The following is a 230,686-nucleotide window of genomic DNA, read 5'->3' as shown; positions in this document are numbered from 1 at the left end:
GCCCCTAATATGACAATAATGATCCATGGTGACAAATTGGGTTCTCTCCTTCTGATTCAACCATCGGTGCGCAAGACTCCATGTCCATAACAACCATTTATTATAAAGACAGATCTATGTGTTTTCCTTTGTACGGGTGCTCTGCAGGTTTAACAGTTTCTTGAGCCTGAGCAGTCTCCTGTCCATCGGAACCACTCTGCTGATCCCCATCATGTTTATGACCATCACGCACCGAAGTCTGTGAAGTTTCGTCCATTGCTTCACTTCGTTGCCTTGCTTCATTTGCTTCTTTCGACGTTTGCTCTGCCAAAAGATTCTGATCCGTAATCGGTCGCTGCTGGGCTTCACTTTGATAACGTCCCGCTTCACTTGTTCGTGGTACCGCAATCTGCAACTCCACTGCTTTGAAACTCATACGCTCACCTCACGGTTTCGAATGGATTTCTTCCTGTGCCTGAATGCTGTACTTAAACGTATGGAACCATCGTAATATCACCATCGTGATAATAAAATGAAATTCGACTCACTGGATCTTTAATAAATTTCGTGTATCTGCCGATAACTATTTTAGAGCCGCCATAAATCATCTTCAGAATATCAACACGAGCTTTACTTGTATCTTCAAGTGCCTTCTCAATTTCAAAGATACGCATTTTCGTTTCTTCACTTATACGAAGAGCGGATTTCTGCGTAGCATTCAGCTTGATTCGCATCGACATCTTATCTGGAGTTAGTTGTCCAGCGGCAGCTAATTGATCCAGCAATGTCAAAGCTTTCTTCGTTTTGTCCAAGGAATCCATCTGCTCTCTGACTTCCTTGCGCAAATCATTAAGTTCGTTACGCAGCTTTGGCAGCACACCAACTTCAATGGAAGTGACCGTGGACATGCTGTTGCCCACAACACGCGCTGAGACGTTCTGACCAGCCTGGATCGAGCCACCAACGATAAGACCTTTGGTGCCCGCACAGATGACACCATAGCCAGCACGAATATTGGAATGCATAATACTTTGGGAAACCAGAACATCTTCACCGGCATCCACGTTGCCTTCTTGAATGAAAGTACACTTGACATTATGGCCTGCTTGTACCAGTCCTTTGTTATAACCAATAATACCACCGGTAATTTCGATTGAGCCGCCTGCTTCCAGTTCAGCTCCTTCGACACCTCCGACGACACGAATGTCACCTGCTGCTTTTACTTTAAATCCGGTAAGTACATTGCCTCGTATGACAACGGTGCCTACAAAGTCGATATTACCGTTATTGTAATCAACGTCACCATTGACTTCATAAACCGGAAACACATTCAGTTTGTTACCGTCCGTTTTGGTAACCAGCCCATCCAGTGCAGCATACATCGCAGAACCATCCGGGTTAATCACAACGTTTTTTCCAACTTTAAACCGAGCTTCTTTTCCCGGACGATAAGGAATTTCCTCACCCGTTACTGCCCTGCCTGGTATGCCATCGCTAGGAGCGATCCGCTCTGCAATGATCTGACCACTACGAACATTGTTTAACCGGGTCACTTCTTTGTAATCGACGGTTCCATCTTCCGATTCCAATGGTCGTCGTTCATTCGTATCGTCCATCCCAACCAGGACCTTGATGAAGCCATCTGTTCCTTGAATGGGAGCGACACCTTCTGCAATCTTGTATTTATCTTTCAAATAGGTTTCAGGATTGCTCACAAAAAGTAATAATGCCTCTCGCGATACACCTTGTTTGATGCCCTTGTCCGCCACAAATTGTTCAAGTTCATCGATCGTGCAGGCAAAGCCTTCTTCCTCTTTGGAAAATTCAAGGTAGGCTGTGCATTTGTCGTCCGATAAAACAATGTTTAAACATTGTTCCAAAGCAGTCCGCTGTGTCACTGCAATTCTTCCCCCTTTTAGACTTTCCACTCCCCAAACTCCAATGATATTACTTCTCTTTATTAATCTTTACGCATCAACAAATCTTTCTGTTTGTCCAACGTGCCGCGTAATCGTAATATTGCCTTGGAATGTAATTGGGATATACGAGACGGAGAAAGAGACATAACCTCAGCAATTTCACTAAGAGAAAGATCTTCGTAATACAAGAGTGAAACAACCGTTCTCTCTTTTACCGTCAACTTGTCAAGCCCTTGCACCAAAGCTTCCTTCAAATAAAACTCATTCACTTTATAATCTGGATTTTTGGCTTTCTCATCCACCATCAAAGACAGACGAGTCTCAGACTCTTCCTCACGAATTGGGTCCTCCAGCGAGCAAAGTGACATGACTGCCACTTCCTGAAGCATATGTTGAAAATCTTTAGTGGATACGTCCAAGTACTCGCTCATTTCCTCATCACTAACAGACCTGAGATAACTTTGTTCCAACTGTTGGTAGGCGTCTTCAATTCGCTTGGCCTTCTCCCTGACAGAACGCGGAACCCAATCACCTTGACGCAGACCGTCAAGAATGGCTCCGCGGACCCTCCATGATGCATAAGTTTCAAATTGCAGACCACGTTCATAGTCGAACTTCTCCAATGCATCAATTAACCCCATAACGCCATTGCTCTCCAAGTCATCCTTGGGAACATTTTTGGGCAAACCAACAGCCAGTCGACCGGATACATAATTTACAATATGAAGATACTTTTCAATCAAAGTTTTCTTGGCTTCAAGATCTCCATGTTCTTTCCACTTTTCCCACAGATCAGAATGGTTCAAATGTGAAGCTTTACGCTCGTTCAATTGCTTTCACCCTCCTTATTTGTCTGTCAGGTGACGAACGGCCTGCGCCAATTCCTCCGGATCCTTGGTCCGGACAAGTTTAGGCGGATCCAAAGGGGCGAATCCCGTTGGAGCTTTCGTCTCAGATGGCGGAAGATCGTCCCCAGATGAAGCGTTCTGTCCACTCTTGAGCAAATCATTCAGCTCTTGTCCATCGTCTTCGATTTTAATGTCCACCTGTGAACCTCTTTGATCTTGAGCATTTGGTGAATCATAACCATACCCATTTCCCTCGATCTGAGGGTTCAGCAGCAATCCCAATCCCCAGCGTAAACCATATGCAAGGACAAACCAGGCTACGAATCCGATCAATCCGCGAATTAAACTGGTCATCAGCACATTGCTGCTGTATGCTACAAAAAAAGTAAGAATAAACCCAACGATGCCTGCTCCAAGATTAATGCGGTAGTTTCCTATCATAGTCTTATAGTTCCTTTACACCCATTTGTACACTTCGAATAGTCAAAAGTCCAGTTTCACAGTCCATCTCAATCGTTCGTCCATAATTCCCACCCGTATCTTCTGCTAGAAGAGGGATATTGAGTTTTTGAAGCCACTCTCGACAAGAATCTGCATTCCTTGGTCCAATGCGCATTGTATCTCCAGCACCAGCAAAAGCAAACATCTGAGAGCCTCCGGCCATTTTAGACACAATACGTGAGCGAGAAGCGCCTAGTTTAATCATCTTTTCCAAAAGTTCAGGCAACGCCGTATCCGCATATTTCGCAGTGTTCAGTTTCCCTTCACGGGCGATCTCTGAAGTAGGAAGCATGACATGCGCCATTCCAGCCAGTTTCAAATGTGGGTCATACATTGTTAATCCCACACACGAACCCAAGCCAGTCGTACGGATTACACCAGGAAGATGAGCGATGTTTAAATCCGCCATACCGACTTTAACGACGCTTTTGTCCTCAATCATGGCTCAGTGGCACCCCTAGCGATTCAAATATCTTTGCAAAAGATGGTGGATCCGGAATGAGGAAAAACTGACCCTCAACTTGATCTTCACCTTCAAAGAAAGATGTGTCAATTAACAATGCAGCGTCACCCATCTCGCCAAATTGCAGCAAGCCATAACTTAGAATGGCACCCGCCATGTCGATGGCAAGTCCAGGAACAGTTGGATACATAGACAACTTCGTGAAATCTGCCAAAGAAGAAAGATAGGATCCAGCCAAAATATTTCCAATTTCGGAAAGTGCTGATTGTTCCATATCTGTAAAATCGAGTCCTTCTTTCAGATCAAACCCGGCAAGTCTATTCAACAACATTTTAGCAGCCTCTGGTGTCATCATAAAGAAAAGATTTCCCGGTGCTTCGCCTTCTACACGAAGAAACACGGTAACCACGATGCGTTCATCTCCGCCCACTTTTTCGGCAACTTCTTCAAAAGGGAGCATTTGTACTGTAGGTACACCCATGTCAATCGGTCTGTTGAGGAGTTGAGACAACGCCGTTGCGGCGTTGCCTGCTCCAATGTTACCGACCTCTTTGAGCACATCCATCTGGAATACCTCAAATCGGTTGAACATCTCCACGGTACTAGCCCTCAACACTTTCCAGCTGTACAATCTCGCTTTTATTTAATACTTCGTTTAGGTTGAGCATAATCAACAAGCGTGAATCCTCCAATTTAGCAACACCTCGCAGGTATCTCGCTTTGACGCCACCAACCACTTCTGGTGGGCTATCGATTGCACTGCTCTTGATATCAATAACATCATTGGCTGAATCAACGATAAAACCAACTTGCATGTCGTCTACACCTACGATAACAATACGAGTCTGATCCGTGTATTCCGTTTCCGGAAGGGAGAAACGACCGCGTAGATCAATGACCGGAATTACAACACCACGTAGATTAATAACTCCTTTTACAAAGGAAAGTGTCTTGGGAACACGTGTAATTGGCATCATACGCTCAATCGTCTGAACCTTATCTACCTCAATACCATACTCTTCGGTACCCAATTTAAAGACGATGACTTTCAACTCTTCTTCCATGTAAAAAACCTCCCTATTAAATGTAAGACTTAGCTCAATGCTTATTTAATAAATGCATTAGGATCAAGAATCAGGGCTACTTGTCCATCTCCGAGAATGGTTGCTCCAGAGATTCCTTCAATAGCAGGAAGATAGGTTCCCATTGATTTGAGAACAATCTCACTTTGTCCAATAAATTCTTCAACAGCTACGGCTGCAAGACGGTCGCCTTTGCGAATCACGACTATTTCTGTTTCTTGCTCATCAGCGTCATTGAAATCCGGTACCGAAAATACTTCGCTCAAGGACAAATACGGAATCAGTGACTCACGGAACGTGATCATTTTATTGCCGTGAATATTACGAACTTGCTCACGTTGTACAATGGCCGTCTCTACAATGGAGGACAACGGAACAGCGTATTTCTCTGAACCAAGTCGTACAAGCATTGCAGCAATAATGGATAGAGTCAACGGAAGCTGAACAGAGAAGTTTGTGCCTTTGCCTGGAGTTGAATGAATCGTTACATTACCGCCAAGCGAAGTGATCTTCGATTTTACTACATCCAAGCCAACGCCCCGGCCAGAGATATCCGAGATAATATCGGCAGTACTAAAACCAGGTGCGAACAACAGTTGATTCACTTCATCGTCACTCATCTTGGCACCTTGTTCTTCGGTTACAACACCACGTTTGATCGCGGTTTTCAAAAGCTTGTCGCGATAGATACCTTTACCATCATCTTCAATCTCGATAAATACGTGATTTCCACTGTGGAAGGCACGCAGGTTTACTATACCCATCTCTGGTTTACCTGCAGCTACACGCTCTGCAATGGATTCCACACCATGGTCAACCGCGTTACGCAGTAAATGCACAAGCGGATCACCAATCTCATCAATTACCGTACGATCCAGTTCCGTCTCAGCACCTGTAATCACCAGATCTATTTTTTTATCAAGTGTCTTAGCCAGATCACGGATCATGCGCGGGAATCGATTGAATACGGTATCTACCGGAACCATCCGCAATTTCAGTACAATATTTTGCAAATCTGTGCTAACTCGACTTAAATGAGCTACTGTATCGGATAAATCATTGTTGCCTGTTTCACTGGCCAGTTGCTCCAGACGTGAACGGTCAATCAACAATTCACTGAACAGGTTCATCAATACGTCGAGACGTTCAATATCCACACGAATGGTACGTGAAGGTGCAGCAGCTTGCTTCGGTGCAGCAGTTTTAGCTTGTGCCGTTGTGGTTTCTTCTTTGGGTACAGAATTCTTATCCGGCGAAGCAACCTCAGCTACAGCTGTTGGTACGGGTGGCGCTTCAACTGTAGCTGCTACCTGATTGGCCATCTGCTGAAGAGTCTCCTGATCCAGTTGAATGAGCTTCGCACTTTCAATTTCAGAGATACTCATGATGCCTTCTTCCAGTTCGTGCGCCTCTTTAGTTGTTATGTAATACAACGAGAAACTGCGCTCAAACTTCTCCTGCTCAATATCCTGGACAGATGGGTAAGCCTTAACGACTTCACCTGAACGTTCCAGCATATCAAAGACCATATAAGCCCGTACACCTTTTAACTGGCTATGCTCGCTAACAAGCACATCCACGTAGAACACACGATGACCTTCGGCGATCGACTGATCCAGCACTGAATATTGGAATTCATCCAGCTCCACAGCCGAAGAGATTGAAGCGTTAGCCGGCTTGTTTGTTTCTGTAGCAAGTCCATTTCCGTTTGTCATTTCACCATTTTCAATGGCTTGAAGTGAAGCTACGATTGACGACACATCTGCTTTACCTTGTCCACCTTCGGTAATATCCTGAACCATGGTTTCCAAAGCGTCCAGACTCTTGAACATGGTATCAAAAATGTAATCCTGCATTTTCAACTTCTCATTACGAACCAGATCCAACACATTTTCCATTTTATGTGTCAGTGATGCCAAATCTTCAAAGCCCATAGTTGCTGCCATACCCTTCAAGGTATGAGCCGAGCGGAATATAACCTGAACTATGCCCAGGTCTTCCGGATTGCCTTCAAGTTGAAGCATGTTTTCGTTAAGCGATTGCAGATGATCATTAGACTCATCAATAAACATGGATAAATATTGGTTCATGTCCATTGTGAGGCACCTCCTCCGTGAGTTACACTCCGTTATTTCACTGCTTGAACAAGTTTAGAAGCAATCTCCTGCAATGGCAGAAGATGACGAACGCATTGCAGCTCTACAGCAGAACGCGGCATACCATATACAACACATGTTTCTTCATTCTCGGCAAAGGTTGATGTAACTCCAGCTTCGTATAATCTCTTCATCATACGTGCTCCATCACTTCCCATTCCCGTTAGCAAAACAAGATGTCTTTGTAAAGATGTAAACGGCAGAAGTGACTCAAACATCGTATCCACTGAAGGTCTATGTCCATTCACTGGTTGATCTTCAGTCAGCTTCACAATAAACTTCCCGTCTGCTGTTTTGTTAACTTTCACATGGAATCCGCCGGGTGCTATATAGGCGGTTCCTTTTTTCAGAACCATGCCCTCTTCAGCTTCAACCACATGCAGTGGACTGAATGTATTCAATCGTTGAGCCAGAGAACGGGTAAAATTGGGCGGCATATGCTGCACAATAATGACCGGTGCAGGCAAATCAGCAGGCAACTGCTCAAGCAATGTCTTGAGAGCCCTCGGTCCACCCGTAGAACAACCTATTGCCACAAGTTTGTTGAATGGTCCTTCCAGCCCCCCTCCACCTTTGGGAACAGGATTAGGCTTGATTACATCCTTGGCTTTTGCAGAGGCAGAGGTTGCCGCTATTTGATCAGCTGCCACTCTAGCTGCATTAGGTAGTCGAACTTCCTTTGGAGTCTGTACTGGATTAGCTGACCTCACTGCTTTTTCTGCCTTCGTCCCCAAATTACGCTCAGCCTTTGGCAAAGGCTCTGGTTTGTTCTCTACGCGACCTGGTTTTGAAGTTGACAATGGTTCAATTGCTTTCTTTGATTTGGCCTGAAAGGCTTCAGTCCGCTCCCGAAGAGAGCGTTGACTCGTTTGGACAGGTTCGATTGTTTTTTTCACAGGCTCCGCTGGATCCCTGACCGGCATTTCTTTCTGCACTGGCTGAGTTGGGGGAGCAACTACTCCTCGCAGCATGTCTCTATTTTTCATGGATAACTCACGATCAGCTTTTCTTTTGATCTCATTCATCGCAGCACGCATGCGCTCAACCAAGGCTTTACCGACTTGAGCAATATCCTGGTCATGTGAAATAGATGGTTTGCGAATGAAGTCAAATGCCCCAGCTTCAAGCGCCATAATGGTTTCTTTCATGCCTTGTTCATTGATACCAGAGAGCATAATCACAGGAACGAAGGATTCCTTCATAATTGATTTTAATGCATCCAACCCATTCATTTCGGGCATCTCAACGTCCATTGTAATAATATCGGGTTTCAATTCTAGTGATTTTTGAATCGCTTCTCTACCGTTTGATGCCGTTGCCGTAACCTTGAATTCCGGATCCGCTTGGATCAAATCCGTAACAATCTTACGCATAAAAGCGGAATCATCGACAACCAATACTTGATACGCCGCCATGTTGTGTCACCCCTGTTTCCTTTATTCAGAAATCATGTTGTCCGTTTAAGCCACTTATTCATAAATCCCCTGATTCCTGTCAAGGTTCCGGATCTCGGAGTTGCAGGTACAGCCAGATAACGAAGAGCAAGTTTCTCTATATCTTTGGAGGCTTTGGCATTGGGATACGCCAGACTATAGGGCATTTGCCTTTTAACCGCTTTGACTACCTGGGCGTCTTCTGAAATATACCCAAGCAGCGGAATATCCGTCTGCAAAAACCGCCTCGCCACTCCAGCTATTTTTTCTGCCACCCGTTCCGCTTCTCGTTCGTCTTCCACCCGGTTAACGATCATCCGAAAGGGTGTAGCATTTTCCTGGCCGTGCATAACTTTGACTAAAGCATAAGCATCGGTTATTGAAGTCGGTTCAGGTGTGGTTATAATCAGGCATTCATCGGCAGCACCGATGAACTTCATATTCTCTCTGGAGAGTCCTGCCCCAGTGTCAAAGATGACATAATCCATTTCCTGGGCAATATCCTCGACTTGACTGGCGAAAAACTCCAGATCACGATCAGACAATGAGAACAACTCTTTCATGCCCGATCCTCCAGCAATGTAAGGCAAGCCACTGGCACCCAGTTGTATGATTTCCCTTATGGATTTTTGTCGGTACAACAGGTGGTAAAGATTATAGGAAGAAGACGTACCCATAAGAACATCAATATTAGCCATTCCAATATCAGCATCAAATACAAGTACCTTTTGCCCCAAAGCCTGCAATGCCAAGGCAAAGTTCAGTGTAAAATTGGATTTACCAACACCTCCCTTACCACTGGCCACAGTAATGATTTTTGAGGATCGAATATCTCGCTCAATGCCTTCCAATTCCAATGGCGCGGAGACCATACTTCGAAGTGCAGCTGCCTGATCCTTCATTGTGACCATTCTCCCAGCAACTGTTTAGATAACGAATCTGCATCTGGTTTCAACAAATCGTCCGGAACATTTTGTCCATTTGCCACATATGCGAGCTTGAGTGGAAAACGGTGTAACAAGTTAAATAGCGGACCGCAGCTCCCAGTCTCATCCATTTTGGTGAAAATCACCTTATCCAGACCATATTTACTGAAATGTTCCGTGATCTGAACCATATCAGCACTTTTGGAAGTCATACTCATGACCAGAAAAGTTTCGCTATTCTCTACAGGAGCAAGCAAACTTTGCAGTTCCGAAACAAGTAATTCATTTCTGTAGTTTCTACCCGCTGTATCCATAAAGATCAAGTCACAATTCTCTAATCGAGAAATGGCACGTTGTGTATCACCGGGCGATTGTACCACCTCAAGTGGAACATTCAGTATAGAAGCATATGTTCTAAGCTGTTCTACCGCCGAGATCCGATACGTGTCTGATGTAATGAATCCAACTTTACGCTGTTTTTTGAACATTTGTTCAGCAGCCAATTTTGCAATTGTCGTGGTTTTCCCTACACCGGTTGGTCCAGCTACATAGACGATTCGCGTGGTAGGAAGAATGCCTTCTTCAATACGTTGCTCCAAAAAGTGCATGACCTCAAGCTTCACTACTTGTTCTACATCCTGTTCTTTCAATCCACCCTCAGACCATTTTGCTTGAATTGAATCAAACCAGGATTCCCATACTTCCGGCCAGACATCTTGTTCTGTCAAACGTTCTCGGATCATATGCAGTTCCTCTGGCACAGGGTCCGCAGAAGTACCTTGCTTCGAAAGTCTGGTCACCATCTGTTTAAGATCCTGTAATTCAGTCATCAACTTATCCTGCTGCAGGTCTGAACCTGTTGGCATTGGACCAGTTGTTGAACCCGAAAAATCCGCCCCTTGCGGTCGCGGTTTATGATCCGTGCTTGAAGAACCTGAGCCGCTGTCTATGTTTGAACCGATATTACGCGATTCAAACACAGACGACGCAGCCGCAGATTGGTCCTGTACACTTTGATCAGCTATATTCGTTGTCGCCGACTCATCAGAAGCCGCAACAAACGAACGAGCTGTTTGCCGATAAGCCTCAGGTACAAATGCACGAGGTACAGGTGTGAATTGATTTTGTACTGGCTTTGTTGTTTGCTTATTTTCTTCCTTATCCACTGCAGCTACAACTTCGATCCGTTTTTTGCGGAACATTCCCATCACACCGCCCACCTTAATCTCTTTGGTGGACAGAATAACGGCATCACTTCCCAGGTCTTTGCGAATTTGAAGCATAGCTTCGGGCATGGTCTCAACAACGTATTGTTTTACTCTCATAAGTTCACCACCCCGATACTTTGAATTTCAACATTCGGCTCCAACTCGCTGTAGGAAAGCACAGGGATGTCCTGCATAGTACGTTCAATAACCTGACGCAGATACATCCGAATGGTTGGAGAAGTTAATACAACAGGTTGCTGACCTGATTGAATCAAACGGTTCACTTGTTCACTCAGCTTCTGATATACACTTTGTGTAGATACAGGGTCTAGCGCAAGATAACTGCCCTGATCCGATTGTTGCACACTTTCAGCAATTTTCTTCTCAAGACCAGGTCCAACCGTGATCACGCGAAGTGTCTCACCTTTCTGTGAGAACTGCTGAGTAATCTGACGTGAGAGGGATTGTCTGACGTATTCAGTCAGCACATCAGGATCCTTCGTATACGTACCATAGTCAGCCAGTGTCTCGAAGATGGTCACCATATCGCGAATAGATATTTTCTCACGCAATAACTTGGCAAGCACTTTCTGTACATCACCAATGGAAAGTAGAGAAGGGATCAGTTCATCCACAAGGGCAGAATAGTTCTCTCTGAGATTATCCACAAGTGCTTTTGTCTCTTGTCTTCCAAGTAACTCATGCGCATGTTTCTTAATCAGTTCCGTCAGATGTGTAGCCACAACGGAAGGTGGATCAACGACCGTATATCCTGCAAGTTCCGCTCTGTCTTTGGTTACTTCATCAATCCATAGTGCCGGAAGTCCAAAAGCAGGCTCCGTCGTTTCAATACCTGTGACAGACTCCTCATCATAGCCAGGACTCATGGCAAGGTAATGATTCAACAACAGTTCTCCGCCGCCTACCACATTACCCTTGATTTTGATAACATACTCATTGGGTCTGAGCTGGATATTATCTCGAATCCGTATGACCGGAACGACCAACCCCAGTTCAAGAGCACACTGCCTCCGAATCATAATGATCCGATCCAATAAGTCCCCACCCTGCTGATTATCAGCAAGCGGGATTAAACCATAACCAAATTCAAACTCAATAGGGTCCACCTGAAGCAGGTTAATTACACTTTCAGGACTTCTAACCTCTTCAATCTGCTGTTCTTCTTCCAACTGTTCTTCCGCTACTTGTTTCAAATTCAGATTATTCTGCATACGCCACGCGGCATATGCCAACACACCTGCCAACGGAAGCGTAGTAATAACATGAATTGGTGTGAAGAAACCGAGCATGGCAATAACGAAAGCTACGATATAAATTAGTATTGGATATGTAAACAGTTGCCCCGTAATATCATCTGCCAGGTTTCCTTCTGATGACGCTCTGGTGACGATAAGTCCTGCTGCTGTGGAAATAAGCAGAGCAGGGATTTGGCTTACCAATCCATCTCCGATAGTCAGTACAGAGTACGTTGACATTGCATCTGCAAAAGCCATCCCATGCACAGTCATACCGATTATAAATCCACCAATGAGATTGATCAGGAGAATGATAATACTTGCAATTGCGTCACCTTTTACGAATTTACTTGCTCCATCCATCGCTCCATAGAAATCGGCTTCACGTTCAATTTTGGAACGACGCTCACGAGCTTGTTGCTCGTTGATCAGACCCGCATTCAGATCCGCATCAATACTCATTTGTTTACCAGGCATCGCATCGAGGGTGAATCGGGCAGCAACTTCAGCTACGCGCTCAGACCCCTTTGTAATAACGATAAACTGAACAACAACGAGGATCAAAAACACGATAAATCCAATTGCAATTTGCCCTCCAGCAATCCAGCTACCAAAGGTAGCAACTACAGCTCCAGCATCCCCTTCACCAAGAATTAGCTTGGTAGTCGATATGTTCAGAGCCAGTCGGAATAGTGTAGTGATCAACAGCAAAGCTGGAAAAATAGAAAACTGCAACGCTTCTTTGCTGTTCATTGCAACAAGGAGTATCATCAGTGCAATTGAAATATTGACGACCAGCAACAAGTCCAACAGCCAGGTTGGGATCGGAAGAATCATCATCAACACAATGCCAATGATACCCGCAAGGACAGCTATATCTTTAATCTTCAATGAATGTACGGCCTCCGATCCCCTTTTATTTCGTTCTGCCCTTTAGTTTATATACATAAGCCAGCACTTCGGCTACCGCTTGAAACAAATCGGCCGGTATGGCGTCACCAATCTCGGCTCTCTGGAACAATGCCCGTGCTAACGGCTTGTTTTCCATCGTAATAACACCGTTTTCTTTGGCAATTTCCTTAATACGCAAGGCGACATAATCCTGACCTTTGGCAATAATCTGTGGTGCCTCCATCTCGGAACCTTCATACTTTAGCGCAACCGCAAAGTGGGTCGGGTTCGTGATGATCACATCCGCATTCGGCACTTCCTGCATCATGCGCTGCATAGCCATACGACGCTGGCGTTCCCGGATTTTACCTTTGATCAGCGGATCACCTTCCATTTTCTTGTACTCATCTTTAATGTCTTGCTTGGACATACGTATCTTCTTCTCATGGTCATACTTTTGATACATGTAATCAAATATCGCAAGTATCATTAATGCCACTGCAATCTTGATGCCAAGACTTAAAGTGATCGACGCAGCGAAATGTAAAATAGCATCCAATGAAAAATGAGAAAGTGAAGCAATATCTGACTGGTAGCCTTTAATTGTACTGTAAACGAGATAACCGATAATCGACATTTTCAAAATGGATTTAGCAAATTCCACTAATGAGCGGAGAGAGAATATATTTTTGAAACCTTTAATTGGGTCCAGTTTCTCAAGTTTTGGCTTCAAACCTTCCCCTACAAGAAGAAAACCAACTTGCATGTAGTTAACGATCAAAGCAACCAGTAACGCACCCAGCAAAACGGGAGCGATCAATAACAAAACTTCAATGCCATAGCGCATCATAAGCGCCATCACATTCTCTCCGGTGATTTCCATACTCAATCGATTGATGAAGATATCTGTAAACAGACGAACTATACGTTCTTTATAGAAATTGCTGAATACCATCATGATCAAAAACGCGATTAGGAGAATGGATGCGCCAGATAGTTCAGCGCTTTTTACAACCTGTCCTTTTTTTCGTGTATCCTGTCTCTTTTTCGGGGTAGCTTTCTCCGTCTTCTCCCCTGAAAACAACTGGAGGTCGAGTTGAAGTTTCATCCGTGTCTTTTCCTCCGTTTCACTCAGCCGGGCCTTTGTCCAATGGTTCCAAGCAATTTTTCCATCGATCTGAATATCGCTTCGAACAATTGACTAAATACAAAGGAGAAACTGGGAACCAGCAAAAGCAAAATAGCAAGACCAACGAGTAACTTAAGCGGCAACCCAACTGCAAAAACATTAAATTGAGGAGCCGTTTTTGCCAAAAAACCCAATCCAACATCCGTCAAAAACAACGCAACTACAATCGGAGCCGACATCTGAAAAGCAAGCATAAATGATTGACCTAAGGTCTGAATCAAAAATTCAGCAATACTTCCATCTGCCAACCGTAGGAAAAATACATTAGATAATGGTACCCACCGGTAACTGTAAACTATCGCATCCAGCAAATAATGGTGACCATTCATCGTCAGAAACAGAAGCATAGCAAATGCATACTTCAAGTTACCCGTAAGTGGAGCTGAAGCACCTGTCATTGGATCGTATACATTGGCCATACCAAAACCGATCTGTAGATCGATAAAGGTCCCCGCAGTCTGAACAGCCGTCATCAACAGATAAGCCACAAAACCTAAAAGCAAGCCAATTAAAATCTCTCTGATGATCAATAAGACATAACTCAGGTCTGTGGGTACGGTCTGGTCTATTCCGTAGATCAGATAGACAGACAATGTGACAAATGCAGAGATACCAATTTTAACTGAAGTCGGCACATTTCGAGCAGAAAAGACCGGCGCAGTTACAAAAAATGATGTGATTCGACAAAACATAAGCAGAGCGACAGGGAAACTTTGCAACAATGTCTCCATCTGCTAAAGCCTACCCTATGTATCTGTATAGATTATCGAGAATGTTAAACGTAAAATCGACCAAGATATTTAAGATCCAAGGTCCAAACAAAAGCACCGCCAGAAGTACGGCAACAATCTTGGGCACAAAAGCTAATGTTTGTTCCTGAATTTGAGTTGTCGCTTGAAAAATACTGATTGCAAGTCCTACAACCAGAGCTAGTATAAGCATGGGTGCACTGGCCAGCAATGACGTGTATACCGCTTTCCCGGCCAGACCGATAATAAATTCCGAAGTCATGACCGTCCTCCTTTAACTTTCCGGATCAAGTGTTAAAACTCAGCAACAGTGACTTGACTACCAGGTACCACCCGTCCACAAGGACAAAGAGAAGTATTTTGAAAGGTAATGAGATCATGACCGGCGGAAGCATCATCATCCCCATTGCCATGAGTGTACTCGCGACAACAATGTCTATAACCAGAAACGGAATAAAAATCATAAACCCCATCTGGAATGCTGTCTTCAACTCACTGATTACATATGCCGGCACCATAACAGTAATTGGGATATCCTGATAGGTCTTTGGTTGTTCAGTCTGATTGTACTTCATAAACAGCAACAGATCTTTTTCTCTGGTGTGACTAAACATAAATTTCTTCATGGGATCCGCTGCTTTTTCAAGTGCCTCGGTTTGCGTAAGGTCTCCCTGAAGATAGGGCTGAAGCGCTACCTGATTTATGGAAGACAACGTCGGCGACATAATGAAAAGTGTCAGAAATAGCGCCAAACCGACCAGCACCTGATTGGGTGGCATTTGTTGTGTACCCAGAGATGTACGTATAAAACCGAGCACAATCACAATCCGAGTAAAACTGGTCATCAGTACAAGCATTGCTGGAGCAATACTAAGCACCGTAATTAACAGAATGATGGACAGTGAACTCGTGCTTGGTGTCCCTCCATCACCGTTTCCAATCTGAATATCAATATTCGGAATGGGTTCGGCAAAGGCAACCGTTACAGATGCCAGACTGATAAGTCCTAATAAACAACACGCTAACCAAATCTTTTTCTTCATGAATCCCTCGACCGATCTGTAGTATTGTCTTTATCCAGGAGCTTTTCCATCTTCTCTTTACGGTTAGGCATCTGCCGAAGTTTGGATTCAAACATTTCGTGAAAAGAAGTTGTGTCCTCCAGTTCCATTTCCCGCGGCGGTTCTTCTCTACGGAAACGTTTTGTGAGCTTGGCAATGAGAGGTGAGAGATTTCCTTGTTGTGCAGCAGCATCTCGTTCGAAGGAATCAATGATTCTTTGCGCCTCTTCCAGATCTGAAACCTTATCTACCAACTGAATGTCTTCACCTACACCAAGCAGATATACACTTCCACCAATTTCAATAATTTGCAGCGACTTGTTTTGCCCCAGTCCGACCCCGCCCAGGGTACGAATTGTGCCGTGCCGGAACATTTGCTGATTCCGTTTGTTTAAAAAACGGATCAGATAAACAATAAGGGCCAGGATGACGGCCAGGACAACAATCACCCATACAAGCTGTAAATAATAATTACTTCCCACGCCAGCTCCTCCTGGAATATCACCCTGAGCCATCATCATGTCTCTTAAACGCCCAGTGTCTTGCTGATCGCTTCAATAACCCGGTCAGATTGGAAAGGTTTAACGATAAAGTCTTTAGCACCTGCTTGAATAGCGTCGATTACCATCGCTTGTTGACCCATCGCGGAGCACATAATTACTTTAGCGTTAGCATCAATCTTCTTGATTTCTTTCAAAGCTGCAATGCCATCCATCTCAGGCATCGTAATATCCATTGTGATCAGATCCGGACGAAGCTCTTTAAATTTCTCAATTGCTTGTGAGCCATCCTGTGCCTCACCAACAACCTCATATCCATTTTTGGACAAAATGTCCCGGATCATCATTCTCATAAATGCAGCGTCGTCTACGACTAAAATTCGGTTTGCCATCTTGATTCAAGTCCTCCCTAAATTGTGCTTATTGTAATTTCTGAATTCGGTCCCATTGGCTAACGATATCTATAACACGAACACCAAAGTTTTCGTCAATAACGACAACTTCTCCCTTGGCGATCAGTTTGTTATTCACCAAAATATCGACAGGTTCCCCGGCTAACTTATCCAGTTCGACAATCGAACCCTGTGACAGTTCCAAAATATCTTTAATTTGCTTCTGGGTCCTTCCTAATTCTACGGTGACTTTAAGGGGAATGTCCATCAATAAATTCAAATTGTTTTCGTCTACCTGACCATACGCCCCATTTTGCAAATTGGCGAATTGAACTGGCTGTACGTTAACATTCCTATTTGGCATTCCACCGTAATGTTGAGGTGCACCATAAGGTTGCTGCGGTGGCATGCCATACGGCTGCTGTGGCGGCATTCCTTGAGGCATACCCATCGGGACCTGTCCATATCCGTTATAGTCCTGAGCAGGCTGTTGTGGAGCCTGTGGAGCCTGTTGGTGCTGAACGGGCGGCTGCTCCGCAACCGGTGGTGGCGTTGCTGGTACAGCTGCTGGCGCAGGTTCAGGTGTTGATGCCACTGGTGCGCTGGCAGTAGACTCCTGAGCGCCTCCAATCAGCATATCTACCATGTTTTTGGCAAAATGTACTGGAAGCAACTGCATCAGATTGGAATCGATCAGATCCCCGATTAACAAACGAAATGAAACTTGGATAAGGGTCTCATCTGCAGGAAGATTACTTACACCCTCTCCACTCTCCAGATTGAGAATATCGATTCCCGGAGGGGAAATATTCACAAAACGATTAAAAATCGTGGACATTGAGGTTGCAGAGGAACCCATCATCTGGTTCATCGCTTCCTGTACTGCACTAATATGGATTTCATTCAGTTCTTCATCGACCGGATTTCCTTCGCCACCCAGCATCAAATCAGCGATGACTTGAGCATCTCTCTTCTTGATAACAAGTGAGTTAATGCCTTCGAATCCATCCACGTAATTCACATGAACGGCAACATGTGGCTTAGGAAAAGCTTCTTCAAACTGCGTTCGACTAATGATAGAAACTTTAGGTGTTGTAATATCTACTTTGAGGCCTAATAGCGTGGACAAGGCTGTTGCCGCGCTACCAAATGTAATGTTACCAATCTCCCCCAAGGCATCCTGCTCCAGCTCGGTCAAAAAATCATCAACCGTCTTTTCAGCGGGTTCCGAGCTGTTTATCGATTCCGATTGCCTGAGCAAAGCATCGATTTCTTCTTGGGATAAATAATCCTTACTCGTCAAATTCTTCAACTCCTTCGGTGACAATCTTGTCTATTTGCACAGCCACACGGTCTTTGATTGTCCCCGGACTGCCCATGTATTTCAGTTTGTCACCCACTTTAATGGAAAGTCCCTCATCAACTGGTTTGTTCAACGTAATGACATCACCAACGGACAGACCCAGAAATTCTGCAATTGAAATTCTCGATTCTCCCAATTCCGCAACGATTGGTAACTTGGCTTTGTTCACACGCTCTTTTAGAGCATCATACTCCTCCGGAGCTCTCGTTTTCTTCTCCGAAACAAACCACTGATGAGTTGACAACCGTGACATAATAGGTTCAAGAACGACATGCGGTATACATAGATTGATCATGCCTGTCGTGTCACCAATTTTGGTACTGAGCGAGATCAGAGCAATGGTCTCATTGGGAGATACAATCTGCATAAATTGCGGATTGGTCTCGAGCGCTTCCATCCTTGGGGTAATATCCAACACGGTCTTCCATGCTTCTTGCAAACTTTCAAATGCACGGCTGAATATTCGTTCCATGATGGTCGTTTCAATCTCCGTCATGGATGCAATCTTTGTTGGAGCACTCCCGGTTCCACCAAGAAGGCGATCCAGCATCGCATATCCTACGTTTGGATGGACTTCCATCACCATTCGTCCCTGTAGTGGCTCCGCTTCAAAAATGTTCAATATCGTCATCTTAGGAATAGAACGGATAAACTCATCATAAGGCAACTGTTCGACCTGAACGACATTGATTTGAACGAACGTCCGCAGTTGGGCTGAAAAATAAGTGGTGAGAAAGCGTGCAAAGTTTTCGTGAATACGAGTCAAGCTTCTGATATGGTCTTTGGAAAAACGCACTGCCCGCTTAAAATCGTACGATCTGATTTTCTTCTGAGTTTCTTCCTTCTTCAATTCTTCTGCGTCCATTTCACCAGAAGAAAGGGCTGCTAATAGGGCGTCAATCTCATTTTGTGATAATACATCCACCATGTTCTCACCCCCTTACAGGTCTACAGCGTGTTCTGTTCATTACATTGGTGCTATAACAATGTCTGAAAAACTAGTGCTTTTCAATTTCGGCTCAGGCAATGCCTCATTAATTAGACCTGTCAGTTTCTCATTGAATTGTTTCATGCCCTTTGCCGAACTCAGTTCCTCAGCCTTGGTGTCTGCAAGTGCCTGAATAATAATGGGCTTCACCGTAATGCTTTTAATTTTTTCAAAATCTTCTTTGGCTGTTTTGTCAGATAACTTGAAAGAAAAACTAACCATAATAATACGATCCGGATCAGCCAGATTCGTTTTAATCTGTGCAAGCTCTGACGATACCTCTACAATTTCATCCGCAGTCATTTTTTTTTCTTCAGCAGCTGCCGCCGTATGTGTGTCGTCCTTATTCCCGTTCTGTCCTTGCATAAATACAAACACAACCACCACAATGAGTGTTATTGCCAGCAACATTGTTGCAAGCCAAGGCATCATTTTTTTCATCAGGATTCCTCCGTTTGCTGCACTTTAATAGTGGCTGCCTGAACCCCGATTTCACGGTTGTAATCTTTAATCTTGGAAATAACGTCAGCGGCTTTTTCAAGCACAATCAGTCTCTTTCCAGTTACCAGAGTAATATACGTATCCGGCGTCTCTTCCACAATTTCAACCATCAGCGCATTTAACCACATGGGAGAACCATTTAACCGCGTAACCGAAATCATGCTAAGCCCCCTTGATCAGAGTGGGAGGAGCAAGCTCCCCCACGTTTTAAAAATTCATTAATCAGTTATTAACGTTTCAGGTTAACAACTTCCTGAAGTATTTCATCCGACGTTGTAATGATCCGGGAGTTTGCCTGGAATCCACGTTGAGCTACGATCATCTCAGTAAACTCTCCAGTCAGATCCACGTTAGACATCTCGAGCTGCCCAGCAATGATTGCTCCTGTTCCGTCCTCAGCACTGTTCGCTGTTAAAGGATCAAGAGTACCGTCAGGATTTGCGTTAGCTGTCATCCGGTATAGGTTACCCCCTATTTTTTCCAATCCTTCAGGGTTAACTACCTTCCCTATTCCAATTTGAGTATCGCCTTCGATTGTTCCATCAGCCATTGTCTGATTAATCATACCGTTCTGTCCGATTGTGAATGAAACAACATCATCACCAATAGTGATTGCTTCCCCTTCACTGTCTAATACGAAGAGGCCATCAGATGTAACCAGATTACGAGCTGCATCTACATGAAAATCCCCAGCGCGAGTCAAAAATGGAACTTCCTGATCTCCCCCCATGGAAACTAAGAAGAACCCGTCACCATTGATACGCAAGTCCGTTGGATTGTTTGTTGTCATAGGACTTCCTGCAAGATGCAATGTATCTATAGATCCCACAGATACACCCAAACCGATTTGCTTTGCATTCACACCACCAGATGGAGCATCAGTTGGGGCAGTTACCCCTGCCGTAGTTTGGCTCATAATATCTTTGAACATAACCCGACTGCCTTTGAAGCCAACCGTGTTTACGTTCGCAATATTGTTACCAATTACGTCGAGTTTGGTTTGGAAACCCCGCATCCCGGAAACGCCTGAGTACATTGATTTCAACATTTTTAAAAATCCTCCCAGTCTTCATTTGGTTACCGCATCAGTCGGTCAGCGGCATTCCGGCTCCCGAGAAGGGCCAGCCGGTCAAGAAATGATTACGGCACTATCAATCTGAGTGAACACATTATCCTTCATGCTCTCACTATCCATAGCTGTAACCACAGTACGATTTTTGACATTGACGATAAAAGCCATATCCTGCATTAAAATCAATGACTCTTTGGCTCCTTTGGCAGCAGCTTTGTCCAAAGCAGAACCAATCTGTTCCATTTGCTCGGTTTTGAGTTCAATACCACGCTGTTCCAGTCGTTTGGCAGCATGATTGCTCAATTTCAGAAGGTTATCTTCCAGCACCTTTGCAAAAGGTTTTTCGGGTATAGCCGAAGCTTCTCCCGTTTTGGGTCTTTGAAGCATATTCGGTGTAATCGGGCCTGCGTATAATTGTCCAACCGTTATGCGATCATTCATATCGTTTTCCCGCTATCTTCCGTATCACCCGTTTCAGCGGATGATTCAACTTCCTGGCTCTCGTTCGTTTCAGGGGTTACATCCTGAACGTTCTGTACCGGAGTTTGACTCTCTTCTGCCTGTTTTGGATAATTCACCTGAATGATTTCATCCAGCTTAATCTCGTCGTTGCCCACTTTTGCGTATTGAACGCCATCTCTTACAATGATGGAATCTACAATACCCTGACGAAGAGTTCCGTTATCATCTTTATTAGAAGAAAGCCAACTTACCTCCATGCCAATCATACCGGATACAGCACCAAGGGACTGGTTCAATGTTTTAAGCTGCGTAGAAATATTGACCAGTTGTTCCACTGAGCTGAACTGTGCCATTTGAGCGATAAATTCCTTATCCTCCATCGGCTGCATCGGGTCTTGATTTTGCAGCTGGGTAATCAGGATTTTTAGAAACTGATCTTTACCCAATTCTTTTGTTGCAGCACTTGTGGTTGCTTTATTAGCTGCCGAATAGTTCGGCCAGGTATTATTCATTGAAACATTTTCATTAGCCATTTACTCACCTCATTTCTGCTTAAGCCTTAGCACTAAATGTATCTCTCTGTAATTCGTTTCCTTCGACTTGCTCGCTACGCCAGTTACGCAATTCTTCTTGTATCCCTGCTGTAGCTATAGCATCATCCGATTGTTCCTCACGCTCACGCGAACGGCGTTGTTGTTGAGAGTTACTTCCCGGCTGACGGCCTCCGTCCTGATACATCTGTGATCCGATTGAACTGTTCTGAGTAACCTCAAGTCGTTCCACCTGAATCCCCTGGGCTTGAAGTGAAGAACGCAGCTGCGTCATTTGTTGTTCAAGCATGTCTTTAGCCATCGTATGCTCAGTCATAAACCGTGCAACCAACTGCCCGTTCTGCAAGGTAATTTGAACATCCAACTTACCTAGATGCTCAGGCCGAAGTGAGATGGTCGCCTCGGAAAATCCTTTTTGCTGGACAATATCCAGCTTGTTAACAACAAACTGTGTCATTTCCTTGGCAAACTGTGATGTTTGCATTACAGGTTCAGCCGGTTTTCCTGCTGTTGTACCTGATGAACGCAAGGACAACTCTCCTGCAGTAATGATGGTTGAGTGTTCCACTTCTCCACCTGCATTTGAAGCAGATGTGGTCTCAGCCTCAGCTTTCACCTGGGTTCCAGAATTCGCGACTGCCGCAACAAGAACTTGTGGCACAACAGAATCCTGTTTGGATGTTTGAAGCGAAGCACTTGGAGCTACCTGTGCAGTCTGATCCTTAACTGCAGTCAATGTATCCAGTATGGATTTCAGTTCAGTCCATCCTTTGTCACTAGTGGTATCCACTCCAGCCTCTTGAAGCTGACTCTGCAGAGATTGTAACAAATGTTTGAATTCAGGAGCGTTCTTCGCAACGTTACTCTCAGGATCATTCATTCCAGCTACTAATTGTGTAAGCATATCTTGCAGAACAAAACGTACTGCTGCCGGATGCTGCGACAGTTCAATTGCGGGTACTGTTTTTACGCTTTCCGCTCCAGTCGAAGATTCGTCGGAACCTTCTGTATTAGTACCTGAAGGATTACTTAATTGTGTATACATCTGTTGAATCAGAGTTTGCAAACCTGCAAGTAGAGCTGGGTCATTTTCCAAAGCTTCGTCAAGTGAATCCAAGTCCGTGAACAACGAATTCAGTATAGCCGTGATTGATGTCGCTTCTCCTTCTTCACTTGTAGCAAAGGAAAACACCAGCGGATTGGCTGTTAAACTTCCAGTAGCGCTTGAACTATCACCTTCTGTGTTTCCTCCAGATAGCGATTGTGCAAGAGTTTGGAGAAATTCACCGCTAGCACCTGCAGCTGAACCTTTCGATTGTGCTCCGGTTGTCTGACCTGTTCCCGTTGCTTTTGCAGATGCTGTGGATGCCATTTGATATACAATCGACATTTATTTTCACCTCCTCTCGGTTATACAGTGAATCAGATCTACTTGTTACCCATTAATTTGTTCAAAATTTTTGCAGTTTCAACCGAGTCCTCTGAAGACATGTTCTCAAGCAATTGAGAGCGTGTTGCATCATCTACTGAATTCAGGATGGTCAATGTTTTGTCAGGACTTAACTTGTATGTTTCCAATAATAGCTTGGCACCACTTGAAGCAGACATCGAAGCAAATGTTTGACTAAGCTGGTTTTTATCCAGGTTTTTGCTTGTGGTTGTGGATGCAGTTGAAGTTGCCGCGGTTTCTTTATTCAATCTGGATTGCAGCGCATCCAGTGCCAGATCCCCGGACGGTTTGGCATCCTTCATCATCATAGTCACATCGGCTGCTGTTTTCGGGTCCATCTTTTCAAGCACCTTGGTCCGAGCAGATGACTGCATGGCATTCAACAACAATACCATTTCCTCATTCGTCATATTTTGCAAAATAGGTGCAGCTTTGCTTGGGCTCATGTCAGCATACATTTTAGCCAAATCTTTGATTTGTTTTTGATAATCAGATTCCGTCTCTGACGTTGCTGCTGTAGCCGTTTCAGCCGCTTTTTCCGCATCATCCAACTTCTTCTGAAGGTCCGTTGCCTTCTTTGCTTCGGTTGTTGTTGCTTCCTGTGCTGCCTTGAGCTCTGTTTCTTTGGCAGTTACCTGGGATTTCAGCTTTTCGATTGTGGCTTCAGCACTTTCAACCTGCTGCTCACTCTTCTCCAGCTTCTCCTTCTCCGGATCCAGTACAGGATCAGGTACCCATTCCTTGACTACCGGTATCTTGTTGGCGAATTCAAACAAATTATTACGAATATCTACATTAAATAGCGTAAGTAGTACACCTAGCAGTACTACGGTGAATACAATCGGGATTGAAATCATGAGAAATTTTTCCCAACCGCCTCCCGACTCTTTTTCCATGTCGCTATCATCTTTAACAGCCATCGTTCATTCCTCCTTCACGAGACAACTTCGCGTCCGGCTCACATCAATTCGCGCGTCCGGCTTTGGCAGCGAAGCGTACAGTAGCCATCTCGTCCAGATCGTTCTGTTCCCGGAGGAGCATCTCCTGCTGAAATTTGATTTTGGCCTTGTCTCTCGCTCCAAGCCATACTTTTTCGTCAATCATCTTACCGTTTAGAAACGTCTGATTCCGCTGCACATTGACCTGAGCATGTTTAACATCACTGTTTTTGCGTGAAATGCACTCGTCAAGGTGATGTACATAACGCTGCATCTCCTGCAGACTGTTTACAGACGCTGTATTTTCCGTAGCAGATTGGATAATGCCGATCAGATTACTTCTGTCGTTCAGAAGTTGTATCAGATGTTCTTCCTCCGTCTGAAGTTTGCCGATCGCTGTGGATAACATCCACTCTGCCTGTGTTTTTTCATTACTCTTCAGGTCAACAACTTTCTGGAAATGATATCGAAATTTCATCGTTTACCCATTCATCTCCTTGCAAATTCAAGAATCAAACGTTCCTGTACTTCACTTAAAGTGACTTTCTCGTCGACTTTCTGCTTGGTAAAGTTCCATATACTATCAATCTGGTCTATCGATTCATCTATGGCTGCATTTGATCCCCGCTGGTAAGCTCCAATATTGATCAAATCTTCCGATTCTTTGTACACAGCCATCAAACGTTTCATATTATTAACGGCTTCCAACTGCTCTTCCGGAGCAATATCCTTCATAACACGACTGATGCTGGCTAGCACATCAATCGCTGGAAAATGACCTTTATTTGCAATGGATCGATTTAACACAATGTGTCCATCCAGAATACCCCTTACCGCATCCGCAATTGGTTCATTCATGTCATCCCCATCGACTAGAACGGTGTAAAAGGCTGTAATCGAACCGGTAGGTCCTGTACCCGCCCGTTCAAGCAGTTTGGGCAAACTTGCAAAAACCGATGGCGTATACCCTCTCATTGCCGGAGGTTCACCTACGGCCAGACCAACTTCCCTTTGTGCCATCGCATATCGGGTTACCGAATCCATCATGAGCATCACGTTCATTCCACGATCTCGGAAATACTCTGCAATAGTGGTCGCAATAACTGCTCCCTTAATCCGAATCAGGGCAGGCTGATCTGAAGTTGCAACAATGACTACGGAGCGTTCCAGTCCTTCCGGACCCAAATCCCGTTCAATAAAGTCGCGTACCTCACGTCCACGCTCACCCACAAGCGCGATGACATTGACATCTGCTGCTGTATTACGAGCAATCATGCCCATCAATGTACTCTTACCAACACCAGAGCCGGCAAAAATACCTACACGCTGTCCCTTACCTACGGTCAGTAATCCATCGATAGCTCTTACACCAACACCCATCGTTTCAAGTACACGTGGACGATCCATTGGATTGACCGGAGTATTGGAGGTAGAGTACATCGGCATTCTTGATGGAAGAAGGGAACCGTCCAGCGGTTGTCCAAGTCCATCCAACACTTTACCGAGCAATTCGGAGCCTACCTGAACGCCGAGCGGTTTACCCGTACCTACTACATCGCAACCAGGACCGATGGATTGTAGTTCACCCAGTGGCATAAGCAGCACTTTGTTATCTCGAAACCCAACAACTTCGGCCTGAAGAGGCTTGGCTGATTTACCAGGATAGATATAACATACGTCACCGATACTTGCATCTGGCCCTTCTGACTCCACCATAAGACCAATGACCTGAGTAACTTTGCCGTTAATACGAACAGGATCAAATTGGCGCAAATGTTCCATATATCGCTGTGAACTAAGAACCTTCATGTTGATTTTTTCGCTCCTCATCCTCAAGTGCTATGCGGACCAGTTCTTTTTTAATCTCAGCAAGCTGTGTATCAATTCTCGCATCTACACTTCCGAACGAAGAACGAATGACACATCCCTTATCTTTGACCGTTGAATCAGGCAAAATCTGCAATTCTGCCTGAGAATCAATGGACAGAGACAATTCTTCACGAGCTGCCTGTACAAATGTAAACTGATCAGGTGCCACACAAAGTGTGATTAACCCCTGCTCCCGTTTACGTGACAAACTCTGACGAATCAGTTCCAATGTATGATCGGGTTCAATGGTAAGTTGCTTATCAATGACTTTCTCAGCGATCCCGCAAGCGAGATCTACAAGGAACGGTTCGGCTTCCTGAATGATCTGATCTTTAGCTACATAAGCTTCCTTGAGCACTTCCTGGGCTTCAATCATCATCTTTTCGATCTGCACCTGGAGATCCAGTTCAGCTTGTACTTTGCCTTCTTCAAAACCCTGTTGGAAACCTTGTGAACGAAGCGCTTCAGTCAGATGTTCATCCTGTTGTCGTTGTTCCTGCCACCAGCTGTCGATCTGTTCACGGGCCTCTTGAAGCATGCGCTCTGCCTCTTCTGAAGCTTCACGTACTTGCTTTTCTGCAAACTCCTTGGCATCTTCCAGCATCTCTGCGGTAAGACGTTGTGTTTCTTCGTCCACGCGTGCTTGAAGCGTTTCTGCTTCAGAACCTTCAGCACTATCACCGTATAATTCCGTTTCAGACTCCTCAGCACCACCATAATGATGATGATTTTCAAGTTTTTTACGGTCATCAACGGGTACATACTGGAAAGACTTAATCAAATTAGACAATGATATCATCTCCTCCACCGCGTGCGATAATGATCTCACCGGCTTCTTCCAATCTGCGTATCGTTCCTACGATACGTGTCTGAGCTTCCTCAACATCACGCAATCGCACAGGCCCCATGAACTCCATCTCTTCTTTGAAGGTTTCGGACATACGCTTCGACATGTTCCGGAACACAGCATCCCGAACCTCTTCGCTTGCCACCTTGAGTGCAAGTTGCAGATCTGCGTTGTCGATATCCCGGATAATACGCTGGATCGAACGATCATCCACATTGACGATATCTTCGAATACAAACATGCGTTTTTTGATTTCCTCCGCAAGCTCAGGATCCTGAATTTCAAGCGAGTCCAAAATGGTACGCTCTGTACCACGATCGACTCCGTTCAGAATCTGAACGATCGATTCAATACCACCCGCATTCGTGTAATCCTGCGTTACGGTAGAAGATAGTTTCTGTTCCAGAACCCGCTCCACTTGAGAGATGACTTCCGGCGAAGTACTATCCATAACAGCCACCCGGCGAGCGACATCTGCCTGTTTCTCTTGTGGCAAGGATGATAGAATCGCTGCTGCCTGTTCGAATTGCAGGTAAGACAGAACCAGGGCAATCGTTTGCGGGCTTTCATTCTGAATAAAGTTCAAAATTTGGTTCGGATCTGCTTTGCGTGCAAAGTCAAATGGTCTGACTTGCAGCGTAGCTGTCAAACGGTTAATGACTTCAAGTGCTTTTGAAGAACCCAGAGCTTTCTCCAGGATTTCTCTCGCATAATTGATACCGCCCTGAGAAATATATTCCTGCGCTAGACAGATCTGGTGAAACTCGGCCATGATCATGTCCTTTTCGGAAGAATCAACCTTGCGAACGTTGGCAATCTCCAACGTAAGTTGCTCAATCTCTTCATCACGCAGATGTTTGAAGATCTGAGCCGATACTTCCGGACCTAATGTAATCAACAAAATTGCTGCTTTTTGTCTTCCAGTCAAACCTTGACTGCTTGCCTTCGCCAATGCGTTCACCTCTATTCGTCAGCCAGCCATGTACGCAGCAGATTGACGAATTCGTCTGGCTTTTTCTTGGCCAAACTCTCCAATTGTTTGCGCACCTGACTTTCGTTCGTTACACTGTCCAGCGTAATGGACGGGAACTCTGTTGCTATTGGAAGAGGAATCTCTTCTTCTTCGACTTCGTTTTGTTTGCGGCGACGGCGTACTAACAAAATAACTACCGCTGCGATCAATGCCGCTATGAGTGCGCCTCCACCCCACATCATCGTTGAGGAAAGCTGGAAACCTGTATTGTCTGCAGAGGCAGTCTGGAATCCTTGTGACATGACTGAAACTTTCTTTGTCAGATCGGCGTCACTTATTACAGTGCCTGAGTCTGCCAGTGAAGCACGAACAATGTTAACCAAAATGTTCTCAATTGCGTCCTGAACCGGTCCCTGTAATTCTGTTTCTCCATTCGGTGGTTCAACTGCAACGTTAATGGTTAAATCTTTTACAGTATACGGACTGGAAATAATATCCTTGGCGATTCGATTAACATCGTAGTTTATAGTGCTTGATGATTCTTCGGAGGTAGAGTTACCGGCTGCATCAGATGATGGATAACCCGGAACTTCCTCTTGTCCTGTGCCAGCAACTCCACCTGTTGGGTTGCTTGCGCCAGTGTAACTCTTTTGAATCTCCTGCACACTGATCTCGATGCCTTTCATATTATCTACATCAACAGGTGTGACCAGATTTTCCTTACGTGTTTCTTTGTCAAAATTAAGCTTGGAGGCTACCAAAACATTAACTTTGTCTTCGCCTACAATCTGGGAAAGGAATTGCTTTACGTTATTACGGACATCGTTTTCAAACTTTTTCTGTAATGCCATGTTCTCTTGGACTTCGGAAGACAACCCTCCACTGCCACCTCGGGCAGTTGGAATCAATTCTGCTTCATCTGTGTTCGTAATCGTGATGTTCTCAACAGGCAGATTAGGAATTGCAGTTTTAACCAAGTTAAAGTAGCCATCTACCGCTGCCTGATTGGGGTGATAACCCGGTTTGAATTGAAGAGCTACCGATGCTGATGCTTTGTCTTGTTCTTCTAAACCAGCAAAGATGTTATCTTTCGGCATATTAACGAGTACTTTAGCATCCTGTATCCCTTGCATCCGCTGAAGTAACTGTTCAACTTCTCCGTTTATAGCGTTGTTGTACTTTACATCAAACTCTTTATCCGTCATCCCGATCGGCGATGATGACTCCTCGAATGACTTATACCCTAATGAACCATTCTGAATAATCCCTTGAGATCCAACATTCACCTTTGCAATTGCAACACTTGTACTCGGTACGGATATGGTCTTGCCATCTGAACTTAATTTGTATGGAATGCTAGATGAATCGAGATAACTGATCACGCCCGCTGAATCACTTGCATTCAAATCTGTAAAAGCTACTTCATATTCCGTCTTGGACAATTGCATCGTGAGTACAACAGCAGCCAAAATCAGGAACAGGAAGGTGGATATAAATAATACTTTTTGCTTTTTGCTAAAACTATTCCAATACTGGGATGCCTTATCCCTGTACTGGGCGATTCTCTCATTCACTCTGTCACCCCATCCGAAACTTTGCTTAGTCTGTCCTTACTCAACCCTCGCCGTTTCATAGGTTGACGATCAGGAGCAGCATCGCAGCTGCTTTGTTGTAATGATCAGCGCTATTATCGAAGCGCAAGTAGGTTATTTTATAACTGCGTTCGCATAACTTCCTGGTATGCTTCGACCACTTTGTTTCGGACTTGAGTTGTGAGTTGTAGGCTTAACAAGGCCTGTTCTGAAGCAATCATCACCTGATCCACATTCGCTTTGCCGACCAAAAATTGATTCGACATTTCATGCGATTGAGCCTCCTGTGCTGCGACGGATCCTAATGCATTCTGTAAGTATGTACCGAAGCTCTGAATGGTTTCGGCTGGTGTAGAAGGCTTACTTTCGGTTGCACTCTTCATCTGTAGCGGTTGTATCCCCTGTGTGCTAAACATGTTGTTCTGAATCATTAATGTCCCTCCCCTTCATCCCTGGTTTGTATTTTTCTTATTTTCATTTCAAAGCAGATTATCTTCCAATCTCCAAAGCTTTGGAGATCATCGCTTTGGTTGAATTCAGTGCTGTTACGTTTGCTTCATAGGAACGCGAAGCAGAGATCATGTCGACCATTTCTTTCGCAATATCCACATTAGGCATAAATACATATCCTTCTGCATTGGCATCTGGATGAGAAGGGTCATACACAGGCTTCAAAGGTGACTGATCCTCCCGAATCTCCGTTACTCTTACGCCATCTCCTGAACCGCTACCTCTCATCTGATTTTGCAACATCGTACCAAATGACGTTTTATTCGGCTCAAGCACAACCATTTTACGTTTGTAAGGGACCGCTTCACCATTGGATACGCTCGCGCGCGTCGTCTCTGCGTTGGCAATGTTGGAAGATATGACGTCCATCCGCAACCGTTGGGCTGTCAGAGCTGAGCTACTGATACTAAAACTATTACTAATGTTCAATTTAGGTTATCTCCCTTCCACGCCAACACGCATAATTTTAATTTGTTCGTTCACTTGCTGAATATAAGCGTTATAACGCAACTGATTCTCCGCCAGAAGACTCATTTCTCTGTCTATATCGACATTGTTTTCGTTGTTATTCATGGAGGTTGACTGGTCCATATTAACTACTGGCGTTGGTACGGAAGAGGAAGGACCTATGACAAAATGCCTTGCATCAGTTACTTTACCCTTAAGAACAGGCATATCTCCATTCATTTGCCCTTGCAACATTTCTTCAAAAGAAACGTTCGAGCGCTTGAAATACGGGGTATCGGCGTTCGCGATGTTGTCAGCAATCGTTCGTTGTCTGATATTGGACGCATCGAGTGCACCTTGCAATCTTTTAAAGCTGATATCGTTTAAAAGATTCACAATCCCCCTCCTCTCTTTAGAAGTAATGGAAAAAGATTGAATCTTTTCCCTTGAAAATTCTTATGTTTTTTTCGACAAAAACATTCGTCTTTACACGGTTTTCTAGGACTTAAGTAGAGTTAACTCTGATGTTGTCGTATAACATAAGTTTCTTCGAGTTTGGGATTTATTACAATAAGAAAAAAGCCCTATCTTTTCTGAAAGACAGGGCTTTTTGTGTATTTTCTGCAAATTATGAATTTTTTCGTAAATGTTCGGGCCCAAAACAAAAGTATGTTAATACTCTCCCTGATTGTTCTTAAACATTCTTAAAATAAAAAAAAACTTTCAAGTCTCAACATGAGCTTACAACGCCCGTAATTATGTATATTTCCGAATATTTCATAGTTGATAATGTTAGAATTTTTTGCCGTTGTAGTAAGGGTTTATGGACAATATGATAGATATACATACAAAGCTATATATTAATCAATTGACAAGTTATCTTTCAATGATGAAGAAAACTCGACCTTCCTACACAACACTTTCTTAACAATTAAGCGGCGTCTATATATTTTAATTTTAAGAAAACAATTAGTGGGTTCACACTTTTCAACAATTCATCATTTTGCGCATTTACGCAACATTTACCAATCTATCGACTAAACCGATGACCAGACTTGGAATAAGAAAAATTCTTTTAATGGGAATCATTGGGTATGTAAACGAAGAATAACTACCACTCCGATAGGTTTTAACTTCGTATACATGCGGCACAAGTCCTAGGTTTTGTCGATCCGTATAACAACCCCACATCTTTTATCGGTTGTAACATTGAAATCCTTTAGATAAAACAAAAATAAACGATATGCGTCGTCAAGTAAGAGAGCCTTTGTGGATCACACAAATGTTCTCTACTTTCTTGCATACCGTTCATTTATAACATCATTTTAACAACTACATTGCTAGTTCCATGTTACAGGATATACTGACTCAAATCACGATCAAGCGCAATATCATTTAATTTCTCCCGGACATACTCCGGAGTGATCACCATACGTTCCAGTGTAAGCTCAGGTGCCTCAAAGGATAAATCCTCCAAAAGCTTCTCAAGAATCGTATGCAGTCGACGTGCACCTATATTTTCTGTATTTTGATTGACGGATTCGGCCAATTTGGCAATCTCGCGAATGGCCTCATCCGAGAACTCAATCTCAATATTCTCGGTGCGCAGTAGATCAACATACTGCTTGGTCAATGCATTTTGCGGTTCAGTCAGAATGGATACAAACTCCTCCAGTGTAAGACTACTTAGTTCCACACGAATTGGGAAGCGCCCCTGAAGCTCAGGAATCAGATCAGAAGGTTTGGCGACGTGGAATGCTCCAGCTGCCATAAACAGAATATAATCGGTTTTGACAGGGCCATACTTCGTCATTACCGTTGAACCTTCGACGATAGGCAGTATGTCACGTTGCACACCCTCGCGGGACACATCAGGACCACTACCGCGCCCTTGACTGGCCACCTTGTCGATTTCATCTATGAAAATGATACCTGTCTGCTCCGCCCGGCGAATGGACTCCTGGGTAACATCATCCATGTCGATCAATTTCCCTGCTTCTTCCTGGATCAACACTTTACGCGCTTCTTTAATAGCGAGTTTACGTTTTTTCGTACGACGAGGCAACAAGCTACCAAACATCTCCTGCATGTTCATGCCCATCTGATCATTACCTTGACCAGCAAACATGTCCATCATGTTAGGAGCAGTGTCTTCTACATCAATTTCAATGATGTCATCCTCCAACTTGCCGGACAACAGATCAAACTTGATCTTGCGTCGACGCTCCGCAACTCCTGTATCCGGTTCTGGCTCATCCTGCTCCTGAACGTTGTTACCATTATTGCCAAAGATCATCTCAAAGGGATTGCGCTGATTCTTGGACTTAGACTGTGAAGGAGCCAAAATATGTACAATTCGTTCGTTGGCAGCTTCTTCAGCTTTGTCTTTCACTTTTTCAGTCCGCTCCAGCTTCACCATCCGCAGTGATGTCTCAATCAGATCACGCACCATCGATTCAACGTCACGGCCAACGTAACCTACTTCAGTGAACTTGGTAGCTTCCACTTTCACAAATGGCGCACCTACCAGTTTAGCGAGGCGACGGGCGATCTCCGTTTTACCCACACCGGTAGGTCCAATCATCAAAATATTTTTAGGCACAATGTCGTCCTGAGTGTGTTCAGGCAAAAGGCTACGCCGATAACGATTACGAAGGGCCACTGCTACCGATTTTTTAGCTTTCTTTTGACCTACAATATACTTGTCAAGCTCTGCAACAATCTGTCTCGGTGTTAACGCTTGAGTATTCATATTGCTTCCCTCCTACCAGTATGTTGAATTTATTTTACCTAACAAGGACAAAGAATCCCCTGGACGTCCTGGAGCAGATTACAGAATCATGCTCCACTACGGGAGATTTCTTTGGCTTATAATTCTTCTACAATAATATTACTGTTGGTATATACACATAGCTCCGAGGCAATCTGAAGTGATTCACGCGCAATATCTTTCGCTTCCAGGTTTACTGCATGACGTTTCAACGCACGTGCAGCAGATAAGGCAAAGTTTCCACCTGATCCGATAGCAATAACGTCATCATCCGGTTCAATAATTTCCCCGCCGCCTGAAATGAGCAGCATACCTGATTTGTCCATCACAATCAACAGTGCCTCAAGCTTACGCAAGATCCGATCCTGACGCCAATCCTTGGCAAGCTCTACAGCAGCACGCTGCAAGTTACCATGGTGCTCCTCCAGCTTACCTTCGAATTTCTCAAACAGGGTGATCGCATCCGCCACAGAACCAGCAAAGCCAGCAACAACCTGTCCGCGGTACAAACGTCTTACCTTCTTGGCTGTATTCTTCATCACAACACTTTGGCCCATGGTCACCTGACCATCTCCTGCGATTGCAGCCTTACCATTATGACGAACAGCACAGATCGTTGTAGCATGAAATGACATATCCATGATATCAGCATCCTCCCACGAATAATTTATACGCGTTCTGGAACAGTTAGACCTTCTGCCGCAGCAAAACTAGTAATGCCATCCAGTGCACGCTGTGCAAGAGCTTCATTTTTTTCCTTTTTGTTACGAATCTTCGTTTCAAGCTTCGGCAACAAACCAAAGTTTGCGTTCATTGGTTGGAAGTGCTTGAAGTCAGCCGTTGTAATATACTGAGCCATACTGCCAAGTGTTGTTTCTACCGGCAATACCACCAGTTCCTGCCCAAGTGCTGCTTTGGCTGCGTTCATGCCGGCAATCAGCCCTGATGCAGCAGATTCCACATATCCTTCTACACCCGTCATCTGACCTGCAAAGAACAGGTTTGGACGCTCTTTAAACTGATACGTCGGAAGAAGCAGTTTAGGAGAGTTAATAAATGTATTTCGGTGCATTACGCCATAACGAACGAACTCTGCATTTTCAAGTCCAGGAATAAGGGAAAAGACACGTTTCTGTTCTCCCCATTTCAGATGCGTCTGGAAGCCCACCAAGTTATAAAGGGTTCCAGCTGCATTGTCCTGTCTAAGCTGAACAACCGCATGTGGCAACTCTCCTGTATGAGGGTTAACCAGACCTACCGGTTTCATAGGTCCAAACAGAGCCGTCTGTTTTCCGCGTTTCATCATCACTTCGATTGGCATACAGCCTTCAAAGTAGATTTCTTTCTCGAACTCTTTCAATTGAGCGACTTCAGCAGTAATGAGAGCTTCATAGAAGACATCAAACTCTTCTTCTGTCATCGGACAGTTCAGATATGCCGCTTCACCCTTATCATAACGTGAAGCCAGATACACTTTGTTCATATCAATTGAATCTTTTTCGATGATCGGTGCAGCTGCATCATAGAAGTAGAAATACTCTTCCCCCATTAGTGCCTTAATTTGCTCAGACAATGCGGGTGAAGTCAGCGGCCCCGTTGCAACAACAACGATGCCATCTTCTGGCAGAGAAGTTAATTCCTCATTCACCACTTCGATGAGCGGATGTTGGTGCAACGTGGATGTAATCTCACCTGAAAATCCATCTCGGTCCACAGCAAGTGCCCCACCTGCAGGAACTGCATGTTTGTCTGCTGCTGACAATACAAGAGAATTGAGCATTCTCATTTCTTCTTTTAACACACCCACTGCATTGGTCAATCCATTCGCACGCAGCGAGTTGCTACATACCAGCTCTGCAAATTTATCCGTATGATGAGCTGGCGTTTTCACAACAGGTCTCATCTCGTATAATTTTACGCGTACGCCGCGACTTGCAATCTGCCAGGCCGCTTCTGTTCCTGCCAGCCCGGCACCAATAACGGTTACTTGTTGTTCATTTGTCAAAATCATTTACCCCCATAAAGCAATTTCATATTTCACTATAATTGAATTGATTCACATATATACTAATCTGCTGATTCGTCATCCGGTTCATCCACCGGCTCCTGATGATCACATGAAGTGCACTGCAATCGTGCTCCCTTTTTGTTCCGCTTTTCAATCATTAGCGATCCGCAACTTGGACATGGTTTGGCTGAAGGTCTGTCCCATGAGACAAAATCACATTCAGGATATTTGTCACAACCGTAGAAAATACGTCCCTTTTTGCTACGACGCTCAACAACATGACCTTCCTTACACTTCGGACAAGTCACGCCGATATCCTTGATAATCGGTTTGGTATTCCGGCAATCAGGGAAGCCAGAGCACGCAAGAAACTTGCCAAAACGTCCAAGTTTATAAACCAGCGGTTTGCCACACTTCTCACAGATCTCATCCGATACTTCGTCTTCAATCTCGATTTCTTTCATTTCTTCTTCCGCAAATTCAAGCCGTTTCTCAAAAGATTCATAGAATTCTGCGAGTACTTTGACCCAATCCTCGGAACCTTCCTCCACATGGTCAAGATCACCTTCCATGTTTGCGGTGAACTCTACATTCAGGATTTCCGGGAAAAACTCTTCCATCTGTTCGATGACCAGTTCACCCAGCTCGGTCGGCATGAATTTCTTTTCCTCAATTGCAACATATCCGCGCTTCTGAATGGTCTCCAGTGTTGGCGCATATGTACTCGGACGCCCTATTCCCAATTCCTCAAGCGTCTTAACCAACCTTGCCTCCGTATACCGGGGTGGCGGTTGTGTAAAATGCTGTTTTGGCTCAATCTCCTGCTTCTCAAGCACATCTCCACTTTTCAACGGAGGCAGCAGACGATCTTCATCGGTTGTACCATCGTCGTTTCCTTCAACATATACCTTCATGAAACCTTGGAATCGTACCTTAGAACCTGCTGCACGGAAAATGGTGTCCCCCGCAGCAATATCTACAGAGAGTGTATCCAGAATAGCCGAAGACATTTGGCTCGCTACAAAACGTTCCCATACCAGTTTATACAACCGGAACTGATCGCGACTCATGAATGACTTGATTGAGTCAGGGTCACGCAGAATTGAAGTTGGACGAATCGCTTCATGCGCATCCTGAGCATTAGCTGCTTTTTTGGAATAGTTTCGTGGAGTCTCAGGTGCAAATGGCTCACCATACTTACCAACGATATATTCTTTGGCTTCTTCTTGTGCAGATGCCGCAATTCGTGTGGAGTCCGTACGCATATACGTGATGAGACCTACTGTGCCTTCTTTTCCAAGGTCTACACCTTCATATAGTTGTTGGGCGACCGACATCGTCTTGGAGGCTCTGAAATTCAATTTACGCGCCGCTTCCTGTTGCAGAGAACTCGTCGTAAACGGGGCGGAGGGGTTACGGCTCCGTTCTTTCTCTTTAACTTCCTTGATCGTAAAGTCTGCACCTTCGATCTGTTTCAGGATCGCTTGCACTTCCGCTTCACTGCCCAGCTCTGTTTTGGCCCCGTTCAGTTTATGAAACTTGGCTTCAAACGGATTGCCGTCTGCTGTCAGTTTGGCGGTAATGCTCCAGTATTCTTCCGGCTCAAAATCATCAATTTCATTTTCACGATCTAAAATGATTTTAACAGCCACGGACTGAACCCGGCCTGCAGACAAACCTTTTTTCACTTTCTTCCATAATAACGGACTAATTTTATATCCAACGAGCCGATCCAGAATACGTCTTGCCTGCTGCGCGTTAACCAAATCCATATTGATTTTCCGCGGCGTTTTGAACGCATCTTTGACCGCCTGTTTTGTAATTTCATTAAATACAACCCGGCAATCTGCCGTATCGTCCAGTTCAAGGGCATGGGCCAAATGCCATGCAATAGCCTCACCTTCGCGATCCGGGTCAGCTGCGAGATATACTTTTTTCACTTTCTTCCGTGCATCCTTCAGTTCTTTCAAAATTGAACCTTTGCCGCGGATCGTAATATATTTCGGATTAAAATCATTCTCTACCTCAACGCCGATCTGACTCTTTGGCAAATCGCGAACATGCCCCATCGAAGCTTTTACGATGAACTTGCTGCCTAAATATTTGCCTATCGTCTTCGCCTTTGAGGGCGACTCCACGATTACGAGTGCATCCGCCATAGGTTCATCCTCCTCTCAGTCATGAAACTGTCATGAAACTGTTTCTGTAAGCTTATGCATAGTTAATAACTTCTGCTAATTATATATTTCCACGCACTACGTAGGTTGTAGCTTCGTCATACCCTCGCGTATTTAGTGCCTGGTAATTGGCTAATCTGCTTTTTTATGATTAAAGATAACAGAACTGAATGCAAATGTCCAAAATCCCAACCAAGCAGCTCAACCAGTTGATCCAATGATTGTTCTCCCTGTTCCAACAGATAAATCACGCGTTGTTCATCTGGAGAGAGCTTAACCTCAGCGAATATCCCTCGCCCGGAAGGCTCGGTTGTTTCGGTCGAACGTCCTCTATTGTAAGGAAGTTGTTCTGCATTTGGCAAGCCCAATCGATACTCTTCCAATACATCTGCTGCACAAGTGACCAATTTGGCCCCTTGTCGGATAAGATTGTGTGCTCCCCGACTTTTCGGCGATGTAATAGGTCCAGGGACTGCAAATACATCCCTGCCTGCTTCAAGCGCAGCATCTGCTGTAATGAGTGAACCACTGCGAATGTCAGCCTCAACAACCAATGTTCCCAGTGTCAGACCGGCAATGATTCGATTCCGTTCCGGAAATAATCCCTGGCGCGCTCTCGTACCTGGTGGATATTCCGACAAAAGCAGCCCCGTGTCCGCGATTCGCTCGGCGAGGCTTGTATTTTCGGGTGGGTATATATTATCAATCCCTGTTCCGAATACGGCAATCGTTTTTCCCTTGGCACGTAATACTGCCTCATGACACACGCTATCAATACCGCGGGCAAGCCCGCTTACAATCGTCAGTCCTGCATTACATAATTGCTCTGCCAGCTTCTCACCAACTTTGCGCCCATACACGGTTGGCATACGAGTTCCCACCATCGCAATGGACGGGTTGTGTAGCAAACTAACATCCCCTTGAGCATACATTACCCAGGGAGGCTGAACAGTTTCCTTCATTAATATGGGATAATTCTGATCCAGATAAGTAATAACCTCTATCCCCTGATTGTAAACGTGTTCTCTTTTACTCTCAATCCAGTCGATAGTAAATTGGCTAGTCAAACGTGCAGCTTGATCTTTGCGCAAACCTGCTGCGACCCAGTCGCTTTCCCCATAATTCAATAGTTCGGGTAATTCATGTTGTCCCAGAATCAGTTTCGAGATTGTTTTTTTACCAATACCCTCCATCTCATGTAACCCAAACAAGATCCATCGTTCTTCCATACCATAAACCTCCCAGAGCGGGAAGAGTATCTTCCCTCATATTGTGTGTTAAGTGACCACGGAATGCAAGCGTTTACGCAGATGAGAGACAATTCCTCACCCTTTTCCCGTAAAAAAACGCAAAAAAGCAACCCTTCGCCCTGTTCAAGGACAAAAGGTTGCTTACCTTTTCCGTAACCATAATAGTCGGTCTACCAGAAATAGATCATTTCCGAGCCGTTTCTTCTATTATAACGAAAAAGAATTAATGTGTCGTGCACAAATTCAAAATACCGCGTTCCTCAAGTACACTCACCAAAGTCGAACCCATCTCAGCAGGAGTTGGTGCTACTTTGATTCCACATGATTCCAGCTTCGCAATTTTCTCTTTGGCTGTACCTTTGCCGCCAGAGATAATAGCGCCAGCATGGCCCATCCGTTTGCCTGGAGGCGCTGTTACGCCACCGATAAAGCCAACAACCGGTTTGGTCATGTTTTCACGTACCCAATCTGCAGCATCCTCTTCAGCTGTACCACCAATCTCACCAATCATGATGACCGCATGAGTCTGTGGATCTTCATTGAACCGTTTGAGGATATCAATGAACTCGGAGCCTTTTACAGGGTCTCCCCCGATTCCTACAGCAGAAGATTGTCCAATGCCACGTGTCGTCAGTTGATGAACGGCTTCATAGGTAAGTGTTCCACTACGGGAAACAACGCCTACGTGCCCTGCCATATGGATATAACCAGGCATGATACCGATTTTACATTCGCCTGGTGTAATGACACCTGGACAGTTTGGTCCGATCAGGACGGTATTTTTACCTTCCATGAAGCGGTCAACCTTGATCATGTCAAGAACCGGAATACCTTCTGTAATACAGATTACGAGGTCCAGCTCAGCATCAACAGCTTCCATAATGGAATCTGCTGCAAATGCAGGAGGAACATAAATGACACTCGCTGTTGCGCCTGTAGCTTCCTTCGCTTCCTGTACAGTGTTAAACACCGGCAGACTAGCTACTGTACCGTCTTCCAACGTGATATCCACATTAGTTCCGCCTTTACCCGGTGTAACTCCGCCTACCATCTGGGTTCCGTAGTCCAATGCGCCCTTCGTGTGGAACATTCCCGTTGAACCCGTAATGCCTTGCGTAATGACTTTTGTATTTTTATCGATCAAAATACTCACGTTGCTTCACATCCTTACGGTTATTTTTCAATTCCCGGACAGCTCCGGTACTAAGGAATGAACTTATTTTACGAGGGCAACAATTTTCTGTGCACCATCGGCCATGGAATCAGCAGGAACGATATTCAGGCCAGATTCACCCAGAATACGTTTGCCAAGCTCCACGTTAGTTCCTTCAAGACGAACAACCAGCGGTTTGGTCAGGCCAAGCTGCTTCGCGGCTTCAACAACACCATTGGCGATAACATCACAGCGCATGATGCCACCGAAAATGTTAACAAAGATCCCAGCTACTTTGGCATCGGACAAGATGATCTTAAATGCTTCAGTCACCTTCTCTGTTGTCGCACCGCCCCCAACGTCAAGGAAGTTGGCCGGGTCTCCACCGTAGTATTTGATAATGTCCATCGTTGCCATCGCAAGTCCCGCACCATTGACCATACAGCCGATGTTGCCATCAAGTGCTATGTAGCTGAGGTCGTATTTGGAAGCTTCGATTTCTTTTTCATCCTCTTCATCCAGGTCACGCAGTTCCAAGATGTCTTTGTGACGGAACAGGGCGTTGGAGTCAAAGTTTAATTTCGCATCTAGCGCGATAACGTTTCCATCTCCGGTAACAACGAGAGGATTGATCTCGGCAATAGAGCAATCTTTTTCGACAAATGCAGTGTACAGCGCGAGCATGAACTTAACAGCTTTGTTCACCAGTTCATTCGGAATCTTAATGCTGTAAGCCAGTTTACGGGCCTGGAACACTTGCAATCCAATGGCAGGGTCAATAATTTCTTTGAAAATTTTCTCAGGTGTAGCTTCAGCTACTTCTTCAATCTCAGTACCGCCTTCTTCGGAAGCCATCATAACTACACGGCCTGTGGCACGGTCCACAACAACACCCACATAATACTCTTTGCGGATATCGCATCCTTCTTCAATCAGAAGACGTTTCACTTCTTTGCCTTCTGGTCCAGTCTGGTGTGTTACCAATACTTTGCCCAGAATTTCGGAAGCATAGGCACGAACTTCATCCGTACTCTTCGCCACTTTTACGCCGCCGGCTTTACCCCGGCCACCTGCGTGAATTTGCGCTTTAACAACAGTCACCGGACTGCCCAGTGCCTCTGCGGCCGCAACCGCTTCATCGACTGTATAAGCAACCTTTCCATTGGGAACGGTAACTCCATACTGTTTCAGTACTTCTTTTCCTTGATATTCATGGATATTCATTCTCGAATCCTCCTATCAACATGACTGCAACAAGGCGGGTTGGTAGACTAACAAAAGACAAATGTTGACTATTTTCACTTAAACCCAATTCATTGTAACACGTTTTTAAAACGCTTTCCTTAAAAAATTAATGGTTAATAGACAGTATTTTGATATGAGTATGATCCCATATTGTGAATGCTTGGGTATATATGGAAAAAACCTCAGCTAAAAGCTAAGGTTTCCTTGATGTAAAACTACATTTTATTTTTTGGCTGCGTTAGTGTTGGTTTGGTGAACTTTTTCCAGCAACCCTTTGAACTGACCCAGCAAAGCTTCAAACTCTGTACTGTTCAAACACGCATCTCCCTGAATGGATTCAGGGATGGACAATGCCTTGTTCCGCAGCTCACGGCCGGAGTCGGTTAATGTAATTAATACTTTTCGTTCATCCTGAGCAGAGCGTTCGCGATTAATAAGTCCTGCTGACTGCAACCGTTTGAGAAGTGGTGTCAATGTTCCCGAATCGAGATAGAGTGCCTCCCCGATCTCCTTAACCGTACATTCTTCACGTTCCCACAATACCATCAGAACCAGATACTGTGAATACGTTACGCCGAGCACCTCCAGATAAGGCTGGTACATCTTCGTAATCTCACGTGAACAAGCATATATGGCAAAGCATAATTGGTTATCCAGCTTCAAACTGTCAGTCTGCATATATCTTTCTCACCTGCCTATTGTGCATTCTATTCCTTATAAAAAAGGAACTATAAATCTATCTTATCACAAATTAGAAAAAAAACAGAATAATTGAGCACAAATGATTTTACTATTCAATTTAATTATGATAAATTAGATTGTGTAAAATATAAATATAGATAGAAAATCATCAGTACATCCCCATGATTTAACAACAATAATAGCTAAGTCCAGCGAACAGATTCACGCTTTCTCGGGTCAAATTTAATAATCATAATGAAAGTTTATACTTAACTATTTTCGCCAAAGCTATTTAATGATTTCCTTCCAGAAATAAAATTCAGGGATCCGGAGAGATGACTACAGCAATGATAATGACTGGTTGACTCCATGATTCCTTTTATATAAAATGCTTAATAGAAGCTGAGGAAGCACCTTAATTCGTAGACTGGCCCGTATTATGCGGAGTCAAGAATCGAGTGAGGTGTTTCTTTGTCATGTACGGAAAATTACACAGTGCGTGTTTGTACGGAATCGATGGCGTTCTGATCGAGGTGGAAACCGATTTATCCAATGGTCTGCCACAGACATCCATCATCGGTTTACCGGATTCAGCCATTCGAGAGGCCGTTGAACGTGTTCGTGCAGCGATTAAAAACTGCGGATATCAGTATCCTTTACAGCGGATCACAATTAATCTGGCTCCCGCTGATCTGCGCAAGGAAGGATCTTCCTTTGATCTAGCCATTGCTATTGGTTTACTTATGACAAGCGGCCAGCTTGTACTTCCTCCCCAGGAACGGACACTAGTGGTTGGCGAACTGGCGTTGGACGGTTCGATCAGGTCCGTGCCCGGCATTTTGTCCATGGTGGATCTGGCCAAACGACAAGGCTTTACTTCCGTGCTTCTGCCTTTCGATAACGTAGAGGAAGCGTCACTGATTCGAGGTATCCAGGTGTTTGGCATTCGTCATTTACAGGATATTGCTCCGGAAAACCCAGATGAACGCGCTGGTTCAGTGGGAATACCAAATAATTCGAATGCAGGACCAGTCGTATTGAAAAATTATGCACACCTCGCTTCTCCTATAACAGATAGGCCACAGAAGAAAATGGATAAAAAGACGAGACAGACTCCATTACTGGTAGATGACTATAGCGATGTTCTGGGGCAGCACCATGTAAAACGTGCGCTTATGATCGCTGCAGCTGGCATGCATAATATACTGCTCGTTGGACCGCCAGGCACGGGCAAAACGATGTTAATCAAACGGTTGCCTACCATCCTTCCACCTTTGTCAGAAGATGAAGCGTTAGAAGTAACCAAAGTATTAAGTGCCGCAGGCAAATTGAAAGAAGCGCCTCAAGGCCTGATTGCAGATAGACCTTTTCGCTCCCCTCACCATACAATATCCACCTCTGGTCTGATTGGAGGCGGTGGTATCCCAAAACCGGGTGAAGTGAGCCTTGCCCACCGGGGCATATTGTTTCTGGATGAATTACCTGAATTCCAGCGTCAAGTGCTGGAGGTATTAAGGCAGCCGTTAGAGGATCGCACAGTGACAATTAGTCGGGCACGCGCTGCATTCACCTTTCCGGCCCAGTTCATGCTAGCATGTTCCATGAATCCCTGTCCCTGCGGTTATTTGTCCGCTCATTCGGAGGAGCAACGCTGCATATGTAGTCCAGCCCGTGTTGCCGCGTACCGAGCCAAAATTTCAGGGCCACTGCTGGACCGCATTGATCTTCAGGTTGAGGTTCCTCCACCAGGCGAGTGGCGCAAGTCTGCTGCTTCCCCTTCCTCTGAAGAAATGCAGACAAAAGTGATCCACGCTCATCAAATTCAGGCTACACGTTATGCCAAAAGTTCGGTTCGTTGGAATAGCCAGCTTTCGGGCACGCTTTTGCGACGGACGATCCATCTCCCCCAAGAGGCAGAGCAACTGTTAGAGCAAACCTTGCAAACGTTAAACCTGAGCATGCGGGCACATGATCGGATTATCAAGATGGCACAGACAATTGCCGATCTGGACCATGAAGGTGAAATTGTGACAGCTCATGTGGCTGAAGCCATCCAGTATCGTCAACTGGATCTTAATTTATTTTGAAGCTATTTTAGAAGCATATGGAGGAAAGAACAGCCCGATTTACCCAAAGGCAGTGAAATGGGCATGAAACTGCAGACAGCAGAGGAAGATCGAGAAGGATTCCTTATAGAGATTCTACAATTCGGATATGCCAACATAACAAAAAACGTACAAGCCCTTCTCTTCTGTGAAGAAAGGAACTTGTACGTAAATTTCCCTGTAACATAAGGGGATCGTATATAGCTAAGGTCTACAAATAATTTATTATTCAAAAAGAGTGAGTTTGTCCTTAGCTGGTGTGCGTTCTTTGGCAGAAGGAATAACATCAGGGTATCCCATATAAATCATGCCTATAATCTTCTCTCCCGCCTCTATTCCAAGCGGTTTGCGGAATTTGGGGGCGTACAAGAATGGCTTGGTCACCCAGAACGTTCCAATGTCTTCACTCCAGGCTGCAAGCATAAAGTTCTGAACCAATGCACTGACCGCAGCGAAGTCTTCGTCCCAGATATTCTGTCTTGGATCTTCTTCCAGCACGACAAGCATAACGGATGGAACTTGCATAATATTGGCTGAGAATTTGTTGTCTTCTCCCATTTCTGCGTCAATAGCCTCAGCCAGTTTCTTCCGTCCATTTCCGGTAAACAACAAAAATCTCCAAGGTTCACGCAGTTTATGGTTAGGAGCCCAGACTGCGGTGTCCAGCAATTCTATAATCTGCTGTGTAGGAACAGCTTCTTTTTTGAATTTTTTCACCGTACGACGGTTTTGAATCGCATTTCTAACTTCATTTGTTGTTTTCGTAGCTTCACTCATCGGCCGTACCTCCTGTTTATAATATGATTTGTAACCGTAACGATAGGTTACGGTCTGGAACAATTCGTTTATGACAAATCAAAAGATTAAAACGCCAGATTACATCCTTGATTATACACCCTTCTGTTCACGAGATTCAAAGGGAAGGCCTCGACTACTAGGGCTACAGGTATTAAAAACGGTAAAGACGGCTCCGAATCCTGATCTACCGAGGGCGATCATCATGTCGGAGCCGTCTAATTAAATTAGCATCTTATACAAATCACACTATCATATCAATGATGAATCAATATGAACCCGCGCCTTCAAATGTGCCATTAACAAAATCCATTTTGTTGTACTTCTCCTGGTTACCTGCAACATCTGTACTATAGTATTCTACCACCTTGACATCGGGAGCATAAAACTTGACGGGTCCTTCATACGTGTTCCATGCTCCCCCATTGATTCGATATTGCGTTGTTTTAACGCCCGAACCTTTGACTTCGTCCGTTGCCTGAAGTCTGAATGTAAATCCTTTAATGTACACCTTCCCGTTCACAGTATCTGTAATAGGAACTAATCTGTACTTGGTTACTGGAGGTGTAATATCTGCATCTTTCTTAAGTACGATATTAAACGTATTATGATCTCCTTGTACGAGGGGAATGTTCTGAGTCGATTTTAAGTACCCTGCTGCTTCTCCCGTTATAGTTATGGTGCCTGTTGGCACGCGCTTTATGAAATAATTCCCTTGAGCATCCGTTGTTGTTGTTGCCAAGCCTCCGGCATTCACTTTAGCTCCACTCACTGGATTGCCCGCCTCATCTACTACTTTCCCCCGTACATGTGCGGCTTCTGTCAAAACAACATCTACGATTAAGGTTTTTCCAGCCTGAACATTCAAACGATCCTGTTCATAAAGCATATAATCCGCAGAATCTACCCAGATCGCAATGTTCGGATTGTAGTCGAAATCAAGCCCGGTAACGGCATACCGACCTTGCTGATCTGTTTTAACCGGGCGATCCAAGGCCCCTGTTACTTTGACCAGGGCATCTGGAATCGGTTTGCCTGTTTGATCGGTTACAGACCCTACAATCGTAGAAGGTTCATATAGCTCGAAATTAACCAGAATCTGTTCCCCTTCTGACAAATAGTAGGTATTACGGTGCCTGTCAGTCACATAGCCCTCTGCTTCAATTATAAAACTAATTTCCGTATAATCCTGGACAGACACAAGTATAGAATAACTTCCAGTACCATCTGTCTTTACGCTTTTTTCAGTTTCTTCCCCTTGATATCTAAGGGAATACTTGATTGTTGCATCCTGGATAGGAAACCCTTCAAGATCAGTAACTTTACCTGATATTTTTGCCTGTGTAGACGGATCTGCTGCATAAGAAACTCCTGAATACATGATTCCAAACAAAATGAAACATAAAGATAGTGTACTTAGTCGAATTATCCATTTGATACTTGTCTGCATCTTCTCACTACACCTCACCATTTATTTTATTGATCAAACATTCCTCTTTAACCTCTTAAATTAACTGACCATAAGTTCAAGCTTCCAGAATTCTCCGTCCCAAACATATTGCCAAATCCCCTGTCCACCGTTCATGGTCTCGCTGATATCCAGCACTTCCATCCGAGGGCACTCCCATACTTGTTTTACTGTGTTGTTCGAAGTATTCTGAAGCTCTTTCATACATCCCACCAACCTCTCTTTAAATTTCAACTTTCTTAGTTTATTACAAATGATACATTTTGTATCTATAAATTTATGAAATACACTGATTTTATTATCAATGCTCTATCCTCTGTTTGGTGACTTCATAGTTAAAACAAAAAAAGCCGCAGCTCCTGTATGAAGAGGAACTACGACTTTATTATATTAACTAATTTCAAAACAAAAACAAATGAAAAGATAAGACATAATTAAACTTGTACTTCGAAATAACTGACCAACCCACATTAAAAAGATACATTTAGTATCAATAAATACAGCAATAACTTTTTAGTGTAATTCTTAAAAAGCATTAACAATATGATTCACAGAGACAGTCTCTCCTGCTTGATCAAGCATTACGGCAATTACATCAAAACGGATCTGAAGTTCCGTCTCTCCCTTCATTTGCAAATACACGGATGCGGTTGAGCGCACCTGCTGCATTTTACGCATATCCACCGATTCCTGAGGTGTACCGTACTGAGTGGCTCCACTTCTGCTCCTTACTTCTACAAAGACAATCAGGCCCTCGTAGGAAGCAATGATGTCAATCTCACCGCTACGGCAACGCCAGTTCTGTCTAATGATCCGATAATCGTTCTCTCGCAACCATTGACAGGCAGCCTCTTCACCTAATCGACCCTTCTGCTGTCGTGTAAGCTTCAGTCCCGGCTCCTTGCCTGATCTATGTTCTACCATGACTCGTCTTCCTCACGTCCTGAAGCCAGTCGATCTGCACGGTAGACGTAGGTTAGAACCTCTGCAACCAATTGATACAGTTCTGCCGGAATCTGTTCATCCAGATCCAACTTGGAGAGCACCTCCACAAGTGCTGCATCCTCCTGAACAGCCACACCGTTTTCTCTGGCTTTATCCAAAATGGCTTCTGCCACTTTGCCGCGCCCCTTGGCTACAACAACAGGCGCTTCGCTCTCTCCAGGAACATATTTTAGGGCAACCGCCTTTTTGGAGAGCAGGTCCGGTTGTGACGACTCGTCTTTCATACCTTCAAGTCCACCCCTTTGTATCGTTCAGGACTATAGTCCGAGGCCCTCGTTTTTCGTTCCGCGCCCGGCTCCTGGCCCGCAGGCCACGGTTCCGCCTTGAAGGTCAGCAGTTGATAGCCCAACTTGTCCAATGCCTGATGGATTACCTCTCGTCCGCTCTCCAGAAGCGGCCCCATCCCTTCCCGATCATTTAATACACGCAGACTGACAATGTTATTAACCACATGGACATCTACCAGAGTTGGCCCAAGACTTTTCATGTCCAGATCAAACCATAGACGGCAGTTGGACGCATCCAGCTCTCCACGAGGTCCACGACGTGATTGAATCTGAACAGACGCCGTTTCTTCCCCGTCCGGTCCAGTGATCGGAATAAACCAGTGCATCTGTGCAAATGTAGCACTGCGATCTGTCGTCAGCAATAACTGCTGACCTGTCAGATATTGCACCGCTTGTCCGGCGGCATCCTTAAGCGCCGCCGGTGCACCTTCGCTGCTGGCAAGCTGCAGCAGCAAGCCCTTCAGCGTGTCCGCATTTGCCGGACTCGCCGCATCCCCCACGCGCGGCTGCACAGCCGCGCCGTGAACGGCCTGCTGCTCGTGCTCCGCACCGAGCAGCTTCAGCACGCGCCCCACCCACGGGTCCCCCTCGTGGGTGACAGGCGCGTGCACTGCCGCAGCTCCCGCAGGTGCTGCTGCGGCACTACCGCCAGCCGGCGGCGCATCAGCGCCGGCTGGCAACGGCTGCGGCACGCCTGCGGCAGCCGCAGCCGCCTGGCCGCCCTGCGATGCAGGGGCGGCCTGTGCTGCCGCACCAGGCTGTGCCGGTGCGGCAGTGGACGCGCTGCGCAGGGCGTCCAGCAGCGCCAGCAGCTTGGGCGCCAGCTGCGCTGCCGTAGGCGCTGCTGGCGCCGCCTGGCCTGCTGCGGACGGAGTCCCCGCAGCAGCAGGCGTATCAGCGCGGCCGTCAGTTCGCACGGCCGCGCCTGCTTCAGGCTGGCCTGCACTTGCACGGCCAGCCACAGATTCAGCTGCCGCCCCTGGTGTACCCGGGCGGCTCCCAGCTTGGCCCGCGTCAGCCCCGCGCGGGCTCTCGCCAGGTATTCCGGTTCCAGACGGAATACCCGCAGCCCCTTTGCCAGCCGTTTCAACGTTGCTGGCAACTGCCTTGGCCCCAGCTTCAGCATTTCCTGCGCCTGCGACGGTCTGCTGGTTTCCTTTCATCGCAGTACCTGCATCCTCTGCCCCGGCATCCGTCATGGATATAGATCCTGCCAATGCCGCTTGTCCTTGTTGCGTTGACAAAGCAGGTGTTCCGGTTACAGTCACCTGACGACCATTACCTGATGCAACCAATCCTTCTTCCGTCTGTGATGCATTTGGTACAGCAGGTGCACCAGCCAAGACTGCTGGTTTCAACGTAGCAGATTGTTCTCCAGGCAATACCGGTTTACCTGTTGTTTGAGTAAGCATCGTTTCCAACTGGTCAGCCAACCCGCTTAACAACTGATGCAAAGGGGGGCCAAACACCGTCTGGTGTAATCCTTTTACTGTTTCCGCCGTAACCGGAAGGCCACGCTGAAAAGCAATCCCTGTCGCCTGCACCCATTCTTCCACAGGGACCTGTGCAGGTTTGGCAGTCATCATATTCTGGACCATAGCCACATTATCCTTCGTTAGCGGCACTCCGCTACGCTGCATGGCAAGTAACAGTTCCCGGTTCCCTTTTGTATCCGGCAGTCCTACATCTTTAAGCAGGTTGTTCAGCGAAGCTTGTGGCAGCTCAGCAAGTGTTCCGGACATAGGTTTCATTACCGTTATGCCATTTTCACCTGGAGGCTGCACTTGAAGCAACGTGGTCTCACCCGGACGGAGTGGAGTCTCCAACTTGGCGCGTACCTGCACACCTTGAATCTGCAGAACTGCTTCTCCTCCATCATCGGATACACTAACGACGGAGCCACGAACCACCTGACCTTCCTTTAATTCAAGCGGTTTGGCATTGCCGGGCTTACTATCTCCCATTAACCCCTTTATCATGGAACCGATATTCAAATCTCTCCCCCTCCTTCCTTCAAACCTGTGTTAAAACAAAGATTGCTGCTCTCCAAGCAGGTTGCCCAGAAAACTGCGTCGATGCATCGGGGTTGCCCCCAATGCCATAATTTGCTCCCGATGAACTTTTGTTGCATATCCTTTATGTATCGACAAACCATATTCCGGATATAACGTATCCCATTCTTCCTTACATAGTCGATCTCGCGTTACCTTGGCAATAATCGATGCCGCTGCGATCGATTGACTATTGGCGTCACCTTTAATAATGGACAGTTGAGGTACATTCAGATCCACCTTCTCGGCATCCACCAGCATATAATCAGGCGTTTCTCCCAATGCTTCAACAGCTCGTTTCATCGCGAGTCTCGCCGCCTGCTTGATATTAAGCCGATCAATCGTCTCTGCATCCGCGTACCCGATACCTACCGCCAGCGCCTTTTCCATAATGACGTCATATAGTGCATCACGTTTTTTCTCCGTCAATTTCTTGGAGTCATTCACACCTTCCAGAATGAGATCCTTCGGTAAAATAACCGCCGCTGCGACAACATCCCCAAACAAGCATCCCCGTCCTACCTCATCAATACCAGCAATACGTTCAAATCCACTGTCCCAATACTCCCGCTCGTAGATCAGCAGGTCTCGAGGTTCACTGGCTTCTTTTTTCTTCTTTGGTCCAACCGGGGTATCCAGTAGATTCAACCCGATCTCTTCATTATTTTCAACCATAACGCTCATCTCCTCTACCCACGCTTTTTCAGCATGCGTATCACTTACAACTTTTTTATAATATAGACGTAGATCCTCTGTCTTTTGTTCTGTACAACCTGTCACTCTCAGCAAAACTTTTCCTTGAGATTTACAATATAAAGATAGTGATGTCTTCATTTATCGGTATTTGATGGTTTAAATTGAATATATCAGACCTCGACTAATCTAAATTGCACCACCATTCATCATAGCACGATTTAGACGCACCTGATATATAGGCCAGCCAATTCCATAAAGCGTACTGTTCTTCAATCCTCTTCCATTTTATCGTTTCGACATATGTTCCAGCGCTACTTCCGCGTTTGTATACACAAAAAAGCGACCGCTCCGGGTAATCCGGTAACGGCCGCTTCTTTCGGCACTTGTATATATGAAATGAACAGATAAAGATAATAATCTTCATCGTGTTGAGTCCATTTTTTTTAATAGGGAGCTTCCATAGAAAAACGTCCCATTTTACCCGCGCGCAGTTCACGCAGAAATGCTCGTGATGCCTTTTCCAGATCAATGCGTCCACCGCTTACAACACATCCACGGACACGGCCGACTTGTTCCATAATCGCAATAACACTGTCTGAATCATCTGCATCCTTGGAGAACTCCTGAAGTCCGTATCTCTCTTCCAAAGCGTCCCAGTAATAACGCATCAGGTAACTGATTCCAAAAAAGGCAATATCCTCTGCATTCAGAATTTCCTCTTTGATTGCACCTGTTACGGCAAGACGATAACCTACATTTTGATCTTCGAACTTAGGCCACAGAATACCCGGAGTATCCAATAACTCCATTTCTTTGCCTACCTTGATCCACTGTTGCCCCTTCGTCACACCAGGACGATCTCCTGTTAACGCAATACTCCGTCCAGCCAGTCGGTTAATCAGTGTGGATTTACCTACATTGGGAATCCCTACGATCAACCCGCGAACCGCACGAGGATTAATCCCTTTAGCAATTTGACGGTCAATTTTTTCTTTAAGAAGAAGCTTGGCCTGCACGGGAATATCTTTAACATTGGTTCCCGTCGAAGCATCTACAGGAAAAGCGGTAATTCCTTCTTTTTTGAAATATTCAATCCATTCTTGCGTCACTTTGGCATCTGCCAAATCCGATTTGTTCAACAAAATCATCCGGGGTTTATCCAGCAATATTTCGTCAATCATCGGATTACGGCTGGAGACAGGCAGACGGGCATCCAATAGTTCGATGACCACGTCGATGAGCTTTAACTTATCCTGAATCTGGCGTCTGGCTCGAGTCATATGACCTGGAAACCATTGTATCGTCACCTTGTCTTCACCTCATTATTTACTTCAATTTCAGTGGTTGATCCACTTAATCTCACCGATCGGCCAGAAAATCACATCTGCACGACCAATAATATCTTTTAACGAAACATAACCGATCATACGGCTGTCTGTACTATTTGGACGGTTGTCTCCCATGACAAACACATGACCTGCCGGCACTTTGCCATCAGGGAACTGCTCATTCGGGAAATCCTTCACGTTATAGGTTCCACCATTTGCTTCAGCTGCATCAATGGCTCCTTGAATATACGTTTCATCAACCTTTTTACCGTTAACCATCACGGTATCGTCCTGAACCTCAACTGTATCACCTTCTACAGCAATAACACGTTTAATGAAATCTCGACCTTCGGATGGTACGTGGAAGACGATAACTTCACCACGCTTCGGTTCTCTGATATCATATAAGATCTCGTTGACGATCACACGTTCACCCGTTTCAAAGTTCGGCTGCATGGACGGACCGTCCACAACAAACGGTTTGAAGAGCAACCACCGAATCAGAATGACGAGAACTAATGCGATAACAATGGCTTTAAGCCATTCAACAATTTCATTTTTGGCTTTTTTGGATCGACTGTTTTTCTCTTCGGCAGGATTGCCCCGGTCATGTTGAACTTCTTGTTCCATTCAAGATCTTCCTCTCTTCACAGTACATGTTTATAGCAGTACACACATCCAGCATTCTGTATCGTTCCAATAACTCCATGGATGGATACAGAACATTCACATCAGTTATGTAATCTTACACCAAGCATTACAGTACATTTAATCCACAATTCAAATGCCTTCAAGAGGTTGTTCAAAAAGTCGGTACTAAAACCGGTCTTTTGAACACGCACTTCAATAACTGATTTTACAAGCCTCCCGGACTATTCCCCGCATGTGTTGCCATACCATTTTACTCGGAAGTGTACCTCCGGTTCAACTTTTCCCGGACAAAAACGAAAAGGGCTTGTCTCCAAGCCCTTCCCGGTATCCGTTATATTAACGAATTTCTTTAATTCTCGCTGCTTTACCGCGTAGTTCACGAAGATAATAAAGCTTCGCACGACGCACTTTACCACGGCGAGCCACTTCGATTCTATCGATTTTTGGGGAATGAAGCGGGAAAGCTCTTTCCACACCTACACCGTAAGAAATTTTACGAACTGTAAAAGTCTCACTGATTCCACCACCACGGCGTTTAATCACAACACCTTCGAACAATTGGATACGCTCACGAGTTCCCTCGATTACCTTAACGTGCACTTTCAAAGTGTCACCAGGACGAAAACTCGGAATATCCTTACGAAGTTGTTCTTGTGTAATCGCTTGAACGATATTCATCTATGACTCCCTCCTTCCGTACAGGCGTTCATACTTCTTCCAGAGATCACCTTGTCTCCTTCATTATCCATAGAGGACCGCCGTATTCCACATAACAGACTTATTGTATCACGCAGCATATCAAAACACAAGAGAAATTAAACAAATGCCTATTGTTCAATCAGCTGCTCTGAAACTCATCCATCACATGTTGACTTCATTCTAAAATACATTCTCTCATATGGACTGTGAATCAACGCTCTCATCTGCAAGTCAAGCTGATACAGGAAAAAATACTGTAACTTCCCGTGTAGAAATATCGTCTATGATATAACTTAATGACCACTTTAAAAGGAGAACCCCAAGACTCATGAAATATTGGAAAAAGATCACACTTGCCTTACTCGCCATGCTCATATGCTCCATTACACTGTATGCATATGCCGTAACTCATCCAACGAATGCACTGTCACACAAAGCCTGCACATCCTGGGACATAGTCAAACGCAAAGCATTCGAGCTGTCACACACTGACTTCTCTAACCAATCTGCGCTGGATCGTTCTAACTTCAAGATTGAACAAGGTACTGCTACAGAAGTTCCTGTGCTGATGTATCATTACATAGAGCCCAAATTGAATAATCATGAGACAGATAATAAATCCATCATTAATCTGGAGGATTTTGAGCAAAATATGAGATACCTGCATGATGAAGGCTACCGAACAATTACACTGGATCAGCTTGAACAATATGTTAATGGAAAGTTATCCTTACCACAGAAGTCCATTGTAATTACCTTTGATGACGGATACCAGAACAATTATACATTAGCTTACCCTGTGCTTCAGCAATATAATTTTCATGCCTCGCTGTTTGTCATAGGCAGTAAAATTCAGGAGCAACCTTCGGAATTTGAGCCCGCGATTAACAGTTTCATCTCCAAGCCAGAGATGCAGGCGGCAACTGACGTATTTGAATTCAACAGCCATACCTATAACCTGCATCACAAGGGATTTATGCGCTGTGGTAACAGTGTGCCTGTCGGTCTGGACACCAGTCTTCTGGATGATGATATCCAGCGTATGAAGCAAACCGGAATAGACACATCTTATCTGGCATATCCTTTTGGTTATACCAGTACACAGATGATCTACAAGTTACAACAACATGGATATCGCATGGCCTTTACCGTAAAGTCTGGATTTGTGCATCCAGGAGATCATCCCATGAAGCTGCCTCGCTTGACGGTCACCACAGGTACTGATTTGGCGACCTTGCTTCAACCCGAATCCAGTCCGCAGAACGAATCATTTGCATCGGAGAATGACCAGTAAAATCTACACTTTAACTTCACCGCCCGGATACAGAGTCGAGCTATACAGCCTTTTGGGCTGTGGCTTGGCTCTTTTTGCATCGGTAAGTGATAATGTCATCGGAGAGCTGGAATAAATCACTGCTTCCTCTGCGTCATAGATGATGATCTGTTCTTTCCCCGTCTGAACCAGGTCTGCATGCGCCGCATATCCCTCTTTCGGGAATTCAGTAACCGTTTTCATGTCTCCATCTACCAAAGAAGGCAATACATCTCCACCTCGGCGATACGCCAAAATATAATCGAGTCCACCCTCATCCCAGTTACATACAGGCTCTATAATGGTTAACCAGCCACGAGTCGTGCGATTTTCTTTCCAAATTTCTTGCCCTGTACTATCGAGCATGAACATTCCATCCTTACCACTCTCATCCCCTCGGACAATCCGGTCCAGACCTGCAATCTGTAAACCTTTCATTCCAGAACAAAAATGGCCCAGTGCAATATGTTGTGATTCAATCGAATCTTCATAACGCCACTTCTCATTACCGTAGCGGTCCATCATGACCGTCACACTGCCACCGATAACAACCTCAACTTCCCCATCACCGTCAACGTCTCCAAACCATATACAGTCAGCATGATCCTCGAGATTATGACAAGACCATAATAACGTCCCATCATGATCCAGCATGTCATACCCCGCCATCACTTCATCTTTCCCATCTCCATCGATATCATATACCCATGGAAAATGTCCTGGGTTTCCCTCATGCTTCCACAACAAATTAAAATCATGGTCAAGTGCCCATAACGTCTTATAGCGGTCTTTCAGTATAATGTCCATTTTCTGCTGGTTGCCAGTCAGGTTGGCGAGAATAATGCAGTCATGTGCTTCATCACCTGGCAGATCACGTGTTTCTTTGATCTCTCCGGTCCGGCCATCCAACACGAGAAATTGTTTGTCCATGACACACAATACTTCATTATTTCCATCTCCATCCCAATCTGCGATCTGAGCGGGATAGTCTGAACCCGGACCACCTGCATCAGGATCAGGAGTTCCGACCTGCCATAGTAATGTTCCTTCCAGATCAAACGCAGTCAAACAACATACCTGATGCGGGACATACCGATCGTCTATACCCCCATCTGCCTGTACCAGCAACATTTCAAGTCTGCCATCCCCATTAAGATCTCCCAAAAGCATTTTGCAGCGTTCTCCGCCTTCGCTAATATCTACTCTAGCGATTTCATAAGGCTGATTGCTCATCATCTTCCTCCTCAGCGTATCATTAACATTCCATTACAGCTGAGTTCAACATAAAGAAAACCCCTGATTTTTACAACCCTATTATGTGCTCATGCAAAAATGTTCAAAGCTGCAAAAAAGTACCTCGGTCAACAATAACCAATTTAAAGGAATGATTTAAACCCACTCTAAAAACTCAAGACGATTGCCAAAAGGATCATTTATATAGAATCGTCGCACACCTTCATCTGCTCTTGCTTCGTCATCGACAATATGAATTTGGTTATGAATGAGATGATCACGTAACTGATCCAAATGTTGTACATGAAATGCCGGATGAGCTTTTGTAGCGGGAATAAAATCTTTTTGTACCCCAATATGCACTTGGTGTCTGCCACACTCGAACCATACACCACCCCGTTTTCTCAGAATTTCAGGTTTGGGAATCTCAGTCCAGCCTAACACGTTATTGAAAAAATGACGCGCCTCCGCTTCACAACCTTCTGGTGCTGCGAGCTGAATATGATCAAGACCAATAATATTGTAAGTCATTCTCACACCGCCTTTCGTTTCACTTAATGAAACTTAGTTCCATTAATTATACTTGTATTTTATAGAATAGACTAATGAAAATCCAGTTCTCTTTTCAATGTACACAAAAAAAGCCAACCTTTAGTATCAAGGTTGGCCCTTTCGAACTCTGGAAAATAATATTTACGTGTTTATACGAAACAAATACTTACTCTGTGCTATTTTCACGGTTTGAGCGCATCTTTTTCAGCCAAACTCGCTCTTTATCCGTCAAATCGGCCGTTTCCAACATCTCCGGTCTGCGCTCCAGCGTACGAAGCAACGACTGTTCTCTGCGCCATGCCTCAATGTTCAGATGATGTCCCGACAACAACATATCCGGTACTTTCATGCCCCTAAACTCGGGTGGACGTGTGTAGTGTGGATATTCGAGGAGTCCAGTACTGAATGAATCCGTTACGGCACTTGTCTCATTGCCAAGCACACCAGGGATAAGACGTACGATACTATCAATGGCAACCATAGCAGGCAACTCCCCACCCGTGAGTACGTAATCACCAATGGATAGTTCATCCGTCACGAGAAATTCGCGAATACGCTCATCGTAACCTTCATAATGTCCACATATAAAAATCAGATGATCTTCCTGCACAAGTTCTTCTGCTTTTTTCTGTGTAAACGTCTCACCTTGCGGACACATTAGAATGATACGTGGAGCTTTCATCGTTGCCGAGGCTTCTCCGCGTTGCTCCAGAACATCTTCTACAGCAGCAAAGATTGGATCCGGTTTCAGCACCATGCCCCCACCTCCGCCGTAAGGGGCATCATCTACTGTATTATGTTTATTGGTCGCATAATTTCGGAAGTTGGTTGCACCAAGGGATACGAGCCCCTTCGTTTGAGCTTTGCCCAAAATGCTTGCTCCGAACACACCGTCAAACATCTCCGGGAATAGCGTTAATACATCCACTTTCATGTTACAGCAGCCCTTCCATCAGGTGAATCTTCACTTGCTTCTGTTCGATGTCCACATCAAGTACTACATCATCAATAACGGGAATCAGCACTTCTTTACCAGCTGGCGTTTTGACAACCCATACATCATTGGCACCAGGAGTCAGTATTTCAGAGATCGTTCCGAGCGTTTCACCCTCTTCGGTGATGACCGAACACCCAACGATTTGATGGAAGTAGTATTCACCTTCGTCCAGCTCAGCCAGGTTCTCTTTTAACACTTTGGCCATGCCGCCTTTAAACTTTTCTACTTCATTAATGTTGCCGTACTCTTTCAGACGAAGAATATACATATTTTTATGCAAACGTGAAGATTCCACGTTAACCATGACTGGATGATTATCTGGCGTAAAGAAAAACAACTCTGCATTTTTCGCAAAACGCACTTCCGGGAAATCAGTTAAAGGCATGATTCTCACCTCACCGCGAATTCCATGCGTATTAACGATTTTACCTACATTCATAAACTCTGCCATATTTCCTCCTACGAAATTAAATCAAACTAAACAGCTACTTCGACTCTCGTACGGTCGTTCCGGCGACGGTTCATTCTTTCGATCGCTGTTACCCCTCATTTTTTGAACTTACTTTAAAAGGTGAAAATGAGGTGATAAAGGCGAACGCTAACGCTTCTCCAGAATCGATCCCGTCCCCTGCACTGCTCCGAAGTCACTCATACCCAAAAATATTTTAATTCAATATCTAATCCAACTTATTAAGTTCAGCATGCACGAAAAGGGGCTAGGACATGCATCCTAACCCCCTTTCGTATATCTTTAAGATATGATATCAACGGTAACCCGTTTATCCATCTTAACTGCTGCTGATGTGACGACCGTACGAAGTGACTTCGCGATTCGTCCCTGTTTACCAATCACCTTCCCGACATCGTCAGGATGAACGGTTAACTCATAAACGACAAGCCGGTCTTTCTCAACCGTCCGAACCGCCACATCTTCCGGATGATCGACTAAAGCCTTAGCAATTATGCTTACTAATTCTTCCATAGATGACCCTCCGAATCAGCACTTTATTTAGATAATTTAGACTCGTGGAACTTCTTCATCACGCCCGCTTTGCTAAGCAAGTTGCGGACAGTGTCAGATGCTTGTGCACCGTTTTGAAGCCATGCCAATGCTTTATCTTCATCGATCTTAACAACAGCCGGTTGTTCAACCGGGTTGTAGTAACCGATCTCCTCGATAAAACGACCGTCACGTGGGGAACGGGAATCCGATACCACTACGCGGTAGAAAGGAGCTTTGTGAGCACCCATACGTTTCAGACGAATACGAACTGCCATTTGAAAATTCACCTCCTTCAATGAAATCTGTATATGATCCAGCTTCGCTTAAATCAACGGAAAGGAAACTTCATTCCTTTACCCATACCTTTAAGCTGCTTCATCGCTTTATTTTTGCCGCCTTTAGGTCCCATCATATCCGAGAACTGTTTCATCATGCGGCGCATCTCATCAAATTGTTTGATCAGACGATTTACTTCAGCCAGAGATGTTCCGCTTCCGGTAGCAATACGCTTCCGGCGGCTATGGTTGATCATGTCCGGGTTGCGTTTCTCTTCGGTCGTCATTGAGTAAACGATCGCTTCGATCCGGCCCATCTGTTTATCATCAACCTTCAGATCCTTGGCTTGTTTCATCTTGCCCATGCCTGGAATCATATCCATGATCTGGTCGATTGGTCCCAGCTTTTTCACTTGATCCATCTGCTCCAGGAAATCTTCAAACGTGAATTCTGCATTACGCATCTTCCGTTCCATTTCCTTGGCTTTATCGGTATCAATGTTTAATTGTGCTTTCTCAATCAGAGATAACATATCACCCATACCGAGGATCCGTGAAGCCATACGTTCCGGGTGGAACGGCTCCAAAGCGTCAAGTTTCTCTCCAAGGGAAGCAAACTTGATTGGACAACCCGTAACTGCTTTGACAGAAAGCGCAGCACCACCACGAGTATCTCCATCCAGCTTCGTCAGGACAACCCCGGTCAGATTAAGCTGCTGATTAAAGTGTTCTGCTACGTTAACCGCATCTTGACCTGTCATACTGTCTACGACAAGCAGTACTTCATCCGGATTCACTACGCTGTGAATCTGGCGAAGTTCTTCCATCAGTTCTTCATCAACATGCAGACGTCCAGCTGTATCGATAATAACATAGTCATTACCGTTATCTTTGGCATGTTGAAGACCTTGACGTGCGATCTCAACAGGGCTTGTCTGATCCCCCAGTGTGAATACCGGCGCTTTGATCTGCTCGCCAAGTACTTGCAACTGTTTGATCGCTGCCGGACGATAAATATCTCCTGCAACAAGCAATGGTCTGCTATTTTGCTTTTGCAGCATTTTAGCCAGTTTACCCGATGTGGTTGTTTTACCAGCACCCTGCAAACCAACCATCATCAGCACCGTAGGCGGTTTGTTCGCTTTAGCCAGTTTTGCTTGGCTTCCACCCATCAAATCCGTCAGTTCCTTGTTAACGATGTCGATGATGACCATTCCTGGCGTGAAGCTCTCCATCACTTCTTTGCCAACAGCCTTCTCTTTCACCTTGGCGATGAATTCCTTGACCACTTTGAAGTTTACATCCGCTTCGAGCAATGCCAGACGTACCTCGCGCATAGCCTCGGCAACATCTTCATCAGACACCTTGCCTTTGCCGCGCAGCTTGCTGAACACATTCTGTAATCGGGTCGTTAATCCTTCAAATGCCATGATCCCACCTCCTTAAGCTTTAATACTGTTTTCAAGACCGATACGTTCCGCTCAGCCAATATTTCATTCGCTAAGCTGAGCAACGATATCGTGTATTTGTTTGTTGTTATCAATGGAGACGCCTGCGCGTTCCAATGCATTTTGCAAATCTTCAAGATTGCGATTACGCCGTTCATGCTTTTCCAGCAAGCCCAGCTTGCTTTCGTAATTTTCCAGCACTTGTTCGGCACGCTTGATATGCTCGTATACCGCCTGGCGGCTGATCTCAAACTCGGCTGCAATTTCACCAAGTGAGAAATCGTCATGAAAGTAATACTTTAGAAAAGTCTGCTGTTTCTCGGTAAGTAACAATTCATAAAAAGCAAACAGCAAGTTAATTCGGTTTGTCTTCTCAAGCCGATTTTCTTGACTCACATCGGGGCACTCCCTTCGTCAAGGAAAAACACTTTACACTCTTGCAACGTTCCTAATAATACCTAAAACAAATCAGGTTGTCAAGCAAAAATACTTGTCACAATAAAAACAGCTCTGATGATATGTTATTTCGATGTTTAACGGGTGGTTTATACCCTTTTCGCTACAAGCAAATCCTGTCTGTATCTCTGCGATCCACCTCTATGTAGAAGAAAAAACGAATGCGTCTCAGTCCGTGGAGATGCATCCGTTTATGGTGTTCTAGCGAAGTGGTGTCAGATACAGCAGTACCATAAAGAAATGAAGAATACTGCCTGCTAACACAAAGAGATGCCAAATCGCATGGTGGTACGGAAATCCACGCCATACATAAAAGAGCGTACCCAGTGTATACATCAAGCCTCCAGCAACCAGCAGCACAATGCCGCCTGTAGGAATGGCAGCCATAAGAGGTTGCCAGGCAATAACGATGAGCCAGCCCATCGCAATATAGAAAATCGTGGACATGAATAGAAACTTTTTCGTAAAAAACGCCTTAAAGATCACGCCGAATAATGCGATACCCCAGATTATACCGAACAGAGTCCATCCAAGTGTACCGCGAACAGCAATAAATAAAAGCGGAGTGTACGATCCCGCAATAAACAAATAAATGGAAGAATGGTCGAAAATCTCAAATAAATCTTTCACTTTTCCATCTTTCCATGCATGAACGAGTGTAGAGCTTGTATAGAGCAGCAGCATGGTGATCCCGTAGATCGTGAAACTGACCACATGCCAAGCCGTGCCTTTCATACTTGAAAATACAATCAATATCACCAGTGCAGCTACACTGAGTGCAGCGCCGATTCCATGTGTCACCGCATTGGCGACTTCTTCACGGCGAGAATAGGTATACGTATTGGCCATTTTCAACCGTCCTTTCTAACCCTTTAACATTGCCTTCTTTATTCCCATTATACACGTATTGCCAGTGACATTACACGTGACACTTATCACGTATATCACTGGCAATACGGTTAACATTATTAATTCATGCTATTATTAATGATTCTAGGAATTAGCTTCCTCTTCTTCAGCACTTTCCGCTGGCTGTTCCTGGATCAATCCGGCGAACAAAGCATGCACAAATTGCTCAGAATCAAACGGCTGCAGATCATCAATCTTCTCACCCAGTCCTACGAGCTTCACAGGCAAGTCCAGCTCCTGACGGATCGCAACAACGATCCCCCCTTTGGCTGTTCCATCCAGTTTCGTCAGTACGAGGCCAGTTACACCGCTTTTCTCACCGAAAAGTTTAGCCTGATTTAAGGCATTTTGACCTGTTGTTGCATCCAGTACCATCAGTACTTCATGCGGAGCATCCGGAATTTCACGCTGAATGACACGATAGATCTTGTTAAGCTCGTCCATCAGGTTCGATTTGTTTTGCAGACGACCTGCTGTATCACAGAGGAGAACATCCGCACCCCGTTGTTTCGCTGCCTGCACCGCATCATACATAACCGCTGCTGGATCAGAACCAGATTGCTGTTTGATCACATCGACGCCGGCACGTTGTCCCCATACTTCCAGTTGTTCAATGGCTCCGGCACGGAACGTATCTCCAGCTGCCATGATGACTTTTTTACCTTGCTGTTTAAATCGATGTGCCAGCTTGCCAATCGTTGTTGTTTTACCAACACCGTTAACACCAACGAACAAAATAACGGTAATGCCATCCGGATTCATTTTCAATTCATTATTCTGTTCACCGCGAAGAAGATCCGTCAGTTTCTCAGACAGTACAGGCTGCAGCTCAGCCGCGTCCTCGATTTTGCGTTTTTTCACCTCAACGCGCAGGTCTTCGATCAGATTCATGACTGTATTCACGCCAACGTCTGCTCCGATCAAAATCTCTTCCAGTTCTTCATAGAACTCTTCATCGATTTTTTTGCGGCGGATAACGAGATCCGACACTTTTTCCACTAACCCTTTACGTGTCTTTTCCAATCCATCCTTGAACTGTTTGGTGACCGACTCCGTTTTGCTTGCAATGCTGTCTCTCAGCTTTTTAAAAAAACTCATAAAGCCCCTCCATCGTGTACATAATCTAAGCGCTTTTGCAAAAATGCTCAATCTGAATGATTTTCAATAATTACAATGAGTTCATTTATCTCGCAGGTTTGGATCAGATCAGGCAATTACTGCTTCCTCATCTTCCAGTTTAACCGAAACAAGCTTGGATACTCCGCCCTCTTCCATCGTAACACCGTACAGCACATCAGCCTCTTCCATCGTACCTTTACGATGGGTAACAACGATGAACTGTGTCTGTTCAGAGAATTCACGCAAGTACTGGGCAAAACGTACCACGTTAGCTTCGTCCAGCGCTGCCTCTACTTCATCCAGCACGCAGAATGGTACAGGTTTGACATGCAGAATAGCAAATAACAAAGCCATCGCCGTCAAAGCCCGCTCCCCACCGGATAACAGTTGCAGGTTTTGCAGTTTCTTGCCTGGTGGCTGAGCCACAATATCTATTCCCGTTTCAAGCAAACGCTCCGGGTCCATCAGAACAAGGTCAGCACGTCCCCCGCCAAACAGCTTGGTAAACACGGTACCGAACTCACGGCGGATGGCATCAAACGTGATCTTGAACCGCTTCGCCATCTCGTCTTCCATTTCCCGAATAACCTGATACAACGTTGTTTTGGCTTCCACCAGGTCATTCTTCTGTTCACTCAGGAACTCGTATCGCTCATTGACTCGCTGGAACTCCTCAATCGCTCCCAGGTTCACATCACCCAGGGAGGATATGCTGCGCTTCAGCTTCTGTACCTCTGCCTGTGTATGCTCCACGTCTTCCGGCACAGGATAACGCTCTTTGGCCAGTTCATAACCCAGTTCGTATTCATCCGTCAGCTTTCGCAATATATTTTCCAGCTCAACATCCAACCGGTTCACGGAAATTTCTGTTTGTCGCATCTGCTCTTCCACTGCTTTTAACTGCGTACGCTGTTCCTTCGTTTCGCTCTCGGCAAGCTCAAGCTTTTTCGACAACTCACTTCGGGCAGCACGTTTGAAGTCCAGCTCCTGGGAAGCTTCCGCTTTTTTCAGCTTGTACTGGTTCAGATCTTCAATCTGTTTAACACTCTCGGTTTGTGTTTTCTTGAGATCTGCTTCCATCGAAGCTAGCAACGTGCGATTCTGACGCAGATCTTTGACCAGCGACTCTACTTCCCGCTCCAGACGCCGCAATTGTTCCCCATTGGAGAATCGCTCCTGATCGAGCTTGCCTTCGCGTACTTTCAGTTCGGTGAGTTGGCTCTGCAATTCTTCCTTCGCGGATTCATTGGCTTTCCGAGCAAACTCAGCTGCATGAATGGCACGATGAGTCGCTTTTTCTTCCTCTTCAAGCTGCTCCAGCTTCTTCACAGCAACGATGCGAGCCGTATCCAGCTCTTTGATCTCTTCGGTAAACCCGCTCTTCTCCTGCCCGGCAACGGCCACCTGTTCAAGCACGTGGCGAAGCTCATGCTCTACCTGCTTCATTTCCATCGAAGCCTGCTGTTCTGCATTTCGGGTATCGTCACCGGACTGACGAAGTTCATCCAGTTTGTCCTGACACTGCTCCAGTTGAACTTTTACATCATCCACACTGCGATGCAGTTTCACGATCTGATTTTCGGTATCCAAAATATCCTGGTCGAGCTGGTCCAGCTGCCGTTTCCGGCTGAGCAGACTCACATTTTTCTTGTGCTGGCTACCACCCGTCATGGAACCACCCGCATTGACCACGTCACCTTCAAGCGTCACGACCCGGAAACGATACTGGCAGCGAGCCGCAATTTTATTGGCGACCTCCAGCGTTTCAGCAATAATAACATTACCTAACAGACTGCCAATGATCGAAGCATACTTGGATTCGAATTGTACGAGATCAGCACCGATCCCCACAAAACCCTCCATACCTTCGATCATGGAACGTTCAGCCGCTCCAATGGCACGAGGACGAATGACATCCAGAGGCAGGAACGTTGCACGCCCCAACTGGCGTTGCTTCAGGAAAGCGATTGCCTGTCTGGAAACTGATTCATTTTCCATGACCACATGTTGCAAGGATGCTCCCATTGCTGTCTCTACGGCAAGTTCGATCTTCTCGGGAACTTTGACGAGTTCAGCCACAGCTCCATGAACACCGTTAAGTGTGCCTTTACGCGAAGCCTTGAGGACTTCCTTGACACCCAGCATGAATCCGTCAAAATCATCCTGCATCTCTTTCATCGTATCGCGGCGGGAGACCTGAGCTTCACGCTTCTGTTCCCATTTACGGACCGTACCCCGACTTTCTTCGAGCAGCTTCTGCAGCGACTGGAGTCGTTCACTTTCCGTAATGTAACCACCACGTAGATCACTGATTTCTTTGCCCAAGCGAACAACTTTTTTCTCAATGTCCGCTTTGCGACTTTCCAGTGTCTCTTTCTGCTCTTCCCATTTGCCTGATTCCTCAGCGGCGCGATTCATTCTGCGCTCCAGCGTTTCTTTCTGCTGATCCACATAACGAATTTCATTTCGTGTCTGAGCCATCTGATTCATCAGTTCCAGCAAGTTGCCTTTGAGGCTTTCCTCTTGCTGCTGACTAATGCCACCTGTAACACCGATGAGTTTGGCTTCTTCCTGGGACAACTGATTTCTCACATCATTCAGTTCATGCTCAAGTTTGCCAAACTTCTCACGCAGTGCAAGCAGCTCGGTTTCCCGTTCGCGATGTCTCTCTTCACTCGCAGCAAGTGTTACTTTGAGCTGCTCCTGATTTGTTTGCAGATGGTGGGAACGCTCCTTGAGCAATTCTCCAAGCCCTTCACTTTTCTCTGTCGCTTCACTGAATTGCAATAAAGCGGCTTGCAGTTGCTCTGTCTCTGTTTCCAGGATACGCAGCGCATTCCGATCATTTTCAAGCTTGGCATCATGGGTAGAGACAATCGCTGCGAGTCCAACCTCTTCCTGCTTCAGGGATTGTAGTCGCTCATTGGCCTTACTCCAGGATGCATGAATCTGTTCGATCTGGTACACATACATGGAAATTTCCTGCGATTTAAGCTGAGAACGAAGTTCCTTATAGTGGATCGCTTTCTCTGATTGTTCCTTTAGCGGTCCAATCTGATCTTCCAGTTCAGTCACCAGATCATGAATACGCAGCAAATTCTGCTCTGTCTCATCCAGTTTGCGCGTCGCATCCCGCTTGCGGGATTTATATTTAACGATACCTGAAGCTTCTTCAAAGATGCCTCTGCGATCTTCTGAACGGGTACTCAGAATCTCTTCGATTCGCCCCTGTCCAATAATCGAGTAGGCTTCCTTACCAATGCCGGTATCCATAAACAACTCCGTGATATCCTTCAAACGACAAGATTGCTTGTTAATAAAATATTCACTATCTCCGCTGCGATGTACACGACGAGTCACCGTCACCTCACCGAAATCCAATGCAAGTGCATGATCCTCGTTATCAAGTGTTAGCGACACCTCACCGAAATTAACGGCTTTCCGTGCGTCACTGCCTGCAAAGATGATATCTTCCATCTTGCCACCACGCAGCGACTTGGCACTTTGTTCCCCCAGAACCCAGCGAATTCCGTCCGATATATTACTCTTGCCACTTCCGTTCGGACCTACAACAGCCGTAATGCCACGAACGAACTCCATCTCCGTTTTGTCGGCGAATGACTTGAATCCACCCAATTCGATCCGTTTTAAAAACATAGGGTTTCTCGTCACCTCCTCTTGCAAATTTCAAGTATTGCATTCAAGCGCCTAAATAATTTGAACCATTGCATTACACATGATCACTCCAATTGCAATACCATCCTCAGATCGCGATTGGTTCTGCACTCTTCGTTTTGTGTACATTAAGGTTCAACTTAATTAGTTAACGATCAGGCAACCTTCTCCTGAACCTCTTTACAAAAAAAAGAGCAAAAAGCAGTCCGGCCGATTACTTCCGCCGGGGCGGACCCGCGGGCTGCTCTTTGCTCTTCGTTTGTCTATGCGCTATCGGTTAAGCTCCGGCTTCCGGAAGCTTGAGTCGATCAAGTGCTGCAGATGCAGCCTGTTGTTCCGCTTCCTTTTTGGAACGTCCTGTACCTCTGCCAAGCCTTTCTTGACCCATATGGACCTCCGAGACAAACTCACGTTCATGGGCAGGTCCCCGTTCCTCAACGATACGGTATTCCAAAGCTCCCATATTGTGATGCTGAGTAAGTTCCTGCAGTTCCGTTTTGTAATCACTCATTTGCAGCTTGCTGCCCAATACGATTAATGGGAAGACATGCTGATCAAGAAATGCCCGGACAGGCGCAAGCCCCTGATCCAGATACAATGCACCAATGAAAGATTCAAACACATCCGCCAGCAGAGCCGGCCGTGTCCGTCCTCCAGTTAGTTCCTCACCTTTACCAAGAAGTACATACTGCCCAAAACCCAACGCTTCAGCAAATTTGACGAGGGAAGGCTCACAGACAATGGATGCCCGCAGCTTAGTTAATTCACCTTCCGGACGGTTAGGATACAAATGATACAAGTACTCCGATACAGTCAGTTCCAGCACCGCATCGCCCAGAAACTCCAGGCGCTCGTTGTCCTGATGCTGACTGAACCGGTGTTCGTTTACATAAGAAGCATGGGTAAACGCTTGTTTTAAAAGCTGCCTGTTGTCAAATTTGATTTGAAGTTTATGTTGTAACTGCTTCAGATCTTCACTCAAACGAACTAGCCCCTTATGCTTCAAATTTTTTGAGAATAATGGTGGCATTGTGACCGCCGAATCCAAATGAATTGGACATGGCAATATTAACTTTGGTTTGACGTGGAACATTTGGTACATAATCCAGATCACATTCCGGGTCCTGATTTTCCAGGTTAATCGTTGGAGCCAGTGTCTGATGTGTCAGGGACAATCCGCAGATGACCGCTTCTACACCACCAGCAGCGCCAAGCATGTGGCCCGTCATGGATTTAGTGGAACTCACGGCGAGCTTGTACGCATGATCACCAAACGCCTTTTTGATCGCAAGCGTTTCGGATCTGTCTCCTACAGGCGTCGAAGTTCCGTGTGCATTAATGTAGTCCACTTCTTCAGGCTCAATACCCGCATTACGAAGTGCCATCTTCATGCAACGTGCTGCTCCGTCCGGATCTGGTTCTGTCATGTGATGTGCATCACCTGTCAGACCGTAACCGATCACTTCACCATAAATGCGTGCACCACGTTTTTGAGCATGCTCCAGGGATTCCAGAATCAGAACACCAGCGCCTTCGCCCATAACAAAACCATCACGTTCTGTATCAAAAGGACGGCTTGACTTCGCAGGATCATCATTACGTGTAGACATTGCGCGCATCGCACAGAACCCTGCAAGACCCGTTGGTCTGATTGTTGCTTCCGCACCACCACAGATCATGGCATCTGCATCACCATTGGCAATCAGCTTAAAGGAATCTCCGATGGAGTGTGTACCTGTTGCACAAGCGGTAACAACGTTAATGTTAGGACCTTTGGCACCAAGGGAAATAGACATTTGGCCTGAAGCCATGTTGGAGATCATCATGGGAATAAAGAATGGGCTTACCCGTTTTGGACCTTTTTGCAACAATGCATTATGTTGGTCCTCCCACGTACCCAATCCACCAATACCTGATCCGATGGATACACCGAAACGCTCTGCATCAATATTCTCGTTAATTTTCAGACCACTGTCTTCAACGGCTTTGAAGCCGGCTGCCACAGCGAACTGTACAAAACGGTCCATTTTGCGAGCATCCTTGCGATCCATATATTCTTCCGGGTTGAAATCCTTGATCTCGGCTGCAATCTGTGTCGTGTATTCACTAACATCAAACGCCTCAATCTGAGAAATTCCGGACTTTCCTGCCATTAAACTGCCCCAGAACGTTTCCAAATCTTTTCCGAGCGATGTCATTACGCCCATTCCGGTAATTACTACTCTTTGTTTCAAACCGAGTCACCTCTATATCGACTGCATTACGCAAGTATTTTGTGGGAATATCCGCAAACAGACATCTATTCAACCAAGATAGGCCTGTTTGAGTAGAGCTGCTTGCGGAATGAGAAAAACCAATGAATGATGAGAAGTCCCGCCTGTTCGAAAACATGTGCGGGACTAAAAATGACTTTAGGTATGAGATTGTATGTAGTTTACAACTTCACCTACGGTCGTGATTTTTTCTGCATCTTCATCAGAGATTTCCAAATCAAATTCATCTTCCAATTCCATGACCAATTCCACTACATCCAAAGAATCAGCACCCAAATCTTCTTTGAAAGATGCTTCAAGTGTAACTTCAGCTTCGTCTGCGCCCAAGCGGTCGACGACGATGCGTTTTACACGCTCCAATACATCGGACATCCGGTTCACCTCCTTCTTTGGTATTATACGAGAATCGCAGGCAAAATGCCATAGAAGACATATGCGGCTCCCGGCCGGGGAACCCGGCCTTTTTCCGGCATTTCGGATCGTCCAGCGCCTGTTCCCCGACTATTGTTCAAGTCTGGGAAGAATTACATGTACATGCCACCATCAACATGCAGCGTCTGCCCTGTCATATAAGATGAAGCCTGTGAAGCCAGGAAAGTGACTACACCGGCGATTTCATCCGGCTGACCCAAACGAGACAACGGAATACCACTTAGCATACCGCCCACCAGCTCCTGGGACAACTCTTTTGTCATATCTGTCTCAATGAAACCTGGTGCAACACAGTTAACTGTGATTCCACGAGAAGCCAGTTCACGAGCAGATGCCTTTGTCAGGCCAATGACTCCTGCTTTGGCAGCAACATAGTTCGCTTGTCCAGCATTACCAAGCACACCTACAACCGAGGAGATATTGATAATTCTTCCCGACCGTTGTTTCATCATTGGACGTGTAACCGCCTTAAGGCAGTTAAACACACCTTTGAGATTGGTTTCAATAACCTGATCGAATTCTTCCTCTTTCATACGCATGATCAGATTATCACGGGTAATGCCAGCATTGTTCACCAGAATATCAACGTTTCCCCATGCTTCGAGTGTAGCTTTGACCATTTGTTCAGCTTCATCCATCAGGCCAACATTGGCTTGAAGTGTAATCGCCTTGACTCCTTTGGCACGAATCGCTTCCGCCACTTCCTCAGCTGCCGCTTGGCTACCCGCATAATTCACGGCTACGTTCGCTCCAGCTTCTGCAAGTGCCAGTGCAATACTGCGCCCAATGCCCCGGGATGCCCCGGTAACGAGTGCATTTTTACCTTCTAATGGTTTAGACATAATCATTCCTCCTTTCCCCAAATCTATATCAGTTCAACCAAAGAATGTTTACACTTGCCACTCCGATGACAGAATAACCTTCCGATCGCTGTTATCCCCAGATTTTTTTGATTCCCTTTTCTAAAGGGAAAATCCGGTGATAAAGGCGAACACTCCGCTTCTTCAGGTTTTTTCTGTCCTCTCCGTTCTCGTGTAAAAAGTTTAGTTTAACTCATATAATTCCTTCTAATTCACTTGCCGTTGCTTCGAGCGTTTCAAGACTGTTCACATTGTACAGTTTTACGGTTTTATCTGTTTTTTTAATCAAACCGGTCAATACACTGCCAGATCCAATCTCGATGAACGTATCCACGCCTTGCTCAATAAGCCATGTCACACTGTCTTCCCATAATACAGGAGAATAGACCTGAGCTGTCAACAAATCCTGAACCTGTCCATCTTCTGCAGGTCTTGCAGTCACATTAGCGACTACAGGGACCGCTGCCGGTGAGAACGTGACGGTTTTCAGTTTCTCTGCCAGCTTCTCAGCTGCACCTTTCATCAATGAAGAGTGGAACGGACCGCTTACTTCAAGTGTAATAGCGCGTTTACCACCCGCTTCTTTCACTCGTTCTGCGACAGCAGCTACGCCTTCCTTCACACCAGAAATGACGATTTGTCCCGGACAATTAATGTTGGCAAGTTCAACCGCATGACCACTTTCAGATACGTCACGGCAAAGCACCCCCAGCGCTTCCCGATCCGCACCCAACACAGCAGCCATCGCTCCTTGTCCACCCGGTACTGCCTGTTCCATATACTGACCACGTGCCCGCACAGTGCTCACTGCGTCAGCAAACGATAGAACGCCCGCTGCCACCAGTGCACTGTATTCTCCCAGACTGTGTCCAGCCGTATAATCAGGCTGAATTCCTTTTTCTTTGAAAGCTTCAAGCAAGGCAATACTTGCTGTCAACAGAGCCGGTTGTGTATTTGATGTCTGTTTCAACTCGGTCTCCGGTCCTTCAAATACAAGGTTGCTCAGCGAGAAACCCAATGTTTCATCTGCTGTGCGAAAAATCTCGGTTGCCGCAGGCACGGACTCATACGCGTCCTTGGCCATGCCTACAGCCTGTGATCCCTGTCCGGGAAATACAAATGCTATTTTACCCATCTCATTCATCTCCCAGATGTCTATTTTACCAAACGAGTACCGATGCTCCCCATGTCAAACCGCCACCGAATCCAACCATCAGGACGGTATCTCCGGCTTTCATGCGACCTTCCTCTGCTGCTTCTACCAAAGCAAGCGGAATGGAAGCAGCAGATGTATTTGCATACTTATCCACGTTGACTACAACCTTTTCTTCAGGAAGTTCAAGTCGTTGCATCGCAGATTGGATAATCCGAATATTCGCTTGGTGAGGAACAAACAGATCCACATCCGTACGCTCCATACCAGCCTTGCGTAATACCTCAATGGTAGCCGTCCCCATGACACGTACCGCAAACTTGAACACTTCACGACCGTTCATGTAGATGTAATGTTTTTTATTTTCAACGGTCTCTGCGGAAGCAGGCAGACGGGAACCGCCGCCTTCCATCTGAAGAAGACTACCGCCAGCACCTTCGGCGCCGAGATCGAATGCTTTGAATCCGCGACCTTCCGGAACTTCACCAACAACTACTGCACCTGCTCCATCACCAAAGAGGACACATGTGTTGCGGTCTGTATAATCCGTAATACGAGACAAACAGTCCGCACCAATAACAAGTGCATTGTTGTACATACCGCTTTGGATGAAGCTCGTAGCACTTGCCAAACCGTATACAAATCCGGAACAAGCAGCCGACAGATCAAATGCCGCGGCACCTTTTGCACCCAATTTGTCCTGCAAGATGCAGGCTGTCGATGGGAACGAAGAATCCGGAGTAATGGTTGCAACAATAATCAGATCAAGATCACTGCCTGTCATGCCTGCAGATTCAAGGGCTTTAATAGCCGCTTCATATGCCAGATCAGAAGTTGCCTGATCGGGTGCAGCGATGTGACGCTCTTTAATTCCAGTACGACTGACGATCCACTCGTCATTGGTATCGACCATTTTCTCCAGATCGCTATTTGTCAAAATTTTCTCAGGCACATATTTCCCTGTACCAATAACCCCTACTGGGCGCAAATTATTCATATCGTCACTCACTTCCCGCTAATTTCCTTAGATATACTCTCTACCAGCTGATTCTGCACTGCAATCCGAGCTTGGCGCACAGCATTTTTGATGGCATTGCCATCAGCAGATCCATGACTTTTCACAACCAGTCTGCTCAAACCAAGGAGCGGCGCTCCGCCATGCTCCGTATAATCCAGCTTTCGTTTCAACCCACGCAGCTCAGGCATTAGTACAGCTGCAGCCAGTTTACTTTTGAGAGAAGATGAAAATTGTTCCTTAAGCAAGGCGAAAATGGCACCTGCTGTGCCTTCCAGCGACTTCAGCAGTATATTCCCTGCAAAACCGTCACATACAAGCACATCACAAGCACCAGTCAGCACATCACGTGCCTCAACATTACCGACAAACCGAATTGGGAGTTGTTCCAGTAAAGGATATGCATGTTTGGTTAACTCATTTCCCTTGCCTGGCTCTGTTCCTACATTGAGCAAGCCCACTCGTGGGGACTCAATGCCCTGTACTTTTTGCCGATACAAACTGCCCATCAGGCCATATTGTGCAAGGTGCTCCGGTTTGGCATCCATATTCGCTCCCAGATCCAGCGCAAGCACACCTACATCATCAATCGTTGGAATCATAGGCGCAAGCGCCGGACGTTCAATGCCTTCCATGCGACCTACAACAAGCAAACCCGCTGTCATCAACGCTCCAGTATTGCCCGCCGAGATCATCGCGTCCGCTTCGCCCTCTTTCAGCATGCGGCCTGCGACCACCATGGAGGCATCCTTCTTGCGACGCACTGCTTTGACGGGTTCATCATCCGAACCAATAACTTCGGAAGCATGCCGGACCGTAAGATTGGCAGGTCTCACACCTGACTGACTCAAAAGAGGCTCCAGCTTGGCTTCATCGCCGATCAGGACGATCTGTGTATCCGCCCATTCCGTGGCTGCAGCAATCGCACCTTCTACCGTTGATGCAGGTGCATTGTCGCCTCCCATGGCATCAATGACGATTTTCATTCCAAATGACCTCCTTCTCCGCTGTCTTCTCCACCTGAATGGTAGATTACAAAGTTGCCTTGAAACACCATTTCTTCACCTACATAAGTGAATACTTCCACTTTGGCTTTGCCCTTTTGACCCGGAATCGATCTCACATAAGCCTTTGCAATACATTTCTCTCCCAAATGAACCGAACGGACAAAGCGAATGTCTGCTGATGCAGTCAACGCGATCTCGTCATTAATAATCGCTACAGCCAAGGAGTTAGCCTGTGCAAAGACATAGTGTCCACGTGCAATGCCTGTTCTGGAAAACACGTGTTCTTCCTTAATCTCAAACAGGGAAATCCCGCTTTTGTCCAGTTGTAGATCCACAATATCACCGATAATCTCATGCAAGGGCAACGAGCGTACCTGATCATACGAGAGCTCTGCCATCAGTTTCATCCGCTCCCGAAGTTCGGGTATTCCAAGTTCCAGCCTGTCAAGACGAATCGTCTGAATACTTACCTTCAATTGGCGTGTAAGTTCCTGATCCGTCACAAACGGGTTCTCTTCTATCATTTTGGTTAACTGCTGTTGCCTCTGTCTCTTCGGTACACGTTCGATGCCTGACACCCCCCGCTGTATCGTTTACGGAACCGTCCCGTCCGGCCAGTTCAACCATTCTTTCGTGTTGCTTCTATAGTTGCATCCCTGGTCACCAGGGTCGTTCTCAAACGGATTATGGTTCATCTATATGTAACGTCAAATCTTAGAACCTGGTACTAAACTATAGTATATCTCATCCCGTGTCAAAAAGAAAGACTGGCCTAACAAAAACAATTCACCCTTGTGGAGCAAGGATTTCATGCTAGTTAGCTCACTCTACCTACACTCTCTAATCCAAAAAAAGTAGCACCTCATCGAAATGAAGTGCTACTTAATGTCCAACTATTATTGAGAGATGATCTCTCTTGCTTTGTACGTTCCGCACACTTTGCACACGTGGTGACTAAGTTTAAGTTCGCCACATTGTTCACATTTCACCATGCCCGGTACAGCCAATTTAAAGTGAGTGCGACGTTTGTCGCGACGCGTCTTGGACGTTCTCCGTTGAGGTACTGCCATTATTCCCACCTCCTTATCAAAATCAACCTTTGCAGGTAGTCTTAAAATGTTCGATTTTCAATCATGCTCATTTAAAAAAATCCTTGAGCCCTGCAAGCCGCGGATCGATAACCTGGTTATCACAACCGCAGTCACCTTCGTTCAGCTCATGGCCACACTTGGGGCATAACCCTTTGCATGTATCGCTACATAGCGGTATAAACGGAAGATCCAGCAGAAAAGCTTCCTCGGCATAACCCTTCAGATCAACGCTATCTCCATCCACATAGAGCGTATCATCGTCTTCGTGTAATTCCTCTGGCTGTTTTCCCTGCTTGAATTGCTCATGAAAATCAATATGAAAATGTTCATTGATCGGCTTAAGACAACGGGAGCACAACATGTCCACTCCTATGGTCAGCTTGCCATGAACATCCACAACGTCACCTTCTCTGAATTCTGCAGATAAGTCCGCAGTCAGCGGGGTAACGGCTGTGATATCTTGTCGGTTAGAAACCAGTTCCTTGATATCCCACTGTTCGTTAAACTTCAGGGGGCCATCACTGGTAGCCACTTTGCGAAATGGCATTAACATTTCCATCACTCCAAACGAAACCAATTTCATAATTCATGTCAAACGTATCACGACAGTTATACAGGTCAAGCCTGCTTTTGTAAAGCAATATATCCTGACTGTATGTATTCTGACGATTCATCGTTAAAAGTATTATGAAATTGACTTAACAAACAAAAATCATTATACCGATTTTTCAAGACGTTTGTCAACACTTTTAACTTTACACCCTTTTTAAAACCAATGGCTCAGAACCGTTTACTCCATCTGGTCTATTATAGACTCACTTCAAGATAAATCACAAGTCGTCATTTTAGTTGTAGTTCCTTGCAAACAGCGGTCACATTTCGTTAACGTTTAGTGTGATCTATATCACACAGACCCGCTTGCCCCCTACCTATACTTGCTATAAACCAAAGCACGATCAGCTCCATGACCGATTTATTATCCAACTATTTCATATCATATCGGGAGGGAAAATGTATGTTAAGTGAGAACACCATTAGAGTCATTAAATCTACAGTCCCTGTACTTGAAGTTCACGGTGAAGCGATCACACGCCATTTCTATGAAACGATGTTTACAGCTCATCCGGAACTGCTAAATATTTTTAATCACGCAAATCAGAAACAGGGACGGCAGCAAGCGGCCCTCGCCAATATGGTATACACCGCTGCCCTGCATATCGATAATCTGTCCTCCATCCTGCCTGCCGTCCGGCAAGTTGCACATAAACATCGCAGCCTGGGTATCGTTCCCGAGCAATATGCGATTGTCGGCACCTATCTGCTTCGAGCCATCAAAGATGTACTCGGAGACGCGGCAACGGATGAGATTATCACCGCGTGGGGCGAAGCCTATAATGTCATTGCAGACGCCTTTATCGGGATCGAGCAGGACATGTACACGGAAGCGGTAAACCAGACGGGTGGCTGGGAAGGATTTCGTACCTTCAAGGTTGCCAAGAAAGTGCAGGAAAGTGAAATCATCACGTCCTTTTACCTCGTTCCAGACGATGGTCAGCCTATCGCCACCTCTGAACCGGGACAATACATCAGTATCAAAATCCAGCCAGAGGCACAGTCATTTACCCAGATTCGTCAGTATAGCCTTTCAGATACCCCGGGTAAACCTTACTATCGCATTTCCGTTAAGCGTGAGCGAGGTGTATTAGAGCGCCCTGACGGAGTTATATCCACGTATCTCCACGATCACATTGAAGAAGGCAGTCTGGTGGAGCTATCCGCTCCTGCTGGCGACTTCACGCTGAATGCAGACGATAAACGACCTGTTGTTCTCCTGAGTGGCGGTGTCGGTCTGACGCCCATGATCAGCATGTTAAATACGCTGGTTAACTTGAATGAGAATCGTACCATTACATTTTTGCATGCAAGTCCCAATGGTCAATCGCACGCGTTCCGTGATCATGTGAACAGTCTGGCCAAACGTAATCAGGGCGTTAAAGCTTATTATTGTTATACTCAACCTGAGGATTCTGATCATGAAAATGAGTATTTTCATAAGGAAGGTTATATGGATGCGGTCTGGCTTCGCCAAGTGATTGATGAACTGGATGCCACCTATTATCTGTGCGGACCCGTTTCGTTCATGCGGGCAGTGTATACGGAACTTCAGGCGCTTGGTGTTGCAGCGGACAATATTCATTATGAATTTTTCGGGCCTAAAGCAAGTCTTTCTCCCGTGCCGGAGAGTGTCTAAACGTTCTGAGATTGTGAGATGTGATTAGCCTAACTTCTTCCTAATGTATATAAGTGTATGGGTAAGTGTCCTATTATGATGATTTATTAAGATGAAGAGGTCGTTCTCCATATATCGAAAATGTGTAATATACAATAGATTTACAGGCACATTCTGACATCCGTTGATGTTGGATTTGTGCCTTTTTCTTGTCTGAATTGGTGCATGATTTGATCTAATACATGACATCCCCTATGATGGAATGGATGTTATACATACTCGGTTATCCAATCGAAAGGAGTAAGTCTAATCATGAAAGCCGTAGGCGTCATTGTTGAATATAACCCCTTGCACAATGGACATGTTTATCATTTGCAAGAAGCTCGGCGGCTAAGCGGCGCAGACGCCGTTGTTGCAGTCATGAGCGGCCCTTTTCTCCAGCGTGGCGAGCCCGCCATCGTGGGTAAAAGGGCACGCACCGAGATGGCGCTGCACGCAGGCGCCGATCTCGTGCTTGAACTGCCGGTTGCGTACGCGGTCCAACCGGCAGAGTGGTTCGCCTTCGGTGCGGTATCGCTGCTGCACCGCACCGGCATTGTGGACTCGCTCTGCTTTGGCAGCGAGTCCGGTGACCTGGACAGCCTGCAGCGCATTGCGCGCGTGCTGGCTGTGGAGCCCGCAGGGATGCGCGAGGACATCGCGCGCCGCCTGCGGGAAGGCGCCAGCTACCCCGCCGCGTACGCAGGCGCGGCGGCGGCGCTGGCGCCCGGCGGCGTCGATGCTCACGACGCCGCTGCACTGCTGGAGCAGCCCAACAATTCGCTTGGGCTGCACTACCTGATCGCGCTGCAACGACTTGGCAGCGCGATCCAGCCCTTTACGGCGGCGCGTACCGGTGCCGCGTATCATGAGGCGACGCCCGGGCCGGGGGCGATCGCCAGTGCAACAGCCGTCCGCCGCCTGCTGATGGCGGACGGTCCCAACGCCGCCGCGCCATACGTGCCGGCGGCAACCCTTGCCATCCTGCATCGCGAATGGCAGGAAGGGCGCGCTCCCATACACTGGGAGCGCTTTGCGCAGCCGCTGTTGCACCTAGCGGCTACCCGCCGTGCCTCCGAGCTGGAACGCATCGCCGAAGTCACGGAAGGCCTGGAACACCGGCTGAGCCGCGCACTCGCTCAGCTCCCGGAGCCTTCAGTCGAAGCACTCCTGAATGCACTGAAGACCAAACGATACACACGCACCAAACTCCAGCGTATGCTCGCCCACCTGCTCCTGAATCACACCAAAGCCGAGTGTTCACCAGAGCAATTGGCTGCCGGACCCGGATATCTCCGAGTCCTTGGATTTAATGCTCAAGGGCAGAGCCTGCTTAAACAAATGAAGAAAACCGCGACACTGCCTGTTGTGCTGAAACCGTCGACGTTCACACACAATCAACTGGAACTGGATATCCAAGCTCAGGTTGCGTATGGACTCGCTTGCAAGCATATGGACACACGCAGGATGTTCAGTGACTACTATGAGTCGCCTGTAAGGCTGTAATCCGCTTTTGACCACAAGGCTTCATCTCCTAAGGAGCTTTTTATTCCATCATCAATCAGATCATTGATGTCCACTATTCGTTACTCAACTATACAATTAAAAAATCCCCTTGCTGCGCACCGCTTAGGCACCTCGCAACAAGGGGATTTCCTTATTCACTTCTTTTGTTTTCTTAATTCTTTTGGTTATCTTTAACCTTTGGGTCTAGTGAGTTTGTTGATCTTCTCAAATCTCTTGAACACACTTCATTCCATTGCAATCAATTTTTCCGATTTCATCCGTTCATTATCCATCCGGTTCAACGTTGGCTCGATCTCTTCCCGCCCGATTATAATCTATGATTTCACGGACAGGGTTTTCAAATAAGCCAGCGCATCATCCACCGTGCTTACAGGCACAAGTTTCATTTTGGTGCCGATCTGTTCAGCCTTGGCTGCTGCTTCCTTATAGTTATCCTTAGGTACAAAGAAGATCTCCGCTTCTTTCCGGTCAGCGGCTACAATCTTGTGCACTACACCACCAATGGCACCCACCACACCGTCTTTAGTAATGGTACCTGTACCCGCAATTCGATGCCCCTTGGTCAGATCTCCAGGTGTTAACTGGTTATAGATCTCCAACGTAAACATCAAACCGGCAGACGGACCACCAACCTGAGTATCGGTAAAGGAGATCTGTTTGTCCGGATCTTCAGCTTTCACCTTCTGAACCGCACCGATCATAACGCCGAGTCCCGGGCGGGTTTCACCCGTTTTACTGTCTTTTACCTGAATCAGTTTCACGTCCCGGCTAATGGTCTCTCCACCACGTTCCAGTTGCATTTCGACTGTATCTCCGACCTTTTTATCTTTTAACTGGGCAGAAAGCACCGTATTATCCGGCGTAGCTGTTCCATTCACTCCCAGAATGATATCTCCCGGAGCAATATCTCCTTCCGGTTTTGGATCTTCGGACAGTCCAAATACAAAGATATGTTCAGGTACAATAGAATAAGTCACACCAGCCTGCTCATATGCAGCCTCCATTGCGGAGGATTGTGAGTCACTCATGAACCACACCTGTTCGGCAGAATATTCCGCTTCGCTTTTGCCGCGCAGTCGGTCTTCCTTTTTATCCACTTGAGCATTTTTATTGAACAGAGAGGTTCCTAGCAAAAACACATTGGCATATGTTGCCGACACGGTCGTCATCATGAACACACCGCGTTCTTCCTGGTCTCCACCCTTAACGGTTACCATTGGTTTTACTTCGTCTGCACTGCCAGGCATATATATGATATACGGCGTTGGCATGTACACGGCAACATAGACGACCAGAGCCACCACGATCACAAAGATCGAAGCTCTGAATCCGCCAGATTTCCGAATCCGATTCATCGCATGAGCCTCCGTTCTTTGTATCTCTATATAAGCTGAACTCTACACTAATCAGCGATCGTAATTCCACCTTGTGAATACTTCCATTCGTCGGTTAGATTCACGCTCCTTATAATGCAGATACTCAGCTCATCTTGTTTAATCATTTTTTTCAAGTCTAACACTCTGGTCCTTGTGCATACAATGGTACAGGCCGGATAGGCCGCTGTATACAATAGCCTGTCCGGTCAAGGCCGAACCGCCCTTCGGGCGTCATTCGGCCGTCCATAACGATTCAGATGCCAAATCGGCGTTATCTGATATGAGGTGAAACGATGACATTACAGAGCGAGGTTAGAGATTCTGGCCCGTTACGAACGATAATCCTAAGTACCGGCGCTTTAATGTTGGTCATTGCGGTAGTTGCTTCCCCCAAAGAAGCGTTTGATGCCTCTATTCAAGGTCTGGATATATGGTGGAAAATCATCTTCCCTGCCATGCTCCCGTTCCTCATGTTATCCCAAATGCTCACTGCGTTTGGATTCACCCACGCGATCGGCGCCTTGCTCGGACCGTTAATGCAACGCTGGTTTAGGCTTCCAGGCAACGCAGGTCTGGCGATTGCCGTTGGCATGTGCGGCGGATTCCCCGCAGGAGCAGATGCAGTATCCCGTTTATTTCAGGATAGACAAATTACCGCCAAGCAGGCGGTTGTCCTTGCGGCGGCATCTCATTTTGCCAATCCAATGATGATCATACTGGTCGTTGGTGCTGCTTTTCTCCACCAGCCAGCAGCCGGATATTTTCTACTCATGGTCCACTGGATCAGCGGCTGGATTGCTGCCATTCTTGCCACACGTCTCCTGCCTGCACCGGGTAACCAGAAAGACAGGGTTGGCTCGACAGCCGTACAAGCAGATAAGAGCTCTCTTGATTCTCAGCCTGCAAGTCCTGCAAGTTCCGCAAGTCGCTCATCTGCACCCCACCACGCAACGTTCAAACGACGCAGTGTATGGTCTGATATGATGATTGCAGCCAGAGAAGCCCATAGTCGTGATGGAAGAGGATTTGGCAAACTGCTCGGTGACACCGTATCCCAAGCTGTACAGACCTTGATGATGACTGGAGGATACATGATCGGTTTTGCCGTATTTATCCGGTTGGTCTCCCTATATCTGACTCCCGGGTCCTCTGCTGCGCTGTGGCCAGCCTTCTTTGAGCTTCATCTGGGCACCTATCATTTGAGCCAGACTTCACTTACACCCATGCTGCTCATATCTCTACTTGCAGCCGTTCTGGGATGGGGTGGATTATGCTCCCATCTGCAAGTCTCTGCTGTCCTGAGAACAACTGGTCCAAGCAGCAAATCGATGTTGTACTTTGCCGGAGTTCGTCTGACTCATGGATTAATTGCCTTTTTCATCAGTCTGTTCCTATGGATGCCGTTCAGCCGTTATAGCACAGAAGTCTGGACCACATTACAGACGAATGCAGAGCAGGACCTCTCAACACCATTTGGTTGGCTACTCATACATAGTCCTGGTAACACATACACGATCAACACCGTTTGGAGCGTCTTCCCTGCTGCATGCATGGGTCTTGCGTTACTTCTTGCAGTCATGGTTAGTCTATCGGGTCTTACCTTCTGGTTTAACCGCCGGTTTTCTCGCTGATTTTCTGACGGAGCGCAGCTTCCACTTCAGGTGAGACAAGATCTGTAACATCTCCATGATAATGAGCGATTTCTTTGACGATGCTGGAACTTAAATAGGAATACTTCGGATTCGTCATCATAAATATCGTTTCCGCATCCGGATTCAACTTGCTGTTGGTCGATGCCAATTGCAACTCGTATTCAAAATCAGTTACCGAGCGTATACCACGAACGATGACCTGAGCTTCCTTTTGCCGGACGTAATTGGCCGTCAGATCGCGGAAACTGTCTACCTCCACATTTGGTAGATGGCGGGTTACTTCCGTAATCAGTTCTTTGCGTTCCTCCACCGTAAACAGTGGATTTTTGCTCATATTGTTCAACACAGCCACAATGACGCGATCAAATTGCTTTGACGCTCTGGCGATAATATCCAGATGCCCCATCGTTACGGGATCAAAACTTCCAGGATATACGGCAATCCGTTCCTGTCGATGTATCATTTCAGTCATGAGGAGCCTCCTCTTCCGGTGTAATGGCTTCTCCATCTTCAACTGCTTCAGGCGCATAATAATAGATGGATACTGCCGTCTCCCCATACAAAGCCTTGCGCGTTTGTTCAAACGGGCCGAATTGCTCAGGGTAATCATGTTTGGATTCATATTCAAGCACGATGGTTGCTTCGGGTTCCAGAAGTTCCAGTTCGTGCATGCTTAACATCAACTCGTGCCCGTTCTTCATGCGATATGGCGGGTCGAGAAATACCAGATCAAACGTTGTGCCTCGCTTGGCGAGTGCCTTCAATGCCCGACCTGCATCATTACGATATACGGCCGCCTGGTCTTCCAGCTTGGTCGCCTTCAAATTCATGCGGATAACTTCAATACTTTTTGATTCCAAATCAACAAAAACAGCCTTGTCCATGCCGCGGCTCAGCGCCTCAATACCGAGACCTCCACTGCCTGCAAACAGATCCAATGCTGTGCCGCCCTCAAAATAAGGACCAACCATGCTAAATAACGCTTCCTTCACCTTGTCGGTGGTCGGCCGCGTACCCGTGCCAGGAACAGCCTTCAGCGGCCTGCCTTTTGCACTCCCAGATACCACTCTCACTTGACGAGTCACCTTTTCTCTATGTAAGTTTATTGATACGACTATCGTACCACACTCGGGTTCAGTTTGAAAAATGTGCGGTCTTCATTTCCCTTGGAAAATTGTTGACGAATTGTTGACGCATATGTATAAAAAGGAAACAATCGGGCGATTCTATAATTATCGACATCACAAGTGTCGTAGACAACCGCGGAGAAGACTTACGTTTCCCCATAAGCTCTTCGTCCGGTTTCTCCTCTCCCATGAAAAGTAGGCCCTCGAAAGAGGGCCTATTTTTGTTGTTTATATCACTTTATTTTGTTAGTTATACTTTTCTTCAAATTCACTTATTTCGGCTTCATCTTTGGTCTGCAACCATCCGATCTCCCTCAGCCACATGCCCATATCTGCGATAAACTCATTCACTTTTAAATGTTCAATCTTGTATTTCTGGATCTTTTCACTCAAAAAAGCATAAAACTCATGGCTTAACGCATACCGTTGTTTGCTTTTGCTTAATGTCTTATACCGATCCTCGCTAACCACCAGATCGAAATATATAACATTCTCCTTCTTCACATGCCTGACCGTGGATCTTCTCTCGTATTCCTCAGGGAGACACCTGAAAACAAAGAATAGTTCAATATCAACTATTTGATATTTGCTTTCTGCTTGATCAAAAACAGGCTGCAACTCATCCGATAGATTGGCAACCTGCGTTAATCCTGAAGTATCCGTTGATTTTTCGAAGATCATTATTGAACTCCTCCCGTTCATTTTCACCATTCAGAATACAACTAAAAAAGGTTGACTAGTGATGTAATCTCCGTCAACCTTTCCTATGTTCATCCTCCTTGTGCCTTGCCCCAACGTAGCAAGACCTCACGAGTTCAACTCTCTATGTTTCCGATTGGAAATCCGCAAATTGATCAATGGAATGATAAGTAAAACAACCGGCAAGAGAAGATTTATCGAACCCGTCTTAATCATCATGAAGGTAATAAACAACACTGCGAGCCAGGTTATAATCTCCATCATTTCATATTTGGTTAACGTCAGCTTGAAAGCTTTTTTGGAAATGAAACGAATCAAGAAATAAGCGATCAAGCTATAAAACAGAGTCATTCCCAAGATAGCAACTAGGATTATGAGGTACATATCCACCATAAAAATCTCACCCGACCCTTATATATTTCCTTAATTTTACCATATAAGCAATAGGGTGTCATTCCAAATTCGGAACCAGCGCTTCTTCAAGACTCGCAAATAACGCTTTACTTCTCTTCAACAACAATCGTTGCATTATAGATCACAACACGTTTCCCATTGAGATCAAATAATACTTTATTGCCGTATTCCGTATCTTCCACGTCAATTTTGCCATCATAGGTCTGAATCAATTCACCATTATTGCTGTACACTTTAACAACCCTCTCCAGCCCACCCGAGTTATTGGACCTCATCGTTTTGAGTGCACGTTCACCTGAAGCGGTATTGAAATACCATATGAAACATCCAACAATGATACCCAAGAAGACCAACACCGTCACCCATATACCTGTCTTTGCTTTTTTACTCATCTTGAACCCCCTCTTATGTTTCCTGTCTCGTACATTACGAGGTTGGAGAGAGAACGGTTTCATACAATGCCCTCTCAAGCTGTTCGTTGACATAACAAAACAGAGGCCTCCGATGAGCGAAGACCTCTGTTCTTTATAGTATACATTCTTTATTCTGTACGATTCTTTTACTTACAGTGCTCGAATGACAAATTCAAATGTCAGTTCGCCGTCTGAAGGGATCAGGTATTCCGGATGAACTGGAGCACCCCAGCTATCATCACCGCCAACACCCATTTGTTTACCTGCTACAGTCACGACCGTATAGTGCACAGGAGGTAATTCGTACGCATGCTGTGCGTTCTCCAGCTCAAATGCTGTATATGGTGAGACATTCAGCTCGACTGGAGTTCCGGATGCTTCAATTTTGAAGCCACGTCCCGCGTTGTCTGTCAATTTGGCCCAACGTACGCCCGTACGGTTGCCTGATTCCTGTGGTACCAGATATGGAGCCATGGTATCAACTACCTTGCTGCCATGGATACCCAGACGTGCGCCAAATGCGCGGTCTGCATAATTTTCTTCGGGTCCCATCGCGAGCCATTCCACGTTTTCGAAGTCAGGTGATGTTCTGAAGGACAATGCATGAATTGGCAGGTTTGGCAATCCAGCTGTACCTTTGTACGTATTATGCACACGTACGCTTCCATCTGCATGAACGGTATATACCACTTTCACTTGTACATCCTCCGAAATGTTGAGCTTGTACGTGAACTCGATCCGGTATTGATCCGGTTTCTGTTCCGCTTTCCACTCTACAGAACGTGGCATCAGGCTCGCTGCATACCAGGCACCCAGTTCGAAGCCCATCGCCATACCTTTGTCATTATCCGTCATTGCACGCCAGAAGAGCGGTGCAGGTGGTACAGCAATCGTCTCACGACCGGACAATTTCAGGGAAACCAGTGTCCCAAACTGTTTGGAGAACAGCGCATGTGTCTTGCCAGCACGAACACCAATGTTAACGTCACCTTCAACCACCTGTACATCACTTACAAGGTTCAAGTCGACTTCAACTGCATCATTTACCTGATCCTGTGTGAAAATAAACTGTCCAAATGCCACTTCTTCGCCTTTGTCAGCCCACAGTGTAGCAGCTTTCAACACAAGTGCAGTGTTCACAGCATACTCGCCACCCGTCAGAGCATCTGCACCCAGCGGAAGTTTCACAACCGTCTCGCTTTGTGCATCCACGTTCACTTCCAATGTTCCACGCAGTACTTCATGCCCCTCGCGCTCCAGGCTGTATACCAGTTCCAGCGCAGATGTATCTGCGAACAGATTACCGTTCACGATTTTAACGCCTTCACGATCCGGGAATAGCTTGATGTTTTGATACAGGAATTTAACCTCCTGCATTTTCGCAGTTACTTTACGGTCAGCATGGACGATACCGTTGCCACAGAACGAATAGTCTGATGGACGATCACCAAAATCTCCGCCATAAGCGAGGAACTCTTTGCCGTAACGATCTTTTTTATAAATGGATTGGTCGATGTAATCCCAGATGAATCCACCTTGATACATCGGATATTTGTCTTCCAACTCCGTATATTTGTGCATACCGCCAATAGAGTTACCCATGGCATGCATGTACTCACAGCTAATATAAGGTTTCGTCGGGTTTGCATTCAGGAATTCCTCAATGTCCGCCGGTTTGGCATACATGCGAGTCTCCATATCACTTGTTTCATCGAAACGGCGATCATGGAACACACCTTCGTAATGTACCAGACGTGTTGGATCAGCCGATTTGAAGTATTGGGATACTTTGTAGATGACTTCACCACCGTGTGATTCATTACCACAAGACCAGATCAGAATGGACGGATGGTTTTTGTCACGCTCCACCATGGATACAGCGCGGTCCATAACGATATCATGCCATTCCGGTTTGTCACCTGGAATAACCCATGAAGGCTCAACGGCACCAAGTTTCTGCCAAGATCCGTGTGTCTCCAGGTTCATCTCGTCAATAACATACAATCCATATTCATCACACAGCTCATACCAGAGACTTTGGTTTGGATAGTGTGACGTACGTACAGCATTCATATTATTCTGTTTGATCGTACGAACATCCCACAGCATATCTTCCTTCGTAACTGCACGTCCACGACGCGGGTTGAACTCATGGCGATTCACACCTTTGAATACGATACGTTTACCGTTGATGTGCATCACTTTATCAATCATTTCAAATGTACGGAAACCAACGGCTTGAGGAACAACCTCAACCAGTGCACCCGCAGCATCATATACACGAATATAGAGACGATACAAGTATGGAATCTCTGCGCTCCACAGGTTCACTGTACCGATATCTTCACGAAGACTTACTTGTCCATCGTTAACTTTGGATTCAAACGTTTTAACGGTATTGCCTTCACGATCACGAAGTTCAGCCTCTACACGTGCTCCTGCAACCGCTTTTCCTTCCAGCTTCAGATCCACTTGCAACGTACCGTTGGTATAGGACTTGTCCAGATCTGTGCGAACATGAACATCACGTACGTGCGCAGCCGGGACCGTATACAGATACACATCTCTGAAAATACCCGAGAAACGCCAGAAATCCTGGTCTTCCAGCCAGCTGCCTGTGCTGCGTTGATACACCTCAACTGCGAGCTTGTTCTCTCCATCCTGTAGGAATGGCGTCAGGTCAAAATCAGATGGCGTAAAGCTGTCTTCCCCGTATCCTACGAATTGTCCGTTAAGCCATACATAGAATGCAGACTCTACACCTTGGAAAGAAATATATACCGGATTCGACTCCCAACCTGTCGGCAGGTGGAATGTGCGAATGTAACTTCCAACCGGATTTTTATCCTGCGGCAATGCCGGCGGACGAATTTCGTTCAGGCCATCCCAAGGATATTGTGTATTTACATATTGAATCTGTCCGTATCCTTGTAGCTGGATGTGCCCCGGAACTTCAATATCATCCCAGCCTTCACTGGAAAAATCGGATGTATAGAAAAACTCAGAACGGCTGTCTGGACGAATAGCATAGTTAAATTTCCACGTACCATTCAGATCATAACGCATGGACATCGCGCTTGAACCTACTGCCTCTTCCATTTTTTGGTAATAACGGTGGTCGGAATAAGCATGCAGACGGTTCACCTCAAATACACTTACGTCCCCCAACCAGTTGATATCTGCCTTTGTTGCTTTCATCGGCTCTCTCTCCCTTTAAAACGTTATAGTTTGACTTATTCAAGGTTTACTCTGGATTTCCTTTTGCTTTACATAAACAAAAAAGACAGAGGTACGCCATAACAGCGCCCTCTCTTCTTTCCTGCACCCGTCATTTGCACGGATTATGCTGTTTTCATTACTTCACGGAACCTACCATACCTGCAACAAAATGTTTCTGCATGATGAAGAAAACGATTGCTGTAGGCAGTGTTGCAATAACGATTGCTGTCATGATTACTCCGTAATCTGGAGAATAACCAGCACCCAGATTTGAGATCAATAGCGGAATCGTTTGTTGGTCAGGTGTTTGCAATACAATGAGTGGCCACAGATAGTTGTTCCAGCTACTCATGAATGTAATGATTGCTGCCGCTGCATATGTTGTTTTCATGGTTGGCATATAGATCTTCAAGAAGATGCCGAGTTCACTCAAACCATCAATACGTCCAGCTTCGAGCAAGTCTTTCGGGAACATTTTGGTGTTCTGACGGAAGAAAAAGATCAGGAACGCTGTTGCGATGGTTGGCAGGATCACTGCTGCCATCGTGTTGATTCCGATAACCGGTGCAACTCCCGAGATTGTTGCGAACATACGATACAATGGTACCATAATCGCTGCAAACGGGATCATCATGGACAACAACAGGATATTAAACACGACATCACGGGACTTCGTGCGATATACCTCGAAGCCATAACCTGCCATGGAACCAATAAACAGTGCCAAGACAGTGGAGATTACAGAGATAATCGCCGAGTTTCCGAGAGCCTGTACCAGATTTGTCGAATCAATCAGTTTGTTGAAGTTATCAATGAAAGCTGAACCCGGCAGCAGTCTACCCTTGGTGACATCGACTGATGCATTTGTTGAACTGACCAGCATCCAGAAGAAAGGGAAAATGGATACAAAGGCGACGATGGATAGGAACACATACGTGAAAATCCGTTTTGCTTTAGCTTTAGCCATTTTTATTATCACCTGCCACTTTAAACTGGATGATGGACAATACAATAATCAAGATTACGATGGAATAAGACACTGTTGCTGCATAACCGAAGTCCGGTGAATATTTGAACGAAAGGTTGTAGATGTATTGTGAAATCGACATGGTCGCATTACCTGGACCACCTTTGGTAATATTCATGATCTCATCGAAGATTTGTAATGTACCAATCGTTGATGTGATCGACGTGAAGAGGATAATCGGTTTAAGCAAAGGTACTGTGATTTTGAAGAATTGTGTAAAAGCATTCGCTCCGTCAATTCTTGCAGCTTCATAGATCGATTGATCGATGTTTTGCAGGGATGACAGATAGAAAATCATGTTATATCCGGTCCAACGCCAAGTAACGGCGATTATGATCGTAATTTTAGCCCAGAACGGGTCTGTGATCCATTGAATTGGATCGCCAATAATGTGCAACCCCATAAGGAATTGATTCACCATTCCATCTGGTGCAAACAAATATTTGAATACAACAGAGTACGCTACCAATGAAGTTACACAAGGCAAGAAAATCGCTGTACGGAAGAAGCTCCGGAAGCGTAGTGTGCTGTCATTCAGCAATACGGAAATAAACAAACCGAGAATAATCATTACAGGCACTTGAATGATCAAGTAGATAAATGTATTCGATAATGCTGTACGGAACGTTGTATCAACTAACAATCTTTTGTAGTTAGAAAGGCCCGAAAATTCAAGATTGGCTCCTACACCAGACTTGAACGATAAGAGCAGCGCTTGGATCATCGGGTAGAAGTAAAATGCAACAATCCCGACAACAGCCAGCAAAACAAAAGCCCATCCAGTCAAATTATTTTTCTTTTGGAGACTGTCTCCTGTATTCATGGCTTTCACAGTATGGCTCCTCTCTCTCCATGGAACATGGGTAGAACCCACGGAGCCTCTCGCCATATCCGGTTCGACTTGCGCCGGACATGGGAGACGGCTCCGATGTTTCCTAGGGTTCTATAAGTTACCTTGGGTATCTTAGTTTAATTGTGCTTCAGCTTGTTTTTGTGCATCAGCCAGAACGTCATCGATTGATTTACCGTTCAGGAATGCTTGCATTTCTACTACCAGAATATCTTCAATGGCATATGTGTTGATACCATAGTTTACGCTTGGAATTTCTTTCGTCCAATTCGCAAAGTCTGTGAAGATTTTTTGTCCGCCGAAGTACTCGTCTGCTTTGGCATACGCGTCACCATCAACTGCTGGTTTGTACGTACCAATTGCGCCGATGTTGTTCAACAGATCTTGATACAATTGTTTGTCAGAACCAAATGTTTTTGCTACAAAATCAGCTGCTTGATCTGCACCAGGAACGTTGTTCATAACATACCAAGAGCTACCACCCAAGTTGGATGCGTGAACAGAGTTTGGTTGACCAGCCATTTTCGGCATTGGAGCTACAGCCCATTTACCGGATTGGGAAGCTTCTTGACGTACAGATGGTGAGAACCAGTTACCTGTAGGAATTGTTGCTACGCTACCGTTATTGGCGTTGGCAACGAATTGACTCCAGTCAGAGTGCAATTTAACAATGTTGGCATCCATCATTGCTTTGTAAGTAATAAACGCTTCTTTCAGAGCAGCATTATTAGCAATGTCAGGTGTTTTACCATCTTCTGCGGAATACCATTTACCTGCAGTTTGGATCATCATACGAATCAAACCAAGGTCATTCGGGTCAAGAGAAAGAAGCTCTTTACCTGTTTTAGCTTTTACGTCTTTACCAATTTGGATGTAGTCATCCCAAGTGATGTCTTGCAGGTCAGCTGCTTTGTAGCCAGCTTGCTCCAGCAGGTCTGTTCTGTAGTACAAACCAGCAACGCCGGAGTCAAATGGTACTCCGTATTGTTTGCCATCAAACGCTGTTGGTCCGAGTTTGTAATCTGCAAAATCGGAAGCCGTGATACTGGAAGACAGATCTTTGAACGCATCAGGATATGCATTCAGGAAGCTTTGTGAACGATAGTCTTCAATCAGAACTACGTTTGGAAGACCGCTGGCAGTTCCGGAGTTAAGACCTGTGTTCAGTTTCTGAATGATATCAGCTTGAGCGTATTCAATGATGTTAATTTTCACATCAGGATTTGCTTTTTGATATGCTTCTTTTGCTGTTTCCATTGCAGCTACGTTAAAAGCTTTGTCCCAAGCCCAGACCGTAATTTCGTTTGTTTTTTCGTCACCACCACTAGCGGAATTACCTCCGCCACCGGATGAACATGCGGACAACAGCAGTACTGTAACGAGCATCAATACCCACATTTTTTTCAAAACATTCAACTCCCCTTCGACCTCTTTGTGTGTAATTTGTTTACGTTTTCTGAAAGCGGTTGCTTTCGATGTATTCATCTTATCATTCCCATATCTCCATTCGTTAGTAATAATTTTGTACGGATTTGTCATCTTATTGCCACAATGAAAACCTTTACAGAAACCGTTTGCATTAAATTTGGTTTTTTGTAATTTCTTTTGATTTTGTAATTTCTTGATCTTGAAATAGTACAAAAATGATTTCACCCGCTTTACCTCTGACACGTGAAAATCCCCCGCCTCTGTAGAAAACAGAAGCGAGGGATCTCGATTTTAGTGTATTCAATCGAATCGGGTTTCAATTCAACTCGTGATTAAAGGCAATGTAACCGTTACTCTCGTCCCTTCACCGACATTGCTCATAATCGTGACACCGTAAGGTGAACCATATAATAACTCAATACGGTCATGTACGTTGCGAATACCGATACCACTGAATAGTTGACGATTGTTCTTTGGATTGGGCAATGTTTCTCCCATGACAAGCCCTTCAATTCCATCACCATTGTCCATAATCTCACAGATGAGTGATTCTCCCGCTCTGGAAACCATGACATGAATCGTACCCGTTTCTTTCTTGATAAATCCATGGAAAAATGCATTCTCGATAAACGGCTGGATCACCAGTTTGGGTACATGATAGTGTGTACAATCCGGAGCAACGTAGAAAGCTGCTTTAATCCGGCCACCATATCTGACGTGATTAATGAAGACATAATTTTTCAAGTTCTCGACTTCTTGCTCCACTGTAACCGTCTGACTCACATCACTGATCGTATTTTGCAGCAATCCAATTAATGCGTTAATGGTCTCCGCAGCCCTGTCTTTGTTGCCTTGTTGCACCAGAACTTTGACAGATGCAAGTGTATTGTACAAGAAGTGAGGATTAATCTGACTCTGTAATGCCGCAAGCTCTGCGTTGCGTTGTTCATGCTGTGTCTGTACTAATTGATCCACATAATCATGCAGTTCATCAAGCATGTAATTGTAAGCATGACCAAGCTGCCTGCTCTCGTAGCTTCCACTCACCGGAATGTAGTTGTCCAGATCACTTTTTGTAATGTTGGACATCTGCTTCACAAGTCTGCGCAGTGACTTGGTAATCTGGCTGGTGATGAGAAACACAAGGATGAGTGCCCCCACAACGATAGCTGCACAGATCAGGGCAACCGTCTTCATGTCGATAAGTTGACCCATCGCCAGGTCCTTATCCACTACATTGACAATATAAAACCGATAGAACGGTAAATACTCGGATAGCACAACGCTATCCTGATCCATCACACGAGCATTAATACTTCTCGGAGAGTTGTTGTTCATATCCCGGGCATACGATAGCAAATCCAGCTGAGTTGTTCCGATCCAGTCTTCACGATTCGATGATACAATCTCACCTTTTTCATTCATAATGACCACATCATTGCCACGACTTGTAAAGCTGCTGTAAAATTGCCGGAATATGTCTTCTCTCATCGTGACATAGAGCGTACCGTATATTCGGCTGCGTGTTCGGTCCGTCAACGCTTTCGTCGCAGAGATCATCTGCTGACTCCCGATCGTTGCCTCGTTTTGGTAATCATCAAAGATAAGACGACTGGGCGTCTCAGCTGCTTCCATCGTAATTGGCTCCTGCTTCAATTCATCCACGGACAACTGAAGGTGAGCACGATTCGTGGAATAGCTCCGTCCATTAATCCCGATAATTGTTATCCCTACTTCGTAGGATTCGGTTATGGATTGAATTCGATCCATCGTTTCCCTCATATTATAGAAGGATTTGGCCATCGTGAGGGAATCGGCATCTCCTTCGGACAGGAATCCTCGGATCGATCCACTCTGCGTCACATTATTCGATACGGCAGCAATGGCCTCATTAAAGGATTCAAAATTTGTCTTGATCTGATTAAGCACCTTGGAGTTTGTGATACTGAACGTCTCAGTAAACAGATTGGTTGACATGTGAATGGTCGTCCATAAGATGAGTACAGAAACGAGGACAATACTGACCACCATAACCAAAAACAACTTGGGAAACAATCCGAGACGAGATAATTGGTTCATCCATTTCTTCATGATTTTATCCTTCTGACTTTATGCCCAGAATTTGCGCCGGTATCGGCTTGGTGATAATCCAGTGAATTTTTTGAACACTTTGCAAAAGTAACTATGATCGGAATAGCCTACCATACTGCTAATCTCAGAGATCGTTACATCATCGGATCGGAGCAGTTCCTCGGCTTTTTCTATCCGAATTTTATTTAAGTATTCATTAAATCCTTCTTTTTTGTGAGATGAGAAATAACTGGATAAATACGATGGATTAAAATGAAAATGCTTGGCTACTTCAGCAAGCCCTAGCGGCTGATCAAAGTGCTCATGCATGTAATCCAGCAGCATCTTCATGTTGGGATCACTTCGTTTTCCACCCGCACCAGCGGTGCACTCCTGAACTTCGGTCATGAATTGGTCAAGCACAGTCATGACTTCGTCCAGACTTGAAGCCCCGTCCACATTTTTAAAATACGTATATTTGCTCTCTTCCAGCCCGGCGGACTGGACATCCATATCCGCGAGGGTAATGGTCACGTTGAAGATCAAGTTACCGAGAAATGATTTGATCTCAAACACATCGGCAATATAATCCCGTCCAAGTGTTTTTGCATGATCCTGTAAATACTCCCTTGCCGCTTCGACCCGGTTACGCTTCACATGCTGCAAAAACATATTCACATTAAACTGGTAACCTGCGGGATGCATTGGAGGCAGTTCACCATACACCAGGATTGGTCGATCCTTATAATAGAAGCGATATTCAATCAGCTTAATCAGATGTTCCCGGTAAACAACACCCATCTGTTCAAATGAAGTAAAGCTTTCACTAAGCACCCAACCAGGACTGCCTTCTCCTGCTGCATTTTCACTGGCCAACTGTCTGATCCGTTCAAGCATCCATTCATCTCTCGCAGGATCGACATTAAGAAGCATTACAGGTAATGTACCCTCTGCGGGAACCATTGCACATTCTACTTCAGGCAGATCGCTCCTGAGCTTGGATTCAATCTGTTCCTGATCCATCTTCAGTGGATTTCCCACAGCACCCACGGGTTTATACACAAGCAAGCGAAAGGATTCATACGGAAAGGTATCTCGAATCATCGGCATTTCGCTATCTTCATCCAGTGTAAATCCGGACAGCATCTTCTCCATCAGTTGCCCAAGTCTCCAGCCATCGTGCGACGGCTCGAACTGTAGCTCCGGAATTTTACCCGCTGTGCGTTGAAGGACTTGCAATAATTCATTTGTATCCAGCTTGGGTTTCAGTATATAATCGGCTGCCCCGTGCTGAAGCGTTGAACGTACATACTCGAATTCACTGAAGCTGCTAAGTACAATAACTTCAATCTGCGGATTACTGGCTTTTAGTGTACGGACAAACGTTTCGCCATCCATGACAGGCATGACAATATCGGTGATCACAATATCCGGTTTTAACAGGTTCACCTGCTGTAATCCTTCTTCACCGTTGGAAGCTTCACCCACAATGATAAATCCTTCCGCTTCCCAGTTCATATGGTGCTTTATGCCCTGTCTTACCAGAAACTCATCGTCAACAATCAGCACCTTGCACAACCGGTTCATGATCGCGACCCCCTTGTCTAATCTTTCCTCTATATCTGTACAGGCTATACCAACTATTATATATCGGTTATAAACACTTTCCAGTGTTAGCGGTTACATTAATTTTAAATTGATTGTACATCTTTTTATATCTTAAAATGATCCTTTAAGCAATGGTAACTATCTATAGTTTACACTATATTTCGACAAAATAAGAAGCCCCGACTCGCCATTTGATCATTTGGCGAATCAGGACCCCTATTTCAATCCTATTTCGTTAAATCACTCACTTATGGTTCAATTCCCCATTGGAGACTTCCCGCGATATAACCGGTGACTTTGGACCAGTCCGTATAGGAAGTCTGACTACCTGCAAAAGAATAATCATCTGTTTGCGTATAGTTGGTCCAATTGTTCTTGGAGATGCGCGTATGGATTTCCGTGCTTTGTCCTGCATTCAGAGTTCCAGCGGAAGCTGTGAATCCAATCTCAAGCACGTGGTCAGCACCTGTCCGAACTGGATTGAGTGCACTGAACGTGCCTGTTACATTCGAACTGCCAGCAGTCGCCCAGTCAGCGAAGAAGTTCTGAGGCTGTTCACCGTTTATCGTATAATAGTATCTGATTTTCACATCAGACAGATTCAAAGCTGTAGTACCCGTATTTGTCAGTTTGAATTTGGGACTAATCGAGCTGCCCGTTGCTGAAGTGTTGCTGTTAAACATCTCAATGCGTATGGTTCCAACAGGTGCAGCTGTCGTGTCTTTAATAAGCAGATTCAAGGTCGCATGAGCGCCTGCGCTGAATTGAAAGGTTAGCGCCGCTGCGCCATTTGGCAGTGAAGCCAGGTAGTTTTTACTTAATACGACCTCATTGCCTGTCAACGTGTAATCTGTACCTGAAACCAGCGTTGCATTCCCGTTGCGAATGGAGACAAGTGTATTGCCGTTCAGCGTTAACGTGACTGGAATATTAACCTGATTGCCTGCTTTGCGATCAAATTCGGCTGTAACCGGTGTAATCACAGAGTTGGTCACTGGTGTACCCCCGCCGTCTCCACCGCCATTGTTACCTCCAACACGGTCAGCATATAAAATTCCGCGGCCATTTGTTCCGAGATATACTCTTCCATACAAACGCGGATCACCCGTAATAGTGGTTACACGAGCATACTGATGCTGATCATCATTGATACGAACCCAATTAGCCCCACCGTCATCGGAACGGAAGAATCCACGTGTTCCATCGATCTGTGCAACCGTGTATAACGCAACAACGTTTTGCCCAGGGGCCGCTTTACCAAATCCGATACTGTCTGCTTCCTCTACATTGGCAAGCTTCGTGAATGTCGCTCCTGAATCCGTGGAATGCCATAATCCGTAAGGACCTTCTTCCTCACTACCACCAGCAAACCAGAGTTCGCCTTCAACGCCTGGAACGGCATCCAGATCGGCATTTCCTTCCATCGGAAGTCCGGTCGCAGGTGAGGCCGTGAAAGTAGCACCACCATTCACACTCACATAGATTTTACCGGCTGCAAATCCATAAAATTTGTTTGGATTGACACGATCCGAAATCACTTTTGCCTGTGCAGGTATCCCCGTGCTTGCCGTCCATGAATTGCCGCCAGTCGAATAATGTACACCTTTATCTGATGTGCTCCATACGAGTCGGTTACCATTCGCAGAGATGGCTACGGTCCCTCCTCCGGTTGTGCCGGCAGGTTCTGCATTGGCCTTATACCACGTAGTACCTCCGTCACTGGACAAACCAATGGATTTTGCATTTGGATCAGCAGCATAATCTGCTTTACCTACGCGAACCATCGTATTTGGACTTAACTCTGCAAAATCCAGACTTTCTGTGGAAGAATAGTTCGGGCTCGTAAATATGGTAGCTGGCGCCTGGTCCAGATTGTTATGACGGAATCCGGAGACATCCCCCACTCCGCTTATCAAATGTGCACCACTTGGCGGGCTGATCAGATCCAGTACGGCAATCTCCTCAACCCCTTTCGCCATCACTGAAATATTGATTTTTTCGTCATCATCCCAGTCTGTCAGGTTCTTCGTTCCATAGATCGTAGCACCTGTTCCATACATCATGCGATCCGAATCAAACGGATCAATCTCCAGATCACCGATCATCCAGCCCAATTTTGGGGTTGTTTCGGGTGGGGCAGGATTGGTGCCAAATGTGAGCCATGGCGCTGCCGAAATATCCTGTGTATAACGCAACTTCCGGTTCGGATATCCTTCAAATTCCCATATGCGTGTCCACGTTGCTCCGCCATCTGTACTGCGGAACAAGGTGGCATCCGGCCACCAGGAATTCAATGTAGCGACCATCAATGTACCGGGATTCTGTGCATCAACAGCCAATCCGCCATATCCAAAATAATTATCCGTGCTGCTGCTTGGAACAGGGCTGATGTTGCTCCAGACACCTGTCGATGTATTCAGTTTCCACACGTCACCTTTTTCCCCATCATACGGTCCAACACCATCGCTGTACGTAATATAGAGGCTTCCGTCTGAATCAAACACACCATGATGCGGAATATAACCTGTAGGTTGACCAGCAACTGCTGACCAGGTCAGGCCGCCATTTGTGCTGCGATACACGCTTTGAGCTTTATCCGCAACACCCACATAGATTGTCTGGGTTGCTTGCCCTGCCGAACCTGTTGTTTTGTCAAACGTAATCCATGCCAGACCTACGATGTCACTGGTATATTCATTCGAAGGATCTTGCACATAATTTCCCGGATTCGGGAAGCTTGTGACTTCGGTCCAGGTCACACCGTAATCGGTACTTTTCCATAACCCATGACCACTTCGTGCACCGAAATACAGGATACTGTTATCATTTGGGTCCACGGTCAGGCGTTCTCCCATTGAACGTCCCGGCATGTTGCCACCCACTTTGAATGGAAGTGTTGTGGTTTGCCATGTATCTCCCCGGTCCGTAGAGCGCAAGATGGAGCCATTATTTTGGTCCCACGAATTCGTATACGTCCCAACTGCCATATACACCCGATCGGGATCAACCGGGTCCGTAGCCAGTGCATCCACACCATTCTTGTTCCAGTCATCCCAGCCAACAAAATCTGTTAAGGGTATCCACCTCTCGTCAGCCGCATTCCAGCGATAGGCTCCCCCGATATCCGTACGGGCATAGATCAGATCCTTTTCCGACTCGTTGAAAATAATGCCCGGTACAAACCCGCCTCCTGCACCCGTCACCACATTTTTCCACTCATAGGCTTCACTTGGTGCCGCCAGTGTCGTTCCAGCAAGTCCTCCCAGCGAAGCGGTTACTACGGCAACCGTCAGGCTCATCATTCGCAATTTACCCATAAACGTTCTCATATCAACTTATCCTCCTCTTCTACTTCGTTACTGCATTTCGGTCTATCCCCGCTGTCTCATCGTGCTGATGATGGCGTGCCAGACGAATCAATGCATCCCTTGATACAAGAAGCCTCACCCCCTTTCAGTCACATTGTTAAGCGCTTACATAATTGTTCTTGATTCGTGGTTATCTGGATAATACTTTCAATAAATAACATTCGCTGGCAATCTCCAAACCCCTCTGTCGAAATTCCGATTTTTGTAAAATATTTTCAGTGTTTAAACTTGTTTATACAACAAAAAAAGCCGCTAAAATAGCGACTTCAATGGGATATAGATTAACACAAGACTTCAACAGTAAATCCACCAGGGGCTTCAACATAAAAAGTATAACCGTGTGCATGTTTAGGTGCGTCTACTTCAAAGCCATTGTCTTTCAAAAGACTATATATTCTGTCAACCTCTTGTTCGGTCGGTTGGGGAAATCCGATATGAAAAGTCACTGGATAGAGTACGTTTTTACCCTTCATTAGAGTGAGAATAAAGCCTTCATCATCAAACATAACTGCAAATGCGTTTCCTCTCGTACCTTCACATTTCATACCAAAATAAGTCTCTAAAAACTCGCGAGCAGCTGGAACATCAGTAACTGTTAGGTTCAGATGATTTAATTTCATAATTACACCCTTTCCTACATATTTAATACGTCCTCCGTAGAGCTTTATCTTCAATCCAAATAATACCACAAAATGGAAGTATTCGGTCCGTTACTTTAATGAAAAGTCGTTTTATTTTTGTTCTATACAGACGATAATCTAAATCAACAAAAAAAGATGCTGTTAGAACAGCACCTTTTGACATTTTATATAAGAGTAAAAAATGAAATCGTTTCTTTACCTGGCAAACCAGGCAGAGGTTCACTAAGGTTCACTGCATGACTGGCACCTGTTTATTTCTGGCTACCATAAGCGTGAGTCTCCTGCCCTTTAACCCCCGGTCTGATGACAAAAAGTGAGCCCGCATCCGGTGTCTCTTTCAGACGTTCTTCCTTAATCCCTATACGTGCTGTTGTAATGTATAACTCTTCGAGATCCGGTCCCCCAAAACAGCAGGATGTTACCTGATCTGCCGGCACCTCGATCTGTTGCAACAGTTCTGATGTATCAGGATTCCAGCGAGTGACTCTTCCTCCGCCCCAGTGCGCAACCCACAGCATGCCCTCACCATCAACCGTCATCCCATCCGGAAAACCGAATTCCTCCGGTATGTGAATGATACTTGTCCGATTCTGTATCGTACCTGCCGTCAGATCAAAATCAAACCGGTCAATAGAACGTGTCGGGGTATCAATGTAATACATGTTTTGCCGATCTGGACTCCAGCCCAGGCCGTTGGATGTAGACACACCTTGTACCATTGTGCGAACGGGTTGCCCTTGCTCCAAACAATACAACGATCCGGCTTTGCTTTCATTATTCATGCTCATCGTGCCTGCCCAGAAGCGGCCCTTCGCATCACATTTTCCATCATTAAAACGATTGGTATCCTTATCTTGTTCGGGGTCCTCAATGGCATGCAGCTCACCCGTATGCAAGTGATACGTATGGAATCCACTGCGTAAAGCAACCAAAACTTCGTCACCACGATAGGGAACAACAGCCCCGACATGTTCACCGACATCATAAGCCTGATCCTGCCCTGTAGCCGGATCATACACATGCACCTTAAAACTTTCAATATCTACCCACAATAATCGATTGTTCTCCGCATCCCAGCTTGGACCTTCCCCCAGTAATGCCGGGGTTTGTACTGCTACAGTTACGTCGCTCATGCCATCACGTCCTTATTCAGATTTGACGCCGCCTGACCATTCGAATCCGATGGCATCCAAGAATGCTTTGGACAGTACCATATGGCCCGTTGCATCCGGATGTACCCGGTCATAAGTCAACACAGACGTATAGAAATGATCCCAAAATGGAGCAAATGCAGCCTGTGTATCCACATACACCGCATCATACTCACTGGCTACCCTGCGTACCGCTTCTCCGTAGATATCCATCGTTGCCCGCATCGGGTCTTCCGGATTGGCCTCAAGATAATAAGGCGTCATTAGTACCAGACCTTTCAGGTTGGGACGAACCGAAGCCACCAGTTCACGCAATGTGGATTCGTATTCTTCAAGAAACACATGTGAGTCTGTTGACAATGGGTTGTCGAACTGACGCCATACATCATTAATGCCAATCATGATCGTCAGCCAGTCCGGTTTAAGGTCAAGCACATCACGATCCCAGCGCTGTTTCAGATCACGAATCGTATTTCCACCATTACCCACATTCTGGACACGCAACATCAACTCCGGATATATGGACCGCAAGAGGGCATAGACTTGCGCTACGTAACCATGGCCCAGACCTGAACTGCCTTCACCTACAGGATGTTCCCGACCACAATCCGTAATCGAATCCCCGATAAACAAAAGCTTGTCGTTTTTTTGCAATTTCATCGTTATTTTCTCCTTCGCTTCAAAGCGCTAATATACGGATTACTCGATTAGTCAGGACCGTTCACTTGATACCGGCCAGAAAAATTACCAGCCTTGATTCTTGAGCCATGTGAGACACAGATCCGACCATACCCGAATCGCATGGTTGTCCTCAGCCAATCCAAGACCATGTGAACCTTTCTCAAAAACGTGCAAATCATAGGGAATGCCATGCTCGCCCAATGCAAGTGCGTAACGCAAGCTATTCTCTACAGGCACTGCCTGGTCAGCGCTGGTGTGCCAGATGAACGCTTCAGGAGCATCCGCTCTCACCTGCTGCTCCGCACTGAAAGCCTTGATCTGCTCGGCAGACGCGTCAGACCCAAGCAAATTCTCACGGGAACCAGCATGTCCATAGGACTCCATCGTAATTACCGGATAACAGAGAATAACTCGGTCCGGGCGTGAACTCTGGCGTTCAATGAGGTCCTCATGATCGGGTTGTCCCTCGTCATACAGCGTTCCCAGTGTTGCTGTGAGATGTCCGCCTGCGGAGAAACCAAGTACTGCAATCTTGGCAGGGTTGATGCCATACTGCTCAGCATGAGCACGAACATAACGTATGGCACGCTGACCATCTGTTAAAGGTGCAGGATGCTGGTGAGGCGCCACCCGATATTTCAGGACAAATGCACTTATACCTGCACGGTTCAACAATTCAGCTATTGGAGCACCTTCATGATCAGCCAAAAATCCATAACCGCCACCTGGACACACAATGACAGCGCTCTCTGAACCGGGGTGAATAAATGGAATCAAATGTGGCATTTCGTCTTCATGGCCCTGGGCTGCATAAGGTGCAGCATGATCCCATAAAGGTATAGTTGTTGTCATCTTCAATCATCCTCTCCAAGTAGAACGGAACCATGGGTCCGTTTAAACGTTTTCGAATCTCAGGAATCGATACCATCATAACGGTAATGACCCTAACGCATCAATACCTTCCTGGCATCACTTTTTGATCATTTGGGTACATGTTAGTACAAATTACGGAACTGTTCAGGAGTCACCCCCTCAATCCTGCGAAAGGTTGCAACAAAATGGCTTGCATCTCGAAACCCTACCCTAACTGCAGTTTCCCTAATCGTGGGTCTATGTTCTGCGGTCATGATTTCCTTGGCTTTGCGAATGCGCAGCAAAATAAAATAACTGTAGGCTGTCATGCCAAAGGACTGCTTGAACAAGGTATTCAGATGTCTGGATGAGATCCCTGTGAGGTCAGCCATATGTTCGAGCCCAATCTCGGGATTCGCATAATGCTGTTCCATGAATGCAATGAGCGGAGCGAGTCTCTCCACGGCATGTGAGATGGAAGAACGATTGCCCGTCATGCCATGTTTTTTGAGCAAAATCAGAAATCGGTATATATCCGCTGACGCTTCGAGTCCCGATAAATCCTGATCACTTCTGATTGAATCCAGCACTTCCTGGCCGTAATCGTTGAACGGACTGCTCTGCTCCCACTGATGGAACGCCGCTTCACCCAGACTAAGCGACTCCAAGATTGCCGGACACTGGGAACCGCCAAATGTAATGTAAAGAGTCTCCCACTCTCCTTGGGCGCGCACATATTCATGCGGTTCATTCGGCGGCAGCAAAATACCTGATGCTTCCCCCAGTATGACCGTGGACCCGGCAAACTTGAATTCTCCGGCTCCCTTCACGGTCTGAAGCCAGTGGTAACAGGGATACCCCACAGGTCTGGACACCTTCTCCTGATTGCCGTTATAACCCAGGCTCTCAATATAAAGGGGTAGCGGCTGATCACGTGATGTCATGAAATATCGTTGATGTCGGGGGGAGATAAACATGGGATGCCTCCTTGGGTATAAGCTGAAATACACTTCCGTATTCTTATATGAGTCATTACTTTTATTATATTTTAAAAGTCATATGTATCATATAGTATAGGATTATTCTTATACAAGAGGTGAACACATTGATTAGCAGCAAACTGCCCAAAATGTTCTACGGGGGCGATTATAACCCGGAACAGTGGGATCACGAAACCCACCTTGAAGACCTGCGCATGTTCCAATTGGCAGGCATTGATATTGCCACAATCAACGTATTTTCATGGGCACTGATTCAGCCTGATGAAGTTACTTACCGTTTTGAAGAACTCGACCAACTCATTAATCGTTTATATGAAAATGGTGTCTATATATGCCTTGCAACAAGCACTGCTGCCCATCCGGCTTGGATGGCAAAGAAATATCCAGACGTGCTTCGTGTAGATGCCGATGGACGCAAACGCAAATTCGGTGGGCGCCATAATTCCTGTCCCAACAGCCCGACCTATCGCAAATACGCTGAGAAGATTGCAGATAAACTGGCCGAACGATACAAGGATCACCCTGCGGTTCTCGTATGGCACATCTCCAACGAATATGGCGGTGAGTGCTACTGTGACAACTGTGAGAAAGCGTTCCGCGTGTATCTGAAAGAACGCTATCAGACTCTGGAACAGGTCAACAAAGCATGGAACACGAATTTCTGGGGGCATACCTTCTACGATTGGGACGAGATTGTATTACCAAGCAACCTGAGCGAACATTGGGGTAACAATAATTCAACGTTCCAGGGAATCTCGCTGGACTATTCTCGCTTCAACTCCGACAGCATGCTGGATTGTTATCTGTTGGAATACAATGCGATCAAAAAACATATTCCGGACTCCGTTGTGACTACCAATCTGATGGGATTCTTTAAACAATTGGACTATTTCAAATGGGCAAAATATATGGATATTGTCTCCTGGGACAGCTATCCCGGTCTCGCAACACCCGTCAGCTTCACGGCAATGGCTCATGACCTTATGCGCGGACTGAAAGATGGTCAACCGTTTATGCTGATGGAGCAAACACCAAGTCAGCAGAACTGGCAGCCATATAACTCCCTGAAACGTCCAGGTGTCATGCGTCTGTGGAGTTATCAATCTGTTGCGCACGGGGCCGATACCATTATGTTCTTCCAGCTTCGCCGCTCCATCGGTGCTTGTGAGAAGTATCATGGTGCAGTTATTGAGCATGCTGGGCATGAGAATACACGTGTATTCCGCGAAGTCGCTGAGCTGGGTAAGGAATTGCAGATCCTTGGAGATACCACGCTGGATGCATCTGTTGAATCCAAAGTAGCGATTGTGTTCGACTGGGATAACTGGTGGGCCATCGAAAAATCAAGCGGACCTACGGTTGCCCTGAACTATGTGGATCAGATCCATAAATACTACGCAGCCTTCTTCCGCCGCAACATACAGGTAGATATCATCAGTGTGGATACGGATATGAGCAAATACGACATTGTCCTTGCCCCTGTCCTTTACATGGTTAAACCAGGATTTGCCGTCAAACTGGAGAAGTTTGTTGAAGCAGGTGGAACATTCCTGACAACCTTCTTCAGTGGCATTGTCAACGAGAACGATCTCGTGACCACAGGTGGATATCCGGGAGAACTTCGTAAACTGCTCGGAATCTGGGTGGAAGAGATTGATGCCCTGCTGCCTGAGCAAAAGAACCGCATTGTCCTCAAAGAAACCTACGGTGATCTTCAAGGAGAGTATGGCTGCGGTATGCTATGTGACCTGCTGCACAGTGAGGGAGCTGAGGTCATCGCGGAGTATGGAGACGACTTTTATAAAGGCATGCCTGTTGTGACACGTAATACCTTTGGTCAAGGTGAAGCATGGTACGTTGCATCCGACCCGGATGAGCGCTTCCTGGATGGTTTGCTGGGACAGCTTGCAGCAGCCAAGAACGTAGAGTCCTTGCTTGAGACACCAGAAGGTGTTGAAGTAAGCGCACGAACCAAAGACGGCAAGCCCTACCTGTTTGTCATGAACCATAACGCAACCACGCAATCCTATGATCTGGGAACAGCTAAGGCACATGATCTGCTCACCAATCGTGAGCTTTCGAGAAGTGTTGAGATTGAAGCCCGTGGAGTGCAATTGCTCGAAATGAAATAAGCGATTTCGCTTAATTGGAATTATTCGGAATGAAAAAATGTGATAGAAATACCCGTGATACAAAGTGTCACATATTCATTCCTTTTATACTTGTTATTGTCTTCAGCAAGGATATTGGTATAGATTTCAGACCTTTATCGTCTTCTGTAAGCCAAAAGCTGCTACTTCCCGTATCCGTCTACACCGGATACGGGTTTTTGGCATGATCTGTGGTCTTTTTGATAGAAGGAAATATCAGTATGCAAAGCGAATTGGACGAGAAACACATTTTAACAAAGCCTGCCGGAACATGCTTGTGAATCCTGATGTTGATCCATTATAAAATAATGAACAGTTGAAATATTGGTGACACTCATGATGTCACTTATTCGTTGTTACAATAGGAATATAACTACGACATCACTTTCCGGCGGCGCAGATCGAAACGGAGTGGCTGACATGAACAGAACAAATCGGCTTGCTGCCATCGTAATGGCATTACAGCATGGTCACGAAACGGCACACTCATTAGGCGAGAAATTTGAAGTTTCCCGTCGCACGATTCTTCGGGATATTCAGTCCCTCTCCGAGATGAATGTGCCCATTATTGCCATTTCCGGTCCGGGAGGCGGTTTCAGACTTATGGAGGGTTACGTCTTACCCCCATTACAGCTGGACCCGGTAGAAGCAGCGACGCTCATATTCGCTCTTGAAGGTCTAAGTCGCTACGCCGACACACCCTTTCATGAGAAACGCTGGACCCTGATGAACAAAGTTAAAGCCATCATTCCGGATGATATTATGTCGCGAATTGATCCCATGCTCAAACAGCTGCATCATCATATTCCAGACCGCAATTACATTCTTCCTCATCTGGACGCACTGCTGGCATGCATACCCGAACACGGGTGGCTTAGTGTGCTATATCGTTCCGCAACACGTCAGCGGTGGTTGCATATCTGTCCCTCACGGGTATATGCTTCCTCCGGCTTCTGGTACTGTGAAGCATATTCGATCGAACATGGTGAACAGCGTCTGTTCCGGGTTGACCGAATTATCGAAGTCAAAGCGATCGAACCACAGGATGCACAGGTGCTTAACGAACAGGCGCAGCAACAACAGAGCAAGCCGATCCCTCCGGAACAGCCGCCAACCCTGGTTAAGGTACAACTGAGTTATCGGGGAATGATTGAAGCTGAACAGGACGAGCATATTGGTGAAAAGATGATTGAAATTGCCCCGGATCTCTGGGAATTATCATTCCTTTGTCCACCAGGGGAATGGGACTGGGCCGTCCGATTCTTTTACCGATTGGGACGTGAAGCTGAAGTGATTGAACCCCTCCAACTTCGCAGTGAGATTCGTCAGCATGCCGAGGAAGTGAGCCAAAGATACCTCGCTTCAACCAAGTCGTAGCCTGACTACACACAAAAAGGAGCCTACTGATATCATGACATATGAAGCCGTTATAACGTACGAACAAGCAGTACAGCGTATCCAGTCTATAGGGCTGCTGCCTCTGGCACCACTATTTGCCGATTATCCTTCGCTGTCATCGCTAACCCCCAAAGAACATTGGCACAAGGATGATGAACTCGATCCTTGGTTATGGCGTTCACGCCTGGCTGAGGAGGGCATTGCTGCATATGGAAAATTTGTCAAAAAGAAAGCGCTTCTTGTCTCATCTGAATACTTCCCTTGGGTACACCGACTGCTGGCCGATTCCAGAACCATCAAGGAACAGTATGAAGCGGGTCTACTCTCCCGTGAGGCGTTCAAACTCCATACGTTAGTTGCAGAACAGGAAGGCATCGATGGACGTGCCTTGCGATCACAAGCCGGTTTCGGGGCAAAAGAGGACAAAAAAACATTTGACCGTGGACTTCTGGACCTTCAGGGCTGTGCAGCCATTGTGATCAGTGGAACCAAAGAAAAAGAGGGGCTCGCAGAAGGCAAAGTTGCATGGAACAGCTCCGCATATGAAACCGCAGATCACTGGATGCAACGTCATGGCATTAAGCCATTTGAAGGCAGCATAGAAGAGGCACGTGAACTATTGACTGTGCAACTACAACAACATGCTTCACCTGCCGCATTATCAAGCATCTCCAAAGCGCTTGGCATCCGTGCAATTTAAATAAAGCCAATCCCGGTTGTAGTACAGATTTCAACCGGAATTGGCTGTGGTTCACCATATAATGCATCGTAGACGATAAGCAACATCCAGCCAGAATGAATTTAGAGAATCACGCCATCCTTGAATATGGCAATCTCCCGGAATCCATGTTGCTCACTGAGTGTATGTGACCGTCCTGAAGCAATATCAATCAGCTGGCCGAACAGCTGTATTTTGACCTCATCCATCGTCTGCCCCTCCAACAGCTGGCCTGCGTTGAAATCAATCCAGTGTTTTTTGCGATTAGCCAGATCGGATTGGGTCGCAATCTTGACGGTAGGTACCGGACCTCCGAAGGGAGTCCCCCGCCCTGTTGTGAAGAGCACAATATGTGCACCCGCCGCAGACAGTGCCGTTACAGATACCAGGTCATTACCCGGTGCTTCTACAATGTTCAGACCGGTTTGAGTTACTCGTTTGCCATAACGTAAAACGTCGACTACGGAAGAACGTCCTCCCTTTTGCGTACATCCAAGTGACTTTTCCTCCAGCGTTGTGATGCCACCAGCCTTATTACCAGGTGAAGGATTCTCATAGATGTTCTGGCCATGGTTCACAAAATATTGCTTGAAGCCGTTCACGAGGTCCACCAAATCATGAAATACCTGCTCATTGGCAGCCCGGTTCATTAAGATTGTCTCCGCACCAAACATCTCCGGAACTTCCGTCAGAATAGCCGTACCCCCGGCAGCAACCAGCATATCAGCAACTGCACCGACCAGCGGATTGGCTGTAATGCCAGATAAACCATCGGAACCGCCACACTTCAAACCAATTTTGAGTTTGCTGAGCGGAAGCGGCTGCCGTTGTTCATGTTCAGCGATCTCCACAAGTTCTTCCATCAGTCGAAGCCCTTCCTCAAGCTCGTCATCCGTTTCCTGTGCTTTGAGAAACCGTACTTTGCCGCGGTATTCCGGAGCAATACACTCTCGGAATTCATCGACCTGATTGTTCTCACAGCCCAGACCGATGACGAGCACGCCTCCTGCATTCGGATGCTCCACCAAGGAGGCCAACAACTGTTGTGTATACTTCAGATCATCACCAAGCTGTGAACACCCGAATGGATGTGGAAAGTGAAATACACCATCTACCCGGCTTCCAAACTGGGACTGCCCCATACGTGCCAATGCTTCACACACTTTATTGATACATCCAACCGTATTCACAATCCAGATCTCATTACGAATACCTGCTTCACCATTGGGGCGCAAATATCCATCGAATGAGCGCAGATGTTCGGGAGGCATGTCTGTCTGAACCTTGGCTCCCGGTTGGTACTCATATTCAAGCAATCCGTGCAGCCCTGTCTTCAGGTTGTGACTATGAATCCAGCTTCCCTGCTCGATCTGCTCTTGGGCAATCCCGATGGAGAAACCATACTTCATTACATCATCACCTGGTGCCAGCGTATGCACAGCAATCTTATGCCCCTTCGGCACGTCATCGAGCAATGTAAAGGAAACACCGTCTGGCAATGTAATACGTTCTCCTTTGGCATAATCCCGAAGCGCTATAATGACATCATCCTGTGGTTGAATGGCAATCCAGTCATTGATTGTACTTGTTGTGTTCATTTCCCTTCACCTTCCAACAATCCGATTTCACGAACAAGTGCTGCACGCAACCCTTCTCTTGCATCCAGATTTTCGCCCCAGATCAGGGTATCTGACAACACAGCCGCTACCCGGTTATCCAGTTGGTTCTGATCCCTGTTAAGCGTGTCATAACCGTCCCAGTGTGCAGCCAAAGCAGCCAGGACATCCGGGTCATCCCGCAGCAAAATGTCCTCTCCATTCAGTCGTTGTGCCTTGTAACCTTCTGGCGTATTTACCGGACGATAGAGACACAATAATCCAGCAAACCCTTGAATTAAACGTTCTGGCCAACTTGCCTGATTTTGCTCATAAGACAAAAGTGTAGGCAGCACACGAACCTTGAATTTCCCGATCGTATTCAAAGCAATATCTTGCAATTTGTGATTAATATACGGGTTAAGGAACCGTTCGAATACTTCTTCTGCATACTGGTCCAGCTGATGATCGGGCATATCCAGAGCAGGGACGATCTCCTGATGCACAGCTTCCCTGATCCATGAGCCAAAATGTGGATCTTCCATTGTTTCTCTCACATGCTGCTTGCCTTGAAGAATGCCGAGGGATGACATTAAGGTATGCGCCCCATTCAAAATACGAACCTTGCGTACCTGAAAAGGCTTCAGATCTTTCACCCAATGTACATTAAGACCTGCCTGCTTGAGAGGAAGTTTTTTGTCCAATGATTCATCACCTTGAATGGCCCAGAAATGATATGGCTCTGCCGTATTAATCAACTGGTCCTCATACCCCCAGCGATTCGTCAGGGAATCGGCTTCCTCCTGGGTCGGCGCACCTGTTACGATTCGATCTACCAGATTATTCAAGAAGTGATTATGGTTCTCGATCCATGAACGGAAGCCATCCGAATACCCATAATCCTCACTATGACGGAGGACACAACTGCGCAGCACATCACCATTGCCTTCAAGCAGTTCACATGGGAGATGAATCAAACCTCTGGATGGATCACCATCAAATTTCAAATATCGCTGATGCAGGAAAACCGTTAATTTCCCCGGAAATGATTGAACGGGTTCACCCTCGATATAGTCCGCATACGTATATTTCAATCCTGATTCGGTTGTATTGGAAATAACGAACTCAAGTGAAGGCAGTTCCGCCAAGTTCAGAAAGGCATCCCATTCCTCATACGGATTGATACACTGTGAGAAAATGGAGATCAATTCTGTCCGCTCAACCGGCTTTCCTTGAGACAGACCACGCGTAATCATTGTATATAACCCATCCTGATCGCGAATCTGCTCCAGCTTGGCCTTGCCTCCCGGTCGTGGTTGGGTAACAGCTACACTTCCATGGAATTTGCCTTGTCTGGCACTCTCATGAAGCATCCAGTCTGCAAATCCCCGCAAGAAATTACCTTCTCCAATCTGCAAAACCTTCACGGGACGCTCCATAATCTCCTTGCACTTGCGCTGACCATCGCTCCCCAGTAAATTCAGCTTCAATCTTGGCCGTTTTGTGCTTGCCGACATGGACACTCACCTCATCGATTATTTGTACTGTCGGAATGCAGCTCAAAGGCTCTGCACCCTTTTATTGTAAACGCTTTAAATCCATTGTATCATCAATAAAAGGAAATTAAATTGCTTATATTGCGGTAAATATACTCTCTCATGACCAGGTATAACATCTCGTTGAAGACGATCGTCTGGAAAGGAGTCTTTATGGAACGTTCACCTGTTCGTACGACTATTCAAGCAGAATCCGGTATTCCGTTCCGCCTGGTGTACAGCGACACCAAATCCCCTCAGAACGAATTGCCAGATCACCTTCACGACTGGCATGAAATTATCTATGTATATCGTGGACAGGGAAGCATCTTTATTGATACGGGACTTGAGAATATGCAAGAAGGAGATCTGTTCATTATACCAGGCAGCACGGTTCACCGAGCCTTGCCGGATGCAGGCAATCCTGTCACATCTTCCGCATTGTTCTTCAGCCCGGGATTGTTAGCATCCACCGCCGGAGTTGCTGCTTCTTCCTTGCTAAGCCTGTTTGAACGTTGTCGTAAACAACGCGTGTATAAGAGGCATCTGAACACAGAGGAGCAATCACAGGTGGCCGCTTTTATTGATGATATTCAGACCGAATTCCAGCTAGGTCATCATCTAAGCGCACATGCGGCCCTGTTAAGGCTGCAACTGTTACTCATTTTTCTGGAACGTCTGGAAGCTGCAGGACCTGCGAATCCGGGTAAATCCGCTCCGGGTCCCTCATGGCTCTCTTCTACGATCTCTCATATTGACGATAACCTTCGGAGTGGCCTGTCCCTCCCTGAACTGGCGCAGTATGCCTCTGTATCCCCTGCCCATTTCAGTCGTGCCTTCAAACGATACACGGGAATGACTCTAACGGATTACGCATTAGCGCGAAGGGTTATTATGGCGAAAGAGCATCTGGTGCAAGGTGATGAGACGATGGCAGCCGTTGCCGATGCTTGCGGGTTCGACAGCCTGCCTCACTTTTACCGTCAATTCAAAAAATTAACCGGTACAACCCCCGCAGCTTATCGCAGAACCATGAACAGTTCTCGTTAAAATAGAAACGCCCCAATCATATATATCCACATATTCTTCCATATGGAAGATGTGGTATGATAATCTGGATTATTACTTGTCGGAAACATTGCATTCCGTTGTCAGAGGAGCTTAGCATTCCATGTTAAACGAATTGAATCGCAGGAATATTGGCATCTTCGCCCATGTGGATGCGGGGAAAACAACTACCACCGAGCATATGTTATTTGAGAGTGGTGTCGTCCGCAGTCCGGGACGTGTAGATGACGGAACAACAGCCACAGACTCCCTGGACATTGAGAAAGAACGTGGCATATCCGTTCAGGCAGCCATGACCTCTCTGATCTGGAAGAACACCATCATTGACCTCATTGATACGCCTGGTCACATTGATTTTAGCTCCGAAGTAGAGCGAACGCTACGGGTAATGGATGGCGCTATTCTCATTCTGTCGGCAGTAGAAGGAATTCAGTCCCAGAGTGAAGCCATCTGGCATGCCCTTCGTTCACTTCGCATCCCAACCATCATCTATATTAATAAAATGGATCGGATTGGCGCATCTGCCCCAGCGGTAATGGGGCAGATTCGTTCCACCCTGTCCCCTTTCGCATGCGAAATCCAAACATGCCATATCCATGAAGGTTCATTTCATGGCATCGACTCCCTCTGGAACCCGAGTCAAGATTCTCTGTCAGATGGCACACCTTCCATTCCAGGTCTGGTCGAGATACTTGCTGAGCTGGACGAAGAGGTCATGGAAGCCTACATTCAGGAGACTCCGTTATCGCAAAAGGATCTGAATGAAGCATTCCTGCGGTATGTGCATCAGGGTGAGATGTTCCCTGTGTGTTATGGCGCTTCCGGCAAAGGAATTGGCGTCACGGCATTGCTGGACGCGGTCCTTGCATTTCTGCCTGCACCTGCACAACCAGTGGACTCTCCCGTATCCGGTGTTGTGTTCAAAATTGAACGTGATCGCACGATGGGACGCACGGCTTACGTCCGTATGTATGGTGGCAGCTTACACAATCGGGATACCATCCATAATTCGACGCGGGAGCTTGAAGAGAAAGTGACGCAGATTCGCCGCATGGATGGGTCGAAATGGGCGGATACCGGTGCCGTTCACGCGGGGCAGATTGCTATGCTGTACGGACTGAGTGACACACATGTGGGTGACATTATCGGCAATCCTGAGGGTGTGCCTCCTCTGCCACAGATGGCTGTACCTTTGCTTACCGTACAAGTGCACGGTAAGGACTCGGCACGTTACCCCGATCTTGTTGCAGCATTGCAAGAGTTGACGGATGAAGACCCCTTACTCGACCTGCAATGGTTGCCGGAGGAACGAGAACTGCATCTCAAGGTCATGGGAACCATTCAGCTTGAGATTTTATCCAGCCTGTTGCTGAGTCGTTTCGGATTGGATGTCGTGTTTGATCCGCCATCCGTCATCTATAAGGAGACACCCCGTACAGCCGGAGAAGGTTATATCGCCTATACGATGCCTAAGCCCTGCTGGGCCATCCTCCGCTTCAAGATTGAACCTTTGCCTCGCGGAAGCGGTCTGATCTATTCCTCAACCGTAAGGACAGATGATCTGCTGTTACGTTATCAGAATGAAGTTGAACGACGAATTCCGGAAGCCTTGTCTCAAGGTATGCTCGGTTGGGAAGTAACCGATCTGCGCATCACGCTGGTGGAAGGGGAACATCATGTCTGGCATACGCATCCATTGGATTTTGTCGTAGCCACGCCTATGGGAATCATGGATGGATTGTCGAGAACAGGTACCACGTTGCTGGAACCCCTTCTTCAGTTCCGGCTGACGGTCCCGGAAGAATATGGCGGTAAGGCCCTTAGCGATCTGGTACATATGCGGGCAACCTTCGAAGCCCCCGTCATTGGTAGCGGACGTTGTATTATTGAAGGAGTTATGCCTCTTACCACCTCAATGGATTATCCGGTGAAACTGCGTTCCGAGACAAGCGGCCGCGGGGTGCTTACGACTTCGTTTGCCGGATACCAAGATTGTCCTGCGGATGTGAATCATGCTCGCAAACGCAGAGGAGTTAATCCGCTGGATCAGTCGAAATATATTTTAAGTGTACGAAACGCGATTACATCATAAATGGAGTTGAACCTGTGCTTATAAAATTTCTTATCTTTGGGCTTCTATGGCGGATTGTAGGTAATCCGTTCATTGCCATCCTTATTTTACTCGTTATACTGTATTTCCTGGATCGTCGTTACGTTGGCGTATTCCCAAGCTTCACGAAACCTCTGAAGCGTATGCGTAACATCTCCCGGCTTCGGCAGCAGCTTGCCATGAGTCCCAATGAAGTTTCTTCCAAGCTGGAACTGGCTCGCCTGTTAATTGAGCGCAAGCGTTACAATGAGGCACATGCGTTATTGCTTGAACTGGAGCGCCCATACGAACAATCGGCTGAGTACTGGGAGGCATTAGGGACGACTGAGCTTCATTTGGGCAACATCGAAAAAGGCGAACGTCATATTTTGCAAGCCCTCGAGATCAACCCCAGAGTCAAGTACGGACGCCCGTACCTAACCCTTGCTGGAACCTTCAAAGATAAGCATGAGGACAAAGCGCTGGATTATGTGCATCAGTTTCAGGAGATTCATTCCTCTTCCAGTGAAGCTTATTATCTGCTCGGCTCGGTTCACCGTTCCCTCGGACGTAATGAAGACGCGAAACAGGCATACGAGCAATCGTTGAACGTTTATCGTTCGTTACCCAAATACAAAAAACGTCAGGAGCGCCGCTGGGCTGTCCGCAGTTGGTTCCGCAAACGTGGCTTGTAATGTCGTAATGTCATCCGCTATACGCTGTAATCTTCATATATCACTTTTCTAACCAATAAAAGTGCACTGATCTCTGCCCTCGTATGAGCAGAAACAGTGCACTTTATTCATAACAGCGATATTAATATACCAATATCTCACGCAGTTGTTCTTCATGAAGACGCATCCAGTCAATCCGCTGTTTGAGCTTCACAATCTGATCCACAGCCACTTCCGGCTCATCTGTACCCTCGAACATCCGATTGATGAAATGCATGACCACATCCAGACTACGCAGCAAAATCAATCGAGTTATGGCCAGCAACTCTTCCGGTTCCAGGCTGACCTGTTCCCGAAATCCCTTGATCAGTCCCTCCTGAGCCTGCCACATCCAATCTTCACTCTTGTCCATGGTAAGGAGGTCAGACATCGGAACAGCCAGCTCCATTACCCGCAAATCCCATGTCGCAAATTCAAAATCCAAAATGGCACAGATTTCACCATCCTGCTGATCTACCAATACATTCGAGGCATTCACGTCCCCATGAACCAATTGATGCGGCAGATGTTCCATTCCCCGCAGGGCTTCAAACAGATCTGGCAGCTCATCTCTCAGTTGCTTCAGCTCATTCGCACATGCGGCCAATTGGTCCGGCGGCGATGTGCATAGCTGTAATAATCGTTCTGGTGAACAGAGCGGATACGCATCCTGAATTCGATAGTACGGTGGGTATACAGGTTCAAGTGGTATATCCAACGTAGCCATAACAGAAGACAGGGCCCCCGCCGCTTTACCGAGCCCCATCAATTGATCTGGTGTAAGCCAGATGGGATTGACGCCTTCCCTATAACGAAACAGAGTCACGATTTTGGTATGACCTGTGAGGGGTTCTTTTACTGGAAGGAATGTACCTCCCTCACCAGATAACCGCCTTACAGGTGAAGGTGTATCAAGCTTAAAGTTCGAACGTTGGAGGGCTGCCAGCACCTCGTGTTCAAAGGCGATTTTCATCGGATCATTATGTGTTTCATATTGTCTCATGACGTAATTAGTCCCGTCTACATGGAGCATGTAAGTAGAATTATTCATCCCACCCTTTCCACGCTCTCCTTTCCAGTCCGATGTGAAACCATATAAAGCCAACACTTCGGAAATACGCTGCTGCTCTGAAGGATGGAGGGAACCGGAATCGATGTTTTGCACCTAAAATTAACCCCTTTATCTCACAAAATGGAACTGTCTTCTATTTATCTTAAAGGAAGTCCATCGCTCGGTCTAGTTCAGTTCCGAATCTATCAAGAGAATGGATAGTATCCAGTCCGATTAAGCTGCTCTGCAATGACACGATATCCTCTTGCATTGGGATGTACTCTGTCCCAGAACAACAGTTCACGTTCACGACCTTCAAACCTGTCATATACCTGAGCACACGCATAGTTTCCTGATCCGGCTCCATTCAGAAACGAATTATATTGGCGAACCCAGTACGCAGCTTCCGTCGCTTGTGGGTACGGGTTGTACAATCCGATGGATCGGACCATATACTCATTGTTGCGCTTTAACTGCCGAATGTGCCGCATGATCTGGGATACATTACTGCGGGTTTCTCCGAGTACCTGTGTCATTTTACTGGCATTTGGAATGCCATTACTTGCTTTGAACGTACGAATCAGATCATTCCCGCCAATGGATATGGTAATGATATCCGCTTCACGCAGCGATTGCCGTACTCGGGGATGCGAAGAGATCATCTGCAACATTTCCCCCGACGTCAGTCCATTTACGCCCATATTTTCCATGGATACAAACGTACGAACATTCATTTCTGCCATTCGTCGATATAAAGGAACAAAGCCGGTGCCCAGCAACGCTCCTGTACCTACCGTTAATGAATCGCCTATAGCCACGTATCGATATACCATCCCGTCGCCCCTCTCTGCTGTGATTTCTCTGAACCATAATGAACTGCTCTATATCTTATGATGAGTGGCGAGACAAGGCGCGGGATGGTGTCCTTAGGCATGCACCTTTCTTTTGCATAAGATTGTAGTTTTCCTGTAGAGGTAAAAAAAGAAAAAGCCCTGCCGCATAACGCGGCAGAGCCTAATCCATTGCAATGCATTACATGCCTATGGTCCGATCCGAATCAACGGAATCTGATTGTTCCTTGTTCGGGAACGGCCACCAGTTGGCCCGGCCAAACATCTTCACCATCACTGGGACGAAGAATGGCAGGAACAGCAGAGAGTACAAGATCAGTCCGCTAAGGACTACTGTGGCAATCTGCATCATCGAGAGAACACCGGATGGATACATGGCAGCAAATGTACCGCTCAGAATGACCGCTGCAGATAAAATGACGGTTCCCATGTTCTTCATCGCGTATAACATGGCATCCTGTACTTTCATACCTTTGTTCTCATTGAAACGGTCCATCAGGAAGATGCTATAATCCACACCAAGTGCAATCAGCATGACAAATCCGAAGAACGGAGTAACCCAGCTGATGCCTGCAAATCCGAGGATATTAACAAAGATCACTTCGGTTAACGCCATCGATGTGAAATAAGCCAGTAATAAGGAAACGATCAGATACAATGGCATAATGACCGAGCGAAGCAGCACGACCAGAATAATGAATGTACCCGCCAGCATCAGCATTACAGTACGTGTATAGTCGTTATTCGAGATCTCCTGCAGATCTGCAAATGTACTCGTAACGCCACCTACGGCGATGTCTGCTTTTTCAAGCGTACTGCCTTGTACCGCACGATGTACAGCCGCCTCAATGTCAGGAACACGATCAATGGCTTCTGTTCCGTATGGATTTTCGGCGAAAATAACATCAATCGTCATCGTTTTCCGATCTTGAGACAGATACGTATCAAATACCTGTGTGAAGTCTTTGCTGTTCAGTGCTTCTTCAGGAACGTACCAGCCTGCCAGATCGGAATCCGGTGAATTTTGTAATTGCGTCAGGTAGTCCTGCGCTGAATCCAGTCCCCCGGATACCTGTTTAATACCATCGACACTTTGATTCAAACCATCTGTCAGTTGTGTCAGTTGGCCACTCAGATCCGAGAAGCCTTGCTGAATTTTCTCCTGACCACCCTGAAGCTGGCCAAGTCCATCCTGAATGGAAGGAATTTCGCTAATCACTTTGCCCTGACCATCCGCAGCCTGTTTGAGACCAGATTGCAACTGACCGATTCCTGTTACAATTTGACCCAGGCCATCGGCAAGCGCCTTTTGTCCGGCTGCTGCGGAGGCAAACCCTTCATTGGCCTGATTAATTCCAGCAGCGGCTTCCCCAAGTTTGGTCTTAATCTGACCCAAACCTTGAGCAAGCTGCGCTGTGCCAGAACCTGTTTCACCAATTGTACCTTTGATACGCTGGTAATCAGCATCTTGCTGTAATTCAGGATAACGCTCTTCGAGTGCTGTGAAGGATTCAGACAGACTGGTTAGAGCTGATGAAACCCCGTTCAGCTGTTGTTCCAGTTCGCGGGTTCCATCCCCCAATGCAGCGACCCCTGCTCCCGCCTGACGATAGGCTTCAAGCAACTGATTGTTCGCCTGCGCAAGTTGATCTGCGCTCGTTTTGGCTTGCTGAAGTCCGGCTTTCAGATCACCCGCACCTGCGGAACCATCTCGAATGCCTTTTTCAATCTGCCCAAGTCCCTGACTGAGTTGCGTGATACCCGATTGCAGCTGGGCGGTCCCTTTGGTAAGTTCACCTGCTCCATCAGCAGCTTCTTTTAATTGTGGTTCATTTTTACTTAGCTGACTGCTGGCTTCACTCAGGCCATCACGGATTTTGTCCAGACCCGTCTTGCCTTCACCCAGTCCATCCGATAATGTTCCGACTTGCTGTGTAACTTCAAAATCTTTAATCTCATCACCCGTAGGTCGTGTCATACTGCGGACACCAGAGACTCCGACTACTTTCTCTACTTCCCGGCTAATTTTCTCGGCAACGGCCATATACTTCGCATTATCCATCGCTTCATCGTTCTGGATGACGATCTGACCCGGCAGTGATTCACCCGGACCAAAGCTGTCAGAGATAATGTTAAATGCTTTTACGGAATCATATTTCTCGCCAATCTCATCGAGACTGTTGAACGACAGTTTGCCATCGTAGGTTGCCAGAAGAGGCACACAGACAGCTGCAACGATGAGCAGCGCAGCCCATGGACGTTTTAGTGAAAAGCGACCAGCTGCACCATAGATCTTGCTCTCGGCATGTTCAAGTGAACCCTTCGACGGCCAGAATAACTTCTTGCCTAACACCGCCATGAAGAATGGCACGATGGTCACCAAGGCAAGCATCATCACTGCAATACCTACAGCTACGGCAACCGCAGAACGGTACAACATAAACTGGGCAAATCCGATCGCAATGAATCCAACCAGCACAGCTAGTGCTGAGAAGAGTACCGTTTTACCGGCAGTACGATAGGTCGCAATGATGGCATCCCACGTATTCTCATGATGAGCCAGTTCTTCCTTGAACCGACTGATCAACAGGATGCAGTAATCCGTACCAATCCCAAACATGACGGCGACCATAAAGATCTGTGTAAACGTGGATATCGGGAAGTCCATCCCATCCACCAGAAATGCAACAATCTGTTGCGATACAATGTAACTGATCCCCACCGTCAGCAGCGGGACAAACGGAGCTACAAACGAACGGAAGACCAGGAACAGAATGAGTAAAATAAAGACAACGGTAATATATTCCGATTTCTTAAGCCCCTCTTGTGAGCTTTCAATGGTGTCTTCATCAATCAGACCTTTACCGGTTATGTAGTACTCCACATTGACGGACTTCAATGCTTCATTCAGGTCTTCCCGCATTTCCTTGACCGTACGATCTCCCTGATCAATGGATAGCGATGTTAGAATCGTTTTGCCATCAGCTGAGATCATCTTCTCGGACAGTTCAGGCTGAGAGAAAGGTTCCAGAATGGACAGAATGCCCAGCTTCTCCTTGTCGGTCTCCAATTGCTTAACGGCCTTCTCTGCCTCTTGTTTCCCCGTGGTGCCCAGCCCATCGGGATTATAGAATACAAGGGCGATCTGGCTCCCCTGTTGTTCTCCTTTTTGTGCTGCAGCTTCATTCAGAATCGCTGCTGCCTGGGTGGAAGAGTACCCTTCCGGAACCGAAAACTGTCCCTTTTCCCGAATCAGTTCACTCATGTTAGGGGCGGTAAACATCAACACGGCAGCTACAACAACCCATAGCCCCATTAACCACCATCTTGCTTTTAGTATCGTTCTCATTCGTTCTCCCGTCCTCCTTCATGCGATAGTAAAGCTGCAAGCTTCTCAAAAGATTCAATGAAAATTCGGACTTCTTCCGGTTTAAAATGAACCAGATACGGCTCCAGAATCTGCTGTATTTCCTGTTCTGTTTCCTTGTATACCTGTCGTCCGGTATCTGTCAGTGTCAGATATACAACGCGGCGGTCACGTTCATCCCCGGCCCGATGGACCAGATCGCGATCCACCAGCTTGTTGACCAAAGCGGTAATGCTGCTCTTACCTATACACAGAAGCTCTGCAAGATCAGAGGGCGTGCAGAAAGGTTTCTCTTCAATCAGACGAAGTGCGCAGAACTGATCGGTCGTTATGGTCTGCCCCACTTGTTCACGTATCCGCGTATCAAACCGCTTATTGACCAGAAAGGAAGCATCCAAATAGCGGTTCACCAAACTTTTCGCATCCGGTGTATTCATTCTTCATTCTCCTTTCCCGAATCTATATAGTTCACTTAACGAACTATTCTTCTGTGAAACTATTCTATAATGAAACAATCTCTTAAAGCAATACTTTTTTCCTGCTATTTTGATGAAAACGACAAAAAAACAGAACGTCCGACTCAGCTCATTGCCAAATCCAACATCCTGTAATGATTATAATCCATATATTTCTTGAAGTAATAAAATACCTCTGTGCTACTCTTCGTCCGTATCTTCCTCTTTTTCAAGCACACAACGGAATCGCTCCACACCTGGATACAGTTCGCCCAAACTATATACGACGAATCCCGTATTCCGATAAAACTCCACGGCCTCCAGATCCGTCTCTGCAATCAAAGTATCAGGATTGTATTTCTCCAGCAATTGTGAAATCATGCCCCGACCATAATTTTTGAAGCGGTTCTCCGGCAGAATGGCTATATGGTGGATGGTGATCTCGCTTGAGCCAGTATGCTCATAACCGATCAGACCGATCAATTGCTCCTCTGCTTCGTATCCGGCCAGATACAGTTCGTCATTCTCTACATATTGTTTTAACGCACGTTTCAGATGATCCGGATCAGGAAAGACCGAGTAAGATAACAGCTCCTGTACTACCGGCTCTTCTATGCGTGATTTCAAATTAATTAACACCCTTATTCCTCCTATACCTTGCTTGTTTCCGTTATCGTATTGTAGTCGTTAGCCTCTCAAAGTTCAAGTCGTATAACGATTCAGCTCCGATTGAAGCACAGTTGAGATGTTATCCGATACGTTGATCTGCGCCAAATGATAGGCATCCAGCAGTGCGCCCCCAACTGCCGGCAAGTTACTGGTTATGTATTGAATTTTTTTCCCTTCGCGCATATAGGCAGCATCCAGCCCTTTCTGAACAGCCTTCACCATATATGGTGAACTCAGACAACTTCCGGTAAGCGTCATGGACACTGTTGGATGTTCAAAACAGGATGCCAGCATGAGGATTCCCACAACAGCCGTATCGGCAGCCGAGTCACATACCCTAACCGCGAGGGGAATATTCCGGACAGCTGCTTCGGTCACCAGAGGTGCCATTTGACCAAATCTCCGATTAGTAGCCTGCTGATTATCAGCAAAACCAGACACGCCCAGTTCAGCAAGCTCCCGAACAGAGCTTACATGCCAATACGTTAAAACCTGCTCAATCCATTCTTGATCCTGCAACTCATAACGTCCCGCGAGGATGGAATGCACCGTGTCGTAAGCCAAGAAACGTGCTGCTGTCGGCGCATAATGACCGAACTGATCATTGCGGAGCCAAGCTCCCTGTTCGGTTCTGCCAAGGATCAGAGATCCTGTTCCTCCAATAGCGACAATACCTGGCTCACCGTCGAAGGCCGCTGTATGGGCGATGTGCGTATCGTTTACCGCACTGATCCTGCCTGTAATCCCCGTAAGAGCGAGCAATGCCTCCGCCCAAACTGTATCTTCAGGCCGATTTAGACCCGCCATTCCTGCCTGAATGGCAGCGATCTGATCTGATTGGAGTCCAGCCTGAGTTATGGCTTCAGCGATACCCTCCAGCACATTTTGCTCAGCATGGATATCGTGATAACGATTGCAACCTCCCTTTTGCACATATGACAAAAGCTTTCCGTTCTGATCGGCGACAGCCACACGAGTGTGGCTCCCTCCTCCATCCATCCCAATCACGTATGTATTCATTCTTAATGATCTCCCTTCAGACCACACATTAAGAGTGCCGGGTCCTTTGTCAGGTCCCGGCAGAAAATTTATTGCTTTTGCACAGCGAAACGAAGCAGTTCACAACGAAATTGTGTCGGTTCATCATACTTTTCCTCTTCAATCGTCTGTGTAACATGCTCCTGAAGCAGAATATTCCAGCCTTTGTAGGCATCCTCCAGTATAGCAATCGCCTCGGCTGTGGGCAGGTTCAGCTCAATTAATGGTTTAATCTCCTTGCCTGTATTGATTTCTTTTTCCTCCACATTGGTACTCATCGTAATACAATGAATGCCACCTGTTCGAGTTCCCGCTTGTAATCGCTCTAGCGCTTCCATGAAAGCTTGCTTATTCGATACATGTTCCAGACATGAGCAAGCAGCTACATAGTCAAAATAATCCTTCTCAATTGCGTAATGCTCAACGTCTGCTTTTACAGCTTGCACGAGATGATCAACCTGATATTCTTTCGCATACTTGCGAAGTCCATCTATAGCCTCGTCCAGCAAATCTACACCGATGACTTCACTATTCGTTTGTGCAAGACGCTGTGCAATCGGTATCGTATGCCTTCCCACTCCGCATCCCAGATCGAGGACACGCAATTCCTCCTTGTGAACAAGGAGACGTTCCAGCATATCCATCACCATAGGCATGGGCCTCGACATCCAGGTACCGGAGGCGAATAATTCATTATTCTGATAGAAATTGGAATGATAACCTGCCTCTGCTTTTCGAGCAGCCTCAAATTGTTCATTTCCCATCAAGACACCCCCATCGCTTAGAAAATGATTTGCATCTTCTACTTAATACCCAGATTGTCACAAAAAAATCAATTAAACGCCGCACCCCTTAATTATTGGCATACCTATATACACAAGGTCATCGCTTTACTTGGCCTCTGAACTTTCAGGTACGAAGCACGAAGGCGACAGATTTTTCTTCATAAAGGATTCCAGTGCCGCTTCATATCCGGTGCGATCAACTTGAAACGCTGTGCCATGACCCGCACGGGGGACGGTCAGCAATTCCTTTTTGGTTGGGCAAGCTTCATACAACCTGTACACCATTTCCGTTGGTACAAATGTATCAGCCTCACCGTGGATGAACAGCACGGGAACGTTAACTTTGGCAAGCTGCTTGAGTGCCGAAGCCTCTCTAAAGGAATACCCTGCTTTCCACCGGGAAATTAGACTTGTGACAGGTATAAAAGGAAATGCAGGTAGCTTGTATAATTGCTTTAACTGGAACGTCAGTTCTTCTTCCACGGATGTATACGCACAATCAGACACAATCGCTTTGACCTGAGTCGGCAGGGCTTCACCACCTGTCATCAGTACGGTTGCTCCTCCCATGGATATGCCGTGCAATATGATTTCCCCTTGTGTACCCACTTTTTCAAGCACCCAGTTGGTCCACTGGACATAATCCTTCCGATCTAACCAGCCAAAACCGATGATATCACCTTCACTCTGTCCATGACCTCGATCATCTGGCATGAGTATGTTATAACCGTGCTTTTCCGCATAAAACCGGGCAAAACCAGCCATTTCTCTGCCTCTCCCCGAATAACCATGTGCCAGAATAACCGTCTGATCCGCCCCTTTATTGGAACCGAGCCATGTACCATACAGTTTTAATCCATCATGTGATTGAAGAGATATCTCTTCTGTAGGCTGAGCATCCAGCCACTTCAGGTCAGAAGCACTGCTAATGATTTCATTGTCCGGTTCAGGCATCAGATTCGGATTATCCACCAAAAATGTTTTTGGCGTACGGCGAATGGCAGTTTTGAAAAAATAAAGCCCACCTGTCCACAGAAGAGCAAGAACGATCAGTACCAGTGCTGCAAGTACGTAAAATAACATGAACGGGTCCTACCCTCTTTCCTTATTAGAATGTTCAATCTTTACTTACTCGTTGCAGTGACGCACATGCTGCTTGATAGGCGGGTAACAAAGCATCCAGCAAAGGTTCTGCTTTCCGTGATTGACCTTCCTTCGCGAACTGCTCTATCCGGGCAAACAAAGTTGATAGATAACGAATCCCCAGACTCAGACTCCCTGATTTCAGATCATGGGCTACCTCGGTTGCAGCAACATGGTCGCCGGACACAATATGTCTGCGCAGCACCTCAATCTTGCCAGGTGTTTCGGTACGATACATGTCCAACAACATACCAAGGAGTGTACGATCGCCATCGGTGTTTAATTCCGCAATCTCATGTACGATGCTCATATTTAGTACCTCTGTCGGTTCGAAGGATTGCTGCCACTTCTCGATCATCTTACTCAAAATTTCCAGTGTGAAGGGTTTGCCAATAAAGTCATTCATCCCGGCTTCCATACACTTGTCTTTTTCTCCCTGCATGACATTACCTGTCATTGCAATAATGGGTGTGGAATGGCGCATTTCATCCATTTCGATCGAGCGGATTTTGCGTGTTGCCTCCAAACCGTCCATCAATGGCATCATATAGTCCATGAGAATCAAACTGTATTTTTTGCTGAGAAAAGCAGCTATTGCCTCTTCCCCATTCACTACAGCGTCCACTTGGGTTATTCCCAGTTTCTTGAGCTGTAACATAACAAGCTGTCGGTTGATGACATTATCATCGGCCAGCAATACAGATACAGAAGGAGCTTCATCATCCATATCCTGCCCCTGATGCTCTTGAGCGGAAGCAACAGACTGATTAGCGGATTGGTTACCGTCTTTCTTACCAAGTGTAAGTTCGAACCAGAATGTTGATCCTTCACCCTCCTGACTGTCTACTCCAATCCGACCTTCCATCAGTGTAACGAGAGACTTGCAGATCGATAATCCAAGGCCCGTTCCTCCATACTCACTTGAGCGTCCTCGTTCAGTCTGCACGTAGGGTTGAAATAACTGGTTCTGATCTTCTTCCGAGATACCAATCCCCGTGTCTTCGACTTCAAATCGGATCATTTGTGTAATCTCATCATCTTCCATAAGGGTAACTCGTATCCGCACTGTACCTTCTGATGTGAATTTGTTCGCATTCTGAATTAAATTGATCAGTATCTGTGTAATCCTCGTTGGATCCCCTTCAAGAAGAGTAGAGATTCTGGGGTCACAGTCTATCGATAACTGATTTCCGTTCTTTCTGACTTGGGGTTCGAGCAAACGAACAATATAGTTTATCGTCTCTTGCAGATCCACTTCTCCCAGTTCAAGTCGCATCTGACCCGCCTCAAGTTTGGACAGATCCAGAAGATCCTGAATCAGCTTAAGCAGCAGTTTGGCAGCATCCTGTATAACGGAGACCGAATTCTCCTGTTCTTCAGACAAGGGAGACAACTTGAGCATCTCAGCCATCCCCAATATGCCATTTAATGGTGTACGAAAATCATGACTGATACCTGCAATAAATGCGATTTTTGAATCACCTGCATCTACTGCTTGCTGACGTGCAGCTTCAAGACTGTTATTGTTCTTTGCAAGCAGACGCTGGAGTGTCACCAGTTCATTATTCATATCCGAGAATTCTGCAAGTGTCCGTTCCTCTTGCTCTTTACTCCGAATCATCTGATCCGATAACTGCTCAATCGTTCTGCGTAGCCTCTGTATCTCTCCGCTCTCATTAGACATCACATCATCCCTCTCTTAATCCCTAACCATATCAAGCTGATTACATGTAGCTGGCTGAGCCAGTAATTGTTCTGCAACCGCTACCGCTTCATCGGCTCCTGGAGCATAACCATCAGCTCCTATCGTTTTCCACAACTCCTGATCAATATTAAAGGGATACCCCCCAACCATAATCTTCACATGTGCCGTTGCCGGATGATGACGGATCAGATGAATCAACTCTTTGGCCAGATGAAGGTGATACGTCATCGTAACTGAAATCGCAACAACATCGCCCTGATGCCGCTCTATAGCCTCTATTACACTTCCATTGGGAACATTGGCTCCCAGATAGTGCGTATCCCAACCTTCCATCTCGAACACATCTGTGAGCATACGCAGTCCGATCTCATGTTGTTCACTACCTACACAGGTAGCCACTAGCCTTTTATCCTGACCTGTATGAATTAACCAGCGAGAATAAAGACGTGATATGAATGACTGGGTCGCTGCCGTACAAAAGTGTTCTTGCCCCACACTGATACGATGGCATTGCCACAATCGTCCAATTTCATATTGGGTGGGCTGAAAGATATATCGATAAATATCACGAATCGTCACCCCAGCTTCTAACTGGGCTTCAATGATCTCGAAGGCTTCTTTCCGTTTATTCTCAAGCAAACACTGCAAGTACGATTGCGCGGCATCTCCATATGGCATGGATTCGTTGATGTAACCCGCCTGTGACTCCATGTGTGTTGTTCTATATATTCCCATCTCCAGGTACTCGAGCAAAAATGCCTTTGACGGATGGTCAAATTCTTCTTCCAATGTCTCTTTGATCAGATTGAGATTAATCGCCAGGTCTTCTGGTGATACCTTATAACCCTCAAGTAGAACTTTCAGCCAGGCAATATAATGAGTAAACAGACCTGGACTCTGTACGAGCGCACTTTCTGCCAAATAGTTCAAGCTATACTCCGAATCCTGTTTGGTTCGCATTTTTCCATTCTCGCCAAATCGCTCAAGTAAATCGGGCTGTCTGAGATACTGTTTCTCCGTTATTTTATCAGCTAATTTCGCAGATTCTTGGAGCAAACGTTCTCCTGCTTCTTGATGACTCATAGATGCACCTCTCCTCTACCCGCATCACATCTCCATCATCATTCGTGACTAATCCAGAATGAGATCGATGTTAGCTAACTTGCAATCGGGATAGGTTCTTCTACTTGATCCAATCCATCCATTCCGCTCTTAATCGTTCTGTTCCATTATACATGAACTTTCGATGATCATGTTTTACACACGATGAATGTATAGAACAATCTTCCTATATTATGGAGGGCCTTGCAAGCCAGTCAGCCAGTATATGCCTGTACTTTTCGAGATCCACAAAAAAACTGACCTGCGTTATGAACGCAAGTCAGTTTTCCCTTCTGCCGCCAATCCCAGCTTCTTCAACATCTTAATCGCATCCACTTTCTCGGAAGGGTCAAGTCCTTCCAAAGCATCAATGATGACCTGATGGTGTTGAGGAAATATCTGTGTGAACAATTCTCTTCCTTCCTCGGTTAACTCAGCGTAAATGACACGCCGATCTTCTTTGGATGGTCGACGAAACAGCAGATTTTTATTTTGCAACTTATCTACAACGTACGTAATATTACCACTGGACATTAACACCTTTTCACCAATCTTTTGCAATGCCTGCGGTCCCTTATGATATAACAAATCAAGCACACCAAATTCTGTCGTATTCAGTCCGTGACTCTGGATGTCCCGATTGGAACGTGAGGTCACAGAATTGTAGGCCCGAACAAGAACCACGAATAATTGTAAAGACAGTTCCCGGTTGTCCTCCGTGTTCAGCATTTCAATAATCCTCCATCAGTTGTTTACATTTCGGCTCGTATGAGAGGCCCGCTTCTGCTCCCACTCCTCACGGAGCATCCCCATACGAATTGAATCATAGTACTGCCCGCGAACGATACGACACTTTTCGCCCCTCCACCTGTAATCCGGCTCTCACAGCCGCACGCATCATACGTTCATTACCAGACCAAGTAGTCAATCCAACCCGAACCAAAGGCATCTGTTCGAACAAATGACTTGACCACATGGTAAGTGAACGTGTGCCAACCCCGCGTCCCCACTGGACAGATCTGTATATTACAATCCCCATTTCCAGCCACATGGATAACTCATCTTCTATGTAATAGCTGATTGTACCCACAATTTGTCTGTCGGATTCAATAATACGGATTGACACGGGTTTGGAATCGCCTGGATCTACGTCCATACGTTTGAGCATACCTTGTTCAAAACTTTCATAACTTTCGTGTTTAAGTGGGTAATAGGGTGCATCCCATTGCTTCCATTCAGGTACGTCATCACTGTAGATCAATTCATAGAGCTCTTTCAGATCCTGTTTCTCCACACACCTGAGTACAAGTTCACCATCAACGATAGGCAGTTCTTTCATACGATGAAAAGCACCCTCTTCCATATTAAGAACGATGAAGCTCTTCGATACTTCCGTCCGCATTGGCAAGAATGACTGTACTAGCCATATCCACAAATAGTCCGTTATCAACAACACCTGGCAGCATGTTCAACTGAACATTAAGGTCCGCAGCGTGATCAATCGCCTCCAAGTGGCAATCTGCTATCAGGTTTCCGTTGTCTGTCAGATAACGTTGCTGTCCATCCATCCGCCACTGTGGCTGACACCCCAATTTTTCGAGCGCCTGTAAGGTCCACTCAGAAGCAAATGGAACCACCTCAACTGGAAGCGGGAATTTCCCCAACTTTTGCACGGCTTTGCTGCCATCCGCTACAATAATCAATTTGTCACTATTGGCTGCCACGATTTTCTCACGCAAAAGAGCCCCGCCCCCCCCTTTAATCAGGTTAAATTCGGGATCTACTTCATCAGCGCCATCAATGGTCAGATCCAGACGTCCAATCTGGTCAAATGGGACGATGGGAATCCCCCATTCACGGGCAAGCTTGTCCGAAGCCTCTGAAGTGGCAACTGCTTGAATGTTCAATCCATCACGTACCCGCTCACCGATCCGGCAGATGGCATAATAAGCTGTTGAACCTGTACCCAAACCAACCTTCATTCCATCCTCAACATATTCTGCCGCACGCTCTGCTGCTATCTGTTTAAGATTCATCTATAAACCCCCGCTGCTCATAATTTGAGAAATGCATATGTAGTTATTATAGATAAAACCGCTTCCGATGTATATCCGTGCCTTCTGTTGCATCTTTGCCATCATATTTTTGTTTTGTTGAAGGATGTATTTTTACCCACCATGTTATAGAATACAGAATGAAGCTAAAAAATGGGAAATTTTAAAATAAACAGTTCTAAATACCTATAATACATCTGATATGTCCATAAATACGTAAAATATTAAAAAAAATTTAACGATACTATTCAATTTAACGACATTTTATACGACATATTAATTATAGATGTGTTTTAATAATTAGACACCTATGGTTCATACGGTACATAAGTCTCTACGAAAGCGACTGATAAACCAAGACCATGGTCGCATAAATTTCCTTTGGAGGGGATCACGGAATGATCTAGTTCTCACTGTACGAATGCAACCCTAAAGTTTCTTAATTTAAAGAAGATCAGGAGTGGAATTAAGTGAAATCATTAAGTTGGAAAAGCATGTCGTTTTTCTCCAAAAATCTGTTACTCTCATTTACCAATATCATTATCATCGGGGTAGCACTTATCGCAAGCAGTTACTATTTCCAAAAAACAGTTCTTGTTGATCAACTGCATGGACAGGTGGAACAAATTACCAAAAAGTGGGCTGAAGATATCAATCCTGCCGAGGTACAAGCTGCTATTGCGGAAGGTAGCTATGATGGAGCAACACAAACGAAATTACGAGCGTATTTCGATGAAATGCAAGAATATTATCCTAACATTGCACAAGCCTACATCTTCGGTGTCGAGCTCGGTGGCGATAACAAGAGATTAACTTCCCTTGTAGCGATGCCGACCAACCTAAGAGAGGCTTTTCAAAGTGAGAACGTAAATATTGGTGACATGTATGAGCAGCCGGTTGTTGTAGCCAATGCACTGAAAGAAATGCTTAATACGGATCGCCCAACATTCACAACATTTTATTCCGATGATTTCGGAACATGGACAACCATTGCATATCCAATCAAAGACAGCAACGGAAAGATTTTCTCATATTTTGCCATTGATGCAGATGCATCAGCCGTACCCGCAGGACTGAACTCCTTGCTTAAAAACGGAATTATCATCCTTGTCGCCTTCTTGCTGTTATTCCTGATTATCCAATACCTTGTAGTTAAAAACACACTTTCCCCTATCCGTCACTTGATCAAAGGAATTGATGACGTAAGTCGGGGTAATTTGAATGTCAACATTCCGACAGGCAAAGACGATCTGGGACTCGTTAACGAGAAGTTCAACACCATGGTTCGCAAAATCAACGATACTATCGTTAAAGTGCAAATCACATCACAAGAAGTAAATCAGTCTGCCAAAGAACTATATGAAGTATCCGAGCGCAACAGTGAGAATGCAGATTCTATTAATAATAATGTGACTCAAATCACTTCCAACATTCGTTCACAGGAACAGGCAACCCGGGATAGTGCACGTGCCATGTCCGAGATGGCTACCGTAATCCAGACGATTGCCAGCAGCTCGGCAAGTGTAGCGGATGAAGCCTATGAGATGGAACGTCGTTCGCAACAAGGTAACAGCGTTGTCCGTCAGGTATCTGAACAGATGAATCTGATTACGGAATCGGTTAAGAATACGGCTTCTGCCATTGAGGTTCTGGAGAGTCGTTCACAGGAAATCGGCGATATTCTCAATATCATCTCGGGAATCTCCAGCCAGACTAACTTGCTTGCTCTTAATGCATCCATTGAAGCAGCTCGTGTTGGTGAAGAAGGAAGAGGATTTGCAGTTGTTGCAGGTGAAGTACGCAAACTTGCCGAGCAGTCTGAACAAGCAACCAGCCAGGTTGGCGTATTGATTCAAGAGATTCAAGCTGGAATTAAACAAGCTGTACGTGCTATGGAACAAGGTACATCAGAAGTAGATACAGGGCTCAGCGTAGCCGATCAAACAGGACAACTGTTCGAAGATATTTTAGAAGCAGCGAAAAAAGTATCTAATCAGATTCAGGAAGTCTCAAGCGCGACGGAAGAAATCTCTGCGGGTACGGAGGAAATGACCGCTACAGCAGACGACTTGTCTTCAAGCGTAAGTAAGACAGCAAACAGCAGTGAACAAATTTCCTCATCTGTTGATGAGCAAAAAGCATCTTTGATTACACTGGTAGACTCCTCCACACGTCTTAACAGCATGTCTGAGGAACTCCAAGAATTGATCTCTCATTTCAATGTAAGCAAACAATAATTCAAATCCACAAACATTCGGTTTGAACCAAGGAGGAATAACTGAAGTGATTGAAAACCAACCATCTTCTTCCCATTCCATGGAATCTAGCTTGCCAGTTCTGCAGATTCCACTGGATTTTGGGCGACGTCAACAATCATTCTCTTATCAGTCTGCTCAAATCACATTACATGCTTCTCTGAGCCGTGAACTTAAACAGAAGTATGGAGAACAGATGGTGTACCCGGTACTCCTCTCAGCTTATGCAGCCTTGTTATTCCGATTGTCAGCTGAACAGGAACTAGCCATAGGTATACTTTCCCCCGATCAGGCAGCTTCCTATCTTTCTTTACAGATTCAGGGGAAATTGACCTTCAGCCAACTATGTCATCAGGTTTCAGAGCAGCTCAAGATTGAATACACGTTGCAAAACGGTGGATACCCTGAATCGTTTTTTATGCTGAATAGTGTACAGTTGCCTCAAGCTCCTCAAATATTAAACTGGAACGTTCGAGATGATCAGAACATGCTCATCCTCGATCTGTTCTATGATAGTTCACTGTTAAAAGAGTCTACCGTGCTGAGATATGCAGAATATTATCAGACTCTTCTACTCGCCCTTGTGCGTGACGGTGAGAAAGCAATCGGTACGGTAGATATTCTTTCTGCCTCAGACCGATTGCTTTACCGTGAAATGAATGATACTTCTGTTCTCGAACCAGAGAATCAGACGGTTCATGGCCGGTTCGAAGCAACGGCAGCGGCATATCCGGATTCACCGGCGATAACATCGCCATCCAAAAGTTATACGTACAGGGAATTGAATGAACGAGCTAATCAGGTTGCACGTGTTCTGTTATCCAATGGATTGCAAAAAGGTGAATTCGTCAGTATCTTTATGGATCGAAGTCTGGAGACCATCATCTCCCTGCTTGGAATTCTGAAGGCAGGTGGTGCATATGTTCCGATCGACCCTGAGCATCCACAAGAACGTAACAGTTATATTGTGGAAGATACGGCGTCCTCATTCGTGCTGACAACGGAGGCTTCTTATGCCCAAGCTTCCAGCTTGTTCTCCAGTATAGCTACGGTCCGTCAGATTCTCGCTGTGGATGGTCGTTTAGCTGGATTTGCAGCAAGTAACCCCAATCTGGATATTCAGCCAGATGATCTTGCGTATATTATCTACACGTCAGGGTCGACCGGTAAACCCAAAGGTGCACTGATTGCCCACCGGGGTGTAACCAATCTTGGCAGTGTGGTTCAGCGTGATTGTGACATTCAACCAGGTGATGTATTAACCCAGTTTGCTACATACAGCTTTGATGCATCCGTGTGGGATACCATTGGCGCCTTGTTCTATGGAGCAGAATTATATCTGTTGTCTGCGGAAGAACGTGTATCCGTTGAAGAATTCGCAAGTGCAATTGAACGCACAGGAACAAACATCATTACGATACTGCCTACGATTTTCTTCAATCAGCTTGCTTCCTACTTATCCGATGAAGGTTTCCACAAGCTGGCCAAAGTCAGAATCATTACTGTAGCCGGAGAAGCGCTCTACGGTGAACAGGTTCGTGCCTTCCAGCGCAAATTTGGAAACCAGATTGATATTGTTAATGTGTACGGACCTACCGAATGTACAGTAGCCACAACTACTCACCGCATCAGTGAGCAGGTTCCCGAACATGTGGTGAACATCCCTATCGGTAAACCAATTCATAACTACAAAGTTTACATTGTAAATGAAGAACAACAGCTCTGTCCGGCCGGTGTACCTGGTGAGGTATATATTGCTACCCCTGCACTGGCCAAAGGTTATCTGAATCAGCCAGAACGTACTGAGCAAGCATTCATTGAGAACCCGTTTGCGATAGGTGAGAGAATCTACAAGTCTGGCGATATTGCCAAATTGCTGGATACCGGGTTGCTGGAATATGTCGGTCGCAGTGACTCACAGCTAAAAATTCGTGGTCACCGGATTGAGATCGGGGAGATTGAAGATCACTTTGCACGGCTTGATCAGATCCAGAACGTTGCCGTCATTCCGAAGAAAGAATCCGATGGACAAAATATGCTGGTTGGTTACTTTACATCGAAAGATGGCAGTACCCTCTCTGTTACGGACATCAAGGCAGAACTGACGGAGAAACTTCCATCTTATTTTGTACCGAAGTGGATCTGTCAGCTGGATGAAATGCCGATTGCACCGACTGGAAAAATCAATCGCAAAGCGATGGTATCCCTGCCTCATGTGGAACGACATGAAGATCGCCCTGACCGGGTCATGCCTGAGACGGAGACGGAATCCATTATCCTGGACGCATGGAAAGAAATCCTTCAGCACGATGACTTCGGTGTCGAAGACAGCTTCTTCAATATCGGTGGTGATTCACTCCGGGTCATTCATGTACTGGTCATTCTGAAGCCACATTATCCACAGCTGAAAATTGCCGATTTCTTTGCCGAGAAAACAGTCCGTGCTCTCGCTCGTCGTGTGGAAGTATTGTCTCTCAGTGCTGTAGAAGTTACGGATTCAGTGGTGACCGATGGTATGATTACACAATTATCCGAACACCCTGTGGAGCTAACATCCCAGTTGGGGTACCCGCTCATTCGTGAACCTGAGCATGTGTTGCTGACTGGAGCAACTGGTTATCTGGGCTCTCATGTGCTGCAACAGTTAATTCTGAATTCCAGCACACGAATCTACACCCTTGTTCGTCGACCATCCAATGGAATAACTGCAATGGAACGTTTGACTAACGTGTTGGAAGGTTATTTCGGCAAACAACTGACTGACCATCTCTCCACTCGTGTGGAGATTATTGAAGGGGATCTCGAACAACCTAATCTCGGTCTGTCCGCTGAACAAACGGCTTATGTTCAGGATCGAATTGACCGTGTCATCCACTGCGCTGCAGACGTACGTCATTTTGGCGATGCCGATCAGTTCGCCAAAACAAATGTGGAAGGAACGGTCGCATTGCTTGACTTGATTCGCAGCAAACCAGGTGCTTCCTTCCACCATGTATCCACGATGGGTATTCCGGAAGATCTGGCACTCAGCGGACAATGGGAATCCTCCCTGCAATATGATCGGTTCCCGGCTGACTTGCATGTGGACAACCTGTATTCGGACAGCAAACTTGAAGCCGAGAAAGTGCTCATGATTGCGGCAGAGGAAGGTGTACCTGTCAGCATCTATCGTGCTGGTAATCTCACTTGCCACTCCGAAACTGGACGCTTCCAGTCCAATATTGATAGCAATGCCTTCTATCGCATGATCAAAGCAATGTTATTGCTCGGCAAGGCTCCTGCGGCTGACTGGATGGTTGATTTTACACCGATCAACTATGCAAGTGAGGCTATCGTTCACCTGGCCTTACGTCAGGATACCGCCGGTCGTGTATTCCACATCTGTAATCCGGAGCCAATCCGCTATGATGAGCTGATCCGTTCTGTGAATCGGGCTGGTTACAATGTCGAGACACTTCCTTTCGCGGATTACACCCGTTGGTTGTTCGATGCCAGCATCAGCAAGGAGCCGGAAGCTCTTCAGTTGGCTATTGCACAGCTTGAAGGCGACGGTGCGAAGGATTCAGCTTATGTCTATGCTTGCCCTGTCACAACGGCTTATGTGGAACCTGCCGGAATCTCATGTGCAAAAACAGATGATCGATTCATCTCCGCCATGTTAGACTACGCCGTTCAGATTGGATATTTCCCGTCTGCAATCCGGCGCCATAACGGCACTTCTACAGCAATGGAGTAAGTTCCGTGAAGTTCAACTTTAACTAATAGGAATACGCAGAAGCCACCTTCTCGTCATTCACTGACGAGAAGGTGGCTTCTTTACTTCGCATTTTTCAGACGTTTTAGCATTTCTATATCAATCTTTTAGACCCATCGGATAATTGCAATGATGGCAAGATGCGCTGGATAGAAATAACGCCAGACCCAACGTGGCCCCTTCATACGGAATCCCGCTTGGTAATACTGAGCAATAGCAATGCCGGCGGTTGCGAGCACACTATACATTTGCACAGAGCTGTTATGCAGGAGAAGATATAGTGCATTTAACACGACATGTGCCACGACAAGTACAGGACCCCGGAAATAACGGAATAACAGAACCAATAACAACCCGTACATCCCGTAATCCATATGGCTAATTTCCATGAACAAACCTGCTCCAATTACAATCGGAATCCCCAGTAGTTTGGATGGCAATTTATCAATAACGAATAATACCAACAGGGCTGACCACAATGTCCATACCACGTTCAGAGAGTAATGATTAAACGCAGCCATGAACGGCACCTGTGATATGATCGCGATCCAGAACAGCCGCCATATGTATTTTTGTACGTCTCGTGTATGTTTATAACCGATATACACTGCAAAAGCATAGATTGGAAAAGCGATACGACCTATGATCCTCAACTCTATAATATGTGGAAAAAAGACAGCCCCTATATGATCAATTAACATCGTGATCATGGCAATCCACTGCATCATGTTGCGACTCCCCTCCTTTGTTGCCGACGACACGAGTGTGCTATTCATTCATATAGTGCGTCTTTTTGAGCAACCTCTTATACATTAAGTTCATAATACATGAATCTGGTATCCTGTGCATATCCTTCGGATTCATATAAAGCTTGTGCTTGTTTGTTACTTAACTCAGTTGAGAGTGATATACGAAGAACTCCACGCTCAGATGCCAATTGCTTGGCTGCTTGCAAGAGCTTCCTGGCAATGCCTTGCTGACGATAATCCGGGTACACATATAGATCATTAAGCACCCAGACAGGCCCCATTGATACCGAACTGAAACTGGGATATAGCTGAACGAATCCAGTACAGATTAAGCCATTCGAGAGTGACATACCGTTACTTTCATCTGTCCCATGTTCACTTTCCGCATCTGTTTCTGCTACCAAAATCACCGATTCATGGCCTTCCATTCGTTCTCTAATATACTGACGTGCTCCCTCAATGTCAGCATTTTGGTTGTAGAACATCCTGTACTCATTGAACAATCGACCCACTTCGTTACTATCAGGAAGACCCGCTTGTCTGATTCGGTGCTGCATTTCACTCAACTCCTCTGGGATGGAGACCATCGTCTCATCGTTTGTATTTCTCAATTGTAAAACATTCCTTTCCTTTTCCCCATTCATCATCTGCATCAAAGTTTGTAGTATCTTGAGCAGTGAGCTGACATTCGTTCATGCGCGCTTCCAGATTGCATCTTGCTTATCTAGTCCATACCAATTCTGTACGTTTTGTTATATTTACTTCGTATTGGCAAAAATAAAAAGGCGACCAAAGCATCCACTGCTCCGTCGCCGTAATTATTCAGTTCGATTCAGCATTCTGCTGTTCCTGACCAGGATCAGCATCGGGGAAAATGACGCCTTTCTTCAAAATCAGATTGGCATATTGGGCGCGCTCACCAGTTGCAACAATCACATAGGCATTCGAAGCGCGTTTATAAAAATCAAATCGCTCTTCATGATCAAAAGCATCCGTAATGCCTTCGTATTCTTCAATCAACCGGCGATAGTCTTCCCATATGATCGGGATCACCTGATCCCCTTTCACAACCTGCATGACAGCAGCGGGACGCTCAGCATAGGTATCCAGTGGATATAATTGCAGGATGGCATCCAGCAGTTCAACGACTCCCAGTGCGTCACAGCGTACCAGTCGCTTGGCATGACTGGCTGCGGGGAAATTGCCATCCGCCAGAACCAACTCGTCTCCATGGCCCATTTCGGACATGATTTTGAGTAACTCTGGAGGTATTATTGCGGGTATATTCTTTAGCATATACAGCTCTCCTTGGTCATCTCCAACATTAGTTAGAGCAAATTGGTTTTCTCCATTCTTCAAGCACCTTGATATCGATTCCATAAAAGCGGTTTCATCACTATTCTAACAGTATTTTTGGATGATTGCACAGCGCACACGTACGTTCGATAAGAGAATATTTCATTTTGACAAAAATACTTGTTTGACATATAGTTGTTATAACAACTAATTAATTGGGACATTTTATTATGGAAGCGAGGTCTAGCAATCACATGGACTATACACTGGAACAATCTGTTGGATTCATGCTGGGTTTCACACATCGTAAAGCTGTAGCTTTACTTGCGACGCGATTCAAACCTTATGATATTACGACAGAGCAATTTTCTGTTCTCTTTAATGTTGACCGCGGTGAAGGTGTTAATCAGAAGGAGCTTGCTGCACGTGTCTTCAAAGACCAACCCACCACTGCGCGGATTATTGATCTGCTTGAGAAGAAAGGCTGGGTAGAACGCCGGACCAGCGAACAGGATCGCAGAGCCTATCTGTTATATCTCACCACGGAAGGCAAAGCGTTAATTGATATCCTCGTTCCGATTGAAAGAGAAATGAATAAAGAACTTGCTGAAGGTATATCCGAAGACCAGATGGAAGCATTTAAACATACTCTTTCCCTCATTAACCGCAACTTGTAATGAATCACAACTCAGGGGGAATACAACATCATGAAAGAACAATCTACACAACAAGTTAGACTATGGACCACCGATTTTATACTGCTGATGCTGTGCAACTTCTTGTTGTTCTTGCAACTGCACATGATCGTCTCTCCGCTTCCGTCCTACGTTCAGGAGCGATTTCACGCCAACGCATTTGAAGTAAGTTTATTCACCTGTCTGTTTGCACTAAGTGCCATTGCAGCCCGTCTCTATTCCGCGAAAGCGCTGGAGAAGGGCCTTCGTAACGCCATGATCTATATAGGCCTGTCCGTTGCCCTGCTGGCAACGCTCGGCTATTATTTTGCTGCTGGTATAGCTGTGCTCTTGTTGCTGAGAATGTTGTTTGGTATCGGGTTTGGTATGAGCAGTACCGCTTTTCCAACGATGGCCTCGGACATTGTGCCCGTCAAACGAATGGGTGAAGGTATGGGTTACTTTGGTCTATCGACTAGCTTGGCTATGTCTATGGGGCCAATCATTGGGGTTACTCTGCTCCAGGGTGCTGGATTTGTAACTCTGATGTTATGTACTGCGGGTGTCCTCGCTGTGATCTATCCACTGAGTTATTCACTGACACGCAAAAAAGCAGTCAGAACCGATAACAGTACAACCATCATGCCACAAGCCACAACAAGTGCTTCAGGGTCCAACCCAAAACAGAAGACACCTTTCAACCGGAAGCTGATTCTGCCCAGTGTGCTGAATTGCCTATTATCCATCACCTATGGTGGGCTTGTCGGATTCATCGTTTTGTATGGCAAGGAAGCCAATCTGGCCAATCCTGCGCTGTTCTTTTTGTTTAATGCACTCGCCGTGTTATTGGTTAGACCATTTGCAGGGCGGATCTATGACAATAAAGGTCCAAAAGCACTGCTCATTCCAGGGGCAATATTCGTTGCTGTCGGCCTCATTCTGCTCTCGTATGCCACCTCCATGTCCGTACTGTTCATCGCTGCCTTTATCTACGGAATCGGTTATGGTTCCATGCAGTCGTCTCTGCAGACCTGGATGATTCAAGTTGTATCTCCTACTCAACGGGGTATGGCTAACGGTATGTTTTTGAACTCGCTGGATCTGGGTATTGCGACCGGTGCCCTTCTACTTGGCGCCATTGCGGCCATAACCAGTTATACTGATATGTATCGATATTCCGTGATGTTTATGATTCTGTTCTTGCTTATATATCTGATTCAGGGAAAACGAAGCGGCAGCTTCTCCATTGAACCTCATGCTCTGCTCGCTCATACTCATATCACTGCAACGGAACCACCTCCAGATCAAACCAAGAATTCAGAATCTGGAGCCGGCAACACCGAAACTAGCCAGTCGAATAAAAGTAAACACGAATGATTGATTAAGGTCATTCTGAACATAAAAACGCGTTTACACCGAGAAAGCAAATTCATCCGCTTTCTTAGGCGTAAACGCGTTTTTTATTAGAACAGATCTGAATGTTAAACTTAAGACAGCATGGAAATGAACACAGCATACAGAACCGTCTATCTAAAATGGACTTTTCTTGCGACCTATGGGAGCATACCCTCTACTTGTCTGGATCACATCATTAGATGTTTCATCCTGTTTCTGCTTGCTTCCTGAAGTAGGTTGGTCTCCCTTATCCGGTTTAACTGCGAATAAGGTGAGCAATCCGCCCACTGCGCCAGACGCAGCGAGCACACCAAAAAGCAGGAAATGATGAGAACCGATCAGCAAAGAAACGACAGGTGGACCGAGAGATACTCCAATGAATCGCATGCTGCTGAACAGAGCCGTGATTGTGCCCCGCTGTTTTTTGTCCACGCCTTCTGTAATCAAGGCATCCAGACATGGTAACGTTGCACCTATTCCGGCACTTCCCAATGTGAAAAGACCTACTACAACATAGATATTATCAAATAAACCTATAACGCCAAGGGATACCGTCAGAAGCGCAAGTCCTGTGAAGCCAAGCCACTTCATTCGCGTTTTGTTCTTTCCAATCCACTTCCCTGCCAGGAAAGAAGACAGACATAACGCTGCCAGCGGGATCGCAAGGACAAGTCCTTTAAGTACACCTTTCAGGGCAAATTCGCTCTCCAGCGTCTCGGATAGATAATATAACACACCAAAGATGACAAACATGCAAATACCACCGATTGCAAACAACGCATACAACCAGCGTCCCTTTTCTTTTAATACGTCACGAATGGATGCCACAAATTCTACAAAGGTGGGAGGCTTTTCTTTTTTCCGTGGAGTCTTCACCAGGAAAATAACAAGAACCAGCGAAAGTACACAAAGGATAGGAATAGCCATGAATGGCGCATACCACAACCAGACCGCCAGCACTGCACCCAGAATCGGACTTATGACTTTACCAAACGTATTCGAGGTCTCAATGATACCCAGGCTTTTGCTTACTTCGTTCTCATCATTAAACATGTCCCCAACCAAAGGGATAACAATAGGAAATGCGCCGGCAGCACCTATTCCCTGCAATAACCTGCCACCCAGAATGGTCCAGTAGGCTATGTTTCCGTTCAGCATCCATGCTGCCACACCAGCGACAGCACCTCCGACGGCTGCAATAACGAGGCTGGGAATGATAACTGCTTTTCTGCCAAAACGATCCGACAAGTACCCTGCAAGAGGAATAAGCAGGATCGCAACTACAGCGTAGACTGTAATGAGCATACTGACCTTAAATGCAGATACCTTCAACTCACGTTCAATCTGTGGCAGGATCGGTATTAGCATGGAATTACCCAAGGTCATAATTAAAGGGATGGAAGCAAGTGCGACGAGGTCCCACTTTTTATCGTTCATACCACAACCACCTTTACAGATTCTACACACATCAGCATTATTGTGCTTGTTTCGGAGGTTGATTATTCAGGACATGTTGGATGTTATCGCTTGTTCACACAAAAAAGCTGCCTGCACGTATTCGTGCAAGACAGTGACCAAATGCATATTGAACCGGTCCTTCATGATACATATAGGTCATGCGATTCTGAATGATGTCATAATCCATTATGTCAGGCAGCTGTGATTCGTCTTCATACCATGTCATATTCAATCTGCCTGCCGGGGCATAATAACCTAACAGCACATCTGCAAGCGCATTCCCCAATTCCTGACCTGCATGTGTCATATAAACGATTGCGCGGGCAATACCTTTCAACTCCTGCAAAGCAAATGGATAACTGCCCATAATCACAACCACCGTATTGGGATTGGCTTCACATACGGCTTTGACAAGCTCGACCTGACTCGGCGGAAGCAGCAGACTTGGGCGGTCAATTTCTTCTTTGCCGTTGATATAAGGGCTGTTGCCAACAACAACGACAGATACCTGAGTGCTACGTGCAGCTTCTACGGCTTGTTGTATTGCTTCCATTGCTCCAGTAAATCCAGCGTGCGCTGGCGATACTTCTGACCATCTTCAGGTTGATTGACCTGATGTTCATGAACGTAGGCATTAAAATACGAAGACAGTATTCGGTAAGCAAGCCTGCGTGCCTGTCCTTCAGCGGATGAGTCCAGTGGACGATCATATCCTTCATGAAAAGCCACCGATTCTGTCGACAATATGGCTTCAAACTCCCTGTCGGCAAACATGGAACGATCTCCATCAATGATGGCCGCAATGTTTAGCTCACCATTTTCCTGATGAACAAGCACATTGGCTTCCCACAGGTCATTATGAACCAGTACCGGATGGGTCACTTGATCGAATAATTCTTTATTTTTGATGAAAATAGCGGCGATTTCTTCTCCCACACCTGACATATAATCGGCTTGTGCCGCTTTAAGTGCCGTTTCTTCTGCAAAAGAGTGCAACACCTCGGACCATTGATCCGAGCCTTTAATCGTCCCATCTCCTTGCGGCCAGCCAAACGATGCACCCTCGATCTGATGCATGATCGCGGTATAGACGCCAAGCTGATGATACAATCGCTCTTTGTCTATGTCTGAAATCGATGCGTGATCCAGCTGCTTACTCGGGATAAATTCCATAAACATGTACGTTCTTGGAATGATGGATCCGCTATCATCACAGGCGATAATGTTGGGAGCAGGAATGCCTGCCTTACGGTAATATTCATACACAATCGGTTCAGCCGCCATCATCGTACGTTCAAAAGAAAAGAGTGGGTCACTCGCAGAACCAGCCGCCATCTCTCCCCGCTCTGGAGCCAAACGTAAAATCACATCCGTATAGGATGTATGTTCAAGTTGAATCCGATAGGTTGTATTAAAAAGTCCACCTTGCAGGAGACCAAACGCCTTTACTTTGGTATCGCTTCCAAAATTAATCTCTACCAGTTGATGCAGCATCTCTGCTGATATCGTGCAGTGCAAACCGGAATTCATTGTACTCATTTCATTCAATCTCCTATCATCGTAGACAAACAGACGGCACCTTTCGGCACCGTCCTTTTCTTTTACTATATCATTTTACAGTTGGATTGTAAGCGCGCTTTCGCCTGTTGCTGCCGTAACGACAACACCATTTGCACCAGACACTTGGGAACCACCTTCAACGCTGGATACACTCTCAATGCCGCGAAGCACCAAGTTCCATGGTTTGCCTGCACCTTCAGCACGAACATCCAGCACTGAACCATTACGTGTAACGTTAACTGTCAGCTCCTGCTCTGCCGCTTGGTTCACAACGACAGCTTGAGCCGTTTGACCATCAGCCAGTTCGAACAAGTGCAAGGACACATCATTCGCAAAGTCGTAATCCGGTTTGTTATCCACCGCACCCACAGCGATCAGACTGTTTGGCTTAATCATCATTGGCAGTGTTTTAAAGTCATGGTTTTCACTGATCCAGCGTCCACCTTGTACTTTCGCTCCTGTCAGATAGTTCGTCCAAGTTCCTTCAGGCAGGTAATAACGCACATCACCTTCCTTGTTGAAGATTGGAGCCACCAGAATTGAATCACCAAACATATATTGCGTATCCAGGTTATATGTTGTTGGGTCCTCTGGGAAGTCCAGCAGCATAGCGCGCATCATCGGAATACCTTTTACCGTTGACTCTACCGCAGAATTGTACAGGTACGGCATCAGGCTGATTTTGAGTTTGGTAAAGTCACGAACAACGTCCACGGATTCCTCGTCAAACAACCAAGGCACACGATACGAAGTGCTGCCATGCAGGCGGCTGTGTGAAGATAAAAGTCCGAATTGTACCCAACGTTTGTATACATCAGGGCTCGCTGTGCTTTCAAAGCCACTGATATCATGGCTCCAGAATCCGAAACCGGAAAGCCCAAGTGAGAGGCCACCGCGAAGCGATTCAGCCATGGATTCATACGTGGAAGAGCAGTCTCCGCCCCAGTGAACCGGGAACTGTTGCCCACCTGCTGTTGCAGAACGTGCAAACAGGGCAGCTTCGTTTTTGCCAATCTTCTCTTCGAGCAATTCAAATACAGCTTTGTTATAGAGCTGTGTATAATAGTTGTGCATTTTAACCGGATCAGAACCATCAAAGTACACAACATCTGTCGGAATTCTTTCACCGAAGTCTGTCTTGAAGGAATCTACGCCTTGATCCAGCAGGACTTCCAGCTTGCTCTTATACCAATTCACAGCATCCGGATTCGTGAAATCAACCAGAGCCATGCCTGCTTGCCACATATCCCATTGCCATACGCTGCCATCGGCTGTTTTGACCAGATAACCGTTCTCCATACCTTCATCGAACAAGTAGGATTTTTCTGCAATATATGGATTGATCCAAGCACAGATTTTAAGGCCCTTCTCTTTCAGACGTGCAAGCATGCCTTCCGGATCCGGGAACATCGCTTCATCCCATACAAAATCAGACCATTGGTATTCCTTCATCCAGAAGCAGTCAAAATGGAATACAGACAGCGGAAGATCACGTTCAGCCATGCCATCTACGAAATGGTTAACCGTTGCTTCATCATAATCCGTTGTGAATGATGTTGTCAGCCACAGACCAAATGTCCATGCTGGTGGAAGCGCTGGTTTACCTGTTAATTTCGTATAATTATCAAGTACATCCTTTGGATTGTCACCGCCGATAATGAAGTATTCCAACGTCTCTCCTTCTACGCTGAACTGCACTTTAGATACATTCTCGGATGCAATCTCATACGATACGCGTTCAGGATGATTTACAAATACGCCATATCCTTTATTGGACAAATAAAACGGAATGTTCTTATATGACTGCTCACTGCTTGTACCGCCGTCCTCATTCCAGGTATCGACGATTTGACCATTCTTAACAAACGGCGTGAAACGCTCACCAAGTCCGTAAACGTATTCACCAATACCAAGATCCAGCTGTTCGCGGAAGTACGCTTCCTTGCTTGGACCTGTAATATAACCAGCAGCTCTTTGACCACTACCAGTAATCCGTTTTCCTCCATACAGGAAGCTGACGTCCCAACCGTTTGTTTTATCGATTTGAACTTCCAGATTGCCGCTTTTCAAAACAGCGCCTTGTTCATTTTTTGAGATGTCAACGTTTGCATCTTGCGTATTAAGCTCAAATACAGGCCCTTTTTTCACTCCGCCTTTATGGTGATTCAAGGTTACACGGATAACGTTAGGCATAGGTGAGCTGTACGTTGCTTTCAGCAATGTACCGTTCAATGTGTCGCCTTTGTTACGAATATATTTAGTTGCCGCATATACGGTCACAGAATTCTCTTTTTGCACAATATCACGAATGTCAGTCGGGTTTTGAATCTGGTACCCTTCACGAGTCATCCAGAATCCATCAGTAAATTTCATGTTTTCTTTCCCCCTTTGGTTATATTATAATAATATTGATATTAATAACGAATTTCTTCTCTTATTTTGACCAAATATATCACGATTTTGATAATAAACATCCGATTCTTGAACATCATCACCAATCTATGGAAACGATTACATTAATAATGTAACAAAAGGAGAATCTGATATGGAACGTGAACGATTACGGGAAGACCGGATTCACGGCAATGCCATGTATCCCGTCAGTGTGTACCCGGATATTCAACAACTAAACGGAGATAGCATTCTCGATTGCCACTGGCATGATGAGATGGAGTTCACCATGGTGACCAAGGGCTGCGCCGTCTTTCAGATCGATATGAACACTGTTGAGGTTCAAGCTGGAGAAGCCATTTTCATCAATAGAGGCGAGATTCATGCGGGGTATCTGAAGGGTGATGTTCCCTGCGTATTCTCTTCCATTGTATTTAATCCCGAGCTGCTTGGCAGCCGTACCTTCGATACCGTCCAAGAGAAATTCATCGGTCCACTGGTACGCAAAACGGTGATTCCCCCTTGTCATATCAAGGCAGATGAGGATTGGGGACAAGAAATTCTAGATCTCCTGAAACGTATATTTGCAGACCATGCTACCCGAACCGAAACGTGTGAAATGTCAACAAAAGCGTACCTGTACCTCATATTTGCCCGAATGTTCGAACATATGAGACCTGCTCCGGTCAAAGGCACCGTGGCTACAGGGAGTCATGACAAGGTAGAGCGCCTGAAATCCGTGCTCAGTTATATTCACAAACGGTATCCTGAACCATTAAAGCTGAAAGAACTGGCCGACGAAGCCAATATGAGCGAAGGACACTTCTGTCGTTTCTTCAAACAGATGGTGCAGAAAACCCCGGTTGATTACATTAACTATTACCGCGTTCAACAGGCCTGCGTTCAGCTTGAGAATACGGATCACAAGATTGTTGATATCGCCATGGATGTGGGTTTTGAGCATCTAAGTTACTTCATCACTACATTTAAAAAACATAAAGCCACTACACCTTCACAGTATCGCAAAATGTTCTATGAGAACGTAGGAATGGAGTCTGCTCTAGTTCAGGTGTAAAAGAAGAAGGTGCTCACAGCTATTCAGCTGCAAACACCTTCTTTATCACTTCCAATTCCCAAGAACTAACAAGATAAGGTTCTGAGGCACGTTGTCTCAGCTAGAACTCATTTCATGTGCTGCTACAAGAACTGCGCTAAGGAATTTATTGATGTCTCACTTTTTCAGCGTCTTCCATGAAGTGTACTCATGTACGGAGAAACCGTTAAAGGATGCATGTACTGAAGCCATTTTTTCGACCAACTTCAATTGTGCTTCCATATAAGCAGATCCCTCTTCATAAAAAGTAATGAAGTCGCCTTCCTTGCTTTGCTTTGTTTCCACGGCGATTGAGATCGTCTTGCCGAGCAGAGCTGCTTCTGCAAGTTCATCCTTCGCCACACTATAGATTGCAGCAGCTGTATCGCGGTAAGCCATAATGGTGATGGAATCAAACTTGCGAATCATCCAGCTACTTACGGCCATCGTGGAACCCGGAATTTTGTAGTTATCGAGCCAGAAAGGCAGATCAGCTGCTACTGGCATCTTCATCCGTGATGCTCGCTCAACAATGTACTCCACATTGCCTTGCCACTGGGTAATTACACTGGCCTGATTGATTTTCCACTGCGGGTGCACATGTGGCTCAATATCCAGATGGATACCAGCAAATTTCTCATTGGGCAACGCTTGCGCCTGATATGTCTCGATCCAGTCCAGGAAAGATGCAATCTGCTCCCGACTTTCCGTCAAGCCCCAGGCTGATCTTCCATCCATGACGTCAACCGCAATGTTCTTGGCTCTCGCCTGACGGATAAAACTTTTATATTCAGGAATTTTTATATCCCGGTTCATCTGCAGATAGATCGTATTGATTTTGTTCGCTGTAGCATAATTTAATACCTCTTGAGGATTACTTCGGATCTGGGTGGTATCCCACACCCATGTCGCTCTCACCGGTGCATCAAGTTTTCCATGAATCGTTGCATAACTGTCGACTGAACCATCCGCAATGGCTTTGGAAGAACAGGCTGTACTCGCACACAGGATCAAACAACTCAGTAATACGATAAAACGGTAACCCCTTTTGCTTTTCATATTTGTACACTCCCTCTGAAGTTATCAGCTCTGACGTGCAAATCTGGATGAAATTGTGTCGTTTCATATTCATTTAATGGATATTTATTAGGTACGACGAATTTGGATTGCTTCTATATGCAATATCATCTTTAAGACTCACTACGAAAGAATCATATAACTATATTTCGGGAATTCGTAGTTCTGTATGTATAGTTCAAAAGTCGCAATTATTCACTATTTTCTAAATTAACCCTTATTTCAGCATGACTTCAGTCATTATTGCCATATGCACACCGAGATCCAGAAGACCTAGAAAGCGTTTTCTCCCACAATGTACAAAAAAACCGCCCTAAGGCGGCTTTGCATGTATCTTAATCTATTTGTGCTCTAGTCGACATTTCCGTTCATTCATTACCCGATGGAGCTACAGGTGTATTCTCAACCACTTCATCGAAAAGGGACACCAGTTCAATACCTTCTGCCGAGATCCGCACAAGACCCTTGTCGGACAAACGTAGTTCTGGAATCACAACCAGCGAGAGCAACGAAAGCGTCATGAACGCATTATTCAACAGACATCCTGCAGACTGTAAAGCTTCACTGATTGCTGCCGATTGGGCTGCAACGACTTCGAATGGCTCGGTTGACATCAAACCTGCAATCCGCAGCGGGAATTCGGTTACACCTGCTGCCGTTACCACGGCGACTCCGCCCTGCATTCGAATGACACGGTTACCGGCTTCGGCCATCAGGGCATCATCATTACCGATAATCAACAGGTTGTGACTATCATGAGCAACCGTCATCGCAATCGCTGCAGGGGATGTGAAGCCGATGCCTCCAACAAGCGCTACCGCTCGATTCCCGGTTTGTTTGTGACGCTCCAATACCGCAATTTTGCATACTTCCCCTGAAGTTGAAACCACAACCTTGCCGTTCTCTACGGTGACGGGCAGGTGTTTCTCCTTTGTATCCACATGGTTCTCTGTCACATGAATGATTTTGGCACCAATGATCCCCTCTTGAATCGGCGCAGCCAACTCCAGATCTACTGGCTGAATATTAGCTTCTAACTTCACTGTGTTCAGCGCTTCCTCAGGGTACGTGAAGCTGTCCCAGACCGCCGTCATTTTCCCGTTCTCGGCTACAACTTGCCCGGCAGCAATCGTCATGCCCACACGTACATCCGCCAACCGGCCGTCCAGCAGAATAATATCGGCTATATTGCCCGGAATAACCGCACCAATATCACGCGCAACACCAAAGCGCTCAGCCGTGTTAATGGTTGCCATCTGAAAAGCAGTGACCGGCTTCACACCTTGGGAGATTGCAAGACGAACAACAAAATCCATATGTCCTTCTTTGAGCAGGGATTCAGAGCTTCGGTCATCGGTCACCAGCATCATCCGGCGTGTATCCAGTCCAAGCTCAGTGCAGGCTTTGATTGTCTCAGCCACATCATGCCATGCCGAACCTTGGCGCATCTTCGCATACATCCCGAGTCGCAGACGTTCAACCACATCTTCCTTGGTCACACACTCATGATCCCCTGTAACGCCACTCGCTGCATACGCTGGCAGACGCCAGTCATCTGCAGCCCAGGTGAAATGACCGTCTGCCACTTTACCTGCCCGGAGGGTCGCCTGTATCTCCCCGATCATCGTCTCGTCCCCATAGACTACCCCAGGGAAGTTCATCACTTCACCAAGGCCAATCATGTCCGGACCCCAGGAAAGAGCCTCAGCTACCTCCTCAGGCCCGATATAAGCACCTGTTGTCTCCAATCCTGGATGAGTGGAAGGCACACAGGAAGCCACCTGCATATAAGCAGCCATCGGTGTGGTCCGCGCTTCATCCAGCATCAGTCTCAAACCTTTGAGACCAAGCACGTTAGAGATCTCATGTGGGTCAAAGAAACCTCCGGTCGTGCCTGAAGGCAATACCGCTCTCGCAAACTCGGTTACTTTCATCTGTGTACTTTCGATATGGCAGTGTCCATCCAGCAAACCAGGAGCGATATACTTACCGTTCGCTTCAATAATCCGGGTATGTTCTCCGATGGTGTGGCTTACATCTTTACCGACATAAGCGATTCGAGCTCCCTGTACAGCTATGGACATCTCAGGCAAAATCTCACCCGATATCACGTTTACCAGCGTACCTCCCCGAATGACCAAAGTCGCTGGCAAATCTCCCCGTGCTGTAGCGACCAGATCAGGTACACAATCGGCCATAAGCGGCCGTTCAAAAGATGGTTTGTTCATTTTGTTGCCTCCTTTAATAAACGATCCAAAAAAATATATTGTTACGATTATATGAGTCCGGACTTCATGTGTAAAGAAAAATCACATCTATTGTGCTTAAATACAAATTATGAAGTCCTCTTTATCCACGGGACCCAATCCTTACGGATTCACGTTAGGTATTTTCATTCAATACGATCACTTAAATGGCTGGAACCTCATCTCGTATAATTCCCTCGCTAAGCTAGCTTCTTCCCGATCTATGTATCATATACAGAAAAACTCCCGTTCCATTGAACGGAAGCCTTCTTCATGCATATGAAGTGTTATGTCAGTCCACTTGCGCAGCAGACACCTTGCCAAGATCATACCATTCTTCCGACTGGGCAGTAATGAAAGGACTCGGTGTACCCACGCAGTAAACGTGCAGCAGATGCATCGCTCGTGTACAAGCCGTATAGAACAACTTGCGTTCATGTTCCTGCGCATACTGCTCCGCAGAGCCGTCATAGATCAGGACAGCATCGAACTCCACACCTTTGGCCAGATACGCCGGGATCACATGAACACCCTGCTCAAAAGCCAGCGTCGTTTTTTTGATTAACTTCGGTGCTGTGGGCAGTACCTTGCTCAATGCAGCATGTACGTCTCTGCTCTCTTCGGCGGTCTTGCAGATGACTGCGACCGATTCGTATCCTTCCTTAATCAAGTGCTTCAGGTCTGTCGTGATGACGTTCATATGACGCTCGGCATCAGAAGAGACAATCACTTTAGGCTTCTCGCCGCTACGGTTAAATGGAATAATCTCTTCCCCACCAGGCACCATACCACGTGTAAACTCCACGATCTCCCGGGTAGATCGATAACTTCTAGTCAGCTCAATCACTTCCGTATTGTCTGGTCCGTACAGGTTAGTCAAGGGTCCTGTTCCACTAAGTACTGAAGAGTGGGCATAGATTGCCTGATTAAAGTCACCAAGTGCTGTTATTTTCGCCCGCGGGAACAATCTCTTCATAAATGCCAACTGAAACGCAGAATAATCCTGGGCTTCATCAATGATGACATGGCGAATATTGGAGTTAATATGGAATCCAAGCATAAGCTCACGCAAGTACAAGTATGGCGTAATATCTTCATATGCCAACTCCTGAGACTTCAATCTGCGTAAAGTCATCTTACCAATTTCATCCCATTGAGCAGGCAGTGCTTCGTCACCCAGCAATCGCTCCATCTGAGCCTGATCGCTGAACAGATGTGCATATAATTGTCTTATATCAACGAATCGTAAGGACTTGATCCATTTGCGCAACGGTTTGAGTCGGTCACTGACCACCATACGTGCCAGAATTTCTCTTTCCTGCTCGAAGTCATTAAACGTATGGGTCTTTCCTTTTTGCTTGCGCTTCAACCGTTGATATGCACGTTGCAGATCCTCCGGCTCCATCAGATCAAGCTGCTGATCAACCCAAGGCGCATCCAACTCACCTTTACCAAAGGCAGACAGTTCTTTCAGCATCCAGTCCCGTAACATCTCCAGTCGACTCACCAGCTTAACGGACGACTCGAAACTATAGAATTTCTCAGCCATAGCCTCTGACGTGACAATCGCTCGGCCCTGGAAGCGAACCGGCTTGAATTTCATGCCACCTGACAACATGCTTTCCTTATAACGTGTAATGACTTTCAGGAAAGTTTCGGACGACTTGAAGCGAATGCTGGACATGCGAACTTCATAATCGGGATCTTCCGTCCCCGTAAGTACATATTCGAGTTGAATAAACGGATCTTCCAGTTGATATTCACGACCCAAACGGCGCTCCAGATACTCCTGGAAGGTCGTTTGCAACATGTTTTCCTCCCCAAGCTCAGGCAGTACCGTGGAGACATAACTGTTGAACATTGGATTCGGTGAAAAAAGAACCATCTGATCCGCTTGCAGATGCTCGCGGTATTTATAGAGAAGATATGCCACACGCTGGAGCGCCGCGGATGTTTTGCCACTGCCGGCTGCGCCTTGCACAATGAGCATACGTGTCCGGTCATTACGGATAATCCGGTTCTGCTCCTTCTGAATGGTCGCTACAATACTCTTCATCTGTGCATCTGAAGTTCGACTGAGCACGGCCTGCAACAACTCATCACCAATCGTAACCCCCGTGTCAAACATAAAACGGATACGTCCATCCCGAATGACAAACTGCCGCTTCATCTCTATATCACCGCTGATCTCTCCGCTTGGTGTATGATATGTGATCGGGCCCGGTGCTCCGTCATAATACAGGTTAGAGATTGGCGCACGCCAGTCGTAGACCAGAAAAGATTCTTCCTTCTCATCCAGCAACGATGCAATGCCGAGATAAATTCGTTCTGCATTTGGATACCCGTCTTCCTTAAAATCAATGCGCCCAAAATACGGTGAATGATGCAGTCGTTTCATTTTATCCAACGCAGCTGCTGTATTGAGATGGCTGCGCTCCCGATCGGACAGTACCTGTGACTGCTGCCGCATGCTGGTTGAAGTCTCCCCGACATCGTCCGCTTCACTGAAGTTCATCGTGACTTCGTCCCAGAAATCTTTTCTCATGCCAACCACTTCGTCACGGAAGGAACCTACTTCATCTTCTAACGTTGTGATCTTGCGTTCAATCTGATTGGTCACCGTGTTGACCCGTTGTTGTTCCTCAATCCATTGCTGATCTGTACTCATATGTTAATAGCCCCTCTTTCCCCGGATTGTGTCCTCAAAATCCCATTTGACAAGCCCGAAAAGGCAATGGTATAATTATTAGAAAGTAAACATTTTAATTATATGTTAATTAGTTCTAATTTTCTGAAAACCATTTTTTATTGTACCAGTGACAACGTCCCGATGCAAGCGGAGGCGTTTTTTGTTGTTTTCTTCTTCATTATTACCCTATCACCGGGTCCTCAACTGGCTTAGCTAACTCCTGCCTACTTTCGTAATTCTTCAATCGTCTCTTTCCAGCGTGTAATTGCCCCAAGTTCATCTTTTAATTGAAAGGTTATTCCTGAAGTGATCTCCGCATATGGCGCGTGATCCACACGTACATGGAGCACATGTGCTTCAAAACGATCTCTCGGATGAACAGCGCTCTTAATCTCAGGCAACCGTTCTACTTCTATACGGATATGCAGCAATCGATGTCCTTGAACCGCAATCAAGGTAGCCTTGCCTGTTTTGCTCATGTTCATACTGGTCTGTGTACCTTGCCATAAAGCAAGTCTAAGCTGACGCGGATTTATCGCAATCACTTCCCCCATACTGATCATCGCCTGATGCGGCCATTGATCCTCAGATACGGTCAGCAGTTGCATGGCCTCATGCTGTTTATGCTCCAGATTTGTCCCACTCAACCATTCCATTAGTTCAGCGTCTAATTCCTCAATAATCATGTCTCTATCCCTCGGTTCGTTAATATTCATGCCATTCAGCCTTATGTATGACAAAACAACCCGGACACGATTGTCCGGGCAATGTTGTAGTTCCATTGTATATGATCACAAAGCAGGTGCGCAATTCGTTATCAAGGCCACTTAAGCCAGTTCAAAATTTTGTCCTGTGATTCTTTGTCTTCACTGGCGCTGTGCACATGTTCGGCAAGTCGATTCAGACGTTCCAGCTGATATCCGTAATCATAGATCGCAGCAGCCACGATCGACAATCGTAACATCCCTTCCTTGTCGATATCAAACTGGGTGATCGCCTGCTCCATGAAACGGTCATTATCCAATACAAACTGTGCGGCCTCTTCCCCATTAGGTTTCAGCTTATCCTCGAACTTGAGCAGTGCGTGCTCATGGAATTTGATAACCAGTTCAAGATGTGAGTCAAAAAACTGATCCATGGCCGTTGTCCGCGGTGCCTGGAAATAGTGGCGTTCCACCGAATCCAGCACCTCATACCCTTTTTGCAGACTCAGCAGCATTTGTTTGTAGACCACCATCTGACGAGTTTCGCTGAATTTCGAACGTTTCATCTTTTTCTGTTCCTCTTCGAACAAGTTATACTTGTCGGACAAAGACTTAATGGAACCGCCCAGGTTGCTTTTCTCCTCCCGGAATACAACTTCCTTGATCTCATCCGAGATCGAGGTTCGCAGAAGCAACGACATACCGCTGAATACACTATGGATCTGCTTCACGAACTGAACCTTCGGTTTCGGAGGAAATACCGTAATGTTGATGAGAAACGCCGAGACAATACCAACCAGTGTCAACAGAAAACGATTGAGTGCAAAATGCCAGTCACCCGAGGCTTCCATAATGGATACAACCGTGACCAGTGTCAGGCCAACCGTCTCACCCATATTCAATTTAAGACAGATCATGATGACAAGTACAATAATTAATCCAACGGCGATTGGCTCATTGGACAGCACCATGCCCCCCAGAAGGGCGACAATAGCTCCCAGCGTGGTCGTTTGCAACTGATCCAGGAAGTATTTCCAAGAACGATAGATGGAAGGCTGCATGGCGAATATAGCCGCGATTGCGGCAGGCACGGGAGATTGCGGGTTCAAGAACAGGCTGCTTAGGTACAAGGCAAGCGTGACCGCAATCCCCGTCTTAAGTACACGTGCACCAAACGACATGGTGGTGACCCCTCCTCTTTACCGAACCTGAAATTTTACATTTGATAATCATGTTCATTATTACCCCATATTTCTTTTTTTGCCTGAATTCATTCAGGAGAACGATTTATTGTACCATGTAAGGTCTTCCGATGCCATGTCATAAGTCAGAGGTATTGTGAAATTGATTTCCTTATGTATGTTAATACACATTATTAACCCAAAAAGAAGCAAATCTTCAAAATGGATTTTCACCACTTCAAAGATTCGCCTCCGTTACTTAATTATACTTTGTGGAATGCTCATGCTTATTATGCCTGCCTAACGGTCCGTGCCCTCCCATTCCCTTTTGAACTGGTCCACAAACTGCACCATATAATCATGACGCTGTTCCGCCAGCTCCTTGCCATAGGAGGTATTCATCAGATCCTTGAGCTTGAACAACTTCTCGTAAAAGTGATTTATCGTTGTGCTGCGCCCATTGCGATATTCCTCACGGGTCATCTGCTCCCGTGGGGGGAGGGACGGATCGTACATCTCACGCCCTCTGGCGCCTGAAAAGGCAAAGGTTCGCGCGATCCCAATCGCACCCAGTGCATCGAGTCGATCCGCATCCTGAACAACCTGTGTTTCAAGCGAACTGACCGCAGGACGCTGGCCTCCCGCATATGAGATGGTGCTAATAATACCCACAACCTTATTACGTATATCCGGGTCAAGAGGCTGGGTATCCAGCCAGTCATTCAGTTTGGCCATCCCGGCTTCCAAGCTCTCATTCAGCTTCTCATCCGGTACATCATGTAATAATGCGGCCAGTTCGCAGACAAATGGATCTGCACCCATGCGGTGAGCGAGTTCAACCGCAAGTGCGGTTACCCGTTCAATGTGCGGCCAGTCATGACCATCACTATGCTTGGATGAGTCCCCTTGAACAAAGGATCGGGCGGCGCGTAGAACAGCCTCTCCTGCCGTTATTCCATCTATATTATGCATGTGCCCTAATTCCTGCAGATTCCCACCAGATTGAAGAGGGTTGTCTGACATCTTACGATTCCCCGCCTTCACGGGCCTGTTCACGTGGAATACGCCGAGCTACACCCGTCTTAATAGCTGCTTCAATCACGCGACTGCGCATCGATTTGACCACTTTATCATTGAACACACTCGGAATAATGTAATAACGTGTACGCTCTTCATCCGTAATGGCCGAAGCAATCGCTTGAGCGGCTGCCAGCTTCATTTCTTCATTAATTTCAGTAGCACGGCAATCCAAAACTGCCCTGAAGATACCCGGGAAACATAACACGTTGTTGATCTGATTCGGATAATCGGATCGGCCTGTTGCCATTACCGCCACAATGTCTTCCACCAATGCAGGCATAATCTCTGGTACCGGGTTTGCCATTGCAAACACGATTGGATCTTCTGCCATGGTCTGCACATCTTCGCGAGTTAACAGATTCCCGCGGGACAGGCCAATGAACACATCGGCTCCACGAATGACATCACGCAGCGAGCCAGTCTCCAGTTCGGGATTAGTACGAGCTGCATAATCACTCCAGACTTCATTCTCATAGGTTTGTGTCCGTACAATCGCACCCTCACGATCGACACCTATAAGCCGGCTGGCTCCCGCGGACAATAATATGTTGCTGCATGCTACACCTGCTGCACCGATACCACAGACCACAATCTTCACATCATCAATGGACTTACCCACCAGTTTGAGCGCATTGATCAGACCGGCATATAACACAACCGCTGTGCCATGCTGGTCATCATGAAATACAGGAATATCCAATTCCTCATTCAGACGACGTTCAATTTCGAAACAACGCGGTGACGAGATATCCTCCAGATTAATGCCGCCAAAACCAGGTGATATCGCTTTCACAGTACGTATGATTTCCTCCGTATCCTGTGTGTCCAGGCAGATTGGGAAGGCATCCACACCTGCAAACTGTTTGAATAACATCGCTTTACCTTCCATCACAGGCATCGCTGCACGAGGACCAATATTACCAAGTCCAAGCACCGCACTGCCATCAGATATGACGGCCACTGTATTCCGTTTAATTGTCAATGAGAAGGCTTTGCCGGGTTCTTCTGAAATGGCTGAACATACACGAGCCACATCCGGTGTGTACACACGTGACAGATCTTCCCGGTTTTGAATCGGGGTCTTTGGTGTTACTTCGATCTTACCGCCCAGATGAAGCAGGAACGTCCGATCCGATACGTTAATAATGGACACACCTTTGAGCTGGCGCACCCCTTCTATAATTTTACTGTTATCTTGCGCATCTGTAACGGCGACCGTCAAGTCGCGCACGCTTACATCCTGATTGGTGGAAATCACGTCGATGGCAATGATGTCTCCCCCAGCTTCCGAGATGGCCGAAGCCACTTCGCCAAACTTGATATCCTTAGTTGTCATTTCCAGTCGAATAATAATGCTGTTACCATCCAGATTTCTTTGATTCATTTCCATTCCTCCCAGACTGAAAGTCTTGAGTTACATGTTACGTGTTTGTCTTCGCTGCGCGGACACGTTTATCCTTTATCTTGTCCAGAAAAAGTCGTTCAACAGCCAAATGCATAAAATAAAAAAGATGCCCTGAACACCAATGCAGGCGTTCAGGGCATCTCTTCTTAATACTAATTTCATTTATTTAGTAACATATAAAATCTATATTATTTCCGGTCAGCCGGTCTGCGCAGAACACAAATGTCATATGGCTTCAAGCTGAGACTTGCTTCCACAGCATCACCACTGAGCAGATCGGTATAGGACTGTCCATCTAATTCAACCAGCTTCTCATCTGGTGTGTAGTTCTGTACAAACACATAATCTGCTGTACCATCAGTACGTGTATGTGCCGTTGTTCCGGCAGGCAGCTCTGTTTCAAGTCCACGCTCAATGTTCAGGTCAGCGATTAGTTTCGCATAGAAATCATCATAGAATGGTGCTTTCAGACGTGTCGCTACGTAATATGCTTTTCCTGAACCCAATTGGTTAACCGTCAATGCCGGACGTCCGGCATAGAAGTCAGAACGGTACGTAGCCAGAGACTTCGCGCCTTCCAGATGAATCAGATCACACAGTTCAATTGCATCATACGCTGTATTAAGCTGAAGCTCATTGCCCTTCTCCGGAATGATTCCGTTCAGATCACGATCATGCAATCCGTCAATTTCCTCGGACCAGATGCCAAGTGTCTTACGAAGCGGGCCTGGGAATCCACCCAGGAAACACAGATCGTTTTCGTTAACAATACCAGACCAGTAAGTTGCTACAAACGTACCACCTTGTTCTACAAACTTCTCAATGCGTTCCCCGACACCTTCACGTACCAGATAGAGCATTGGAGCAATCAGCAGCTTGTACTTGGACAGATCTGCATCCATATCAATAACGTCTACAGCGACTCCCTTTTTCCAAAACGCTTCGTAATGCTCTTCCACGGTCTGCTCATACTTCACACCGATATTGCGTGGACCCTGGGAATCATTAACGGCCCAGCGGTTTTCCCAATCAAATATGATCGCAACTTCTGCCGGAACCGCTGTTCCTACAATAGCTTCCATGCCTTCAAGAGCCGTTCCTACGTCGGTGACATCTTGGAACACTCGAGTGTGTTCCGTTCCTACGTGGTCTACCACCGCACCATGAAGTTTCTCACTGGACCCCCGGCTTTTTCTCCACTGGAAGTACTGAACACTATCGGAACCGTGTGCCACAGCCTGGAGGGAAGAGAGCAGATGCATGCCCGGTTTTTTCAGCTTGCTGACATCTTGCCAATTCGTTGAACTTGGAGTGCTCTCCATCAGCAAGAACGGCTGACCGCCTTTGATGGAACGAACGATATCATGCATCATGGCGATCCGGGATGCCTGTTTCGCGTCGTCATCTGCATCATGCCAAGTCGGATAACTGTCCCAAGAGAGGAAATCCAGAATATCAGCGAACTTCCAATAGTTCAGACCGCCATAGAATTCCATCAGGTTCGTTGTGACCGGCAGATCAGGATTCTGAGCTTTCAATGGTTTTGTTTCATGGACGATAAAATCAGCTGTCTGATCCGTAACGAAACGGCGCCAGTCCAGATTCATCGCGTGTACCTGTGTCTCACCGTGTGGAGCCGGAGATTCCACTTGACTCCAGTCTGTAACCGTATGGCTCCAGAATGTCGTCCACCAGGAATGATTCAGTTCATCGAGTGTTTGATACTTCTTCTGAACCCAACCACGGAATGCTTCCTGACAATAATCACAATGACAATCTCCGCCGAACTCGTTTGAGATATGCCAGCCGATTACAGCCGGATGATCCGAATAACGCTCTGCCAGTTTTGTGTTGATCGCAGCAACCTTCTCACGGTATACCGGGGAAGTATAACAATGGTTGTGACGGAAACCATGCAGATTGCGGACACGCTTCTCGGATACACGGAGCACTTCCGGGTACTTCGCGGACATCCAGGCAGGTCTGGCACCACTTGGTGTAGCGAGGAATGCATAGATGCCGTTTGCTGCAAAACGATCCAAAACCTGATCCAGCCATTCAAACGTATATACGCCCTCTTCCGGCTCAAGGGATACCCACGAGAAGATACCGATGGACATCACGTTACACTTGGCAAGCTTCATCAAGCGAATATCTTCTTCCAGAACTTCAGGATAGCGGAGCCATTGCTCCGGGTTATAGTCTGCGCCATGCAACATGTGCGGGGCTTTGGAACTTACAGGTGGAAATTTGTATGTCATAAGGACAACTCCCTTGCTTTTTGAATTACAATTTTTATTGAATACAACAATATTCAAGGCTCAAATTAACAAGCATCATCTGGCATGACTTCATGTTTATTTATCAGATACAATTTGCGAACCTGTATGATATTACACGCATGTCACGGTAGCTGATTCTTCTGCAGTAGCGAGCGCTGTAAACGATTCCAACTTGCGACCTTTAAAATCAAACATGGTGAGGTTGCCCCAGTTATTCGGATGTCCGACGGACCATTCTTCTTTACTTGGTATCCAGGCAGGTTCCCAATAATAGAATCCGTGCCCCAAACCACCAGGAACTTCACGGATAATCTGCAGTAGATCCTTCAGATATTTGGTCTGTCCCTCTACACTTGCAGGGTATCCTGGCAACAACAGTTCTTCCTGATTCAAAATCCATTCAATGCCTTCCGGCTGCTCCAGCGTCCATGGATAAGCAGTTTCAACTACATTGATCGGTTTGCCATAACGCTCAGCCAGATCATGAAGATTATCACGTAACGCATCAAGTGTGCCATGCCACCAAGGATAATACGAGAGACCAATGATATCGAACTCCACACCCAGTGCTTCAAAGCGATCATAAAACTTGCGGCTCTCGGCGTTATCTCCACCACGATCAATATGTATCATAATCTGAATATCCGCGTCAACGGATTTGACCGCAGCAATTCCGTACTTCACAAGACCTGCAAAACGTTCCCACTGTTCATCCGTATCATGCTCTTCTCCACCGACACGCCCCTCATTCCACAACATGCCTGGCGTAATCTCATTGCCGACCTGCACCATGTCTGGAAGCGCATCGTGTTCCTTCAACGTTCTCAGAACGTCAGCCGTATACATGCATACTGCACGTTGAAGCTCTTCATAGGACAGATTCTCCCATGCTTTCGGCTTCCATTGATTGGCTGGATCAGCCCAGCGATCAGAATAATGGAAATCAAGCAAAAACTTCAAGCCCTGTTCCTTGATCCGTTTGGCTACCTCGACCGTCCGCTCCAGATTGCAGAATCCACCAACAGGATCATTCCAGATTCGAAGTCGGATCGCGTTAGTGTCATTAAACTTCAGGATGGACAGCAAGTCTTGCTCCTTGCCATCCACATCACTATAACTCCCGCCATGCTGTTCGATTTCATCCATAAAGGACACATCCATTCCCAGAATGAATGTCTTTTCCGTCAAGTTGCTCACTGTATCAACCTCCATTTATTTGGGGTACAGGCTCAGCCTTTAACTGAGCCCAACGTCATACCTTTGACAAAGAAACGTTGCAGGAAAGGATACACAATCAAGATCGGTGCACTTCCGATGAAGATCTGAGCTGCCCTTACCGTTGTTTGAGAGAGAGCTTCCATTTCTTTTGGATTCATGCTCATGCTACTCATATCACGTCCAATAATGACCGTTTGCATAAATGTAGCAAGTGGGTAATCCTTGGCGTTATTCATGTAGAGCAATCCGTCAAACCAGGAATTCCAGTGGAATACCATACTGAACAATGCAATCGTTGCAATGGACGGCATCGAAATGGGAAGGAAGATACTGAACAATGTTCTGAAATGGTTAGCTCCATCCATCAGCGCCGCTTCCTCCAGCTCTTTTGGAATACCGCGGAAGAAGTTCAGCATCAGAATGACAAGGAATGTGTTAACTGCTCCTGGGAGTACCAGTACCCAGAAGGAATCCATCAACCCGATCTTCTGGATAACCATATAAAATGGCACCAGTCCCCCGTTGAAAATCATACTGAATACAAAAATCCAGGAGTAGATCGTTCTTCCTTTGAACTCACTATTCTCTTTGGACAATGGATACGCCGCCAGGAAAGTAATCAGCAACGTAATGGCTGTACCGATAACTGTACGTAGAAGTGAGATCCAGAGCGAGTTCAAGAAAATTGGATTGTTCATCGTTTTTTTGTACGCCTCAAGTGAAAAACCTACGGGCCAGAGATTGACCAGATTTGCATCAGCAGCAGCCTTTGTACTAAAGGAAACTGCCAATACATGAATCATCGGTACGATACACATAATGGCGATCAAAATCAGAAAGCAGGTATTGACTATATTAAACACGCGATAAGGCAATGATTTATGATACATCGTGGTCCCTTCTTTCTCTGTTCATTCGTTTAGAATATGCGGTATCCAGCGTATTTTTTGGCTAAGCTGTAAGATACAAGAATCAAGATCATACTAATGACCGATTTGAATAATCCGATCGCGGTTGCAAAGCCCATCTCACCATTTTGCATTGCCGAACGATATACGAATGTATCAATGATGTCACCCGTTTGATATACGAGCGGGTTATACAAGTTGAAAATCTGGTCAAATCCGGCATTCAGTACGTTACCAAGTGCCAGTGTTCCTACAACCATCAGCATCGGCACAAGCGAAGGAATGGTAATGTGCAGTGTCTGTTTCCAGCGTCCTGCTCCGTCAATTTCCGCTGCTTCGTACAATGCTGGATTAATTCCGGCAAGGGCAGCCAGAAAGACAATCATGTTATAACCAAATTCTTTCCACACATCTGTCAGAATGACCGTAGATCGGAACCAACTGTTGTCTCCCAGGAAGAAATATGGCCCGAGTCCGAAGGTTCCCAGAACCCGGTTAACCAAGCCGCCTGTTGACAACAGATCTATCAAAATCCCGCCCAGAATGACCCAGGACAAGAAGTGAGGTAAATAGACAAGCGTTTGAATCGTTCGCTGTATAGCCATCTTGCGAACCTCATTCAAAAGAATGGCAAAAACAAATGGAACAAATAAATTAAAAATCAGTTTAAGTACAGCAATAATCAATGTGTTCCAGATGACCTGTAAGCTGTCTTCACGTTCAAACAGATATCTAAAGTTGTCCAGTCCAACCCATTCAGAACCGCTAATCCCAAGCCATGGCTTGTAGTTCTGGAATGCCATAATGATCCCGCCCATAGGCACATAACTGAAGATAATCAGAAAGATAATGGCTGGCAACAGCATAACGTGGAATGGCCAAGTGCGTTTCAAAGTTCTCATGATTGCTCCCCCTGTATTTCTTCCTACTCAAGTACTCCCTGAGTGGCTTATAATGCGATTATATCAACCTTTTACGGGGTCCAAACAGCACATAAAAGCAATATAAATGGCACAAATTCAACCACTTTGCCTCAGCTTGAATAAACAAAAAAAGCGCCCAGACCTTAGTCGTCTGAGCGCTGCTTGTAACTATTTTTTCACACCGTCATACCATTCATTGACCTCTTGAGTGATCTGGTCACCGCCACCGGATTTCCACGTTTGTACAAACGTATCAAACGCATCCGCTGGATTTTTGCCATAGATAATTTCGTTAAATGCCTGATTCTCGATTTTGTTCAGATAGTCCAGCTTGGATTTCATCGTCTGCGTTGTTGGACCTGTGAACATGTTTTTGAAGGAAATTTCTTCTTGGCTCAGCAAGACTTTCGCAGCAGCAGGAGTTTCCTTACCATAGTTCACGGCAACATCTTTTTCGAGCTTGGTTTCAGGCTCTTTGCCATCTGCCAGATTCATAAGTGCTTTCATCTGGGCGTCCGGAATACGCGCACCATCTCGCACAAGCAAATAACGTACAACGTTCACATACCCACCATCGATTTCTTCAATCGGCATTTGTTTTCCATCTGCATCCAATTGATAGTCGTAGCCTGCAAACAGACCGTTATCATATTCACTTCCTGGTTTCGGATCTGCATAATTATCATACAGGTAGTTTTGGTAAGTAAAGAATGCTTCTGGATTTTTCATATCTTTCTTAATCAATGTTACACCATTAACAAAATGTGTACCATGACGCATCGCTTTGCCTTCAGGGCCAGTTGGAATTTCAATCGGTTTCCAAACCGCACTTGGGACATTTTTCACCGTATCCTTCAATGGCCATCCACTCATCCAGTAGGGACCTGGAATAATCCCGGCTGTGCCTGCAACTGCTGGCTCTGACGTTTTGTTTTCATCCCATAATGCTGCTTCTTGCGGGATATATCCTTTTTTGAGCCATTCGCTCAATTTGGTCAGACCTTGCTTCATACCCGGATTGATAGAACCATACTCCAGCTTGCCATCCGAAGCCAGATTCCATTGTTGAGGTAAGGTGCCATATGCACCAAAGATCCAGGATACATCTCCCATCCATGTGTTCATGGATGTTTTGAAACCAACGCTGAGCGGAGTGACTTTTTCAGGAGCCAAGCCGTCCGGGTTATTGTTTTTGAATGCTTCCATTACTGCTTCCAGTTCGTCTATAGTTTTTGGTGCCTTCATGTTCAGCTTGTCCAGCCAGTCCTGACGAATCCAGAGAAGGTAGTCATTGTTGTAGGCATAGTCCAGAACAGGGACACCCATTCTTTTTCCATCACGACTGTACGGGTTCCATACATTAGGGTCCTGAACCATTGCTTTTTTCCATGTGTCGGAAGCGTACTTGTCGAACAGTGGTCCCACTTCCTGATACATACCGGAGTCAATTAAATCTTGAGCAACTAAATTATCCGGCTGCCCTATTGTCACAATATCCGGCATTTCTTGACCGGAGGACATAGCAAGACGAAGCTTGGTCGCAAATGCACTGTTCGTATCTGTCACGGACCACAAGGATTTGATTTCAATACCGAATTTGTCCTTGGCCCACTTGGTTGCCACGTTATTTTCCATGGATTCGCCATTTTTGAATTTTAGCTCTGGATCAATTCCCCAGGCTGTTGTAATCGTAACTGGCGGATCGTATTTCTCTTTGTATTCGTTTTCAGTTCCTGTTGTGTTTGAAGCTGCATTATCTCCGCCCCCACTGCCGCCTGAACATCCTGCAAGAACGACAGTTAGACTCAGCGTTGTAGCGAGAAGCGTCAAGAATCTCTTTTTCGTTGATTGCGCTCTCATGTTGTTCCCCCTTAAATCGTTTTGGTTACCCTTTCATTATAGGCTGACCAGGCCTTTGAGCCTATGATACGAAATCAAGATTTCTGCACCTTTGCCAACCTATATTCTGGAATGTTGTTGTAATTATGCCTGATCCCGAAATTCATTTGGTGTCATACCATAATGTTTTTTGAACATTTTGCTGAAATATTGCGGATTTTGATAGCCAAGTTCACTCGTAATCTCGTATATTTTTTTATTGCTATTCTTAAGCAGATACAGAGCACGCTCCATGCGCATACGAATCATGTAGTCCCCAAGACCTTCCCCTGTCTCTGCCTTGTAAATTTTCGATAGATATACGGGGTGTAAATATACCTTGTCCGCAATCATCTTCACTGACAGATCCTGTCCTGTATCTCTTGTAACCAACTCCTGAACCTGCTTGATCACATGTCTGCGGCTCTGCACACCTTCCTGATCGGACAACTCTTCCTGAAGCTTCGCCAGCATCTCGGTTGCCCAGCGCCGCAGCTTCTCGGGGGATTGAATCAACTGATGAGCAAGGAGCAGATCGAATCCCGCATGATCAATCTCATGCACCAGATGCCCCTGTTTATGGGCGATATACATAAATGCATTGGTTACCGACAGATACATCTCATACACGTGTTCTCTGGACAATCGAACCTGTTGTGCCGCGTCAAAGACCGCGTTCAGCTTAAGCGCTGCCGCTTCCCATTGCTTGGTCTCAAGCAATTGAGGAAGTACAGGCGGTTTGTACAGCTCTTCGAGCGCCTGCGTTGCATCATTCTCCGGTCTTTTGCTGAGTGCCTGATCCATGTCCATATAAGTAATCTTGTGTTCTTCCGGTCCTGAAAGGACAAGCGAACCCAGACTTTTCCGATAAGCTGCTGTTAACTCATTAAAGGGAAATGACGGTGTAACTACCATGGACAGGTCTCCCTGTAAATATCGAATGACATGCTCACGGAAAGTTTCAGCTGAGATTCTCAACGTCTCCAAGTCCATCTGCGAAGCTTCGATCTGATCTTGATTCTGCAAGAACATAACCAGACACTCATGGGGTCCGCGACCAAACCACACGTTAAATTGCTCTCCGAGTACTTCCTCTGCAATATTACCTACCGCAAAATCCATCAGATCCAAAGACTGCTGGTCCATTGATGAGAAGCGTCCTGTAAGACGAATCAGCATCATCACAGCCGATTGTTCCGGATCAATATGAATCTCATATTGTTGCAGTTGTTCCCGAAGTGCCCGCGCCGTGATCTCACGCCCCAGCAGCAGATCATGCATAAGATTTTCTCGTAAAATTTTATAGTCAGACTTCCGACTGTATAAAAGCCGGTGATATTTATCAAATTCATCCCACTCATCGCGAAGAGACGTGATGGCTGCCGACACCGATCCCATAAACTCATCATCGTTTACGGGTTTCAGGATATAATCCGCTGCCTGTAATTGAATGGCTTTTTTAGCATAATCAAAATCACTGTGACCCGTTAGTAAAATACAGCGAATATGAGACCAGCGCTTGCTTACCTCTGCAATGAGATCCAGTCCGGACATGCCAGGCATGCGAATATCGGTCACTACGATGTCTACTGCATTTTCCTCCATAATCTCCAACGCTTCATTACCGGATGCGGCACGTAGCACGGTCGTTACTCCAAGCTCTCCCCAGGGGATCGTAAGTTCCAGACTTTCTGTTACGTATGTCTCATCATCTACCAGCAATATATCAATCAAGTGATTCACTCCCTATTTCGTTCATTCTGCAAATGGATTCCATCGTGCATCATGCGCTACACATTCCAAGTGCTTATCCTTCATTCTCCAGAAGAAACTCCTGCTCGGCAGGCCATGACAGCGTAACGCGTAATCCGCCAAGTTCCGATTCCGTTATATCAAGCCCAGCCTGCTCCCCATATCGAAGCTGGAGTCTCTGATTCACATTCCACAGGCCACAGCCCATCTCCTGATCCATCGTTCCCCTGAGCTTACTCAGAAGCACCTCACGTGCCTCCTGCGTCATGCCTTGCCCATCATCTTCTACCACAAGAACCATGACACCGCCCTGTTTTTCCCCGGATACTCTTATTTCTCCTGCTTCCGCATCCGCTTCGATACCGTGAATTACCGCATTCTCCACTAATGGTTGCACGATGAGTGGCGGTACCTCCTGTCTTAACATCTCATCAGGCAGATCAATCTTGTAATGAATGCGGTCCATACGCATCCGTTGGATCTCCAGATAACAGCTGACAAATTCAATCTCTTCTGTCAACGGTACCACGTCCCGCTCCTGTCTTGTCGTATACCGATAATATCGCGATAGATTATGCGACATCGCTACAACAGCGTCCATACGCTTCAGCTTCGCCATACTTGTAATGAAGGAGAAACAATTATAGAAAAAGTGCGGGTTAATCTGCGATTGCAGCTGCTTCAACCGGGCTTCACGCACATGAATCTGTTCCAGATAAACGTGTTCAAATAACTGCTGGATCTGCTCCACCATCAAGTTGAAACGTTCGGACAGGAAACTGAATTCATTGCGGCCCTTTGGTTTAATCCTCACGGAATAATCTTCCTGCTTCAACCGCTGGAACCCGCGAATGAGTTGTTTCACTGGTACCTGTACCTGAACATAGAACAAATACGCCACACCAAAACTCATTAACAACAAACAAATCATGGAAGAATAGAACAGCATATTGGATTGATGAATAGGCTTCAGAATATCTGACAGGGGCATGTAGTCCACCAAATACCAGCCTGTTGTACTGGATTTTACCGTGTTAACCATGTAAGGCTCGTCCCCGATCACCACTGTACGGTTATCAACGTCCTGAAGTTTATGAACGGACAGTTCTTCCATCAACTGATTCGTTAGTGAACGATCTGAAGTCCGGTTATAGATGACCCCCGATTCTTCTCGGAAATAGAAGGGATCATGCCTGCCATCGTCTTTGAATTTGTCGAGCATATCCCGAATGTTGTCACTATCAAACTCCAGTTTAATAATCGTTTCCGCATTATTAGCTGGGTCTTTAATACCGTACGGAGATACCGTAATCCAGCTAAACATGAACCGATCATCTTCCCCATCCTGAATTTTGCGTACATCCCAACCGGAACCGATATTCTCCCTTAGCGCTTGTTTATCGTAAGAACGTGCGTCCCTTTCGGAAACCACCCTGCCCAGCGAAGGAGAATACAGATATAATTTCGTGGCCCAATTGGATGAGCTTTCCTGAATACTCAGCTTATTCTGAATACGTTTGACCAGGTTGATCGCATCCAGGTCAAAGTAGTTACTGTCCGCATAGATTCGCCGGAAGCTGGCAATATCAGGATCATGTATGAGCAGATTCGGCCATGAGGATAACAGTTCGATGTTTGTGTTCACTTGATTTTGGAAAAATTCAAGCTGATTACTATTTGATCGATTCAACTCATCTCTGAGAACAGCTGTTGTTTTGTGATTAGAGTACCAGTACAGAAGCACTACAGGAATCAGCATAATCAGAATAAGAATGACCATTTTGGAAAACAGATTTGTCCGATATGACATCTTTTCATCTCACCTTGTCTTAATTTGTCGTGACATTAATTGTAATGATGTAAGCGCTAAAGACAAACTATTTTTTTGAGACAAACCGATTCATTATCTAGCGTAAGCGTTACCAATTCAAGGGGAAAGGAGATAAAACCAATATTTCTGCACTAAATGCAACTTCCACGCACAAAAAGAGCCAGCGATTAGCCAGCTCTCTATCTAATTTCAGTATATATCTTTGATCTTTCTATTCAACTCAAACCTTATTCCACTTCTGTTTATGTAATTATTCTTTTTTTCTATAAAAATATCAACTATGGAATATCATAATCAAATACCGTATTCGCTCCATCCACGCCTACATCCAACACAATATCCATAAGCTTTCCATTGACGAACAGAGGGGATTCCGCTTTCCCGTAAAACTCCAACTTACCTGTAAACGTTCCATGACGTTCAATCTCAACATGTACGGGCCTCAATTGGACAGACTGCAAAGCTTCCAATAGTGGATCGTCCTTAAACTTATAACTGCGTGCGAGATCAGGCAATAACACGGCGGATACGGAATCTCTTCCGTAATTTTTGAGTGTCAGGTCACAGGTTGCTCGGGTCTCACCCGTTTTCAGCACGTTAAAGGTACAAGAGCTTGCATTCTGTACATAGGATACTGCATTAATGCCTGTAGCTCCCCACTTGGCGACATACATGAATTTATCCGTCATGTACGAGTAACTGAGAATGATAGCGATAACTACGATCCATAACCCTTTTGCAAGACCGGGGGATGATTTCCCGATTTCTTTGCGTGTAAGGTAAAAGCCGCAAGCGAAGATCCCCAATCCTAGGAAAAGTGTGATATGTACACCACTTAAATAAGACGTAGTATACGGTGATATACCTATTGCTGACAGCATGGTATCCCCAACAGAAAAACCAAGATGATGGTTAAATGTAAAGATGATAGCAAATAGCAATAAAGCCCCTGAGAACACAAGTCTGGTTCTCGACACACGAACACCCCCTAATCAACCACCTTATTATATCATATTTTTCCTATTTATGATTAACAATCCAAATCAAAAAAACAACATAAAAAGAACGCCTTCGGTTGTTTACCGAAAACGTCCTCCATTTTCACCGCTGACAAGAGCTTGTAGTAACACAGGTCTCTCTGTCATGGCTGACGATCATTTATTGCTTAGACAAGAATGCATCGAGTTGTTCCTGTTTGGCTGCAATAATTTTATCAATTCCTGCTGCTTTCAATTTCTCCAGATATTTCGGAATCATCTCATTTGGATCAACGGCGCCCGATGTCATACCCGGCTTGAACTGTTTGTTCACGTTGTTGACCGCAGCAATTTCATTTTTGACAGATTGGCTGTTGAATGTAAAGCCCAGTGCTGGAGACTTGACACCTTTGGCGTTAAATTCTTTGAACTTCTCCCATTTCTGTGGATCTTCATTATCCCAGAGGAAGTTCAGGAACTGGTTACCAAGCTGCCATTGGGCACCTGGGTTATAGGTACGACTGTTGGCATCTACGCCATCAGGGAGAGCAATGATATTATCCTGTCCGTCTTTTTTCACATAATGTGTACCTTCAATTCCGAAGTTCAGCAAGTTGTTAATTTCCTTGTCGGAATGCAGCAGGTTAATGACCTGCATCGCTTTCTCCGGTTGCTCGGAAGAACGGGAGATTGCAAGCATCGCTCCAGACGCATCACCCGTCGTGATTGTCGGCTGTGTCATCTCAATCTGAGTAAGTGGGAAACCCACATACCCTTCTTCTTCTTTATCCTTGCCTGGCTTCATGCCATCTGTCCAGAGAAACGCTTTTCCAGCCTTCGCCTGGTCTTTCGGGAACACATTAGAAGTAGCAGCATCACTGTTGATATATCCCGCTTGATACCACTTGCGAGCGAGTTCCGCTGCTTCTTTGAATTCAGGGGTCTCCACTTCATTCAGCACCGTTGTTCCGCCTGCTGTTTTGGAGATGACTCCAGGTACGGAAGCATCACCGAGATAATCCCAATCCAGATTCTCCAACAGCCCGTTACCGTTGGTATTGGACATATAGAATGGTGTGATGGCTGGCTCGTTTTCCTTGATTGTTTTGAGCAGGGGCTCCAGATCAGCCCATGTCTTTACAGCTGTCAGGTCCAGCTTATACTTGTCAGCCAGATCTTTACGTACCAACACACCACGTGTGGCAGCGAGTTCCTTATTCGTAGGAACGCCGTAATTCACGCCGTCTACCTGGGAACCTTCCAGAAAGGCAGGGTCCAGGTTTTTCTTAATATCCTGACCATGTGCGTCAAGCAGATCATTCAAGGGCAAGAATGCGCCTTTAGCCACATTCACCGTGTAGTTCTGCCAAGCTGCTGTGAAGATGATGTCTGATTTTTCACCTGAGGAAATCATGAGATTCAGCTTGTTATCCCACTGTCCCCAGTCAATTGCATTGATCTTAAGCGTGGCTCCGATCTTCGGTTCCATCTTTTTGTTAATCTCGGCTTCCACCAGAGCGACATCCTTCTGCGGTGTCCCTGGGTAGAACAGTGTCACTTCATAGGGTTTGCCCCCACCTTCACTTGCTCCTCCGCCTTCTGCGCCAGGTGTTGTTGTTCCACCCTTGTCTGATGAACAAGCAGCCAGCACCAGGCTCAGCGCCATAACCGTTGCCATCATGCGTGACCATACCTTTAATGATCTAACCAATTGAACCCCTCCTGTCATGTGTTGAACCATACAACCGAATTCCCCAATTCACAATTAAACCGATAACTACTTCTGTATATGCCCTTTCAGTCCATCTTCATTTACCTTGCCCACTCCGCTAACCGGTTCAGAGTTATCCCTTCACAGCGCCAACCGTAAGACCTTTGATGAAATAACGCTGGAAGAACGGATATGCCAGTACAATTGGACCAATACCGACCACAGCCATCGCCATTTGCAGAGTTTTGTTAGGCAGATTGAGCAATCCACCCTGCGACGAAATCTGTGAAGAGACGTTGGAGTTGGTTGTTAAATATTGAATATCGAGCAGCGTCCGGTACATAAGGTACTGAAGGCTAATCGTCCGGTTATCTGATATAAAAATCATGCTAAGGTACCAGTCATTCCAGTAATTCAATGTACTGAACAACGCGACGGTTGCCATTACGGGAAGAGAGAGCGGAAGCACGATACGTGCAAACGTTCTCAATTCTCCCGCCCCATCAATCCGAGCCGATTCCAGAATAGACACCGGAATGGAGTTTGCGAAGAATGTACGCATGACCAGTACAAAGAATGGGGATAGCAGTAGCGGCATAATGAGTGCCAGTAGGGAGTTTTTCAGATCCAATACGTTGACATAGACCAGGTACCAAGGTACCAGACCCCCATTGAACAACATTGTGAAGAAGATGAAAAAGGCGAACCAGCCCCGGTAAGGCAGATCTCTCCGTGAGAGCGGATACGCATATAATGCGGTCAGCGCAACGCTTGTAATGGTACCTACAACGGTAACGATAAAGGATATACCATACGAGTGAATGATCTGATCCATATCTCTGAACAGAAACTCATAAGCCGTCAGGCTGAATTTCTCTGGAATAAGCTTATAACCATTGGCAATTACTGTTGTCTCGTCCGAAAATGAGATGGCGAAGACAAGCAGGATCGGCACGATACAGGCAATGGCATAAAATAGAAACATCGCATGAATAACGGATGCGGAACGCTTCGATACGGCTAGTGGATCACGTGATTTCACAGCTGACTTGCCTCCTCTCAAAATAATGCATTATCTTTATCAATTCGCCTTACGATGGTATTGGATACAAGAACAAGCACAAATCCAACGATTGCTTGATATAGACCGGCTGCTGATGACATCCCGATATCTCCACCGATAAGGAACGTACGATATACGTAGGTATCCAGTACATTTGTTACAGGGAACAGCGCTCCCGATTCCAGTGGAACCTGATAGAACAGACTGAAGTCTGCATAGAATATACGGCCAATTTGCAATAACGTCATAATGACGATTAATGGGACGAGAAACGGAATGGTAATGAAGCGTATCTGATGCCATTTGGTTGCTCCATCGAGCACAGCTGCTTCATAATATTCTTCATCGATACCCACGACAGCTGCCAGATAGATGACGGCATAATATCCAATATTTTTCCATGTGTTCACCAGTGGCAAAATATACGGCCAATACTTCGGCTCTGAATACCAGTCGATCGGCTGACCGCCGAACATCTGCAGAATCGTTGAGTTCATGAAGCCTGAATCCTTGCCCAGGAAAGCCAGTACCAGATAACTGACCACAATCATGGACAGGAAATACGGCAATAACATAAGTGATTGATATAACTTGGACATTGCCTTGTTCTTCACTTCATTGAGCAGAATAGCAAGCCCGACACCTACAAAGAGATTCAGTGCAATGAACACCGTGTTATACGCGAGTGTATTTCGGGTAATTTCCCATGCATCACTGGTTGAGAACAAATATTTAAAATTGTCCCATCCACTCCATGGGCTACCCCAAATACCATCAGCATAGTTTACATTTTTGAATGCGATCAGAACGCCGAACATCGGCATGTAGTTGTTCACCAGCAGAAACAGGACACCTGGCAAGAACATGAGATACAGCACCTTGAATTTGCCAAGATTGTGCCACACAGACTTGCGCTTTCGGACTGTTTCTCCCGGTATTTCCGATATCCGTACTCCCTTACCCGCCTGGGGTTGTGTCTTCATAACTTGTTCTCCCTCACTCCTCTTGAATTCTTCCTCAGGATGAAGCTCCGTTGCGGCTCCTGTGGTTCAAGTATACGGCGGGGCGAGTAAGACCTCTATCTGCTGTGGTGACCTGTTGACTTATCAAATTATGACTTTAGTGCCAAATTAAACAAAACAAAAGGCGCAGCATGCTGCGCCCTGAACTATACGGTACGTGACTGTTTTCGAAACTCCTGTGGCGTTATACCCGTGCACTTTTTGAACATTTTGGTGAAATGCGAGTAATTGTAGTACCCCACCTTGCCAGCGATATCCGTCACTTTGACTGTGGACTGGGACAACAATGTCTTCGCTTTGGCTACTCTGCCCTGCAGAATAAACTCAGATAGGGACATCCCCTTCTCTTTCCGAAACAGACGTGATAGATAAGCGGGATTGAATCCGGCAAAAGCTGCAAGCTCCTCTCGCATAAGTTCTTCACCAATATGAGTTTCAATATAAACGCACAACTGATCCACAATGGTCATGGGGCTATGATCGTCCGGGTACAATACCGGGATAACACGATCAATCAGATCAGACGTCCATTGCTTCAACTGCGGCAACGACCTTGTCACCATACCCTCTTCCGGCTCCCGTTCACCCGGATACAGACTGCGTATTGACACGTTTTTCTGATGAAGCAGCGGATAGACCACATGCAGCATGGCATGATAGTAGAGATGCAGCATTTCAGGAGACAAACCCTCTTGGGCAGCAAGCAACTCAAAAATCTCATCCACACGTTCTCGCAAATCCCCCACTTTACCCGTCTCAAAAAGAATGGATAATTCCGAAAACCATGGAATAGGCAAAAAGCGATCTTCCTGATCTCTTCCCCGCTCATCATAGACAAAAACTTCTTCAAGCTCCTTAATATTGCGCCGTTCCATATCCATCAGTTCATTCAACATGCCTTGCAGTTCAGTTACAGCAACCGGGGCACCAACATAACAGGACAACCGACAGTAGAAATACGTACCACATTCCTGAATATACCCCTGACAACGTTGTGCCACTTCGCTCGCACTCGGGATGATGCCATTTTGCTCATAAGCAAGCACAATATTTAATCCACTTTGATCCTGAAACACCTCACCGGGCTTGTCGCCAAGCATCATCTCCTTGGCTGCATTACGAAGGGCATATTCCAATACCTCTTCGTCACGTAAATCAAAATCACGTACCCATTCCTCTACCGAGATCACAATGGGTAACACACGAGCCTGCGGATCAATCTCGGCACCATACAGCTCTGCGAGCTCTTGCAACCGTTGTTCGGTTAACGTGATACGCTGAGAGATGGCATCTTTCCAGAAGCGTTCCGTCAGCAGCGGTTTATGGGTTTTCCAGCGTTTGTATACGGTCTCATAAACTTCGTTGGTACGGGTACGCTGCTCTCCATCCTTGATCTTCTCCACTGCCTGAGTTACTACCTTAGTCAATTGATCCGCTGGAGCCGGCTTCAACACATAATCAAAGCTGCTTAGCTTAATGGCTGTCTGAGCATAATCGAATAAAGCATGCCCTGTCAGGAAAATGGTCAGTATGCCTGGATCATGTTTTAACACCCAACTTTGCAGGTCAAGCCCTGTTTCACCAGGCATCTCGATATCACAGATCATGATATCAATAGCATTAGCCTTTAAAATCTTTCTTGCCTCTTCGGCATCACCAGCACTGTATACCTGGTCAATGCCTGCTGCTTGCCAATCGACTCCTTCCACCATTGCTTGTAATGCATACACTTCATCATCCACGATCAACAGGTTCCGCATAGGCTCCCCCTTCTTCCTCTTCGGTCTGAGCGGGTAAATCAATGATGACTTTGGCGCCATGATTCACCTCATTGCCAAACTGCAAACTGGCTTGATCACCATACTTTACTAAAAGCCGATGAGCCACGTTCCATATACCGATATGCTGTCCACTCGGGTCTTCAGCGTATTGTCCATGTTGTAGACGCCCCAACAATTCCTCTTCAAATCCGACACCATTGTCCACAATCATCAGTTGAAGCACCGTCCCATCGTCCTGACCGGACGACTTCTCACCGAGGCGCGCCACGATCCGAATGACAAAGGCTTGTGTCCGGCGCTGAAATCCATGAATAATGGCATTCTCCACAAAAGGCTGAATGGTTAATGGCGGAATCACATAATGTCCCAGATTCGACTCAACATCCAGTTCAAAATCGAATCTGCTTGGAAACCTCAGCTTTTGAATTTCCAAGTAATGACGAATGTGCTCGAGCTCTTCATCCAGACGAATAACACGTTTGCCTGCACGCAGACTGAATCGAAAATAATCGGCCAGATGACCAGCCATCTGCTGCACCAACTCATGTTTTTGCAAGGAAGCCAGACTATGAATAATATTGAGCGAATTCAGGTAAAAGTGAGGATTGATCTGCATCTGTAATTGTTTGAACTCTGCCTCCCTCGTTCGCAGCTGTTCCTCATACACATCAATCTTCAGATGCCTGATCTCACTGGTCATTTGATTGAAACTTCTTGTCATAAATTCAAGCTCCGAAGAAGATGGCGGGTCCAGCTTCACATCGAGATCTCCACGACTCACCCTTCTCATGCCTCGGATTAACGCATTCATCGGGCGGAATAACAGATGCCGCAAAAAGATCAGTGCAGTAACCAGAATTACTGCCGCACCAATGGGAAGCAGACGAATGATCTGCTGGAAAAACGGGAGGTTACGCATCATGTCTTCCTCAGGCAGCAGCACGATATAATTCATCTCGGACATGGCCGAGGCAATACCCAGCATCAAATATTGACGTGCTTCTCCCTTGTTCACAACTTCAGAGATAACCTGATACGGATTCTTCAGGCCAGGAAGATGTGCCGCAGCCAGCCGAATCTGTGCAGTATTTAATGTGGAATCCGATAGTGCCCCACCGTCTGTTCCAACAATGACTGCGCCTCCCCTATCTCCGGATTCAGTGAATTGTTGTGTATGATTCAGTGCATTCATATCAACAAGTGCACCTGCATAGAACTGCTGGTTGATTCGCACCGTTTTCACCAGCGCATTCCACGTCCCGCCTCGCACGATGCTCCATTCCGGCTTCTGGATATCCCCTTCCAATTGCTGCATCTGGACTGGCATACTCTCCTGCACAACCGACTTTTTGACATCATAATTGCCTGAAGTGGCGAGCAGCAGATCATCATTCACGGCATCATATAGAAAAAAAGAATCGATTAGATTATAAAAACCGATATCTGTCATGAATTTGTTCATAATCCGTTGCTTTGCAATGATATAATCACCGCTGCCGTATTTCAGAAAAAACAGAGAGATGATATCCGGGTCCCGCTCACCCAGACTATATAAATACCGATTTGTCTCCTGTAATACACGTTCATTTTGCTCCACACTCTTGGCGAGATGATTCATATTGGTGAGGGATACTTTGTCACGTACAACTTTCATGGCGTAGACGTTGTTGTAATAAAGCAGCATGAATAATGGCAGCATGATCAATGTAAGGCCCACTATAAATTTAAAACGAAGTGAACGGATAAAGCTCATGGATTATGGATTCCCGCCCTTTTAGAGGTAGTTTAAAAAGTCCGCTTTTGATTACGAATTATGCCTAGCGGCATCATCAGCTTCGAATATGAAATTCAGCCGAAATGTCCGTTGCTCACGTAGTTTCCCTACGCTCCGCTACTCCATTTCTAACTTCATTCCATCTTCTCGGTACTGAAAATCAGACTTTTTGAACACACACTTTATTTCAACATAGTTTTTTTCTATTTTCTTCCTTATGATGGCATGTTTATTGTAATCACCCCTGCTTGCCATTGTCTATGGGGTCGCGTGACCTTCACATATCAATTCTGGTGACTTTCATCCGCTCCGATTTTAAGAGTAACAAGCTTCATGTTGTAATAAATTCTCCAGTTGTAAAATAAATCCTTCATTTATAGCTCAGAAGCTTCTCCCTAAAAATAAATGCTGCGGCAAACCCCGGACTCCACGAACGCCCGATCTTGACATGCATACGATATATCACTCCTCGGGTTAGTCACCAGGATGTAGGGAGGCCTGTTCGATGAATATTCAACTCACTGCGTTACACTATGTCTATCTGGCATTTATCGTCTTGATCATTGCCGTAATGATCCGGCGCAGGGACACCACCATCATCTGTGTCGCAGGTATTATGACCATTGGACTTCTGGCAACAGAAACCTTAAGCGGGTCAGTTGCTGGGATCTTCAGCAGTTTTATCTATGCAACAAAAGAATTGTTAAGTACGATTTTCATCATCTCGATTATTGTGGCAATGAGCCGTGTTCTGATCAGAACAGGCATTAATGAGGTCATGGTAACACCTGTCACCCGGTTTATCCGTTCTCCTCAGGTCGCGTATTGGGGTATCGGATTGATCATGATGGTCGTATCACTATTTTTCTGGCCATCCCCGGCCGTAGCACTCGTCGGTGCAGTACTCCTTCCTGTAGCCGTGCGTGTAGGTCTTCCCCCGATTGGAGCCGCCATTGCCATGAACCTGTTCGGACATGGGATTGCACTGTCGGGAGATTACATTATTCAGGGGGCTCCCAAACTTACAGCTGATGCGGCGGGTATACCGGTTACTTCCGTCATGACGGCCAGCATACCTCTGGTCATTGTCATGGGAACGGTATCTACACTTACAGCCTTCTGGATGCTGCGCAAAGAGATGAAATCAGGCGCACCTGTTCATTCCCCAAATTTTATATCAGGTACCGTGACCACGGAACCTTCTTCCTCATCAGAGGCTGTGTCCACCTCCCTACCCACTGATCAGCCTGTTCAACGTCAAGTCATGTCGCCCCGTTTGCAAAAGACGTTCGCTCTGCTTATCCCTCTGTTATTCGCAGTTGATGTGATTCTGATGTTTGTATTGAAGTTGCAAGGCGGCGACGCAACAGCTCTGATTGGCGGAACTGCTGTGGTTATACTGATCGCTGTTACCCTTGCCGCACATCGACATGCGGGACCAGAGGAAACGACCAGTTATTTAATAGAAGGATTTCAGTTTGGTTTCAAGGTGTTTGGACCGGTTATTCCCATAGCCGCATTTTTTTATCTGGGAGATGCTGCGATTACGGAGTTGTTCATCAACCCTCTTCCTGAAGGTTCACACGGGATTGTGAATGATCTCGGGGTTGCACTTGCTGGACTGGTGCCATTGAATGATACGGTGGGAGCCATTACAATGACGGTAACTGGAGCAGTGACCGGAATGGATGGTTCGGGGTTCTCGGGGATATCCCTGGTTGGCTCGATTGCGTCCATGTTTGCAGGTTCGACAGATTCCGCACCTGTACTGACAGCATTAGGTCAGGTTGCAGCCATATGGGTAGGTGGCGGAACCTTAATTCCATGGGCATTGATCCCTGCTGCTGCAATCTGCGGAGTCAGTCCTTTTGAACTTGCAAGACGCAACCTGAAGCCTGTACTGCTGGGACTCACGGTAACAACAATTGTAGCCATCTTTCTGATCTGACCAAAGGTTATTTACACTGACACTACGATGACAGAAGCACCTTCCAATCGCTGTTATTCCCAGATTTTTTTGATTCCCTTTCTTAAGGGGAAATCCGGTAGTAGCGTATGCTTCCGATGCAGCTTTCTTTCAGAAAGCTTTTAGGCGACCGCTTCGCTTTTTCAGGTTTTTTCTGTCCTCTCCGTTATCGTGTAAATGATTAGTTCATCTCAAATAGACATTTTAAAAAGACGTGCGTGAACGCGCCCAGTTCCAGAGATCTTCACGTTTCATCTCGGCCAGATGCAGCATGTCCACATATGGATCTCCCTGTAATCCAAGTACAGAAGCAAAAGCAGGCTCCGTCTTCCACCCTGCCTGTTTCAGTCTGCGGATCTCACGGTGTCCCGCGTCTCCCCACAGTTGCAACAATCTCCACTCTACGATCATATGTAAGTATGCATTCTGCCTGTAAACTGGCACGGATTGGGCAAAAATCTCCACAGACCAATGTCCCACTTGCAAATTACAAGTCACATAAGGACGTTGGTCTGGAAGATCCCCACCACGTACACATTGAAATTCAGCAATGGCTCCGATTCGATTGTATATCCCGGCTTCAAACACATCCAGATCCTCTGCATAACACAGCAGATCCAGATCACTGCCCGGAATATCAATATCAATCGGTACCGTTCCTGCTGGATATGGGTGATAGTCAGCTAATATCTCGAGCAATCCACTGCTCTGTAACACATGATATGCGTCCTGCTGACGTGCATTACCCGAAGCCAGATGTGCCATTACTTCTGCGGTAGTACTCATCTCCCCGCCTTGGACCACAGTTAGTTCGAGCCGCCTGTAATGACCTGTTTCACACGTCCCACTTGACCGCTCGTCAGTCGTACTTTGATTCCGTGTGGATGCGTAGGTGACTTGGTTAACAGATCCTTTACAATGCCACGTGTCAGCTTACCTGTAGCTTGATCCTGCTTCAGCACAATGTCCACTTCCAGACCTGGCTTAATATTTACACGTTGTTGTCCATTCATCATATTCACTCTCCTCTATGTCGTAATTCATATCTTGTATACTATATAACCCTTAAACACAAAGCTCCATCTATTGTAGACGTTTTGGTTTCAAAACAAAAGGGACGCGGCAATAACCTCCTACGCCTGGTTCAACGTTTTATATGGGACACATGGAGACCAAGATAAAGAAACCGCAGGTCTCTTCATCTGAGACTTACGGTTTCTAAATTGGATTACCATGCTTAGGGTTGCACGTGCTCCAATATTGACGAAGGTGAAGTGTTGTTCTTCGCAGCTTCGCGTGCCTTCACAGCAAGCAGTTCAGACACCGTCACGAATTGGTATCCTTGCTGCTGTAACTTCGGCAGAATTGTTTTGAGTGCAGCTACCGTATGGGACTTGCCTTCCACCTTATCGTGGAAGAGTACAATATCCCCATTGCGTGCGTTATTCAGTACTTTTTTAACGATAGTCGATACACCTGGAGAAGCCCAGTCCCGTGTATCCTGATGCCAAGACCAGAGTACAATGGTATATCCTTTTTGTTTGGCAGCCTGAATGACCATGTCATTGTAATAACCGCCCGGTGGCCTGAACAACAGGGGACGCTCAGCACCCGCTTCAATGATGGAACTTTCTGCTTCGTTCATATCCTTCATGTACTTGTCTGCACTAGTTGATCGAACTGCATACGTGTGCGCATACGTATGGTTGGCGATTTCATGCCCTTCGAGCTGTTCCTGCTTAATCAGTTCAGGAAATTTGTCTGCCCATTTGCCAAGTACAAAAAAAGTTCCTTTGGCATGATACTGCTGTAACAAAGCCAGGATCTGCGGAGTCTGAATCGGATCTGGTCCATCGTCAAAGGTAAGCGCGATGAGTTTATCCTGTGTGGGAACTTCCCACACAATCTCTCCTCGTTCCTCATAATACTGACGGTTCTTCTGTACAGGCTTCGCATAGGCAGAACTGCTACCCAGCAAAATAATTAGCGTGAACATTCCGATGACTCGGGCTGCCTTCAGGTTCATGTGGTGTCCTCACTTTGTCTTCATACGTAAACTCCCTGTTAGCATTTCCCGATTCACCCGAACTCATTAACGAAAGATCTGATCCACAACTGCAATTTCCTCAGCAGTTAATTCCACATTTAATGTTTGCAGATTGTTAATGACCTGTTCTGGTCGCTTGGCACCCGGAATCAATGCATCAATAGAAGGCTGAGTCAGGTACCAGGCCAGAACCAGATGAGCGACCTCAACATCTTTGGATTGTGCTATGCTGCGCAGTTGCTCAACTTTATTGAGATTTTCAATAAAAGCTTCACCTGTAAACAGCGGGTTCTTTGCCCGTCCATCCTGAAAGGTTGTATCACGATTATATTTCCCGCCCAGCAGTCCCGCTGCCAGAGGGAAGTAGGGCACAAAAGAAATGTTATGCTCAGCCGTATACGGCAACAGCTCTTTCTCCGCATCTCTTTTGAACAGATTATATTCAGATTGCAGTACGTCTACATGCCCGTCCTTATTGGCTTCACGCAACTGATCAATGGAGAAATTAGATACGCCAATGGCACGAATTTTGCCAGCGTCTTTTAATTGTTTTAACGTATCTACCGCCTCATCCTTAGGCGTATGTTCATCCGGAAAATGGATGTAGAACAGATCAATGTAATCGGTTTGCAGTCGTTTCAACGCCTCATCCACGGATGTTCTCAGAAAAGCAGGTGAGTTATCCATGACAATCTTGCCATCCACTAATTTATGAGCTGCTTTGGTTGCAATAATCGTATTCTGCCGCTGACCGGTTTCCTTCAGTACTTCACCGATCAGTCGTTCGGAATGCTCAGGTCCATAGATGTATGCCGTATCCACAAAGTTAATACCTTGTTTCAAGGCTGTACGAACCACTTCCTTACCCGTCTCATCATTCAGCATGTCCGGATAGATATTATGTCCGCCTACTGCATTCGCACCCAGTCCAATGGGATTCACGATCAGATCCGTCTTGCCCAACCGAATTTGTTGTTCTGCCATGTCTCATCTCTCCTTCACTGATCGATATAAGTACATTTCTGTAATGATGCATGTTTCTTGTTACATATTATATCAAACCATTTAGCATATTTAAAATATCGGATTTATCGGATTAGGTATTTTTCAGCGCAGTCGCTTCAACGTCGTTAATAAACCGGCGCAGTTTTGCAGCCACATCACGGGTGATTTCGCCGTTTTCATACAGTTGCTGAACCGTATTGCGCTGTTCCTGAATGGCTACCATCTGCAACTCCAATTTCTCCTGATTAAACGGATCTTCCGTTTTACCCTGGTTCCAGGTGCGCAATTTGGCAATTACACGCTCATACTTGGCGATGACAGAAAGTGCGACGACTCGATTCCCATCATTCATATGAGCACGAATGGCCTTAATTGCTGCTTCAGAGGTGCGCAGCTTTACCTGACGGAACAGTTCTGCATTTTCAAGCATGAATGGTTGATTCGGCTTCTGGGACCGGTTGGTGAACAGATGTCCTAACACACGCCCGATCTCGCTGATCGAGGTCATGAACTGAGTGTTTGCGCGATTCGCCAGCATCATTTCCTTGCGATCCAGCCAGCTGTCACATTTGAAGGCCGCATCAGAAGCAATTGCATTTTCGTCCAACATCACTTCTACTTCTTTACGCTCCGCGCGGGTGGCAATCAGGTTAATAGCCGTTTCTTGTTTCTGAATATCTTTGCGTTTACCGGCGGTGAGCTGACCTGCGGCCTGTCTGATGTACTTAGACAAGTCGGAGACAACCGCCAGTGCCGCAGCTTTGTTCTCATCGTTCATTTCGGATTTGACAGCTCGTATTGCCGCATTCAGCATAATGTCATGTGCTTTTCGTTCTGACTTCTGCGGTGTTTCTTCTGTGGATTTCCCATCGTCCTTGGCCAGAACCGGAAGAAACACACTCGCCGCAATCAGGGAGAAGAGGATAACCCCTGCTGCGAGGAAAATAATCAGATCCCGTTCAGGGAAAGGTGATCCATCCTGAAGCACATAAGGAATGGAGAAAGCACCCGCCAATGTTACAGCCCCCCGCACCCCAGAGAGGGAAATGATCGTAATATCTTTGAATCTGGGCCTGCCAATAGAGGATTTGGTACGCAACAATTCATTCCCTTGCCAGAACAGATAGATCCAGAAAAAGCGCAGAACCAGCAATAACACCGAGATTAGGCCCACATAGCCCAACACCTGCAGATTATTAAACGATACATTTTCAAAAATGGTACTCAGCACATCCGGGACCTGTACACCCAGAATAACAAACACCAGACCATTTAGTATAAATAAAATGACTGACCATGTGCTCGCAGATACCACCTGCATTTTCAACTGAACCGATTCAGCGCGGTCACGCTCAATGGCGTGAATAATACCGCCTGCCACTACCGCAAGAATACCTGATACCCCAATTTCTTCACTCACCAGATAGATGATAAATGGCGTCAGGATTTGCAGCAGCATGTGAATTGTCACATCTTCCATGCCCAGTCTACGGATCCATACCCCTAGCCTGATTAACAGAAAAGATAACAATGCCCCGACAAGAAGTCCGCCAATCGCAATCAGAATAAAACTGAAGGTTGCATTCGCCAGGGAAAATACACCTGTAACTGTTGCTGCAATCGCGAATTTGAAGGCCACGAGGCCAGATGCATCATTCATTAATGCTTCACCTTCAAGAAGCCTATGTATGCCTTTGGGCAAATGTACTCGCCCTGCCATGGCGCCAACGGCCACTGCATCTGTCGGGGACAATATGGCTGCAAGAGCAAAAGCAGCAGGTAACGGAATCGAAGGAATCAGCCAGTGAATGGCATATCCCGCCACGACTACCGTCACGAATACAAGTCCTAGTGCAAGCAGAAGTATCGGTGCACGCAGATTCCATAATTCATTCCTTGGTGTTCGCTTACCATCGTTGTATAACAAAGGTGCGATGAAAAGTACAAAGAACAATTCCGGATTCAACGGCAGGTGAACACCTGCGGGAAGCAAAGCTATAGCTACACCAAGCACAATTTGAATGAGCGGAATGGGAATAAAGGGTACAAACCGGTTTAAAATATTGGATAAACCAATCAGTACCAGTAACACAAGTACGGCAATAAATATTTCCATGATGACAATCCCTTTCCGCTATAGAAGTGGTGAAACCTTTGTTGTATAGGTTTATTTTAACATAATCCATACTTTATTATAAAAATGTTGTCATATTCATATACCCATTCAACTGGTTTCAGACTAGTCTGAATGAAAGAATTCTGATGGATTCTGTATATAAGATGTTACAATATGCTCAGGACAATACCCGTTTGGAAAGGAACTTGCATCTATGGCATTTGGAATTAAACGACAAGAGCTTGCTGCGTGGAAGGAACAAGTGGCTCGGGGTGAGATCGCGTACCTCACTCATTTCTGGATTGACAACCGATTCCCCGGCATCACCAGTGTCACCAAAGTTGGCTGCGCAGATCTGGAACGTCTCGAGCGTTGGTGCAACGATCATGGGCTGGACCCGCGATACATTCATCGGCGGCAGCCATTTCCCCACTTTGACCTGATGGGCAGCAAACAAAAAGAAGTTTTGATCCAGGAAGGCTTAACGGATCATGTGGTTCGCTTTCATTTGTAAACCAACTCAAAAACGCCAGTCTTCAAGGTTCATCCCCCCGCAATTAGGGACGAACTCATGAGGACTGACGTCTTCAAGGAATCAAGTCATATATGGACTACCGGTGGATCTGCTCAAACGACTTCATGTTCTCCAGCAGTTTCAGTTCAATTTTCTTCAGCATGCCAAACATCTGCTGTTGCTCCTCTTCGGAAAGTGCTTGCAACAATTCCCACGTCATTCGGCCGCGATTCGCATTAAGTGTCTTGGCAAGCTGCGCGCCTTCATCCGTTAAGGACAGCCACACAATTCTCCGATCTTCTTCACTGCGCACCCGCTGGATCAACCCTTCCGTCTCCAGTTGATTCAGTACAATGGTGGTTGCGCCGGAAGACAAACTGAGTTGTCTGGCCACATCAACCGCCATACATTTTTTTTCACGTAAAATCATGCCCAATATATGACTTTTTGTCGGATTCAGTTTACAGTTGGTTTCGGTCTTCTGCTGCTGATCCAATACTTTATTTTTATATCTGAAGAAGGCCTCCAACAATTGATCTACATTTGCCAATTGAGAGTTTCGCTCCGTATCCGGGCTCATAAACGTTCCTCCTGCCTTTCATCATAACCTACCTTATATTGTAACATATTTACACTATGATGTTTGTGAAAAATGCGCTTGTATCCGACACCCTATCGTTGACTGCAAGACTCTTGTTTTATTTCCGGTTTCACCTATTGCATTATGGCAACGGGTTTGTTTATAATAACCTATATCTTTAAAGTTACTTTTAGTTACTTAATGATTTTAATAAATCTGTTGTTATAAAGTAAATGAAGCGTCATCATTATAATGTAAGGGACTTATGCACATGAATCAGAATATACAATCTCAACTCAAAACGGATGTTTGTATCGTCGGTGCTGGACCTGGCGGTGCTTTGCTTTCTTATTTACTGAATCAAAAAGGAATCTCCACGATGCTCATTGAGCGGCAGCCCCACCTGCACAAGTCGTTTCGCGGGGAGTTGCTCAATGTGGACGGCGAAGCCATTTTGAATAAACACGGCCTCTATTCCCTCATTCAGGAACGCGGAGCGCTGCTCTTGGAACAGATTCAGTATTGGGAAAATGGGCAGATTATTCATACGGTATCACCAGGCAATGGAGAATCTCATGTTGGTATTCATGTACCTCAAGCTCATCTCCTGGAAGCCATCGTGTCGCACGCTCAGCAACACAACTCAAATGAACAAGTACTGTTTAATACCATCATGACTGGCTTGCTACGTGACAGAAACGGCCAGGTCGTGGGTATTAACATTCGGCAGAACGGCGTTCCTGCCTCCATTGAGGCATCTGTAATTGTGGGTGCTGATGGCAGATATTCTGCTGTACGCAAACATTCCGGTATGACACCGAAGGTTCGCAAGCATGGGTATGATCTGCTCTGGGCGCGCATTCCGGCACCCGTAGGTTGGGAACCCGCTGTCCGGATGGCCAGCATGGATGGTCAACAGCTCGCACTGTTCTCACAGTTCGGCGGTTATGTTCAGATTGGATGGAACATTCCCGAGGGAGCATACTCCAAGCTGCGAGAGCAGCCGATTGCTCCTTTTGTAGATAAACTTGTATCTGCTTTTCCTTGCCTGTCTGATTCTGTAGCTGCCAACATTCAGAGCTGGAGTGATTTTGTTCTGTTATCCGTCGAAAGCAGCTATTGCCAATCGTGGGCACAGGACAATGTTGTACTTATCGGTGATGCCGCTCATACCATGACACCAACCGGTGCGTTTGGACTTAATGCCGCGCTCGAAGATGCGGATGTGCTCTCCAAATTACTTGTCCAAATGGCCGCAGATCAATTCAGTTCCACTGCACAACTTCAGGAACTTCAGACGATTCGCGGTGCAAAGGTACAGCAGCAACTTGCACGACAAGTGGAGATGGAATCCTCTTTCCAACAGCGTTATGAATCCTTTCTCTAAACCCAGCTAATACGGATAAAATATTTATATGCCCAAACAGCCGATCACTTCCTCATAGAGAAGAATCGGCTGTTTGGCTTGTTGGTTTATCTTTTTTATGTAATTCCGTACCCTTCTTCATTTTCGTTTGCGTGGAGCAAACGTGTCTTCTCTGGGTGCTCCTTCTTGTACAGTATCAACGTCCTTCGTGTAGGATGAGATGTTATCTTTTTCATATACTGCTTTCTCCAGATTGCTTAAGCGGCGCAATACTTGTTTGCTTTTACGAACGATATATACAATACCAATAATCAGCAGGATCAACATCAGAATGAATATAACCATCTCCGGATAAAAGACAAATGACATAAAATTACCTCCTTTTGAAAACGATTGCTTTCCATCATTCTAACCTTAATATGCCAACATGTGAACCCGATTGGAAGTTTCGCTTGTGGACTAAGGACAGGGTAACCTGACACAACGACATGAACTCACCTGCTGCAAAAGCAAAAAAAGGTGGCATCCCTGATCAGGATTACCACCTTGAACCTCGAATAATATTTGAAGTCTATTATTATTATTTTATCCTTCTCTGCCGTTCATGGCACTAACCCGAAGTTCTGTCAGTGGCAGAGACGTTTGCTCTGGGTGACGTAGTCTCACTGTTCGGCTTTCACCGGGGAGCAGATCGAAATAATTGTCACTGAATCGGACACGCCCAAGGGGAAGCTCCAGCTTCACCAATCGTGCAATCGCTCCACTGGCCGTAACCGTTACAGACTGTTCCTCTTCGTTCACATGTACGCTCAATTGCGACTCTGGCAACGTCACATCCTTAGGATCACGCAAGAAGTATCGATTGCTCGGTGCTGCAAACCCTTCGGATACCAACTCAACCATTACTTCCTCACCACGTCTGCCCTGTAACACCTCTGCTTCAGTTAATTCAGCAATACACAGTGAGGATTGTGATGTTACTTCAACAGCATGTGTACTGGAATAGATCTTCTCTCCATTCAATGCATAGACATTGAGTCGAAGCTCCCCTTTCAAGACGTCACGTGTATCGTTTACGACCCACAACGCAAGCGGCTCCCCGGGCTCATGCTCCAGTGATAACAGGACAGGATGAAAGAATATTTTCCCGTAATAAAAGGATGCCTTCGGCAGCAGTTCATAATCAATCATGGACCAGCTTGTTCCTGGCCAACTGTCATTTAATTGCCACACAAGCGCACCGCTGTTACGGTGATTGATGCGCCGGAAATGTTCTATCCCATAACGCAACCCTTCTGCTTGAGTCAACATGGAATAGTTCATGTACTCTTCTATATTTTGCGGAATCCCTGTGTAACCCTCCATCAACAAAATGCCTTTCTGGTGATTGGTATCCTTGTTACGATAGGCCATCTCCGGACTGCCCCAGTAAAACTGCCCTGCGGGCATATTTTTCTCCAACGTGTAACGATTGGCCGAGGCGTGCATACCAAATTCACTGCTGAACAACGCATGATCCTTTTTATAATTTTTGAACGTTACACCTTCAATACTGTAGTCCAGCAGCGGTGGCTCTCCATGCTTCCTTGGATAGACCGAACCATGCCATACCTGCCAGTTGTGGCGATCCCCCACATCCGGGTCATTCGCATCCTGACCGTTGCTGTCTCCGAACGGCGAAGAAGGCCAGTACGGACGAGACAGATCCAAGCGCTCCAGCACTTCAGGGATTAGCTCATGATATATCTGTTCGCCGTAGAACGGACTGGTAATATCTCCACTTGCCGACTTCATATCATAGAGCCAGTCTATCTCGTTATTACCACACCAGAGAGCAAGCGAGGCACGGTTACGCAGGCGCAGGACATTGTTTTCTACCTCTTGCCGTACATTATCCATGAAATCACGATTGAAATCCGGGAACAATGCGTTTGCAAATGCAAAATCCTGCCACACCAACACCCCTTGCCGATCACACTCATCGTAGAAGACATCCTTCTCATATATACCACCAGCCCAGACACGCAGCATGTTCATATGCCCTTCCACCGACAGCTCGACAAGCTCACGATATCGAGAGTTCGGGATGGCGCCAATCAGATGATCAGCCGGAATCCAGTTGGCTCCCTTGGCGTAGATCTTGACTCCGTTCAGGATAAAAGCAAATGCATCTTCACCCCGTTCATTGTGAAGAGCCAGCTCAATCGTTCGTAACCCATAAGGCTCGCTATAACGATCCACCTCAACGCCATCTGCGTATAATGTAACCTCCAGTGTATACAGATACGGCTCACCCAGATCATGAGTCCACCATAACTGCGGTGACGTAACGTTTAATGTGGTATCCGCTTTGCCACCCTCTACGGGTAGTTCAGTGACACCTGCCACCTCGTGTCCGCTGCGATCCAACAGACGAACATTACAGGTCGCAACCACAGCCTGCTCACGTTTCTGTCTGCTACGGTAAGACAAGACCGACTTCACATCTGCCGTGACATGTAAGACAGCCAGCTCTGTACTGACTGATTCCGTTCGAGCATACACACTTTCCAGCTTGGCAATTGTTCGTTTTTCCAGCCTTACCGTACCCCAGATCCCCACGGTAACCATGCGTGGCCCCCAGTCCCAGCCAAAGTTCATCGCTGCTTTGCGCAACCATGGCCGTTCCTTCGTGTACGAAGACCAGTCAAAGGTTTCTTTGTCCCGGTGATGCAGATGAAGCGGATCAAACTTGACAGCAATCGCATTCCAGCCGCTGCGTACTAGAGACGTGACGTTAAAAGTATGTGACATGAGCATATTTGCCGTTTTTCCAACTTCATGGCCATTCACATATACCGTTGCAAACGTATCCAATCCTTCAAACACCAATTCAAAGTGCTCCTCGGTCTCTGCATCTCTCACCAGATTGAAGGTTGTGCGGTACCACCATTCCTTTTGCTCAATCCAGCGACTTTTGGCATCATTATGTCCGTAATAGGGCGGATCAATGATACTGCGCTCAACCAACGCAGCATGTACATCGCCAGGCACTTCAGCCCCGATCCAGAAACGGTCATCCAGTGCAGCAGCTGCCACATCCATCGCCCGCTTCTCCCCAACTTCAAAATGTTGTATCTTCCATTGTCCAGATAAATCCTGACTTGAATTATGGGTCTTCATTAGTACGCCCTCACTCTCCAATAACCCTGAGTAATACCATATCGAAAACGTTTGCAGTAAGGCAAGACATGTTTCCTAATCTGCTCATTTCTAACTTCCCGAAGGCTTAAACGACATTGCCTCCTCGCGATATTCACTCGGGGTCTTGCCGGTATGTTTTTTGAACAGTCTGCTAAAATATTTCACGTCCTCGTAGCCGCTGATGGCAGCGACTTCACTGACCTTCGCTGGAGACACCGCCAGCATATCCATCGCTCTTCGTATACGCATATCGGTGACAAAATCTCCGAAGGTCACACCCATTTCTTTTTTAAACAGCTCACTGAGGTGACCCGGATGCAAATGAACATGTCCAGCTACCTGCTGCAGATTAATATCCTGCGCCAATGAAGATTCAATATAACCGATAGCCTTCTGCACATGAGCAGCCTGTCCCTGACCCATTCGGCTATGATAGATATGCATCAGACCATACAGATGATGGAACAGCATATCCCCGAGGTCACCAGCTTCAGCATCCGGTTCGGGCAACCATGGCTCGAGCCTTGCGGGTTCTTCACGCCCTGTGGCTCGCATTGTGCGAGTCAGCCAGCGATGACCTGCAATGACGGCTGAGTGCAGACAAGCATTGAACGATTCTGGTGTGACCTCCGGCTCTGTAATCAAATTAGCCACAAGTTCCCGCGTCCATGTCGTTAACGTGACTGAATCATTATCCAGCAATAATGTACCAAGTGTGGTCTCCTCTTCGTGCGTAAGTACAGTTTTACCACCTTGGCGATCCTGAACGTGCTCATAATGCCATACTTTATAATCCACCAAACCCCGATATCGGAATGCAGCTGACGCAGTACTGTAGCTTTCGTGCAGATCTGCATATCCACGCACAGGCAGACCTACCGCTGCGCGCAGGGTGCACTTCAGTAATTGCTCCACCCGACGTAATGCACTCTCCAGCCTGAACGTAGTTTCATGTTCCACAGGCGGCCATGAAACTACACAAATAATTTGCTGTTTCTCTACATGAGCAATGGCACCAGGTAACATATCCTCCAGGGTATTCTGCACCGCAAATCGTAATAGCGCATCCGAGGATCGATCCCAACCCTCTGCTCGAAGAATAATGACTTGTCTGAGAATCTGTTCATCATCAAGGCCACCAAGCCCTGCCTCTTTTCCAACATCAGATCGCAAGAATGAAGGAAAATGGCCCGAAGCGGTGTCACCATCAATGATCCACCCGGCAAATAACCGCTCTCGATTCTCCCGCATAAGCTGTCCCTCTCTGGACTTCTCTGCCCAACGTTCCGAGATTCGCTGTTTGGCCTGTAATACGGTTTTGATGATCTCTTCCGGCTTGCTTGTTTTGAGCAGATAATCTGTAACACCTTGGCGAATCGCCTGTTGGGCATAAGAAAAGTCATCGTATCCGGACAAAATAATGACCTCCAGCTCAGGTAACAATCGCAGGCCCTCTTCAGCCAGTTCGAGTCCCGATCTGCCTGTCATCCGAATATCGGTCATCAGGATATGTGGACGTTCCTCAGCCAAACGTGTTAACGCCTCCTCTGCCGAGGCAGCAGGTTGAAGAAGTTCAATTCCGAGTTCATGCCAAGCGATAACGCTGGCAAGCCCTGTACGGATAATCACTTCATCATCAACAATTAATAGTCTCATGACGAACCCTCCAAGATTGGAATGGAAAACGAAATCCGGGTACCTCCCCCAACCCTGCTGTCTACTTCAAGCTGTGCATCCGCTCCATAATGGAGCAGCAGTCTCTCATTCACATTGCAGAGCCCATAACCGCCTTGGTTTAGCTGTTTTTCCGGCTGTTTTCCCTTCCATTCCCTAATGCTTATCCTTAATTGTTCCAGCCTGTCCGGCTCCATGCCGACACCATCATCCAGCACCAGCACATTCATCTGTTCATTATCCGGGTCCTTGCGAATCATTATGGTGATGGTGCCCACGCCTGTTTTGGGCTGAATGCCATGAATCATGGCATTCTCAACGAGCGGTTGCAGCAACAGCTTCAGCATCATTCGCTTCTCAAGCGCTGGATCTACGATATAATGCAACACGAATTGATCAGGGAAACGAATTGACTGCACACGCACATAATGGCGAATATGAGCAATCTCTTGTTCCACAGGGCAGTAATCCTGACCATTATTCAAGCTGATACGTAGAAAATCACTCAGGCCCTCAACCATATCCGCGATCCGCTTCTCTTCAGACATCAAGGCAATCCAATGAATTGAAGAGAGCGTGTTATAGAGAAAGTGCGGGTTAATCTGCGCCTGAAGCACTCGAAGATCCGCTTCTTTTTTACGAGCTTCACCCCGAATAACCTCTTCCTTCAATAACTGAATATGTGCACCGAGCAGATTGTAACTCTCCCCAAGCCTACCGATCTCGTCATCACTTTCAGACCGAAACAAAGGAAGCGGGCGTTCCGGATCAATTCGGGACAGATGTCGGGTAAGTACACGAAGCGGCCTCGTCACACGACGAACCGTAAACCAGACCAAGCCAGCACTGATCGCAGCAGACATCGCAACGGCGCAACCGGTCAGAATAAGAATGTACCGATTCTCGGACTTGTACTGGTCATAAGGAACCGTTCCAACCAACGTCCAACCGGTCAGTTCTTCCGGATAATAGAGCAATGTCCGTTTATCGTCACCACTGCCATATGTGGTTGTTCCGCTACCGCCATCCTGAATTAACGTTGTGACTCCTGGTTCGGCCTGCTCCAGCTTAAGTCCAAGCCGGGATTTGTCCATTGAAGACAGAATCTCTCCAGAACTGCCGATGAGCTCCAGTCTGCCTTGCCCTCTGCCTAATCCCAGAGCGGCCCATCCCTTGGATATGGCCTTCTCATCCAGACTAATGGCTAACCAGCCGATGGGTCGATAATCATGGATACTGCGGATTGGCCGAACCAATGTGATCACATTTTGAATACCCGCGTAATTCTGCACCGGGTATACCCCCGTCCATTGTTTGACTGCTTCACCGCTTGGAACAGAGGGATACGAAAGGTTGGATTCATTGGATTCATACCAGGTAGCGGTTGACAATGTGGCATCAAAACGTCCCGGATATATGGCGATGTTAGCGATATATTTCTTGGAAGCCGCCAGATTGGTCATTCTGCCCAGGATATCCACCCGGTCCAGCTCATGATCTTCATTGTGGCTAAGATACTGCTGGATGTCCCGTTCTCCAATCAGGAAAATCGATAGGTTCTCGGCATCTTGCAGCATATAACGAAGATTCGCTTCCACCTGTTTCAGTGTATCCATGCCGGACAGTTTTGTTTTTTGCTCTGTAATGCGGGAAGAGATCAGAAAGGCGAACAGGCCCAAGGCCAGCAATGGCACAATCATTGAAGCCGTCACGACGACCGATAGCTTCCTTTGTAACGAAGATGTGAGCCAGCGTGCCAAACGTTTCTCCTCCTCTGGATGCGCTTTCGCTTATCCTTTGACAGCTCCTGCTGTCATGCCTTTCATAACCTGTTCCTGGAATATGAGATACAAGATAATGGTTGGAATGACCGACAGGGTCATGGCAGCAAGCGTTAAGCCGTAATCGGTTTGATACCCATCCGCAAAGTTCGCAATGGCCAACGGTAACGTTTTCAATCCGGTTTTGTTGATGAACACAAGCGCAAATGAAAAGTCATTCCATGCATGCAAGAAACTTAGGATCGTAACCGTAGACAACGCTGGGACGGACATCGGTAACATGATCCGGGTAAACAGCCCCCAAAGTCCTGTTCCATCAATAAAAGCTGCCTCTTCAATATCACGTGGAACACTTGTCAGATAAGCAGTAAGCACAAAAATTGCCGTAGGCAAAGCAAAAGCCGTATAAGGTAATATTAAGGCCCAGTACGTATTTAGCAAAGACATCTGTTTCATTAAAATAAATAAGGGGACAAGTGTACTATGGATCGGAATGAGCATACCAACAACAAAGAAGGTCATGATTAACCCTTTCCAGCGAAACTGGAAACGAGCCAGGATGAATGAAGCCAACGCTGCAATAAACAGCGTTAGAATAAGTGACCCCACCGATACGATTAGTGAATTGCCAAAAGCGGTTCCCAGCCTGGAGCTTTCCCATGCATTGCTGAAATTGGCAACATTCCAGTTTTCCGGCAGTCCGAAGGGCCTGCTATAGAAATCTTCATTTGTTTTGAATGCACTAATCACGAGCCAGTAGAACGGATACAATGTTAAAATACCATAGACCGTTAGCAGCGTCCAAACAATTCCGCTACGTAGGCGGCGAACCGGATGGCCCGAGCTGCTTCGTGGTGATGGCATGGATACAGGTGTCACGCGCATGATAACTCCTCCTCTCTATTGATTCTCTTTTCGTTTGCGACTGGTTAACCACTGGCTTGTTCCGATCAGCAGCAGGGAGATCAGTACGATGGTTGTTGAGATCGCACTACCAAAACCATATCGGTATGTTGTAAAGGTGGAATTGTACATATACGTTGCAAGCAGTTCCGTCGCATGTGCCGGACCACCCTTGGTCATGATGTAGACCAGATCGAATGATTTCAGACTACCCGAAATACATAGAATGATCGCTACCTGAACCGTACCCCAGATCATGGGCAGAGAGACGGATACCAGCTTCCGGATTCCTGAAGCCCCGTCTATTTTGGCAGCATCATGAATCTCGCCGGGAATATTCTGCAACGCCGAGATGAAGATAATTAGATACAACCCGACAAAGCTCCAGAGCAGCGGCGGTACCAATGAGAAAATGGCAATCTTGTCATCGGAAAGCCATTGCAGCTTCCAACTTTCAAGCCCCAGTGCGTCCAGCAGAAAGTTTAATATCCCGATCTGCGGATGATAGATATACTGCCAGATCATACCGATAACTACAGTGGATAACACCATCGGCAGAAATACGGCTGAGCGCAGAAACCGCTGTAATGGATTGCTTTTGTGTAAGATGACCGCCAGCATAAGCGCTAACGGAATTTGTCCAAATACCGACGCCAACACAAAAATAACGTTATTTTTCAGCGCCCGCCAAAATACAGGATCATGCCAGATCTCCACGTAATTATCCACACCAATATATTTGGATGCGCCGATGCCGGACCAGTTGAAGAAACCGTAGTATGCCGACCACACGACCGGTACAAATACAAACAATGCATAAATGATGACTGCCGGGGCCAACCCCAGCATAATAAAACGCCGACTGCGCAGTGCGTTCATCTGTTCACTTCCCTTCGATAAATTCCTTTACCAACTTGCAACTGACTATCCCATTCATACTTAAAACCCCTCCCCTGCCGGGAAGGGGTTTTAACGAATGCTTACTGACTAACTGCATTGGCTTGAGCCGCCTGAATTTTAGCCGCAATGTCTTCGGCCTTGCCACCCATAAGCAACTCTTGCAATGCATTATTAATAACCTCAACCGTTGCCGACCCCAGCTTGGAATCGTATACTGGCGTGATCTTCACTTCCTGCATCAGATCATATAATTCTACGAACAATGGATGTGCTTTGGTTTTGTCCAGATCAATCTTGTAACTCACCAATGTGCTGCTATCCAATGTGGCCTTCTGACCATCAGGTCCTGCCAGCGCGTAGAACAGCTCCATCGCTGCCTCTTTTTGTGCACCGCTCAGCTTTTTACTTACACCCAACCCGGTTCCTACTACACCGGATGTTGTTCTTGGTTCACCCTGACCTCCGTCCACTGGAGGAAGAATCGTAATATGTGTGTTGTTCAGCACCTCTTCAGGTGCATTGTTCACCAGATTTGCCAAGGCCCATCCGCCGTTCATGACCATCGCTGCCTTACCTTGGAAATAAAGCTGCATCATCTGTGTCTCATCGATACTGTTGAATCCATCTTGGAATGCTTTGGTGTTGCCAAGCTCCTGCATCTTGTTCAAGGCTTCAATAAATTGTGGATCGGTAAAGCTTGCACCCTCTTGTGCTGCCGCTTTCAGGAACCAGTCTGTGCCGGTAATCCGATCAGCCAGTGTACTGAATATCGTTGATTGAGCTACCCAGTTGGCTTTGTTGCCAAGTGCCATGGGAATGACTTTATTTTGATTAAAAGTAGCAATCGCTTGTTCCAGTTCCGCCCAGGTCTCAGGCACTTTTACGTTGTACTGTTTGAACAAAGCTTCATTGTAATAAATGAAGGAACTCGGCGCCAGATTCATGGGCACGGAGTAGATATTCCCGTCTACGGTGTATCCGTCCAATGCATTGGGGATAAAGTTATCTTTCCACTCTGGCTTTGCGTCCAGCTCTGTATTAATGGGTTGTAACAGATCCCCTTTTACAAATTCCTTAGTCATGGCATCCGGCCACATCACGAACAGGTCTGGCATCTCGTTGGCAGCTGCCACCGTACGAAGCCGAGTTTTGAGACCATCTGTTGGCAGGCCTTCATCCACAACTTCAATATCTGGATGCGCCGCGCGAAAATCTTCAATTATTTTGCGCATCGCAACCGCCTTTGCATCCTGTCCGGTCCAGTTGTGCCAGAGAGTGACGGTTACTTTGTCATTGCCGCTGCCTCCTTCTGAAGTGTCCCCGCCAGCACAACCAGCCAGAATAATGGAGAACAATGTTATTGCCAGGAAACCCGAAAGCCATTTTTTCAACATCTCTATAATCCCCCTCGGCGATTTGAATACACTTATTGTAAATGTTAACGCTATCATACCGTAAGGTGACGATCCACGGATGCAGGGGTGAAAAATATCGGTTTCCCTGTTTGGAATTCACTTTGCTGACTAATTGTTCCTAACATATAAAAAGAGCCCTCACAATGAGAGCTCTTTCTTGTTGCAGCCGTCGGTAGCTTCACCCCAGGCTATATATAATGAATAAGTGCTAAATCGTATTAAATATGATTGCGTATTATTGGATACTGTTTTTCACCAGTTCTGCAAAAGCTTCGGACCCTTGCGTAGTGAGATGTACGCCGTCTTTTTCAAAATATTCGTCATGTCCCTCACTTGCACTGTTCCAGTCAATTAACGAGACATTGCTGTATTTGGATGCTGCCTCATTTAACGCCCTGTTCACCGTTCGTTCCCATGGACGAGGTACGCGCACAGTAACTAGATATACCCGATCCTCATCCTTCAGATAATCAAGCACAGCATTCAAGTTTTTGGAGTTAAAGGAACCATTCGTCCCGAGCTCCAGCACTACCTTGCTGCCCATTTGGTTGTTTTGCTTCAGACCTTCCAATACATCACCTGCCTGCCACATCTGACGACCGACATGTCCGTCCACATACACTCCCGATATACTTTGCTCCAGATACGGTTTTGCATCCAAAATCACCGAATCTCCAATAACGGTATAATGAACCTTGCCATCCTTGGCAGGAGGAGCCGTTTCTTCATTGTCCTGAGATGACTCAGGTGTATCATCCGTATGATCTGTATTATCGGATTGATTCGCTCCGGCGTCATCCGATGTATCATTCTCGTTAGTCACGGAGTCATCAGCCGGCTTATCTTCAGACTGATCGTCCTTGCCAGGATTCACTGAATTGTCTTGGTCGTCAGGTTTCGAGTCTGGAGCAGACTCTCCTGTTGGCTTCTCGTTTTTCCCCGGATCATCTTTCGTTCCTGCTTCCGGTTTATGGGTATGAGCATCGTTCTTTTGGCCAGAGCCTGACGTTCCTGTAATAGCTGGCAACACATCCTGTCCCTGTTCCTCCGCCACGGAATTCTCTCCATTCAATGTGTTGGACATCGATACCGAATGGGAGTCGGAGTTCGCTGCATGTGAGACCATCATCTGGGATACCGTATAGGACAACAGCAGAATCGTCATCAACAGACCTGCCCGCTTCCACCATACGTTACGTATACTGATCGATGACCGCCCTCTTCCCCATAATCGGGACCAAGAATCACGGAATCCGTTGTACCGAATCGGATTTTCAATATATTTAAGAGACAATGAAGCCAGTACAACCGTTGCAGCAACCTGTAAAATGATTCGTACAGGATGTGCTCCTCCCGTATCCACCGCGGGATTGGTTAACATAATGACAGGATAATGCCACAGATATAATCCGTAGGATCGCTCTCCGATCCAGCGTAGTGGCTTCGCTCCAATGATACGTCCTAGGAAAGACGATGGGTGAGCCAACACCGCTACCAGCAACGTTGTTGCAATAGCCTGAAGCACCATGCCCCCTTGATACAGAAACGGATCATATTCACTGCTATTCAGCATCATGTAGATTAATAAAGCAAGCGCAGCAAGTCCCGACACATCGAGCACAAGCCGATTCATGCCAGGCAGAGAGCTCGACAGCTTACGACTAGGCCATACTACGGCAAGAGCAGCACCAGCAAGCAGTGCGAATGCCCGCGTGTCTGTTCCATAATATACACGGCTCGGGTCCAAATCTGGATTATACATGATGGCCATTGCACCAGCAGACAATTCAGCTGCAACAACAATGAAGACGACCAGCCATCCCTTTCTTTTGAACACTACGATTGCTGCGATCAGTAGAAGAGGCCATATCAGATAAAATTGCTCTTCCACAGCCAGCGACCAGAAATGGCCAAACGGTGATGGAGGGCCAAAACTTTCGAAATAGGAAACGTTGTGAAAGATATACCACCAATTGCTTATGTATAATACACCCGAAACGATATCACCACGAAGCGCAGCGAGCCGGGATGGGTCTGTACAGGCCAACCAGATCATCACCACAGCTGTCATGGTCAGCATGCCTGGAAGCAAACGCCTTACCCGTCTTACCCAGAAATCACCGAGTGAAATGCGTCCATGTTCCTGCCACTGTGACACGAGAATATCTGTAATTAAATATCCCGAGAGAACAAAGAATATCCCTACACCGAGCAGTCCGCCCGGAATAAAATCCAAATTCAGATGATACGCGATTACCGCAATTACAGCGATGGCTCGCAAGCCGTCAAGTCCGTTCATATGTCTCTTACGATTTAACGATTGTGACATGCATGCCCCTCCTTATTACTGTGGGTCAACAACATCGGTGTTGGGGGCATAAAGGAACTCCTGATCGTTCTGGTTGTCATTAACATACGTATTGCACCTTCCATCTTTCATTTACAACATAAGAAAAGCTTCTGTTTGAAGCACTATCCGATGATGCTACATTCTGTGTGAATTCTATAATATTAAAGAAGACGAATTGCCTGTCCATTAAGTTTAATTATTAAAATATTCTTTATATTCATTCGTGAGTTCACGTTTAGCATTATACGCCCGAAATAAGCCTCATACTTTACAGCAATAGTTACAAACGATTAAACCGATGTAACCTTTCCTGCCAGCTCATATAGCTGTAAAATCATACTCTAATTTTGTCGTTAAATATAGTACTTTTCATCGAGTGGCTAAAATTACCTGTCCCACTTGCGCAAACCAGCATACCCACGCATATACCGATTGAAACAATTGAATTCATAACAAAAGGCTGCCGACTTGCTCAGCAGCCAATATCCATTATAAACCTATGTCAGACCGGATTGAAAGTTTTGCTCATAATTGCTTCTTCTTGCCTAGGACCCTAGAGGTGGAACGGGTGAATCTTTTCTTCTGTCCTCGCATCCATGATCCGGTATGCTGAACGCCCTGTGTACATTGGGATTTGCAACTTCTCCAGATCAACCATTCCATTCTCCAGAAAGTACTTCTGATCCTGATATCGCTGCAACACTTCGCCTGCAATCCATTCATGGTCACCATATGTCGTAATGTCCATAACCTTGCATTCATAAGCAAAATAAGCGTCTGTCAAAATGGGTACACTTACCTTGATTCCTTCCTCATATGGAATGCCGAATCTTTTGAATTTATCCGTATCTCTTCCACTGAACGTTCCTGCAGCTTGAATCCACTCCGATCGATGACCTGGTAGGAAATGAACACCGAATACACCGCTCTTCTCAATGAGTTCATAGGAGTATGTTTCCTTACGAAGGGAGATGCCATATACGCCTGGTGATGATCCGATGTATGTATGCCATCCGGACGCCATCACATTCTGGACTCCCTCATGACGTGAAGTCACCACCGCTACCATTCCAGGATAAGAATAAAATATGGGTTCTTCTATCGGCTGACGCATCTGATCCCCTCTCTTCTTCGTTATAAAGACAACTTTAATTATAAAGTAAAGAAGCTGGTTGAAAAAGCGTTTTGCAGAGGATTTCGCTATAAGCGACACATTCAGTATCATGTTATACTGAGATGGTCAATTTCTAAAATACGATACTGGGAATGTGATAGGATATGGTCAAATCAGTCAAATATACCTCCTAAATGAAGGCATTATTCAAATTTAGGAGGTTATAACTTATGTTTAATTCAATCGTGTTAGATCAGTGGGATCGAAAGCCATACTTTGACCACTACTTGAATCAGGTCAGATGTACCTACAGCATAACTGCTAATCTGGATATCACGCTATTGATTGCTAAACTCAAGCTTAAAGGATTGAAGTTCTATCCCGCTCTTATTCACATGATCTCTACGGTCGTCAATGCACACAGGGAATTTCGAACCTGTTTTGATGCCGAGGGGAAATTGGGCTACTGGGACGAAATGTCTCCGAGTTATACGATTTTTCATGAGGACGACAAGAGTTTCTCAACGATCTGGACAGCATTCCATGAAGATTTCGGGACGTTCCACAATCGTTATCTGGAAGATATGAAGAATTACAAAGATCACAAACAATTTGTTGCCAAACCCAATGAACCACCAAATACATTTCCCGTTTCCAGCATTCCCTGGGTGAACTTTACGGGATTTAATCTGAATATTTACAATGAAGGAACCTACTTGTTGCCTATTTTCACGATGGGGAAATATGTTCAACAGAACGATAAAGTATATCTTCCCTTATCCGTTCAGTTACATCACGCCGTGTGCGACGGCTACCATGCCGGTGTTGTATTTAATGAATTGCAATCACTTGCAGATCGATGCCAAGATTGGTGTTAGTTAGCTAAATGACAAAAAGGCATTTCTGACTTCATGATGGAGTCAGGAATGCCTTTCTTTTTCTCTTTTTTTCAAGAGATATTTAATTGCATTTACTGTACCCACAGCTGCTGCATGTTTTGCATCCTTCCACATTCATCAGGGATGCCGAGCCGCATGAAGGACATAAATCTCTCGATTCGGTAAAGGTTTTCTGATCCTCCACTTTTGGATACGTGCTCTCCACTTGATTCTGTTCTATTAATGCTTCAGGTTCGTTCCCCTGCACATCGCTTTGTACATGACTTTCCAATGCTTTGGCGACTGCATCAGCAATCGATTCCACCCGGTTGGCCCCGAAGCCAATCGCACCCGAACCACCGATTCCCTTGAGATGTTTGATCAACAGTTCAACCTTGTGCCCATGATCTCCGTATCGAAGGAACAGAGAGCACACTCGACCGAGTGCCTCAGCCATGGCAAACACGTCCGATCCCGCTTTGCCCACGTTCAGGAAGATCTCACCCGGCGTTCCCTCCAGATCATTGATCGTAATGTAAGCCATGCCAAATGGCGTATTGATTTTGTATGTCGCACCGCGCAGTACTTGAGGACGGCTTCTGTATTGTTTATCCAGCAGTGTAGAAGAGGAAGGGGTTTGCTCGGAAGAATGCGTACTAACACCGTCCTGGCTATTGGAAGTCCCATCACTTGCCTGCACTTCAGCATTATTCGGGTTTTCTATGGCAGATACGACTGTCTTCTCTTCAGCTTCTGCCGTGTTCTGATCTTCAGCCTGGGTCGCTTCCTTCTTCGACGTGGATAACACCTGCACATCCCTGCTGCCGTCGCGGTATATCGTTACTCCCTTGCAGCCTAGGTCGAAGGCCAGTTCGTACAGCTCAGCCGTATCCTCCACTGTAAAATCAGCCGGACAGTTGGCCGTCTTCGAGATCGAACTATCCACCCATTGCTGGATCGCAGCCTGCACCCGAATATGATTCTCAGCCGACAGATCCATCGCCGTCACATAATAATCTGGTAAAAATTCACCTGGATGTTCATCCAGCCAATCTTGTGCAATCGGTACGAACTGTTCATCATAACCTAGACGGCTTTGACGGAAATACTTGAAGGCAAAATACGGCTCAATACCTGTTGATGTGCCCACCATCGTACCTGTACTGCCCGTTGGCGCCTGTGTGATCAGTGTGACATTTCGAATGCCCTGTTTACGAATGGCCTCTCCCACTTCAGGATAGGTCGCAACCATGTTTTTCATAAATCCACTCTGTAAGTACGGTTCAGCTTCAAATGCTGGGAAAGCACCCTTCTCTGCTGCAATCTCTGCCGATGCCAGGTAGGCCTCCTTTGCCATGAACCCATACAGTTTATCCAGAAAAACAAGAGATTCAGGACTGCCATATCGTATACGCAGCTTAATCATCAGCTCTGCCAGTCCCATTGTGCCAAGTCCAACCCGGCGTTCACGCTGCTGATTCAATCTATTTTCCTCAAAATGATATGGTGTTGCATCGATGACATTGTCCAAAAATCTAGCCGAGATGCGAGTGGTTTCCGCCAGTTCATCCCATGCCACATCATGATTTGTTTCATCGTAGAATTTGGACAAATTGATTGCTGACAGATTACATACACCCCAGGCAGGCAGACCCTGTTCCGCGCAAGGATTAGTACAGATGATCGGATTGAAATACCAGCTGTTGGACATCTGGTTATAGTACTCCATGAATACCACACCGGGCTCTGCCGATTTCCAGGCTGATTCAATAATGGTATGCCAGATTTCGCGAGCCTTCAGTGTACGATAGTGCACCACCGAATGACCTGCGGCTTTCCATTGCTGCATATCCCCGTTCCACTCGGTGTCGTAGTCCGGATCGTTCGTATCGGGGAAAACCAAATCCCAATCTCCGTCCTGCTTGACAGCCTCCATAAATGCGTTGCTCACACATACCGACAGATTGGCATTGGTCACCTGCCCCATCGTTTGTTTCACGGTAATAAAATCAAGCACATCCGGATGCCAGTCATTCATCATCAGCATAAGCGCACCCCGGCGGCTTCCGCCCTGTTCAATCAGTCCCGTCGTATAACTGAATAGTCCGCCCCACGATACGGAACCGCTGGATGATCCGTTGACCCCTTTGACCACCGCTCGGCGAGGACGCAAAGAGGACAAATTAATCCCAACGCCTCCCCCACGTGCCATAATTTCCGTCATCTCGGTCAAGGTCTTCATGATGCCACCCCGACTGTCCTGCGGAGACGGAATGACATAACAATTGAAAAGTGTCAGCTCATCGCTTGCCCCCGCGCCCGCAGCAATGCGGCCTCCGGGTACTAACTTCCAATCTTCCAATACGGAGCGGAACTTGGACTCCCACGTTGCCCGCTGATCCGCTGTGGATTCGACAGAAGCCATCGCTTTGGCAAGACGGTCCCACATCTCTTCCGGTGTTTTTTCTATATTAAGTGTCAGTTTCTCCACGTTTGTCTCGAGGATCTCTCCGCTTCGAGTCCTTACTTGTACAAGCTGGCCCTGTCGTTCTATGATTTCGCCCACTTCCTTGGTTGGGAACTTGGGATCATCCTTCGTTAATACCAATACCACATCTCCGACCTTGGCATGATTCGAATCAGCGTCCTTCCAGGCGTATCGGTCCAGAAATATTTTTTCGCTAAGTCCTTCTAATTGATGCGATCGTTGGTTTGATTTCATCGCTACATTCAACCTCCCCGGTATAAAGCTCCATTTTCACTATAAGAGTAAACTATGATAAAACACCACATATAGTGATACAAAACCAGTATATTACACCATATATTGATTTTCCATGCGACTTTTATCATAGTCCATCTTCATAGACTCCCCATACTCGGACAAGCTTCTTCACACACCCTCATACGCATGAATACGACATCTGTGAATTTTTTGGCACAGAAAAAACATGTGCCTTCACTAAATTTCTGGGTTCAATATAAGTTAAACTAATCATTTGCACGTCAACGGAGAGGACAGAAAAAACCTGAAAAAGCGAAGCGTTCGCCTAAAAGCTTTCTGAAAGAAAGCTGCATCGAAAGCATACGCTATCCCCGGATTTCCCCTCCAGAAAAGGGAATCAAAGAAATCTGGGGATAACAGCGATTGGAAGGTTGTTCTGTCATCGTAGTGTTCGTGCAAATAAACTGTAGTTCAACTTGTATAGTTATGAACTGACTCTCATTCGTCCATACTATTACCTACGAATAAAACGTCATCACGTATGGCAGGGGAGGAAGCACAATGAACCGGAAAAACCCGCACCACATGAATCAACCAGTAGCCGAACTGCCCGTTCCGTTGGAATTTGATCGAAGCTGGATTAATCAATTAGAATCACGACTGGATAAAGGAGGTCCTTGGGGGGATTATCGACTCTTCCAACTGGGCATTCAAGCCGAAGAGACCAACCTGATTCCCAATTTTGACGAGATCCAGTGTTTGAAACATCTACAAGGCCTTACTCCACTTCCTCACCAGATGGACACTGCACGCAGAGTATTATTTGAAATGTCAGGCCGGGCCATTCTCGCCGATGAGGTGGGTCTTGGCAAAACCATTGAAGCCGGTCTCATTCTGAAAGAATATATGGTTCGAGGTCTCGTATCCAAGGTACTCATTCTCGTGCCAGCATCTCTTGTGCTGCAATGGGTACGGGAGTTGAATTCGAAATTTGGCATCCCTGCGATTGCCCAGAAAAAGGCCTATTCCTGGCAGAATGAAGTGGTTGTTGCTTCCATGGATACAGCCAAACGGGACCCGCATAAAGATATGCTGCTGAATACTGATTACGACATGATTATTATTGACGAGGCACATAAGCTCAAAAACAAGAAAACAACCAACTATCAATTCATGCTGAAATTACGCAAAAAGTATTGTCTGCTGCTTACAGCTACACCTGTGCAGAACGATATGAGTGAATTGTTCAATCTGATCAACCTGTTGAAGCCCGGTCAACTGGGTCGTCAGGGTGACTTTGCGGCCAACTTTGTTGTAGACAAGCGGGTTCCGAAAAATCAGGAACAGCTTAAGAACGAGTTATCCAAAGTCATGATTCGTAACCGCCGCGGCGAAGGCCCCGTTCAATTTACCAAACGGAATGTCTCGAACGTGAATCTGCAACTATCGCCCGAAGAACAAGCGCTTTATGATGGCGTGACTTCCTTTGTTAAAGACCAGTACCAGGAAGCTGGTGGCAACCTGAGCAGCATGCTCTCCCTTGTTACATTGCAGCGTGAAGTGTGCAGCAGCCGAGATGCTGTATTTGTGACGCTGGTTAATTTGTCGAAGAAACTTCCGCTGGACTCTCCCCTTCGGGACAAAATTTGGGAACTCGTGGCCCATATTAAAGCGATCAAGGAGAATACCAAAGCGGAGAAAACGATGGAACTGGTTCGGAACATGAATGAAAAAGTAATTATCTTCACCGAATACCGGGCCACGCAGGAGTATCTGTTAAACTATTTCCGCAACAATGGGCTTACGGCTGTACCCTATCGGGGTGGCATGAATCGAGGCAAAAAAGACTGGATGATGGATCTCTTCCGCGGGCGTGTGCAGGCCATGATTGCAACCGAAGCAGGTGGTGAGGGCATTAATTTGCAATTTTGCCATCATATGATCAACTTTGATCTGCCTTGGAACCCTATGCGGGTAGAGCAGCGGATCGGTCGGGTACACCGGCTGGGACAGCAAAATGACGTGAACATCTTCAATTTATCTACGACTGGAACCATAGAGGAACATATTTTGAATCTGCTGCATGAGAAGATCAATATGTTTGAGATGGTGATCGGCGGGCTGGATGTCATTCTGGAACGGTTGGAGAAGAAGGAGTCTATTGAGAAAAGTTTGTACAAAATCATGTTGGAATCACAAACTGATGAAGATATTCGCCGTAAAATGGACTCACTTGGACAATCGCTGAACTCCATTCAACGCGAGGTTGCCGATGAAGGCCCTGCCGTATCCGGGTTGTTAGATCTTCGCAAAGGAGGTAGCTAACTCATGACGATGTCTCCCCATGAAGTGCAGGCTTATGTTCTCACCTATCTGGAAGCACTTGATTGTCAGATTATGGAACGTTCCCCTGCCCATGTTACAGTCAAACTCTCGCCTGAGGCGGACAAAGCGTTGACCAATCGTCCCTATTATTGGGGGTTCGTGGAACGAACCGGAGCACCCGCTGAGACGATGTCCTTTACATTTATATTTGATCCTGACAGTTATCAGCAGGCCATTGAAGCAGCAGAAGCCAAAGTTGCGCAAGCATCACCTTCTGTTTTACCTAACCCTGATGGAACGAATCGCGTAGCCAACGGCAGTCCTCAAGTCGAGCCACCAAAAGAAACTATTCTAGGCCGTTACTTCGGTATTACGCCATCGCTGCCACAGCTGGGGCCAGGACGAATATTACGTGAAGAAGTGGTGTACGGCAGTCGCAGACTGCAGCAGATTTTCGGCGCTGCCCGTGAAGGCGGTGCCTTCGTAAACCTGTTCGAACAGGCTGCCAAACGGCAATTGCGCGCTACAGCGCCAGCCGTATATGAGCCTTGGCTTGGTGTGTGTTTCAAGGTGGAATTCGCCTGTGATTTGAAACGGGAGGAATTGCATTTTCTCGGCATCTCCCTTCGCTCGGGTGAAATTATAGAAAAATTCGGCACCAAGCTGAATCGACGTGATCTCAGTCCGAGGCTTGCGGAGAACATGCATGTGCAGACAGCTAAAGTTTCGTTATTTGATGCCGGAGCTGCTTTGGAATCTCATTTGACAAACCGCTTGCTGGAACTCGATTATAGCTGGGCAGAGAAAGCCCAAGAGCGGCTTGATCTGGAGCTGGACGTGTTGGACACCTACTATGAAGCGGTACTCCGAGAAGATACGCCTGAGGTAGAATCACCAGGTAACATAATCTCAGACACGGAGAATGTCCAATCTGACCGCACGCCACCTGCACCACTGAAAAAAGTTCTGGATATAACTAACGCTAAACCCATTGGAGCAGATGTAGAACTGGCGGCAGAGGCCGCAGTACCGATCGACTCCGAGACAGATGCCGAAGAAGAGAAAGCAAAACAGGCGGTAATAGATCGTGAAGCTATGAAACTGCAGTATGAGACACGCCGGACCGAGATGATCTGGCAATATGAACCCAAAGTAAAAGTGACTGCCATTAGCAGCGGCATGTTTCACTTAAGATAGACGAAGACACTACTTTTCCTGCAAATGCTGGCAAAAGTAGTGTTTATTCATGATCAGCTGCCCGACAGGTTGCGGCAACCTTTGCATAGCCTGTCCCCTAGAATGAAACTAGGACCCGCTCAGGTAACGGATAAATGAAAAGTAGGTGTAAATTTGAAACGATTCTTTCATACATGTTGGAACAACGCTCGAAAAACAACCTGTATAACCTTGGGCTTGCTCAGTTGCCTTGGCCTGTTCTCTTTTTGGTCGATAGCCAATGCAGAGGAACAAAAAACGTCTTCACTATCTCCCGTATCATCTACAGAATATAGTCCTGAACATCATGTCATTCAGAATGAAAAGCTAGCTCCCGCTGCTGTACAACGGTTTGCAGAGCAACAAGCTATTACACTTGGTAAAGGTACCGCCGAAGCACATTGGAAGAATGCCGATCTGGCCTTCTACCCTCTGGGGCCGGGTACACATAGCTGGCTCGTGCAAGCTGAGTTTGAAGGCAAACCTATCGGATATATGATTATTACAGTCACAGAGCAGGGTCAGTTGATGCTTAGTGAATATGGTCATGGAGAACAGTCACCATACAGCAATGAACTTCTTGGACAAGCCTTGGATCGACAACATGTGAACCTTGAGGCATTACTTGCTGGCGGAGGAGAGCTTCATCTTGGTTATGCTCTTCCCCTGCTTGCTTATTGGAAAGTGGAACAACCTAACCATCCTGCACTTTATATTGATGCTACGAACGGAGATGTACTACCGTCAGAGTTCCTGAACCTGCTGGAGGCTGATTCCAAACAGACCTCTGCCAGCTTAACTGATTTGTCCACAATACCATCTTTATCAGTTGATCCACTTCATCTCCGACCCGTCTTCAATCCGGCTGACAATCTGTTGTGGATTACCGCCACACCTGTTGCTGCCGACCGGGCACAAGATGTGATACAACACGGAGAGAATCAAGAGATTGTTTTCTCAGCGGGTGATCGTAGCGTCGTATACGGCGGTCCTCTACCCGTTAGCGGTTATCAGCTATGGCATACAGATCAGGAAGCAGAGTCCATTCTATATGTAGCGCTAGGTGGGAAATCATCCATTCAACGCTTTGTCCCTTTGAGCACATTGCAGCAAGATGGCCATTTTTACATCGTTAATCCTTGATCATCAGCAAATTCTTAAGATACAGTACAGTCAGATAACCTGTTAAACAACAAATAAGACGCCTTCCCATTTTATTAAGGGATTGCGTCTTTTGGTTTTACATTAGTGAAATAGGTAAGCGATAGTCACCCTTTACCCGAAGAACTTCGTTTATGGGACTGTGTATCGAATTCTTTTTCCTTTTTCCCCACCCACAGGGATACAGCGAAAGGGATCATACCAAACCACTTCATCGCCCACGGCTCTTTCCTTTTGGTGCGACCTTTCCGCTCTTCCTTCGGCGTATCAATATAATGAACAACACGCTGCGTAATATATTTTACCAATTCATCACTTTTGGCCATAATTCTGCCTCCTTCGCTCCTGCACATTCGCGGAGCTTACGATAGTTCTATTGTGTGCAGGATGTCTACTGGTTAAACATTTTTTTATTGAAAGAAGTATGAAAACCCTCAGAATGCACAGTCTAATGCCAAAGGTATCCATCGAGTCGTTAATCTGCATTCGATACCTATTTCATGAAGGAGTGTGTATTCCCATGTATAAGCTGCTGATCGCTTCGTTAGCCTTGCTAATCAGCTTCCATTGCCTTCCCATGCTGCCCCATGTCGCTTATGGAAAAGCAGCCCCGTCCCAGAACAGTCCATCCATGCTGCCGGTGACCGATGGAGATGCTTATCGCTCAAGTCATCATGCCTTTGCAGCACCCGTTATCCTGCTCGATGTAGGCCATGGCGGTATTGACGGTGGTACCTCAGCCCAAGGTGTGCTGGAAAAAGATATCAATCTGGCCATTAGCCAAAAGGTCTATCTCCTGCTTCGCAGCAAAGGTTATGCCGTTATCATCAATCGACTTGGTGATTATGCACTTAGTGATGAGAACCGCTGGCTGAACAGCCGCTCCCGTCATACCAGAGATCTTGCCCAACGTAAAAGCCTTAGCGAAGAAGTAAGTACTGATATCGTGGTCAGCATTCATGCGAACTGGAGTCCCCGATCGAATGCACATGGCCCGGTGGTACTGCACCAGAAGGAAGGCAGGAGTTATTTGCTGGCCCAATCCATTCAGGACGCCATGAACAAGTTGTACGGAACGGAGCACGGGGTCGTATGGGGCAAGCCCTTTTATATATTGAATTACGTGAAGCAACCTGCCGTCATCGTCGAAACCGGATTTTTGAGCAATGCAGCAGACCGAGCCAGAATGAATGACCCCGCTGAGCAAAAACGAATCGCCCAGTCCATTGCCAATGGCATTATTTATTATCTGTCGGTAGTGTAGGAGCAGAATGCCATTGCCACACCTCTCGAACCAGATCACCGATTCCTACAAATTGAACCTGATTTTGCAGACGAGAAACGGATTCACGAATTACTGCGGATGTGTTCATCCCCGAATGACCGACATGACCAATGACAACACAGATATTCTTGTCGATCGCACGCTGAGCAGCCAGATCCAGTTGCTTGCGAATGTGTGGCTTGGAGTTTTGATCATCCAGAAAAATGTCATTGCCTACAGGTGGCATATTTTTGGATACGGCCAGTTCCCCCACCACGGAGCGAAAGTTCGTACGGCTGTCTACAAAGAAGAGGCCCCGCTCCTTGCATACATCGAGCACAATTGACATGATGCGTTTGTCCGAAGTAATTTTGGAACCCATATGATTGTTCATGCCAATTGCGTGGGGCACATCATCAATCGCTTTCTCCACACGTGAACGGACTTCTTCATCTGTTAGATTGGATGTGATTGCACCCGGGCCCAGCCATTCAGGTCGTCCTTTCTTGGGTTCCATGGGCATGTGCACAATCACATCCATCCCCTTTTCATGTGCAGCTATCGCATCTTTCTTCGTTGTGGGCAAAAAAGGCATGACCGCTACCGTTAGTTTAACTGGCATCGCCAGGATCTCTGCCGTACCCTTCATGTCATTACCAACATCATCGATGATAATGGCTAACCGTTTGTGATTCGATGTGGACTCTGAAGCTGCCGCTGTTGGCCCTCCTACGGATATGCCTGCGTAAATCACAATCAAAAATGCCATAATACCTGCAATTAATCGATAATTCTTTCTCTGTTCCTTCATCAAGATTCCCTCCCCGTAACTTCTGTGATCTCATTGTTTGATAATGAAGGGAGGAATATGTAAGCCAAAGCCTTCCTTAATAACAACATCCCCAGCCATTGGAGACCTCTATCTCAAGCGAAGATCCCCATTATTCCAGTTTTTCCCTATCAATTCAGACAAGAACTGTCATTGTACAGTTGGAAAATAGAGATTAATTAGAAAAAATACTGTAATTTGTCAGGTTTTCAGTTTAGGAATTATTTAGTAGAATCAACAAATGAAAGAGCTTATATGCTACATTTCTTTCCTATGATTTATGGAAGGAGGTTTTGAAAGGGTTTACATAAAATAAATGCAAGACAATCCGCTATTCTTGTTTGTTATTCCTGGTCGCGGTTTATCTATGTAACCATTTACCATTATCGAGGAGGATGAAAGTAGTGAAATTCAAACTAAAAAAGACGATTAATGTTCTTTTGGCCTGTTTAACAGCCCTGCCTTTGATGTTAACCCCGACTAATGTGTCAGCAGCCAGCGATGCCAACATTAATTTGTCCTCGGAAAAACAACTGATTAAGGGCTTTGGGGGCATTAACCTTCCTGCCTGGATTGGTGATCTGACTCCCGCTCAACGTGAAACTGCTTTTGGTAATGACCAGAATCAGTTAGGCTTTTCAATTCTCAGGATCTACGTCGATCCGGATTCTAATAACTGGTATCGTGAAGTTGCCACAGCCAAACGGGCTATTGAAAAAGGGGCTATCGTATTTGCATCCCCATGGAATCCTCCAAGCAGCATGGTTGAAACGTTCAACCGCAATGGGGACACCAATGCCAAACGTCTGAAATACGACAAATATGCCGCATATGCGCAACATCTGAACGACTTTGTAACCTACATGAAAAATAACGGCGTAGATCTGTATGCCATTTCTGTGCAAAATGAACCGGATTATGCTCATGACTGGACCTGGTGGACTCCACAAGAGATCCTTCGATTCATGAAAGAAAATGCCGGGTCCATTCAAGGTACCAGAGTCATGGCGCCTGAATCCTTCCAGTATTTAAAGAATATATCCGACCCAATCCTGAATGACCCGCAGGCACTTGCCAACATGGACATACTGGGAGCACATACGTATGGAACCCAGATTTCGAATTTTGCCTACCCTCTCTTTAAGCAAAAAGGAGCCGGTAAAGAACTGTGGATGACTGAGGTGTACGTTCCGAATAGTGACAACAACTCAGCAGACCGCTGGCCTGAAGCACTGGACGTTTCCTATCACATGCACAATGCCATGGTAGAAGGTGATTTCCAGGCCTATGTGTGGTGGTACATCCGCAGACAGTATGGTCCGATGAAAGAGGACGGTACCATAAGCAAACGCGGATATAATATGGCTCATTTCTCCAAATTCGTGCGTCCAGGCTACCTGCGAGTCGACGCAACGAAAAATCCGGATACGAACACCTTTGTCTCAGCCTACAAAGGTGATAACAAAGTTGTCGTCGTGGCGATTAACCGTGGAACTTCAGCCACAAGCCAAAAATTCGTTCTGCAGAATGGTAATGCCTCCACTGTGTCCTCATGGATTACGGACAGCAGTCGAAACCTGGCAAGCGGAACCCCGCTTACCGTATCCAATGGAGCCTTCACGGCACAGCTCCCGCCTCAGAGCGTAACAACATTTGTTGCCAACATTACTGGCGGAAATAGCGGCGGGAATACAGGCAGTGGCACTACGTATGAAGCTGAGACCGGAACGTCACTTACGGAAGCTGCCATTGAAACAATCTACCCCGGTTACACTGGCTCCGGGTATGTTAACTTTAATGCGATGACTGGTTCAGCCATTCAATGGAACGGCATTAATAACGCTACAACAGGTACCAAAAACGTAAAGTTTCGTTATGCGCTGGAAAGTGGAACACGGAACCTCGACATTTTTGTGAACGGAACCAAAGTCATCAGCAACGAACCCTTTCCGGCTACGGGAAGCTGGTCCACTTGGGTTGAAAAAACAATACAGGTCCCCATGAACACGGGGACCAATACATTGAAAGTGGTTACCACCGGATCGGAAGGACCGAATATTGACAGCATTAATGTTACCGCAGCGCAATAAAAGTTCCATATGGCTGATGGAAGACCATTTGCTGTAAGAGCAGCTAAGTAGTAACCTCTTGGATACTCAAGTCTAAAGTTAGTGTTATATCAAAAAATGCAAAAAAAGACTCCTTAAGCATTAGCTTAAGGAGTCTTTTTGTTAGATGCGGTCGAGAGGACTCGAACCTCCACGGGGGGTTAGCCCACACGGACCTGAACCGTGCGCGTCTGCCAATTCCGCCACGACCGCATATTGTATCTCCGTCATCAATATCGGCGACAAGAAATAATATATCATGTGGAATCTATCATGTCAACACTGAAAATAATAACAATAAAGCCCGAACCAGACATCCATGTCGATTCGGGCTTTACCTTTAACTACAAATTACAGCTTGGAAGGCCAGTTGCCATACCAGGCATAACCGCCTCTTCTTTCTTTATCAATATCACTTAATTTGTATTTAACTACCCCGTCACGACCAATAAAGATTGGTTTATCCGTTCCGATCTCATAGAAGCGTGCCCAAATTGGTGCAGCTTTGGAATCTGCGATAATTTTACTGTCTCCATTAGCTCTTTCATACTTGTAACCCGTAATTTTCACCTTGTTAAACCAAGCCTCAGCTCCTTTAATGGATGCGGTAATTTTAGCGTTAGCAGGTCTGGTTTTTAGAAATTTAACAATCGTTACACTCTCTCCAGCTGTCAGCGATGGCACTTCGTAGATTCTTGCGCTCGCTGGTTTAAGGGAACTGGAATCATGTTGTTGTCCCCATGCTGTCAGCTTACCACCTGAAACGACTTGTGTATTCAGAATCGCCTCCACACCTTTGGCAACTGAATTTTTACTGCGGTTAGCAAGTGTGCTGTCGATAAATGAAAAATCACCTTTGCGGGCTGCTACTTCATCCAGCATGATCATTACATTAATCATGGCATCATCATTATAGGTAATGTGCTTGTGATATCCGGAGCTTTGGTAGACCTGTGGCCATCCTCCGTTTGAATACTGCATGTTGATCAAAAAGTTAATTCCTTTGATTGCAGCTGTGGAGTATCGCGGATCATTCGTCTTTTTAAATTCCTTCGCCAATCTTCTAATTTCTGAGTATGTAGCCTTGTTGTCTATCGTGGACTTCGCCCACTCTCCACTTGTCTGTTTATAATCTTTTCTCCAACCTCCATCTGGCAGCTGGTTCTTCAAAATATCAGAAATACTCGCTGTAGTACCCGATGCATCCGCAGCAGATACCGTCCCTACAGGGAGAACTGCCATTCCAACTGCTGAGAACACCATCGTACATGCCAGGACAAAAGTAATTATTTTCTTCGCTTTCAAATGTAACACTCTCCTATGTTCGTTTTTATAAATCTGCCACTTCTACTTTACCTATGATAAGCGTCCCCAAACCTCCTTTATTTGTATTTATCGCATAATAAAATCAATTTTAATCCAATATGTGGATTGGATAATCAGATAATATGCAAAAAATCGATTTTTGTCAATATATGCAACTTAATGAATATAATCTCTCTAATTCTACATAACGGGATAGTTCTTTTAACTCATGACAAACCTATTTATATATCCAAATTCGTCTTAAACGAATCAATAATGACGTTTTTGTCATGAATGACACCCAAACTTAATCCCTTCTTTCATATAAAAACCTTAATTCCGCTAACATTGAGGTATTACGAAGGGTTTTAAATGGGTTTGACAATTACGCATTTATGCAATATAGTTTCAAATAGTTACAAAAACTTAATTATTCATTGCCGAGTTTCATGTTTGAAAACGGGGGAACCAATTTGGGTGAATTATTCTTATACATAGGAAATATAGGGAACCTTCTACCGAACCCTTAGCTAACTCCGTAGGCATCGAAGGGAGAACATTGATTTTGAAAAAACTGATTATCTCCATTTTTGGAGCAGCTGTATTATTTACATCCGGGGCAACAAGCACAGAGGCAAGCAGTATCAACTCCGTAGTGAACAACATGACAGGTATTCCTTACAAATGGGGTGGCACGACTGTAGCCGGCTTCGACTGTTCTGGTTTTATGAGATATCTTTTCAACAAATACAGCATTGAATTGCCACGTACTTCTCAGCAGCAAGCCAAAGCAGGTACTCCGGTAGCCAAAAGCAATGTTCGGACAGGTGATCTGGTGTTCTTTAACACAACAGGCAAAGGCATTTCACATACAGGTGTATATATCGGCGGCGGACAATTCGCTCATGCCTCCAGCAGTAAAGGTGTAAGCATCACGAAGTTATCGAATCCATACTTCAATGACCGCTATGTAACAGCACGTCGGGTAACTGGACAGTTTATGTATGATAAAATGTTAGGTAAAATGTAATTCACATACAAAAAGGCATCGGTTATTAACCGGATGCCTTTTTTGTACTTAAAATGTATGTTGCATTGCTTATTAATGCAGCGCCTTCTGCACTCGCATCGCGCCCTGAGACAGGGCATGTCCTCCTCCAACAGCTCCGGCCACGGCTACGGTCTCCATAATCTCCTGATCTGTTGCACCCTTGGCACGTGCTTCTTCTACATGGTAGAAGGTACATACCTCATTGTTGGCGAATAATCCAATGCCAAGTGCAATTAGCTGTTTTGTCTTGGCATCAATCACGCCTGGTTGGAAGCATTCTCCCGTAAACTCATGATATGACTTCACCACACCTGGCAGTACATCGCTTAATGCTCCAATCTGATCCTTGTAGGCATGAACTTTATCATTCATCAATGTCATGGCTTGTAGCACACCCTCTCGGCTATAGTTACAGATCTTCCTCACTGTACCTATCTTCTCTCCCGAGTGAGTCAATTATTCCAAGAAATCATGGTAATTCCAAACATTTAACGCTCATGGCTCTGCCATAATTATAAGCTGTTACTCACTAAGTGGACTCTGGCGCGGCTCACTGAACAGCTGATATTTGTAACTGCGATCCAGCTTAACGACACGTCGATTCTGACGACGGATAAGTACCTGCTCGCCATCCCAGGCAACAACAATCCCGGTTACATCGTTAGATTCCAGCTCGTCCCGTACTACTCTTACTTTCTCACCTGACAGACGCAGGGCGTCCAGTTCTGTATCACTGATCATCTTCATGGCTCCTATATTCCAAATTTATTTACAAAAAGAGACCTAAATGAAATGTCATTTAGGTCTCACGTGACTGTATTGGACTGTCATGTCATTCGAAATTATGTCCCGACTGAAAGTTACCGCTGCGCGTGCTCTTTGCTGTCGTTCTTCTCGAACCAAAAATCAAGCACTTTGGCGGACATCACACGTTCTTCAAGGTACTCCACTTGATGCGGTGTAAATTGTTCTTTCCAAGAGAAGGACAACTCTTCGCACAAGCCTACAATCGTCAGTAATTCTGACCAGGCAACATAGCGTTTGTACCAGAAAAATTGAGGATGTTCAATCATATAGGGATAAAGGTCATCGAATTCCGTATGTTTACAATCCAGGGCACGTTCAAAATGAACTTTCGATTCCGCCAGCTTATCATTGAAAAATTGTTCTGTTGCCGGTTGGTTCCCCATGGTGTTGCCTCCTCTCCCTAACATAACCCCATTATAAATGAAATCGGCGGTCATGCAAAGGCATAGTTCAAAAAATAGGCCCTATTCCTTTAAAATGTCACATTTCGTTATCGTCAAATTGTACCGTACCATCGTTCAGGGAACGAATGCGTACCAAGGCTTCCACCGGAATACCCTGTTCACGAATCGTGCGTGCCCCTGCCTGAAAACTTTTCTCGACCACAACGCCGAATCCGACAAGTTCCGCACCGGAACGCTCGATAATTTTGATGACGCCACGAGCGGCATCGCCATTGGCAATGATATCATCAATGAACAAAATACGGTCATTCTCATGAATGAACTCGCGGGATACCATAATGTCAGTTACAATTCCTTTGGTAAAGGACGGTACACGTTCACAGTAAGCATCAGGATCAGCCAGAAGTGTTTTTTTGCGACGGGCGAATACAAGTGGCACCCCAAGTTCATAGGCTGCGGCAAACGCAACCGGAATCCCTGAGGATTCTACCGTGATTACCCGAGTTACTCCACTTTCACGAAAACGGGCAGCGAACTCACGTCCCATCTCCATCGTTAATGCAGGATCAATCTGGTGGTTCAACAGACCATCCAGCTTTAATACTTGATCCGAGATAACCACACCTTCTTGTAAAATTCGTTGTTTCAATAATTCCATGATTTGACCTCCCAAGCCTATCCTATGAGGTAAAAGTATCATATATCTATCTATAAGTTCAAGCGAAATTGCCTGGGCGCTTTCCTTGGGACGCAATTCAAGCCAAAGCTCATTATCGATTGTCATGACTTTCGTGGGTCAAGCATACCTTGTACCATGGTACCCGCATGTCCAAACTAAACAGGGGCCTGAGAGGGGAAACACATGAAACAGGCATTTCGGGTGCTGCAGATCGCATTTACATACATCGGAACGGTTGTCGGAGCCGGCTTCGCTACAGGGCAGGAAATTTTGCAGTTTTTTACCCAGTATGGCAAATGGGCCACCGTCACCATAGGCTTATCCACCATGCTCTTTGTCTGGTTAGGTACCAAAATGATGCTGATCGCTCATGATACCGGGTCCCGCTCTTATGAGGATCTGAACAAACATTTATTCGGCCACAAGGCAGGCAAATGGATCACCTGGGTAACCCTTCTCATTCTCATTGGTGTGAACAGTGTCATGCTTGCCGGAGCAGGTTCCGTTTTTGTCGAACATCTGGGTTTGCATTATCAGACAGGTCTGATCGTCACACTTGTAGGGACATATCTGCTTCTCGGTCGGGGCATTCAGGCCATCCTACAAATGAATAGCATCGTCGTGCCCATGATGCTCCTGTTATCTCTGCTCATGATCACCAGTACGATCCATCATCCAGGTGCTTCCCGATTCATCACACTGACGACAGACTCAAACCCTATTCAAGTGTGGCTGTCTCCACTGTTGTATACTTCATTCAATCTGGTGTTGGCTCAAGCTGTTCTTGTGCCAGTAGGTAACCAGATTCGTAGTCGGAATGTGCTGAAGTGGGGTGGAGTTTTGGGTGGAATTGGCGTTGGTTTCATGCTGATGGCAGCTCATTTTGCCATGTCAGCTCAGATGCCCGGCATCATCCAATTCGAAATCCCGATGGGTAGTATTGCCTTTCAACTTGGATGGGCAGTGCAATCTGTATATGTATCCCTTATTTTCATGGAAATATTCAGTACCTTTGTAGCCGATATCTATGGAATGACCTTGCAACTGAGACAACATATACGTGTTCACCCCCGTTTCATTACATTAACCATTATGCTGTTGTGTTACTCACTCAGTCAGTTTGGATTCAGTTCCCTGCTATCCATCCTTTACCCCATCTTTGGAAGTATGGCATTAATCTGGGCTGCCAAATTGGTACTGAACCGCTGGGGCGCCTTTCGTAGACGCAACAATATATAAATCTCACGGTCCATGTGCTTCATGAATATGAGCATCCGTTTGCCTCATAACCACAAGTCACCACGGTTACTCTTTCCTTAAACATGACAAAAAGCCGCTGTTTATCACAGCGGCTCGCACTTTTTGCCCTACGTTTTAGGCTTTGCTAGGAAACTGCAGATACATCTTTTTCAACTCATTGACCGATCTGCCGAGCGAGTAATGTGTCTTGGCTTTTTCACACGCTGAACGGGCAAGTTCATAACGATAAGCCGGGTCCAGCATCACCTTTTCAAGCGCTTCAGCCAATGCAGAAGGATCTTCTGCCGGTACAAGCAACCCATTGCTACCGTTCTCGATCTGTTCCGGTATACCACCTACATCCGTACCCACAAGGGCAAGACAACTCAGCGCCGCTTCAGCGAAGACGGAACCAAATGCTTCTGCCCGTGAAGGAAGTACAAAAATATCAAAGAATGGCATGAATTCCTCAGGGTGCAGTGTGTAACCATAGAAGATGGTCTCATTATAGATCCCCAATCGTTGTGCCAATTCTTCCAGATCAGGACGAATCGGTCCATCTCCAATAATATGTAACACATAATCATGACCTCGGCCCTTCAGTTCCGCACAAGCTTTGAAAAGAATATCCAACCCTTTTGCCGGAACAAGCCGACATACCGTGACCAGTTGTGGTATCGCATTATCATGAGGAATCGGCTTAAACCGCTTCTCATCAAATCCATTGGGAATCACACCGATGACATCAGGTTCCTTCACGTAGGGAGCCAGATAACGACGGAACGAATCCGACACCGTCAAGAGGCGCTCTGCCTGATGTTCCAGCTCACCATATATCGCAAGCAGGAATCGATGCTCGGGTCCATCCGTTTCAATGCGTCCATTAAGGATTAATTCTCGTTCATAACTAGAGTGAATCGTCTGAATGAGGGGTGTATCCGGGAAAACCGTTTTCATCGCAAGTCCTGCAATTGGGTGGTGTGCATGGATCAGATCATAGGGCTTCTGAATACGCAGTTTGGTCCACCAAAGATAATCACGATAGGTTTGAATATATTTTTGGACAACAGGACTATCCTGATATTCCGTCCAGTCAAACGTTTCGAACTGAACTTCCTCTCTGCCCTTGTTGCGAATTCGCTTTGGCAACGAGAACAGATCCATTTCCCACCTCGGGGTTGTAAATCTCTCTTGCATATACGGAATCATAGAGGATACACCTCCGGGCTGCTCCGGAGGAAAGAAAAGCGCCTGCAGCAATTTCACCGTTAGTTTCCCCCTTTCTAACTTACGTACTACTCTACTATCCATTATGACATAGGGAAGCCGGAACATCTATATTACGTAAGATAGTGCAAACTTTTGGCTATTTAAACCGCTCAATCAAAGCTACACTGATCAAGCTTTTGTTCACCAACTCGTATATACAACATATTCATGAAACGTGCCCCTCAGAAGCAAAAGCTTTAATCCAGCTGTTAACCGCTCGCGTTTGTCGTCAACATAATCATTGGGTATTCAGAATTCTCAGCTCAGTAGCTCCACGGGCTTCTCATATGTACTGTAACCATCTGTCTCTCCCAAAAAAGTATACCCGTTCCGCGCGTAAAAGGCGTTCAACGTTGCGTTGCTCGCTCCGCAATCTAACCGAACCGTATGTTTGCCTTCAAAATGTATGCCACTGCTGGACCATTGCAAAATGGACCGTCCCAGACCGCTCTGAGCATATTTTCTTCGAATCGCCAGCCGATGCAGATAAATTGCACCATCCTCGGGATGAGCTTTTGAACCCCAAAGATGAATATCCCAAGGGCTTGGCTGAACCAAAAGGATGACCATCCCCGCTACGTCCGCTCCTTTTTTAAATACAAACACATCTCCACGCCGAATCGCCCCTGCCGTATCATGAGAATCTTCCCCTTTAAGCAGAGCGTTCCATTGGGAAGAACCTTGGCTCTGTAACCATTCGGCTGTCTCCACCAGCAGCGACATCACATCGTCCGTATCTTCCGGGTTCGCCTGAACCGCTTGAAAACCATCGTTAATATATTCGCTACTGATCCTGAATGAGTGCATCATTGTTCTCCTCCGCTTCCTGATCTCTTTTAAACTAATGGTACTATACCGGGAAATGGATTTTTCGTCAAAATGAGAACAAAAAAAGGTAAAAGGCGGTTGCCCTTTACCCATCTATTCTGGCTTCATCAATAATCTGATTTCGATACAACATCGTCAGGTGCAAGGTATCAAACTCCATTTCCTTGTCCAACTCCTGCATCAACACTTCGACTAGACTCTTTCGCTGAATGCTGGTACCAGGAACCTCGAAATCAATGTATCCCGTCAGATCGGAATGAGAAGTGTCTATTGTTGCTGTTCCCACAGGCAATCCACCTCGTTCCTGAAGAAACAGCTCATATACCCGGAACTCCCGATCCTTACGCTTCAGCATGACATAACATGTTTCTTCAGCAGCTTCCAGCTCATCCAGATCCGATTCATCGGTATCCTCAAAATCCTCGGAGAAATCGCGATGTACCCACTCTAGCGTCTCAAGTTCGTTGCCCTGATGCCACATGCGGATCGTAATCGTATCGATGATATCTTCATCCAGCTCTCTGACCAGCAACTCTGCAGCGGCTTCCAATTGATTCTCTTCCGGCTCGTCATACCAGTGTATTTCACCTTGTACATCAGCGCCATATTGTTTCAAGGAAGCTTCTGCAAGTTCCTGACCTTCGACATCATTGAATATATACGTCGATATGCTGCGTCCTGCGCTTACCATTTCCATCTCCAGAACCTGATCCCGATCTTCATATGTAAACGATTCGGCTTGTGAAACAGGGATTACCTTACTTCCACTGCTGTCTATATCGTCATAGCTGTCTTCGTCATGATTCATATCTTCAGACGGCCACATGGTCTCTGACTCAGGCTTATGCAGAACCGAATGTAATGAGCCACAACTAACCAGCACTTCATAATATGCAGCTTCCAACGCGTCTGCAAGAGAGCGGACATAGGCATGCACTTTTTCCACGATACGTTCCTCTGTACCATCTGGCAGAGACTCCTGTTCGATCTGAAGACACCCTGATAAACGATCTCCTTCTCTGTACACAAGGAAAAGTGAGCCTGCATATTGACCATTAACCATCACGTCCTGTACTTCTCCACCTGATGTTCGCAGGTCTGCAACCAATTCCACATCATATTTCATCACGTGTCCTCCTCCATTCCTAACGTTATTCTCTTAGGATGCCCCTGAGGACGGTAGATTATGAGGGAAGCGTACATTTTAAGTATAAGATGTAGGGTTAGACGGATAACACATATTTTTGGATTGCGTGTGCCACACCTTGCTCGTTATTGGAGAGTGTAACCTCGTCCGCAGCAGCTTTCACCTCGTCCGGTGAGTTATCCATGGCAATGCCTTTGCCCGCAAAGGTCAGCATCGTAATATCATTGAAGTAGTTACCAATCGCCATAATCTCCGAAGGCATAATTCCTTTCGATTCGGCAAGCCTTTTAAGCGCAGCGCCTTTGGACGCTTCGGGATGCATCAAATCAATAAAAAAGTCACCACTCCGTGTCATATAATAAGGCAGATTCCAGGTAGACCATTCCTGAAGCACTGCATCCATCTGTTCAATCGGACCAAATGCAGTGAATTTCGCCAGCGGTTCTGTCATGTCAACCCACTTGGGTAACTTCAGTGGCTCTGCCATAAAATTGTAATACATCTCACGCACCTGCAAACCCAAACCTTCCGGTTGATCCACATACAGACCAAAAGCCGTATTGATGTCAAAATGTACTCCATTGGTTCGACAGTAGGAGATGATCGGCTCCAGTCCTTGTCCATCTAAGGCAAAATGGTGAACCACCTCACGGGTATCCACTTGCGCCGTTACGGCACCATTATGTGTAATCACATATCCATCCAGTCCCATCTGCTCCATAAAAGGAATCGTGTTGGCAGGACCTCTACCTGAACACAGGACAATCTCTACTCCCTGACGGGAAGCTTGGATCAAGGTCTCCTGAGTCCATTCGGTAAGTTCATGATGATCATTCAGCAATGTTCCATCTACATCAAGTGCAATTAATTTATAGGTCATTCTGGCTTCATCCTCATCTGTTAGTAGTCGCACCCACCCAAACCCTCCCTTCCGAGGGAGGGCCCCAGAGGGCTCTGCCCTCTGGACTCCCGTCTTGCTCACCGGTGTTAGGACGGGTCTTGCTATGTCACGGTTGGCGTAGGAACGCTTGTTGCCGGGCACACCGCTGGTTGGCGGCGCTCCCGCCCAAGCTTAACCGGGACCATTACGGGCAGGGCTTCGCTTTCTGCCCGGCTCCCTGCTCCGCTTCGCGAAGGACGGGAGCTTTTACTTCCGCAGAAGGCTCAACTCGTCTGCGGTTAGTTCACGATAGCTTCCGATAGCAAGATCGGAAGCTAGTTCCAGCTCACCCATGGCAACGCGTTTCAGATAGATCACACGCTTGCCTACCGCCTGAAACATACGTTTTACCTGATGAAACTTCCCTTCGTGAATAATAAGCGAGATCGACGAGATCGTACCTTCTTCCGTATCTTCCTGACCAAGTATAGTCAGTTCAGCAGGCAGCGTCTCATACCCATCATCCAGCTGTACACCATCTTTGAAACGTTGTATATCCTCTTCATCCACGTTTCCCAGAACACGAGCTTCATAGGTTTTGGGCACATGCTTGCGTGGAGATAACAGATCATGAGCAAGTGGACCATCATTTGTGAGAATGAGCAGTCCTTCCGTATCCTTATCCAGTCGTCCAACAGGAAACGGATTGAAGACCCGATCCTCTTTACGGAGCAAGTCCAACACCGTCTTATCTCTGTTATCCTCGGTAGCAGACACGACACCCGGAGGTTTATGCAGCATCAGATAGATCATCTCCCGATACACAATCCGCTCGCCATCGGCTTCAATGACGTTGACCTTGGGATTCACCTGTACACCACTGTCTTTCACCGCTTTGCCGTCCACATGGATTCTGCCTTGTTTCACCATCTTTTTGAGTTCACTTCGTGTTCCCACACCCATATGGCTTAATATTTTGTCCAGACGCAGCGTTTGTTTGCCTTTTCCACTCATACCGATGTCCACCTCCAGCCTGCCGGATATTCATTCTTCAGCACACCATCCAGCCATTTTCCCCAGCCAGCGGCATAACCATCTACACATACAAGAACGTACCCTTTGGCAAACGTATCCGCCTTGAGCACCACTCGTTTTTCTTCAATATTTAACGTTTCACCCTTGAGGTACCTCACGGCTTCGCCATCAGCGGACGACAGATTTACGCTACGCCTTGCTTCAGATGCATTCAGAGCACATGCAAGCGGGTGGGACGGAACAAATCGCCCATTCTTGATCGTGCCCATAAACCAGCCTGGACGAATGACTTTCAGTCCCTCCAACCGAGCTGCACCAACCGAGGATTGATACACACGATCTCCATAACATACCGTTTCTCCAGTTAACTCAATCTCCAATTGTTCTTTCATAAATGAAGTGTAGATCGCAACCGGATCAATACTTGCCGGATCAGTTCCACGTCCCTGACCCCGTTCCGATTTACGTCCACCGTGATCTTTACCTTTTTTGCTCTGTCTACCCGAATTCTTGCCGCCACCAGCCTGTCTGTCATGGGACTCTCGGGATTCAATTCGCAATAAACGTTCCTTTTTGCGATCAGCCTTGGTCATAGCAATTGAAGAAGCAGCAATAGAGTGATCCTTGTTCCCCTCTACTTCAATCCTGGACACATCCACGACCTGTCCATACTCCATTGCTCCTTCTTTAACTACTCCAGGTTGATCTGTTTCTATTCCTTGCCCTGCACGATGCTGCAACACAGCGACATAATGTCCCTCGCCTTCCAAAAGGTGAGGCCACAATCTTGCGGTGCCACGCGTTTTCCCCAGTACAGCTTCCGTCTCATCCGCCTTCTCAGGCATCATCTGACGAACCCATTCCGGACGTCCTGGAGCAAATCCTGTCTCTTCAGGAATGTCCATTACTACGAAATCACGGTTTACATTCAGAAACTCCGCAATCATCGCTTCGTTCTCCTCCGGCGCAAAAGTACATGTCGAATATACGATGGTTCCTCCCGGGGCTAGCAATCGTGCCGCAGTTTCAAGAATATCGCGCTGCATGAGCACACATTTTTCCACCGAATGATGTTCCCACGATTTCACCATGTCTTCATCCTTGCGGAACATGCCTTCACCTGAACAAGGCGCATCAATTAATACTTTGTCAAAATAATGAGGAAATGCATTTGCGATCCGCTCGGGCGACTCATTCAAAACAACGGCGTTACGCACCCCGTACAATTCCACGTTCTTGGCCAGCGCTTTCGTGCGTTCAGCATGGATATCGTTCGTGACAAGTACACCCTTGCCTTGCAGCTTTGCAGCAATCTGTGTCGTTTTTCCTCCCGGAGCAGCACACAGATCAAGCACGCGGTCTCCAGGCTCCACCTGCAATAATTCAACTGGAGCCATTGCACTTGGTTCCTGTATATAATACAGACCTGCATGATAATAAGGGTGCAACCCCGGTTTAACACCATGAGGTACATAGAATCCTGTCTCACACCACGGAATAGGTCTTAGGTCAAACGGAGCAATCTCATCGAATTGTTCCATCGATATTTTTAACGTATTCACTCTCAGTCCCGCATGGGGAGACTGTTCATACGATTTCATAAATTGTTCAAACTCATCACCCAGCAAACTTTTCATTCGCTCAGCAAATATCAAAGGTAACTTTACACCCATATTCCCACTCATCCTGTCTTGGTAAGATTGCAATATCGTTTTATTTTATCATATCCAAGCTTTGCTTTCCTATCATATCGTATCTATTCCACTACAGCGTGTAATGTAGTATAATGGCAAGTAGATTGATTCCTGAGCAAAAATTCGGGTGTTTATGCATATAATCCCAACCTTTATTTTTGCCCAAACTATATTTCGATATGATCGATGGGGGATGTCCAATGAAATCCAAGAAGAAAAAGAAAAGTGCTGCGATCCTTATATTCCTGGGTATTTTAATCATTATGATTGCAGCACTGGTTGTCGTAGACCAGCAATCCAAGAAACAGATGGATTCAGTGGAAAATGCTTATGGCATCGCTGCTTCCAAGCTTAATCCAGCTACACGCGAGCTACTTAGTGATCCCAACTATCAACAAATTATTGTACCCGCTGATCTCAAAGCCAAAATCGATAACAAAGACAGCTTTTTTGTTTATTTCTTTGCTTCCGACTGCTCGCATTGCCGTGCAACAACACCTCAGTTGATGCCACTGGTTGACAGTGAAGGTATTGAGCTTCCGCAGTTCAATCTGCGTGAATTCGAAGCAGGATGGACCGATTACAATATCGAGTTCACGCCTACACTCGTCTATTATGAGGCTGGTGTCGAGAAAGACCGTATGGTTGGCGGACTGAAAGAGAATGGCAGTGACCAAGGCTACACACTGGATGATTACAAACAATTTTTCCAAAAATATAAAGGTAGTGCCGCTCCTTCAGCAAGCTAACTGATAGATCAGTTTCCACAAGTATCTACAATCAGGCACTTGTATCACCAGACGCAGTTGTTGAAGGACAGGCTGTGCCACCTGCAATCATCTGGATATGACGCAACATTCAAAAACACCCCGATCTTTCCCTTTACAGGAATCGTCGGGGTGTTTCATATACATGGAACTTCATATCCACGGGATGCTCATTTGGATGTTAACGCTAATAACAGCTTAACTTTTACCCTGATCCATCGCCTTCATCTTCTCTTCGTATATTCGCCCTCTGGTAGGACTCCGGCGTTGCGGAATATTAGGTTTTAGCTCAAGCGATCTTCTAGATATCTCCTGTTCTAAGACCTCATCAACAATTCGTATGGACAAATCCCTGTAAGTCACAGACTGAATATCTGATTGGGACAGTTCCTTCACGATTTCCTGTACATCCCGTACCAAAGTCCCAAGGTCAATGCCCAGAATCGTAGCAGGATAAGGTTCCAGAAGATCAAGTGAGCTCTGTAACATCATCGTTCCTCCGCGGAGATTGCCATTCCTGAAGTGGTATAAACCAACCGCAATTTGCAACAACCCTTTATAGAGAGAATCCCGGTTCCGTTCAAGCCACAATTCTTCCAGCACCTCATGGCACTCGAAATAATCCTGATCCCGATTGAAGTAGATTAAGTAGTCAATGTACAGTGGCTCATAGATGCTCATCCGGGTTTTCGCCCTTTCTGGCGTTGTTCAGAAGTTTCTTCACGTCATCCAGCAAGTCTTTGAGCCCTTCCATATCATGCCGTTCCCAGTAATCGTTAAATCGCTTCTGTGCTTCAATCGCTTCACTGACAAGGTGGTAGAAGTATAATTGATGAATGATATTCAATGTTCTTGAGACGATATTGGAATCATCCTCAAATGCCTTCTGCGCCTCCAAAATCTGTAGACGAATTGCAGACATCTCATTATCCAGTACAAAAGCGGCCTCAGCTGTTTTTTTCAGCCTGGCTCGCATGTCATCCGGTAAACTCTCCCGAAATTTGTAACTCAGAGAATGTTCAATGGTAGCCCAGAAATTCATGGCAAGTGTCCGGATCTGAATCTCGGCTAATACGATCTTTTGTCCCAGAGCCGTCTGAACGGGATACTCAATAATCATATGGAAGCTGCGATAGCCGCTCTCTTTGAAATTCGTAATATAATCTTTCTCAATGAGTACCGTGAGATCCTTGCGGCCTCGAATGTATTCGGCAACCCGACGGATATCGTCTACGAATTGGCACATGATACGGATACCTGCAATATCCTCAATGCCTGTCTCCACGTCATCAAGCGACACATTCAGTCGTCTGGATTTCTCCAGAATACTGGATATTTTTTTGACACGACCGGTAACGAATTCAATCGGGGCATACTCTTCCCGTTTTTTCAGCTCCGCCCGCATTGTCTTAAACTTGACTTTTAATTCCTCTACCGCTTGTTCATAAGGAAGTAAAAATGTACCCCAGTCTCTACCGTCCATGCTTATGCCTCCTGTCTCTATAGCGTCCCCTGTTCTATTCCATTATACATGATGTTTGGTGGGGGGAAGAGTCCCGAACCATTTTACGCTCTTCCATGCTTCTATATTTTCAATCCGGGGATCCACATTCCTTCTTAACGATGCTCCGCACCAACCGCTTCAGAGATATGACGATAACCGTCCTTGCGCAGTAACTCACGCAGTCCGGCATGAATGCGCCGATTCACCTCAGGTCCTTCGTAGATTAATGCTGTATATATTTCGACCAGACTTGCTCCGGCTTTAATTTTCTCGTAAGCATCCTCACTTGTGAAAATACCACCTGAACCGATGATCGGAAGTTTGCCTTCAGTCTGACGATAGATCTGGCGAATAATCTCCGTAGAACGCTCACGCAGAGGTTTACCGCTCAGACCGCCAGTCTCTTTTGCATGTTGGTGGGAAAGTCCTGTACGACTGATGGTTGTGTTCGTTGCAATAATGCCAGCAACACCGCTGTCTGCAATTGTGCGAACCATATATTCAAGTTCCTGATCATTCACATCCGGTGCGATCTTCACCAGAACGGATTTGGTAGCTCCGCCCGCTCGTGCATGCTGCACGTTCATCTCGTTCATAACCGCAGCGAGCAGTTCCTTCAATTCATTCCCATGTTGCAGATTACGCAAATCCGGTGTATTTGGTGAACTGATATTAACCACGAACAGATCAGCATAATCGTATAGTGCCTGAATGCACTTCGAATAGTCCAGGTGAGCTTCCTCATTAGACGTTGCCTTATTCTTGCCGATGTTAACAGCCACTGGAATACGCCGATCCTGTAGACGTGAAAGTTCTCCTGCCATCGCTTCCGCACCCAGATTGTTGAAGCCCATCCGGTTCACCAAAGCCTCATCTGTAGGCAAACGGAACAGCCGTGGTTGATCGTTACCTGGTTGTGCAAGTGGCGTCACGGTTCCCACTTCCATGAATCCAAATCCGATGGAAGAAAAGCCCGTTACGGCCTGTCCGTTTTTGTCCAGACCCGCAGCCAGACCAACAGGTGTAGGGAAATGACACCCAAACATGTCAACAGCCAGATCAGACGTTTCACGAACGCCGTACATCACACGCAGTCCGGAAGGAACCGGACGGATGCTGCCCATGCCACTAAGGCCGCCAATAATCAGATGATGGGCCTGTTCAGGGTCCATTTTGAACAACAAAGGTTTAGCAAGACTTCTGTATAACAAATCACTCACTCCGTTCTGTTCCGGTACGCCAAAAAGCCGTTTTCCGTCTTTTCATATGTAAAAAAACACTCTACACACAAGTCTATCTGTTTCTTATTAAAAAGGAAAGTAGTTTGCGCATAGACAGCACAAATCGAATAATACAAAATGCTCACAAGAAATCCACCCGCCCACTGGAAATGACGAGTTGAATTCTTTACAATGAGAGCATGGTTACTCTACACCAGTTCTATTCCAAATAAGGAGGAATAACTCATGGCTCCCAAACGTAAACCACCTGCATTACAGCAAAAGAAAGAAGAAGTGAATCGCAAAGCCATTGCATGGACTGCAGCCAGTGTAGGCGGCTTGATCATCATCATTGGTGCTCTTATCATTATTGCCAACATGTAGATGATTCAGGCTGAATCCATCTGATTCTACATATCAAACAGATCAATTCAGCCAGTGATACGTTTTGTTCGGATTATTCTGCTTTGGAACAAGCGTATGCTGATAACGCTGCTTTGCTTCTGGAACAAGCGTCAGATCTGGCAGTACATCTTCTCCAATACGTACCGGAGTGCCTTGCGGAGCAAGAGCGAATAACTCTTCTACATCTCCTGTACGCATTCTCACACATCCAAGGGACTCATCCAGTCCGATACTGTCTGGCTCGTTGGTCCCATGGATGGCATAATTTGTATTCGAGAGCTGCATACCTCTGCTTCCAAACTCACCGTTCGAGCGCCCATTCGGATTGACCACTTTATCTGTAATGACAAATGAACCCTCCGGTGTTCGATCACCGCCAAGTCCCACATCATACATACGAACAATGGTATCCCCACTGATTAATGCAAGTTTATGTTTATCCTTATCAATGACAATCTCCAGCGGTTCCTGCAAAAAAGGCTGACCTCCCAGCGTATCTGCAAAAGCGGCATTTTTGCCTTGAGACGAATTCGAAGATGTTGAACCGCTCTCTTTACCATTTGAATCGCTCTTTCCTTCCTGTGCCTTTCCTTGATGCAAAGCTAACAGCTTCGGAAACATCTCAGTCATCCCTGGCGCAGTCTCGCCCAGAATATTATTCGGAAATGGCTGGGCCATTTGCGTTACACTCTTGGGCCAAGCGTCATTTTTTTTGCGATAGGCAACGATTGCACTTGATAATGATGCAGCGGCTTCCTGCTTGGCGGTCCACGCCAAGGCCATCTTTTTGATTTTCGGCGTAACTTCAGGAGGTTCACAGTTACATTGCTTGGCATCATAACTCTGTGCAGTTAATTTACCGCTTGTATTGGTTTGTACTATGTACTTCACAGGCATATTTCGCTTCCATAAAGACCAGTCATCCGAGGTTTGCATACCCAGTACAGCCGAAGTCTCTACTTTTGGGCCAGACCCGGACCAGGCAGCTGCGAGAGCAGCCTCGCCATGGTTGCCTCCACCAAATGCCGCAGCGGTGAACACATTACTTGGGGGAATGGATGCGGTCCTAGCCTGTTGTTCCGCTCCTACTGGGTCAGGGATTTCATCCGTGGATTCCAGTGCTGCTGACAGTGCATCGGCCGCTTCACGACTGAAACCCGGAGCGTCCGCAGGAGGCAGACCTGCCAGCACAAGCAGCATGAACAGCGTAAGCCACATTTTGCGTCTACGTTGTTTTTTCTCTTTTTGCTCAGACATCTCCACCAATTTCTCCTGATAGTCCACCCAGATGTCCGCAGGAGCTTTACTGCGTTCAAATGCCTCGTAAACCTCGCCCGCTTGCTGAAAACAATAATTGGCTTTGGCCTCCTGTCCTTCGCCCAAGTACTCCTTTCCAAGCAAGTACCAAGCCATTTTATTGTCTGGATGTTTCTTGACATATGTTCTTAGATGAGTATTTTGCATCCGATCCTCCACTATTCACCTTTTTCCGTATATCATTATATATCGGCATAACCAGGCGTTGAATCCATAGGACTTGAGTACCCGGTGGAAAAAAGGGTTTTCGACAATAATCGTCCTTGATTCACAGGTCATAAGATCACAGTTAAATGAAGACAAAAAAGCACCTTCCCTTGTCGTTAAGACAAAAGAACGTGCTCTGTGTTCATGCAAGAAATACTTAACCCTCTTTATTGAAAGGCTCATCCGCTACTTTGATTGAATCTGTAGGGCAACCATCGCATGCATCCTGCATATCGTCAAACAAGTCGTCTGGAATAGCTTTGATACCATGGTTAGCATCGCCGTCAAAGATAACTTCTGCCAAACCTTCATCATCGTAATCGTAGATGTCAGGAGCCGTTGCTCCACAAGCGCCACATGCGATGCATGTGTCTTTTTCAACCCAAGTATATTTACTCATTTACATTCTCTCCTCCTAAAATTCGAAACGTACAGTGTTTTTATCTAGAAACATATTAATACAAAGTAAGGATAATTACAAATCATTTTGCAACCACAAGTCTTTATTATCCCCTATTTAATCAAGACTTTGCAAGTTATCTTTTTGCAGGGAAGTACCGCGCACTTTATGATTACGAAGCAGCACGGAAGGATCGTCTCCAAGCATACCTGCGGTCACAACAGCATTCTCACCAAATTTATCACGTAACTGATCCATAATCCGAATCAGATTGTCCTTCTTGGGCTTCTGCTCATATTCGAACAAGTCCATCTGTACAGCGGATTCCTCTCTTGGAATCAGGTTCTGAAGTGTCACACCGAGCATGCGTACAGGCTTGCCACTACCCCAATGCTTCTCAAATAGTTTACAGGCCTCACGGTAAATGACCGCTGCATCCTCCGTAGGAACTTCCATTAGACGTGATCGGGTGATTGTCTTCATATCCGGTGTGCGGATCGTAATCTGAATCCCCTGGCTGAACATTTCGTGCTTGCGCAACCTTCTGGCTACCTGATCACTTATATTGAGGAATACCCGATGAATCTCATTCATATCCGATACATCCGCCGGTAAAGTGGTTGTATGCCCAATGGATTTATTGGCTTCCCGTTCCGCGTGAACTGCGGAATGGTTAATGCCATTCGCAGAATTTTTGAGCCATGTTCCATTAACTCCGAATAGTTCGGTCAACATGTTCTCATCCGACTTGGCCAATTGACCAATCGTTTCAATGCCCAGTTTTTTCAGCTTTTCAGCCGTTTTTTTGCCAATGCCAAACATCTCGTTGCATGGTCTGTGCCAAAGAATCCGGGGTACGTCCCTCATGCGTAAAATGGAGATACCGTTCGGTTTTTTCAGATCCGAAGCCATTTTCGCCAATAATTTGTTGGGTGCAATGCCAATGGAACATGGCAGCCCCAATTCATCCTTGATTCTACGCTGAATGCTCTCCGCAATCTCCATTGGATTCCCGAATTGCCTTGAACCTGTAATATCAAGATAACATTCATCAATGGATGTAGCCTCAAGTTGAGGGGTATAACTATACGCAATCTGCATGAAAGCTCTTGAATATTGACGATATAAATGAAAATCAGGACGAATCACAATGAGATCAGGGCACTTTTTCATGGCTTGGTGGACAACCATACCTGTTGAGATGCCTCGATTACGAGCGGCATATGAGCAGGTTACAATTACACCCTTTCGCAGTTCACTGCTGCCCGCAACGGCCGTTGCTTTTCCTCTATATAAATCTGGTTCCTCGGCTTCATGTACAGAGCAGTAGAAAGCATTCATATCGACATGCAGAATCACCCGTCCGGCTGTAGGGTAGTATTGATCCACATTCGCTGGAGGATTGCCGTCTGAAGACATCATGAACCCCCGCCCTTTCTTGCACACTAATTAATGAAACGAATTTCTTTCTTCTATAGTATATCAAACCCGTTATGTTAATTCAGTCACGAACATTTATTTTCTGCGAGAACTGATCAGAGACCGAATAATTAACCAGCCTACACTCACAAAAAGGATCAATGTGATCAGCGCAATAACCGTATTTTCCCATACAAAACTCAAAATCAACCCTCCTTTTCTTCCATATATTCCAATTAAAACTCAATAATAAATTATAACATACATCCGGATTATCATTAACATCCTTCTTTTTGCTCTAAAATCCGTTAATTGTTACATGAAACTGCGATTTCTATGTAGCATTTGGCTATAATGGTGCTATAATAATTAATTATACAAATTGACGACTTTAGGACAAATCAGCGCACCCAATTTAACACAGTGTAGCGTTGCCGAATCGAAGGATTCGTCCACTAACGTACTTAACAGCTTTCCCAACTTACAATCCAATCTTTTAAAAGAGCGCTTTATCTCAAAGGAGGATCTTCATGTCAAAGGCCATTTCCATCTTCGATACGACTTTACGTGACGGCACACAAGGGGAGGGTGTCAGCTTATCGGCAGACGACAAACTCAAAATTGCCAAGAAGCTTGATGACCTGGGTGTCCATTATATTGAAGGCGGAATTCCCGGCAGCAATACCAAGGACATTGAGTTTTTCAAAAGAGTCAAGGAATTAAACCTGAACGCAAAGGTTGTTGCTTTTGGCAGTACCCGCCGTAAAGGCAGCGTTGCTAGTGAAGACGCCAACCTGAAGCGCATGATCGAATCTGGTGCTCAGGCTGCAACCCTGGTCGGTAAATCATGGGACTTCCATGTGCATACCGCTTTGCAGACTACATTGGAAGAAAACTTGTCCATGATCTATGATTCCATCGCCTATCTGAAACAAAATGGTATGGAAGTGATCTTTGATGCAGAACACTTCTTTGACGGATTCAAACATAACCCAGAGTATGCTCAAGCGGTCTTGACCAAGGCTCACGAAGCTGGAGCGGACTGGCTCGTCATGTGTGATACCAACGGCGGGACCATGCCAAACGAGGTACATGAGATCGTATCCACACTGCATAGAAGCCTGCCTCATGCACATCTCGGCATCCATACACATAATGATTGTGAACTGGCTGTAGCCAACACACTCAGCGCTGTACAAGCCGGAGCCCGTCAGGTTCAAGGAACAATGAACGGTTATGGAGAGCGTTGCGGTAACGCCAATCTCGCGTCCATCATCCCGAACCTGCAACTGAAACTTGGCTATGAATGTGTTACTGAGGATTCCATGAGACAACTTACAAACGTGGCTCGTTATGTTAGCGAAATTGCCAATGTAAATATGCCGATTAATCAGCCTTATGTCGGCAATGCTGCTTTTGCTCACAAAGGTGGAATTCACGTCTCTGCCATCCTGCGGGATTCCCGTACCTATGAACACATCGTGCCTGAACTGGTTGGTAACAAACAACGTGTGCTGGTCTCGGAACTTGCCGGACAAAGTAACATTGTATCCAAAGCTCAGGAACTGGGGCTTGAGTTCGATCCAAGCAGTGCCAATTCACGTCAGATTATTGAGAAAATTAAAGACCTGGAGCATCAGGGTTACCAGTTCGAAGGTGCAGATGCTTCGCTTGAATTGTTAATTCGTGAAGCGAACGGTGACATGAAAGAATTGTTCACTTTTGAATCATTCAAAATGCTTGTAGAGAAAACGGCGGGAAAATCTGTTGTTTCCGAAGCTTTTGTCAAAGTGAATATCGCTGGAACAAGCGCTTATACCGCTGCTGAGGGCAATGGTCCGGTTAACGCACTCGATAATGCGCTTCGGAAAGCGCTGGTGCAATACTTCCCTTCACTTGCCAATATGCATCTGTCAGACTACAAAGTGCGTGTACTGGATGAGAAAGATGCCACAGCCGCCAAAGTTCGTGTATTGATCGAATCCAAAAATACGGAAAATACATGGAACACAGTTGGTGTATCCGAGAACGTAATTGAAGCAAGTTGGGAAGCTCTTGTACACAGTTTCCGCTATGCTTTGCTTCAAGAAAAATTGCAGGATGAGCCGGGCACACTCCCTATTCCTGCTCATGGGATAAGTAATCATTAAAGTGTATGTTCAAAAAAGGCTTTTTTTGAACAGGCTCTTAAAGCTTATTTCCCGGAAAATAAAAAGGAAGCCTCTGCACCCATGATTCATGGATGCAAAGGCTTCTTTCTTTGCAGAAAATTAATTCGCAATTAACTTTTCAATCTTACGCTCCAACTCTTTTTCGGGCAGTATGCCCAGAACAATCTCCTGTATAACTCCTCTGGAGTCAATCAGAACATTCGTTGGAAAAGCCACCCCATTGTATTGAGCATACACAGTCCCCTTCTCATCCAAGGGAATAGGGAATGTCAGTTGGTACTCATCCACAAAAGCTTTGGCATCTTTGAGTTTATCGTATGACGTTACATTAACCCCATACATGTCAAGCTTATCCTTGTATTTCGCAGCCATTCTGTTCAGCTCTGGAGCTTCCTGCTTACACGGCTCACACCAGGATGCCCAGAAACTGACGAACGTGGCCTTATCTTTGGCACCGCCCACACTGTACGTCTTTCCATCCATTGCTGTCAGAGAAAAAGCAGGTGCCAGAAGACCCGCACGTGGTCCCGTCTCTGTAGGCATCGGTTCTTCCTGCTTAAAGACGGCTGCAATGCCGTCACCCGCATTCTGGGCCAGTGCAATACCAACCAGCAAGACAACACCAAGGAGTATGTATATGTTTCGTTTCATAACCAGCCACCCTTTTATATAATTAGCATATTGAAACTGAAACCGTAATTTCTGCACATGCTAAGTGTTTTACCACGCTCTATCACAGTTCACCAGAACATGATTGCCAAATGTTCTCTTTATTATTGTACCCTTTTCCTTTAAAATTTTACAATCCGGATTACAGAAAATAAAATGAAAAAGGACTCCTGCCTAAGCAGGAGCCAAAGAGAGAGGGGTGAATACAAATGGCAGCACTTCACGGGCAGCAAAACGTCTTCTACATCCCTTCTTCCGTAGAACAAGAGATGTCAAAGCACATGTTCCTTTCGCTGCCGCAAGAAGCCTGCGGGGTTATGCTGGGTGAAACCGCAGCGGGCGGTATACGAATCAGTCGGTTTCAGCCCATTCGTAACGTAGCACCTGACCCGCTGCACCATTTTACTCTGGACGATGCCGAATGGATTCGGTGCGTATTCTCCGAGCCCAAGCTCATTGGTATCTTCCATTCTCATCCGGAGACTAGGCCTGTTCCTTCCTTAGAGGACTTGCAAGCTCTTCCGGCCTTCGCCGGTTTGCTTCAGATGTACCTCATCGGCTCACCCGACC

The 230,686-nt window shown here is 46.0% G+C and carries 201 protein-coding genes, 1 tRNA gene and 1 riboswitch (2 of these 203 cut by a window edge); of the genes, 31 read left to right on the top strand and 171 right to left on the bottom strand.

All coding sequences use genetic code 11. The annotated features are described in order from the left end of the window. The 44 genes from QNO02_RS11130 to QNO02_RS10915 all read right to left on the bottom strand — a co-directional run. Positions 1–35, bottom strand: partial view of a hypothetical protein gene (locus QNO02_RS11130; protein WP_133384329.1) — the 5' end (the start) only. Its footprint begins 550 nt before the window's first position; only the first 35 of its 585 coding nucleotides appear in the window; the start codon lies at positions 33–35; its stop codon lies off the left edge, out of view. A gap of 65 nt (positions 36–100) precedes the next feature. Next, positions 101–415, bottom strand: coding sequence for a hypothetical protein (locus QNO02_RS11125; protein ID WP_091031869.1), 315 nt, complete (start codon positions 413–415; stop codon positions 101–103). A 52-nt stretch (positions 416–467) separates the two neighbouring features. Next, on the bottom strand, positions 468–1,877 hold the full coding sequence (locus QNO02_RS11120; protein ID WP_289392035.1) for a flagellar assembly protein A: 1,410 nt from the start codon (positions 1,875–1,877) through the stop codon (positions 468–470). Positions 1,878–1,939: 62 nt separating this feature from the next. Beyond that, positions 1,940–2,728 (bottom strand): FliA/WhiG family RNA polymerase sigma factor, encoded by a 789-nt coding sequence (locus tag QNO02_RS11115; RefSeq protein ID WP_017689160.1) that lies wholly within the window; start codon positions 2,726–2,728, stop codon positions 1,940–1,942. Between the two features lie 15 nt (positions 2,729–2,743). Further along, positions 2,744–3,187, bottom strand: a complete 444-nt coding sequence (locus tag QNO02_RS11110; protein WP_076208888.1) for a hypothetical protein — start codon at positions 3,185–3,187, stop codon at positions 2,744–2,746. Positions 3,188–3,191: 4 nt separating this feature from the next. Then, on the bottom strand, positions 3,192–3,689 hold the full coding sequence (locus tag QNO02_RS11105; RefSeq protein ID WP_091031874.1) for a chemotaxis protein CheD: 498 nt from the start codon (positions 3,687–3,689) through the stop codon (positions 3,192–3,194). Next, on the bottom strand, positions 3,682–4,302 hold the full coding sequence (locus QNO02_RS11100; RefSeq protein ID WP_091017763.1) for a chemotaxis protein CheC: 621 nt from the start codon (positions 4,300–4,302) through the stop codon (positions 3,682–3,684). The genes QNO02_RS11105 and QNO02_RS11100 overlap by 8 nt, the downstream gene beginning before the upstream one ends. Before the next feature lie 10 nt (positions 4,303–4,312). Beyond that, positions 4,313–4,774, bottom strand: a complete 462-nt coding sequence (locus QNO02_RS11095; protein WP_091031877.1) for a chemotaxis protein CheW — start codon at positions 4,772–4,774, stop codon at positions 4,313–4,315. Positions 4,775–4,815: 41 nt separating this feature from the next. Continuing rightward, on the bottom strand, positions 4,816–6,888 hold the full coding sequence (locus QNO02_RS11090) for a chemotaxis protein CheA (protein ID WP_289392031.1): 2,073 nt from the start codon (positions 6,886–6,888) through the stop codon (positions 4,816–4,818). Positions 6,889–6,920: 32 nt separating this feature from the next. Beyond that, complete coding sequence (locus QNO02_RS11085; RefSeq protein ID WP_289392030.1) at positions 6,921–8,363, bottom strand: chemotaxis protein CheB; 1,443 nt, start codon at positions 8,361–8,363, stop codon at positions 6,921–6,923. Positions 8,364–8,395: 32 nt separating this feature from the next. Continuing rightward, positions 8,396–9,283: a MinD/ParA family protein gene (locus QNO02_RS11080; protein WP_289392029.1), complete on the bottom strand. Its 888-nt coding sequence runs from the start codon at positions 9,281–9,283 to the stop codon at positions 8,396–8,398. After that, the gene (gene flhF, locus QNO02_RS11075) at positions 9,280–10,632 is read right to left on the bottom strand and encodes a flagellar biosynthesis GTPase FlhF (protein ID WP_289392028.1); all 1,353 of its coding nucleotides are present in this window, start codon (positions 10,630–10,632) and stop codon (positions 9,280–9,282) included. Before flhF ends, QNO02_RS11080 begins: the two co-directional genes overlap by 4 nt. Further along, positions 10,629–12,662, bottom strand: a complete 2,034-nt coding sequence (flhA, locus tag QNO02_RS11070; RefSeq protein WP_036670372.1) for a flagellar biosynthesis protein FlhA — start codon at positions 12,660–12,662, stop codon at positions 10,629–10,631. The genes flhF and flhA overlap by 4 nt, the downstream gene beginning before the upstream one ends. 25 nt (positions 12,663–12,687) lie before the next feature. Then, positions 12,688–13,770 carry a flagellar biosynthesis protein FlhB gene (gene flhB / locus QNO02_RS11065; RefSeq protein WP_289392025.1) on the bottom strand — a complete coding sequence of 361 codons (1,083 nt, stop codon included), beginning with the start codon at positions 13,768–13,770 and terminating at the stop codon, positions 12,688–12,690. Positions 13,771–13,793: 23 nt separating this feature from the next. Then, positions 13,794–14,582, bottom strand: a complete 789-nt coding sequence (fliR, locus tag QNO02_RS11060; RefSeq protein ID WP_017689171.1) for a flagellar biosynthetic protein FliR — start codon at positions 14,580–14,582, stop codon at positions 13,794–13,796. Positions 14,583–14,592: 10 nt separating this feature from the next. After that, the gene (gene fliQ / locus QNO02_RS11055; RefSeq protein WP_047842485.1) at positions 14,593–14,862 is read right to left on the bottom strand and encodes a flagellar biosynthesis protein FliQ; all 270 of its coding nucleotides are present in this window, start codon (positions 14,860–14,862) and stop codon (positions 14,593–14,595) included. Positions 14,863–14,887: 25 nt separating this feature from the next. Beyond that, a complete protein-coding gene (gene fliP / locus QNO02_RS11050) occupies positions 14,888–15,643 on the bottom strand; it encodes a flagellar type III secretion system pore protein FliP (protein WP_091031890.1) in 756 nt (251 codons plus the stop codon). Then, positions 15,640–16,176, bottom strand: coding sequence for a flagellar biosynthetic protein FliO (locus tag QNO02_RS11045; RefSeq protein ID WP_091031892.1), 537 nt, complete (start codon positions 16,174–16,176; stop codon positions 15,640–15,642). Before QNO02_RS11045 ends, fliP begins: the two co-directional genes overlap by 4 nt. Positions 16,177–16,187: 11 nt before the next feature. Next, positions 16,188–16,553 (bottom strand): response regulator, encoded by a 366-nt coding sequence (locus tag QNO02_RS11040; RefSeq protein ID WP_017689175.1) that lies wholly within the window; start codon positions 16,551–16,553, stop codon positions 16,188–16,190. A 28-nt stretch (positions 16,554–16,581) separates the two neighbouring features. Beyond that, complete coding sequence (gene fliY, locus QNO02_RS11035) at positions 16,582–17,856, bottom strand: flagellar motor switch phosphatase FliY (RefSeq protein WP_289392022.1); 1,275 nt, start codon at positions 17,854–17,856, stop codon at positions 16,582–16,584. Then, positions 17,846–18,844: a flagellar motor switch protein FliM gene (gene fliM, locus QNO02_RS11030; protein WP_017689177.1), complete on the bottom strand. Its 999-nt coding sequence runs from the start codon at positions 18,842–18,844 to the stop codon at positions 17,846–17,848. The genes fliY and fliM overlap by 11 nt, the downstream gene beginning before the upstream one ends. 39 nt (positions 18,845–18,883) lie before the next feature. Then, on the bottom strand, positions 18,884–19,345 hold the full coding sequence (locus QNO02_RS11025; protein WP_133384320.1) for a flagellar basal body-associated FliL family protein: 462 nt from the start codon (positions 19,343–19,345) through the stop codon (positions 18,884–18,886). Beyond that, on the bottom strand, positions 19,345–19,566 hold the full coding sequence (locus QNO02_RS11020; RefSeq protein ID WP_017689179.1) for a flagellar FlbD family protein: 222 nt from the start codon (positions 19,564–19,566) through the stop codon (positions 19,345–19,347). The genes QNO02_RS11025 and QNO02_RS11020 overlap by 1 nt, the downstream gene beginning before the upstream one ends. Before the next feature lie 68 nt (positions 19,567–19,634). Beyond that, complete coding sequence (gene flgG / locus QNO02_RS11015; RefSeq protein ID WP_124114073.1) at positions 19,635–20,453, bottom strand: flagellar basal body rod protein FlgG; 819 nt, start codon at positions 20,451–20,453, stop codon at positions 19,635–19,637. Between the two features lie 81 nt (positions 20,454–20,534). Then, a complete protein-coding gene (locus tag QNO02_RS11010; protein ID WP_289392016.1) occupies positions 20,535–20,918 on the bottom strand; it encodes a TIGR02530 family flagellar biosynthesis protein in 384 nt (127 codons plus the stop codon). Then, positions 20,915–21,472 (bottom strand): flagellar hook capping FlgD N-terminal domain-containing protein, encoded by a 558-nt coding sequence (locus QNO02_RS11005; RefSeq protein WP_133384319.1) that lies wholly within the window; start codon positions 21,470–21,472, stop codon positions 20,915–20,917. The genes QNO02_RS11010 and QNO02_RS11005 overlap by 4 nt, the downstream gene beginning before the upstream one ends. 19 nt (positions 21,473–21,491) lie before the next feature. Continuing rightward, the gene (locus QNO02_RS11000; RefSeq protein ID WP_133384318.1) at positions 21,492–22,880 is read right to left on the bottom strand and encodes a flagellar hook-length control protein FliK; all 1,389 of its coding nucleotides are present in this window, start codon (positions 22,878–22,880) and stop codon (positions 21,492–21,494) included. A 38-nt stretch (positions 22,881–22,918) separates the two neighbouring features. Next, entirely contained in the window at positions 22,919–23,860 is a 942-nt protein-coding gene (locus tag QNO02_RS10995) for a MotE family protein (RefSeq protein WP_289392015.1), read from the bottom strand. A gap of 43 nt (positions 23,861–23,903) precedes the next feature. Next, a complete protein-coding gene (gene fliJ / locus QNO02_RS10990; protein WP_091031905.1) occupies positions 23,904–24,356 on the bottom strand; it encodes a flagellar export protein FliJ in 453 nt (150 codons plus the stop codon). Between the two features lie 11 nt (positions 24,357–24,367). Continuing rightward, entirely contained in the window at positions 24,368–25,687 is a 1,320-nt protein-coding gene (gene fliI / locus QNO02_RS10985; protein ID WP_036609365.1) for a flagellar protein export ATPase FliI, read from the bottom strand. Next, on the bottom strand, positions 25,674–26,537 hold the full coding sequence (locus tag QNO02_RS10980) for a FliH/SctL family protein (protein ID WP_215075451.1): 864 nt from the start codon (positions 26,535–26,537) through the stop codon (positions 25,674–25,676). The genes fliI and QNO02_RS10980 overlap by 14 nt, the downstream gene beginning before the upstream one ends. Next, positions 26,530–27,546: a flagellar motor switch protein FliG gene (gene fliG, locus QNO02_RS10975; RefSeq protein WP_047842476.1), complete on the bottom strand. Its 1,017-nt coding sequence runs from the start codon at positions 27,544–27,546 to the stop codon at positions 26,530–26,532. The genes QNO02_RS10980 and fliG overlap by 8 nt, the downstream gene beginning before the upstream one ends. An 11-nt stretch (positions 27,547–27,557) precedes the next feature. Beyond that, complete coding sequence (gene fliF / locus QNO02_RS10970; RefSeq protein ID WP_249911092.1) at positions 27,558–29,141, bottom strand: flagellar basal-body MS-ring/collar protein FliF; 1,584 nt, start codon at positions 29,139–29,141, stop codon at positions 27,558–27,560. A 137-nt stretch (positions 29,142–29,278) separates the two neighbouring features. Further along, positions 29,279–29,590, bottom strand: a complete 312-nt coding sequence (gene fliE / locus QNO02_RS10965) for a flagellar hook-basal body complex protein FliE (RefSeq protein ID WP_017689190.1) — start codon at positions 29,588–29,590, stop codon at positions 29,279–29,281. A gap of 58 nt (positions 29,591–29,648) precedes the next feature. Continuing rightward, positions 29,649–30,098, bottom strand: a complete 450-nt coding sequence (gene flgC / locus QNO02_RS10960; protein WP_017689191.1) for a flagellar basal body rod protein FlgC — start codon at positions 30,096–30,098, stop codon at positions 29,649–29,651. Positions 30,099–30,104: 6 nt separating this feature from the next. After that, positions 30,105–30,512: a flagellar basal body rod protein FlgB gene (gene flgB / locus QNO02_RS10955; protein ID WP_076208905.1), complete on the bottom strand. Its 408-nt coding sequence runs from the start codon at positions 30,510–30,512 to the stop codon at positions 30,105–30,107. A 955-nt stretch (positions 30,513–31,467) separates the two neighbouring features. After that, positions 31,468–32,868 carry an ATP-dependent protease ATPase subunit HslU gene (gene hslU / locus QNO02_RS10950; RefSeq protein WP_076208906.1) on the bottom strand — a complete coding sequence of 467 codons (1,401 nt, stop codon included), beginning with the start codon at positions 32,866–32,868 and terminating at the stop codon, positions 31,468–31,470. Positions 32,869–32,984: 116 nt separating this feature from the next. Next, entirely contained in the window at positions 32,985–33,527 is a 543-nt protein-coding gene (hslV, locus tag QNO02_RS10945) for an ATP-dependent protease subunit HslV (protein ID WP_076208907.1), read from the bottom strand. Between the two features lie 26 nt (positions 33,528–33,553). Next, the gene (gene trmFO, locus QNO02_RS10940) at positions 33,554–34,897 is read right to left on the bottom strand and encodes an FADH(2)-oxidizing methylenetetrahydrofolate--tRNA-(uracil(54)-C(5))-methyltransferase TrmFO (protein ID WP_370511405.1); all 1,344 of its coding nucleotides are present in this window, start codon (positions 34,895–34,897) and stop codon (positions 33,554–33,556) included. A gap of 56 nt (positions 34,898–34,953) precedes the next feature. Continuing rightward, on the bottom strand, positions 34,954–37,053 hold the full coding sequence (gene topA / locus QNO02_RS10935) for a type I DNA topoisomerase (RefSeq protein ID WP_124114065.1): 2,100 nt from the start codon (positions 37,051–37,053) through the stop codon (positions 34,954–34,956). Between the two features lie 116 nt (positions 37,054–37,169). Then, positions 37,170–38,300, bottom strand: coding sequence for a DNA-processing protein DprA (dprA, locus tag QNO02_RS10930; protein ID WP_289392007.1), 1,131 nt, complete (start codon positions 38,298–38,300; stop codon positions 37,170–37,172). 244 nt (positions 38,301–38,544) lie between these two features. Beyond that, a complete protein-coding gene (gene sucD / locus QNO02_RS10925) occupies positions 38,545–39,474 on the bottom strand; it encodes a succinate--CoA ligase subunit alpha (protein WP_036609382.1) in 930 nt (309 codons plus the stop codon). A 63-nt stretch (positions 39,475–39,537) separates the two neighbouring features. Then, positions 39,538–40,698 carry an ADP-forming succinate--CoA ligase subunit beta gene (gene sucC, locus QNO02_RS10920; RefSeq protein WP_036609384.1) on the bottom strand — a complete coding sequence of 387 codons (1,161 nt, stop codon included), beginning with the start codon at positions 40,696–40,698 and terminating at the stop codon, positions 39,538–39,540. A 243-nt stretch (positions 40,699–40,941) separates the two neighbouring features. After that, the gene (locus tag QNO02_RS10915) at positions 40,942–41,397 is read right to left on the bottom strand and encodes a MarR family winged helix-turn-helix transcriptional regulator (RefSeq protein ID WP_076208912.1); all 456 of its coding nucleotides are present in this window, start codon (positions 41,395–41,397) and stop codon (positions 40,942–40,944) included. A gap of 479 nt (positions 41,398–41,876) precedes the next feature. On the opposite strand from QNO02_RS10915, the gene QNO02_RS10910 reads away from it, so the two are divergent. Beyond that, positions 41,877–43,487, top strand: coding sequence for a YifB family Mg chelatase-like AAA ATPase (locus tag QNO02_RS10910; protein ID WP_289392004.1), 1,611 nt, complete (start codon positions 41,877–41,879; stop codon positions 43,485–43,487). A gap of 243 nt (positions 43,488–43,730) precedes the next feature. Here QNO02_RS10910 and QNO02_RS10905 read toward each other — a convergent pair whose 3' ends face one another. The 10 genes from QNO02_RS10905 to rplS all read right to left on the bottom strand — a co-directional run bounded on the left by QNO02_RS10905 (position 43,731) and on the right by rplS (position 52,464). Beyond that, complete coding sequence (locus tag QNO02_RS10905; RefSeq protein ID WP_289392003.1) at positions 43,731–44,282, bottom strand: nitroreductase family protein; 552 nt, start codon at positions 44,280–44,282, stop codon at positions 43,731–43,733. A gap of 286 nt (positions 44,283–44,568) precedes the next feature. Further along, a complete protein-coding gene (locus QNO02_RS10900) occupies positions 44,569–45,750 on the bottom strand; it encodes a carboxypeptidase-like regulatory domain-containing protein (RefSeq protein WP_289392002.1) in 1,182 nt (393 codons plus the stop codon). A gap of 60 nt (positions 45,751–45,810) precedes the next feature. Then, positions 45,811–45,972 carry a paeninodin family lasso peptide gene (locus QNO02_RS30280; RefSeq protein ID WP_139331839.1) on the bottom strand — a complete coding sequence of 54 codons (162 nt, stop codon included), beginning with the start codon at positions 45,970–45,972 and terminating at the stop codon, positions 45,811–45,813. 321 nt (positions 45,973–46,293) lie between these two features. After that, a complete protein-coding gene (locus QNO02_RS10890) occupies positions 46,294–46,692 on the bottom strand; it encodes a YraN family protein (RefSeq protein ID WP_289392001.1) in 399 nt (132 codons plus the stop codon). Then, complete coding sequence (locus tag QNO02_RS10885; RefSeq protein WP_289392000.1) at positions 46,686–46,997, bottom strand: EscU/YscU/HrcU family type III secretion system export apparatus switch protein; 312 nt, start codon at positions 46,995–46,997, stop codon at positions 46,686–46,688. The genes QNO02_RS10890 and QNO02_RS10885 overlap by 7 nt, the downstream gene beginning before the upstream one ends. Further along, positions 46,994–49,054, bottom strand: coding sequence for a TP0910 N-terminal domain-containing protein (locus QNO02_RS10880; RefSeq protein ID WP_289391999.1), 2,061 nt, complete (start codon positions 49,052–49,054; stop codon positions 46,994–46,996). Before QNO02_RS10880 ends, QNO02_RS10885 begins: the two co-directional genes overlap by 4 nt. A gap of 30 nt (positions 49,055–49,084) precedes the next feature. Beyond that, a complete protein-coding gene (gene rnhB / locus QNO02_RS10875; RefSeq protein ID WP_289391997.1) occupies positions 49,085–49,786 on the bottom strand; it encodes a ribonuclease HII in 702 nt (233 codons plus the stop codon). Positions 49,787–50,250: 464 nt separating this feature from the next. Then, positions 50,251–51,114: a ribosome biogenesis GTPase YlqF gene (ylqF, locus tag QNO02_RS10870; protein WP_062833774.1), complete on the bottom strand. Its 864-nt coding sequence runs from the start codon at positions 51,112–51,114 to the stop codon at positions 50,251–50,253. A gap of 30 nt (positions 51,115–51,144) precedes the next feature. Beyond that, entirely contained in the window at positions 51,145–51,765 is a 621-nt protein-coding gene (gene lepB / locus QNO02_RS10865) for a signal peptidase I (protein WP_017689211.1), read from the bottom strand. A 357-nt stretch (positions 51,766–52,122) separates the two neighbouring features. Then, entirely contained in the window at positions 52,123–52,464 is a 342-nt protein-coding gene (gene rplS, locus QNO02_RS10860; protein ID WP_024630190.1) for a 50S ribosomal protein L19, read from the bottom strand. Positions 52,465–52,813: 349 nt separating this feature from the next. Here rplS and QNO02_RS10855 point away from each other — a divergent pair, with 349 nt between their 5' ends. Further along, a complete protein-coding gene (locus tag QNO02_RS10855; protein WP_289391994.1) occupies positions 52,814–53,779 on the top strand; it encodes a polysaccharide deacetylase family protein in 966 nt (321 codons plus the stop codon). Positions 53,780–53,782: 3 nt separating this feature from the next. On the opposite strand, the gene QNO02_RS10850 is transcribed toward QNO02_RS10855, so the two are convergent. The 21 genes from QNO02_RS10850 to QNO02_RS10750 form a co-directional block, all read right to left on the bottom strand. Next, the gene (locus QNO02_RS10850) at positions 53,783–55,030 is read right to left on the bottom strand and encodes a hypothetical protein (RefSeq protein ID WP_289392747.1); all 1,248 of its coding nucleotides are present in this window, start codon (positions 55,028–55,030) and stop codon (positions 53,783–53,785) included. A gap of 156 nt (positions 55,031–55,186) precedes the next feature. After that, positions 55,187–55,561 (bottom strand): VOC family protein, encoded by a 375-nt coding sequence (locus tag QNO02_RS10845; RefSeq protein ID WP_289391993.1) that lies wholly within the window; start codon positions 55,559–55,561, stop codon positions 55,187–55,189. Positions 55,562–55,748: 187 nt separating this feature from the next. Next, complete coding sequence (gene trmD, locus QNO02_RS10840) at positions 55,749–56,516, bottom strand: tRNA (guanosine(37)-N1)-methyltransferase TrmD (RefSeq protein WP_289391992.1); 768 nt, start codon at positions 56,514–56,516, stop codon at positions 55,749–55,751. A 1-nt stretch (position 56,517) separates the two neighbouring features. Continuing rightward, positions 56,518–57,030 (bottom strand): ribosome maturation factor RimM, encoded by a 513-nt coding sequence (gene rimM, locus QNO02_RS10835; RefSeq protein ID WP_091031941.1) that lies wholly within the window; start codon positions 57,028–57,030, stop codon positions 56,518–56,520. 300 nt (positions 57,031–57,330) lie between these two features. After that, on the bottom strand, positions 57,331–57,561 hold the full coding sequence (locus tag QNO02_RS10830; RefSeq protein ID WP_024630185.1) for a KH domain-containing protein: 231 nt from the start codon (positions 57,559–57,561) through the stop codon (positions 57,331–57,333). A gap of 23 nt (positions 57,562–57,584) precedes the next feature. Further along, a complete protein-coding gene (gene rpsP / locus QNO02_RS10825; protein WP_017689219.1) occupies positions 57,585–57,857 on the bottom strand; it encodes a 30S ribosomal protein S16 in 273 nt (90 codons plus the stop codon). 53 nt (positions 57,858–57,910) lie between these two features. Then, positions 57,911–59,287 (bottom strand): signal recognition particle protein, encoded by a 1,377-nt coding sequence (ffh, locus tag QNO02_RS10820; RefSeq protein WP_062833767.1) that lies wholly within the window; start codon positions 59,285–59,287, stop codon positions 57,911–57,913. A 63-nt stretch (positions 59,288–59,350) separates the two neighbouring features. Beyond that, a complete protein-coding gene (gene ylxM / locus QNO02_RS10815; RefSeq protein ID WP_017689221.1) occupies positions 59,351–59,701 on the bottom strand; it encodes a YlxM family DNA-binding protein in 351 nt (116 codons plus the stop codon). Positions 59,702–59,962: 261 nt separating this feature from the next. Further along, positions 59,963–60,610, bottom strand: coding sequence for a PAQR family membrane homeostasis protein TrhA (gene trhA, locus QNO02_RS10810; protein ID WP_017689222.1), 648 nt, complete (start codon positions 60,608–60,610; stop codon positions 59,963–59,965). A 144-nt stretch (positions 60,611–60,754) separates the two neighbouring features. Then, positions 60,755–61,768, bottom strand: a complete 1,014-nt coding sequence (gene ftsY / locus QNO02_RS10805) for a signal recognition particle-docking protein FtsY (protein ID WP_091031943.1) — start codon at positions 61,766–61,768, stop codon at positions 60,755–60,757. Positions 61,769–61,876: 108 nt separating this feature from the next. Further along, positions 61,877–65,446: a chromosome segregation protein SMC gene (gene smc / locus QNO02_RS10800; protein WP_289391988.1), complete on the bottom strand. Its 3,570-nt coding sequence runs from the start codon at positions 65,444–65,446 to the stop codon at positions 61,877–61,879. A gap of 295 nt (positions 65,447–65,741) precedes the next feature. Then, positions 65,742–66,446 (bottom strand): ribonuclease III, encoded by a 705-nt coding sequence (rnc, locus tag QNO02_RS10795; protein ID WP_091031948.1) that lies wholly within the window; start codon positions 66,444–66,446, stop codon positions 65,742–65,744. Between the two features lie 13 nt (positions 66,447–66,459). Then, positions 66,460–67,698 (bottom strand): beta-ketoacyl-ACP synthase II, encoded by a 1,239-nt coding sequence (gene fabF / locus QNO02_RS10790; RefSeq protein ID WP_062833763.1) that lies wholly within the window; start codon positions 67,696–67,698, stop codon positions 66,460–66,462. 177 nt (positions 67,699–67,875) lie between these two features. Beyond that, positions 67,876–68,109, bottom strand: coding sequence for an acyl carrier protein (gene acpP, locus QNO02_RS10785; RefSeq protein ID WP_024630176.1), 234 nt, complete (start codon positions 68,107–68,109; stop codon positions 67,876–67,878). Between the two features lie 152 nt (positions 68,110–68,261). Then, entirely contained in the window at positions 68,262–69,011 is a 750-nt protein-coding gene (fabG, locus tag QNO02_RS10780; protein ID WP_289391987.1) for a 3-oxoacyl-[acyl-carrier-protein] reductase, read from the bottom strand. A 211-nt stretch (positions 69,012–69,222) separates the two neighbouring features. After that, positions 69,223–70,164 (bottom strand): ACP S-malonyltransferase, encoded by a 942-nt coding sequence (gene fabD, locus QNO02_RS10775; RefSeq protein ID WP_289391986.1) that lies wholly within the window; start codon positions 70,162–70,164, stop codon positions 69,223–69,225. Positions 70,165–70,189: 25 nt separating this feature from the next. Next, the gene (locus QNO02_RS10770; RefSeq protein WP_091034990.1) at positions 70,190–71,179 is read right to left on the bottom strand and encodes a beta-ketoacyl-ACP synthase III; all 990 of its coding nucleotides are present in this window, start codon (positions 71,177–71,179) and stop codon (positions 70,190–70,192) included. 8 nt (positions 71,180–71,187) lie between these two features. Beyond that, a complete protein-coding gene (gene plsX, locus QNO02_RS10765; protein ID WP_017689231.1) occupies positions 71,188–72,183 on the bottom strand; it encodes a phosphate acyltransferase PlsX in 996 nt (331 codons plus the stop codon). Next, positions 72,180–72,728 carry a transcription factor FapR gene (gene fapR, locus QNO02_RS10760; RefSeq protein WP_047842457.1) on the bottom strand — a complete coding sequence of 183 codons (549 nt, stop codon included), beginning with the start codon at positions 72,726–72,728 and terminating at the stop codon, positions 72,180–72,182. The genes plsX and fapR overlap by 4 nt, the downstream gene beginning before the upstream one ends. Positions 72,729–73,100: 372 nt before the next feature. Then, on the bottom strand, positions 73,101–73,274 hold the full coding sequence (gene rpmF / locus QNO02_RS10755; RefSeq protein ID WP_017689233.1) for a 50S ribosomal protein L32: 174 nt from the start codon (positions 73,272–73,274) through the stop codon (positions 73,101–73,103). A 67-nt stretch (positions 73,275–73,341) separates the two neighbouring features. Next, on the bottom strand, positions 73,342–73,848 hold the full coding sequence (locus QNO02_RS10750; RefSeq protein ID WP_091031953.1) for a YceD family protein: 507 nt from the start codon (positions 73,846–73,848) through the stop codon (positions 73,342–73,344). A gap of 462 nt (positions 73,849–74,310) precedes the next feature. Here QNO02_RS10750 and hmpA point away from each other — a divergent pair, with 462 nt between their 5' ends. Both hmpA and QNO02_RS10740 read left to right on the top strand, forming a co-directional pair. Then, positions 74,311–75,546 carry an NO-inducible flavohemoprotein gene (hmpA, locus tag QNO02_RS10745; RefSeq protein WP_289391984.1) on the top strand — a complete coding sequence of 412 codons (1,236 nt, stop codon included), beginning with the start codon at positions 74,311–74,313 and terminating at the stop codon, positions 75,544–75,546. 291 nt (positions 75,547–75,837) lie between these two features. Beyond that, positions 75,838–77,070: a nucleotidyltransferase gene (locus tag QNO02_RS10740; RefSeq protein ID WP_289391983.1), complete on the top strand. Its 1,233-nt coding sequence runs from the start codon at positions 75,838–75,840 to the stop codon at positions 77,068–77,070. 335 nt (positions 77,071–77,405) lie between these two features. Here QNO02_RS10740 and QNO02_RS10735 read toward each other — a convergent pair whose 3' ends face one another. Continuing rightward, a complete protein-coding gene (locus QNO02_RS10735; protein ID WP_091031961.1) occupies positions 77,406–78,446 on the bottom strand; it encodes a SepM family pheromone-processing serine protease in 1,041 nt (346 codons plus the stop codon). 314 nt (positions 78,447–78,760) lie between these two features. On the opposite strand from QNO02_RS10735, the gene QNO02_RS10730 reads away from it, so the two are divergent. Beyond that, positions 78,761–80,098, top strand: a complete 1,338-nt coding sequence (locus QNO02_RS10730) for a nucleoside recognition domain-containing protein (RefSeq protein ID WP_289391982.1) — start codon at positions 78,761–78,763, stop codon at positions 80,096–80,098. Here the strand turns inward: QNO02_RS10730 and coaD are convergent. The 16 genes from coaD to QNO02_RS10650 form a co-directional block, all read right to left on the bottom strand. After that, the gene (coaD, locus tag QNO02_RS10725; RefSeq protein ID WP_085981453.1) at positions 80,076–80,582 is read right to left on the bottom strand and encodes a pantetheine-phosphate adenylyltransferase; all 507 of its coding nucleotides are present in this window, start codon (positions 80,580–80,582) and stop codon (positions 80,076–80,078) included. The two genes, QNO02_RS10730 and coaD, sit on opposite strands and share 23 nt — an antisense overlap. Position 80,583: 1 nt before the next feature. Continuing rightward, positions 80,584–81,192 (bottom strand): 16S rRNA (guanine(966)-N(2))-methyltransferase RsmD, encoded by a 609-nt coding sequence (rsmD, locus tag QNO02_RS10720; RefSeq protein WP_289391980.1) that lies wholly within the window; start codon positions 81,190–81,192, stop codon positions 80,584–80,586. Between the two features lie 300 nt (positions 81,193–81,492). Then, positions 81,493–81,927: an Imm44 family immunity protein gene (locus QNO02_RS10715; protein ID WP_289391979.1), complete on the bottom strand. Its 435-nt coding sequence runs from the start codon at positions 81,925–81,927 to the stop codon at positions 81,493–81,495. 518 nt (positions 81,928–82,445) lie between these two features. Further along, on the bottom strand, positions 82,446–82,751 hold the full coding sequence (locus QNO02_RS10710; protein WP_017689244.1) for a hypothetical protein: 306 nt from the start codon (positions 82,749–82,751) through the stop codon (positions 82,446–82,448). 171 nt (positions 82,752–82,922) lie between these two features. Continuing rightward, a complete protein-coding gene (gene lacZ / locus QNO02_RS10705; RefSeq protein ID WP_289391978.1) occupies positions 82,923–85,970 on the bottom strand; it encodes a beta-galactosidase, LacZ type in 3,048 nt (1,015 codons plus the stop codon). Between the two features lie 157 nt (positions 85,971–86,127). Then, positions 86,128–86,958: a carbohydrate ABC transporter permease gene (locus QNO02_RS10700; RefSeq protein WP_062833750.1), complete on the bottom strand. Its 831-nt coding sequence runs from the start codon at positions 86,956–86,958 to the stop codon at positions 86,128–86,130. After that, positions 86,951–87,841 carry a carbohydrate ABC transporter permease gene (locus tag QNO02_RS10695; protein ID WP_036610887.1) on the bottom strand — a complete coding sequence of 297 codons (891 nt, stop codon included), beginning with the start codon at positions 87,839–87,841 and terminating at the stop codon, positions 86,951–86,953. Before QNO02_RS10695 ends, QNO02_RS10700 begins: the two co-directional genes overlap by 8 nt. A 141-nt stretch (positions 87,842–87,982) precedes the next feature. Continuing rightward, positions 87,983–89,266, bottom strand: coding sequence for an extracellular solute-binding protein (locus QNO02_RS10690; protein WP_240768107.1), 1,284 nt, complete (start codon positions 89,264–89,266; stop codon positions 87,983–87,985). Positions 89,267–89,617: 351 nt separating this feature from the next. Next, positions 89,618–91,387 carry a cache domain-containing sensor histidine kinase gene (locus tag QNO02_RS10685; protein WP_091031974.1) on the bottom strand — a complete coding sequence of 590 codons (1,770 nt, stop codon included), beginning with the start codon at positions 91,385–91,387 and terminating at the stop codon, positions 89,618–89,620. 18 nt (positions 91,388–91,405) lie between these two features. After that, entirely contained in the window at positions 91,406–92,953 is a 1,548-nt protein-coding gene (locus QNO02_RS10680) for a response regulator transcription factor (protein WP_289391976.1), read from the bottom strand. Positions 92,954–93,222: 269 nt separating this feature from the next. Next, the gene (locus tag QNO02_RS10675; protein WP_502921863.1) at positions 93,223–96,303 is read right to left on the bottom strand and encodes a cellulose binding domain-containing protein; all 3,081 of its coding nucleotides are present in this window, start codon (positions 96,301–96,303) and stop codon (positions 93,223–93,225) included. Between the two features lie 320 nt (positions 96,304–96,623). Further along, complete coding sequence (locus tag QNO02_RS10670; protein ID WP_062323243.1) at positions 96,624–96,962, bottom strand: VOC family protein; 339 nt, start codon at positions 96,960–96,962, stop codon at positions 96,624–96,626. 272 nt (positions 96,963–97,234) lie between these two features. After that, the gene (locus QNO02_RS10665; RefSeq protein ID WP_289391974.1) at positions 97,235–98,116 is read right to left on the bottom strand and encodes an SMP-30/gluconolactonase/LRE family protein; all 882 of its coding nucleotides are present in this window, start codon (positions 98,114–98,116) and stop codon (positions 97,235–97,237) included. A gap of 12 nt (positions 98,117–98,128) precedes the next feature. After that, positions 98,129–98,794 carry an SGNH/GDSL hydrolase family protein gene (locus tag QNO02_RS10660; RefSeq protein ID WP_047842445.1) on the bottom strand — a complete coding sequence of 222 codons (666 nt, stop codon included), beginning with the start codon at positions 98,792–98,794 and terminating at the stop codon, positions 98,129–98,131. An 84-nt stretch (positions 98,795–98,878) separates the two neighbouring features. Continuing rightward, positions 98,879–99,667: an alpha/beta hydrolase gene (locus QNO02_RS10655; protein WP_249911107.1), complete on the bottom strand. Its 789-nt coding sequence runs from the start codon at positions 99,665–99,667 to the stop codon at positions 98,879–98,881. A gap of 143 nt (positions 99,668–99,810) precedes the next feature. Further along, complete coding sequence (locus tag QNO02_RS10650; protein WP_091031988.1) at positions 99,811–100,644, bottom strand: AraC family transcriptional regulator; 834 nt, start codon at positions 100,642–100,644, stop codon at positions 99,811–99,813. Between the two features lie 128 nt (positions 100,645–100,772). Here QNO02_RS10650 and QNO02_RS10645 point away from each other — a divergent pair, with 128 nt between their 5' ends. From QNO02_RS10645 to QNO02_RS10635, 3 genes are all read left to right on the top strand, one after another. Further along, a complete protein-coding gene (locus QNO02_RS10645) occupies positions 100,773–102,800 on the top strand; it encodes a beta-galactosidase (RefSeq protein ID WP_289391973.1) in 2,028 nt (675 codons plus the stop codon). A gap of 438 nt (positions 102,801–103,238) precedes the next feature. Next, positions 103,239–104,195: a helix-turn-helix transcriptional regulator gene (locus QNO02_RS10640; RefSeq protein WP_289391972.1), complete on the top strand. Its 957-nt coding sequence runs from the start codon at positions 103,239–103,241 to the stop codon at positions 104,193–104,195. 34 nt (positions 104,196–104,229) lie between these two features. Beyond that, positions 104,230–104,916 carry an AlkZ-related protein gene (locus QNO02_RS10635; protein ID WP_289391971.1) on the top strand — a complete coding sequence of 229 codons (687 nt, stop codon included), beginning with the start codon at positions 104,230–104,232 and terminating at the stop codon, positions 104,914–104,916. A gap of 101 nt (positions 104,917–105,017) precedes the next feature. Here the strand turns inward: QNO02_RS10635 and QNO02_RS10630 are convergent, their stop codons facing one another. Both QNO02_RS10630 and QNO02_RS10625 read right to left on the bottom strand, forming a co-directional pair. Continuing rightward, complete coding sequence (locus tag QNO02_RS10630; protein ID WP_289391970.1) at positions 105,018–106,532, bottom strand: UxaA family hydrolase; 1,515 nt, start codon at positions 106,530–106,532, stop codon at positions 105,018–105,020. Continuing rightward, a complete protein-coding gene (locus tag QNO02_RS10625; RefSeq protein WP_289391969.1) occupies positions 106,529–108,046 on the bottom strand; it encodes a tagaturonate reductase in 1,518 nt (505 codons plus the stop codon). The genes QNO02_RS10630 and QNO02_RS10625 overlap by 4 nt, the downstream gene beginning before the upstream one ends. Before the next feature lie 192 nt (positions 108,047–108,238). On the opposite strand from QNO02_RS10625, the gene QNO02_RS10620 reads away from it, so the two are divergent. From QNO02_RS10620 to QNO02_RS10610, 3 genes are all read left to right on the top strand, one after another. Continuing rightward, positions 108,239–109,114, top strand: coding sequence for an AraC family transcriptional regulator (locus QNO02_RS10620; RefSeq protein ID WP_289391968.1), 876 nt, complete (start codon positions 108,239–108,241; stop codon positions 109,112–109,114). A 121-nt stretch (positions 109,115–109,235) separates the two neighbouring features. Next, on the top strand, positions 109,236–111,224 hold the full coding sequence (locus QNO02_RS10615; RefSeq protein ID WP_289391967.1) for an elongation factor G: 1,989 nt from the start codon (positions 109,236–109,238) through the stop codon (positions 111,222–111,224). 14 nt (positions 111,225–111,238) lie between these two features. Continuing rightward, complete coding sequence (locus tag QNO02_RS10610; RefSeq protein ID WP_289391966.1) at positions 111,239–111,916, top strand: tetratricopeptide repeat protein; 678 nt, start codon at positions 111,239–111,241, stop codon at positions 111,914–111,916. A gap of 121 nt (positions 111,917–112,037) precedes the next feature. Here QNO02_RS10610 and QNO02_RS10605 read toward each other — a convergent pair whose 3' ends face one another. From QNO02_RS10605 to rpiA, 13 genes are all read right to left on the bottom strand, one after another. Beyond that, a complete protein-coding gene (locus QNO02_RS10605) occupies positions 112,038–113,099 on the bottom strand; it encodes a phosphotransferase (protein WP_289391965.1) in 1,062 nt (353 codons plus the stop codon). Between the two features lie 92 nt (positions 113,100–113,191). Continuing rightward, positions 113,192–113,818 carry an SGNH/GDSL hydrolase family protein gene (locus tag QNO02_RS10600; protein ID WP_091032011.1) on the bottom strand — a complete coding sequence of 209 codons (627 nt, stop codon included), beginning with the start codon at positions 113,816–113,818 and terminating at the stop codon, positions 113,192–113,194. A gap of 199 nt (positions 113,819–114,017) precedes the next feature. Further along, entirely contained in the window at positions 114,018–117,185 is a 3,168-nt protein-coding gene (locus QNO02_RS10595) for an MMPL/RND family transporter (protein WP_289391964.1), read from the bottom strand. Next, positions 117,182–117,640: a MarR family winged helix-turn-helix transcriptional regulator gene (locus QNO02_RS10590; RefSeq protein WP_289391963.1), complete on the bottom strand. Its 459-nt coding sequence runs from the start codon at positions 117,638–117,640 to the stop codon at positions 117,182–117,184. Before QNO02_RS10590 ends, QNO02_RS10595 begins: the two co-directional genes overlap by 4 nt. A gap of 219 nt (positions 117,641–117,859) precedes the next feature. Beyond that, positions 117,860–118,297, bottom strand: coding sequence for a GNAT family N-acetyltransferase (locus QNO02_RS10585; RefSeq protein WP_062833732.1), 438 nt, complete (start codon positions 118,295–118,297; stop codon positions 117,860–117,862). Between the two features lie 63 nt (positions 118,298–118,360). Further along, positions 118,361–119,347 carry an N-acetylglucosamine kinase gene (locus QNO02_RS10580; RefSeq protein WP_289391962.1) on the bottom strand — a complete coding sequence of 329 codons (987 nt, stop codon included), beginning with the start codon at positions 119,345–119,347 and terminating at the stop codon, positions 118,361–118,363. Between the two features lie 68 nt (positions 119,348–119,415). Then, a complete protein-coding gene (locus QNO02_RS10575) occupies positions 119,416–120,129 on the bottom strand; it encodes a class I SAM-dependent methyltransferase (protein WP_289391961.1) in 714 nt (237 codons plus the stop codon). 126 nt (positions 120,130–120,255) lie between these two features. Further along, positions 120,256–121,233 carry an alpha/beta hydrolase gene (locus QNO02_RS10570; protein WP_249911120.1) on the bottom strand — a complete coding sequence of 326 codons (978 nt, stop codon included), beginning with the start codon at positions 121,231–121,233 and terminating at the stop codon, positions 120,256–120,258. Positions 121,234–121,267: 34 nt separating this feature from the next. Further along, positions 121,268–122,977, bottom strand: coding sequence for an ATP-binding protein (locus tag QNO02_RS10565; protein WP_289391960.1), 1,710 nt, complete (start codon positions 122,975–122,977; stop codon positions 121,268–121,270). 15 nt (positions 122,978–122,992) lie between these two features. Continuing rightward, positions 122,993–124,081 (bottom strand): cobalamin B12-binding domain-containing protein, encoded by a 1,089-nt coding sequence (locus tag QNO02_RS10560; RefSeq protein ID WP_289391959.1) that lies wholly within the window; start codon positions 124,079–124,081, stop codon positions 122,993–122,995. A 285-nt stretch (positions 124,082–124,366) separates the two neighbouring features. Beyond that, a complete protein-coding gene (locus QNO02_RS10555; RefSeq protein ID WP_017689273.1) occupies positions 124,367–124,828 on the bottom strand; it encodes a MarR family winged helix-turn-helix transcriptional regulator in 462 nt (153 codons plus the stop codon). Positions 124,829–124,922: 94 nt separating this feature from the next. Then, positions 124,923–125,438 carry a GNAT family N-acetyltransferase gene (locus QNO02_RS10550; protein ID WP_353959108.1) on the bottom strand — a complete coding sequence of 172 codons (516 nt, stop codon included), beginning with the start codon at positions 125,436–125,438 and terminating at the stop codon, positions 124,923–124,925. Positions 125,439–125,463: 25 nt separating this feature from the next. Further along, positions 125,464–126,135 (bottom strand): ribose-5-phosphate isomerase RpiA, encoded by a 672-nt coding sequence (gene rpiA, locus QNO02_RS10545; protein ID WP_091032039.1) that lies wholly within the window; start codon positions 126,133–126,135, stop codon positions 125,464–125,466. 512 nt (positions 126,136–126,647) lie between these two features. Between rpiA and QNO02_RS10540 the strand changes: the two genes are divergently transcribed. Both QNO02_RS10540 and QNO02_RS10535 read left to right on the top strand, forming a co-directional pair. Then, on the top strand, positions 126,648–128,390 hold the full coding sequence (locus QNO02_RS10540) for a methyl-accepting chemotaxis protein (protein ID WP_091034997.1): 1,743 nt from the start codon (positions 126,648–126,650) through the stop codon (positions 128,388–128,390). A 79-nt stretch (positions 128,391–128,469) separates the two neighbouring features. Then, a complete protein-coding gene (locus tag QNO02_RS10535) occupies positions 128,470–132,144 on the top strand; it encodes a non-ribosomal peptide synthetase family protein (RefSeq protein WP_502921879.1) in 3,675 nt (1,224 codons plus the stop codon). Between the two features lie 125 nt (positions 132,145–132,269). Here the strand turns inward: QNO02_RS10535 and QNO02_RS10530 are convergent, their stop codons facing one another. From QNO02_RS10530 to QNO02_RS10520, 3 genes are all read right to left on the bottom strand, one after another. Beyond that, complete coding sequence (locus QNO02_RS10530) at positions 132,270–132,890, bottom strand: TraX family protein (protein WP_289391957.1); 621 nt, start codon at positions 132,888–132,890, stop codon at positions 132,270–132,272. 77 nt (positions 132,891–132,967) lie between these two features. Next, positions 132,968–133,498, bottom strand: a complete 531-nt coding sequence (locus QNO02_RS10525; protein ID WP_502921878.1) for a GNAT family N-acetyltransferase — start codon at positions 133,496–133,498, stop codon at positions 132,968–132,970. Positions 133,499–133,733: 235 nt separating this feature from the next. Further along, a complete protein-coding gene (locus QNO02_RS10520; protein WP_036609525.1) occupies positions 133,734–134,207 on the bottom strand; it encodes an RbsD/FucU family protein in 474 nt (157 codons plus the stop codon). 230 nt (positions 134,208–134,437) lie between these two features. On the opposite strand from QNO02_RS10520, the gene QNO02_RS10515 reads away from it, so the two are divergent. Next, positions 134,438–134,884 carry a MarR family winged helix-turn-helix transcriptional regulator gene (locus QNO02_RS10515; protein ID WP_235200756.1) on the top strand — a complete coding sequence of 149 codons (447 nt, stop codon included), beginning with the start codon at positions 134,438–134,440 and terminating at the stop codon, positions 134,882–134,884. Between the two features lie 30 nt (positions 134,885–134,914). After that, a complete protein-coding gene (locus QNO02_RS10510; RefSeq protein ID WP_091032044.1) occupies positions 134,915–136,258 on the top strand; it encodes an MFS transporter in 1,344 nt (447 codons plus the stop codon). 153 nt (positions 136,259–136,411) lie between these two features. Here the strand turns inward: QNO02_RS10510 and bcbE are convergent, their stop codons facing one another. The 4 genes from bcbE to yicI form a co-directional block, all read right to left on the bottom strand. Beyond that, positions 136,412–137,713 (bottom strand): bacillibactin exporter BcbE, encoded by a 1,302-nt coding sequence (bcbE, locus tag QNO02_RS10505; RefSeq protein ID WP_289391955.1) that lies wholly within the window; start codon positions 137,711–137,713, stop codon positions 136,412–136,414. A gap of 94 nt (positions 137,714–137,807) precedes the next feature. Next, positions 137,808–138,287 (bottom strand): glycoside hydrolase family 3 protein, encoded by a 480-nt coding sequence (locus tag QNO02_RS10500; protein WP_289391954.1) that lies wholly within the window; start codon positions 138,285–138,287, stop codon positions 137,808–137,810. Further along, positions 138,263–139,273: a phosphotransferase family protein gene (locus tag QNO02_RS10495; RefSeq protein ID WP_289391953.1), complete on the bottom strand. Its 1,011-nt coding sequence runs from the start codon at positions 139,271–139,273 to the stop codon at positions 138,263–138,265. The genes QNO02_RS10500 and QNO02_RS10495 overlap by 25 nt, the downstream gene beginning before the upstream one ends. Before the next feature lie 75 nt (positions 139,274–139,348). Then, positions 139,349–141,667 carry an alpha-xylosidase gene (yicI, locus tag QNO02_RS10490; protein ID WP_289391952.1) on the bottom strand — a complete coding sequence of 773 codons (2,319 nt, stop codon included), beginning with the start codon at positions 141,665–141,667 and terminating at the stop codon, positions 139,349–139,351. 172 nt (positions 141,668–141,839) lie between these two features. On the opposite strand from yicI, the gene QNO02_RS10485 reads away from it, so the two are divergent. Further along, positions 141,840–142,760 (top strand): AraC family transcriptional regulator, encoded by a 921-nt coding sequence (locus QNO02_RS10485; RefSeq protein ID WP_289391951.1) that lies wholly within the window; start codon positions 141,840–141,842, stop codon positions 142,758–142,760. 156 nt (positions 142,761–142,916) lie between these two features. Here the strand turns inward: QNO02_RS10485 and QNO02_RS10480 are convergent, their stop codons facing one another. The 20 genes from QNO02_RS10480 to QNO02_RS10385 all read right to left on the bottom strand — a co-directional run bounded on the left by QNO02_RS10480 (position 142,917) and on the right by QNO02_RS10385 (position 172,259). After that, positions 142,917–143,837, bottom strand: coding sequence for a hypothetical protein (locus QNO02_RS10480; RefSeq protein ID WP_091032059.1), 921 nt, complete (start codon positions 143,835–143,837; stop codon positions 142,917–142,919). Between the two features lie 386 nt (positions 143,838–144,223). Further along, entirely contained in the window at positions 144,224–146,083 is a 1,860-nt protein-coding gene (locus QNO02_RS10475; protein ID WP_289391950.1) for an adenine deaminase, read from the bottom strand. Between the two features lie 310 nt (positions 146,084–146,393). Then, the gene (gene helD / locus QNO02_RS10470) at positions 146,394–148,769 is read right to left on the bottom strand and encodes an RNA polymerase recycling motor HelD (protein ID WP_289391949.1); all 2,376 of its coding nucleotides are present in this window, start codon (positions 148,767–148,769) and stop codon (positions 146,394–146,396) included. Between the two features lie 245 nt (positions 148,770–149,014). Next, positions 149,015–149,476, bottom strand: coding sequence for a pyridoxamine 5'-phosphate oxidase family protein (locus QNO02_RS10465; RefSeq protein ID WP_289391948.1), 462 nt, complete (start codon positions 149,474–149,476; stop codon positions 149,015–149,017). A gap of 131 nt (positions 149,477–149,607) precedes the next feature. Further along, positions 149,608–150,675 carry an FUSC family protein gene (locus QNO02_RS10460; protein WP_091032071.1) on the bottom strand — a complete coding sequence of 356 codons (1,068 nt, stop codon included), beginning with the start codon at positions 150,673–150,675 and terminating at the stop codon, positions 149,608–149,610. Between the two features lie 300 nt (positions 150,676–150,975). Beyond that, complete coding sequence (locus tag QNO02_RS10455; RefSeq protein WP_289391947.1) at positions 150,976–151,698, bottom strand: HD domain-containing protein; 723 nt, start codon at positions 151,696–151,698, stop codon at positions 150,976–150,978. A 1-nt stretch (position 151,699) separates the two neighbouring features. Next, positions 151,700–153,139: an NAD-dependent malic enzyme gene (locus QNO02_RS10450; RefSeq protein WP_091032075.1), complete on the bottom strand. Its 1,440-nt coding sequence runs from the start codon at positions 153,137–153,139 to the stop codon at positions 151,700–151,702. 209 nt (positions 153,140–153,348) lie between these two features. Further along, positions 153,349–155,421: a beta-galactosidase gene (locus tag QNO02_RS10445; RefSeq protein ID WP_289391946.1), complete on the bottom strand. Its 2,073-nt coding sequence runs from the start codon at positions 155,419–155,421 to the stop codon at positions 153,349–153,351. A 132-nt stretch (positions 155,422–155,553) separates the two neighbouring features. Next, positions 155,554–156,639, bottom strand: coding sequence for a glycoside hydrolase family 53 protein (locus tag QNO02_RS10440; protein ID WP_289391945.1), 1,086 nt, complete (start codon positions 156,637–156,639; stop codon positions 155,554–155,556). A 32-nt stretch (positions 156,640–156,671) separates the two neighbouring features. Next, positions 156,672–157,550, bottom strand: coding sequence for a carbohydrate ABC transporter permease (locus QNO02_RS10435; RefSeq protein ID WP_074094501.1), 879 nt, complete (start codon positions 157,548–157,550; stop codon positions 156,672–156,674). A 29-nt stretch (positions 157,551–157,579) separates the two neighbouring features. Beyond that, on the bottom strand, positions 157,580–158,470 hold the full coding sequence (locus tag QNO02_RS10430; protein WP_074094500.1) for an ABC transporter permease: 891 nt from the start codon (positions 158,468–158,470) through the stop codon (positions 157,580–157,582). 189 nt (positions 158,471–158,659) lie between these two features. Beyond that, positions 158,660–160,351: a type 2 periplasmic-binding domain-containing protein gene (locus tag QNO02_RS10425; protein WP_289391944.1), complete on the bottom strand. Its 1,692-nt coding sequence runs from the start codon at positions 160,349–160,351 to the stop codon at positions 158,660–158,662. Positions 160,352–160,474: 123 nt separating this feature from the next. Then, positions 160,475–162,103, bottom strand: coding sequence for a response regulator (locus QNO02_RS10420; protein WP_289391943.1), 1,629 nt, complete (start codon positions 162,101–162,103; stop codon positions 160,475–160,477). A 73-nt stretch (positions 162,104–162,176) separates the two neighbouring features. Continuing rightward, positions 162,177–163,931: a sensor histidine kinase gene (locus QNO02_RS10415; protein WP_289391942.1), complete on the bottom strand. Its 1,755-nt coding sequence runs from the start codon at positions 163,929–163,931 to the stop codon at positions 162,177–162,179. A gap of 299 nt (positions 163,932–164,230) precedes the next feature. After that, positions 164,231–164,929 carry a hypothetical protein gene (locus QNO02_RS10410; protein ID WP_091032095.1) on the bottom strand — a complete coding sequence of 233 codons (699 nt, stop codon included), beginning with the start codon at positions 164,927–164,929 and terminating at the stop codon, positions 164,231–164,233. 181 nt (positions 164,930–165,110) lie between these two features. Further along, positions 165,111–166,640: an ABC transporter substrate-binding protein gene (locus QNO02_RS10405; protein WP_036609560.1), complete on the bottom strand. Its 1,530-nt coding sequence runs from the start codon at positions 166,638–166,640 to the stop codon at positions 165,111–165,113. A gap of 133 nt (positions 166,641–166,773) precedes the next feature. Beyond that, a complete protein-coding gene (locus QNO02_RS10400) occupies positions 166,774–167,682 on the bottom strand; it encodes a carbohydrate ABC transporter permease (RefSeq protein WP_017689303.1) in 909 nt (302 codons plus the stop codon). 17 nt (positions 167,683–167,699) lie between these two features. Further along, a complete protein-coding gene (locus tag QNO02_RS10395) occupies positions 167,700–168,686 on the bottom strand; it encodes an ABC transporter permease (protein WP_076208980.1) in 987 nt (328 codons plus the stop codon). 185 nt (positions 168,687–168,871) lie between these two features. Next, the gene (locus QNO02_RS10390) at positions 168,872–170,485 is read right to left on the bottom strand and encodes a response regulator transcription factor (protein WP_176872703.1); all 1,614 of its coding nucleotides are present in this window, start codon (positions 170,483–170,485) and stop codon (positions 168,872–168,874) included. Then, positions 170,460–172,259, bottom strand: coding sequence for a sensor histidine kinase (locus tag QNO02_RS10385; protein WP_289391941.1), 1,800 nt, complete (start codon positions 172,257–172,259; stop codon positions 170,460–170,462). Before QNO02_RS10385 ends, QNO02_RS10390 begins: the two co-directional genes overlap by 26 nt. 526 nt (positions 172,260–172,785) lie before the next feature. Between QNO02_RS10385 and QNO02_RS10380 the strand changes: the two genes are divergently transcribed. Further along, the gene (locus tag QNO02_RS10380; RefSeq protein ID WP_289391940.1) at positions 172,786–174,228 is read left to right on the top strand and encodes a hypothetical protein; all 1,443 of its coding nucleotides are present in this window, start codon (positions 172,786–172,788) and stop codon (positions 174,226–174,228) included. Between the two features lie 222 nt (positions 174,229–174,450). On the opposite strand, the gene QNO02_RS10375 is transcribed toward QNO02_RS10380, so the two are convergent. From QNO02_RS10375 to QNO02_RS10355, 5 genes are all read right to left on the bottom strand, one after another. Next, positions 174,451–175,032, bottom strand: coding sequence for a DUF4269 domain-containing protein (locus QNO02_RS10375; protein WP_289391939.1), 582 nt, complete (start codon positions 175,030–175,032; stop codon positions 174,451–174,453). A gap of 20 nt (positions 175,033–175,052) precedes the next feature. Next, positions 175,053–175,259 (bottom strand): YwbE family protein, encoded by a 207-nt coding sequence (locus tag QNO02_RS10370; protein WP_026081155.1) that lies wholly within the window; start codon positions 175,257–175,259, stop codon positions 175,053–175,055. A gap of 224 nt (positions 175,260–175,483) precedes the next feature. Continuing rightward, entirely contained in the window at positions 175,484–176,272 is a 789-nt protein-coding gene (locus QNO02_RS10365) for a polysaccharide deacetylase family protein (RefSeq protein ID WP_249911141.1), read from the bottom strand. Between the two features lie 66 nt (positions 176,273–176,338). Beyond that, positions 176,339–177,277: an aldo/keto reductase gene (locus QNO02_RS10360; RefSeq protein WP_289391938.1), complete on the bottom strand. Its 939-nt coding sequence runs from the start codon at positions 177,275–177,277 to the stop codon at positions 176,339–176,341. A gap of 112 nt (positions 177,278–177,389) precedes the next feature. Then, positions 177,390–179,414, bottom strand: coding sequence for a Na+/H+ antiporter (locus QNO02_RS10355; protein ID WP_289391937.1), 2,025 nt, complete (start codon positions 179,412–179,414; stop codon positions 177,390–177,392). A gap of 214 nt (positions 179,415–179,628) precedes the next feature. Between QNO02_RS10355 and QNO02_RS10350 the strand changes: the two genes are divergently transcribed. After that, positions 179,629–179,928, top strand: coding sequence for a hypothetical protein (locus QNO02_RS10350; RefSeq protein WP_091032117.1), 300 nt, complete (start codon positions 179,629–179,631; stop codon positions 179,926–179,928). A 97-nt stretch (positions 179,929–180,025) separates the two neighbouring features. On the opposite strand, the gene QNO02_RS10345 is transcribed toward QNO02_RS10350, so the two are convergent. Further along, on the bottom strand, positions 180,026–180,508 hold the full coding sequence (locus QNO02_RS10345) for a MarR family winged helix-turn-helix transcriptional regulator (RefSeq protein ID WP_091032120.1): 483 nt from the start codon (positions 180,506–180,508) through the stop codon (positions 180,026–180,028). Between the two features lie 271 nt (positions 180,509–180,779). On the opposite strand from QNO02_RS10345, the gene QNO02_RS10340 reads away from it, so the two are divergent. Then, positions 180,780–181,895 (top strand): FAD-dependent monooxygenase, encoded by a 1,116-nt coding sequence (locus QNO02_RS10340; protein ID WP_289391936.1) that lies wholly within the window; start codon positions 180,780–180,782, stop codon positions 181,893–181,895. Between the two features lie 117 nt (positions 181,896–182,012). Here QNO02_RS10340 and QNO02_RS10335 read toward each other — a convergent pair whose 3' ends face one another. The 9 genes from QNO02_RS10335 to QNO02_RS10295 all read right to left on the bottom strand — a co-directional run bounded on the left by QNO02_RS10335 (position 182,013) and on the right by QNO02_RS10295 (position 195,194). Beyond that, positions 182,013–182,243: a hypothetical protein gene (locus QNO02_RS10335; RefSeq protein ID WP_289391935.1), complete on the bottom strand. Its 231-nt coding sequence runs from the start codon at positions 182,241–182,243 to the stop codon at positions 182,013–182,015. Positions 182,244–182,459: 216 nt separating this feature from the next. Continuing rightward, positions 182,460–185,036: a beta-mannosidase gene (locus QNO02_RS10330; protein WP_249911145.1), complete on the bottom strand. Its 2,577-nt coding sequence runs from the start codon at positions 185,034–185,036 to the stop codon at positions 182,460–182,462. 90 nt (positions 185,037–185,126) lie between these two features. Further along, positions 185,127–186,713: a helix-turn-helix domain-containing protein gene (locus tag QNO02_RS10325; protein ID WP_289391934.1), complete on the bottom strand. Its 1,587-nt coding sequence runs from the start codon at positions 186,711–186,713 to the stop codon at positions 185,127–185,129. Beyond that, positions 186,710–188,491, bottom strand: coding sequence for a cache domain-containing sensor histidine kinase (locus tag QNO02_RS10320; RefSeq protein ID WP_289391933.1), 1,782 nt, complete (start codon positions 188,489–188,491; stop codon positions 186,710–186,712). Before QNO02_RS10320 ends, QNO02_RS10325 begins: the two co-directional genes overlap by 4 nt. 30 nt (positions 188,492–188,521) lie before the next feature. Further along, a complete protein-coding gene (locus QNO02_RS10315; protein WP_165980265.1) occupies positions 188,522–189,376 on the bottom strand; it encodes a carbohydrate ABC transporter permease in 855 nt (284 codons plus the stop codon). A 36-nt stretch (positions 189,377–189,412) separates the two neighbouring features. Beyond that, entirely contained in the window at positions 189,413–190,294 is an 882-nt protein-coding gene (locus tag QNO02_RS10310; protein ID WP_091032136.1) for a carbohydrate ABC transporter permease, read from the bottom strand. Between the two features lie 101 nt (positions 190,295–190,395). Beyond that, entirely contained in the window at positions 190,396–191,709 is a 1,314-nt protein-coding gene (locus QNO02_RS10305; RefSeq protein ID WP_289391932.1) for an extracellular solute-binding protein, read from the bottom strand. 256 nt (positions 191,710–191,965) lie between these two features. After that, a complete protein-coding gene (locus QNO02_RS10300) occupies positions 191,966–194,059 on the bottom strand; it encodes an acyltransferase family protein (protein ID WP_289391931.1) in 2,094 nt (697 codons plus the stop codon). A 574-nt stretch (positions 194,060–194,633) separates the two neighbouring features. Continuing rightward, complete coding sequence (locus tag QNO02_RS10295) at positions 194,634–195,194, bottom strand: flavin reductase family protein (protein WP_249911150.1); 561 nt, start codon at positions 195,192–195,194, stop codon at positions 194,634–194,636. A 230-nt stretch (positions 195,195–195,424) separates the two neighbouring features. Here QNO02_RS10295 and catA point away from each other — a divergent pair, with 230 nt between their 5' ends. Beyond that, positions 195,425–196,072, top strand: a complete 648-nt coding sequence (gene catA / locus QNO02_RS10290) for a type A chloramphenicol O-acetyltransferase (RefSeq protein ID WP_289391930.1) — start codon at positions 195,425–195,427, stop codon at positions 196,070–196,072. 82 nt (positions 196,073–196,154) lie between these two features. Here the strand turns inward: catA and QNO02_RS10285 are convergent, their stop codons facing one another. After that, positions 196,155–198,794, bottom strand: a complete 2,640-nt coding sequence (locus QNO02_RS10285; RefSeq protein ID WP_289391929.1) for an adenosylcobalamin-dependent ribonucleoside-diphosphate reductase — start codon at positions 198,792–198,794, stop codon at positions 196,155–196,157. 564 nt (positions 198,795–199,358) lie between these two features. Here QNO02_RS10285 and QNO02_RS10280 point away from each other — a divergent pair. The 3 genes from QNO02_RS10280 (at position 199,359) to QNO02_RS10270 (ending at position 203,480) form a co-directional block, all read left to right on the top strand. After that, positions 199,359–201,122 carry a DEAD/DEAH box helicase gene (locus tag QNO02_RS10280; RefSeq protein WP_289391928.1) on the top strand — a complete coding sequence of 588 codons (1,764 nt, stop codon included), beginning with the start codon at positions 199,359–199,361 and terminating at the stop codon, positions 201,120–201,122. A 3-nt stretch (positions 201,123–201,125) separates the two neighbouring features. Continuing rightward, positions 201,126–202,319, top strand: a complete 1,194-nt coding sequence (locus QNO02_RS10275; RefSeq protein WP_289391927.1) for a YqhG family protein — start codon at positions 201,126–201,128, stop codon at positions 202,317–202,319. A gap of 153 nt (positions 202,320–202,472) precedes the next feature. Further along, positions 202,473–203,480, top strand: a complete 1,008-nt coding sequence (locus QNO02_RS10270; protein ID WP_289391926.1) for a hypothetical protein — start codon at positions 202,473–202,475, stop codon at positions 203,478–203,480. Between the two features lie 125 nt (positions 203,481–203,605). On the opposite strand, the gene QNO02_RS10265 is transcribed toward QNO02_RS10270, so the two are convergent. Next, entirely contained in the window at positions 203,606–203,824 is a 219-nt protein-coding gene (locus tag QNO02_RS10265; RefSeq protein ID WP_091032160.1) for a YqzE family protein, read from the bottom strand. Positions 203,825–204,018: 194 nt separating this feature from the next. Between QNO02_RS10265 and QNO02_RS10260 the strand changes: the two genes are divergently transcribed. Further along, positions 204,019–204,762: an N-acetylmuramoyl-L-alanine amidase family protein gene (locus QNO02_RS10260; RefSeq protein WP_091032163.1), complete on the top strand. Its 744-nt coding sequence runs from the start codon at positions 204,019–204,021 to the stop codon at positions 204,760–204,762. Here QNO02_RS10260 and QNO02_RS10255 read toward each other — a convergent pair. Next, a complete protein-coding gene (locus tag QNO02_RS10255; RefSeq protein ID WP_133385927.1) occupies positions 204,737–205,531 on the bottom strand; it encodes a divergent polysaccharide deacetylase family protein in 795 nt (264 codons plus the stop codon). The genes QNO02_RS10260 and QNO02_RS10255 overlap by 26 nt on opposite strands. Positions 205,532–205,986: 455 nt before the next feature. On the opposite strand from QNO02_RS10255, the gene xynC reads away from it, so the two are divergent. Then, positions 205,987–207,681, top strand: coding sequence for a glucuronoarabinoxylan endo-1,4-beta-xylanase XynC (gene xynC / locus QNO02_RS10250; protein WP_283945613.1), 1,695 nt, complete (start codon positions 205,987–205,989; stop codon positions 207,679–207,681). Between the two features lie 146 nt (positions 207,682–207,827). Here the strand turns inward: xynC and QNO02_RS10240 are convergent. Beyond that, a tRNA-Leu gene (locus QNO02_RS10240) sits at positions 207,828–207,912 on the bottom strand. Positions 207,913–208,050: 138 nt separating this feature from the next. Then, positions 208,051–209,013, bottom strand: coding sequence for a pectate lyase (pelA, locus tag QNO02_RS10235; RefSeq protein WP_036609609.1), 963 nt, complete (start codon positions 209,011–209,013; stop codon positions 208,051–208,053). 419 nt (positions 209,014–209,432) lie between these two features. After that, positions 209,433–209,564, top strand: a riboswitch (cyclic di-AMP (ydaO/yuaA leader). A gap of 5 nt (positions 209,565–209,569) precedes the next feature. Between pelA and QNO02_RS10230 the strand changes: the two genes are divergently transcribed. After that, positions 209,570–210,034, top strand: coding sequence for a C40 family peptidase (locus QNO02_RS10230; protein WP_091032168.1), 465 nt, complete (start codon positions 209,570–209,572; stop codon positions 210,032–210,034). 72 nt (positions 210,035–210,106) lie between these two features. Here QNO02_RS10230 and QNO02_RS10225 read toward each other — a convergent pair whose 3' ends face one another. The 4 genes from QNO02_RS10225 to QNO02_RS10210 all read right to left on the bottom strand — a co-directional run bounded on the left by QNO02_RS10225 (position 210,107) and on the right by QNO02_RS10210 (position 211,924). After that, the gene (locus tag QNO02_RS10225; protein WP_017689352.1) at positions 210,107–210,436 is read right to left on the bottom strand and encodes a carboxymuconolactone decarboxylase family protein; all 330 of its coding nucleotides are present in this window, start codon (positions 210,434–210,436) and stop codon (positions 210,107–210,109) included. Between the two features lie 141 nt (positions 210,437–210,577). Next, positions 210,578–210,796 (bottom strand): hypothetical protein, encoded by a 219-nt coding sequence (locus tag QNO02_RS10220; RefSeq protein ID WP_091017488.1) that lies wholly within the window; start codon positions 210,794–210,796, stop codon positions 210,578–210,580. Positions 210,797–210,915: 119 nt separating this feature from the next. Continuing rightward, positions 210,916–211,245, bottom strand: coding sequence for a hypothetical protein (locus QNO02_RS10215; protein ID WP_036609615.1), 330 nt, complete (start codon positions 211,243–211,245; stop codon positions 210,916–210,918). Between the two features lie 97 nt (positions 211,246–211,342). Next, on the bottom strand, positions 211,343–211,924 hold the full coding sequence (locus tag QNO02_RS10210; RefSeq protein WP_036609617.1) for a xanthine phosphoribosyltransferase: 582 nt from the start codon (positions 211,922–211,924) through the stop codon (positions 211,343–211,345). A 204-nt stretch (positions 211,925–212,128) separates the two neighbouring features. Between QNO02_RS10210 and QNO02_RS10205 the strand changes: the two genes are divergently transcribed. After that, a complete protein-coding gene (locus QNO02_RS10205; protein WP_091032171.1) occupies positions 212,129–213,184 on the top strand; it encodes a YkvI family membrane protein in 1,056 nt (351 codons plus the stop codon). A 135-nt stretch (positions 213,185–213,319) separates the two neighbouring features. Here the strand turns inward: QNO02_RS10205 and QNO02_RS10200 are convergent, their stop codons facing one another. The 6 genes from QNO02_RS10200 to QNO02_RS10175 all read right to left on the bottom strand — a co-directional run bounded on the left by QNO02_RS10200 (position 213,320) and on the right by QNO02_RS10175 (position 220,016). After that, entirely contained in the window at positions 213,320–214,450 is a 1,131-nt protein-coding gene (locus QNO02_RS10200; protein WP_074094467.1) for a glycosyltransferase family 4 protein, read from the bottom strand. 261 nt (positions 214,451–214,711) lie between these two features. Continuing rightward, positions 214,712–215,260: a GNAT family N-acetyltransferase gene (locus QNO02_RS10195; RefSeq protein ID WP_289392739.1), complete on the bottom strand. Its 549-nt coding sequence runs from the start codon at positions 215,258–215,260 to the stop codon at positions 214,712–214,714. Between the two features lie 106 nt (positions 215,261–215,366). Continuing rightward, positions 215,367–216,407 (bottom strand): hypothetical protein, encoded by a 1,041-nt coding sequence (locus QNO02_RS10190; protein ID WP_289391925.1) that lies wholly within the window; start codon positions 216,405–216,407, stop codon positions 215,367–215,369. Positions 216,408–216,504: 97 nt separating this feature from the next. Then, on the bottom strand, positions 216,505–217,308 hold the full coding sequence (locus QNO02_RS10185) for a Cof-type HAD-IIB family hydrolase (RefSeq protein WP_289392738.1): 804 nt from the start codon (positions 217,306–217,308) through the stop codon (positions 216,505–216,507). A gap of 267 nt (positions 217,309–217,575) precedes the next feature. Then, positions 217,576–218,322 carry a pseudouridine synthase gene (locus tag QNO02_RS10180; protein WP_289391924.1) on the bottom strand — a complete coding sequence of 249 codons (747 nt, stop codon included), beginning with the start codon at positions 218,320–218,322 and terminating at the stop codon, positions 217,576–217,578. Next, positions 218,319–220,016 (bottom strand): RsmB/NOP family class I SAM-dependent RNA methyltransferase, encoded by a 1,698-nt coding sequence (locus tag QNO02_RS10175; RefSeq protein ID WP_289391923.1) that lies wholly within the window; start codon positions 220,014–220,016, stop codon positions 218,319–218,321. Before QNO02_RS10175 ends, QNO02_RS10180 begins: the two co-directional genes overlap by 4 nt. 221 nt (positions 220,017–220,237) lie before the next feature. On the opposite strand from QNO02_RS10175, the gene QNO02_RS10170 reads away from it, so the two are divergent. Beyond that, complete coding sequence (locus QNO02_RS10170) at positions 220,238–220,786, top strand: thioredoxin family protein (protein WP_289391922.1); 549 nt, start codon at positions 220,238–220,240, stop codon at positions 220,784–220,786. Positions 220,787–221,002: 216 nt separating this feature from the next. Here QNO02_RS10170 and QNO02_RS10165 read toward each other — a convergent pair whose 3' ends face one another. From QNO02_RS10165 to QNO02_RS10155, 3 genes are all read right to left on the bottom strand, one after another. Further along, complete coding sequence (locus QNO02_RS10165; protein ID WP_091032181.1) at positions 221,003–221,485, bottom strand: DUF309 domain-containing protein; 483 nt, start codon at positions 221,483–221,485, stop codon at positions 221,003–221,005. Then, positions 221,472–222,287, bottom strand: coding sequence for a GTP diphosphokinase (yjbM, locus tag QNO02_RS10160; protein WP_091032183.1), 816 nt, complete (start codon positions 222,285–222,287; stop codon positions 221,472–221,474). Before yjbM ends, QNO02_RS10165 begins: the two co-directional genes overlap by 14 nt. 134 nt (positions 222,288–222,421) lie before the next feature. Beyond that, positions 222,422–223,519, bottom strand: coding sequence for a quinone-dependent dihydroorotate dehydrogenase (locus QNO02_RS10155; RefSeq protein WP_289391921.1), 1,098 nt, complete (start codon positions 223,517–223,519; stop codon positions 222,422–222,424). Between the two features lie 255 nt (positions 223,520–223,774). Here QNO02_RS10155 and QNO02_RS10150 point away from each other — a divergent pair, with 255 nt between their 5' ends. Continuing rightward, positions 223,775–223,912, top strand: coding sequence for a hypothetical protein (locus tag QNO02_RS10150; RefSeq protein ID WP_017689367.1), 138 nt, complete (start codon positions 223,775–223,777; stop codon positions 223,910–223,912). 42 nt (positions 223,913–223,954) lie between these two features. Here the strand turns inward: QNO02_RS10150 and QNO02_RS10145 are convergent, their stop codons facing one another. The 3 genes from QNO02_RS10145 to QNO02_RS10135 form a co-directional block, all read right to left on the bottom strand. Further along, positions 223,955–225,397, bottom strand: a complete 1,443-nt coding sequence (locus QNO02_RS10145) for a L,D-transpeptidase family protein (protein WP_289391920.1) — start codon at positions 225,395–225,397, stop codon at positions 223,955–223,957. Positions 225,398–225,614: 217 nt separating this feature from the next. Further along, positions 225,615–225,857 (bottom strand): ferredoxin, encoded by a 243-nt coding sequence (locus tag QNO02_RS10140; protein ID WP_091032191.1) that lies wholly within the window; start codon positions 225,855–225,857, stop codon positions 225,615–225,617. Between the two features lie 117 nt (positions 225,858–225,974). Then, positions 225,975–227,276, bottom strand: coding sequence for a DNA polymerase IV (locus QNO02_RS10135; protein WP_289392737.1), 1,302 nt, complete (start codon positions 227,274–227,276; stop codon positions 225,975–225,977). A 530-nt stretch (positions 227,277–227,806) separates the two neighbouring features. Between QNO02_RS10135 and cimA the strand changes: the two genes are divergently transcribed. Then, a complete protein-coding gene (gene cimA / locus QNO02_RS10130) occupies positions 227,807–229,426 on the top strand; it encodes a citramalate synthase (protein WP_100529309.1) in 1,620 nt (539 codons plus the stop codon). Between the two features lie 120 nt (positions 229,427–229,546). On the opposite strand, the gene QNO02_RS10125 is transcribed toward cimA, so the two are convergent. After that, a complete protein-coding gene (locus tag QNO02_RS10125) occupies positions 229,547–230,098 on the bottom strand; it encodes a TlpA family protein disulfide reductase (RefSeq protein WP_091032198.1) in 552 nt (183 codons plus the stop codon). A 227-nt stretch (positions 230,099–230,325) separates the two neighbouring features. Between QNO02_RS10125 and QNO02_RS10120 the strand changes: the two genes are divergently transcribed. Further along, positions 230,326–230,686: the 5' portion of a M67 family metallopeptidase gene (locus QNO02_RS10120; RefSeq protein WP_091032201.1), read on the top strand. 131 nt of this gene lie beyond the right edge of the window; the window shows 361 of its 492 coding nt (coding positions 1–361); its start codon is at positions 230,326–230,328; its stop codon lies beyond the right edge, outside the window.

This window comes from Paenibacillus sp. PK1-4R, assembly GCF_030369595.1.
Taxonomy (GTDB): Bacteria; Bacillota; Bacilli; order Paenibacillales; family Paenibacillaceae; genus Paenibacillus.
This window is presented reverse-complemented; position numbering and strand designations above follow the sequence as displayed.

Bases quoted from the DNA above. Each gene is read 5' to 3' on its own strand.
- QNO02_RS11125 (WP_091031869.1), bottom strand. From the start codon at position 415: ATGAGTTTCAAAGCAGTGGAGTTGCAGATTGCGGTACCACGAACAAGT.
- QNO02_RS11110 (WP_076208888.1), bottom strand. From the start codon at position 3,187: ATGATAGGAAACTACCGCATTAATCTTGGAGCAGGCATCGTTGGGTTT.
- QNO02_RS11105 (WP_091031874.1), bottom strand. From the start codon at position 3,689: ATGATTGAGGACAAAAGCGTCGTTAAAGTCGGTATGGCGGATTTAAAC.
- QNO02_RS11100 (WP_091017763.1), bottom strand. From the start codon at position 4,302: ATGTTCAACCGATTTGAGGTATTCCAGATGGATGTGCTCAAAGAGGTC.
- QNO02_RS11095 (WP_091031877.1), bottom strand. From the start codon at position 4,774: ATGGAAGAAGAGTTGAAAGTCATCGTCTTTAAATTGGGTACCGAAGAG.
- QNO02_RS11090 (WP_289392031.1), bottom strand. From the start codon at position 6,888: ATGGACATGAACCAATATTTATCCATGTTTATTGATGAGTCTAATGAT.
- QNO02_RS11085 (WP_289392030.1), bottom strand. From the start codon at position 8,363: ATGGCGGCGTATCAAGTATTGGTTGTCGATGATTCCGCTTTTATGCGT.
- QNO02_RS11080 (WP_289392029.1), bottom strand. From the start codon at position 9,283: ATGAAGGATCAGGCAGCTGCACTTCGAAGTATGGTCTCCGCGCCATTG.
- flhF (WP_289392028.1), bottom strand. From the start codon at position 10,632: ATGAGAGTAAAACAATACGTTGTTGAGACCATGCCCGAAGCTATGCTT.
- flhB (WP_289392025.1), bottom strand. From the start codon at position 13,770: ATGAAACTTCAACTCGACCTCCAGTTGTTTTCAGGGGAGAAGACGGAG.
- fliR (WP_017689171.1), bottom strand. From the start codon at position 14,582: ATGGAGACATTGTTGCAAAGTTTCCCTGTCGCTCTGCTTATGTTTTGT.
- fliQ (WP_047842485.1), bottom strand. From the start codon at position 14,862: ATGACTTCGGAATTTATTATCGGTCTGGCCGGGAAAGCGGTATACACG.
- fliP (WP_091031890.1), bottom strand. From the start codon at position 15,643: ATGAAGAAAAAGATTTGGTTAGCGTGTTGTTTATTAGGACTTATCAGT.
- QNO02_RS11045 (WP_091031892.1), bottom strand. From the start codon at position 16,176: ATGGCTCAGGGTGATATTCCAGGAGGAGCTGGCGTGGGAAGTAATTAT.
- QNO02_RS11040 (WP_017689175.1), bottom strand. From the start codon at position 16,553: ATGGCAAACCGAATTTTAGTCGTAGACGACGCTGCATTTATGAGAATG.
- fliM (WP_017689177.1), bottom strand. From the start codon at position 18,844: ATGGTGGATGTATTATCACAAAATGAGATTGACGCCCTATTAGCAGCC.
- QNO02_RS11025 (WP_133384320.1), bottom strand. From the start codon at position 19,345: ATGAAAAAAATGATGCCTTGGCTTGCAACAATGTTGCTGGCAATAACA.
- QNO02_RS11020 (WP_017689179.1), bottom strand. From the start codon at position 19,566: ATGATTTCGGTTACGCGGTTAAATGGTTCTCCCATGTGGTTAAATGCG.
- flgG (WP_124114073.1), bottom strand. From the start codon at position 20,453: ATGTTGAAATCAATGTACTCAGGCGTTTCCGGGATGCGGGGTTTCCAA.
- QNO02_RS11010 (WP_289392016.1), bottom strand. From the start codon at position 20,918: ATGAATGATCGCATAACGGTTGGACAATTATACGCAGGCCCGATTACA.
- QNO02_RS11005 (WP_133384319.1), bottom strand. From the start codon at position 21,472: ATGGCTAATGAAAATGTTTCAATGAATAATACCTGGCCGAACTATTCG.
- QNO02_RS11000 (WP_133384318.1), bottom strand. From the start codon at position 22,880: ATGTCGATTGTATATCAAATGGCATCCACAGCATCTGCAAAAGCAACG.
- QNO02_RS10995 (WP_289392015.1), bottom strand. From the start codon at position 23,860: ATGGCTGTTAAAGATGATAGCGACATGGAAAAAGAGTCGGGAGGCGGT.
- fliJ (WP_091031905.1), bottom strand. From the start codon at position 24,356: ATGAAATTTCGATATCATTTCCAGAAAGTTGTTGACCTGAAGAGTAAT.
- fliI (WP_036609365.1), bottom strand. From the start codon at position 25,687: ATGAAGGTTCTTAGTTCACAGCGATATATGGAACATTTGCGCCAATTT.
- fliE (WP_017689190.1), bottom strand. From the start codon at position 29,590: ATGATTCAGAACAACATGTTTAGCACACAGGGGATACAACCGCTACAG.
- hslU (WP_076208906.1), bottom strand. From the start codon at position 32,868: ATGAATACTCAAGCGTTAACACCGAGACAGATTGTTGCAGAGCTTGAC.
- hslV (WP_076208907.1), bottom strand. From the start codon at position 33,527: ATGGATATGTCATTTCATGCTACAACGATCTGTGCTGTTCGTCATAAT.
- trmFO (WP_370511405.1), bottom strand. From the start codon at position 34,897: ATGATTTTGACAAATGAACAACAAGTAACCGTTATTGGTGCCGGGCTG.
- topA (WP_124114065.1), bottom strand. From the start codon at position 37,053: ATGGCGGATGCACTCGTAATCGTGGAGTCGCCCTCAAAGGCGAAGACG.
- dprA (WP_289392007.1), bottom strand. From the start codon at position 38,300: ATGGAAGAACGATGGATCTTGTTTGGGTTACATGAGATGGAGGGTATT.
- sucC (WP_036609384.1), bottom strand. From the start codon at position 40,698: ATGAATATCCATGAATATCAAGGAAAAGAAGTACTGAAACAGTATGGA.
- QNO02_RS10915 (WP_076208912.1), bottom strand. From the start codon at position 41,397: ATGCAGACTGACAGTTTGAAGCTGGATAACCAATTATGCTTTGCCATA.
- QNO02_RS10910 (WP_289392004.1), top strand. From the start codon at position 41,877: ATGTACGGAAAATTACACAGTGCGTGTTTGTACGGAATCGATGGCGTT.
- QNO02_RS10905 (WP_289392003.1), bottom strand. From the start codon at position 44,282: ATGAGTGAAGCTACGAAAACAACAAATGAAGTTAGAAATGCGATTCAA.
- QNO02_RS10900 (WP_289392002.1), bottom strand. From the start codon at position 45,750: ATGCAGACAAGTATCAAATGGATAATTCGACTAAGTACACTATCTTTA.
- QNO02_RS30280 (WP_139331839.1), bottom strand. From the start codon at position 45,972: ATGAAAGAGCTTCAGAATACTTCGAACAACACAGTAAAACAAGTATGG.
- QNO02_RS10890 (WP_289392001.1), bottom strand. From the start codon at position 46,692: ATGGTAGAACATAGATCAGGCAAGGAGCCGGGACTGAAGCTTACACGA.
- QNO02_RS10885 (WP_289392000.1), bottom strand. From the start codon at position 46,997: ATGAAAGACGAGTCGTCACAACCGGACCTGCTCTCCAAAAAGGCGGTT.
- rnhB (WP_289391997.1), bottom strand. From the start codon at position 49,786: ATGGTTGAAAATAATGAAGAGATCGGGTTGAATCTACTGGATACCCCG.
- lepB (WP_017689211.1), bottom strand. From the start codon at position 51,765: ATGGAACAAGAAGTTCAACATGACCGGGGCAATCCTGCCGAAGAGAAA.
- rplS (WP_024630190.1), bottom strand. From the start codon at position 52,464: ATGAATATCGTTCAAGCGATTACACAAGAACAACTTCGTAAGGATATT.
- QNO02_RS10855 (WP_289391994.1), top strand. From the start codon at position 52,814: ATGAAATATTGGAAAAAGATCACACTTGCCTTACTCGCCATGCTCATA.
- QNO02_RS10850 (WP_289392747.1), bottom strand. From the start codon at position 55,030: ATGAGCAATCAGCCTTATGAAATCGCTAGAGTAGATATTAGCGAAGGC.
- QNO02_RS10845 (WP_289391993.1), bottom strand. From the start codon at position 55,561: ATGACTTACAATATTATTGGTCTTGATCATATTCAGCTCGCAGCACCA.
- trmD (WP_289391992.1), bottom strand. From the start codon at position 56,516: ATGAAAGTGGATGTATTAACGCTATTCCCGGAGATGTTTGACGGTGTG.
- rimM (WP_091031941.1), bottom strand. From the start codon at position 57,030: ATGGCAGAGTTTATGAATGTAGGTAAAATCGTTAATACGCATGGAATT.
- QNO02_RS10830 (WP_024630185.1), bottom strand. From the start codon at position 57,561: ATGGAAGAATTAGTAAGCATAATTGCTAAGGCTTTAGTCGATCATCCG.
- rpsP (WP_017689219.1), bottom strand. From the start codon at position 57,857: ATGGCAGTTCGTATTCGTCTGAAACGTATGGGTGCTCACAAAGCTCCT.
- ffh (WP_062833767.1), bottom strand. From the start codon at position 59,287: ATGGCATTTGAAGGATTAACGACCCGATTACAGAATGTGTTCAGCAAG.
- trhA (WP_017689222.1), bottom strand. From the start codon at position 60,610: ATGGCCAATACGTATACCTATTCTCGCCGTGAAGAAGTCGCCAATGCG.
- ftsY (WP_091031943.1), bottom strand. From the start codon at position 61,768: ATGAGTTTTTTTAAAAAGCTGAGAGACAGCATTGCAAGCAAAACGGAG.
- smc (WP_289391988.1), bottom strand. From the start codon at position 65,446: ATGTTTTTAAAACGGATCGAATTGGGTGGATTCAAGTCATTCGCCGAC.
- acpP (WP_024630176.1), bottom strand. From the start codon at position 68,109: ATGTCCGATGTATTGGAGCGTGTAAAACGCATCGTCGTCGACCGCTTG.
- fabG (WP_289391987.1), bottom strand. From the start codon at position 69,011: ATGTCTAAACCATTAGAAGGTAAAAATGCACTCGTTACCGGGGCATCC.
- fabD (WP_289391986.1), bottom strand. From the start codon at position 70,164: ATGGGTAAAATAGCATTTGTATTTCCCGGACAGGGATCACAGGCTGTA.
- QNO02_RS10770 (WP_091034990.1), bottom strand. From the start codon at position 71,179: ATGAATAATTTGCGCCCAGTAGGGGTTATTGGTACAGGGAAATATGTG.
- plsX (WP_017689231.1), bottom strand. From the start codon at position 72,183: ATGAAAATCGTCATTGATGCCATGGGAGGCGACAATGCACCTGCATCA.
- fapR (WP_047842457.1), bottom strand. From the start codon at position 72,728: ATGATAGAAGAGAACCCGTTTGTGACGGATCAGGAACTTACACGCCAA.
- rpmF (WP_017689233.1), bottom strand. From the start codon at position 73,274: ATGGCAGTACCTCAACGGAGAACGTCCAAGACGCGTCGCGACAAACGT.
- QNO02_RS10750 (WP_091031953.1), bottom strand. From the start codon at position 73,848: ATGTTAATGCCATTTCGCAAAGTGGCTACCAGTGATGGCCCCCTGAAG.
- hmpA (WP_289391984.1), top strand. From the start codon at position 74,311: ATGTTAAGTGAGAACACCATTAGAGTCATTAAATCTACAGTCCCTGTA.
- QNO02_RS10740 (WP_289391983.1), top strand. From the start codon at position 75,838: ATGAAAGCCGTAGGCGTCATTGTTGAATATAACCCCTTGCACAATGGA.
- QNO02_RS10735 (WP_091031961.1), bottom strand. From the start codon at position 78,446: ATGAATCGGATTCGGAAATCTGGCGGATTCAGAGCTTCGATCTTTGTG.
- QNO02_RS10730 (WP_289391982.1), top strand. From the start codon at position 78,761: ATGACATTACAGAGCGAGGTTAGAGATTCTGGCCCGTTACGAACGATA.
- coaD (WP_085981453.1), bottom strand. From the start codon at position 80,582: ATGATACATCGACAGGAACGGATTGCCGTATATCCTGGAAGTTTTGAT.
- QNO02_RS10715 (WP_289391979.1), bottom strand. From the start codon at position 81,927: ATGATCTTCGAAAAATCAACGGATACTTCAGGATTAACGCAGGTTGCC.
- QNO02_RS10710 (WP_017689244.1), bottom strand. From the start codon at position 82,751: ATGAGTAAAAAAGCAAAGACAGGTATATGGGTGACGGTGTTGGTCTTC.
- lacZ (WP_289391978.1), bottom strand. From the start codon at position 85,970: ATGAAAGCAACAAAGGCAGATATCAACTGGTTGGGGGACGTAAGTGTA.
- QNO02_RS10700 (WP_062833750.1), bottom strand. From the start codon at position 86,958: ATGGCTAAAGCTAAAGCAAAACGGATTTTCACGTATGTGTTCCTATCC.
- QNO02_RS10695 (WP_036610887.1), bottom strand. From the start codon at position 87,841: ATGAATACAGGAGACAGTCTCCAAAAGAAAAATAATTTGACTGGATGG.
- QNO02_RS10690 (WP_240768107.1), bottom strand. From the start codon at position 89,266: ATGTGGGTATTGATGCTCGTTACAGTACTGCTGTTGTCCGCATGTTCA.
- QNO02_RS10685 (WP_091031974.1), bottom strand. From the start codon at position 91,387: ATGAAGAAATGGATGAACCAATTATCTCGTCTCGGATTGTTTCCCAAG.
- QNO02_RS10680 (WP_289391976.1), bottom strand. From the start codon at position 92,953: ATGAACCGGTTGTGCAAGGTGCTGATTGTTGACGATGAGTTTCTGGTA.
- QNO02_RS10675 (WP_502921863.1), bottom strand. From the start codon at position 96,303: ATGAGAACGTTTATGGGTAAATTGCGAATGATGAGCCTGACGGTTGCC.
- QNO02_RS10670 (WP_062323243.1), bottom strand. From the start codon at position 96,962: ATGAAATTAAATCATCTGAACCTAACAGTTACTGATGTTCCAGCTGCT.
- QNO02_RS10665 (WP_289391974.1), bottom strand. From the start codon at position 98,116: ATGAGCGACGTAACTGTAGCAGTACAAACCCCGGCATTACTGGGGGAA.
- QNO02_RS10660 (WP_047842445.1), bottom strand. From the start codon at position 98,794: ATGAAATTGCAAAAAAACGACAAGCTTTTGTTTATCGGGGATTCGATT.
- QNO02_RS10655 (WP_249911107.1), bottom strand. From the start codon at position 99,667: ATGACAACAACTATACCTTTATGGGATCATGCTGCACCTTATGCAGCC.
- QNO02_RS10650 (WP_091031988.1), bottom strand. From the start codon at position 100,644: ATGTTTATCTCCCCCCGACATCAACGATATTTCATGACATCACGTGAT.
- QNO02_RS10640 (WP_289391972.1), top strand. From the start codon at position 103,239: ATGAACAGAACAAATCGGCTTGCTGCCATCGTAATGGCATTACAGCAT.
- QNO02_RS10635 (WP_289391971.1), top strand. From the start codon at position 104,230: ATGACATATGAAGCCGTTATAACGTACGAACAAGCAGTACAGCGTATC.
- QNO02_RS10630 (WP_289391970.1), bottom strand. From the start codon at position 106,532: ATGAACACAACAAGTACAATCAATGACTGGATTGCCATTCAACCACAG.
- QNO02_RS10625 (WP_289391969.1), bottom strand. From the start codon at position 108,046: ATGTCGGCAAGCACAAAACGGCCAAGATTGAAGCTGAATTTACTGGGG.
- QNO02_RS10620 (WP_289391968.1), top strand. From the start codon at position 108,239: ATGGAACGTTCACCTGTTCGTACGACTATTCAAGCAGAATCCGGTATT.
- QNO02_RS10615 (WP_289391967.1), top strand. From the start codon at position 109,236: ATGTTAAACGAATTGAATCGCAGGAATATTGGCATCTTCGCCCATGTG.
- QNO02_RS10600 (WP_091032011.1), bottom strand. From the start codon at position 113,818: ATGGTATATCGATACGTGGCTATAGGCGATTCATTAACGGTAGGTACA.
- QNO02_RS10595 (WP_289391964.1), bottom strand. From the start codon at position 117,185: ATGAGAACGATACTAAAAGCAAGATGGTGGTTAATGGGGCTATGGGTT.
- QNO02_RS10590 (WP_289391963.1), bottom strand. From the start codon at position 117,640: ATGAATACACCGGATGCGAAAAGTTTGGTGAACCGCTATTTGGATGCT.
- QNO02_RS10580 (WP_289391962.1), bottom strand. From the start codon at position 119,347: ATGAATACATACGTGATTGGGATGGATGGAGGAGGGAGCCACACTCGT.
- QNO02_RS10575 (WP_289391961.1), bottom strand. From the start codon at position 120,129: ATGGGAAATGAACAATTTGAGGCTGCTCGAAAAGCAGAGGCAGGTTAT.
- QNO02_RS10570 (WP_249911120.1), bottom strand. From the start codon at position 121,233: ATGTTATTTTACGTACTTGCAGCACTGGTACTGATCGTTCTTGCTCTT.
- QNO02_RS10565 (WP_289391960.1), bottom strand. From the start codon at position 122,977: ATGTCTAATGAGAGCGGAGAGATACAGAGGCTACGCAGAACGATTGAG.
- QNO02_RS10560 (WP_289391959.1), bottom strand. From the start codon at position 124,081: ATGAGTCATCAAGAAGCAGGAGAACGTTTGCTCCAAGAATCTGCGAAA.
- QNO02_RS10555 (WP_017689273.1), bottom strand. From the start codon at position 124,828: ATGCTGAACACGGAGGACAACCGGGAACTGTCTTTACAATTATTCGTG.
- QNO02_RS10550 (WP_353959108.1), bottom strand. From the start codon at position 125,438: ATGAAAGAACTGCCTATCGTTGATGGTGAACTTGTACTCAGGTGTGTG.
- rpiA (WP_091032039.1), bottom strand. From the start codon at position 126,135: ATGAATCTTAAACAGATAGCAGCAGAGCGTGCGGCAGAATATGTTGAG.
- QNO02_RS10540 (WP_091034997.1), top strand. From the start codon at position 126,648: ATGTCGTTTTTCTCCAAAAATCTGTTACTCTCATTTACCAATATCATT.
- QNO02_RS10535 (WP_502921879.1), top strand. From the start codon at position 128,470: ATGGAATCTAGCTTGCCAGTTCTGCAGATTCCACTGGATTTTGGGCGA.
- QNO02_RS10530 (WP_289391957.1), bottom strand. From the start codon at position 132,890: ATGATGCAGTGGATTGCCATGATCACGATGTTAATTGATCATATAGGG.
- QNO02_RS10525 (WP_502921878.1), bottom strand. From the start codon at position 133,498: ATGGTCTCCATCCCAGAGGAGTTGAGTGAAATGCAGCACCGAATCAGA.
- QNO02_RS10520 (WP_036609525.1), bottom strand. From the start codon at position 134,207: ATGCTAAAGAATATACCCGCAATAATACCTCCAGAGTTACTCAAAATC.
- QNO02_RS10515 (WP_235200756.1), top strand. From the start codon at position 134,438: ATGGAAGCGAGGTCTAGCAATCACATGGACTATACACTGGAACAATCT.
- QNO02_RS10510 (WP_091032044.1), top strand. From the start codon at position 134,915: ATGAAAGAACAATCTACACAACAAGTTAGACTATGGACCACCGATTTT.
- bcbE (WP_289391955.1), bottom strand. From the start codon at position 137,713: ATGAACGATAAAAAGTGGGACCTCGTCGCACTTGCTTCCATCCCTTTA.
- QNO02_RS10500 (WP_289391954.1), bottom strand. From the start codon at position 138,287: ATGGAAGCAATACAACAAGCCGTAGAAGCTGCACGTAGCACTCAGGTA.
- QNO02_RS10495 (WP_289391953.1), bottom strand. From the start codon at position 139,273: ATGAGTACAATGAATTCCGGTTTGCACTGCACGATATCAGCAGAGATG.
- yicI (WP_289391952.1), bottom strand. From the start codon at position 141,667: ATGAAATTTACTGATGGATTCTGGATGACTCGTGAAGGGTACCAGATT.
- QNO02_RS10485 (WP_289391951.1), top strand. From the start codon at position 141,840: ATGGAACGTGAACGATTACGGGAAGACCGGATTCACGGCAATGCCATG.
- QNO02_RS10480 (WP_091032059.1), bottom strand. From the start codon at position 143,837: ATGAAAAGCAAAAGGGGTTACCGTTTTATCGTATTACTGAGTTGTTTG.
- QNO02_RS10475 (WP_289391950.1), bottom strand. From the start codon at position 146,083: ATGAACAAACCATCTTTTGAACGGCCGCTTATGGCCGATTGTGTACCT.
- helD (WP_289391949.1), bottom strand. From the start codon at position 148,769: ATGAGTACAGATCAGCAATGGATTGAGGAACAACAACGGGTCAACACG.
- QNO02_RS10465 (WP_289391948.1), bottom strand. From the start codon at position 149,476: ATGATTATTGAGGAATTAGACGCTGAACTAATGGAATGGTTGAGTGGG.
- QNO02_RS10460 (WP_091032071.1), bottom strand. From the start codon at position 150,675: ATGTCGTTTGGTGCACGTGTACTTAAGACGGGGATTGCGGTCACGCTT.
- QNO02_RS10455 (WP_289391947.1), bottom strand. From the start codon at position 151,698: ATGTCAGACAACCCTCTTCAATCTGGTGGGAATCTGCAGGAATTAGGG.
- QNO02_RS10450 (WP_091032075.1), bottom strand. From the start codon at position 153,139: ATGAATCAAAGAAATCTGGATGGTAACAGCATTATTATTCGACTGGAA.
- QNO02_RS10445 (WP_289391946.1), bottom strand. From the start codon at position 155,421: ATGACATACAAATTTCCACCTGTAAGTTCCAAAGCCCCGCACATGTTG.
- QNO02_RS10435 (WP_074094501.1), bottom strand. From the start codon at position 157,550: ATGTATCATAAATCATTGCCTTATCGCGTGTTTAATATAGTCAATACC.
- QNO02_RS10430 (WP_074094500.1), bottom strand. From the start codon at position 158,470: ATGAGAACTTTGAAACGCACTTGGCCATTCCACGTTATGCTGTTGCCA.
- QNO02_RS10425 (WP_289391944.1), bottom strand. From the start codon at position 160,351: ATGAGAGCGCAATCAACGAAAAAGAGATTCTTGACGCTTCTCGCTACA.
- QNO02_RS10415 (WP_289391942.1), bottom strand. From the start codon at position 163,931: ATGTCATATCGGACAAATCTGTTTTCCAAAATGGTCATTCTTATTCTG.
- QNO02_RS10395 (WP_076208980.1), bottom strand. From the start codon at position 168,686: ATGAAGACACAACCCCAGGCGGGTAAGGGAGTACGGATATCGGAAATA.
- QNO02_RS10390 (WP_176872703.1), bottom strand. From the start codon at position 170,485: ATGCGGAACCTGTTGATCGTGGATGATGAAGTGTATGCATTACAAGCA.
- QNO02_RS10385 (WP_289391941.1), bottom strand. From the start codon at position 172,259: ATGAGCTTTATCCGTTCACTTCGTTTTAAATTTATAGTGGGCCTTACA.
- QNO02_RS10380 (WP_289391940.1), top strand. From the start codon at position 172,786: ATGAATATTCAACTCACTGCGTTACACTATGTCTATCTGGCATTTATC.
- QNO02_RS10375 (WP_289391939.1), bottom strand. From the start codon at position 175,032: ATGAGTACTACCGCAGAAGTAATGGCACATCTGGCTTCGGGTAATGCA.
- QNO02_RS10370 (WP_026081155.1), bottom strand. From the start codon at position 175,259: ATGAATGGACAACAACGTGTAAATATTAAGCCAGGTCTGGAAGTGGAC.
- QNO02_RS10365 (WP_249911141.1), bottom strand. From the start codon at position 176,272: ATGAACCTGAAGGCAGCCCGAGTCATCGGAATGTTCACGCTAATTATT.
- QNO02_RS10360 (WP_289391938.1), bottom strand. From the start codon at position 177,277: ATGGCAGAACAACAAATTCGGTTGGGCAAGACGGATCTGATCGTGAAT.
- QNO02_RS10355 (WP_289391937.1), bottom strand. From the start codon at position 179,414: ATGGAAATATTTATTGCCGTACTTGTGTTACTGGTACTGATTGGTTTA.
- QNO02_RS10350 (WP_091032117.1), top strand. From the start codon at position 179,629: ATGGCATTTGGAATTAAACGACAAGAGCTTGCTGCGTGGAAGGAACAA.
- QNO02_RS10345 (WP_091032120.1), bottom strand. From the start codon at position 180,508: ATGAGCCCGGATACGGAGCGAAACTCTCAATTGGCAAATGTAGATCAA.
- QNO02_RS10340 (WP_289391936.1), top strand. From the start codon at position 180,780: ATGAATCAGAATATACAATCTCAACTCAAAACGGATGTTTGTATCGTC.
- QNO02_RS10335 (WP_289391935.1), bottom strand. From the start codon at position 182,243: ATGTCATTTGTCTTTTATCCGGAGATGGTTATATTCATTCTGATGTTG.
- QNO02_RS10330 (WP_249911145.1), bottom strand. From the start codon at position 185,036: ATGAAGACCCATAATTCAAGTCAGGATTTATCTGGACAATGGAAGATA.
- QNO02_RS10325 (WP_289391934.1), bottom strand. From the start codon at position 186,713: ATGAGACTATTAATTGTTGATGATGAAGTGATTATCCGTACAGGGCTT.
- QNO02_RS10315 (WP_165980265.1), bottom strand. From the start codon at position 189,376: ATGCCATCACCACGAAGCAGCTCGGGCCATCCGGTTCGCCGCCTACGT.
- QNO02_RS10310 (WP_091032136.1), bottom strand. From the start codon at position 190,294: ATGAACGCACTGCGCAGTCGGCGTTTTATTATGCTGGGGTTGGCCCCG.
- QNO02_RS10305 (WP_289391932.1), bottom strand. From the start codon at position 191,709: ATGTTGAAAAAATGGCTTTCGGGTTTCCTGGCAATAACATTGTTCTCC.
- QNO02_RS10300 (WP_289391931.1), bottom strand. From the start codon at position 194,059: ATGTCACAATCGTTAAATCGTAAGAGACATATGAACGGACTTGACGGC.
- QNO02_RS10295 (WP_249911150.1), bottom strand. From the start codon at position 195,194: ATGCGTCAGCCGATAGAAGAACCCATATTTTATTCTTATCCTGGAATG.
- catA (WP_289391930.1), top strand. From the start codon at position 195,425: ATGTTTAATTCAATCGTGTTAGATCAGTGGGATCGAAAGCCATACTTT.
- QNO02_RS10285 (WP_289391929.1), bottom strand. From the start codon at position 198,794: ATGAAATCAAACCAACGATCGCATCAATTAGAAGGACTTAGCGAAAAA.
- QNO02_RS10280 (WP_289391928.1), top strand. From the start codon at position 199,359: ATGAACCGGAAAAACCCGCACCACATGAATCAACCAGTAGCCGAACTG.
- QNO02_RS10275 (WP_289391927.1), top strand. From the start codon at position 201,126: ATGACGATGTCTCCCCATGAAGTGCAGGCTTATGTTCTCACCTATCTG.
- QNO02_RS10265 (WP_091032160.1), bottom strand. From the start codon at position 203,824: ATGGCCAAAAGTGATGAATTGGTAAAATATATTACGCAGCGTGTTGTT.
- QNO02_RS10260 (WP_091032163.1), top strand. From the start codon at position 204,019: ATGTATAAGCTGCTGATCGCTTCGTTAGCCTTGCTAATCAGCTTCCAT.
- QNO02_RS10255 (WP_133385927.1), bottom strand. From the start codon at position 205,531: ATGGCATTTTTGATTGTGATTTACGCAGGCATATCCGTAGGAGGGCCA.
- xynC (WP_283945613.1), top strand. From the start codon at position 205,987: ATGAAAGTAGTGAAATTCAAACTAAAAAAGACGATTAATGTTCTTTTG.
- QNO02_RS10225 (WP_017689352.1), bottom strand. From the start codon at position 210,436: ATGACATTGATGAATGATAAAGTTCATGCCTACAAGGATCAGATTGGA.
- QNO02_RS10220 (WP_091017488.1), bottom strand. From the start codon at position 210,796: ATGATCAGTGATACAGAACTGGACGCCCTGCGTCTGTCAGGTGAGAAA.
- QNO02_RS10215 (WP_036609615.1), bottom strand. From the start codon at position 211,245: ATGGGGAACCAACCGGCAACAGAACAATTTTTCAATGATAAGCTGGCG.
- QNO02_RS10210 (WP_036609617.1), bottom strand. From the start codon at position 211,924: ATGGAATTATTGAAACAACGAATTTTACAAGAAGGTGTGGTTATCTCG.
- QNO02_RS10205 (WP_091032171.1), top strand. From the start codon at position 212,129: ATGAAACAGGCATTTCGGGTGCTGCAGATCGCATTTACATACATCGGA.
- QNO02_RS10195 (WP_289392739.1), bottom strand. From the start codon at position 215,260: ATGCACTCATTCAGGATCAGTAGCGAATATATTAACGATGGTTTTCAA.
- QNO02_RS10190 (WP_289391925.1), bottom strand. From the start codon at position 216,407: ATGAAATATGATGTGGAATTGGTTGCAGACCTGCGAACATCAGGTGGA.
- QNO02_RS10185 (WP_289392738.1), bottom strand. From the start codon at position 217,308: ATGACCTATAAATTAATTGCACTTGATGTAGATGGAACATTGCTGAAT.
- QNO02_RS10180 (WP_289391924.1), bottom strand. From the start codon at position 218,322: ATGAGTGGAAAAGGCAAACAAACGCTGCGTCTGGACAAAATATTAAGC.
- QNO02_RS10175 (WP_289391923.1), bottom strand. From the start codon at position 220,016: ATGGGTGTAAAGTTACCTTTGATATTTGCTGAGCGAATGAAAAGTTTG.
- QNO02_RS10170 (WP_289391922.1), top strand. From the start codon at position 220,238: ATGAAATCCAAGAAGAAAAAGAAAAGTGCTGCGATCCTTATATTCCTG.
- QNO02_RS10165 (WP_091032181.1), bottom strand. From the start codon at position 221,485: ATGAGCATCTATGAGCCACTGTACATTGACTACTTAATCTACTTCAAT.
- yjbM (WP_091032183.1), bottom strand. From the start codon at position 222,287: ATGGACGGTAGAGACTGGGGTACATTTTTACTTCCTTATGAACAAGCG.
- QNO02_RS10150 (WP_017689367.1), top strand. From the start codon at position 223,775: ATGGCTCCCAAACGTAAACCACCTGCATTACAGCAAAAGAAAGAAGAA.
- QNO02_RS10145 (WP_289391920.1), bottom strand. From the start codon at position 225,397: ATGCAAAATACTCATCTAAGAACATATGTCAAGAAACATCCAGACAAT.
- QNO02_RS10140 (WP_091032191.1), bottom strand. From the start codon at position 225,857: ATGAGTAAATATACTTGGGTTGAAAAAGACACATGCATCGCATGTGGC.
- QNO02_RS10135 (WP_289392737.1), bottom strand. From the start codon at position 227,276: ATGTCTTCAGACGGCAATCCTCCAGCGAATGTGGATCAATACTACCCT.
- cimA (WP_100529309.1), top strand. From the start codon at position 227,807: ATGTCAAAGGCCATTTCCATCTTCGATACGACTTTACGTGACGGCACA.
- QNO02_RS10125 (WP_091032198.1), bottom strand. From the start codon at position 230,098: ATGAAACGAAACATATACATACTCCTTGGTGTTGTCTTGCTGGTTGGT.